This window comes from Mesorhizobium sp. WSM4842 (assembly GCF_055901575.1).
This window is the reverse complement of sequence record NZ_CM148372.1, coordinates 1,696,415-1,880,000: the sequence shown is the minus strand read 5'-3', so window position 1 is coordinate 1,880,000 and position 183,586 is coordinate 1,696,415. Positions and strand designations below refer to the sequence as shown.

Genomic DNA, 183,586 nt, shown 5'->3' with positions numbered 1-183,586 from the left:
CATCCGCCACGCCAATGGCTACGAGACCTCCTACAATCACCAGAGCGCTTTTGCCAAAGGTATCGCGCCGGGCGTGCGCGTCCGCCAAGGCCAGACCATCGGCTTTCTCGGCCAGACCGGTCTCGCCACCGGTCCGCATCTCCACTACGAGCTGATCGTCAACGGCACCAAGGTCGACCCGATGCGCGTTCGCCTGCCGGTTGGCAAGGTGCTGAAGGGCGACGACCTCGTCGCCTTCAAGCGCGAGCGCGGGCGCATCGACGATCTGCTCAAGCAAGAAGACAGCAATTCGCTGAAGGTCGCGAGCGCCAAGATCGAAGGCTGAGCCGGAGCCTTTCCGGGCTCCTCAGCTCTGCGAAGTCTCAGATCCACGCGGCCATGGCAGTCGTTCGCCGGAAACAGTCGTCCACGCCACGATTGCCGAGAGCAGGCAAAGCAGCGCCGTCACCAAGGCGACGGCTGCGAATGCTGCGTCGCTGGCGGCAAGCCTTGCTGCATCGAGATCCGGTGCCGGGCCCGCCGGCGCCGGTTCGCCGAAACCCGGAACGCCGGATGCGGCCCCGCTTTTCAGCGCTGCCGCATAGATCCAGGCCGCCAGTGACCCCATCGCCGCCACCGCGATCAGGCCGCCAATGCGCGAGATGGCATTGTTGATTCCCGAAGCAGCACCGGTATCCTTGTCCTCGACCGCCGTCATCACCGCCGTCGACAGCGGCGACACGACCAGCGCCATGCCGAGCCCCATCAGCGCCATCAGCGGAAACACTCCCCACCAGAAACTGTGGATGCCGGCATAGGCCAGCAAGGCAAGCCCGGTAAAGGCGACAGCGACGACGAGACTGCCGCTGGCGATCGGAAAACGCGGACCGACCCGGTCGGACCACTGGCCGACGGGCCCCGACAACAGCGCGATCAAGACCGACAGCGGCAGGAAGATGAAGCCGACCTCGGCCGCGCTCAGTCCCCATCCGGCGATCAGCAGCATCGGCAGATAGAACAGATTGGCCGACAGCGCGAAATAGAGGAAGAAGGTCGCCACATTGGCGCCGGCGAAGGCGCCGACCCGAAACAGCGAGAGATCGATCATCGGTTCGCGCTGCCGGCGCTCGAAGACGATGAACACGATGAGCAACACCGCGCCGGCGGCGATGCTCGGGCCGGACATTTGCCCCTCGCCTTCGCTGCTCATCGAAGTCAAGCCGTAGGCAAGCGCGCCGAACGCCAAGGTGGCGAGGGCAGCGCCACCGAGATCGAGGCTGCGCTTTTCCGTCGGTGCGTCGGCCGGGACCTTGGCGAGCAGGAGGTAGATCGAGACAAGACCAAGCGGCAGATTGATCGCGAAGATCGCCCGCCAGATGCCGTCGCCGAAGGCCGACAAGACAACGCCGCCCAGCACCGGGCCAAGCGCCGTCGTCAGCGCCGAGGCCGCCGCCCAGATGCCGATCGCCCTGCCGCGCTCCTTCTTCGGATAGGCTTTGGCGATAATGGCGAGGCTGCCCGGCACCATGATGGCGGCGCCGATGCCCTGAATGGCGCGAAACGCAATGAGCACTGGCGGGTCCGGCGCCACCGCGCAGGCAAGCGAGGCGGCAATGAACAGCGCGATGCCTGCCACGAAGGCATATCGCAAGCCAAAACGATCGCCGGCGGCACCCCCGACAAGGATGAGCGCCGAAAGCGTCAGCGCATAGGCGTTTGAAATCCACTGGGCCTCGGCGAGGCTAGCGCCAAGATCGACGCGGATCGCCGGGGTGGCGATGGCCAGGATCGAACCGTCGATGAAGCCGAGCGCGGAAGCCAGGATCGCCGCGATCAGCACGAACCTGCGCCGCGATTGCGGGCAAAACGTATCGGCCGGAAGCGGCCTGATCAGTGGGACCGCTTCGGCGCCGACTTCGCTTGGAGAACGCATGAAGCCTGCTTAGACCTCCTATGCGCCGGCAACAACCGGCCAGAGGGTTGCTGTCGTTGAAACCAGAACAGGATCGGGACTTCTATGCCGCCGGACCGCGGCTCCTTCGCTTGCCAAGGATCATCGGCTGATTAATACGCCGCCCAAAAAGCCTGCTCCCGGGTTGACCCAGGGTGCGCGATGATTTGGGATATGGCGCTCAGTCGATGAATTCCACCGTGACGCCCGGCGACACGATTTTTGCCAGTTCGCGCGCGTCCCAATTGGTCAGCCGCACGCAGCCATGGCTTTCGGTCTTGCCGATCTTGGAGGGGTCGGGTGTGCCGTGAATGCCGTAGGTCGGCTTGTCCAGCGCAATCCAGACCGAGCCGACGGGGCCGTTCGGGCCCGGCGGGATGGTCAGGATCTTGTTGTTTTCGCCCTGCTTGAAATTGAGGTTCGGATTGTAGGTGTAGTTCGGGTCGAGAGCGACCCGCGACACCGCATGCGTGCCGGTGGGTGAAGGCGTGTCCGCCGAGCCGATGGTGGCTGGATAGACCGCGATTAGCTTGCCCGACGCGTCATAGGCGCGGACCTGCTTCTTGCCCTTGTCGGCGATGATGCTTGCCACCAGCTTCGCCACAAGCCTGCCGAAATTGGCGACCTTGATGATCGTGCCGGGACGGTTGAAGTTCGCTTCCGGATTGAGCGCCTTCAGATAGTTCTCGTCCATATGGAACCGCTCGGCCAGCGCTTCGGTGACGGAGGTGTAGCTCAGCCGGTCGAGCTGCGCCTTCTGGCCGTAGTCTTCAGGCACCGAGGCGACATAGGGGCCGGCCGCATCCTCGGACGTGATGTTGTAGGAGGCGAAGGCATCGCCGCCGGACTGCTCAAGGGCTGCCTGGATGCCGACCACATCGGTCGACCGCAGATTGCCGCCGGTGATCTCGTTGTAGGCGGCGAGCGCCTTGTCGACATTCGAGCCGAAGCGCCCGTCGACGACGCCGGGCGAAGCGCCGGCGCGGTCGAGCAGCACTTGCAACGCAGCAACATCCTGGCGTGCACCGAGTGAAAGCGACGGATCAATAACGGTCTCGCCGCCGATCTTTGGCGGCAGTGCCGCCTGGTCGCCCGGCGCCGTCGGCTCGACCGGTTCGATCGAAGCCTCGTCGAGCGGCTGGCGCTTGACGGTGCGCGGCTCTATCGGCTGCGGCGCTTCCGGATAATCGTTGCCATAGCTGCCGTCATCGCGCGGTGCTTCGGGAAAAGCTTCCACCGAATTGTCGCTGTAGGGATCGTATTCGTCGACCGGCGGTACGACGATCAAGCCTTCCTCCTCCAATTGCCTGCGGCGCAAGCGCGCCGCGTCTTCCGGGTCGTCGAGATAATAGCGGTCGTCCTCGACCGGTCCGAGATTGCGCAAGCGCTCGCGGCGGAGCGCGCGGCGGTCGAACCTGGTCTGCGGCGGCTGGATAGCGAGGACCTTGCCGGTTTCCGCATCGACGATGACGCGGTTTCCCCTGGCGTCGTAATAGACGTCGAAATCGCCGTTCTGGGCGACCAGCACGCCACCGGCATCGGCCGCACGGGCAGATCGCGGCGCGATGTCTTCCGTCGGCGCGGCCATTGCGCTCGAAGAAAGCAGCCCGGCGGCAAGCGCCGAAAGGGTGAAGATCGTGCGGAACATGTTGGGCAAATTCTCCAGTCCATAATTGCCGCCGCCCGGCGTTGTCACTTTGGAGCGCCGCGCGTCCCTTCGGACGCGCAAGGACGCTCTAACACTTAAAATCTCCGCATCATGCATTCCGAAAATCGAATTCGATTTTAGGGCCTATGCGGCAGCGAACCCCTCCGCCAGCAAATCAGTTGCCAACCATAAGGTTCCAACATGAACCGGGCATGAAGATGGCGGATTTCTGGCGGTCTGGAGCAACATAGCTAGCTAACGGCGAGTCCCAATTCCTTGCGCGCCTGCTTCGTCAGCTTGAGCACGACAAGGCGGTGGCTTTCGCGCAGATAGTCCTTCAGCGCGTCATCGTCCATGCTTTGGCTTGTCTGGCGCTGGATCCATTTCATGCCGCGTGAGGCAAGATAGGGCGCGGGCCGAAGGCCCGGCTGTTCTTTCAAGATGTCATAAGCGATGTCGGAGCATTTGAAGGTGACAAACGGCTCCTTGCCCTCGCTCCAACCGCCGATCGCAAAGACCTTGGCTCCGATCTTCCAGACATGCGCGCCGCCCCACTGGACGACGTGGCTCGCCGCAGGCAGCGAGGCGCAGAAGCTGTTGTAGTCATCCAGCGTCATCTGCGCCCCACCGTTTAGTGTTTAATCACGTGGCGGCCTCGAAATCAGGCCGCCGCCTCGGTCGCCACGACTGTCGGCTTCGAGCGGAAGTTCAACCGGTCGGAACCGGCGGTGACCTTGACGGTCGAACTGTCGAGGATGTCGCCGAGCAGGATCTTCTCCGCCAGCGGATCCTGCAGGTCCTTCTGCATCACCCGCTTCAGTGGCCGCGCGCCATAGGCCGGATCGTAGCCCTTGGCCGCCAGCCAGTCGATCGCCTCCTGGTCCAGCGAAAGCGTGATCTTGCGATCGACGAGCAGGCTTTCCAGCCGCTTGAGCTGGATCTCGACGATGCGACCCATATCCTGCCGGCGCAGCCGGTGGAACAGGATCACCTCGTCGACGCGGTTGAGGAACTCCGGCCGGAACGACGCCCTGACGACGCTCATCACCTCGTCGCGGACGACATCGACGTCCTGGTTCTCGCCGAGATTGACCAGATATTCGGCGCCGAGGTTCGACGTCATGATGATCAGCGTGTTGCGGAAATCGACCGTGCGGCCCTGCCCGTCGGTCAGGCGGCCGTCGTCGAGCACCTGCAGCAGCACGTTGAACACGTCCGGATGCGCCTTCTCGATCTCGTCGAACAGCACGACCTGATAGGGCCGGCGCCGCACCGCTTCGGTCAGCGCGCCGCCTTCCTCATAGCCGACATAGCCGGGAGGCGCGCCGATAAGCCGGGCGACCGAGTGCTTCTCCATGAATTCCGACATGTCGATGCGCACCATGGCGCTCTCGTCGTCGAACAGGAAGCTGGCGAGCGCCTTGGTCAGTTCGGTCTTGCCGACGCCCGTCGGTCCGAGGAACATGAATGAGCCGATCGGCCGGTTCGGATCCTGCAGGCCGGCGCGTGCGCGGCGAACGGCTTTCGACACGGCCTGCACCGCCTCGCCCTGGCCGACGACGCGCTTGCCGATCTCGTCTTCCATGCGCAGCAGCTTGTCACGCTCGCCTTGCAGCATCTTGTCGACCGGAATGCCGGTCCAGCGCGACACGATATGGGCGACGTGATCAGGGGTGACCACCTCTTCGACCATGCCGACCTTGCCGTCCTGGGCTTCGGCTGCCTTCAACCTCTTTTCCAGTTCCGGAATCTTGCCATAGGCAAGCTCGCCGGCGCGCTGGAATTCACCCTTGCGCTGGGCAATGGCGAGCTCGTTGCGCGCCTCGTCGAGCTGTTTCTTCAGGTCGGCGGCGAGCCCGAGCTTCTGCTTCTCGGCCTGCCATTTCGAGGTCAGTTCGGTCGATTCTTCTTCCAGAGCGGAAAGATCCTTTTCGAGGCGGGCGAGCCGGTCCTTCGACGCGTCGTCCTTCTCGACCTTCAGCGCCTCACGCTCGATCTTGAGCTGCATGATGCGGCGGTCGATCTCGTCCAGCGCTTCGGGCTTCGAATCGACCTGCATCCGGAGCCGCGACGCGGCCTCGTCGACAAGGTCGATGGCCTTGTCCGGCAGGAAGCGGTCGGCGATATAGCGGTTGGACAGCGACGCTGCCGCGACCAGCGCCGAATCCGAGATGCGCACCTTGTGGTGCTGCTCGTATTTTTCCTTCAGGCCGCGCAGGATGGAGACGGTGTCTTCCACCGTCGGCTCGTTGACGAAGACCGGCTGGAAGCGGCGGGCAAGGGCGGCGTCCTTCTCGACATGCTTGCGGTATTCATCGAGCGTCGTTGCGCCGACGCAGTGGAGTTCGCCGCGTGCCAGCGCCGGCTTCAGCAGGTTCGACGCATCCATTGCGCCATCCGCCTTGCCGGCGCCGACCAGCGTGTGCATCTCATCGATGAACAGGATGATGCCGCCGGCGGCAGCGGTAACTTCCGAAAGGACCGCCTTCAGCCGCTCCTCGAATTCGCCGCGATATTTGGCACCGGCGATCAGCGACCCCATATCGAGCGCCATCAACTGCTTGTCCTTGAGCGATTCCGGCACGTCGCCGTTGACGATACGCAACGCCAGCCCTTCGGCGATCGCCGTCTTACCGACGCCGGGTTCACCGATCAGCACCGGATTGTTCTTTGTGCGGCGCGACAGCACCTGGATGGTGCGGCGGATCTCGTCGTCGCGGCCGATGACCGGGTCGAGCTTGCCGGCGCGGCCGTCGGAAGTCAGGTCGCGCGCGTACTTCTTCAGCGCATCATAGCCCTGCTCGGCGCTCGCCGAATCGGCGGTACGACCCTTGCGGACGTCGTTGATCACCTGGTTCAGCGCCTGTGGCGTCACGCCGGCCTTGGTCAGGATGTCGGCGGTCTTGGCGGATTTCTCGACCGCCAGCGCCGTCAGCAGCCGCTCGACCGTGACGAAGCTGTCGCCGGCCTTCTTGGCCAGTTCCTCGGCGGTCGAGAACACCTTGGCCAGCGGCTGCGCCAGATAGAGCTGGCCGTTGCCGCCTTCCACCTTGGGCATTGCCTCAAGTGCCGTCTCGACGCCAAGCTTGACGTCGCGGACGCTGCCGCCGGCGCGCTCGATCAACGACGCGGCCAAGCCCTCGTCGTCGTCGACGAGCACTTTCAATATATGTTCGGGGGTGAATTGCTGGTGGTTGCGCGAGAGCGCCAAGGTCTGCGCGGACTGGATGAAGCCGCGCACGCGCTCGGAATATTTTTCAAGGTTCATCTCTGTCTCCTTCCGTCACCGGCCCGCTTTGCGGCACCGGATCAGATTGCGGTGACGGACCCGCCCGTTCGAGCCGGGTCCTGTTCACGCGAGATATGGGGCGCAAGCCACGGACCCTCAAGACGTCCCAATAATGGTGAATGCATAATATTGCCCGGGCGCGCACAACAAAAACGGCGGAGATTTCTCTCCGCCGTCCAAGAATGTCTGAAGCCTTGCTCGATCAGTTGTTGACGTCGATGACGGCGGGCTCGCCACCGGCGTCTTCCGCCGGCGCTGCATTCTCGTTATCAGCGCCAGCATTGTCGTTACCGCCATCCACCTGATCAGCATTGACGCGCGGGCGGCGCGGACGCCTGGGGCGGCGGGCAGCGCCGCTTTCGGCGGCTGCTTCGTTCATCTCGGCCTGGGCAGCGAGAGCCGCCGGCGAAAAGTTTTCGAACTGCGGCGCGGGTTCGGCCACAGAAACCGGCTCGACCGGAGACACAGTTTCCGCCTGTACGGGCGTCTCGTTCTGTACCGGTGTCTCGTTGCGCCGGCTCTGATCGCCGCGCCGGTTCTGATCGTCGCGCCGGTTCTGATCGTCTCGTTGTCCGCCCTGCTCGCCGCGCGCACCGTATTCGCCGCGCTGGCCGTTCTGGCCGTAGCCGCCATTGGGGCGACGGTCACGATGGCGGCCGCCATTGTTGTCGCGCCCACCGCTGTCGCGTCCATCGTTATCGCGCCCACGGTTATCGCGATTATCACGGCCGCTTTCCTGGTTGAACGCCAACTCGGCCGGCGTGCCGTCGATGACCGGCTGCGGGCCGCCACCTTGGTTGACCACCGGAGCCGCAGTCTCACCGACATTGCTGTTGCCGGCATTGTCGAACTCGTCGCGATCTTCGTCGCCGTCATCGTCGAAATCGTCGCGGTTCTGCTGAGCGCTCTGGATCGGTAGCTGCGCCTGCGCGGCAGCGATGATGCGATTGTAGTGCTCGGCGTGCTGGAGATAGTTTTCCGCCATCACCCGGTCGCCGGAGCTTTGCGCGTCACGGGCAAGGGTTGCGTATTTTTCGGCGATCTGCTGAGCCGATCCGCGGATCTTCACGTCCGGACCGTTGCTCTCGTAGCTGCGCGTCAGGGGATTTGGGCCCTTGCGGTTGTTGTTGTTATTGCCGCCGCCATTGTTGTTGCGACCGCGCATGCGCCTGTTCTGCTGTTGTGGCCTCATTCGACTCTCTTCATTTTGAAATTTTCGAAAATTGTTCACGCACGGAGGCGCTCATGCAGCCAGCCGTCTCGTTCTTCACCGGCGTTCGCCCGCATCGATTGCGTTGGCGCCACGTCTCATCCTGTTCCGGTTACATCACTTGTCGGACGATTCCCGCACGAAGCTTGGGCGTCGTTTGCGCAAGAAGGCAGCTATTTCCAAGGAAACCGAATCGCTAAGAGCACTGCCTGCTTCGTCTCATCCGGTTAAGGCGACCCTAGCCGCATTCCCCGACATTGCCAAGCGCTTTTTTTGCACTGCATCACGGCTTTGTCAGTTCCTTTGTCAGTCTTTGTCAGTTCAAAGATCAGAACCCTCTCGTTTCCGCCAAAGTCTCGGAATACCCCCGCCGGCAAATAGCCGGCTGCGGAGAATATGCCCGTGACCTCTTTGCGTTGGGTATGGCCGATCTCGACCGCAATCCTGCCCTCGGCTTCCAAAAAACCTGCCGCCTCGGCGGCGATGATCCTGTAGGGACTCAGACCGTCCACGCCGCCATCGAGGGCTTGGCGTGGATCGAAATCGCGGACTTCGCCCTGCAGATTTTCGATGTCTATGGACGCTATATAGGGCGGGTTGGCGGCAATTAAATGGTATCGGCCAAAAACTTTTTCGAACCAGTCGGATTTGAGCACCTGGAACCGGTCGGCTAACCCCAATTCCCCTGCATTGCGCATGGCGGTCGCCAGCGCGCCTTGCGAAATATCGACACCGGTTGCGACCGCCGCCGGAACGGCGCTGAGCAGCGCCAGCGCGATCGCGCCGGTGCCGGTGCCGAGATCGAGGATGCGGCATTGGCCTTGCCGTTCCGCTGTCGCCCTAACGAAGGGCAGCACCGCTTCGATCAGCGTTTCGGTGTCCGGTCGCGGCTCCAGCGTTTCCGGTGACAGCGACAGGCGCAAGCCGTAGAACTCGCGATGGCCGAGGATGCGATGCACCGGCTCACCGGCGATCCGCCGCCTTAAGGCTGCATCGATCGCGGCAATCGCGCCGGCATCGACCCTGCATTCGGGATCGGCGATGGCTTGTGTGCGGGTCGTGCCGGAAAGATGTTCGACGATCAGCCTTGCATCCAGCGCCGGATCGGCGACTGCGGCCGCGGCAAGGCGTGCCCGCGCCGCTTTCAGCAGCGGCCCGAGCGTGCCGGGCAGACTGTCAGCCATCGAGGCCGATATCGGCGAGCAGCTTCGACTGGTGATCGGCGATCAGCGCGTCGACGATCTCGTCGAGTTCGCCCATCATCACCCGGTCGAGCTTGTAGAGCGTCAAATTGATGCGATGGTCGGTGACGCGGCCCTGCGGGAAATTATAGGTGCGGATGCGCTCCGAGCGATCGCCGGAACCGACCTGCGATTTGCGCGATTCGGAGCGTTCCTCGTCAGCCTTGCTGCGCTCGAGGTCGTAAAGCCTGGCGCGCAGGATCTGCATGGCTTTCGCCCGGTTCTGGTGCTGCGACTTCTCCGCCTGCACCACCATGATGCCGGTCGGCAGATGGGTGATGCGCACCGCCGAATCGGTGGTATTGACGTGCTGGCCGCCCGAACCCGAGGCGCGCATCGTGTCGATGCGGATATCTTCGGCCCTTATGTCGATGTCGACCTCTTCCGCTTCGGGCAGCACCGCAACCGTCGCCGCCGAGGTGTGGATACGCCCGCCGGCCTCGGTCGCCGGCACGCGCTGCACACGATGCACACCGGACTCGAATTTCAGATGGGCAAAGACCCCCTTGCCCGAAATAGTGGCGATGATTTCCTTGTAGCCGCCGACCTCGCCCTCGCTGGCCGACACCGTCTCGAAACGCCAGCCGCGTGCCGCGGCGTAGCGTTCGTACATGCGGAACAGGTCGCCTGCAAAGAGAGCCGCCTCGTCGCCGCCGGTTCCGGCGCGGATTTCGAGGATGGCGTTCTTGTCGTCTGCGGCATCCTTGGGCAGAAGCAGGATCTGGATGTCCCTTTGCAGCGCCTCGATGCGTTCCCTGACCTCGGGCAGATCGGCCTCGGCCAATGCCCGCATCTCGGCATCGGTGCTTTTGTCGGCGAGCATCGCCTGCAAGTCGGCCTGTTCATCCTCGGCGGTTCGCAGCGCCCTGATCCTTGCCACCATCTCCTGGATGTCGGCATATTCCGACGCCATCTTGACATAGGCGTCCGCCGCCGGCCCGGCCGACATCTGCGCTTCGAGCATGTCGAAACGCTTGACGACTTGATCCATACGGTCGCGGGGCAGGTTGATCATAGTCCTGGAACTTAGATAAGATTCACGTCAGGGCGAGCCGAAAACGACGAGTTTCGAGAACCGGAGCGGAATGTACATTTAGGTACATGAGCACCGGAAGCGCAGAAAATCGACATTTGCAGGCCGCCCTCACGTGAATCTACAACGGAATGGAGCGGTCGTCGGCAAAGGCTTGCAGCAGCGCCCGCATCGGCAATCCCTGGACCGGCGCCATGAGATTGTCGTCGAAGAACGTCTCCAGTTCGGTCAGCGGCAGTTCCGTCAGCATCGCCTTGACCGGACCGATCGAAGCCGGCGACATCGAGATCGACCGGTAGCCAAGGCCGATCAGCGCCATCGCCGAGATCGGCTTGCCGGCCAGTTCGCCGCACAAGGTCACTGGGGTTTGATTGCGCACCCCGGCGTCGGCGATCTGCTTCAGAACGCGCAGGAACGGCGTCGACAGCGCATCGAAGCGGTCGGAGAGCTGCGTGTTGCCGCGATCGACCGCCATGACGAACTGGAACAGATCGTTCGAGCCGACCGAGACGAAATCGACGGCCTTCATCAACTCGTCGAGCTGGAACAGCAGCGACGGTACTTCCAGCATGGCCCCGAGCTTCAGGCTTGTCGGCAGATGATGGGCAAAACGCGACAGATGCCGCACCTCGCGATCGATGATCTCGCGCGCCTGTGCGATCTCGCCGAGCTCCGTCACCATCGGCAGCATCAGCTTCAGTTCACGCCCACCGCAGGCCTTCAGAAGCGCGCGGATCTGGGTGCGCAACAGGCCCGGCCGGTCGAGCGTCAGGCGGATGGCGCGCCAGCCGAGCGCCGGGTTCTCTTCCTGGATCGTGTCCTTGAAGTAGGGCAGCACCTTGTCGCCGCCGATATCGATGGTGCGGAAGGTGACCGGCTTGCCGCGCGCCGCGTCGAGCACGTCGCGGTAGAGCCGTTCCTGGGCTTCCGCACGTGGAAAGGTCGAGGCGACCATGAATTGCAGCTCGGTGCGGAATAGGCCGATGCCGGCGGCACCAGCCTCGGCAAGCTGCGGCAGATCGACGGCCAGGCCCGCATTCATCAAAAGGTCGACCTGGACGCCGTCCTTGGTCACCGACGGCTTCTTGCGCAGTTCGCGGTAGACCTCCTGCCGCCGCGCCCGGAAGCGGACCTTTTCGGCATAGGCGGCTTCGAGGTCGGGCTGAGGGCGCAGATGGATCGCGCCTTCCTCGCCGTCGACAATGATGGCGTCGCCGTTTTCCGCCATGGAAACGGCGCCCCTCATCTGGCCCGCGACCGGTATGCCCATGGCCCGCGCCACGATAACGACATGGCTGGTCGCCGCGCCGTCCTCGAGCACCAGCCCGCGCAGCTTGTCTCTGGGATAATCGAGCAGTTCGGCGGCCCCCATCGAGCGGGCGACGATTATGGCGTCCTTCGGCAGCGAGGCCGCAACATCGTCCGGCCCGCGCCCCATCAACTGGCGCAGCAACCGGTTGGCGAGATCGTCGAAATCGCTCATCCGCTCGCGCAAATACGGATCGGTCATGTGCAGCATGCGGGCACGCATATCGCTCTGCACTTTTTCCACCGCCGCTTCCGCCGTCAGGCCGTTGCGGATCGCCTCTTCCAGCCGACGCACCCAGCCGCTGTCGTTGGCGAACATGCGATAGGCTTCGAGCACCTGGCGGTGCTCGCCTTCGAAAGCGACTTCGCGGCGTTCCAGCATATCGTCGATGGAGAGCCGGAGCGAACCGAGGGATGCATCGAGCCGCTTGATCTCCTCATCGCTGTCCTCGTTGAACAGATTGGTGACGACGATGCGCGGCTCGTGCAGCACGACATGACCGAGCCCGACACCCTCGTTGAAGGACAGGCCGGTAAAGCTCACCGGGCGGCGCAGGTCGAGTTCGAGCCCGGGCCGGGTCAGCCGGGCAAGGTCGCCGGTGGCGATCATCTCGGCGATCACCATCGCCGTCGTTTCCAGCGCCTCGACTTCGTCGTCGCGATAGTGGCGCATGGTCTTGTTCTGGACGACCAGAACACCAAGCGTGCGCCCTGCCCTGAGCACCGGCACGCCGAGGAAGGAATTGTAGATCTCTTCCCCCGTTTCCGGCAGGTAGGCGAAGGCTGGATGTTCCTGTGCGTTGGAGAGATTGAGCGGCCGTGCTGAGGCCGCGATCGTGCCGACGAGGCCTTCGCCCAGCCTGAGCTGCGCCAAATGGACGGCCTTTGGGTTCAGACCCTCGGTGGCATAGAGTTCGAGCACCGAATCGGCGCGCAGCACATAGAGCGAGCACACCTCGGCGACCATGTTGGCGGCGATATCGCGCACGATGCGGTCGAGCCGCTCCTGCGGCTCCAGCGGCTCCTGCATGAGTTCGCGGAGCCGTTTCAGCAAAACGCGCGGGCCACTGGCCGTATCACGCATCGCGGCTTGTTCTCCAATGGACATTTTGCCCGCCGCAGTTTCTCCCGCGGCCGGCGCTCACGCAACAACTCAATTAGAGCGCCATGCGTCCAATTGGACGCCAAAGGACGCTCTAAGACTTTCGATCTGCTGCATCGTGCTTTCCGAAAATCGACTCCGATTCTCGGGCCGATGCAGTCTGCTACTGCTTATCCAGACCGTAGACGGAATGCAAAGTGCGAACCGCAAGTTCGGTGTAGGGACCGTCGATCAGGATCGAAATTTTGATCTCGGAGGTCGTGATCGCGCGGATGTTGATCGCCTTGTCGGCCAGCGCCTTGAAGGCGGTGGCGGCGACGCCCGCATGGCTCCTCATTCCGATGCCGATGACCGAGACCTTCGACATGCCGGCTTCCGACTGTACGACGTCGTAGCCGATCGTAGTCTTCAGCCGCTCGAGCACGGTAAGCGCCTTGTCGACATCGCCGGACGGCACGGTGAAGGTCATGTCGGTGAACTTGCCGTCCTCGGAAATGTTCTGAACGATCATGTCGACGTTGATGTTGGCCTCGGCCAACGGCCCGAAAATGCCGGCGGCGACGCCCGGCCGGTCGCTGACACGGCGCAATGAAATCTGCGCTTCGTCCTTGGCATAGGCAATTCCGGTGACGACCTGCTGTTCCACGATCTCTTCCTCGTCGCAAATAAGCGTTCCGGGCGGATTGAGCAAATCCCCCATTCCGGGCGCGTCGGGATCGTCGAAGGACGACCGCACGAAAGTACGCACCTTGTGCACCATGGCAAGCTCGACCGAGCGTACCTGCAGGACCTTGGCGCCGAGAGAGGCCATCTCAAGCATTTCCTCGAAGGAAATCTTGGCCAGCCGCCGCGCTTTCGGCTCGATGCGCGGGTCGGTGGTGTAGACCCCGTCGACATCGGTGTAGATGTCGCAGCGGTCGGCTTTGACCGCCGCCGCGATGGCGACAGCACTGGTGTCGGAGCCGCCGCGGCCGAGCGTCGCGATGCGATTGTCCGGCCCGATGCCCTGGAAGCCGGCGACCACGGCCACCTGGCCCTCGCCGAAGCGCTTGATCAGGAACGCGCCGTCAATGTCGAGAATGCGCGCCGCGCCATGCGCATTGTCGGTCTTGACCGGGATCTGCCAGCCTTGCCAGGAACGGGCATGGACGCCCATGTTCTGCAGCGTGATCGCCAGCAGGCCGGCGGTCACCTGCTCGCCGGAGGCGACGACGGCGTCATATTCGCGTGCATCGTGCATGGGCGAGGCTTCGCGCGTCCATTGCACGAGCTCGTTGGTCTTGCCGGCCATCGCCGAGACGACCACCGCAACCTCATGGCCGGCATCGACCTCGCGTTTGACATGGCGCGCCACATTGCGGATGCGGGCGATGTCGGCGACGGAGGTTCCGCCGAATTTCATCACGATGCGCGCCATGGAAGCGAAATGCCTTTGACTGGGTGCCGGACCGGCTGCCGAAAAAACGGAAAGGGCGACTGGGCCGGCCGCTGAATTCGCGGCCTCCTTAGCCAAATGCTTTGGGTTTCGCAAGGCGTGCTGCCGGTTGCAGCTGGCGACGAAGGCGACAGACGAGGGCGGCAGCGCGTGCCCGCATGCCTATCGACGACATGCGGTGGCTTCAGGCCAGGTGCGCTGCGCCTCTCCACAGGCCCGGATAGTCGACAACGAAGCCGGCCGGCGAGACTTTCAGGATCTCATCGTAGCCGAACATGGGCGAAGCATAGGCGTAACGGGCCTCGTCGAGACGCCGATAGGTCTGTTCGAGGCGCACCAGCCTGAGTTCGGGAAATGTCAGATACGCAGCCGGAGCTTGTGTCGACATGCCGACCTCCAGGTCGAAACGGCGGATCGCCAGCAGGTTGGTAGCGGGCGTGAAGCCGAGATCGACATCGATGAGGCCAGCGACTTCTCCTTGGCGTTCGCCGTTCAGCATCCGCCGTCGGCAAGTCGTTCAATCGCATAGTGCAGATCTTGTGTGCCGAGAAAGCCCTCGATGTGCGCCGATCGTGTATGCCAGCCGGCATCGCAGGTCACCTCGTAGGCAATGCTGCACGGCTTGCCGTCCTGGACGAAAAGCGCCTGCCCTCTGAGGCTGCGCTCACCGTCCGTTTCCGAAGGCCGGCCAGATTCAGACAGCAGGCCAATTTCAGACAGCAGGCAGGCGTCATGGCCTCGAGGTTAAGTCGGCGCCAAAGGATGGAAGCTACGCTTCGCATCATGGTCTCCTCCCGTTGAAAGCAACGCCTCTCCTTCGTCCGCCGGAATAATTTTGTTTCCGCCGTGAGGCGTATCGAGCTGCCACATGCTGACAGATCGCAGTCGGCACCGCCCGGCATCATGAGCACTGCTCTGTCGACAGGCAAAATTGCTGCCTTGACATTCGCTGCCTCGCGACCGACTTCCTAGCGCACCAGAGCGCGATCAGCAAAAGTGATATCCGGTTTTGCGCCCGATCGTGCTCTGAACTTTTGAGTCTGCGGGAGACACGCCATGCCAGAACCCCGACGGTCGACGATCGATGCCGGAGAAGTGGAGCGCTTTTCCGCCCTTGCCGCCGAATGGTGGAATCCGAACGGCAAATTCCGCCCGCTGCACAAGTTCAATCCGATCCGGCTTGCCTATATACGCGACCAGGTGGCGGCGCGCTTCGGCCGCGACCCGCGTGCGGCGCGGCCGTTCGAGGGCCTGCGCTTCCTCGACATCGGCTGCGGCGGCGGGCTGTTGTGCGAGCCGATGGCGCGGCTTGGCGCCGAAGTGCTCGGCGCCGACGCATCCGCCACCAACATCGAAGTGGCCAAGCTGCATGCGGCGGAGGTCGGCGTGACGGTGGATTACCGTGCCACGACAGCGGAGGATCTGGCTGCCGCCGGGGAGAAATTCGACGTCATCCTCAACATGGAAGTGGTCGAGCATGTTGCCGACATCGACCTGTTCGTGGTCAAATGCGGCGAGATGCTCAAGCCCGGCGGTATCATGTTCGTCGCCACCATCAACCGCACGCTGAAGGCGCTGGGCCTGGCCATCATCGGCGCCGAATATGTGCTGCGCTGGTTGCCGCGCGGCACCCACCAGTTCGGCAAGCTGGTGCGGCCAGACGAGCTGGAAAAGGCGCTTGCCGGCGCTGGCCTGACCATCATCGACCGCACCGGCGTCGCCTACAATCCGCTCGCCGACCGCTGGCAGCGGTCGAAGGACATGGACGTCAATTACATGGTGCTGGCGGAGAAGGCACCCGTCTGAACCTTCTCACGCCGCCACCTTCTCACCCGTCTGGCTTTGCGCCTTCGTGGCGATCTGGCTTTGCGCTTTGGTGGTGATGAACACGCCGGCAGTGATGATGGCAGCGCCCGCCCAGGTCAGCAATTGATAGTGCTCGCCGAGAAAGATCGTCCCGGCGAACAATCCGACCGCAGCCGCGACATAGCCGATCTGGCTGAGATAGACCGGGCCGCCGACCGCCTGCAGCCGGAAGAAGAAGGCGAACATCGCCGCGGCTGACGCGACCTGCCCGACGACCACCAGCGGCACGCCGCCGAGCAGGGCGAGCGAACCGCCGCCCTGCAGCGTGAAGATGCCGCAAAGAAGCAGCGCAGCCGATGCCAGATGGCTGCCGACGGCAAGCTCGATCGGTCCGGTCCCTTCGGGCCAGTCGACCGTGCGGTAGATGTTGCCGGCGGCAAGGCTGACCGGGATGAGCAGCCCCACCGCCACCCAGAAAAATTCGGCCGGCTGGCCAGCCTCGCCGCGCGTCACCGCCACCATGACAGCACCGAGGAAGCCGACGGCAATGCCGACGATACCAAGCAAATTGGGACGCCGAACGCCAAGCAGGATCGAAAACACCAGTGTAACCACCGGCGACAGCGTGAACATGATACCGGTGTAGCCGGCGCCGAGATGCGGAATGGCCGAGAACATCAAGAGATTGGGGAAGGCATAGGACACCGCCGCGGTGACGAAGAAATAACGCAGTCTGTGCAGGGTGAGCCGGATGCGTTGTCCGCGCAGCAGCAAGGCGCACAAAAGCACGCTGCCGGCGCCGAGCGAGATGACGAGGGCCCAGACCATGGCCGAAACACCGGCCGCCGTTGCGATCTTGCCGAACGGCAGCGTCAGGCCGAGCAGGCCGCCGGTGACGACCAAAAGGCCGAGCGCTGAATCCCAGAGAAATTTCATAACGAACCTATTGTCTTTGCGGCTCTTGGCCAGCACTGTGTCTTGAGGTAAGATAATGCAAAGATTCTTAACGTCAAGATATTTAACGGTGATATAGATGGATCGCGCCGCGAAGGCCATCGAGCAGTGGAAACGAGAGCGGCCGGATTTGGATGTCTCTCCGATGGCCGTCCTTGGACGGCTGAACGAAGCCTCGTCGCTGATAGCACGAGAACGCCTCGCTCCGCTGTTTGCGCGTTTCGGTTTGCAGTCCGGGGAATTCGATGTGCTGGCGACGCTGCGCCGTTCCGGACCACCTTACGCGCTGACGCCAACCGCTCTCTACGAAGCGACGATGGTGACGTCGGGCGCCATGACCAACCGGCTCGACCGGCTCGAAAAGTCAGGATTGATCATGCGCGGGCCGCATCCCAACGATCGGCGCGGGGTTGTCGTGCAGCTGACCGAAAAAGGTCTGGCATTGGTCGATGAGGCTGTCGCCGCCCACGTCGCCAACGAACACGAGATACTTTCCGGTCTGACGCGCGCCGAACAAGAGACGCTTGCTCGCCTGCTTGAGAAATTGATCGGCAGCGTAACCTAGCCAGTCAGTTGCGGTCGTCGGGGAAACTTGGGATCGGCATGAATTCGACGCCGTCCTCGGCCAGGCTCTTGGCCTCCTCCAGCGTCGCCTCGCCATAGATGCCGCGCGGATCGCTCTCGCCGAAATGGATCTTGCGCGCCTCCTCGGCAAACTTGTCGCCGACATAGTCGGCGTTCTCGCGCACCTTCTCGGCCATCGCCTTCAATTGCGCCAGCGCCTGCTTCTGGGCCGCGCCCATGGCGAGCGCGATCTTCTCTCGGCTGCGCCCGGTGGAGAGGGCCGGTGCCATCAACGCCTTCTCTATTTTGTGCGAGCCGCAGGTCGGGCAGTCGACGAAGCCACGCTTCTTCTGGGTGTCGAAATCGTCGTTGCTGCGAAACCAGCCTTCGAATTCATGCTCGTGGTCACAGATCAGTGAAAAGCGAATCAAGACGCCGCACCCCTGAGACTTTGCGCCTCGACCGGAGTGGCGTTCACGGCGAAGTCGCGTGAATTTTTCAGATTTGGGATTTTCTTGCGGGCAGCGACCGACTGCGCCGGGTCGATCTCGGCGATGATCACGGCCGGCTGGTCATGTGCCGCTTCGGCGACGATGCGGCCCCACGGATCGACGATCAGCGAATGGCCATAGGTCTCGCGGCCGTCCTCGTGCAGTCCGCCTTGCGCCGCGGCGACGACATAGGCACCGTTCTCGATGGCGCGCGCCCGCAGCAGCACATGCCAGTGCGCCTCGCCGGTCTGGCGGGTGAAGGCGGCGGGCACCGAAAGCAGGTCGGCGCCGGCCAGCGCCTCGGCGCGGAAGAGCTGCGGAAAGCGCAGATCGTAGCAGACGGCGAAACCCAGCCTCGCCCCATCGATCCCGGCGCCGCTGATCTCGGTGACGACGGCCTCGGTGCCTGGCTCATAGGCGGCGGATTCGCGCCAGCTTTCGCCATTGTCGAGATCAACGTCGAACATGTGGATCTTGTCGTAGATGGCCAGTGTCGCGCCATCCGGCCCAAACAAAAGCGCACGGTTGGCGAGTTTGCCGTCGGCGCGCAGGATGGCGGTCGAGCCGATATGCAGGAAGACGCCAAGTTCTTTCGCCAGCTTGCGCGAGGTCGAGACGATGATGTCCTTGTCCTCGGACGTGAACGAGGCGGCCCGCGCCTGGCTGTCGCGGATCAGCGCACCGGTCATTTCCGGTGACTGGATATAGGTCGCACCCTGGCCCGCGGCCTCGCGCACCAGGCGCTCCAGATCGACCGCGTTGCGCTCGGGGCTGGTGCCCGAACGCATCTGGATCGCCGCCGCCTTGAAAGTACCCATCGTCATATCCTCAATTCGTCGAGCCATTGGCGAGCAGACGGTCCAGCCGGCCCTCCGCCTCCAGTTCGTGGAGATCGTCGGAGCCGCCGACATGGGTATCGCCGATGAATATCTGCGGAAAGGTCGAGCGGCCATTCGCACGGGAAATCATTTCCCGGCGCAGTTCCGGCGAGAAGGAGGCGTCGTGCTCGGTGTAGGCAACGCCCTTGCGCTCGAGCAGCCGCTTGGCCGCCACGCAATAGCCGCACATCATCCGTGTATAGATCGTCACGTCGACCATCGGTCAGCAATCCTGCCTTTCTTCAATCTATATAGTCGCGGACTCGTCGGCCCGAAAGTCCCCCGGCAGCACGCGCGCAAAGGTCAGCACGTCGACGGTCCCGGCACCGCCCTTCTTCAGCGCCTTGGCGACCGCGCGGACAGTGGCGCCGGTGGTATAGACATCGTCGATCAAGAGCACCCGGCGGCCGGCGATCTCGATCTCGGCCTCCTCCGGCACTCTGAAGGCGGCACGCACATTCTCCTCGCGTTCCCGCCGCTCCAGCCCGACCTGCTGGCGGGTGAGTTTGACGCGCCTGACCGCCGAGGGCGCAAAAGGCAGGCCACCAAGTTGCGATACCGCCCTTGCCAGTTCCGCCGACTGGTTGAACTGGCGCCTGAAAAAACGCCGCCAGTGCAGCGGCACCGGCACGACCACATCGGCCTCCGCGATCAGTTCGGCACCGGCGCGCAGCATCCAGCGCGCCATCCACGGCGCCAGGTCAGTGCGATCCTGGTATTTCAGCCCTTGCACCATCTGGCGGGCGACACCGGAATAAGCGACCGCGGCCCGCGCGCGCTCGAAGGGCGGCGGGTCGGCGATCGCCTCGGCCGACAGAAACCCCTCGCCCATGTGATGGATGAACGGCGTGCCCATCACCGGGCACCATGGCCGCTCCAGAAGCCTGAGCTTCGGCCAGCAGGCGCCGCACAGCACGCCGGGCTGCGAGACATGCCGTCGGCAGCCGGCGCAAACCGGCGGAAACAGGATGCGCGCCGGCCAGTCCAATGCCTTTCGAGCGGTACTCTTGATATCTGGCATTGGATCGGCCACGTGGTTGCTCCTCCGCCACCCTATATCAGACAGCGGAAACCAGGAACCGTCAGTTGCAACCTATAGTCGACACTTCTCTCTGGCTGGCGCACAAGCGCCGGGCGCTCGCCCGACCGACTGCCGGCGCGGATTTCCTGATGCGGCGGGTGGCCGAGGAGCTTGCCGAGCGGCTGGGCGCCGTCGAGCGCAAATTCGACAGAGCGGCCGTGCTGTTTTGCCAGACGCCGGCGGCGGTCGACGTGCTCGCGACAAGCGGCAAGGTGACGGACATCATACGCGTGGAGGCGGACGCTATGTTCCTGGGCGATGCCGCCGGACTGGTGGCGCCGCTGGAGACCGTGCCATTCGAGCCGGAAAGCCTCGACCTCGCGGTGTCTCTTTTGTCCCTTCAGGCAATGAACGACATTCCCGGCATGCTGGTTCAGATCCGCCGCGCGCTGAAGCCGGACGGTCTTTTCCTCGGCGCTTTTGCCGGCGCCGGTACGCTTTCCGAGCTGCGCGAAAGCCTCCTCGCGGCCGAGACCGAGCTTTACGGCGGCGCCAGCCCGCGCGTCATCCCGTTCACCGACGTGCGCGACGCCGGCGCGCTTTTGCAACGCGCCGGCCTGGCCTTGCCCGTCGCCGATGTCGAGACGGTGACGGTGCGCTACGATTCTCTGTTCGGCCTGATGGCGGACCTGCGGGCGATGGGCGAGACCAGCGCGCTCATCGACCGCAGCAGGCGACCGGGCACACGAAGGCTGTTTGCCCGCGTCGCCGAAATCTACGCCGAGCGGTTTTCGGATGCCGATGGTCGCGTCAGGGCGAGTTTTCCGATCGTCTGGATGTCAGGCTGGGCGCCCGACGCCTCGCAGCAAAAACCGCTGAAGCCCGGCTCGGCGAAAATATCGCTGAAGACGATACTGGAAGATCCCGGCGGGCGTTGACCGGATTCTACGGATGCGGCTGGCCGGCCGTGATCACTGCGCGAAAGCGTTCACAAGCTTGCTGGAATTGTCGCTGAACAGCCACGCCATTGCGTCTGCGGCCTGGCCGATGCCGCCTATGATGGCAAGCGACAGCACGGTCACGATCAGCCCATATTCGATGGCCGTCGCGCCGGTCTTGTCTTCCAAAAATCGTTGCAGCACTGTTTTCATGACCGTCGATCCCGCTTGCCGGAACCCTAGCGTCGACCTGTTAAGAAAGGTTAACGGCACAGGCTTAACAGGCGATGAAACGCCCGCTTTAAACCATCTCAGCAGTCGCCGCTGCGCTTGCCATTGTCGCGTATCACGCAGATCGAACTGGGCAGCGGCTGCAGCACGCTCCTGCGCAGCGTGTAGGTAACACGACGGCCGATCGAGCCTGTGCTTCCAATCGAGCCTGTGCTCCCGACCGATCCTGTGCTCATGCCGTCGAGGCCGCCGGCAAAATGGTCGCGGGCGGACTGCAATCGCGTCCGGCTGTCGAGGAAGGGCGTCGCGATCAAGGCCAGCGCCACCGCGGCCGAGCCGAACAGCAGCGTGATCCGCAATATGCCCATGCCGGCATGGACAGCGCTGAAGCTGCGGTCGGGTCGGATCGATTCCCAGTCCCTGTCGAGGCTCATGCAGCCGCCCTCCGGCGAAGGCCTGAACACGGCCTTCCCTTCGATTTTCCATGCCGTCAATTTCTCACAGCGAGATAAATCTTCCATTAACGCTGTCTAAATCGGGCAGTGACGGCACAATCACAGAAGATCGATGAGGAACTGGATCAGCGGCGCGTCGGCCGGCGGCATCGGAAAATCGCGCATCTGGCGCGGCCGCACCCATTTCAGCACCTGCCCCTCCTTCGGCCGCGCAATGCCGCGGAAGCGACGGCAGACGAACAGCGGCATCAGCAGGTGAAAATCATCGTAGGAATGGCTGGCGAAAGTGAACGGCGCCAGGCAGGGAATATCGGTCTCGATGCCGATCTCCTCGTACAACTCACGGATGAGGCATTCTTCCGGCGTCTCGCCGGGCTCGACCTTGCCGCCCGGAAACTCCCACAGGCCGGCGAGTTGCTTGCCTTCGGGCCGCTGCGCCAAAAGCACGCGGCCGTCGGTATCGACCAGCGCGCAGGCTGCGACCAGGAGCAGGCGCTTGCCGACAGGGTTCCGGCCGGTCATGCGCCGGGCGGCCGGCGATAATGGTAACGATAGACTTCGTCGAACCCGAGCGAACGATAAAGCGCCAGCGCCGGCGCATTGTCGGCCTCGACCTGCAGCCAGGCTTCCCGGGCGCCGCGCAGCCGTGCCCATTTCAGCGCCGACAGGATGAGGTGGCGGCCGTGGCCCTGGTTGCGTACCGATCTGTCGGTGGCGATCTCGAACAGCCCGGCAAGATCGCCATCGTGGACGCAGATCAGCGTCGCCAGCGGTTCGGTGCCCTTTTCAAGCGCGAACAGCCCGGCTTCCGGCTGGATGGCGCCGATGATCTCCGACAGGCCCGGCCGCAGCGACACATCCGAGCCGCTTACCTTGAGCGACGCGCCGATGAAGCGGCTGATGTCCTTCAGCGGGATCTGGTCCATGGCAGCGTCCAGCTGGGCGTCTGCCAGCGGCAGCCGCATCACCAGCGATTCGTCGAATGTGCTCCAGCCTTCGGCGTCGAGATGTTTGGAAAGGACCGGCCCCGACAGCGGCGATATGCGGAAGGTCAGCGGCCTGCCATAGGCGTCGAAACGGCGGCTGGCGCGGCCAATGCGCTCGGCAATGTGCTGGATGTCGCCCGGATCGAGCGGGTTGACCGAATTCAGCCGCTTGGCCGGATGACCCGCCGTCAGCCGCACCACCCAGGTGCCGTCATAATGGACCGCCGCCGCCGGCCAGGCGCGAAAGCCGGCCGCCTCATAGCGGCGCACGATGGCAAGCACGCTTGCCGGATGTCTGGAAACCAACGCCATCAGCTCCGATAATCGCCGTTGATGGCGACATACTCCTTGGTGAGGTCGCAAGTCCACACCGTCGCCTTGCCGCGGCCGATGCCGATATCGGCATGGATGCGGATCTCGTCGCGCTTCATGTAGGCCGATGTCGCCTCCTCGGAGTAGGCGGCGTCGCGCTCGCCCTCATGCGCCAGCCTGATATCGCCGAACCAGATCGACAGAAGGTCGCGGTCGGCCGGTTCACCGGCCTTGCCGATGGCCATGACGACGCGACCCCAATTGGCGTCCTCGCCGGCCACCGCCGTCTTGACCAGCGGCGAATTGGCGATCGACAGCGCGATGCGCTTGGCCGAGCGGGCCGATTTCGCGCCGGTGACGGTGACCTCGACCTGTTTTCGCGCGCCCTCGCCGTCGCGCACCACTTGCAGCGCCAGCGATTTCAGCACCTTGCCGAGCCCGCGGCGGAAGGCGCCGAGGCGCGCATCCCCGGCATCGGTGACGTCAGGCACGCCGCGCCTGGATGCCGTGCCGGTGGCGAACATCAGCAGCGTGTCGCTGGTCGAGGTGTCGCTGTCGACGGTGACCGCATTGAAGGTCTTGGCCGTGCCGCGCGACAAAAGATCCTGCAGCACGGGGGCTGCGATCGGCGCATCGGTGGCGATGAAGGAGAGCATCGTCGCCATGTCGGGCGCGATCATGCCGGCGCCCTTGGCAATGCCGTTGATGGTGACGTCGGCGTCGCCGAGTTTTACCGTCGCGGTCGCCAGTTTCGGATAGGTGTCCGTTGTCATGATCGCCTTGGCGGCTTCGGTCCACAGATCCGGCCTGCCCTCCTTGACCAGTCCGGCGAGCAGGTGGCTGAACTTGCCGGCATCCAGCGGCTCGCCGATGACGCCGGTCGAGGCCAGAAACACCTCGTCCGGCGTACAGCCCGCAGCCTTGGCTGCAGCCTCGCCGGTCATTGCCGTGGAGGCTCGGCCCTTGTTGCCGGTGAAGGCATTGGCGTTGCCGGAATTGACGACCAGGACGCGCGCCTTGCCTTGCGCAAGATTCTGCCGGCAGAAATCGACCGGCGCCGACGGACATTTCGACCTGGTGAACACGCCGGCGACCGTGGTGCCGGCATCGAAGACCATGGCGAGCAGGTCGGTGCGGTTCTTGTACTTTATCCCGGCCTCGGCAGTGGCGATGCGGACGCCCTCGATGTCAGGCATTTTAGGATATTTTTTCGGCGCGAGCGGCGAAATCGTGGCTGACATGAAGACCTCGGGCGGGAAAATCGCAAGCGGAACGCCGGTTTGCCCGATAGCGGGCGCCGGCGCAAGGGCGTTTTCCCGACCGTTGCGGACGACACCGAACTGCCGCACCACGCTTACCTCACTGGGCAGGATTGAGGAACCGTCGGAACATCTTCTGCACGCCCGGAATGAGCCCCCAGATCATGATCGCGACCATCAGCGGCGCGATGACCAGCGTGCGCTGCCATATCTCCCACTCTTCGGTCAGCGGGAACAGGATGGCGGTGATCAGCGGATAGACGCCGGCAAGCACCAGCAGCGCAAAGCGGAGGCGCGAGAAGCGGGCGGCGGTCGAGGTCATTGGCCTTCTCCTTATCGTTACGAAGCGTTCCGTTATATAAAACGGACCGTTCCGTTTCGTCAAGAGAGGTCGTATATGCATGTTGAGGAAACTGCCGATAAGGAAAAAAGCAGATGGCTGAGGACGCAGATCGGACCCGCAAATCAATTGGCGCGCGACGCAACCCCGACAGCGCCGACGCCATTCTCGACGCCGCCGAGGCGGTGCTGGTCGAGGCCGGTTATTCCGGCTTCTCGATCGAAGCGGTGGCGCGGCGGGCGCGTGCGGGAAAGCCTACGATCTATCGCTGGTGGCCGAGCAAGGCCGCTTTGCTGTTCGACGTCTATCAGCGGCTAAAGCGCGTCGAAAATCCCGATACCGGAAACCTCGAGGATGATCTCGTCGGCTTCCTGAAGAACCTGTTCTCGCACTGGCATGACACGTCGTCAGGCAGCGTCTTCAGATCGCTGATCGCCGAGGCGCAGTCGGATGCGACCGTGGCCGCCGTGCTTGTCGAATACACCAAAGGACGCCATGCCCATACCGGCCAGATGATCGAGCGCGCCAAGGCAAGAGGCGAAGTGGCGGCCGACGTCGATGCCACGCTCGTCGCCGACCTGGTCGCCTCCTTTGCCTGGACGCATCTTTTGACCAATCGCCTCGACGAAGACGAAACGACGCTGCGCAAGGCGGTTGGATATGTGGTGAAGGGCATAGCCGCTGACGATGCCGGCTCGCTCGACGCCGCGGCGGTCCGGCGGAGGCGTCGACGCATCGTAGGATAGGGCGATCTCGGCGCCGCGCTTCTTCCCTTCTCCCCTTGTGGGAGAAGGTGGATTGGCGCGAAGCGCCAAGACCGAAGAGGGGTGCTGGACGGAGTGCGGTCGGTGCCAAGCGGAACACCCTCATCCGACCGAGCGGAGCCTGTCCTCGGGCTTGCCGGAGGCAAGACCCGTGGGCTCGGCCGCCTTCTCCCACAAGGGGAGAAGGGAAGTACCGACGACCCCGCCTGCCCTAGCCTCGCCCTCGCCTACTTGGTGTTTTCCAGCGCGTCGACCGTCTTCTTCAGCTTCTCGTCCGGGATCTCGACCTTGGCCTCGGCGCGCAGCGACTTGACCAGCGCGATGTATTTGTCGCGGATGACCGCCTGACGGGCCTGGTCCTTGACCTGGTCGAAGGCCGGCGGCTGCTTGGCGCGCTTGTCCTCGACCTGGATGACGTGCCAGCCGAACTGCGACTGCACCGGCTGCTCGGTGTATTTGCCGACCGCCAGCGCAAAAACCGCCTTGTCGAATTCCGGCACCATCTGGCCGGGTCCGAACCAGCCGAGATCGCCGCCGCTGGTCTTGCCGCTCGGATCGCTGGTGTGCTCGTTGGCGAGTTTCTGGAAATCGGCGCCGCCGTCGAGCTGCTTGATGATCACATCGGCCTCTTCCTTCGACTTCACGAGGATGTGACGGGCATGCACCTCGTTGGTCGGCGGCGTGTTGGCGATTTCCTGGTCGTAGCGGGCGCGAACCTCGGCATCCGTAACCTTGCCGACGACATCCTTCTCGACCATCTCGCCATGCAGCGCGCGCTGCTGCAGGAACGCCATGCGGCGCTGGAAGTCTGGATCCTTGTCGAGGCCGGTGGTGACCGCCTGGGCGGCCATGACCTTGATCTCGATCGCCGCCGAAAGTGCTGCGGCGCGGCGCTGTTCGGGCGGCATCTGCGCGAACTGCTGCGACAGCTCGCCTTCGGCAAGCGCAAGGTCTGCCTCGGTCAGCGTCTGGCCGTTGATCGTGGCGACCACGGCGTTCGGATCGACCGGCGCCGGTTGGGCGGGGGCGGCCGGTTGGGCCGGGGCTGGTTGGGCAGGCGCAGTGTCCTGCGCCATCAGTGGCGACAGCGGCAGAGCCGACAGCCCGAATGCCAGGCCGAGGCTGGCGAGCGACGCGCGGCGGAACAATAAGGACATACGATTAAACTCCAATGGGGGATAGCTAGAGCGGGATGGCTTCCAGACCAGCCGGATTGTGGCGGAATTTGGCACGGTCGTCAGGGCGAGCGCGCCGTTGACATCGATTGAGCCCCCTCTTATCTGTCCAACGACTTTGCGTCCAGAACCGTTTTCCGGGCGCTTTTTGCGTTTGTCCGCGTTTCACGTGGATTTGATGGGGCCGCCGGCACCCGTCGCAACGACTTGGAATGCTATCGAAAGGACCATTGAATGGTCAGTTTTGGCGGTCTCGCCCGTAAGGTTTTCGGCTCCTCCAACGATCGCCGGGTCAAGTCGACCCGGCCGCGCGTCGAAGCGATCAACGCCATGGAAAACGAGATGCGGGCGCTCTCCGACGCCGAGCTGACCGCCCGCACGGAAAAATTCCGCCAGGACGTCGCCAACGGCGCCAGCCTCGATGATCTCCTGGTGCCGGCCTTCGCCACCGTGCGCGAGGCGGCGCGCCGCGTGCTCGGCATGCGCCCGTTCGACGTCCAGCTGATCGGCGGCATGGTGCTGCACAATGGCGGCATCGCCGAAATGCGCACCGGCGAGGGCAAGACGCTTGTCGCCACGCTGCCGGTCTATCTCAACGCGCTCGCCGGCAAGGGCGTCCATGTCGTCACCGTCAACGACTATCTTGCCACGCGCGACTCCGAATGGATGGGCCGCGTCTACAAATTCCTCGGCCTTAGCGTCGGCGTCATCGTTCATGGCCTGTCCGACGAGGAACGCAAAGCCGCCTACGCCGCCGACGTCACCTACGCCACCAACAACGAGCTCGGCTTCGACTATCTGCGCGACAACATGAAATACGAGCGCGCCCAGATGGTGCAGCGCGGCCACAGCTACGCGATCGTCGATGAGGTCGATTCCATCCTGGTCGACGAGGCGCGCACGCCGCTAATCATTTCCGGTCCGCTCGAGGACCGTTCGGAAATGTACAACACCATCGATGCTTTCATGCTGAAGCTCGAGCCGGCCGACTACGAGATCGACGAGAAGCAGAAGACCTCGATCTTCACCGAGGAAGGCACCGAGAAGCTGGAAAACCTTTTGCGCGACGCCGACCTGCTCAAGGGCGAGTCGCTCTACGACGTCGAGAACGTCGCCATCGTCCACCACGTCAACAATGCGCTGAAGGCGCACCAGCTGTTCCAGAAGGACAAGGACTATATCGTGCGCAACGGCGAGATCGTCATCATCGACGAATTCACCGGCCGCATGATGCCCGGCCGCCGCTATTCGGAAGGCCTGCACCAGGCGCTCGAAGCCAAGGAGCATGTGGCGATCCAGCCGGAGAACCAGACGCTCGCCTCCGTCACCTTCCAGAACTATTTCCGCCTCTACAAGAAGCTCGCCGGCATGACCGGCACGGCGCTGACCGAGGCCGAGGAATTCGGCAACATCTACAATCTCGACGTCACCGAGATCCCGACCAATCTGCCGGTCATCCGCATTGACGAGGACGACGAGGTCTACCGGACCGTCGAGGAGAAGTACAAGGCGATCGTCAAGGAGATCAAGGAAGCCCGCGAAAAAGGCCAGCCGACGCTGGTCGGCACGACCTCGATCGAGAAATCCGAGCTGCTGGCCACGCGTCTGCGCAAGGAAGGTTTTACCGATTTCGAGGTGCTGAACGCCCGCCACCACGAGCGTGAGGCGGCGATCGTCGCCCAGGCCGGCAAACCCGGCGCCATCACCATCGCCACCAACATGGCCGGCCGCGGCACCGACATCCAGCTCGGCGGCAATGCCGACATGCGCATCGCCGAGGAGCTTGGCGACATGCCGGCCGGCCCCGAGCGCGAAGCCAGGGAAAAGGCAATCCGCGACGACGTCGCCCGGCTGAAGGAAAAGGCGCTGGCCGCCGGCGGCCTCTACGTGCTCGCCACCGAGCGCCACGAGTCGCGCCGCATCGACAACCAGTTGCGCGGCCGCTCAGGTCGCCAGGGCGATCCCGGCCGCTCAAAATTCTTCCTGTCGCTGCAGGACGATCTGATGCGCATCTTCGGCTCCGAGCGCATGGACGGCATGCTGCAGAAGCTCGGCCTCAAGGAAGACGAGGCGATCATCCACCCCTGGATCAACAAGGCGCTGGAAAAGGCGCAGAAGAAGGTCGAGGCGCGCAACTTCGACATCCGCAAGAACCTGCTGAAATATGACGACGTCTCGAACGACCAGCGCAAGGTGGTGTTCGAGCAGCGCCTTGAGCTGATGGACGGTGAAGGCCTGTCGGAGACCATTGCCGAAATGCGCGAGGGCGTCATCGACGAGATCGTCGCCAAGGCCATTCCCGAAAACGCCTATGCCGAGCAGTGGAACGTCGCCGGCCTCAAGGCCGAGGTCGCCGAATTCCTCAATCTCGACCTGCCGATCGAGGACTGGGTCAAGGAAGAGGGCATTGCCGAGGACGACATCCGCGAGCGCATCACCGAGGCCGCCGATGCCGCCGCCAAGGACCGCGCCGAGCGCTTCGGCCCCGATGTGATGACCTATGTCGAGCGCTCGGTGGTGCTGCAGACGCTCGACCATCTGTGGCGCGAGCACATCGTCAACCTCGATCATCTGCGCTCGGTCGTCGGCTTCCGCGGCTATGCCCAGCGCGACCCGCTGCAGGAATACAAGGGCGAGGCGTTCGAGCTGTTCCAGGCGATGCTGGGCAATCTGCGCCAGGCCGTCACCGCACAATTGATGCGCGTCGAGCTGGTCCGCCAGGCCGCCGAAGCGCCGCCGCCCGAGACGCCCGACATGTTCGGCAGCCATCTCGACGGCACCACCGGCGAGGACGATTTCGGCGAGACCGGGCTTCTGGTCCGCCAGGAGACCCACGCAACCGTCGCCCCCGAAAACCGCGACCCCAAGAACCCCGCCACCTGGGGCAAGGTCGGCCGCAACGAGGCCTGCCCGTGTGGTTCAGGGAAAAAGTACAAGCATTGCCATGGGGCGTTTGCGTAAGCGTCAGCTTTCCTTCTCCCCCTCCCTATACGGGGAACGCAGTCGAGGACTTCTTCGCCAAACTCTCGCGCCGGCGGCTGAAGCAGGGCGTCTTCGGCTCTGTCGTCGAGCTGCAGGCGGCGATCAATCGTTTCATAGCTGAACACAACGAGGTCGAGGCAAAGCCTTTTGTCTGGCGCGCAGGTCCGGACACCATCATCGCAAGCCGATACCGAGGATTCCAAGCGTTGGAGGCGACCGGCTAATGCTCACGCCGCGCGTTTTGGGCGGCCCGACAGGACGTGGATAACGGCGGTTTCGAGCCCGTAGCTGACGTAAGGTCAGAAAGTCAATGACTCGAGTGCACTGCCCCTATAGTCTGGTCATTGATGGTCAGCGGGAGTTGGCCCCGCAACCCTTGAGGCCCGCGCGGCGCGAAGCGGAGCAAGAATGATTCTCAGGGAGAGCAAGCAATGAGTTCATACGATTCCGACAAGGTCGCCAAACTTCATCGGGAATTGCACAGCCATCTTCCGCCTGAGCCGGCTCTTCGCCTGAAAGCACTGGAGACGGTTCTGGTCGAGAAAGGCTTTCTGGCGGCCGACGCCGTGGACAAGTGGCTCGACAACTACTCGGAAAACGTAGGTCCGATGAATGGAGCCAAGGTCATCGCGCGGGCGTGGACTGATCCCGAGTTTGCCGAACGCCTCGCGAAACATGCGGCCGAGGCGTTTTCGGAAATCGTCCCAAGCGTCGATAAGGATTACCCCCTTGTCGCAGTGTTCAACACGCCTGATGTCCACAACGTTGTCGTTTGTACCTTGTGTTCCTGCTATCCACTTGGAATCTTGGGAATGTCTCCATCTTGGTACAAGTCGACCGAGTACCGGGCGCGAGCGGTCCGCGATCCGCGCGGCGTCCTCGCCGAATTCGGAACCGACCTGCCGGAAAAGGTTGAGGTCAAGGTGTGGGACTCGACCTCAGACCGGCGGTACATGGTGGTCCCGGAGCGTCCAGAGGGGACGGACGGCTGGACCGAAGAGGACCTCGCCGGCCTCGTGACGCGCAATGCAATGATCGGGACGACGAGGGACCTGTCGCCAAAACAGGAGGCGGGGTAGTGGATACGGTACACGACCTCGGCGGCAGACAAGGGTTCAGACCGATCCCGAACGTCGCAGAAGATGACTCGGCTCTGTTTTCCGATGAATGGAAGGCGCGCACATGGGCGATCGCCATGATGTCGATGGGCAAGCTGACGACAGATCGCACGGGCTGGACGCTCGATTGGTATCGCCACGTCTTGGAAAGGCTTCCCCCGGACACCTACTTCGGCCTCGACTATTTCGAGAAATGGATTCTGGCCATGATGGTCACGTCTGTGGATGAAGGCGTCGCGGGCGTTCAGGAGTTCTTCGATGGCAGGGCCTCGAGTCGAACCTTCGAATACGAATCGCTCAGGCCTACGGCGGAGGCCCCGCCCACACGGGCAAGGTTCAAACCTGGCAACAAGGTTGTGGTACGGCGCGACATCGCCACAATGCACACGCGGCTGACGGGATATGTCCGGGGCCGGCCCGGGGTCGTCGACAGCGTGATCGGACCACAGCCTTTGCCCGACGAGAAAGCTGTCGGCACGATACGGCGCGAGCAGACATACGTCGTGCGGTTTCGCATGTCGGATCTTTGGCCTGAAGCCGGCGACAGCGCAGACAGCCTGCTGATTGACATGTGGGACAGCTATCTTGAGCCGGCCTGAGATTGCCCGTCACGCGCGGCGCCATCGCGATGGCGAACCGGTCTTCTTCGAGCAATGGCACGCTCAGGTCATTGCGATGGTCGAGCTGCTCATCGCCGATGGAAAGATCGAAGCCGAGGATTGGTCTCAGACCCTGGGCGCCGAGCTTGACCGACGGGTGACCGATACTGCTATCGACACCGACGCGACCTATTACAGCGCCTTTCTCAGCGCTTTGGAGCAGATACTGGACAGGAGCCAGTTCGCCCTACAGGCCGAGGTGGACAGACGCGAACAGGATTGGCGAAACGCCTACCTGAATACACCGCATGGCAAGCCAGTGGCCCTGGCAGATTAGTCAGCGGACCTATAACGGGCGTCACGCTGGATAGCCCGCTTTGTCCGAATTGCCGTCAGACGTGCCGAGTCCGGCGCGGGCCGCAGGTGCGGGTTTGAAGCGTCGGACTCAGACCACTAGAGTTAGATGCGAAAGCTCTCGTCAAAGACTATGCCGATCGCATTTGGTTCTGTCCGATCAACAGCGGCTGTACCAAACCCTTTCCTCACCCTCGCGGCAATTCGACTTTTCGGCGGATATCGGAATACCCGTACGAGCACTGGAAAACGAAGAGAAAGAAGGGCGAACGAGTAGTAGAGCTTGCGGTTGATTATGCTGTCGAGGACGTCGCAAAATATGTACGAGGAGTTGTCCGGATGAAAAGCACGGAAGAGACCGCGTCAATTTTCCCGGCATAGGGGCTTTCGCGGAAACGAAAGATTCGTTTTCTTACGTCTCACCTTACGGCATAGGCGCGCCGGTCGGCCGGGGCCTGTCGCATGCTCCCCGGCGTTCGCTCGCCATTCGTCATGCCACCGGCATGACGAATGCGCATCCCGCGCGCCGCGCCTCCACCTCCCCACCCAACCGTTTCTTAATTTGTTCTCGCTAGACCCAGACCCGAAAAAGAGGCGGAAAACGGAGAGTATTGGGTGCGCTTTTCCGCGGCGACGACAGCCGGGCGGTTCCTGCCGCAGCGCCTTGCGCTGCGCGTAAAGCCGCTGCTTGGCCGCATCGATGCCGTGCTGTTCACTGCCGACGAGCGCGGCGGGGCCGGCCGCATGTCGCTCATCGCCTTCTCCATCCGCATCGTCAGCGCCGTCATTGCCTTCGTCAGCCAGGTGCTGATGGCGCGCTGGATGGGCTCGTTCGAATACGGCATTTTCGTCCTCGTCTGGGTGACGATGGTCATCGTCGGCAACCTCGCCTGCCTCGGCTTCCACACCTCGGTCATCCGCTTCATTCCCGAATACCGCGAGCGCAACATGCTGGCCGAATTGCGCGGCATCGTGCTGACCGGCCGCCTGTTCGTGCTGGTTGCCTCGACGGCGATCGCCGGGCTGGGCGCGCTCGGCGTCTGGCTGCTCTCGCCGTTTATCGAAAACTACTATGTCGTGCCGTTCATTCTCGGCCTCATCTGCATGCCGATGATCGCCATGTCGGACCTGCTGCAGGGGCTGGCGCGGGCCAACTCATGGGCGCTGTTTGCGCTGGCGCCGACCTATCTGGTGCGGCCGATGCTGATCCTGGCGCTCATGGCGCTGATGCTTGTGGTCGGCTTTGCGCCCGACGCCAGGACCGCGATCTTCGCCTCGATCGCCGCCGCCTATGCCACCACGCTCGGCCAACTCATCGGCATCACCACGCGCATCGACAAAAAAATCCCGGCCGGGCCGATGAAGGTGCATTTCGCGCAGTGGTTCCTGGTGTCGCTGCCGATCTTCCTGGTCGAAGGCTTCTTCTTCCTGCTCACCAATGCCGACGTGCTGATGGTCGGCGCCTATATGGACCCCAACGACGTCGCCGTCTATTTCGCCACGGTGAAAACGCTGGCGCTGGTGCATTTCGTCTATTTCGCGGTCAAGGCGGGCGTCGCCCAGCGCTACGCGCAATTCACCCATGGCGAGCCGGAAAAGCTCGCCGCCTTCGCCCGTGAAACGGTGTCGTGGACGTTCTGGCCGTCGCTGTTGATGGCGCTGCTGGTGCTGGTGCTGGGCGAGCCGATGCTGAGCCTGTTCGGGCCTGAATTCGTTGCCGGCTATCCGCTGTTGTTCCTGCTGGTCTTCGGCGTCGTCGCCCGCGCCGCCGTCGGCCCCTGCGAAAGCCTGCTCACCATGAGCGGCAACCAGAACATCTGCGCCGCCGTCTACGCCATGACGCTGGCCTTCAACATCGGCCTCAATCTGGTGCTGATCCCGCTTTTCGGCCTGTGGGGCGCGGCGATGGCCACCGCCTTCGCCATGATCTTCGAGGCCGGCGCGCTGTCCTTCACGGTCTGGCGCAAGCTTGGCATCGTCATGGCCATTTTCGCAGCCGCTGAAGGAGCCGCGTAATGGCTGCCATCCCGTTGCTCGAGGAAACCAGCGGCGGCCCGGCCGGCGCCATGGTATCCGGCCTCGCCGGGCTCGCCCGCGAAGCCGATCCCGCCCATATCGAACTGCTGGCCAACGACCGGCCCGAGCGCAAGCTGGCGATCTACCCGGCCTCCGCCGGCTTCGACCTGGTCGAGGAACTCGACTATCTCTGCACCCGCACGATCGAGCCCAACGTCTTCTTCAACCCGCGCTTCCTGGCGCCCGCCATGCCGAGGCTGGAAGACCGCGAGGTGCGGCTGGCGGTCATCCGCGACGGCGACGAATACCGCAACCGGCTGCGCCTGCTGGTGCCGTTCTCGGTGGAGCGGCCGGCGATGCCGCTCGGTGTACGGGTCATGCGCACATGGTCGAGCCCGTTCGGCCCGATCGGCACGCCGCTGGTCGACCGTGACGATCCCGTCGGCGTCATCGAGGATTTCTTCTCGATGCTGTCGCGGCCGCATCTCAAGCTGCCGAGAGTCTTCGTGCTGCCCGACATCCGGCTCGACGGCCCGGTGGCCAGCCTGCTGGCCACCGTCGCCGAGACGCGCGGCCTGACGCTGGTCGCCACCGGCAAGGCCGAACGCCCGGTGCTCGAAAGCGAGCTCGACGGCGAGGAGTATCTGAAGGCCTCGCTGCGCTCGCACCACTATCGCGAGTTCCGCCGCCTGAAGCGCCGCCTTGCCGACCTCGGCAGGCTGGAGCATCTGGTGGCGCGCGGACCGGAAAATATCCGCCATGCCATAGAACGCTTCCTGACGCTGGAAGCAGCAGGCTGGAAAGGCCGCGAGCGCACCGCCATGGCCATCGACCGCTACCGCGCCGCCTTTGCCCGCGAGGCCGTGCACCGGCTGGCCGAACAGGATCTGTGCCGCATCCATTCGCTGACGCTCGACGACCGCACCATCGCCAGCCTGATCGTCTTTGTCGAGGCCGGCGTCGCCTACACCTGGAAAACGGCCTATGACGAGACGCTCGCCGCCTATTCGCCGGGCACGCTGTTGATGATCGAGGCGACCAGGCAGCATCTCGACGATCCCAACATCATGATGACCGATTCCTGCGCCGTGCCCGACCACCCGGTGATGAGCCGGCTATGGACGGAGCGCCGGCCGATCGGCACGCTGGTCATCGGCCTGACGCCGGACGCCGACCGCCTCGCCCGCCAGGCGGCGTCGCAGCTTCACCTCTACCGCGAAACCCGCAACATGGCGCGCCTGCTGCGCAATCGGATGATGAGTTTGTTGGGACGGCGGTAGGCTTGGCGTTCGGGGCCGATCGGCAGCGAAGGTCGACCCAACGCTGGCGATTAGCCGTAGGCCCTCCCTCCACTTCGTCATCCCAGGGCAGAGCAAGGAGCGAAGCGACGCGGCGCAGACCCTGGGATCCATTCCGTTACCTCGGCAGTGCTCCGGCGGACCAGAACCGAACGCCTGCCGCGCTCCGCGAAAAAGCTCGAACCATTCTGGATTGGTCTTCTCGATCAGTTCGATCTTCTATTGGCGCAGCCAGCGCTTCAGCGACTTCTCGCGCTGGATTGCATCACGAATGTCGAAATACTCCTCGTGCCAGACCAGACGCTGCACGCCGTAGCGGCTGGTGCAGATCGTGCCACGCTTCTGGCTCGCGGTCAGTAGGCATAGCGTCGTTCTGAGCCGTTGCATTCTTCGGCTGATGTCACGGAATGGATCCCAGGGTCTGCGCCGCGTCGCTTCGCTCATTGCTCCGCCCTGGGATGACGAAGGCGCAGGGGCTTACGGCTAATCGCAGATGTCGGAGATTGGCACTGGAGGCCGGTCGGCAGCGACCGTCGACAGTCTGTTTCAGGCTCAGTCGAAGAACCAAACCCTCTGTGGGCCTAGGTCATCAGGGTTAATTCTCCCGATCAGCGGAAAGGATTAGCATCAACCGGTCTCAACCGGGATGAGGCGATAAATTTCGGCCGCGCGACTGGCCATTTTGCGCTGCACGGCCAGAACAAAAAACTGGGAGGAATGCATGACGAAAACCACTTACCTCAGGCGTCGCAGTATTCTCGCTTTGACCGGCCTCATCGGCGCCTGCCTGACTGCGGCCACAGCTCAGGCCGCCGAGCCCGGCAAGGTCGAGATCGATGCCCTGAAACAATCGCTATCCAAGTACGAAGACTACAAGGCCGCCATCCGCGACCTCTATCTGTCGACGGTCGGATGCGTTTATTACAGCGGCGAAAAGGTGGCTGGAGCTATGGATTACCCGAAGGGCGCGATGGGCATTCATTTCGTCAACGTCGCGAGCGTCAGCCCGACACCAGATCCGGCGCGCCCCAATGTCCTTATCTATGAGCCGGTCGACGGCGGCTTGCGCCTGGTGGCCGTGGAATGGCTTGTCCCGTTGACGCCTGACACCAAGGAGCCGCCGAAACTCTTTGGACAGACGTTCCAGGGGCCGATGGAGGGGCATTATCCGCTTATTCCGGTGGAGTTCTACCATTACGATCTTCACGTCTGGCTGTTCAAGGACAACCCGCTCGGAATGTTCAGCCCGACGAACCCCGACGTGAAATGCGACAATTACGCGTTTCCGATGCCGGAGCAGCCGACCAAGATGGTGCCGGGGCCGATGTGATGGCGACCTGAGCTACGGAGCCCGATCTAATCAGGAAGGACCGGCCTGGGTCTGAATTAATGGTTATCCCAGGATCCTGGGATAACATTCAACCGAGCTTTCGGCGTCTCGGGTGGAAAATGGTGCCCCTAGCCGGCATTTTCCCACGACTTCAGCGTGTATCACCGCGTATCATATTGTCATATAGCGCAGACACTTAGCCGATTTCCTGGTGGGGGGCATTCATGGATGGACGGGGCTTCACTAATCTGTTGCTAGCGGTAATCGCCGGCGTTCTGTTGTTCGGTCGCGACGCAGTGCTAAGCGGCCTGAAAGGATTCGCCCTAGTTCCTCTGCACAGAGGATTTGACGGGTTCGATGGGTTGTAACCTGGGCAGGCTATTGGGTTCGACGAGCAGTTCAATGCTGCGCGCGAGGCCCGGTTGCCTGCGGATCAATCCCGCGCGCTCGAGGGTGAGCACCATCTGATGGACGGAAGGCGCGGTGACGCCGAAGAAGCGCTGCATGTCGCGTTCGGCCGGCGAGCGCCCGTTGAGCAGGGCGTAGGTCCAGATGAAGGCGAGATACTGCCCCTGCTTTTCGGTGAAGCGGGGTTGGGCTGGCGGCTGTCCGTCAAGTAATTGATTCATTTTCCGATTCTTCCGGAACCTCCGCAACCGAAGGAGGCTATCCAGATGAATGTACGCTATCGCGTCGATCTCGACCAACCCGAGCGCGACGAACTCACAGCGATGCTGCGCAGTGGCAAGCATCCGGCGCGCAAGCTCAAGCGGGCCCAGATCCTGCTGGCTGCCGATGCCGGCCAGAACGACGAGACCATTGCGACGACGGTGGTGGTCGGCGGCTCCACGGTCTACCGCACCAAGCGCCGCTTCGTGGAGACAGGCCTGGAGGCGGCGCTCAGCGAAGAGCCGCGTCCCGGGGCGGAGCGCAAGTTGACGGGCAAGGAGGAAGCCTTGCTGGTGGCCACCGCCTGCTCCAGTCCGCCGCCCGGCCGGGCCCGCTGGACACTGGAGCTGCTGGCCGACGCGTTCGTCAAGTTGACCGAGCATGAACAGCTGTCGCGCGAGACGGTGCGCCGTCGCTTGGCCGAGAACGACCTCAAGCCGTGGCGCAAGGACATGTGATGCATTCCCAAGATCGACGCCGAGTATGTCGCGCGCATGGAGGATGTGCTCGACCTCTACGCCGAGGCGCCAGATCCACGGCGGCCGGTCGTGTGCTTCGACGAAAGCCCCACCCAACTCATCGGCGAAGTGCGCCAGCCGATCCCGGCCGCGCCGGGAAGGCTTGCGCGCTACGACTGCGAGTACAAGCGCAACGGCACCGCCAACCTGTTCGTCTTCCTCGACGCGCAGCGCTGCTGGCGCAAGGTCAAGGTCACCAAGCGGCGCGCGGCAGAGGACTTTGCCCACTGCATGCGCGACCTTGCCGATATCCATTATCCCGATGCCGAACGTATCCGCGTCGTCCTCGACAATCTGTCGACCCACTCGCCCGCCGCGCTCTATCAGGCCTTGCCGCCATCAGAGGCGCGACGCATCCTGCGACGGCTGGAGTTCCACTACACGCCCAAGCATGCCAGCTGGCTCAACATGGTCGAGATCGAGATCGGCGTCCTGCGCAGTCAGTGCCTCGACCGCCGCATCGAAAGTCGCGACAGCCTCGTTGCCGAGGTCGCCGCTTGGGAAAACCAGCGAAACAATAGCGGCGCCCGCATCAACTGGATGTTCTCAACTGAACAGGCCCGCCTCAAATTGGCCAAAGCCTATCCAGTGCCAACCGCCAAAGAGTCATAATCACTGTGCAGAACCACTAGTCGTCTTTGCTATCGCCGTGATCTGGGGAATTCTGTCGCTTGCTGGTTACCTGATCCGCGAGGCCCTTAGGGGTTTCCGCGAAGCTAAGGACTGGGTGGAGGTCGGCGGGATCGTCTTTTTTATCGCTTTTTGCTGCATTGGACTGCCGATGCTGGCATACGGGGTTTGGCTGTGGCTCCAAGGCGTTCCAAACCCGTTGAACGCGGCTGTCGGCTCCGCCATCGGCACTGCCTGGATGGTGGTTGTGGCACTGTTCGCTGCCGGGTTCGTGGTCGCTTGTCTCCACAGAGGGTTCCGCTGGGCCAACCGCAACCGATCTGACCTCCCTGCGATAGCAAGCCATCGCCTGCGCTTGATTTTCTGGGGCTATCTCGAGTTCCTTGGCGGACCTGTGACTTTCCCGATCCGTGAGCGGCGCATCCGCTCGGCGAGGCCGGGGCCAGCCCCCCGCTTCCAGACCATCTCGATGGTCTTTGCCGCCTTCATCGGCTTAATCGTGGCCGTGATGACGGCGCTCCTTACTGTGGGCGCCATCGTGTGGGGATTGTATGGACTCGGCGTTTTCCGGTAAGGCGATTCCTACTGGGGTCGCCATACGCTTCAGTCAGACAGGCGGGCGGGAGGGAGCCAGTCCCCATTTGCGGCCCTGGGTGGGGTAGCCGTCTGGAGTGACCTTGCTTCGAAATCGCAGCAGATTTTTTCTGACTTCCTGCGAACGAACCACGCACATACATTTTCAGTCACCACCTTTGGCTAGGCAGACTGCTCCGACAGGGCGCTTGGTGCGTGGCCGGCACCCTTTGCAAGCCGCCAAGCCCCCTTTCACGCACCCAGCGGTCTTTCTTGACTTCGTAAGCCTGAGCTTTGAACCCCTAGGACCAGACTTCCGGGATGATCTATTTTCCTCCAGAAGCCGGACATTCGGCCCAACCAGCACTCGTGACCCGTTCCAGAAGTTCGGGTGCGAGCGCACTATGACGCAAGGCGGCCCCTCTGCCGACCTTCCGCACCCAATATTCCTTGCGAAGGATGATCCCTTTGAGGGCAACCAGCGCTCATAACACAATTGCTTCAATGTAGCGGCCCAGTCGGTCTTCTGCGGGGTCGCGCTCGGACAGCCGTTCACTCCGGCAAGCCCGCGAACCGCATGTGTTCGATCCAGCGCTCGAGGCTTCCGGGGACGGTGTAGTTCTTCTCCCACTGCCTGCGTTGTTTGCTGATGGAGTCGCCGGGCGAGTCTTTGAGGAAAACCGCAAGCGCTTCCTTTGCCTCCCGCTGGTTTCCCAGACAAGCGTAGATCCCCGCAAGCATTCGGTGTGCGCCGCTCGGGATTCTGGACATTTTCCGCATCGCCGTCAGCGCAGCCCCGCAATCGTTCTTTTCGTAGAGCGCCCAGCCCATGTCCCAGTGGAGCCAGTCAGGGTGGAAAGGATCGATGCCCATAGCCTGCTTGATCCGATCGATAGCTTCGTCGATTCGGCCGGCAAAGATCAGCGGGGCCGCACTGCCGACGAGGATATTCGAGTCGCTGGGATTCAGGGCGATCGCCTGATCGTACCGCGCAATGGCCTGATCGATCTCTCCGGCTTCGGTATGAATTCTGGCGCGGACATGATGCGCGTTGGCATCGTCCGGAGCGAGCAGAATGGCCTTGTCGGCGTATTCGGCGGCGCGCTTCAACGCCTCGTCGGGGTTATTTTCCTGCTTGTGCCAGAAAACCGCGTCATTGCGATAGTGCCAGGCCAGCCCGATGTAGCCGAACTGGGCGTTCGGATCCGCTTCGATCGCCTTGAGGCTGAACTGCCGTAGCAGCGCGTTCCCCGCGGCGGAGAAATCCTTTTCGTTCTCGGCAAACCCCATCAGGACATAGCGGAGTGCGCTGACCTGCGCGGCGTCGCTCTTTGGCAGGGGGCGCTCGATCCTGCGCCCGACCCTATCCGCAAGCGTGCGGATGATCTCCTCCTGGACGACGAAAAGATCGGCAATTTCGCGGTTGTAAGTGTTGGCCCAGACATGCGATCCGTCATGCGCATTCAGCAACTGGGCAGTCACTTTTAGCTGGTCTCCGATCTTCTGCTGGCTGCCTTCGAGGAGGTAGTCGACGCCGAGTTCATCTCCGATCTGCCTAGCGTCAACCGGGTGGCCGCGGTACCTGAAGCTCGAGTTCCGGGCGATGACGGCATAAGTCTTGCTCCGAGCAAGCTCGGTGATGATCCCCTCGGCGACGGCATCGCTGAGATATCCCTTGTCCGCGCCGGTACTGAAGTCGTCGAAGGGAAGGACCGCAATCCTCGGCATGTCGCTCGAACGAACCGGAGCGGCCCGCCATATTTCCGCGCCGTAGTATACGCCGATCGCTGCCGCAACGAGAACGAGTGCAGCAAGAATGAAGCCGCGTCGCGAGAATCTTGTCTTGGCTCGTTCCGTGCCGGCTGCGGCGTGCAGCCACGGCGCGTCGGCGAAGAGGTTGACGTTGTAAACGCGGACCGGTCGATCAATGTTCTTCAGCGTCTGCTCGCCAGTGTCCTCGAAGGTCAGATCGAGCCGGTTGCCGATATGGTCTCGCACAGAGCCGGACACGGCGACGCCGCCGGGCCTGGCGATGCTCTCGATGCGCGCCGCGATGTTGACGCCATCGCCATAGATGTCGTTGTCCTCGAAGATGATGTCGCCGAGATGGATGCCGATGCGAAATTCGATGCGGTGGTCCTCCGGCACGTCGACGTTGCGCTGGCGCATCCTGCGCTGGATATCTGCGGCGCAGGCAACTGCATTCACCACGCTCGGGAATTCGACCAGCATACCGTCGCCGGTGACCTTGACGATGTGGCCCTGATGCTCGGCGATCTTGGCGTCCGCCATCTCGCGCCGGTGCGTCTTTAGCGCCGACAGCGTACCGGCCTCATCCAGCCCCATGAGGCGGCTGTAGCCAACCACGTCGGCGGCGAGGATCGCAGTGAGCCGGCGCTCCATGAGGGAAATCCGGGTTATTCAGAGGAGCCTAAAGTATCATGTTCAGCGCTACGTGCCATACGAAATCCCGCTGGCGCGCCGCCCCGAGCATCAGGAGTGGCTCGGAAACGGTTCGATAAACCGAACCTGCGCCTTTGCGGTACCCGTTTGGCGCTTTTTGGCAGGCGAGCCGCGCCTGCGCACCCCATGTCCGGAATTGGCGCGGCAAGCCGACGTTGGCGCAGCGATTTGTACAGGTCCGTAAATGGCGCAACGCTGCCGTCCGACGCCGGAGCCAACTTGAGGCGGGGAAGCGACAGCGGTCACGACCCTAATGTAAGGCAAACAGACCAACACACTCATTTTCACATGAATTATCAAAAAGATAACCGACGCAGAATCCCCAACGAACGGCCATAGAACGACGACGACCTGCGAAAGATCGCCCACTACGAGGGCTGACGACTGGTTTTCCTAGGGATGTGGCGTGTGGGATTTCCTTTCCAAGGAAAAGAAACATCCGCTGAAAGGGACTGTACCCTTCATGGGAGATTGCCCGGTCTCACACCACGCGCCGAAGCCGGCCTTGGATAGTGCTCTTTTCGTCGTGACTCCCCCCGCCGCTTCAGAAAGGACCGGTGACTGCATTGGTGGGTTGGGCGGGCTGTTGGCATTGTCGTGGCCGACAATTGACAGGACAGTGCCGCTTTGCGCCTGACGGGTGCACCTACACCGGCAACGCTTGACAGCAACCCCGACAGCCTTATCCAAGTGCATCAAGCTGAGTGGCAGGCCATCACGACACGTCATACTGCTGCGCCAGCGAGGCGGAAAGCTGGTCGGCGAAACGGGCAGCGGCCACCGGTAGGGTGCGGCCCTTGAGTTGGCCGACATAGAGCATGCCAGCGGGCACGTCGCGCGGATCGAGCGGCCGGGAGATCATGTCACCGGTCATCGTATGGTGGGACAGGCCAATTGGGAAATGGAAGGTGATGATATCCTCCGAGATAGCGTGGTTGCGCAGGAATTCGAAGCTGTCCGATTGAATCACCGGCTCCAGCTGCAGCGATGACGATTGCGCCCCGATGTCGAGCAGGTAGCGCACGCCGTAACTTGATGTGGGAAGCGCGATTGGATAGTCGAGGCAAGCGCGCAAGCGCACCGTCTCGTGAGAAGCCAGCGGATGATCGGGCCGCATAACCGCATGCACCGGCTGGTGCACCCGCATCAGCGTCATGAAAGCAGCCAGCCGGGTTGGCTCGTAGACGATGGCGATGTCGGCCGTGTGATCGACCAAGGCACGCTCGGCCTCCTCCCGGTCGCGCAGGTGCACTCCGAAGGTCACATTCGGATGTTCCTTGCGGTAGAGTGAGATCTGCATCGGCAGATGGTAGGGCAATAGCGCCTGGCTGCAGGCGATCGCCACATGGCCGCGCCGGGCGCCAGCAAGGTCTGCAATCTGCGATTTCACGTGCTCCATATCGGATAACTGGTTGCGCATGTGCTGCACTAGAAGTTCGCCGGCGCTGGACAATCGCACGCCGTGAGGCAGTCGCTCGAAAATCGCAACGCCGAGTTCGGCCTCCATCGCCAATATACGCCGGTTGAGCGCCGTCGAGGTTATGGCGAGCAATTCCGCGGCGGCGCGGATCGAACCGGCCTTGGCCACCACATTGATATAGTGAGCGGAGTTCAGGTAACGCATCGGCAGCCTCCGGCATCACCGCTGCAATTTTTGCAGCAGGCTGAACAAAACATAGCACAAGACAGCAGCACCGTCATCGAGATAATTAATCCTGTCGAAGAAGTATCTTCAAGCGACATTGATTGTTTAAAGACAATGAAAGATGGAATAATGTATTTATTCCACTTTCTTCAGCTAATTCATTAATTGGAGGGAGCAACCATGCGCTACATATCAATTGTAAGCTTAGCTTCTCTCGGTCTTGTTGCCCTTGCAAATGTATCGGCGATTGCCGCCGAACAATGTGGCGACGTGACCGCGTCATCGGGCCTACCAGGTTATACTCATCAATGTAGTGTGACCTCCAAGGCCAGCATCGATGAAAGCGTTCTAGCGGACGTCGGCGAGCATAAAAGCTGCGGTTCGGATTGTGCGCAAGTCTACAGTCTGTGCAATACCAGCAGGGGTAGAGACTGTCGCCAAGAATACAAAACCTGTTCTTGGAAATGCGTCTTTGGTGCGGCAATGACGATTCGCTAGTAAAGAAAACCCGACATTTGAAATCTCTTGTGCGGAATTCTTGTTGGGCGTTAGTGCGCGGGTCGGGCGTATGCGCGCCGAAAATACCATCACTGTTTCGCCCGCCGACCGCTGTCGCCTTCTAGCTGTGGCCATATGGCATAAGGTCCTTGAACAGAGCTTGGTACGCCAAATGTCATGTTTCGATTTCATTTCGGACTTTACCGAAAACGAATCTATCTTGGGATGGTGGCGTTTGCGACCAAGAGCGACCAATTGGACAACCTTGATACGGCCTGCAAGGTAAGGCGAGGATTGGTCAACCTGATGACGGATGCCCTTCGCTTAGACGGCCATGGTACAGATTAGGACGCAACCCTCACAGGGCTGCCCAACGAGCATTCTAAGGTGGATATTCGGGTGGATAGAAATCCATCAGGTTCTTATATCGTACTGGAAATAAAAGCTTTTCAATCGTGAAATGGTGCCCCTAGCCGGGATCGAACCAGCACTCCTTGCGGAACTCGATTTTGAGTCGAGCGCGTCTACCAATTCCGCCATAGGGGCTCAGGCCGGGCGGCCTGGATGGGCGCGGACTATACGGTTGGAGGTCTGTTCGTCAACTGGCCAATTCTCGGCATGCGGCGATGCTGCCTAGGCAGGGTGTATAGCCTTTTTTGCCGGCGAATGCCGACGCAGTAACGTAGCTGAACCACAATGATCGTATTGCTTCAGTTCGAAGCGGGTTTCTTTTTGAGCGCAACGTACTCTTCGCGATCATTGTAGGAAACCGCGACAGCGCTGGACGCCTTGGTCGAGAGCCTATTCACGTAGTTGTCCATATGGTGGTCGGCGAGGTCGGCAAGACCGATGGAGCGCGACAACTCTCCGAGCGAAATGCGATCGGCATCGTGCTCGGGTAGGAACACGTAGCGCGGACCTTCCAGGAGAATGACTTCTGGACCGATATGCTGGTACGAACCATGAATACGGTTGAATACAGTTGTCGGCGGCAGCATCGGCACGATGTCGTTCTCATCGACGACACGGGTGATCGTCAGAAACCCAAGCCGTTCGACGCCGGCCGAGGTGGTGAATTTCGGCTGCCCGAAGGTGACGACCTTCACGACGTCGTAGTCATCCTCGACCATGTATATCGCAAGTAGCGCAGCGATCGCTCCGCCCAGCGAATGTCCGGTTATGAAGGTCTTGTAGTTCGGCTTCAGATACGGCTTCATGTCATCGTAGATGGCACGAGCTGTAGCGTCGAAGCCGGAATGGACCGGGATATCGATATCCAGATCCTGCCGGACTCTTATCTCGATGTCTTCGAAAATGTTCTTTTTGTTGGCCGTTCCGCGGATCGAGATGTATTGGCTCTTGGCTTTGTCGTCCCGCTCGACGAAATACAGCGCATCGGTCTTGCCCGGCGAGCCGACGCGCACCGTGGAGGGATATTTGGCGCGGATGGCCGCTTCCGCTGCATAGGCGGTCTTTGCCCTACCGGCATAAGCGGAAAGCTCTACGAAATCGACTTTGCTGGGCGTGACCGTCGAACCGAGCGCCAGCAATTCCTTGGAAGAAACTCCGACGCAACCCGTCAACGCCATCGTGCAGAGGGCGATCGCTGTCAACAGTTCGACAGCGAGGCGTGGTGGCCGAAGAATTGTGAACACGGTGCTGCGGCTCTGCCTTAATCTGCGTTCTTCGCCCATTGCGCTGCACCGGTGAACTCTTCTCTAGCAGTAGTATACACCAACAGCGCAGCGCCGCACGGTGCGACGCGCTACGCCGGCAACGCTAACCGGCGTAAGCGGACGGCCGACCCTGGCCTCGGCGCCTGAGATGAACCCATATGAGCCGGAAACCGCAAACCTCTCTGAGGCTCCCATCCCGACAAGTCCGATCACCCCGGCGAGGAAAACAGTTGTCATCTTGTTTGTCATGGTCATTGGTTGCCTCCTGGGGAAAATTGACTGGGCAGTTCATCCGTATCGGTGAGTTCCGTCGCCTCGACCTTCTTGGCATCCGTCGTGTTCTTGAAGGCGAAATCGTCGGCCGCGACCTCGCTGCCAACCTTCCAGTCCCTGACCTGGACGCTGTATTGCGGGCCTTGGTCCACCTCCTTGGAGGTGATGACATAGCGGCAGGGATAGGGGCTCTCGCCCTGCGCGATCCAGATCTGCCAGTCGACCTCCTTGGCCCGGAACGCCAGGTGATCGCATTCGGTGCCGCCGATCACGCCGCTGCCGAGGTCCTTGATGTCAGTCACGCCGTCCATCAGCACGTCGTAGACATTGGACGTGAGCAGATCGGCACCGGGGACGGGCCTGTGGAACTTGTCGCGCAGCTCGTCGATCAGATGGTCAAGATCGCCTGGGACCTCGGCTTGGGCGTAGAGGTTGGTATTCTTACCCAGCAGAGTGAGCGTCTTTCCGTCGAAGATCATCTCAACGCTAGCAAAGCCGCCGTCGCGGGTGGCGCGAATCTTGTCGGGACGGCTGAGGGCGGCGGTGCCCGAACTCGCGAACAGGAGCTTCTGATGGTCACTAGTGACGACTTCCAGGTTCGTATCGTAGCCGAACGAAATCATCTGCTGTGCAGCCATGTAGTCCGACATGGCTTTCAGCATGCTCTTGGCGTGAGTCTCGTCGGCGTTCGCGGCCAAAGGCGCTGACAGGCTTAAGGCGGCCGCCAGCAAGGTTGCTTTTGAAATTTTGGTCGTTTTCGATCTGAGGCTAATCATCAGACAACTCCTCCTCATTAGCTCCTCCTCCTCATCGTCGCACGCATCATCCACTTTTGGAACGAGTTTAGCGTGCCGCATGCCCTTCCTTGTCTCGCACAAATGCCCAAGTCAAAAGTGATGTCAGGAGTATGTGCAGGACAACCGCCGGCCACAACAGGATGCCGGTGAAGCCGCCTGTGAAACCGAGGTAGGCGAGATACAGAGCGACGGCCGTGCTGTAGGTCAACATCCCGAGCAGTGGCGAACCCGGCCAGCAGGCGACTCCCAGCCCGATCAGGGCGAGGCCTGCGACCCGTGCGACCGGTAGGGCGATGCCGGCAAGTTCCTGGCCGAGCAACAGCCGCCCGACGAGCGACGGGACGACGAACAAAGCCACCCCTGTCAAGACTTCACCGACGGCCGCGAAAATGAGCACCTTCTTCATTGTACCAGTCCGCTCGGTCGTTGCCCCCGCGATCCGTCTGGCAGATGCCCGGGCCGCGGGGGGCTTTGCGTTGCTGCCGTAGCGCGCCTACTGCAGTTTGACTGTCAGCTTGTCGATCTTGCCGGTGAACCTGAATGGAGCGTCGTAGCGATATTCGACCAGTGCTACGCCGGTGCGGGTGTCCAGGCCGACGTCAAAACTTTCGTCTTCCGGGAATGTGATCGGAGTGCCGTGTTCAAGTGTATTCGTGGCCACTTCCTTGCCGTCCACCGACAGCACGCCAGTGCCGCCCTTGCCGAGACCCGGACAGTCCGACTTGTAGTCGAAAACGATCGTATGCTTGCCGGGCTCCAGTTCCGGCCCCTCCCACATCGTTCGTTTGAGGTCGAGGAAATTGTAAAGGAAAACGACCTTGCCGCTGCCGACGCCGAATTCGCCCTTGCTCAGGAACAGGCCGTAGCCGCCGAAGCGTCCGCCCTCGGTGACGATCATGCCCTCGGCGCCACCCTCGGGAATTTCGATCTCGGCGGTGATGGTATAGGACTTGTTCAGGATGCTCGGTGCAGCGCTTTTCGGCACGCCGCTGAGTTCCCCTGAATAGGTGAACTCAGTTCGTCCCGCCGTGAGGTCCGGACGCGGCGTATTCCAGCGCGCCAGCGTCGTGTTGTCGAGTGGGAGCACGTTGTATTTCGCGGCCTCCGAATAGAAGAGCGCCTGCAACTCCTTGACCTTCTCCGGCATCTTGGCCGCAAGGTCGTCGAACTGGGTTGGATCCTCGTCGACGTTGTAGAGTTCCCAATTGTAGCCGGTGATGACATCCGGGGGTGTTTCGGTGCTCAGTTTCCAGGGAGTGGTCGCCGGGGTCGTGGCGGCCACCCACCCGTCGTGATAGATGGCGCGATTGCCGAGCATCTCGAAATATTGCGTCGTGTGCCGGGTCTTGGCGTTAGCGTTCGCCTTGTCCCAGGCATACATCATGCTCACGCCTTCGACGGGCTGCTGTTTGATGCCATTGATCATTTCAGGTTCCGGTATGCCGGTCGCCTCCAGGATGGTGGGGACGATGTCGATGATGTGGTGGAATTGCCGACGTATGCCACCCAGATCGGTAATGTGGCCGGGCCAAGACATTGCAACGCCCTGAGCGGTTCCACCGAAGTGCGACGGCACCTGCTTCACCCATTTGAACGGCGTGTCCATCGCCCAGGCCCAGCCTGCGGCGAAGTGCGGGAACGTCCGTTCCGAGCCCCAGAAGGGATACCACAGAAACTGGTCCTTCACCGGCACGGGAATGCCGTTAAAGGTGGTGAACTCGTTCGGCGTGCCGTCGAGCATGCCTTCGGAACTCGCGCCGTTGTCGCCGCCGATATAGATGATCAGCGTGTTGTCGAGTTCGCCGATGTCCTCGACGGCCTGAATGACCCGGCCGATCTCGTTGTCGGTGTAGGCGAGGAAAGCCCCGTAGACGTCCGCCTGCTTGATGTAGAGTTTCTTCTGCACCAGGCTTAGCGAATCCCACTCCGGGAGGTCTTTCGGCCATGGCGTCAGCTTGGCGTTCTCAGGCATGATGCCCAGGCGTTGCTGGTTGGCGAAGATGGTCTCGCGCACCTTGTTCCAGCCCTCGTCGAAGAGGTGCATGTCGCCGATCTTCTTGACCCACTCCTCCGTCGGATGATGCGGCGCATGCGTAGCGCCCGGCACGTAGTGTCGGGGTTGGAATTACGCCTCCGAACGTTGAAGGAGCGCCAAAGCCGACGTCGTCGGTGATGATCAGCAGGACGTTCGGAGCTCCTTCTGGCGGGGCGACGCGCGGCTGCCAGAACGGGGTCGATTCAAGCGCGTTGCGCTCGGTCTTGCCGCCAAACGGCATGTCGGGCGCAGGCAGTTGGAGCCCGTCGATCGTTCGCGTGGCAGCCGGAGAACCCAGCGGCGCATCGGATTGCTGTGCCTGCCCAACGCCCGTCAGTGCAACAACCATGCCGGTCGCCGCAACTACCGTTCTCATGGAGCAAGTAGCTATTTTGCCAAGGTGACGTTTCAAGCCTTCCTCCTTTGCATGCAAACGAACCGGTGCAGAACGGACTGTGCTGACCACCTGGCGCAACATCTTCTCAATGCATCATACTGTCGATAAGCAGCATGTAAGTTACGCGAAACTTCATGTTGGTCTGAAACCGCGCCACGTTCTTTGATCTGCGTCAATGCACGTCTAGTCGGGTCGAGACGGAGTTGCTGGCTCGTTAGTCGCAAGGCTGCGTGACTGGCGCGCGACAGGGCAGACGTTGGCTCGGCGAACATCCCCTGAGTTTGCCACGGTCTGAGAAGGCGACCCGGCTGCCCAGGGAATCGGGTGGGAGTCGAGGCAGCCAGGTCATGCCGGGTTGCCCGAGCTCCGGCTAAATAAGCATCTGCTTGCTCAATCTAGCAAAATACAATAGCGGCGTGGCTGGTCTATGCTTGAGGGTCGTCCCGCCGGCCAGGTAGGCCTGCCCGTGCATGAAGCACGTGGTCGGGCTCGCGAACTCGACGGGCACGCGCAAGACTGCCGCCGCAATATCAGAGGTGCAGTCCTGTCGATTGGGTGTAGTTGCAACCGAGCAAATGAGAACAAGGGCTGTCAGCATCGTCAGCTCCATCCATTGCGGCGCGAGGTCGGAATCGCGTGAAGGGGTCAAACACGACAGCGCCGTCACGAGGCTTCATCCGGCCGTAGAAACAGACTGCTGTATCGGAAGAATGCCGGCAGCTCGCGTGTTTTGAAACCGCGGCCGTTACTAAACCAGCCAAATCACCTTGTAATCATCCGAAAGGATGACGCGCATGTGCAATCCAACATACTGCGAAACCTGTGGCGGGCCTCTCTGAGCTTTGACACAGTCTGGAAAACGGGCGTCTTAGGCAGAAATTGCGCTATTTCTGCTTGACAGACCTCGGTCGACGCCACGGCATGCTCGCTCCGCCACAGCGCTCCGATTCAGGCGTATAGTCGCGCATTGCTGGCAGTTCGATCTCAACCATCACCGCGGCGGGTGATTGAAGCGATTTACGTGACGCCAGCGCAGAGTTTAAGCAGGGCAAGACTTAGAGAGCGATCAATCGATATCAACCCTTTGCCCGACGCAACCCCAACTACAGGAGCCCCCAATGCCACGTATGCGTGCTGTTCAAGTGAAAAACGCCAATGGACCATTCGAGCTGGTCGAACGCGAGATTCCGATCCCGGCTCCGGGCCAAGTCCTGATCAAGGTCCAAGCGTGTGGAGTATGTCACAGCGATGCCTTGACCAAATTGGGGGTATTCCCGGGAATCGCCTATCCGCGGGTGCCAGGCCACGAAGTTGTGGGTGTCATCGACAAGGTCGGCGAGCGTGTGCCCAATTGGAAGCCTGGGCAGCGGGTCGGCGTTGGCTGGCACGGCGGTCATTGCGGCCATTGCCCCTCCTGCCGTCGCGGTGATTTCATCACATGTGCGAATGGGCAGATTCCCGGCATCACCTATGATGGCGGGTATGCCGACTACATGATCGCGCCGTTCGAAGCCCTGGCTGCGATCCCAGATGATCTGCAGGCCGCCGAAGCCGCGCCGCTCCTGTGCGCAGGCATCACGACCTACAATGCGTTGCGGAATAGCGGGATCCGTGCGGGCGATACCGTCGCGGTGCTCGGCATCGGCGGTCTAGGTCATCTCGGTGTGCAGTTCGCCGCCAAAATGGGCTGCCGCACGGTCGCCATTGCGCGGGGCGCTGACAAGCGGCCGCTGGCGCACAAGCTTGGCGCTCATCACTATTTCGACAGCACCACCCAGGATGCTGCCGCCGAACTGAATAAGCTGGGTGGGGCTCGCGTGATCCTGTCCACCGTCACCAATTCGCAGGCGATGAGCGCGGTGCTTGGCGGACTGGCTGTTGATGGCAAGATGATCGTCGTTGGCGCTTCACCAGACCCCATCGAGGTCTCGCCATTCCTTCTGATCGGCGGCCGCCGGGCGATCCAGGGATGGCCTTCTGGAACCTCGGTTGATTCCGAAGACACTTTGGCTTTCAGCGCCCTCGCCAACATTCGCCCAATGATCGAAACGATGCCGCTTGAGCGGGCGGCAGAAGCCTATGAGAGGATGATGAGCGGCGCAGCCCGGTTCCGGATGGTGATAACGACCGGGTAATAGTCCGGTCGTTGTGCCTGTGTCGCCGAACACCCCCGACGCCGCGGACTTGCGCCTGCCACTTGTCGTTTCGTTTGCGTATGGATGCCATAACGCGTTGCTCCTTTCGATGTGACGAGATTGTGACCGGCCGCAACAAAGAGCTATTTCGGGAGTAGGGAGGCACCTCCAACCCTGTGTTTTTGCAGGGTATTTAGTGGCGCGCCCGACACGATTCGAACGTGTCAACTCCACATTCGGTGAGCATCGCTCAAGGTGCGGCCGTGCCAACTAAGATTGAATGGTGCGGGTGGTCGGAATCGAACCGACACTCCTTTCGGAACTGGATTTTGAATCCAGCGCGTCTACCAGTTTCACCACACCCGCAAAGCACTAACTCGTTGACCTCTCAACGCTCTCATCCTGCACCTAGGTAGAAGGTGGCAGTTTGAGAATTGAGCGGCCCTCAACTCCTAACCTATTGACCTCTAATCCTATTACCCTGCGGGCTGAAGGTAGACGCATCCTGATTTTGAGTCGAGCGCGTCTACCAATTCCGCCATAGGGGCTCAGGCCGGGCGGCCTGGATGGGCGCGGACTATACGGTTGGAGGCCTGTTCGTCAACTGGCCAATTCCCGACATGCGGCCTTCGCTCGGCCACGGCCTTTCGATTTCGTGAAGCGGCGGCCATTGTGCGGCGCCAAAAATCTTTCTAGACAGGCAGCGCATTGAGGCGCGTCGCGTCTGGAGAGATTCATATGGCGCGCTTTTGGTCTTTGTTTTTATGCATTGTCATACCAAAACCGCTGCGCATTTTGGGTGAGTGCATCAGGAGTGCCAATGCTTCGCGGACTTTATGACTGGACCTTGTCGCTGGCGGCAAAGAAATCCGCCGAATGGTGGCTGGCCTTCATCGCTTTCGTCGAAAGCTCGGTGTTCCTGGTGCCGGCCGATGTGCTCTACCTGCCTATGGCGCTAGCGCGGCCGGATCGCGCCTATCGCTACGCGCTGGTCGCCACGCTGGCTTCCGTTCTGGGCGGTATCGCCGGCTGGTACATCGGCCATTATGCCTACGACACGGTGGCGCGGCCGATCCTCGAATTTTACGGCAAGTATGACGACTTCGAGACGCTGCGTGTTTCGTCGGGCGTCGGCTTCATCATCCTGATGCTGGTCACCTCCGGCCTCGCCCATCTGCCGCCGATCAAGGTGGTGACGATCCTGTCCGGCGTCATCGGCGTCAATCTCCTGCTGTTCATCGCGCTGGCGATCGTGGCGCGCGGCGCCCGTTTCCTGTTCCTTGCCTGGCTGCTGCGCCGCTATGGCGAACCGATCCGCGAGTTCATCGAAAAGCGCCTTGGCATGATTGCGGGCGCCGGCGCCGCTGCCCTGATTTCGCTCTATATCGTCGTCAAATACGCGTTTTAGAGCAAGGATGTTCGAATTGACCATCCTTTGCCCTGAGCGAGAACGGACGGTAGATCGATGACAGCGACCGTGAATGCCGACACTGGACGCCAGCGCTTGCGAACGGCGGTGTTTCTCGCCGTCGCCATGGCCGCCACCGTCGGCTCGGCGCTGGCCTTCCAGTATCTGGGCGGCTACATCCCCTGCAAGCTCTGCCTGGAGCAGCGCACCCCCTACTACATCGGCGTGCCGCTGATGCTGGTTGCAGTGCTGTCGTCGGCTCTGCGCTGGCCGGCTTGGCTGACGCGCGGTCTGCTGGCGGTCGGCGGGCTGCTGATGGCCTACGGCGTCTATCTCGGCGTCTATCATTCCGGCGTTGAATGGGCGTGGTGGCCGGGGCCGACCGATTGTGCGGCGGCGGCAGGACCGGTGGACACCGGCGGCAAGGGCGTGCTCGACGCGCTCGACAAATTCGTCCCGCCCTCCTGCGACAAGGCGGCTGTGCGCATCCTCGGCCTGTCGCTGGCCGGCTGGAACGCCATCGCCAGCTTTGTCCTGGCTGTCATCGCCTTCCGCGGCGCCTTTGCCCGCGACTGAGCTGCACAGCGCAGAGTTCGTCCAGAAATTCGTCAGGCCGGAGCGCATGACGTGGGTTTCGAGAACCGGAGCGGAGCGTACTTACAGTACGTGAGCACCGGAAGTGCAGAAAGCTGCGTCAGGCGACCGGCATGGCGGATTTCTGCCGAACTCTATGGTTCGAGTTCGACATCCCAGTACAGATAATCCATCCAGCTTTCATGCAAATGGTTGGGCGGGAACAGGCGGCCATTATTGTGCAGATCATGCACCGTCGGCTGGTAGGGCTTCTGCAGCGGCCACATCTTGGCGTGAGCCGGCATCATGCCGCCCTTCCTCAGATTGCACGGCGAGCAGGCGGCGACGACATTCTCCCACGTCGTTGCGCCGCCGCGATGGCGGGGAACGACATGGTCGAAGGTCAGATCCTCCGGCGTGCCGCAATACTGGCACTGGAAACGATCGCGCAGGAACACGTTGAAGCGGGTGAAGGCCGGATGCCGCGATGGCTTCACATAGGCCTTCAGGCTGACGACGCTCGGCAGCTTCATCGAGAAGGTCGGCGACGACACGGCGTGCTCATATTCGGCGACGATATTCACCCGCTCGAGGAACACCGCCTTGATGGCGTCCTGCCACGACCAGAGCGACAGGGGGTAATAGCTGAGCGGACGGTAATCCGCGTTCAGCACCAGTGCTGGAAGCCCATCCGGAGATACGGCAACCGTCACGTCATTGACCTCCTTGGCTCTCGAACCTGTCGGCGCGGATACTGTAAGCCCGACATGACAGGGATGTGAAGCGGCTTGTCGATCAAACGCAGCGCTAAAAATGCAGGATTTTCATGCTTTTTTGCGGATTCAGGCAGGAGGCGCGGCGTCCCTGCCCCGGGTTTCACGATAATAGGCCCAAAAAAGCCTTGATGCGACACCTCGCCACGGGCTCCATGATTCGGCGAGCTGGATCAGTGTTTTCTCGGGCGGACGCGGGTCGATGCCGAGCGCGTGGCCGACCGCGCTCTGCAGGGCAACATCGCCTGCCGGGAAGACATCGGGGTGGCCAGCGGCGAACAAAAGATAGACTTCCGCCGTCCACGGGCCGATGCCCGGCACCTTGGTCATCGCCGTGATCGCATCCGTGGCGTCGAGCAAGCAGAGATGATCGAGGTCGAGGCCATCGACCACCGCCTGGGCGACGGCGATCAGGCCGCGCTGCTTCGGCCGCGACAGTCCGGCCTCGCGAAAAATGGCTTCGTCGGCGGCAAGGATCGCCTGCGGCGTCAGCGGATCGACGAGTTTTGTCAGCCGCCCGAAGATGGCGTCGGCGCTGGCGCGGGAAACCTGCTGCGAGACGATGATCGAGGCAAGGCTTCTGAACCCCGGCTCGGAAAGCCGAAGCGGCACCTCGCCGGCCATGCCGCGCACTTTTGTGAGGCGCGGGTCGAGCAGGCAGAGCGCGTCGAGCCCTTGCGCGATGTCGTCGAGCGTGGCGATGCGTTGCATGTCTGCTTGTTCCCAGCGCAAAATGTCAGATGTAATCAGGCGCAAAGTAGCAACTGGCGAAAGCGCCGCACAACCCGATTGCCGCCGAAGGATGACACTCCTGACATTCCGCTTCGCGCCGAGCCCAAATGGCGAACTGCATCTCGGCCACGCCTATTCGGCGCTGCTCAATCATAAATTGGCGAGGGCAACCGGCGGGCGCCTGTTGCTGCGCATCGAGGACATCGACACGACGCGCTGCACGCCGGAATTCGAGGCCGGCATTTTTCGCGACCTGAGATGGCTCGGGCTTGGCTGGGAAGAACCGGTGCGCCGTCAGTCCGAGCATTTCGCGGACTATCAGGCGGTGCTCGACCGGCTGATCAGGGAAGAACTCGTCTACCCAGCCTTCATGAGCCGTGGCGAAATCCGCGCCTTCATTGCCGACAGAGAAAAGCGCGGCCGCGACTGGCCGCGCGACCCGGACGGTGTACCGCTCTATCCCGCCGTCGACAAGGCATTGCCGATGAGGGAACGCCAGCGTCGGATTGCCGAGAACGCGCCTTTCGCCTGGCGGCTCGACGTCGATGCTGCGATGGCGCGCGTCGGCAAGAACCTGGCATGGATGGAATTTTCGGATGAGATGCTTTCCGCAACACGCACGGTGCATGCTCGGCCGCAGGACTGGGGCGACGTGATCGTGGCGCGCCGTGAAATCCCGACAAGCTATCATCTCGCCGTCGTCGTCGACGACGCGCTGCAGGGCATCAGCCATGTCGTGCGCGGCCTGGACCTCTATTCCGCCACCGGCGTGCAACGCCTGCTCCAGGAGATCCTCGGCCTGCCGCAACCAGGCTACTTCCACCATCGTCTCGTCCTCGGCCCAGACGGACGAAAGCTGTCGAAGAGTTTTGCGGATACCGGCCTTGCCGCCCTGCGCGAGGCCGGCGCATCACCGGCCGACGTCAGGCGGCTGATTGGGATTTAGTCCATTCCGTTACCTCAGAGCGTCACGAAGGTGCAGAACCTTTGATGACGGAGCGAGGCGCCCCCCTCTGTCCTGCCGGACATCTCCCCCACTTGGGGGGAGATTGGCAGCTTCGCGGACAGCGTCCTTTTTGCAAGGTTGGTGGTTGGCGAAATCAGTGATGAGGCCAATCTCCCCCCTGTGTGGGGGAGATGTCCGGCAGGACAGAGGGGGGCGCGAAGGATCACTACAGATGAGCATTTATCCTGAGCCGCTGCATTGTTCGGCTGATGTCACGGCATGGATCCAAGGGTCTGCGCCGCGTCGCTTCGCTCCTTGCTCCGCCCTAGGATGACGAAGGCGCGGGGGCTTACGGCTAATCGCCAGCGTCAGGGATGGCGGCTGGAGGCCGGCCGACAGCGACCGTCCACAGTCGCTTTCAGGCTCAGTCTAAGAACCAAATCCTCTGTGCAGAGGAACTGGATCATGCTTTGGTCTTGAAACCTCCCTGACCAGCGCCTCCTTCAATTCGGATGAGCCTATGGATCAACCGTTTGGTTTTGCTTGCCGGGTTGAACCGCATTACAGCAGTCGCGACACTCAACCCATCACCGAACACGCGGCAGCCCCCCGAAAATGCACAACATCAAGCGGTTCATCCCCGCCTCTTTCGTGGTCCTGTGGGCGACCGGCTTCATTGGCGCGCGTTACGCCATGCCGTGGGCCGAGCCTTTCACCTTCCTGGCCGCGCGCTTCGTTCTGGCAGCCGTCCTGTTGGCCGCCTTGATGGCAGCACTCGGTTCCAGGCGGGCGACCCGCGCGGAAGCGCTGCACGCGACCGGCGCCGGCATCCTGATGCATGGCGTCTATCTCGGCGGCGTGTTCTGGGCCATCCATCGAGGCATGCCGGCCGGGCTTTCGGCCTTGATCGTCGGGCTGCAGCCGCTGATCACGGCGGTGATGGCCGGCCGGTTTCTCGGCGAGGCCATCCTGCCGCGCCATTGGGCCGGTCTCGCCGTAGGACTTGCCGGCGTGGTCATCGTGCTCTGGCCGAAGCTCGGTGCGCTCGGCGGCGGCGTGACGGCCGAGACGCTGGCCGCCTCGCTTGTCTCGGTGCTCGGCATGAGCGCCGGCACGATCTGGCAGAAGCGCTTCGCCTCCGGCGGCGATCTCGTGGCGGCCACCAAATGGCAATATGTCGGCGGCGCGTCGGTGATGGCCCTGGCCTCGCTCGCCTTCGAGACGCGAACGGTCGTCGTCAACGGCGAGCTGATCTTCGCCATGGCATGGCTGGTGCTGGTGCTGTCGATCGGCGCCATCTTCCTGTTGATGGTGATGATCCGCGACGGCGAGATGTCGAAAGTCGCTTCGCTGTTCTATCTGGTCCCGGCGGTCACCGCGGTCATCGCCTGGATACTATTCGGCGAAAAGTTGACCCTGATCCAGATCGTCGGCATGGCGATCGCGACGCTCGGCGTCGGGCTGGCAACCGCTCAGCCGACCAAAGCATGATCCCGAACCGAAGATCAGCGAAGCAAAAAGTGGGAACCGGTTTTCGGAGAAGATCATGCTCAAATAAGAATCAGCCAACCCGGGCGCGTGCCTCCAGATAGCGGCTGATCGCGGCGTTGAGCTCACCGCCGAGGATGAAGATCGCCGAGACGATGTAGAGGAAGACGACCGCGACCATGATCGAGGCAAGGCCGGCATAGGTCGTCACATAGGACGAGAAACGGTCGAGATAGGCGGCGAAGATTGTCGACCCGATGAGCCAGGCAATCAGCGTGAAGATGATGCCCGGTATGATCGAGACGAAGCGGCGCTTGCCCGCAGGCAGCCAGTAATGCACTGCGAACAGCCCGCCGACGATGACGACGGAGGCGATGATGTAACGCCACAGCGTGATCGTGCCCATATAGGGCTTTATCCATTCGAAATTGGCCTCGGCCAGCCGCCCCAGTAAGGGCGCGAAAACCACGAGCACGCTGATCACCAGAAAACCTGCCGTGGCGATCAGCACGAAGACGATGCTCTGCACCCGGCGATAGATGATGCCGCGCGTTTCGGAAACGCGGTAGGCGCGGTTGAGCGAGGTGCGCAGCGCCTCGATGCCGTTCGAGGCGAAGAAGGCGGCAAGCAGCACGCCATAGGTCAACAAGTCGGTGCGCTGCACGGTGAGCACGTTGAGCACTTCGCGCGCGATCGGCTTGGCGATTTGCTCGGGCCAGGTGTCGAAGACGAGATGCACGGCGGTGTCGGCAAAAGCCTGTGCGCCGAGGAAGCTGGCCAGCGTCGTGGCGAAAATCAGAAAGGGGAAAAGCGCCATCAGCGCCGTGATCGCCAGATGACTGGCCATCGCCCAGCCATCGTCTGCATCGAAATGGCCGAACGCGTCATAGAGCACGCGTTTGACGGCTACGATCTTCCGCAACACGAACCGCGTTCCCTTCGATTGTCTCGACGCCGAGAATATGGGAAGGGATTGCGGCAAATGGCAAGCCTAGGTCAAAGCACGCCTCCTCCTGGAGGAGAGTTGCGCACCATCATCGTCACCGGAGCTTCTTCCGGGATAGGCGCCTATTGCACCCGGGCGCTGAAGGCGGAAGGCTGGCGGGTGTTCGCGACGGCACGCAAGCCGGAGGATATCGCCGCCCTCGAGGTCGATGGTATCGAGGCCTTCTATCTGGACTACCGCGAGACCGGATCCATCGAGACGCTGGTGGCGTCAGTGCTGGAGCGGACGGGCGGACGGCTCGATGCCCTGTTCAACAACGGCGCTTACGCACAGCCCGGCGCCGTCGAGGACCTGCCGGTGGCAGCACTCAGGGAGCAATTCGAGGCGAATGTCTTTGGCTGGCATGACCTTACCCGCCGCGTCGTCCCGGTGATGCGGCGCCAGGGCCATGGCCGTCTTGTCCACTGCTCCTCGATCCTCGGCCTGGCGCCGCTGCCCTTTCGCGGCGCCTATTCGGCGTCGAAGCACGCGATCGAAGGGCTGATGCTGTGCATGCAGCAGGAACTTCAGGGCAGCGGCATCCATGTCTCGCTGATCGAGCCGGGGCCGGTGACATCGAAGATCGCCAGCAACGGCCTTGTGTGGTTTCTCAGGAATATCGACCGTGAGAATTCCGTCCACCGCCGCGCCTACGAGGCGCAGCTGCAACGGCTGCAGGCCGGCGGCAGCACGTCACGGCTGAAGCCTGGGCCGGAGGTGGTTCATGCGGCCTTGCGCCATGCGCTTCTGTCGCGGCGCCCGCATCCGCATTATGTGGTAACGGTGCCGGCCAGGATCGGCGTTATCCTCAAACGCATGCTGCCGGCATCAATGCTCTACCGCCTGCTTGCCAAACGCGCCTGAACGCAATCGACTGGAAACACACTATGGCAACCGTCTTCAACATCCTCGCTGTCCTCGTCATGGTCGCCGTGGTGATCGTGCTGATCCGCGGCCTCGTCAACATGATGCGCGGCGGCTCCGGCATGACCTCCAACAAGCTGATGCAGACGCGCGTGCTGCTGCAGTTCGTGGCATTGGTGCTGATCATGCTGGCGGTGTATTTCACCCGCAAGTGACGAGGGTGGCGAGTTCGGGAGGCAGAGCGTGGTCAAGCTCAACAAGATCTATACCCGCACCGGCGACGACGGCACCACCGGCCTCGGCACCGGTGAACGGCGGCTGAAATCCGATCTGCGCATCGACGCCTATGGCACGATCGACGAAGCCAATGCCTGCATCGGCATGGCACGCATCCACACCGCAGCAACATATCCGGCGATCGATGCGATGCTCGGCCGCATCCAGAACGACCTTTTCGACCTCGGCGCCGATCTGGCCGTGCCGGACGACGGCAAGCCGCTCGACTATGAGCCGCTGCGCATCACCGCTGCGCAGACCGACCGTGTCGAAACGGACATCGACCTGCTCAACAAGGACCTGCAGCCGCTCAAATCCTTCGTGCTCAACGGCGGCACGCCGGCGGCCGCTGCCCTTCACCTCGCCCGCACGGTTGCACGGCGGGCCGAGCGCATCATGGTGGCTTTGACGCAGGACCCAGGCGAGCAAGTCAACCGCGAGGCGATAAGATACATCAACCGCGTATCGGACTTTCTGTTCGTCGCCGCGCGCGCAGTCAATGACAATGGAAACGCCGACGTGCTATGGGTTCCCGGCAAGAACCGCTGAATCTGCCGAGGCGGGAGGGGGTCCGATGTTCATCCCGCTTTATGACACCAACCGGCTGCGCCACATCAAGCTGCAATATGTGACGATCGGCCTGATCGCGTTCAACACGCTCATCTACTTCGCCACCGCGCTTGGCGGCGAGCAGTTCACCAACGCCGCTGTGCTGGGCCTCGGCTTCATTCCGTCGGTCGTCCACGACAGCGTCGAACTGGCTCCGCAGTTTGTCGTCATTCCGGAGAGCCTGAGCTACGTCACCTATTCCTTCCTGCATGCTGATATTTTCCACCTCGGCGGCAACATGCTGTTCCTCTGGGTGTTCGGCGACAATGTCGAGGACGCGCTCGGCCATGTCCGCTTTCTCATCTTTTATCTGCTTTGCGCCATTGCCGGCGCCTTCTTCCAGGGCCTGATCGCGTGGGACTCGCAGGTTCCGCTGATCGGCGCGTCAGGCGCCATCGCCGGCGTGGTCGCCGCCTATCTGATCCTCTACCCCAGGGTGAAGGTATGGGTGCTGGCCTTCGCCCGCATCCCACTGCGCATCCCGGCCTTCATCCCGCTCATCCTTTGGATCCTGTTCCAGATCGTGATGTTCGCCGCCGGCGGCGAGGATCAGATTTCCTGGGCCTGCCATGTCGGCGGCATCATCGCCGGGGCCGTGCTGGTGCTCGTCTTGCGCAACCGCGCCGTACCACTGCTTGCCGGTGCTGAGGAAGAAACCACGTTGGTCGTCGGACCGGCACCCGCTGCTGCAGAGCCCACGGCAAGCGACCCGCTAGCGCAGCCGGCGCCGCGCTGGGGCCGGGGAAGCGCCTCCAGTCCGGACTGAACCGATTTGAGTGCGTCGCGGATGATTTGGGCGCGCCCGGATATTGACGTGCGGGGTCGCCGCAACTACGGAAGCTTTCCCACAATGCATGTCGCGCAAAAGTGTGCAGCGGTTTTGCGATAACGAGATGCATAAAACAACAACCTAAAGCGCGTCGCGTGTGGCCGGTCAAACGCGACGCGCTTTAGGCGGTCGGAGACCAGAATTCCGTCCGGAATGTCGGCTTTCGACAACTCTGAAGAGGCGCACACTGCTATAGCGCGCCCGACTATCTTGAAAGAGGTGGCTATCGTGAAAGAGGTGACAGGCAAATGAAGATCCTTGTGCCCGTGAAGCGGGTTGTGGATGCGAATGTGAAGGTTCGTGTGAAAGCTGACGGTTCGGCGGTGGAACTCGCCAACGTCAAGATGGCGATGAACCCGTTCGATGAGATCGCGGTCGAGGAGGCGATCCGGCTGAAGGAAGCCGGCAAGGCAGAGGAGATCATCGTTGTCTCGATCGGACCGCAGCAGGCGCAGGAGACCTTGCGCACCGCACTCGCCATGGGCGCCGACCGCGCCATCCTGGTCAAGACCGACGAGCAGACGGAGCCGCTGGGTGTCGCCAAGGTGCTGAAGGGCGTCGTCGAGGCGGAAAAGCCCGGTCTCGTCATTCTCGGCAAGCAGGCGATCGACGACGATTCCAACCAGACCGGCCAGATGCTGGCCGCACTTCTCGGCTGGGCGCAAGGTACTTTTGCTTCCAAGGTCGTGATCGATGGCGACAAGGCCAAGGTGACGCGCGAGGTCGATGGCGGCCTGCAGACGGTGGAGCTGAAGATGCCGGCGATTGTCACCGCGGATCTTCGCCTCAACCAGCCGCGCTATGCCTCGCTGCCCAACATTATGAAGGCCAAGAAGAAGCCGCTCGACGAGAAATCGCCCGCCGACTACGGCGCCGACGTCAAGCCGCGCCTGAAAGTGCTCAAGACCGAAGAGCCGAGCGGCCGCAAGGCGGGCGTCAAGGTCAAGAGCGTCGCCGAGTTGGTCGACAAGCTCAAGAACGAAGCCGGCGTGCTCTAAGGAAATCCGATGAGGCCGGCCTGCAAACGGCCGGTTTCTCCGCTTCCGGTGCTCACGTACTGAAGTACGCTCCGCTCCGGTTCTCGAAACCAACCGTTTTCGACTCGGCCTGACCGGATTTCAGGGAGTCTCGAAAAGGAAAGTCAGGGATATCATAATGGCTATTCTTCTGATTGCCGAACACGACAATGAAACGCTTTCCGACCAGACCGCCAAGGCGCTTTCGGCGGCACTGCAGATCGGTTCGGACGTGCATGTGCTGGTCGCCGGCAAGGGCGCCAAGCCGGCAGCCGACGCCGCCGCCAGGCTCAAGGGCGTGAGCAAAGTGCTGCTCGCCGAAGCCGACGAACTCACCGAGCGTCTCGCCGAGCCGCTGGCGGCGCTCGTCGTCGGCCTCGCCGGCGCCTATGACACGATCATCGCGCCGGCGACCTCGTCGGGCAAGAATGTCGCGCCGCGCGTGGCAGCCCTGCTCGATGTCGCGCAGGTGTCGGAGATCATCGAAGTGGTGTCATCAGACACCTTCAAGCGGCCGATCTATGCCGGCAACGCCCTCCAGACGGTGCAGTCGAGCGACGCCAAGAAGGTCATCACCGTGCGCACCGCCTCCTTCCAGGCCGCACCCGAGGGCGGTTCCGCTCCGGTCGAGACGATTCAGGCGGCGGCCAATCCCGGCCTGTCGAGCTTCGTCGAGAACAAGCTTTCCGAGACCGATCGTCCTGAGCTGACTTCGGCCAAGATCATCATCTCGGGCGGCCGCGCGCTGGGCTCTTCGGAGAAATTCCAGGAAGTCATCCTGCCGATCGCCGACAAGCTCGGTGCGGCCGTCGGCGCCTCGCGTGCCGCCGTCGACGCCGGCTACGCGCCGAACGACTGGCAGGTCGGCCAGACCGGCAAGGTGGTCGCACCCGATCTCTACATCGCCGTCGGCATCTCCGGTGCCATCCAGCATCTTGCCGGCATGAAGGATTCGAAGGTCATCGTCGCCATCAACAAGGACGAGGAAGCGCCGATCTTCCAGGTCGCCGACTACGGCCTCGTCGGCGACCTTTTCGTCATTCTGCCGGAGCTGCAAAAGGCGCTTTGACGCCTTCTGGCAAAGCGTATTAAATTGTGAAGCGCGGGGTAGACGAAGTCGCCCCGCCCTTTTAGTTTGCACCGCACAAAAAGCAGGCCGCAAAGGCCTTTTGACGGGATCGGTGTAATGAACAAGATCGAGACGATCGGCATCATCGGCGCGGGCCAGATGGGCGGCGGCATTGCGCATGTGTCCGCGCTTGCGGGCTACAAGGTGCTGGTCTACGACATCTCACCCGACCGCATCGAAAAGGGCATCGCCACGATCAGCGGCAACATGGCCCGCCAGGTCGGCTCCGGCAAACTCGAGGAAAAGCTGCGCAACGAGGCGATGGCGCGCATTTCGGCAGCGCCCACCATGGCCGATCTTGCGGGTGCCGATCTGGTGATTGAAGCGGCGACCGAGGACGAGACGGTCAAGCGCAAGATCTACGCCCAGCTCTGCCCGCAGCTCAATCCCGAAGCCATCCTGGCGACGAACACCTCGTCGATCTCGATCACACGTCTCGCCGCGCAGACCGACAGGCCGGAGCGTTTCATCGGCATTCATTTCATGAATCCGGTTCCAGTGATGAAGCTGGTCGAACTGGTGCGCGGCATCGCCACCGAGGACCAGACCTTCGAAGCGGCAAAGGCCTATGTGAACCATCTCGACAAGACGATCACCGTCTCGGAGGATTTTCCGGCCTTCATCGTCAACCGGATCCTGCTGCCGATGATCAACGAAGCGATCTACACGCTCTATGAGGGGGTCGGCTCGGTCGACGCGATCGACACCGCCATGCGGCTCGGCGCCAACCATCCGATGGGACCGCTGCAGCTTGCCGATTTCATCGGCCTCGACACCTGCCTGTCGATCATGCAGGTGCTGCATGACGGTTTGTCGGATTCGAAATACCGCCCCTGCCCGCTGCTGGTGAAATATGTCGAGGCCGGCTGGCTCGGCCGCAAGACCGGACGCGGCTTCTACGACTATCGCGGCGAGCATCCCGTTCCGACGCGCTGACTGGCGATACGAGCCAACGGACCATCGCGCGCGGTCGCGCTGAGTGAAGACCATGCGGCTGTTCCGTCGACAGCTTCTTGGCCGCTGATCGAAGACCGCATCAGGCCGATCCTTGCCCGTTTGCTCGCCGACCGCCGAAGCCCGATGGATTTGGCTTAAACCAGCCCGGCAGAGCGTTTCACGTCGAGCATTTTGCAGCCAAGTGGAATAACTTGGCGTCGCACAAATGCGGCTAAAACAAAGAGATAGAGCCCGGTTCAATCCAAACGCATTCCGCTTTAGGGTCAAAACTCAATCAGCGGGTTGCCGCCAATGGCCGAGATGGGTGGTTTTCTGCCCTCCGCCTCGCCAATCGGAACGAGCAGGCAGCGCCATAATCGGACTTACGCGGCCATCGCTATGGAGGTCGCGTCTCGGACACGTTCCGGACGTATGGTGCCGCGGTAGAATACCCGTCTCGACATAGGCCTCCAGTCTCGCCAGCAACCCATAACTAAATTCGATATGGATGGAACGGGTGGTCTTAGCCAAGTCCGCCGAGCCTAACCCAGTCATGCTGATGATGACACGGACGCTGGTTAATCTGCTCTTCGATTCGCGATTGCTATGGTAGTAATAGCCTCTCAACGCCGGTGCCGTAAGCTACTCGCTTACGCGTCGCTTTGCGGAATATCCTGAGGGAATCAGACATCAGTGTCGAACGAGATAGGTTTCCATCGTGCCGACGCCTCTCAGTTCCACAGTGCAGCGCGGTTCTAGCTCCCAAGAGGCGTGCAGAGCGCGTCTGGTTGCCTCCGAGATTTGCATGCGGTCGGCTACGCCCTGGGACTCGAGCCGGCTTGCGATGTTCACGGTTTCACCCCAGACATCATAGACGAACCGATGTCGGCCGATCAGACCGGCGATCACCGGTCCGGTGTGTACGCCGATTCGGACGCGAAAACTATCGCTGCCCGACGCCAAGAGCCTCAACGAGTCCAGCATGGATTTTCCCAGGGCCACGGTCCTGTCGGCGTGATCGGCCGCCGGCTCCGGAAGACCACAAGCGGCCATATACGCGTCTCCGATTGTCTTGATCTTCTCCACGCAATGCTTCTCCGCCAGCGCGTCGAACATGCTGAACATCCGGTCGAGGCGCTTGATAAGGTCGGATGCCGGCAATTTCGCTGCGATAGGCGAGAATCCGACAATATCGGCAAAAAGGATGGTCACTTCCTCGAACCGGTCCGCAATGATCTCCTCGCCCCCTTGCAGCCGCGCAACGATTTGACCGGGCAGGACGGCATGTAGAAGCGAGTCGGCCCGCCGCTTTTCCGCCTCGATCCGCTGAAGATACTGGTGCTCGCGGTCGCGCCAACGCTTCTTCTCCAGACTGGAGTTGATCCGGGCGCGCAGCAGGACCGGATTGAACGGTTTAAGCAAGTAGTCGTCGGCTCCCGCCTCGATGCAGCGGACCACGGCGTCGACTTCGTTCAGCCCCGATATCATAATGACCGGGATGTGCCGCCACCGGCGCTCAGCTTTCAATCGCGAGAGCACCTCGATGCCGTTCATGTCCGGCATCAGTATGTCCAACAGAACAAGGTCGAATTCATATTCCGCAAGGCGGGTCAGCGCGGACAGGCCTGACTCGGCAGTGACTACCTGATGACCGTCGTGCAGCAAGCGGCGCGAGAGAAGATCGCGGTTACTGCCGATGTCGTCGACGACAAGTATTCTACCGTTGCGTCCTGAGAATGCATCGCGCTCCGTCTTGCCCAGCGCCCTTTCGAGCCCTGCTGCATCAATCTCTGCCTGATCCGTCGTCCACAGCCCTTCGTTGTCGCTGGCGCGCGATAGGCCGGCAATTGCATCGACATGCGCCAACAGCTCGGCCGCAGCCGCGAGCATCACCCTGACATCTTCGTCCAATGCGTGTTCGTGCAATTCTTCGGCTTCTTCAAGGATCATTTCGGAGTAGCCGATAATCGCGTTGAGTGGTGTTCGCAAATCGTGGCGCAGTTTCGCCTCGATCTCGCGCCCTGCATGGTCCGGATAGTCGGCTTTGCCATGGATCAAGCTGTCGATGAGGCTGTTCAATTGCCGGGCAGCGGCGCCGACCCTCTCAAGATCTGGAGTGATGTGCACCAGACTGTGGTTCTGCACCTGTTCTAGCAGCAGTTCCTGAAATCCCGAGATTGCCCGTGCTGGTCCAGCAAGCGTCTGCGCCAGATGGGCGGCTATTGCGTGGCGTTGGAACTCGTTGGCAGTCATATCTCCAATCCGCCGACTCGGCGGCTCACGGATTTGTGGCAAGCAATTGTTCGATTTTCTGGACAAGCCTCGGCAGGTCCACCGGCTTGCTGTCGTAGTCATCGCAGCCGGCCTCAAGCGCCAATTCCCGATCGCTGGTCATAGCATGCGCAGAAAGCGCGATTATAGGGATCCCCGAGGTGGCTGGATCAGCCTTGATCCGCCGTGTCGCCTCCCATCCGTCCATCACGGGCAGGCTCATATCCATAAGGATCAGATCCGGTCTTTCCGAAATGGTTAGTTCCACGCCGGATTGTCCGTTTTCCGCAATAAGCACTTCGAACCCACGCCGCGACAACCGCCGCGAGAGCATGTCGCGATTCATTTCGTTGTCTTCCACCAGAAGGATTCTCGTCATCTTCGGCCTCTTCTAACGATGGGTCAACGACCTGAGATGCCGGGCCAACCTACTCGGCCGCGGAAATCTGGCGTTCGAGCGCCTTGACCAATTGAGACCTGCTGTTCGCGCCCTTGGTCACAACGGCAACCGCCCTATCGCGGAGCCATTCGAGCTCGTTCATCGACAGATCTTTCGAGGTAACTACGACCACCGGAATGTTCTGCAGTTCGGGCGTCTGCTGCATCTCACTCAATGTCTGAAACCCGTCCATTTCGGGCATCAACAGATCAAGCACCACCAGGCGCGGCAACAACCGTTTCATCAGGCCAAGGCCGCGCACCCCGTCGCTTGCCTCGTGGACCCGCCAATCCTTCTTGATCAGGATACGCCGAAGGAAATCGCGGGAGGCTTGGTCGTCATCAATTACAAGCACATCACGGTTGCCACCGCCGCAAGCCTCAATTGTTTGAATCAGCTTCTCGGTGTCGATCGGCTTCGTCAGGTATTCAACCGCCCCGAGTGAGAGGCCGAGTTCGCGATCTGCAAGTATCGTCGCAAGGATCACAGGAATCTCGCAAAGCTCCCTATCGTTCTTCAGAGATCGCAGCACTGACCAGCCGTCCTGATGCGGCATGATGATGTCGAGAATGATCGCCGCGGGGCGATGCGCTCGAGCAGCGGCTATTCCTTCCTCGCCGCTTGCTGCTTCGAACGATGCCAGTCCCGCCTCCGCCAAGGCGCTGGCGATGACGGTTCGGGCGGCTGGTTCATCATCTATGATCAGAACCGCCTTGTCTCGTGGCGGCAACGGCACAGCTTCGGAGGGGTGTTGCTCGCTAGATTCTTTTTTGAACTCGGCTGGAATCTCCATTGTGAAGGTCGAGCCTTTTCCGAGTTCGCTCTCGACCTTTACAACGCCGCCGATCATTCGGCTAAAACTCCGGGTTATGCTGAGGCCAAGCCCCGTTCCGCCATAGTTGCGAGTGGTGGATGCGTCCGCCTGCGTGAAAGCGTCGAAGAGCCGTTCCTGCTGCTCCGGCGTCATCCCGATCCCGGTGTCGGACACTTTGAATATCAGCCAATCGCCGTTTGGTCGCCGGTCGCGACGCACCGTGAGTGTTACACGTCCCCCTTCGGTAAACTTGGCGGCGTTGCTGAGCAGGTTAAACAGGTTCTGACGCAACTTCGTCTGGTCCGAATGCATTTTCCCGAGGTCGTCCTCGAGGTCCAGTACGAAACCGTTTCGGTTTTTCGCCATCAGAGGCGCGACTGTGGCCTGGACGTCGCGCATCAAATCGGCGACGTCGAACGTTTCCAAGAAAATTTCCATCTTGTTCGCCTCGATCTTCGACAAGTCGAGGATGTCGTTGATGAGCGCCAGGAGATGGCGACCAGCCGCGGCGATCTTCTCCAGTTCCGGAACGAATTCCACCATGTGCTGGTCGCTCGCATCTTCGATCAGCATCTCGCTGTAGCCAATAATCGCGTTCAGCGGCGTACGCAGTTCGTGGCTGACGGATGCGACGAAGCGGCTCTTGGCTTCATTCGTCGATTCAGCACGGCTCTTGGCGCGCTCGAGTTCGTCTTGTCTCTGTTTCAATTCCGTGATGTCGGTGTAAACGGCGACCGCGCCGCCGTCAGGCGTTTTTCGCCTGCTTACGCGAACCCATCTGTCGCCGAAGCGATCCTCACCGACGAAGCCCGCCGGATCCTTGTGGATGTGTAACCGCTGGGCAATCCACTCCTCCGGCGACGCGCCCGCAAGGTCGACTTGCCCGCCCGCCAGGCGTTGCTCCAAGATTTCTTGGAAGCTTTGCCCAGGAAGAGAAGCTCGCGCATGGTCAGGGAAGAATTCGCAAAATTTGCTGTTGGCCAGGATGACCCTGTCCTGCGGATCGAATAGGACAAATCCGTCAGAAATTGCCTCAAGCGCCGCTGCGATCGTCCGTCTTTGCTGCTCCGCCTCGTCTTCCAGTCGTTTCTTTTCAATCGCGCCCGCGCGAAAAAGTCGAAGCGTCCGCGACATTGCGCCGAGTTCGTCGCCTCCCTCAATCGGTATTTCAATATCGTAGCGTCCTTGCGTCAGTTCGCCGATGACCCGGTTCAGCCGCCGTAACGGGCTAACGATCGAGCGAAGAACAAGGATTGTAAGAAGCGACCCAATCAACAGCACGATGACCACCAGAATGGCAGCGGTAGTCGCGGTTTTCTGGGCTAGCCTTACAGCCTCGTTGCGAGCAGCTTCTGCCTCGGCGCTCACTTGCTCGACAAGTTTGTTAAGGGCGGCATCGACATTCGTGCTGTGGGTTCGCGCCTCGGCCAGGAGAGCGTTTCCAATGATGCGGTTATCCTGAGTATAGCTGTCCGCCGCCTCTAGTGCCCTTTTTACGTAGTCATCGATCTCGACACGGATTTCCCTCACTGCATCGGGGGATGATTTCGAAAGGCCGTCCAGTTGGTCCAGCAGTCGCTCACGCGCCTGCTCGGCATTCCGCTGGGAGTTCATTAGCAAGCTGACCGACAAATCGGTGAGCCAGTATCGCAATTCGCCAAAGGTCACGTGCGCCGCAGCCGCAGTCGCCGCGAGATCGAACAATGCCTTAGTGTCTGCGGTGCGGTCGGCACTGCGATAAAGCGCCTGCGTGAGAAGGATGGAAGATACGATGAGACTAATGAGGCCGGCCGCTGTCAGTGCAGCTACGCGCGCCGCGATCGGCAGACTGGCAAGGCGACGTCCCAGGGATTTCGACGGCGCCGGTATGGCTTCCACCTCGTGGGGTGTCTGTTCCAGGACGCTCATTTGAACAAGACGATGCTGATTGCGCCCCCCAGATCGCCGGCTTTTCCGCCCTCCTTGGGATATCCAGTTATGTCGATCTCGCCCTTCGGCTCGCCGTGGCAGGAAAGGCACGACTCCGTATAGTATTCGGGCAGGAGCATTCGAAATGCCGGGCGTCCCTCCACCTCGGTCACATCCGTGTAGGCTTCGCCTTTTGCTCTCTTCGGATCTGAAAAGACGCTTACGATGATGCTGGCTTCCCAAGCGTCCGGAAGAGATTTGCGGTTGCGCACGAGTTGCTCGGGCGCAGTCACGCGCACCAGAGCTTCGTTGCCAACCTTGGCGGCGAATTTCTCATTCAACAGACGCGCGAAAACGGCCGGCACGAAGCCCTTGAACCCGATCCCAGCGCGGTTGATGTCATCTTGGCGCTCGTCCACCACCTCCCGCATAGCCCCAATCTGGGCCTCAAGCAGACGCCGGTCGCGATTGGTCAATTCGCCGGAAAACGGGGCTTGGCCGGTGTTTTTTGAGTAAACGGCGATGGCCTCGCTCGCAAACCGCTCGCTGTCGAGGTGCTTGTCGCCAAGTGCGGGATCGTTGATTAGTGTCTGATAGTTGGAGACAACGCTTCGCCCAGCGCGAAGCAATTCCGCAAGGCGGATTCCCATCGCGACATCTTCAGTATCTCCCGCTCCCATGGCAGCCGGCGCGAGGAACGCGCAACCGACAAGAGCAACGCCAATGCTTCTCCGCGTCAAGGTTGACAGGGCGAACATCTCCATCCCGTCGAAAGAAGCCAAAGAAAAAGTATAGCACAACGCAGGCCGATAGCGTAGCGACAAACGCCATGCGCAAGTCCCTTTAAGGCCGCGACGGGCTATCCAAGCGTTGACGGCGGCGCGGGTCTGCTCCGTGATCTCGAACTGCACCGGGCGCCCCGTCTTCCTCTGAACGATCACCGCGCGATCGCGGACAGCACCGGAGAGCGCGACATCGCCGACCGTCACGGTGACCAGGTCGCAACCTCGAAGCTTGCTGTCGATGGCGAGATTGAATAGTGCCAGATCCCGTTCTGCGCCTGACACCTGCAGTCGTGTTCGGATGCTCCAGACTTCGCGCGGCTTGAGGGGTGGCTTCTGACCAACAAGGTGGCCTCTATTCCAGCTGGACATGGTTCTTCTCCCATGCCGCCCTCCGCAGCCACAGCGCTCGACGCGAGCAGACAATCCTAGAACGAACATAGAGCCTCGCGCACGTTCGCTCGAGGGGTTATAGGATTGTCAGACGCAGGCAGCAGCTTGGTCAATGGACGCGGTCGCGCCATGAACGGACGTTTAGCATACCCGTCTGCTTACGGCCGTTTTGGGTCCCATTGTAGTCGCCTGCTGGGCGGCTGCCGAACACTCCGGTCGCCTCCTCGTGCGGAACCACTGGCTATCTGCAACGTGCCTTGCATGTTACCATTGGGGGTCGTCTGGGAGAGCCGGACGCAGGGAGCAACGGTCATGGGAGCTAGGGCCATCCGTTTTCTGGTCGGGTTAGCTGCCGGCTTCCTCGTATTGCCCCATCCAGTCAGTGCGCAGGAGGTGATTTATGTCGTTCGGCACAGTGATCCGCCATCAACACTGAACCTGGATGAGATTCTCGACGAAACCCCGCTGTCGGAGTCCGGACGACAAAGGGCAAAGATGCTGGCTGAGCGACTAAAAGACGCCGGCGTTACCGCTATCTATGCCACGCAAGCCACGCGTACCGTTGAGACGGCAGAGCCACTCGCGAAAACCCGTGGACTCGAAATTCGTGTTCATTCGTATGAGGACAGCGACGGCTTGGTCCGTCTACTTCGCTCACAGAACGGCAGAGACAGAGTGCTTGTCGTTGGGCATTGGAGTACCATTCCAGAGATTCTCAAGGCGCTCGGATATCCTGAGGAAGTAAAGATCGAACGAAGTGCATATGACAATTTGTTCGTAGTCGTCCCGAAGGAAGAGCAGGCGCCGATCGTGCTGCACCTCCACTACTGACACTACTGAGAATTGAAGCTGAGCGCTTCAACCCATCAAGCGAGCGACCTAACGGGAGGTTGTGTCCCGGACTACAGCCCGCCCTTTCTCTTGCTCGCGGCTCGCTGATCGTCAGATGTCCATTGTCGGTCCGAAATTGCGAATGGTTCTGGCCGGGAAGTTGTTTCCCGGGACGAGATCGGCAGGCGTCGCAAAGGCTCGATCCAATAGCAGTGAGGAAGCATCGTCGTTGCATCCGCGCCGCGTCTCGATACGCGCTGCGCTGGCTTTCACGTTTGGTGTCATCATCGCAGTGACCGCCGCCGCGCTCATCCTCGCATTGGAAAGCGGCCGCCAGAACACTATCGCTCTCGTCCGCGACCGCAGTGAGCGAATTATCGACACGATTGTGGAACGGACTCGATTGCACCTCGATCCAGCCCGCGACCAGTCCGAATTCCTGGCCAGGCTTTTCCGCGATGGCGATCTCGACCCGCAAGATGAAGCTGCCTCATTGGGCCAACTTCGGGCGGCACTCGCAGGTATTCCACAGGTCGCCGCGCTAGCCGTCATTCGCACCGATTTGAAGCAATTGCGCGCCGAACGCCATGGCGACGATGTCGTTTTGCGAAAGATCGACATGCAAACCGTGCCCGGCCTGGACGAAGCGTTCGAGATGGCGCGACGCGCAGGTCACCCTGTCTGGGAAGAGCTTCTGTGGAGTGAACGGTTGAACCAGCCTCTCGTCAACGTTCGTACCCCTCTGTGGCATGAGGGTTCCTTTCTCGGGATTTTATTAACCGCGGTTACGGTTTCGGAGCTGTCACGTTTTCTCGCCGAATCGCCCGCCGGATCAGACGTCGGCGCGTTCATTCTTCTCGGCCGCAACCACGTCCTCGCTCATGCAGCACTTGCGCACAATCCTCAGCTGTTCAAGCGCGATAAACTCCTTCCGGAAGTGACCGAGATCGGGGATCCGGTGTTGGCCTCGATCTGGAGTCCAAATCCCGATTTGGGCGCAGCCGCCTTCGTAGGTTCTTCGAAAAGCCACGTCGTGACCGTTGATCGCGCGCCCTATGTCTTCATTTATCGCGACATCACAGGATACAGCGACCAGCCTTGGGTGGTAGGCCGCTACCTGCCGCTCGACGAGATTGGCAGCGAAGTCCGCAGACTTGAACACGCGGCCTGGCTAGGGCTCGGGGCGGTCCTTGTGGCGGTCGCTGGCGCCTGGCTGGTCGGCTATGCGATTGGAAAGCCGATATTGCGTCTGGCACGCGCAACGTCTGCAATTCGTACGCTCGATCTCACTTCTGCCCGCCCGCTCGCTGGCAGTCATCTTCGCGAACTGGACGAGGCGATCCGAGCCTATAACGCGCTCATTGCGACCTTGCACTGGTTCGAGACCTATGTGCCGCGACGCCTAGTCAAGCAGCTGATGGCGCAGGGCGAACAGGCGTCAGCACTTGTAGAGCGGGAAGTCACGGTGCTGTTCACCGACATTGTCGACTTCACGAGCTTTGCCGAACGGCTATCGGCGTCCGATGCGGCGACGTTCCTCAATGACCATTTCAGGCTGCTCGCCGCCTGCGTGGAGGCGGAAGGCGGCACCATAGACAAGTACATCGGCGACTCGCTGATGGCATTTTGGGGAGCGCCTGAATTGCAGCTGGATCATTCAGCCCGTGCCTGTCGTGCAGCGCGCGCGATCGCCACTGCGATCATTGGCGACAATCGGCGCCGACGAGGGCTTGGGCTGCCGCCCGCGAGAATCCGGATAGGTATCCATGCCGGCCCGGCGATGGTGGGAAATATCGGGGCTCCAGGGCGCATCAACTATACGCTGGTCGGAGACATCGTGAACACCGCGCAACGCATCGAGGATGTCGCCAAAAAATGCATGACCGACGAAGACGAAGCGGTCATTCTGGTCAGCGACGCCGTGCTGCGATCTGCGGGACCCGAATGCTCGGCGCAACCCATCGGCGAGCATATATTGCGCGGTCGGCACCAGGCGACAAACGTTTTCAGATTAGAGGCGAGTTGATCCCTTTTCAGACCTTCTGGCCCGACACTACGAAGGTGCCTTCGGGTCAAGGGCGTGAATTCGGCACGGGCGAGCGAAACTTCCGCTTGGGGTCGAACTAGGTCGTTCAGAATGAATGAGTTTTGACCTTAGAGCATCATGGTCTCCGATCGCGGGCCGTCGTTACCAGCGCACAAAAAGCCGCCCGCCGAGCGCGCCGAGCCCGGCGAGGATGGCAATGGCGATCGTGTACCAGGTGGCGACGAAAAGCGGCGAGTCGTCGAAGCAGTGCGCGGCATAGAAAGTTGCCGCCAGCCCACCGGCGAGCAGGCCCGCCACCGTTCCGGCAAGCACCGGCCGCGTCGGGGCGCCATAGCGCAGCACCGCGAGGAAGATGGCAAGCGGACCGATGCCGATCAGCGGAATGAACGTCAGGCAGACAACCATGTTGCTGCCGACCAGCCGCGTGCCCCAGTCGGCCGCAGGCACAAAAAGGAGTTCCAGCACCACCGCCACGGCCACCAGCAGCGGTGCGGCAATCATCCAGGCCGCCGCCCTGCCCGTCGATGCACCGGGTGTCGACAGGGCGCGGATCAAGGCGAAGGCGCAGACGGCCAGAGCCATCGTGAAGACGAACTTGGCAAGGAAGCGCATCGTATGCATGGCGGTGGCGATGTCGGTGCGTGGGCCGATCGCCAGCCAGAACACGACCGCCGCGATCAGCGTAGCCGCACCGGCGCCTATCCACCAGGCCGAGCCAAGCGGCATCGCCGTACTGCGGGCATCGGCGTCGAGCGCCTTGATGAGATCGTCGGTCCTCATGTCATTCCCGCCCGAATTGTTTGGCCCCGAACCGTTTGGCAATCGCTGCGAGCCCACGATGCAGCGACACGCGCACCGCCGTCTCGCTGATGCCGAACTTCGCTGCCGTTTCACCAATGGAACGGCCTTCGACCGACACCGACGAAACCACGGAACGCTGCGACGGCGGCAGGCCGTCCAACGCCCGATTGATGTCGCGCTCGCTGACCGCTTCGGCCTCCGGTTCGGCGAAGGTCTCGGCGATCTCGTCGATCTCGATCTCGATGCGCCGCCCGCGCCGCCGAAAGGCGTCGATCAGCTTGAAACGCGCTATGGCGTAGACCCAGGGCAGCACAGGTAAATCCTGGCGCCAGGTATGCCGTTTCACATGAATGGCCAGCAAGGTTTCCTGCACGACATCCTCGGGATCGACCCCGCCCTGAACGATCTTGCGCCTGATAAAGCCGCGAACGAGAGCAGCCGTCCGGTGAAGAAAGTCGGCGTAAGCCCTTTCATCTCCCGCGATCGCGGCCCGCATCAGCCGGGAAAGCTCGGCTTCGTCCTTGCCGGTCACAAGAGTTCACTCCCGATATTCGCACCTCGGCGCTGATTTGTTACGTGGCCGGCGAAATAATGTCCAAGCCAAAGTATGGGGAATATCACGAAGGTTTCACCTCCGGCGCCCGATTGCGCCGTTCATCAATGTTGACTACACCGGTCAGGAATTGATAGGTGCAGCCATTCTAAATCAAAGACCATCGAGATCGAGAGGGATGACGTCCATGAAATATGCTCTTTCCGCCCTTGCCGGTGCCACGGCGCTTGCAATCAGCCTGATCGCCGGCCCGGCGATGGCCCAGGACGGCGGCATCGTCGTCTACAATGCCCAGCACGAGAGCCTGACCAATGCCTGGGTGGAAGGTTTCACCAAGGAAACCGGCATCAAGGTCACCGTTCGCCACGGCGGCGACAGCGATTTCTCCAACCAGATCGTCGCCGAAGGCGCCGCCTCGCCGGCCGACGTGTTCCTGACGGAAAACTCTCCCGCCATGGTGCTGGTAGAATCCGCCGGCCTGTTCGCGCCGGTCGACGCCGACACGCAGGCGCAGGTTCCCAAGGAGTATCAGCCGGTCAGCGGCAAATGGGTGGGCATCGCCGCGCGCAGCACCGTCTTCGTTTATGACAAGACCAAGCTGACCGCCGAGCAGTTGCCCAAGTCGCTGCTTGAACTCGCCGATCCGAGCTGGAAGGGACGCTGGGCCGCTTCGCCGTCCGGCGCCGATTTCCAGGCGATCGTCAGCGCCCTTTTGCAGCTCAAGGGTGAGGCCGCGACGGCCGACTGGCTGAAGGCGATGAAGGAGAATTTCACCGCCTACAAAGGCAACAGCACGGTGATGAAGGCGGTCAATGCCGGCGAGATCGAAGGCGGCGTGATCTATCACTATTACTACTACGGCGACCAGGCCAAGACCGGCGAGAACAGCAAGAACGTCGGGCTCCACTATTTCAAGAACCAGGATCCGGGCGCGTTCGTCTCGGTTTCCGGCGGTGGCGTGCTGGCCTCCAGCAAGCACCCGAAGGAGGCCCAGGCCTTCCTGAAATGGGTGACCGGCAAGGGTGGTCAGGACGTGCTGAAGACCGGCAATTCCTTCGAATACGCCGTCGGCAAGGGCGCGGATTCCAATCCGGCGCTGGTGCCGCTGGCCGATCTGCAGGCGCCGAAGGTCGACGCGACGACGCTGAACTCCAAGAAGGTGACCGATCTGATGACGGCAGCCGGCTTGCTTTAGTCAGCGTTCGTCCTAAAAGGGCAACCGACTGCGCTCCTGCGGGAATTCGCTTTCCGCAGGAGCGCTCTGTTTTTCAAGATGGCATTCGTCGATGACGACAAGCTGTGTTTTTGGCCATTTTTGCGGCCCTTCGACCGTTTCCGCCACTGGGCGGCAGCGGCGCGGCGTCTGAGCTGATGCAGTCTGGGGCCGATCTTGCACGTTCAGGCTTGCCGACCGGCGTGGCGGCTGGGCAATGGACGCGCCGGCGGCCGATATCCTGGATTTCGCTCGCCGCCATCCTGGTCTCACTTTTCTCCCTGCTGCCGCTCGCCTTCATCATCTGGATTGCCGTGCAGACCGGCTGGGAAACCGTATCGGCACTGGTGTTCCGGCCGCGCGTCGGCGAGCTGCTGGCCAACACCCTGCTTTTGGTGGTGCTGGCCGTACCGATCTGCATCGTGCTCTCGGTGGCGCTGGCCTGGCTGACCGAACGCAGCAGTCTTCCCGGTGCCCGCCTGTGGGCCTGGCTGTCGGTGGCGCCGCTCGCCATTCCTGCCTTCGTCCACAGCTATGCCTGGATCACCCTGGTGCCGGGACTGCACGGCCTGTGGGCCGGCGTTCTGGTTTCCGTCGTCGCCTATTTCCCGCTCCTCTATCTGCCGGTGGCGGCAGCTTTGCGCCGGCTCGATCCTGCCCTCGAAGACGCCGCAGCAGCCGTCGGCCTTGGGCCGTGGCGCGTGTTCCGGCGCGTGGTGCTGCCGCAGCTCAGGCTCGCCATCTGCGGCGGCTCGCTGCTGGTCGGCCTGCATCTCCTGGCCGAATACGGCCTCTACGTGTTCATCCGCTTCGATACCTTCACAACGGCGATCGTCGACCAGTTCCAATCGACCTTCAACGGCCCCGCCGCCAACATGCTGGCTGCGGTGCTGGTGACATGCTGTTTCGTGCTGCTCGGGATCGAAGTGCTGGTGCGCGGCGAGGAGCGCTATGCCCGCGTCGGCTCGGGCGCTGCGCGGCAGCAGCAACGCACAAGGCTCGGCCGCGCCACGATCCCGTGCTTGGCTCTGCCGGTCGTCATCACCCTGCTGGCGCTGGGCGTGCCGTTCGTCACCATCAGCCGCTGGCTTGTGGCCGGCGGTGCCGATGTCTGGCGCCTCGATGAGATCGGCCTGGCGCTCGGCCAGACCCTGTTCCTGGCGCTCGCCGGTGCCCTGCTCGCCACCATCGCCGCCATGCCGATGGCCTGGATCTCGATCCGCGCGCCGGGGCCGCTGCAGCGGCTTCTGGAGGGCTGCAACTACATCGTCGGCTCGCTGCCCGGCGTCGTCGTGGCGCTGGCGCTGGTCACCATCACCGTGCGCATCGCTCTACCGCTCTACCAGACCCTGTTCACGATCCTTGTTGCCTATGCGCTGATGTTCCTGCCGCGGGCCCTGATCAGCCTGCGGGCGTCGATCGCGCAGGCGCCGGTCGAGCTCGAACGCGCCGCCGCCAGTCTCGGCCGGTCACCGCTCAAGGCGCTGTGGTCGACGACGATCCGCCTGTCGGCGCCGGGTGCCGCGGCAGGCATGGCGCTGGTGGCGCTCGGCATCATGAACGAATTGACCGCCACGCAGATGCTGGCGCCCAACGGCACCCGGACGCTGGCGATGGCGTTCTGGGCGCACAGCGGCGAGATCGACTATGCGTCCGCCGCACCTTACGCCCTGATCATGGTGGCGATGTCGCTGCCCCTGACCTGGCTGCTCTATGTCCAGTCGAAGCGGATGGCCGGACGATGAGCTTCCTCGAACTCACCGATGTGCACAAGCACTACGGCCCGGTGGCTGCACTGGCCGGTGTCGATCTCAGCGTGGACAGCGGCAGCCGCACCGCAATCGTCGGGCCGTCCGGCTGCGGCAAGACGACCTTGCTGCGGCTGATCGCCGGCTTTGAGGCGCCGGACCAGGGCCGCATCGTGCTCGACGGCGAGGTGCTGGCCAATGGCGGCGCCGCCGTGCCCGCATATCGGCGGGGCATCGGCGTGGTGGCGCAGGACGGCGCCCTGTTCCCGCATCTGAGCATCGCCGCCAATATCGGCTTCGGCATGCGACATCACGAGGACAAGCGCACCGAGCGCATCGTCGAACTCGCCTATATCGTCGGGCTCGACAAGGCGATCCTGAAACGACGGCCGCACGAGCTCTCCGGCGGCCAGCAGCAGCGTGTGGCGCTGGCCCGCGCCATGGCCATGAAGCCGCGGCTGATGCTGCTCGACGAACCGTTCTCGGCGCTCGACACCGGTCTGCGCGCCTCTATGCGCAAGGCGGTGGCCGAGCTTCTGGAGACCGCCGGCATCACCACGATCCTGGTCACCCACGACCAGGCCGAGGCGCTGTCCTTTGCCAGCCAGGTCGCGGTGATGCGTGACGGGGTATTTTCGCAGGTCGGCACGCCGCGCGAGCTCTATCTCAAGCCGAAGGACAGGATGGTCGCCGAATTCCTCGGCGATGCCATCATCCTGCCGGCCAAGATCGCGGACGGTTTCGCCAGCTCGCCGCTCGGCCGCATCGCCGTCGACAGCACCGAACGGCGCGATGTCGTCCGCATCATGCTGCGGCCGGAACAGGTGCTGTTGAAACGGACATCGCGCGAAGGCATGTCGGGCACGCCGGACATGCTGTTCGGCGAAGTGACGGAATCCGAATTCGCCGGTTCGATGTGCACCATCGCGGTGCGGCTCTTGAACAGTCCCGATCCGCCGGACGCAGCCGCGATCGGCAACACGCCATTGATCCTGCGCAAGCCGGGCATGGACACACCGGTGGTTGGCGAAATCGTCCGGCTGACGGTGTCGGGCAAGGCGCATGTGTTTGCCTGAACGGTCTTGCGCCGCTCGCGGTTCGCTGGCCAGGACGGCAGGCTGGCTTCAATCGACCCGTTTTCCGGCCTGATCGAACCAATGCAGCTTTTCGGCCCTGGCGACGACACGCAACTGGTCGCCAGGCTTTGCGGCGGCGCGCCCTGAGACGCGCACGACGATACGGCTACCAACTGCGGCGCAGTGAAGAAAGCTTTCGGCACCGACCGGTTCGACTGCCTCGACTGTCGCCGGCAGCACGAGCGCACCGGGCAGCGCCTCCGCATTGAAGGTGACGTCGGCGTCTTCAGGGCGAAAACCCAGTGTCACGGCTGGTGTTTCGGGGGCCGCGAAGCCGATCGCCGTGCCGTCGGCCAGCATCGGGCCTGAGGAACTTCCGGTCAGCGCCAGAAGGTTCATCGGCGGCGCGCCGATGAAGGAAGCGACGAAGATCGAAGCCGGCTTTTCGTAGATGTCGAGCGGCGCGCCCGTTTGCTCGACCAGTCCGGCGTTCATGACAACAAGGATGTCGGCCAGCGTCATCGCCTCGAGCTGATCGTGGGTCACATAGACCGAGGTGACGCCAAGCTTGCGCTGCAAATTCTTGATCTCGACCCGCATCTGACCGCGCAATTTGGCGTCGAGATTGCTCAACGGCTCGTCGAACAGGAAGACTTTCGGATTGCGCACGATGGCGCGGCCCATGGCGACACGCTGGCGCTGCCCGCCGGAAAGCTCGCGCGGGCGCCGGTCGAGCAGCGCCGAGAGCTCCAGCACCTTGGCGGTCGAGCGCACCCTGCTGTCGATCTCGTCCTTCGGCGTGCCGCGATTGCGCAGGCCATAGGCCATGTTGTCGTAGACCTTCATATGCGGGTAGAGCGCATAGTTCTGGAACACCATGGCGATGTCGCGCTCGGTCGGGCCAATGGCGTTGACCACCTTGCCGTCGATGGCGACTGTACCGGCAGAAATAGTCTCCAACCCGGCGATCATCCTCAGCAGGGTGGACTTGCCGCAGCCGGATGGACCGACCAGCACGCAAAGCTCCTTGTCGGGAATGGCGATGGAGACGCCCTTCACGGCTTCGACGCCGCTGGGATAGACCTTCTTCACGTCCTTCAGATCAACGGTCGCCATCGGCTTCTCACTTTTCGGATTCGACCAGGCCGCGCACGAACCAGCGTTGCATCAGCACAACCACCAGGATCGGCGGCACGATGGCCAGCATCGCCGTGACCATGACCAGGTGCCATTCGGTGTCGGCATCGGCGAAGGAAACCATCTTTCTCAGCGCGATGACGATGGTGTTCATATCGTTGCTGTTGGTGACGAGCAGCGGCCAGAGATACTGCGTCCAGCCGTAGATGAAGAGGATCACGAACAGCGCCGCGATGTTGGTGCGCGACAGTGGCAAGAGGATATCGAAGAAAAAGCGCCATGGCCCGGCACCGTCGACACGCGCCGCCTCGACCAATTCGCCCGGTATGGTCATGAAGAACTGGCGGAACAGTAGCGTCGCGGTGGCCGAGGCGATCAGCGGGATGATCAGGCCGGCATAGGTGTCGATCATGCCGAGATCGACCATCACCTTGTAGGTCGGCAGGATGCGCACCTCCACGGGAAGCATCAAGGTGATGAAGATCAGCCAGAAGAAGGTCATGCGCAGGGGAAAGCGGAAGAACACGATCGCGTAGGCCGACAGGATCGAGATGAAGATCTTTCCCACCGCAACGCCGAGCGCCATGATCGTGGTGTTGAGGAGCAGTCTGCCGACGCTGACACCGCCGATGCGGCCAATGCCGCCGAACAGCGCCTCGCTGTAATTGTTCCACAGCTGGCCGCCGGGCAAGAGCGGCAGCGGCGGCCTAAGGATGGTTTGCAGCGTGTGTGTCGAGGCAACGAAGGTGTAGTAGATCGGAAAAGCCACGATCAATACGCCAAGGATGAGCACGGCATGGGCGATGAATGTGCGGAGCGGGGATTGGCCGATCATCGCTGCCCTCAACCGTAGTGGACTTTGCGTTCTACGTAGCGGAACTGGATGGCGGTAAGCGCAATGACGATGGCCATCAGGATGACCGACTGCGCCGCCGAGTCACCCAGGATCAGATTGACGAAGCCGTCATTGTAGACCTTGTAGACCAGCGTCTCGGTCGTCTTGCCTGGCCCGCCGCCGGTGACGGCATGGACGATGCCGAAAGTGTCGAACAGGGCATAGACGGTGTTGACGACCAGCAGGAAAAAGGTCGTCGGCGCAAGCAGCGGGAAGACGATGGTCCAGAAGCGCTTGGTCTCGCCGGCACCGTCCATCGCCGCCGCCTCGATCAGCGTTTTCGGCACCGCCTGCAGGCCGGCGACGAAGAACAGGAAATTGTAGCTGATCTGCTTCCAGGCAGCCGCCGACACCAGCAGGATCATGGCGTGGGTGCCGTTGAGCAGCGGATCCCAGGCGATGCCGAGGCTTCTCAGCAAATAGGCCAACGAGCCGATCGAAGGATTGAACAGAAAAAGCCACAGCATGCCGGCAATCGCCGGCGCCACGGCATAAGGCCATATCAACAGTGTGCGGTAGAGGCCTTTGCCGCGCACTGCCTTCTCGGCCATGACCGCAAGCAAGAGGGCCACACCCATGGCAACGATCGCCGTCGCAAGCGAAAACACCACCGTGACCTTGATCGAGTTGAGGTAGGCCGGATCGGCCAGCACCTTGCGGAAATTGGCGAACCAGATGAACTTGGTCCTCAGCCCGAACGGGTCTTGCCTGAGCATCGACTGGTGAAGCGCCTGACCGGCCGGCCAGTAGAAGAAAACCAGTGTTATGGCGAGTTGTGGCGCCACCAGCAGGTAGGGCAGGATCTTGTTGGGAAAGACGATGCGTGGAGACAGGCTGATTTCCCTCGCTATCCAGGGGTCGCCCACGCCAGCTCGCGTGGGCGATATTCCAATCGACCAACCGAGATAATCTCGTTAGTTCTCTAGCGCTTCCTTGATCGCGGCGTTGCCGCGCGTGACCGCGTTGTCAAGCGCCTGCTGAGCGGTTTGCTGGCCGGCCAGCATCTTCTCCAACTCCTCGTTCTGGATATCGCGCACCTGCGGCAGATTCGGCAGGCGCACGCCCTTCGAGTTGTCGGTCGGCGCCTTGCCCGTCATCTGCAGGATGGGTGTCTCGCGGCCGGGGTTCTTGTCATAGAAGCCCGATTTCTTGGTCGCCTCGTAGGCGGCGAGCGTGACTGGCAGGTATCCCGACTTCTGGTGCAGGTATTCCTGCACATCGGTCTTGGACAGGTAGGCGAAGAAGGCCGCGACGCCCTTATATTGCTCGTCCGACTTGTTGCCGAACACCCACAGGCTGGCACCGCCCGGCGTGGTGTTCTGCGGTGCGCCCTTGGCGTCGGTATCGTAGGGAAGCTGGCCGATGCCATAGTTCATGCCGGACTTGACGATGTCGCCGAGGCCGCCCGAGGATTCGGTGAAGATGCCGCATTCGCCGGCAAGGAAGATCTGCTTGGCTTCGGACGTGCGCCCGCCATATTTGAAGGTGCCGTCCTTGGCGAGGTCTGCGAGCGCCTGGAAGTGGTTGACGAAAATCGGCGCGTTGATCTTGAGTTCGACATCACCGCCGGCCAGACCGTTCTGCTGGGTGGCCCACGACACGTCATTCCATGCCGCGAAGTTCTCCAGATGGATCCAGGTCAGCCAGGTCGAGGTATAGCCGCATGAGGCGGCGCCGCTCGCCTTGATCTTCTTGGCAGCTTCCCACACCTCGTTCCAGGTCTTGGGCGGGTTGTTCACGTCGAGGCCCGCCTTCTGGAAGATGTCCTTGTTGTAGTAGAGGATCGGCGACGAGGAGTTGTAGGGGAAGGACAGCATGGTGCCGTCCGGCTTCGAATAATATCCGACGATGCCGGGCAGGTACTGGCTCTTGTCGAAGGTCATCCCGGCACCGGTCATCACCTCGGCCACCGGCTTGATCGCACCCTCGGCCGCCATCATCACGCCGGTGCCGACATCGAACACCTGGAGGATATCTGGCGCCTGTCCGGCGCGGAAAGCAGCGATGCCGGCATTCAGCGTCTCGGGATAGGTGCCCTTGAACACCGGAACCAGCTCATAGTCGCTCTGGCTGGCGTTGAAATCCTTGGAGATCTTGGCAACGACCTCGGCGTTGGCGCCGGTCATGGCGTGCCACCAGCTGATCTGCGTGACGGCGAAGGCGGAGGTAGTGGAAAGCAGGGTCAAGGTGGCGGCAACACCGGCCGCGAAGCCGAAGAACTTCATGTTTCATCTCCCGTTTTGTCATTGGCGAAAGGGCACTCTCGCAAAGGCAATATGTGCCGCTCGTGACAATTGGACAACGGATTTGTTGCGGATCGATGAACTCGATCTCCACTTAAAGTGGTGCACGCTTCCGAATGGAGTCGATGGAAAGGAATTGCCAAGCCGGCTTACTGTTCGAACAAGGGCGATGGGGACCGGCAATCGTCGGCGCCTAAAGCGCGTCGCGTTTGAATGGATGCGACGCGCTTTAGGTTCTTGTTTTGATGCATGTCGTTATCGCAAAACCGCTGCGCACCCTCGGGTCAGGCCCTGGGTCAGGCCCTAGGGCATGCTTGTGCGCGACATGCATTAGTCCGACTTGCCGAGCGCCGTCTCGACCAGCCGCTTGGCATCGGGGCTCGACCACTCGGCAGGGCCGTTCATGTGAGCGATCAGGCAGCCTTCGCCGTCGATCAGCATGGTGACCGGCAGGCCGAGCGCCAGGCCGCGCGTCTTGAGATCGTTGAACAGCGCCATCGTCGAATCACGGTAATAGCCGAGCGCCTCGACGCCGGTTTCCTCGAGGAACTTCTTCGGCTTGGTGTCGTCGCCGGCATCGACATTGACCGCGACGACCTCGAAGGCGTCGCTGCCCATTTCTTTCTGCAGCGCGTCGAGCGCCGGCATTTCGGCGCGGCACGGCGCGCACCATGTCGCCCACAGATTGAGCAGCACCGTCTTGCCGGCATGGTCGGCGAGCGTCATCGGCTTGCCGCCAGGGTCGTTGAAGGCAAGGCTTTTCAGCGATTGCGGCGGATCGGCCGGCAAGAGTGCCGCAACCTGGCCGGTGGCAGCCGCAGCGACCGTCTTGGCGCGGTCAGCCTTGGCGGCGCAGGCGACATCGTCCTTGCTGTCGTCAACGGCGACTTGAGCGGGCGCGTTGTTGCCAGAACCGCTCTCGCTGACATATACCGCGACCGCGCCGGCCAGCACGCCCGCCACCAAAGCGGCGAGGATGAGGCGCGGGGCCGGAAAAAATCGATTGCCGTCTGCCATTTTTAAAAACTGCTCCGGAGCACGGGTTATAGCGATGAGCGACAAGAAGGCCAGCAACCAGATGTGGGGCGGACGTTTTGCCTCGGGTCCGGCCGCGATCATGGAAGCCATCAACGCGTCGATCTCGTTCGACCGCAAACTCTACGCGCAGGATATCAGAGGCTCGATCGCCCATAGCGAGATGCTGGCGCAAACGGGCATTATTTCGGCGGCCGATCAAGAAAAAATCGCTCACGGGCTGAACACGATCCTGGCAGAGATCGAAGCCGGCACGTTCGAGTTCTCGACCAGGCTGGAAGACATCCACATGAATGTCGAGGCTCGCCTTGCGGAACTGATCGGGCCGGCCGCCGGCCGCCTGCACACTGCCCGTTCGCGCAACGATCAGGTGGCGGTCGATCTCAGACTGTGGGTCAAGGACGAATGCTTTCGCGTCGCCGAGGCGCTGAAGGGCCTGATCACGGCGTTCCTGGAACGGGCCGAGGAGCATGCGGCAACTGTGATGCCTGGCTTCACCCATATGCAAGCGGCGCAGCCGGTGACCTTCGGCCACCACTGCATGGCCTATGTCGAGATGTTTTCGCGCGACCTGTCGCGTGTCCGCGACGCCATCGAACGGATGGACGAAAGCCCGCTCGGTGCGGCCGCCCTTGCCGGCACCAGCTTTCCGATCGACCGGCACAAGACGGCCAAGGCGCTCGGCTTCCGCGAGCCGATGCGCAATTCCCTGGACAGCGTTTCGGACCGCGATTTCGCGCTCGAGTTTTTGGGGCTGGCGGCGATCTGCGCGACGCATCTGTCGCGGCTGGCCGAAGAGATCATCATCTGGTCGACGCCGCAATTCGGCTTCGTCAGGCTGTCGGACTCATTCTCTACCGGCTCCTCGATCATGCCGCAGAAAAAGAACCCCGACGCCGCCGAACTGGTGCGCGGCAAGACCGGCCGCGTCACTGGCCATCTGGTCGGTCTGCTAACGGTGATGAAGGGCATGCCGCTGACCTATGGCAAGGACATGCAGGAGGACAAGGAATCCGTGTTCGACGCCGCCGAGACGCTTGACCTGATACTGGCGGCGATGACCGGCATGGTGCGCGACATGACGGTGAACGCTGCCGCCATGAAGAAGGCCGCCGGGTCAGGCTATGCGACCGCGACCGATCTCGCCGACTGGCTGGCGCGCACCCTCGGCCTGCCGTTCCGCGAGGCGCATCATGTCACCGGCCGCGCGGTGGCGCTGGCCGAAGAGAAGAAGATCGGGCTCGACAGGCTGCCGCTGGAAGACTTGCAGTCCATTCACCCCGGGATCACGGCGGACGTGTTTTCCGTGCTTGCCGTGCAGAACTCGGTGAAGAGCCGCACGAGCTTCGGCGGCACCGCGCCGTCGGAAGTGAGGAAGCAGATCCGATACTGGAAAAAGCACATTGCCAAGGCGTGATGCTCGTGCGGCGAATCCGAAATTCGCATCACGTTGGAGCAGCGCGGCGAGCGAATTTCGGGTTCAAAAGCCGCACGAGCTAATTGATGAATTCTAGTGTCATGATCGCGTAATTCGTGCGATTATTGCGTTGATTCGATTGGAGATGCGATGCATGGGACGAGTTGCTGCAACCATCGACTTGAGCGCCGAGGAACGCAAGGAGCTTGAAGGTCTGTCGCGCCGGCGGCGAACGGCGCAAGGTCTGGCACAGCGGGCAGAGATCGTGTTGTTGGCGGCCGAGAGGCTTGAGAACAAAGTGATCGCGCAGCGCGTCGGGGCGGTTGAGAACACGGTCGGCAAGTGGCGACGCCGCTTTGCCCAAGATCGGCTGGATGGCCTCTACGATGAGCCGCGGCCGGGTCGGCCACGAGAGATCGGCGATGATGCGATTGCCGAGACGATCCGCCTGACGCTGGAGGCGACACCGCGCGAAGCCACGCATTGGAGTCTGCGCTCGATGGCGCGCGCGGTCGACCATGCGCCATCGACGATCCATCGGATATGGAAAGCCTTCGGCCTTCAGCCGCACCGCGCAGAAAGCTTCAAGTTGTCGAGCGATCCTTTGTTTGTCGAGAAGGTGCGCGACATCGTCGGCCTCTACATGGCACCGCCCGAACACGCGCTGGTCCTGTGCGTGGACGAGAAGAGCCAAATCCAGGCGCTCGATCGCACCCAACCGGTGCTGCCGATGCGGCCCGGCCAGATCGAGCGGCGCAGCCATGATTACAAGCGCCACGGCGTGACGTCGCTGTTCGCAGCGCTCGATATCGCCACCGGACGCATCATCGGCAAATGCTATCCGCGCCACCGCTCTACGGAGTTCCGCCGCTTCCTCGACGAGATCGAAGCGGCGGTTCCTGAGGATCTCGACATCCATTTGGTCATGGACAACTACGCCACGCACAAGACGCAACCCATCCGCAACTGGTTCGCCAAGCGACCCCGCTGGCACGTCCATCTAACACCCACCAGCGCGTCCTGGATCAATCAGGTCGAGCGCTTCTTCGCCGACCTCACCGACAAGCAGATCAGGCGCGGCGTTCACCGCTCAACCGGAGAACTTGAAGCCGCCATCGAAACCTACATCAATGCTGTCAACGCCGATCCGAAGCCCTTCAGATGGACAAAGTCTGCTACCGACATTCTCGCCTCCATCGAACGCTTCTGCCTCGCAACCCTCAAAACCGGCGACCAACAGGCTAAAATCGTCAGAACTTCGGAATCAGGACACTAGTGTGGTTTTGGATTTGAAGTTCCTTAACGCGAATGCCATCAATGACAGGAACTTCAAATCCACCACACCAGGTGCAATGCCAGAAAAACTCGGCTAAAAGCGGCGGGCAAAAGTTTCGGACGGATGGATCGATGACCGCAAGCAGGATTTTGGTGACGCTCGCGCTGCTGGCGGCGCTGGCAACCGTAACGGCCTGCGGCAGGAAAGCCGGGCTCGAGACGCCCTATGAGGCGGCCGTGCAGGCGCGCAAGGACGCACAAAAGGCCGAGCAGCCCGTGCCGCCCGAGCCGGAAAAACCGGTCAAGGACAAGAAGTTCATTCTCGACCCGTTGATCTAGAGCCGATGAGATCGGCCGATCTCATCGTGCTCCAACTTCCGGAATCTCTGTTGTGAACCATTTCGACTACCGCGACGGCGTGCTGCATGCCGAGGACGTGGCGATATCAGATATCGCCACAAGCGTCGGCACACCGTTCTATTGTTATTCGACGGCGACGCTGACCAGGCATTTCCGCGTGTTTGCGCAGGCCTTTGCCGGGCTCGACGCGCTGGTCTGCTACGCCATGAAGGCGAATTCCAACCAGGCGGTGCTGAAGATCCTGGCAAAACTCGGCGCCGGCGCCGACGTGGTCTCGGAAGGCGAACTGCGCCGCGCGCTGGCCGCCGGCATTCCGGCCAACAAGATCCTGTTTTCCGGCGTCGGCAAGACCGCGCGCGAAATGGATTTTGCGCTCTCGGCCGGCATTCTCTGTTTCAACGTCGAATCTGAGCCGGAACTTGAATTGCTGTCGACCCGCGCCACGGCCCTGGGCAAGGTGGCGTCGATCTCGCTGCGCATCAACCCGGATGTCGATGCCAAGACCCACAAGAAGATCTCCACCGGCAGGGCCGAGAACAAGTTCGGCATTCCCTGGCAGAAGGTGCGCCAGGTCTATGCCCGCGCGGCTGAACTGCCTGGCATCAAGGTCACCGGTATCGACACCCATATCGGCAGCCAGATCACCGAATTGCAGCCCTTCGACGACGCCTTCGCGCTGCTGGTGGAACTGGTCGGCGTGCTTCGTGCCGACGGGCACGCCATCGAGCATATCGATCTCGGCGGCGGCCTCGGCATTCCCTACCGCGTCGACAACAGCCCGCCTCCCTTGCCGGACGCTTATGCCCAGATCGTCAGGAAGCACGTCGCCAAGCTCGGGCTGAAGGTGATGTTCGAGCCGGGCCGGCTGATCGTCGGCAATGCCGGTGTCCTCGTCTCGCAAGTGATCTTCGTGAAGGAGGGCGACGCCAAGAACTTCCTGGTCGTCGACGCCGCGATGAACGATCTGATCCGGCCGACGCTCTACGACGCCTTCCATAACATCAAGCCGGTGGTGCAGCAGCCGGCCGCGGCGCCGCGCATGACGGTCGACGTCGTCGGCCCGGTCTGCGAGACCGGCGATTATCTCGGCCTCGACCGCGACCTGCCGCGGCTCAAGGCCGGCGACCTGATCGCCGTCGCCACCGCCGGCGCCTATGGCGCGGTGCAGGCCGGTACCTACAACACCCGCCTGTTGGTGCCCGAAGTGCTGGTCGACGGCGACCGTTTCCATGTCGTGCGCCCGCGCCAGACCTATGACGAGCTGATCGGGCTGGATTCGCTGCCTGATTGGCTGGAATAGACCCATGATCCCGAAAAAGTGGGAACCGGTTTTCGGAAAAGATCATGGTCAAACAAGAATAGATCGTCTGTAGCGCTACAGCCGGTGCTGAATCAGCGCCCTGGTCTCGGCGATCCTGCCCTCGTCGCGGCGATAGAATGTCCACTGCTTGATGCGTTTGCTGCGCAGAAGGCCCGCCTGGGTCAGCACCCGCATATGCTCGCTGAGCGTCGCCTGGGTGATGCCAAGCTTTTCCGCGATCAGCAGCGCGCAGACGCCGTCCTCGACCAGATCGCCATCGGCCTGCGGCGAAAAATGCACGCGCGGGTCCTTCAGCCAATCGAGGATTTGCAGCCTGCGCTCGTTGGCAATCGCCTTGAAGACATCAACCTCTTGCATTTAGCCATTTTGCTAAGTTACTAAGTGATGTCAACCTCGGGAGCAGACCATGCTGAACGGCAATATAATCACCCGCGAACGCATCGCCGCAATGGAGCCGCGCATCCGGCCATTCGTGCGCCACACGCCGGTGCTGCGCGTCGACATGGCCGATTTCGGCCGTCCGCCTCTTGCCGTCGACCTGAAGCTCGAATGTCTACAGCATTCCGGCTCGTTCAAGGCGCGCGGCGCGTTCACCAATCTTCTCGAACGGCCGGTTCCCGCGGCCGGCGTCGTCGCCGCATCCGGCGGCAATCATGGTGCCGCGGTCGCCTATGCCGCCATGCGGCTCGGCCACAAGGCGACGATCTTCGTTCCCGAAGTGAGTCCGCCGGCCAAGCTGGAACGCATCCGCGGCTACGGCGCCGAGCTGGTCGTCGGCGGCGCGCGCTATGCCGAGGCGCTGGCCGCCAGCGAAAGTTTCGCGGAAAAGTCCGGTGCGCTGCAGATCCACGCCTTCAACCAGGAGGAAACGCTTGTCGGGCAAGGCACGCTCGGCCTCGAGATCGAGGCTGACCTGCCGGAGCTCGACACGCTGCTGGTCGCCGTCGGTGGCGGCGGCCTGATCGGCGGCATCGCCGCCTGGTTTGCCGGCCGCATCAGGATCATCGCCGTCGAGCCCGAGGGTGCACCGACGCTCTATCGCGCCTTCGAGGCCGGCCAGCCCGTCGATGCGCCGACTGAGGGCATCGCCGCCGATTCGCTGGCGCCGAAGCGCGTCGGCGAAATGATGTTTCCAATCGCCGAGGCCTTCGTCGAGCGTTCCATATTGGTCAGCGACGACGAGATCATCGCCGCCCAGGCGGCGCTTTGGGACCGGGTGCGAATCATATCCGAGCCGGGCGGCGCAGCGGCGTTCGCAGCGCTCCTGTCCGGCCGCTACGCGCCGGCTGCGGGCGAGCGTGTCGCCGTGCTGGTCTGCGGTGCAAACGCCAATCCGGCTAAATTCTGACGATAATGGAGGCAGTATCGTTCACGTTTTCGGGAACCGCCTCGCCTTCGCCGTGTTTGTTGATATGCTTCGAGTGACGTGCATCTAAAACTTTGAGTCCTTCGCATCCGATTTTCGGGCCGGTGCGATAGATTTGTGAGGTTCGGGTTATCCCGCCCGAGCAGGAAGGGCCGATGACGCAACGACCCACCTTCACCAGCGATCGCAGCCTGGCCGGGCGCCTTGCCCTGAGCAGACTGGCGACGCGGGTCTCGATGACGGTCGAGCGTGGCTGGCCGTTGCTGCTTCCGCTGCTCATTGTCGCCAGCCTGTTCCTCAGCGCCTCGTGGCTCGGCCTCTTCCTTCTGCTGCCCGACGCGGCGCGCATGGGCCTCATGGCAGTGTTCGGCATCGCAGCCCTTGCCGCGCTCTATCCCCTACGTTTCTTCCGGGTGCCGACCAGCGCCGAGATCGACCGGCGCATCGAGGCGGCCAACCAGTTGCTGCACAGCCCGGTGCTGGTGCAGACCGACCGGCCGAGCGGCAGGGAAAGCATATTTTCGCAAGCGCTGTGGCGCGAGCACCAGAAACGCATGGCCGAAAAACTCGGCAACCTCGGTGGCGACCTGCCGCGCACCCGGGTGCCGGAGCGCGACCCGTGGGGGCTGCGCGCCGTGGCGGCGCTTTTGTTGGTCACCGCCTTTGCCTTCTCCTTCGGACCGTCGGGCGGCCGCATCGCAGACGGGTTCAGTGCCCACGCGGCGCGGGACGCCGTGCCGCCGCGCATCGACGCCTGGGTGACGCCGCCGGCCTACACCGGCAGGCCGCCGGTCTTCCTCACGTCCCCAGCCCTCGCCAACCCAGCCCTCGCCGACAATGGCAATCAGGCTGCGCCCACCTTCACTGTTCCGGAAGGCAGCGATGTGTCGCTGCGCGTCACCGGCGGTTCCGGCGAGGAAACGCTGAGCTACGCGGACGCCGACGGCAACGCCCGCACCATCGAGCCGGCCGGGCAGCAGGCCGACGCGGCCAAGCCGGCGGCGGCAACGCCCTCTACGGCAACGCCATCTACGGTGCGCCAGTTTACCGGAAAGCTGACCGCCAACGGCACGCTGACGCTGAACTCGGGCAGTGACGAACTCGGCAACTGGGCCTTCGCAGTGATCCCTGACAAGCCGCCGCAGATCCGCTTCGTCGGCGAGCCGAAACGCGCCGTCAACGGCTCCTTCGAACTCAACTACCAGATCGACGACGACTATGGCGCGGCCTCCGCCAAGGCGGATTTCGTATTGGCCGACCCGCCGGCGCCGAATGCGCATCCGCTCTATGGCCCGCCCGAAATGCCGCTGACGCTGCCGCGCCGCGGCGCCAAGGGGAATGCCGCCAAGACCACGAAGGACCTGACCGAGCATGTCTGGGCCGGCGGCAACATCAAGCTCAGGCTTGTCGCCACCGACGATGCCGGCCATACGGCAACCAGCGAAACCAAGACGCTGGTGATGCCGGAGCGGCCTTTCTCCAACCCGCTGGCGAGGGCCGTGATCGAGCAGCGCCGCGTGCTGGCGCTCGACGCCAACGCCAAGAGCCGCGTGCTCGACCTGATGGACGCGATCACGCTCAGGCCCGAAGACACGTTCGACAACATGGCGCACTACCTCGCCATCATGAGCGCCCGCACCCGGTTGAAGATGGCCGACAGCGACGACAAGTTGCGCGACGAGGTCGCCTATCTGTGGGAGATCGCGCTCGGCATCGAGGAAGGCAATCTTTCGGAAGCCGAGAGGCGGCTGCGCCAGGCTCAGCAGGCGCTGCAGGACGCGATCAAGAACGGCGCCAGCGACGAGGAAATCGACAAGGCGATGAAGGAACTGCGCGAGGCGATGAACCAGTTCCTGCAGGAATTCGCCCAGCGTGCACAGCAGAATCCGAACGCGCCGCAAATGCAGCAGAACGGCCAGGAACTGCGCCAGAGCGACATCGAACGAATGATGGACCAGATCGAAAACCTAGCGAAATCAGGCGACCGCGACAGCGCGCAGCAATTGCTTTCGCAACTGCAGGACATGATGAACAATCTGCAGGCCGGACGTCAGCAGCAGGGCGGCCAGCAGAACAGCGAAATGCGCCAGCAGATGGACAAGCTCGGCGAGATCATGCGGCGCCAGCAGGAGATGATGAACGAGACCTTCCGCTTGGACCAGATGCAGCGCGGCCAGCAACAGCGCGGGCAGAATCGCGAAGAGCAGCTCGGCGAGAACGGTGAGCAGGGCCAAATGGGCGAACAGGGCGAGCAGCCCGGCCCAGGTGAAGACCGCGATCCGCTCGGCCGGCCGAACCCGATGACGCCGCAGGAATTCGCCGACGCGCTGAAGCGGTTGCAGGAAGGCCAGGGCAAGCTGCAGGGCGACCTCGACCAGCTGAGAAAAGGCCTCGAAGGCATGGGTCTCGAGCCCAATGAAGGGTTTGGCGAGGCCGGCAAATCCATGGGCAACGCCGAGCAGGCGCTTGGCGACAGCGATGGCGACCAGGCCGTCGGTCACCAGGGCCGCGCGCTGGAAGCGTTGCGCAAGGGCGCCAAGGACATGATGAAGCAATTGCAGGCCATGCAGGGCGACGAGGGCGAAGGCGAGCGGGGCGGCCGCCAGCAGAACGCCGACCGCGATCCGCTCGGCCGGCCGCGCGCCACCGAAGGTCCCGATTTCGGCGATTCGGTGAAGGTGCCGGACGAGATCGATGTGCAGCGCGCCCGCCAGATCCTCGAAGCGATCCGCAAGCGGCTCGGCAACGCGCTCAGCCCCGACATCGAGCGCAGCTATCTGGAGCGGCTGCTGGAGCTGAAGTAAAGCTGCCCTCTATATCAGGAAGATCGGCGTGCACGGTCATGGCGGCCGACATCGCCGGGCTGCGCAATTAGGCGACATGCTCTCGAGCGGCGGACTATCACGTCGAACCGTGACGCCGCTCTATCTTTTTGTTTTGTTAGAGCATCGGATTTTCCCAAAACCGGTACCCACCCTCGGGTCAGGCCCGGGTCAGGCCCGAGGGCAGGCTTTTGGGTCCGATGCTCTAGTGGTCAAAATCCAACGCTTGGTACCCGACCCGAAATACCGCTCTCGACCCTTCTCTGCCCTTCCCTCAGAGAATTTGAACGGGAAGTCGTGACACGTTGCAGCTTACGCGAAGCAATGAAGCTATGACCGCCCCAGGGGCGGAAGCCAACGTTCACGATGGTGGTCATTGCAGGCGATAACTTCTCAATCCAATGACATTGTCGCTCGCAGCTTGTCGCCCTCTGCGGGACGTGGCCTATCACGCCGCAGCGAAGAACAGGCCCGACCCACCCGATGCTGGGTCCAGTTGCTGGCCCGGGGTCGAAGGTAAATCCTTGAAAATCCCGGGCCGTGCGTCGAAGACCGGCTTCAGCTCACCTTCTTGACCGGTGGCAGAACCCACGAGCCATCGATGATCGAAGGGGCGCTTTCATTCGGCCAGTAGAGCCGCATCATCAGGACGAACTTGTCCTTCGGAGCCGGCAGCCAGTTCGACTCTTTGTCAGCGCCCGGGGACTCGTTCTGGATCAAGAGATCGACCGAGCCGTCAGCGTTCGCCTGCAGCGGTTGGCGGGCGCTGATGGAATAGCGATTGAGCGGGTTGTCGACGAAGAAATACTTCTCGTTGTACATAGTCAGCGACCAGAAGCCCGAGACCGGAGGCAGCTTCCCCTTCTTGAACTTCAGGACGTATTTCTCCGTGCCCGAATAGGCGCGGCTGATAAGGCCGCTGTCGGACTTCATCGAAGTCGGATACACGGCGTCTTGGGGACGATTTGCACCGAGCCCGATTGCCGTGACCAGGGCGCGCTGAATATAGTTCGTACCATAGATGCCCGTCTTGGTCGTGTAACCCCACCCGTTGATATCCTTCACGTCGCCGTCACTGAACTTGAAGTGCAGCATGATGCGATCGAAAGCGACCTGAGGGATACGCTTCGCAAACGACGGATCGAATTTGCTCTTGTCGAAATCCTGACCGGGCACAATGCCGATCTGGGCCATTTTCTCGACCATCGGCGCATCCGCCTCCGTTGGAGGATTGGTCTTCATCAGCTCACACAGGAGCGTGAAGTACTCGACAGCATCCATCGCATTGACCTGCTCACGAACAGCGGTCTTCATGTCGATCGACGAATCGACCTTGCCGGCCGGCGCAGTCCAGTCGGTGCCGTAGGCGCTCAGAGGAACGAGCTTCACCTCATCCTGCAGCTTATGCACTTCGGCATAGTCCTCCTTGGTGCCGGTGCAATAGATGCGACCCAGCAGCCAGACCAAACTGGTTGGCGACTTGTATTCCTTGACGCCGTCGGGGAGCTTGCCCTCCCAGCCGGGTCCGGTGATTGCGTAGGTTTGCGCGCCCGTCCCTGTCGTGCGTTTGCCAGGAACGTCGAACACTGTCGTCCAACCGTCAAGCATTGGGAACAGAGCGTAACGATCCGCCATATCCGGAAGGCTGACGACCCATGGCTCCTTCCCCACGTCCACGAATGCGGTGGTGTAAAGGGTGTCCGCATTGGGAGCGGTCACGTCGGTGAAACTAGCGTCCGGATACGCGCGAAGCTTGATGACGTGGCCCATTGGGCCCTTGGTGCCCTTGGGTTTCGCGACGTTGGTGACGACGCGGCGGGTCATCTCCATGGTGATCAGCGGGTAGCCATAGGTGTAGGCTTCGACCGCTAAGCCGAATTCGTCTGAACCCCCGATCAGATCTGCAACGAAACCTTCGGCATTGCCCGCCGTCGGTCTTAGCGACGTAGCGGCAAGCAGGCCTAAGCCGCCGAGCGAAACTGTGCGACGTGACACGTTCATTTCATCCTCCAGACTTTCCCAGGCCCAGTGACCTGTCCGACGACTGATAGTTGCTAAAAAGGCCTTCGAACTGCCCGCTCGGTTTTCAGGATCAATAGAGCACCGCCCGCCTGAACGATCGCCTTGCCACCCCAGCATACGATAGCGGCGTCAGCGGCATGCCGATGATGTCGATGAAGACCGACACCTCGGAGCCCTTGTCGGGCATCTCTCCGTCGACGAGTTGGACCGTATAAGTGAGGTCGCTGCCGTTCAGTTGTGGGTCCTTGAGGACGACCACGACCTGCCTGAGTTCCTCGCCCTCAATGATCGACAGGTCTGCGTTCGGCGGGTCGGACAGGAAGCTGTCCTTACCTGTGCTCCAGAACGGGACGAAGGCCGCCGTTTTCATATTGCCGGCGACGCGCTCCGGCCGATCCGTGAAGAACAGCGTCGAGGTCGCAATATCCACGAGCGTCAGCTTGTTCGTTGCCTTGTCGTAGGTCATCGCATCGGCGGTCTGGACGAACAGGAAGTCGGCAATGTCGTCGGCCGCCTCGGCAGGCCGCAACTTCAGCGACGTCGCTGTCGCGGCGAGAGCTGAGGCGGCTAGGAGAAGGTTTCGTCGGGTGGTCATTTTGCAATCCCCTCTTTGCCAGATTTGTCCACGAAATCCGATCCCCGCAGTGACGTTGGCGCTTTGCCTGACCTTTGGCAACGCAAATAACCGTATACTACATAGAAAAAACAAGACGCCCGGGATTAGGCGGAGGCAAGGTATCCGGCCCTCCTTAGTCAGTTAATGAAAAACTCGATATCTTTTGAACGAGCAAAATCGCATCGACATTTCTTTGATGAGCGTTCTTTCGCCAACGCCAGTACATTTTTCGGGAGCCAGGCACTTTCACGCTCGGCACCGTCCTTGTAGCCTCCCGCGTCGAAGATTGCTGCCGCGATTCGCGTGATAGTTCGAATCGTTCGGGGCGGTCGTTTTCTTGATCAACTGACAGAGTGATCTCGGCGCGCCAGACGTGCTTCTGGGGCGCATTGCGATCCTTGATCAGCGCTGCCAGGCGCTGGCGATCGGTTGCCGACGACTCGCATGCGCACGCGACAAAGGGAATCCCAAGCTGGACTCTTATGTTAGGCGCATACAACTAGCGGTTGGTGAACGCCTCGCGGATCGCCTCCTCCATGCCGTCGATGGCCTCGCCGGAAGCGTTCGGATTGCGGCGCAGCACCACGTTCGAGGAATCGATGTCGCCGAACCCATCGGCGGCCGCAAGTTCGCGGCAGGCGGCCGGGATGTTGCTGCGCGAGATCGGCGCAATCGCCAGCCCGGAGGTGACGGCGAGCCGCAGGCCGCCATTGGTGTCGCTGGTATAAGCGACACGATAGGCGAGGCCGCGCTGCTCCAGCGACTTGATCGCGAAATCCTTGCACCAGCCGGCACGGTTGTAGAGTGCGATCGGCACCGGCCGCTCCTCATGCATGTGATGCAGCTCCGACGTCACCCACACGGTCGGGTCATGCATCAGCACCTCACCGCCGGAGAGATCCTGCCATTCGAACACCACCGCCAGATCGAGTTCGTCGGCGGCGAGCGCCGCGATCTGCGCACCGGAATGCGCGTAGCGGACGGTGATGTCGACCTGAGGATGGCGCTTGGCAAAGGCGCCGAGCGCGCGCGACAGGATCGCGTGGCCATATTCCTCCGGGATGCCGATGCGCACCGGACCGCCAAGCGGCGCCGCGACCATCGATGCCGCCGTCTCGTCCAGCAGCGATACGATCCGGCGGGCGTTGACGATGAGTTCGCCGCCGCGGCGCGTCAGCGCCACACCACGCGAGCCGCGCTCGAACAGGCTGTCGCCGACCACATTTTCGAGCTTCTTCATCTGCATCGAAACCGCCGATTGGGTACGGCCGGCCTGCTCCGCTGCCTTGGTGAAATTGCCGGTGTCAGCAACCGCGACGAAGGTGCGCAGCAGATCGCTGTCGAGCGTGGGCTTCATTTGTCCGCCATAAGAAAATATGATTGCTGGCATCATTCCAATTCGTTTGCAACATGTCAAACGGCGGATAATAGTCACCTCACCCATTGGATATGCGGCTGCGAAATCGGCCGCGGACCAATCTAGAGTCCTCACTCGTACCCGCTGCCCGAAACGGTGGCGGGTTCTTTTTGATGCATGTCGTCCAAAAGTGCGCAGCGGTTTTGGGACAGCGACATGGATAACCAAAACCAGGCCGGCTCTCGGGCCGCACACGCAAGGAGCCGTTGAACGACATGCAGAACCGGTTCGTTTTCGGCATGGCAAGCCTTTGCCTCGGCGTTCTGGTGTTCTCGCTCCAGGACCCGCTGATCAAGGCTGTATCGAGCACTTATCCGGTGACCGAGGTGATGGCGATCCGCTCGATCGTCGCCCTGCCCATTCTTCTCGTGCTTGTTCATGCCGATGTCGGGCTCAGCGCGATCTTTTCGAAGCGGTTTCGCATGCTGACGATGCGCGCCTTCATCCTGTTCGCCTCCTACACGGTCTACTACCTGGCGATCGCCGCCCTGCCGCTTGCCGACGCGGTGGCGCTCTATTTCATGGCACCGCTGTTCATCATGGCGCTTGCCGGCCCTTATCTCGGCGAACGGGTGGCGTGGCAGACGCTCGTCACCGTCATGGTCGGAATGCTGGGCGTGCTGGTGATGCTGCGGCCCGATGCCGGGCTGTTCGACTGGGCGGCGCTGCTGTCGCTGGCCTCGGCGGTTCTGTACGGCTTTTCGCAGTTGATGGCCCGCAAGATCGGTGACACCGAATCATCCACGGTCATGGCGTTCTATCAAAACGGCGTCTATCTCCTGGGCGCTGCAGCGGTCGCCGGGCTGTTCTGGCTGGCAGGAATAGCTCACGCCACGCATCCGAGCCTCGAATTCCTGGTCAGGCCATGGATCTGGCCGCAGCCGATCGATTTTCTGACGATGGCCGCCTGCGGCTTCGTCGCTTCGGCCGGAATGATCCTGTTGTCGCAGGCCTACCGGCTGGCGCCCGCCAACAGCGTCGCCACTTTCGAATACACCGGCATCATCTGGTCGCCGCTGTGGGGTTTCCTGTTCTTTGCCGAAGTGCCGCGATCGACCACCGTCGTCGGCGCCGTCCTCATCATCGGCGCCGGTCTGTTCGCGCTCCATGCCAGCCGGCGCCGGAGCAGCGGGCCGGCAATCGCGGCGACCTGCGATCCCGCCTGACCGCGATTAGGCTTGGATTCTAATGCATGTCGCCCAAAAGTGCGCAGCGGTTTTGGGACGACGACATGCATAAAAACAAGAACTTAAAGCGTCGCATGAATCCCTTCAGACGCGACGCGCTTTAGGCAAAACAGGCGAGCGCCTGTTCGACACGCGCGCGGATTTCGGCCAGCGTGAACGGCTTCTGCACGACATCCACAATGACGCCGTTCAATTCCTCGGCGCGTTCGCGCTGGTCGGCATAGCCGGTCATCAGCAAGATTTTCATCGCCGGGAAAAGCGACGCCGCCGCCTTGGCCATTTGGATGCCGTCCATCTCCGGCATGCGGATATCGGAGACGACAAGGTCGTAGCCGCCACGTGCTGCGCGGATCAGGGCAAGCCCTTGCGCGCCGTCGGCGGCGATGTCGATCATGTGCCCGGCGCGTTCGAGCGCGCGGGCGGCGAGGGTGCGGACGGATTCATCGTCCTCGACGATCAGGAGCTTTGCCATAGCGGAATGTTGCCGTGGAAAAGTTGACTTTTTCTGAACCGCAACCGCAGTCAGGGAGAAAATCCGGAGCGCGCCGCATCGAAGAATTGCATACAGCGATTTCAAGCCCAGCGCACGGATCGAGCACTGTGTTGAGATTCAGGTCAGGCCGAGTCGCAAACAGCGGCTTCCGAGAACCGGAGCGGAGCGTACTTTTGGTACGTGAGCCCGCGCATGATTTCGAAATCGAATTTGATTTCGGAAAGGTCATGCGCAAAATCAGAGTACTACAGCGTCCTTTGCGCGCCCAAGAAGGCGCGCGGCGCTGTAGGAAGCGCAGGAAGCCGCTGTTTGCAGGCCGGCCTCACCTGAATATCAGCACACCCTAGGCGTCGCCCTTGACGACGCCTACAAACGGCAGTTCGCGAAAGGCGTGGGCGACATCCATGCCGTAGCCGACGACGAAATAGTCGGGGCAGTCGAAGCCGACATAGTCGGCGATGAGCGCGGTCTGGCGCCGCATGCGCTTGTCGAGCAGCACGGCGATGGCGCAGCTTTTGGCGCCACGCGACAGCATCAGGTCGCGGGTGAAGGACAGCGTCTTGCCGGATTCGAGGATGTCGTCGATCAACAGTACGTCGCGGCCGGCGACCTCATTGTCGATGTCGCGCAGCACCCTAACCTCGCCGCTGGTGGTGCCGGCGCCGTAGCTGGAAATAAAGATGAACTCGACCTCGGGCGACAGGTCGACATCGTGCATGGCGCGGATGAGATCGGCAGCGAAAATGAACGATCCTTTCAGCACCGAAATCACCAGAAGGTCGTGATAGTCGCGCTCGGCGATCTCCTTGGCGAGCTCCAGATTGCGGCGGGCAATCGCCGACGCCGAAAACAGAACCTCGATATCCTTGCCGCGCACGACTGGCATTGGCAGCCTTTCCAGAAATGATCGCCCTAGTTGGCGAAGGTGACCGAGACGGTCCTGACCCCGTTTCTAGGCATGTCGAGCCGGCTCGAAAAGCCAAATCTTTCGCCGGGCGCCAGCAAACGGTTGAATGTCTCCAGCGTATAGCGGGTTGTGCGCCTGTCATTGCCGGTGACCCGGATTTCCAGCGGCGGCAACGGCGACGGACTGGCGCCGTCATTCGCGGCCTCGCCAACGACGAACAGGACAGGTTTCGGCCCGGACGCATCGATACGCGACGTAACGCCTGAAATGGTGAGTGCAACGCCCGCTTCCTGTGCCGCAAGAAGAAGCGGCGCCTGGCGCACCAGCGCGTGCCCGCCCGAGACCCAGAAGGCTGCAAACACGGCACTGAGGCCGGCGATCCAGAAGATCGGACCGCCGCGCGCCCGCAGCCGTTCCATCGCGGCTTTCGGCTTGCGCAGCATGTCCATGCCTTCGAGCGATGGCGTGGCGATCACGCGCGAAAGCGGCGGTGAAGGGTCCATGCTGGCGGTGCGGCGCGTCAGCACCTCGTAGTCGGCATCGACGATGTCGTCGGCCGGATCACGCATGATGCGTTCCGGCGCGGCCGTGTCGGCCATGATTTCGCCGGAAACCGGGCGCGCGGTTCGATCCTCAGCCATCATGGCCCCAGCACTACGGAACTTGTTCGCTCTTCGTTTCTTTTGCGTAAACGGAAATGGTTAACGCTTCCCCATCGGTACCCCTGTGACGCACCCAAAAAACCTCAGAATTAACCGCCGGTTAACCATGCCGGCCGATGGTCTTTTCTCAGAGAAGGCTGGCTCGTCGCCGCCGCAAGTTTCAGGTCGTCGAACGTGATCCGCTTCGAAAATGTCGGCCTCCGCTATGGCATGGGACCGGAAATCCTCCGCGACATTTCCTTGCACATACCGGAGCGCTCCTTCCAGTTCCTGAGCGGCCCTTCGGGCGCCGGCAAGACGACGCTGCTGCGGCTTTTGTTCATGTCGCTCAAGCCGACGCGCGGACTGATCACCATCTTCGGCAAGGACCGCTCGCGCATCTCGCGCACCGAGCTGCCGCATCTGCGGCGGCGCATCGGCGTCGTGTTCCAGGACTTTCGCCTGCTCGACCACATGACGACCTACGAGAACGTGGCCTTGCCGCTGCGCGTGCGCGGTCGCGAGGAGGCGAGCTACCGCACCGACGTGACCGAGCTCTTGAAATGGGTCGGCCTTGGCGAGCGTATGCATGTGCTGCCGCCGGTGCTGTCGGGTGGCGAGAAACAGCGTGCCGCAATTGCCAGGGCGCTGATCGAGCAGCCCGAGATCCTGCTTGCCGACGAGCCGACCGGCAATGTCGATCCGCCGCTGGCGCGGCGCCTGTTGCGGCTGTTCATCGAACTCAACCGACTGGGCACCGCGGTGGTGATCGCAACCCACGACCTCGGCCTGATGGAACAGGTCGACGCACGGCGCATGATCCTGGCCGGCGGAAGGCTGGATATCTATGACTGACCATTCCGTTCAGCATGTCGAAGACCAGCACGCCGTGAAGGCTGCGACGACGCAGCGCGTTCAGCGCAAGATGGCGCCGATCGTGCCGGCGCAGAACATCGCCGGCCGGGCTCTGGTCCTGGTCATCGCCATCATGACGTTCCTCTCCTGCCTGACCTTCGGCGCGGTGACGCTGGTGCGCGACACCGCCTCGGTCTGGGAGAACCAGATCTCACGCGAGGCGACGATCCAGATCAAGCCGGTAGACGGCCTCGACATGGAGGCAGCACTTGCCCAGGCCTCGCAGATCGCTGGCGAATTTCCTGGCGTGAAGAGCGCCAGGATCGTCGACCGCGATGCCACGGCGCGGCTACTGGAGCCGTGGCTCGGCTCGGGTCTCAACATCGACGACCTGCCGGTGCCGCGTCTGATCATCGTCACCATAGACGAGAACAACCCGCCCGACTTCGCCGCAATGCGCGCCGCGATCACGCCGAAACTGCCCAGTGCAGCGCTTGACGACCATCGCACCTGGGTCGACCGGCTGGTGGCCATGGCCCGCACCACGGTGACCATCGGCATCGCCGTGCTGGCGCTGATGCTGTCGGCAACCGTGCTGACCGTGGTGTTCGCGACGCGCGGCGCCATGGCCGGCAACGGCCACATCATCGAGGTGCTGCATTTCGTCGGCGCCGAAGCGCGCTTCATCGCGCGCGAATTCCGCCACCACTTTCTGGTCACCGGCATGAAGGGTGCAGCCGCCGGGGGTGCGGCGGCGGTGCTCGTCTTCATCGTCTTCTCATGGTGGTCGTCGCGCAACATGGCAACGCCTGAGGCAGATCAGGCGACCGCCTTGTTCGGCAATTTCGCCATCGGTTCGGCGGGCTATCTCGGCGTTGTCCTCATGGTGCTGGTCATCGGTGCGCTGACGGCGGCAACCTCCCATGCCACCGTCGTCACCTATCTCAGCGACATCGATGTCCGCCAACCGGACGCGGGGTGATCACGAATAGAGAATTAACGTAACGTAATGTGTGCTTTTTCACCTACTAAACGCCGCATTTCGGGGTTAACGATAAAGATGATGGACGCGCGCGACTCGACCGGAATGGCTGGACAGTTGCCCTTGGTGATTACGCGTTCCCGCGAGCGCGCCAAGCCTAGCCGATTGGCAGGCGCGTTGCGCATCTCCGCGTTCTTTCTGCTCGTGCTGGCAACGCTGTTTGCCGGCGGCTTCGGCTGGTTCGCCAACACCGTCAGCCGTCTCGCGACGCCTACCAATCCGGCAAAAGCCGATGCCATCATCGTGCTGACCGGCGGCCATTCACGTCTCGACGCCGCTATGGGTCTGCTGGCATCCGGCAAGGGCGAGCGGCTGCTGATCAGCGGCGTGCATCCTTCCGCCAGCCGCCGCCAGCTTCAGGTCGCGACCCGCGGCGACAAGAAATTGTTTTCCTGCTGCGTCGATATCGACCGCGCCGCGCTCGATACGATCGGCAATGCCGAGGAAAGTGCCAAGTGGGTGGAAGACCACGCCTATGGCACCGTGATTCTTGTCACCAACAACTATCACATGCCGCGCAGCCTGCTGGAAATGGGCCGGCTGCTGCACAAGGCCAAGCTCGAGCCCTATCCAGTGGTCAACAGCAATCTCGGCAATGGCGGCTGGCTGACCAAGCCGAGGGCGCTGCGCGTGCTGTTCACCGAATACAACAAATATCTGCTGGCGCTGGCGCGCGGCATCGTGCCGGTAAAGCCAACGCCAACCGGCGTCGCGCTGGCCGAGGCTGCTGCGCCGAACTGAGCCGATCTGGAACCGGCAGCGGCATCATTCCTTGACTGTGGCGCTTGAGGCGTCACGCAGACGCGCGTTCTCCTGTTCGAGCCATTCGATACGCTTGTCCCTCTCGGCCAGCGCCGCCGCCACATCGGCCGCTTCGAAACGCTGTGGTATGTGCTGCGGGCAATTGGAATCCCAAGCCGAAACCGTGAACAGGATGATTTGCTCGGGGCGCGCCTTGTAGCCTTCCGGCATCAGCTTCGCCATCAGTTCGGCATCGTCCTCGACGACACGCGCGCTGCCCCAGATCTTGATGCGCTGCCGGTGGGCATAGTCGATCAGGAACAGGAATGCGCGGGGGTTGTCGTCCAGATTGCCCTGGGTGATGAATTGCCTGTTGCCGGAGAAATCCGTGAAGCCGATCGTCCGCTCGTCGAGCACCTTGAGGAAGCCGGCCGGCCCGCCGCGATGCTGGATATAAGGCTGGCCCTCACCATTGGCCGTCGACAGGAAGACGCTGGTCTGCGCCTCGATAAAGGCGGCGAGATCGGGCGTGATATCGGCTTGCCAGCCGCCACGCTCCTCGACACGGGCATAGGCATCACGTGAGCCTTTGCGGGCCTGGATCGCCTTGACGGTTGGCGTAAAGGCGACATCGCTGGTGAAGACGTGAGCATTCATGGAAAGCCTCCTTCAAAGGCCGAGTTCCGTCAGAGAGGGATGGTCGTCCGGCCGGCGGCCAAGCGGCCAATGATATTTGCGGTCGGCCTCGAGGATCGGCAGGTCGTTGATGCTGGCGATGCGCAAGCGCATCAATCCAAGCTCATCGAACTCCCAGTTCTCGTTGCCGTGGCTGCGAAACCACGAGCCGCTGTGGTCGTGCCATTCATAAGCGAAACGCACGGCGATACGGTTGTCGCGGAACGCCCAGACCTCCTTGATGAGCCGGTAGTCGCGTTCGCGATCCCATTTGCGTGTGAGGAAGGTCTGGATGGCGTCGCGCCCTTGCAGGAACTCGGCCCGGTTGCGCCAGCGGCTGTCGATTGTGTAGGCAAGCGCGACCCGTGCCGGATCACGGGAGTTCCAGGCATCCTCCGCCATGCGTGCCTTTTGTGCGGCGGTCTCGGCGGTGAATGGCGGTAGCGGTGGGCGGCTTTCAGACATGGGAACTCCTTGCGATGGGCTAGAGCGGCGGACTTTCAAGTCGAACCGTACCGCCGCTCTATCTCTTTTGTTTGAGCATCGGATTTTCCAAAAAGCCGACACAGTGGTCGCTGAATTCAGGCTGCCTTGCGGGCAGAAACGACAGGAAAGTCGATCTCCGTCCTGGCAACCTCATTGACATAGTTGGTCCAGACATTGAGAGCGACATGCTGGACGATCTCGATGATCTGCGCATCGTCGTAGCCTGCGAGCCTGACGGCGCTGAGATCCTCGTCACCGATATGGCCGCGGTCGCGCGCAATCTTGGCGGCGAAACGCACCGCTGCGGCGGCCTTGGGGTCGTTGGACCCGCCGCCGCGATTGGCGACCATCTCGGCATCGTCAAGCTTGGCGAGGTTCTTGCCGAGATAGGTGTGGGCGGAAAGGCAGTAGCTGCAGCCACTGATCTCGGCGACCGCCAGAGCGATGCGCTCGCGCGTCGGCGCGGGCAGGCGGCCTTTGGCAAGCGCTCCGGACAGACTGAGATAGCCTTCAAGCGCAGCCGGGCTATTGGAAACAAGCCTGAAGACGTTTGGCACGACGCCGAGTTGCTTCTCGACGGCATGTAACATCGGCTGCGACGCAGCAGGCGCGGCCTCTATGGACGCGGGCGTAGGGATACGGGGCATCGGCATTCCTTCTCATTGATCAGCTTCGCCGCCAAAACATGGCCCCTTCCATCATTCGGATGTAGCTGTCATATTTGCAATTGATCCTTCCAATTTCCGGGAGAAGTATGGATCGCCTCGAGGCCATGTCGCTTTTCGTCGCCGCGGTGGAGGCCGGCAGCCTTTCGGCCGCCGGACGCCGTTTTAGCATCCCGCTTGCAACGGTCAGCCGCAAAGTCTCCGACCTGGAGCGGCATCTGAAGACGCGTCTCCTGAACCGCTCGACGCGGCAGCTGACGCTGACCGACGCGGGTCACGCCTACCTCGCTGCCTGCCATCGTATTCTCGACGAGGTCGGCGAGGCCGAGCGTGCCGCCGCCGGCGAATACAGCGCCCCGACGGGCGATCTGATCATCACCGCGCCGATCGTCTTTGGCCGCCTGCATGTGCTGCCGGTCGTCACCGGCTTCCTTGCCGCCTACCCCGACGTGGCTATCCGCCTGATGCTCGCCGACCGGATAACCCAGTTGACCGAGGAGCACATCGATCTCGCCGTCCGCATCGGCGAGCTTCCCGATTCGAGCCTGGTGGCCACCCGCATCGGCTCGATCCGGCGCGTTGTTTGCGCGAGCCCGGCCTATCTGGCCGAGCACGGCATGCCAAAGACGCCGAAAGACCTCGCGGCACACAGCTGCGTCACCTTCGAAGGGCTCACCGCTCCTGCCGCATGGACTTTTTCCACCGGCAAGAGCGACCTCACTGTTCCGATCCGCTCACGGCTTCGGGTCAACACCGCGGAAGCGGCGATCGATGCCGCGATTGCCGGCGCCGGGATGACGAGGGTGCTTTCCTACCAGATCACTGCTGCGGTGCGGTCCGGCACGCTCCGCACCGTGCTGGAGGCATTCGAGCCGCAGCCATGGTCGGTCAGTCTCGTGCATGCCGGCCAGGGTCTACTGCCGGTGAAACTGCGCGCGTTCCTCGATTTCGCCGCCCCACGCCTGAAGAAGCGGCTGGTGCAAGCGACGTGGCAGGCCTGACGAACGGATAGCGGGTTCATCAAGTCGGATCGATCTCGCATCGTTTCCTTTTTGCTCGCGCTTGGTGTAACCAACGCACACCTCCTCACCGGGCACTTCCCACATGCTCCTTATTCGCTCGCTGGCGTTCAACCTCGTCTTCTACGTCAATCTGATCGTCCAGATGGTCCTCTGGACCCCGTACTATTTTCTGTCGCCGCGCCACCGCGCCTGGTTTGTGCCGAAATTCTGGTCGCGCACCAGCATGTGGCTCTATGACAAGATCGCCGGCACCAAAAGCGAGATCACCGGCCAGGAAAACCTGCCCGAGGGTTCCTTCATCCTGGCGCCGAAGCACCAATCCTTCTGGGACGCGATCGCCTTCTTCCCCCTCCTGCAAGATCCGATCTACATCCTGAAGCGGGAACTGACCTGGATCCCGTTCTTCGGCTGGTACATTTTGAAAATGCGGATGATCCCGGTCGACCGCGGCAGCCGCTCGAAGGCGCTGAAAGCGGTGGTCGCCGCGACTAGGCAGGAGCTGGCGCGCAATCCCCGCCAGCTGATCATCTATCCCGAGGGCACGCGCCGGGCGCCGGGCGACGAGCCGGCCTATAAATACGGCATCGTCGAGCTCTATACCCAGCTTGGCATTCCCGTGGTGCCGGTCGCCCATGTTGCCGGCCTCTACTGGCCGCGCCGGAAATTCCTGCGCTATCCCGGCACGATCAAGGCGCGCTTCCTGCCGCCGATCCCGGCGGGGTTGGGCAAGGAGGAATTCATGGAACGGCTGATCGGCGAGACGGAAGCCGCCTGTGACCAGCTGCTCATCGAGGCGTCCCAGGCGCCAAACCCGCCGCCAATGCCGCCGACAGCGGTAAAGCGGCTGAGGGAACTTGGCTCCGATACCCCGGCCTGAACCATCGGCTTGGTCGGCAGTATCCCCTAGGGAATCACAGCCAGCGCCGTTGTCAAAACCAGTGTCGCCGCGAACGTCAGATTGATGATCCGCGAGGCCAGCGGTTTGCGCAGGAAGCGCGCAAACGCTGCTCCGGCGAGAAGCCACAGGACATGGATGGCGACGATCATCGAAGCGAGGACCGCCAGCTTGAGCCCTGCATCGAGCTCACCGGCGGACGACGTGCCGGCAAATACGGCGGCAATCGCCACATAGGCTTTCGGGTTGGCGACGGCCAGAAGAAACCCGCCGAGGAATGTGGGACGTGCCGCCCCGCCGGTACGCGCTGCCAGAGGCGGAGCCGTTGCTATCTTGAAGGCGAGGTAGAGGATGTAGGCTGCGGATGCCAGCGCCAGGAGCGGTGTAAGCTTCGGCACAGAGGCAAGCATGGCCGTAATGCCCGTCGCCACGACCAAAAGCACGGCGACCGTCCCAAGAATGATGCCCGAGGCGTAGCGGAGCGAATCGCGCAGACCGAAGGCGGCGCCAACGGCGGTGACGCTTATCGTCGCCGGCCCCGGACTACCCATCACGACCGCCGATGCCAGCACAAGTGCGAGCAATTGCTGCCATAGTTCCGGATGGGAAAAGACCAGTTCGGCCATCTGTATACCAGTATCCAGGCGCGATGCGGGCAATGGTATGGCAGGACAGACCAGGGCGTCTTGAACGATCGTGCAGGGAGCCTTCCGGCGCAGGCCGCGCACGGTTCTTGGCTGCTGTTTGATCAAGCCGCCGCTTCGCGCTGGCGTCTATGCGCTCGCGCTGTCGAGCTCGGCGATATCGTCCGGACTGAGCTTCAATGATGCAGCGCGGACGAGGCTGTCGACCTGGTCCAGCGTCGTGGCGCTGGCGATCGGCGCCGTGACGCCGGGCCGCGCGATCACCCAGGCGAGCGCCACTTCCGCCTGCTTGGCCGCGTGACGCGTCGACACGGCGTCGAGTGCTGCCAGGATGCGCATGCCGCGCCCGTTGAGGTAGCCCTTCACGCCGTCGCCACGCGCGCTTTTGCCAAGATCGGCTTCGCTGCGGTATTTGCCGCTCAAAAACCCTTTGGCGAGGCTGAAATAGGTGACGACGCCGATATCATCGGCCATGCACAGATCGCGGAGCGGCCCATCGAAGGAGGCGCGGTTATAGAGATTGTATTCCGGCTGCAGCACCGCATAGCGCGGCAGGCCTCGGAGGCTTGCCACGTCGAGCGCGGCGCGCAACTGGCCGGCGTCGAGATTGGAGGCGCCGACATGGCGGATCTTGCCCTTGGCGAGCAGTTTTTGGTAGGCGCCGAGCGTTTCCTCGTAGGGGGTGGTCGGGTCCGGCCAGTGCGACAGATAGAGATCGACGACATCGGTCTGCAGCCGCTTCAGCGACGCATCGATGGCCTTTTCGATATAGGCGGCGGAGAGATCTTTCCTGCCCTGCCCCATATCCGACCCGACCTTGGTGATCACCACGACCTTGTCGCGGTTGCCGCGGCTCTTCATCCATTTGCCGATGATCGTTTCGGATTCGCCGCCCTTGTTGCCGGGAACCCAGCGCGAATAGGAATCGGCGGTGTCGATGGCGTTGAGGCCGGCGCCGACGAACCGGTCGAGCAGGTCGAAAGAGGTTTTCTCGTCGGCGGTCCAGCCGAAGACGTTGCCGCCCAGAGCCAGCGGCGCGATTGACAGGTCGGTTTGACCGAGACGACGTTTCTGCAAGACTGATCTCCGTGGGGAATGGAAAGGAGCGGGCGAAAAGCCCTCGCTTACCTATGTCTCACCGCGCCGAGGTCAAAGGCCTGGCCGTTCTTTCCGACGGACCAGTGCTTCACAAGGGCGCGATCCGGGGGCGCGATCCGCCGCGTTCGAAGTTCCAGCCGATGTCTACTGGCTCTGGCGCCGGTATTCACCAGGCGGCAGTCCGACCACGCGGTTGAAAAGTCGGCTGAATGAGGCCGTGTCCCGGTATCCGACCTGGTAACATATTTCCGAAATACCGAGTTTGGTGCTTTCAAGAAGTGTTTTCGCGGCCTCAAGGCGCCGGTCTTGGATCCATCGGCCGGGAGTGGTGTGCAATTCATCGGAAAACCGGCGCGCAAGCGTTCGCGGCGACAGACCGAGTTGCGCACCAAGGAAGGCAAGGTCGAGCGCTCCGAGCTGTTTTCTGGACAAGGTTTCGAGCCGGTCGCGGAACGGCCCTTGCGAAGGTAGCAGATCGGTGAGCGGGAACTCGTAGGGTGTCTGGATCTGCCGCGACGGCGGCAACACCAGCAACTTGCGAACCAGGCGCTCCTCCCTGGCGAAGCCAAGATCCCGCAGAAGCGCCTTGCCGAGCTCCAGGCCTGAAAAACCGCCGCCGCAAGTATAGATCCGTCCGTCCCCGATCAGCACACGTGAAGCGTCCCAACGCACCTTCGGAAAGCGACGCTGGGCATCGGTCTTCAGCCACCAGGAGATCGTCGCGCGCTTTCGGTCGAGAAGACCGGCGTCTGCCAGGAAGTAACCGGCCCCGCAATGCGCGGCGATGATGGCGCCGTCGCGTTGCGCGCTTGCGATAAGCGGCGCGGCGTGGCGGCTCTCTTCCTCGAGCGCGGCAACAAGCTCCGGGATTTGCATGCCGGGCATGGCCAGCAGGACCAGCAGGTCCATCCGCTGCGAGGGTTCGCGTCTGGTGTGAAAGGAGATTCCAGGCGTCGTCGTGGCGTCGGCCTGCCGTGCCACGAATTCGAAGGAAATCGCCGGCGCGCCGCGAATGGTGCTTACCAGCTCGAACATTTCGACAAGCGTCGCGGCGACGGCCGAATAGAACGTCGACGGCAGCCAGATCACGGCGTGGACGGGACGATTGTCCAAGATGGCTCCTTTGAACAGCTATGGCAAGTTTAGCACATAGATTGTCAAATCTGCCAATTCCGATTTTTGCCAGCGGCCTTAGGTTCCGCGACGCCGATGCAAACACCGGTGCCTGCGATCTGGCCGCGTCCAGATTGCATGGCCAGATCGCCCTTTATTGGAGACCACCATGAAAGCAGTTGTATTCGACGCAATCGGCTCGCCGCAGGACGTGCTCTATCTCGGCGACGTGCCCATGCCGCGAATCGGCGACCGTGAGGTGCTGCTCAGGATGGTCTCCGCCTCGATCAACCCTGGCGACTTTCTGTTCATCCAGAACCTCTATCCCGAACCGAAGAAGCCGCATTTCCCCTGCCAGATCGCCGGAAACCATGGCGCCGGTATTGTCGAGGCCGTGGGCGCGAACGTCGCCTTGAAACCGGGCACGCTTGTCGCATTCAGCTACTACAACAGCTGGGCAGAATATGCGGCCGTTCCGGCCGCTTGGCTGATCCCGCTGCCCGCCGGCTATCCGGTCGAACGCGCCGGGCAGATGGTGAACCCAATCACCGCCTGGGACCTGCTGGCGGATTCCCGTGTGCAGCCTGGACAGTGGCTGGCCGTCACGGCCGGCTATTCATCGGTTTCGACGATGGTGATGCAGTTCGCCCAACGGCGCGGCATCAACGTGATTGCGCTCGTGCGACGATCTCGCGACAGGCTGGACCTGAAGGGGCTTGGTGCCACCGCCATCCTCGATCTATCGGGTTTGAAGGTCGGCATCAGGGAAGCAGTCATGGACATGACCGACGGCGCCGGGCTGAACGGGATCATCGATAATGTCGGCGGACCCGTCAGTGGCGAGTTGATCCGCACCCTGGCGATGGGCGGGCAGATGGTTATCAATGGCGGCATGAGCACCGAGCGTTTCGAACTGCACAATTTCGACGTGCTGCTGAGCGGCCTCGAGATCAGGGCAAATATCTACCGCTACTTCTTTTCGCCGCCTGTCGAAGCCGACCGGCCAGTGTTGCGCGAGATTGTCGACATCTTCGGCCAACCCGATTTCCATGTCCCTGTTGGCGGCATCCATCCGCTGGCGGAGTTCGAGCTCGCCGTGACAAACAGCCTGGATCGCGCCGATCTCGGAAAGCAGATTTTCAGGATGTAACCCGGACCATGATCCCGAACCGAAGGTCAGCGACGAAAAAATGGGAACCGGTTTTCGGGATCATGGTCAAACAACGAAAGAAGATCACGACCCGATCCGTTTCGCTACCTCTTCCAGCCAGTGGTCGCGGATGCCCAGCGCTTCGAGGTGCTCCAGCGTGCTGAGCACGTAGTCCTCGTTCTTTCCCGACTGGCCGACGGCACCGCGAACGACGGTCGCCGCATCGGCGGCATCGAGCGCGCCGGCATATTGCTCGTGGGCACGATCGACGACATAGGCGACCGCCGAGACCGTCTCGCCCCCATCCGTCTCGCCGTTCGTAGCGTCATTGTCGAGGCGAATGCTAAGCATGCGCTCGCGATAGACATTGGTGACCAACTCGCGCTCGCGCAGATAGGTGATGACCTCGTTGCGCAGATCGCCGGGGACGCGGAAAGCCAGCCCAATGCAGGAGCCGCCACGGTCGAGGCCGAGCACCAGGCCGGGCCGTTCGCGCGTGCCGCGATGCACGAAGGAGTAGACGCACAGCGACCGGCGGTAGCCGTGGAGGCGCGCGCGCCGCGTCTCGACATGCGCAAATCCCGGCCGCCAGATCAGCGAACCGTAGCCAAAAACCCAAAAATCGCCCATATCGCCAAGCCTGGTTGCAGCACCGCGTTTTTTTCAATCCGTCTCCGTCTACCTGATGTTGCCGGAAACGACAGTCCCCTCTGCAACACGCGCTAGCGAGAGCCGTAGCATGACGTCAAGTGACGAGCGTCCGCCGAATTTTCGCCGCCGCCTCTTCTGGTTTGGCGCTTTCATCCTTGTGCTGTTCGGCCTCTACAGCGCCGGCTGGTTCTACCTGGCGGACAAGGTCAAGAGCGAAGCCGACAAAGCAGTGGCCGAGCTCAACGGCAATGGCATCGAGGCGGACTGCGCCAATCTCACGGTCAGCGGCTATCCGCTGAGCTTCGCGGTTTCCTGCGACAGCCTGGCTTATCAGGACGACAACAGGAACGTCGCAGCCTCGCTCGGCAGCCTCAACGCCGTCACGCACATCACCCAGATCCTGTCGCCTGGCGCCGACCTGCGGGGGCCGCTCAGAACCTCCGTGCCGGGGATGGCGCCGCTGTGGATCGATTGGGATGATCTGCGAGCGAACGTCAAACTATCCTGGCCCCTGCCCCGGCGCGTTTCACTGGAGGCCGAGGGCCTGTCAGCCCAGACCGATCCGGCGGATGGCACAGACCCGGTCGAGTTGTTCAGCGCCGGGACAGCGGCCGGACAACTGCGTCCGAACGGCCAGGACATCGACTATTCCGGGAGTTTCACCAATCTCGAAATCGAACCGGATGCCATCGATGGCCGCGTGCTGCCGTCGCTCGACGGCAGTGGCGACGTGACGCTGAAGAACGGCGTGGCGCTGATCAAGACACAAACAGAGAGCCTGCGCGGCCAGGCGATGGATATCGGCAAGCTTGATCTGTCGTCGGGGACCGCGCGCGTCACCGTTTCCGGACCGGTGTCGGTCGATGCCGACGGGCTGATCGACGCCGACCTGATGATCAAGCTCAGCGATCCGAAGGCGGTGGCGGCAATCCTCGGCAAGGCCATTCCCGAGCAGAAGAGCCAGATCAAAACCGGCTTTGCCGGGCTGGCGCTGCTTGGCAACGAACCGTCGATGCCCCTCAAGGTCGTCAAGGGCAAGGCCTCGCTGGGTTTTATCCCGCTGGGCAGGATCAAGCCGGTCGATTAGACCATGATTGCGAACCTCCAGTTCGGAGAAGATCATGATGAAACAGGAAGATAGATGAACAGCCCGGTGAAGCTCCTGAGTGTTGGCGCGCTGACGCTCGATACCATCCTTCGCGTCGACACGCTTCCGGCACGTCAGGGCAAGTTCATCGCGTCCGACGGCGTCCAGATCGCCTCGGGCATGGCTTCGAGCGCGGCCTGCGCCGCACGTCGCCTCGGCGCGGACGTATCGCTATGGGCGAGCGCGGGCGACGACCTCGTCGGCGATCAGCTGGTCGCCGGGATCGAGGCCGAAGGCGTCGATTGCAGCTTTGTCCGGCGCGTCGGCGGCGCGCGGTCGGCACTGTCGGCCATCTTGGTCGACACGCATGGCGAGCGCATCATCGTTCCATTCTATGACCAACTCGCCCAGGCCGACCCCGGGGCGCTTCCCATTCAAGATCTCACCGCATTCGACGCCGTCCTGGTCGATGTGCGCTGGCCGGGCGCAGCAGCTCTGGCCATGGCGGCGGCGCGCGAAATCGGCCGTCCGGCCATACTGGACGCCGACACCGCGCCACGAGACGTGCTGGAACGGCTGTTTCCGCTGGCCTCGCACATCGTCGCGTCGGAGCCGGCGGCGTTCATCCTCGGCGGCGAGGAACGAGGTCCGCAAAAGGCCTGTGAAGCGCTGGGCAGACGCACCGATGCGTTTGTCGCGGTGACCGGCGGCGCGGCGGGAAGCTGGTGGTTCGACCGCTCGGCTGGGTCCGTGCGCCATGTCGCAGCGCCAAGGATCAACGCAGTGGATACGCTTGCCGCCGGCGACGTGTTTCACGGCGCCTTTGCCGTCGGGTTGGCGGAGGCGATGCCGATCGAACGGACATTGCGCTTTGCCAGCGCCGCCGCCGCGCTCAAATGCCTGCGCTTCGGCGGCAGGCTGGGCGCGCCGGACAGGGCCGAGACACTGGCGATGATGGCGGCTCACTGGCCGGCCTGAGACAGCGGCGGACTTTCAAATCGAATCGTACCGCTGCTCTATCTTTTTGTTTGAGCATCGGATTTTCCCAAAACCAGTACCCACTTTTGGGTCCGATGCTCTATCCCTTGGCCGGGTGCTCGACTGCCTGCCGGCCAAAGTCCGGTACGTCGATGTCCTGACCGGCCTCGATGATCGAGCGGCGGACGGCGCGGGTGCGGGTGAACAGGTCGAAAAGTTTTTCGCCGTCGCCCCAGCGGATCGCCCGCTGCAGCGAGGCCAGATCTTCCGAGAACCGCGCCAGCATTTCGAGAATGGCGTCCTTGTTGTGCAGGCAGACGTCCCGCCACATCGTCGGGTCGGACGCGGCAAGGCGAGTGAAGTCGCGAAAGCCGGAGGCCGAATATTTGATCACCTCGGACTTGGTCACCGACTCCAGGTCGTCGGCGGTTCCGACGATGTTGTAGGCGATGATGTGCGGCAGATGCGAGACGATGGCCAATGTCATGTCGTGATGCTGGGGATCCATCGTGTCGATGTTGGAGCCGCAGCGGCGCCAGAATTCCGAGAGCTTTTCCAAGGCGGCCGGATCGGTGCCGGGCAACGGCGTGAAGATGCACCAGCGGTTTTCGAACAGTTCGGCAAAGCCGGCGTCCGGGCCCGATTTTTCAGTGCCGGCCAGCGGATGGCCGGGAATGAAATGCACGCCAGCAGGCACATGCGGCTGCATCTGCGCGATGACCGACGCCTTGGTCGAGCCGACATCGGTGAGGATGGCGCCCTGCTTCAGCGCCGGTGCGATTTCCTCGGCGACCTCGCCCGAAGAGCCGACCGGCACCGAAACGATGACCAGGTCGGCATCGCCGACCGCCTCTTTCGCGTCCATCGCGTAGGAGGAGCCGAGGCCGAGTTCCCGCGCCCGCGCCAGGGTCGTTTCGCTGCGCGTCGAGATGGCGACGTGACCGGCAAGGCCTTCGCGATGGATTACGCGGGCCAGCGACGAGCCGATCAGGCCAATGCCGACCAGCGCGATCTTTTCGAACATCGGTGATGTCATGGTCTTCTAGCTTTTCAGAAATGTCGCGAGGGCGGCGACAACGCCGCGATTGGCCTCTTCGGTGCCGATGCTCATGCGCAGTGCATTGGGGAAGCCGTAGCCGGAAACGCGCCGCAATATATAGCCGCGCGCGGAGAGGTAATCGTCCGCAGCTGCCGCCGAATGTTTTTTGTCCTCGGGAAAGTGGATGAGGACGAAATTGCCGACGCTCGGCGTCACCCGCAGTCCGAGTTTGGTCAACTCCTCGCTCACCCATCGCAGCCAAGTGTCGTTATGAGCCACGCTGCGCTCGACATGGGCGCGGTCGCGGATCGCGGCAATGCCGGCCTCGATCGCCGTCGCGTTGACGTTGAAGGGACCTCGCACGCGGTTGATCGCGTCGATGATATGCATCGGCGCGTACATCCAGCCGATCCGCGCACCGCCGAGGCCGAGCTTGGAGAAGGTGCGGGTCATAACCACGTTTTCCGCGCCAGCCACCAGCTCGACGCCGGCTTCATAATCATTGCGGCGGACATATTCGGCATAGGCTGCATCCAGCACCAGAAGCACGTTTCGAGGCAGGCTGGCATGCAGGCGGCGCACCTCCTGGAACGGCAAATAGGTGCCGGTCGGGTTGTTGGGATTGGCGAGGAAGATGATCCTGGTACGCGGCGTCACCGCAGCGAGGATCGCATCGACGTCGGCGCGCTCATTGGTTTCCTTGACCGACACCGGGACAGCACCTGCCGACTGGATGTAGATCTTGTAGACCATGAAGCCGTGTTCGGTGATCACAGCTTCATGGCCGGGCGCGAGATAGGTCTGCGCAAGCAGGCCGAGAATCTCGTCGGAACCATTGGAACAGACGATGTTCGCCGGGTTGAGGCCATGCACCTCAGCGATCGCCTCCCGCAGGCGCCTGGCGGTGCCGTCGGGATATATGTCGAGTTTGGCCGCGACGTCGCGCGCGGCTTCTATCGCCTTCGGCGAGGGGCCGAGCGGGTTCTCGTTCGACGACAATTTGTGGACCTTGGCAACGCCGGCCGGCGCCGTGCTTTTGCCCGGCACATAGGCTTCGATGTCCATGATCCCCGCGCGGGGCGTTGGACGTGCCTGATCCGATGCCTGGTTCATATTGCAAAAATCCGTCGAGAACGCTTCCACCTAGTGTGGTGGATTTGAAGTTCCTGCCATTTTGGTGGCAACAGCGCTCAGGAACTTCAAATCCAGCACACTAGAATTCATTGGTTGCTAGTGTGGCGAATCCGAAATTCGCCCACTGCGCTGCTCCAACGCGATGCGAATTTCGGATTCGCCACACTAGAAGCCGCAGCGGAAATACAAGCCGTGGCCTGGAATGTCGAGAGGCGGCGATCATGGGTGAGCGACTGGCGTGGGTGAACGACTGGCCGTTGACGCCGAGACGCTCCGGTCCTAGAAGAAAGGCGAAATCCCGTGGTGATTTGGCCGGTCGGCTTGCAGCCACGTTAAACAACTCGCTAAAGGGCCGTTTGCATCCTGTAACCGGCTTTGCGAAGGCGATGTCGGTTTTTTGTTGTCCGTAGCCGGCCGGACAGTCGCATCGACCCGAAAATCGGAATCGACTTTCGGAAAGCGCGATGGGTTAATGTAAGAGGATGCGATGGTCGCGCTGCTCACTAAAAGAACCAACAACGAGGCCGACGAGCCGTCGAGCCCGGTGTTGCGTTTCGGTGCCGACGAGCCGCTCAAGCTCGATGCCGGCACGCTGCTGTCACCGTTCCAGATCGCCTACAAGACTTACGGCACGCTCAACGACGCCCGCTCCAACGCCATCCTCGTCTGCCATGCACTGACCGGCGACCAGCATGTCGCCAGCACCAATCCAGTGACCGGCAAGCCGGGCTGGTGGGAAGTGCTGATTGGCCCCGGCAAGATCATCGACACCAGCCGCTTCTTCGTCATCTGCTCAAACGTCATCGGCGGCTGCCTCGGCTCGACCGGCCCCGCCTCGACCAATCCAGCCACCGGCAAGCCCTACGGGCTCGACCTGCCGATCATCACCATCCGCGACATGGTGCGGGCGCAGTTGATGCTGGTCGATCATTTCGGCATCGAAAAACTGTTCTCGGTGCTCGGCGGCTCGATGGGCGGCATGCAGGTGCTACAATGGGCGTCGAGCTATCCGGAGCGCGTTTTCTCGGCGCTGCCGATCGCCACTGGCGCACGCCATTCCTCGCAGAACATCGCCTTCCATGAGGTCGGCCGGCAAGCGGTGATGGCCGATCCGGACTGGCATGGCGGCAAATATTTCGAGCAGGGCAAGCGCCCGGAAAAGGGACTGGCTGTGGCGCGCATGGCCGCTCACATCACTTATCTGTCGGAGGCGGCCCTGCACCGGAAGTTTGGCCGCAACCTGCAGGACCGTGAAGCGCTCACCTTCGGTTTCGACGCCGACTTCCAGATTGAGAGCTATCTGCGCCATCAGGGCATGACCTTCGTCGACCGCTTCGACGCCAACTCCTATCTCTACATGACCCGGGCGATGGACTATTTCGATCTCGCCGCCGATCATGGCGGCCGGCTGGCCGACGCCTTTGCCGGCACCAGAACCCGTTTCTGCCTGGTCTCCTTCACCAGCGACTGGCTGTTCCCGACCGAGGAGAGCCGCTCGGTCGTTCACGCGTTGAACGCGGCCGGCGCCTCGGTGTCCTTCGTCGAGATCGAGACCGATCGCGGCCACGACGCCTTCCTGCTCGACGAGCCGGAGCTGTTTGCTGCCATCAACGGCTTTATCGCCTCGGCGGCTCGCGCCAGGGGGCTCAGCGCATGATCCCTGAAGATTGCAGGCTTTCCGGACCGGCATCTTGCGCCATGCATCAGCGCATGACCCCGAAAAGTTGCAGACTTTTCGGACCGGGATCATGTGCCAGGCAGCGCATGGCCCCGAAAAGTTGCAGACTTTTCGGATCAAGGTCATGCGCCAAGCAAAAGCCACGATCATGAGTGTCAACCACGCCCAGCGCGTCGACCTCGAAGTCGTCGCCGATCTCATCCCGCCGCAGTCGCGGGTGCTGGACGTCGGCTCCGGTGATGGCCTGCTGCTCGAATTGCTGCAGGCAACGAAGCAGGTCGACGGCCGTGGGATGGAACTGTCGCAGCGCGGCGTCAACGAATGCGTGGCGCGCGGCCTGTCCGTCATCCAGGGCGACGCCGACAAGGACCTCAAATTCTATCCCGACAAGGGTTTTGATTTCGTCGTCCTGTCGCAGACCTTGCAGGCGACCCGCAACCCGAAGCTGGTGCTCGACGAGTTGCTTAGGATCGGCAAGCACGCCATCGTCTCCTTCCCCAATTTCGGCCACTGGCGGGTGCGCCTTTCGCTGTTCGTCGAAGGGCGGATGCCGGTGACCAAGGACCTGCCCTATTCCTGGTACGACACGCCCAACATCCATTTCTGCACCATCCGCGACTTCGTCAATCTCTGCGAAGAGCTCGGCGCAACGGTAGAAAAAGCAACCGCGCTCGACGCCAATGGCCAGAAAATCGGCCTGTCGATGCCTTGGTGGTTCTGGAATTTCTTTGGCCAGCAAGCGGTGTTCCTGCTGAAGCGATAACGGCCGTCGCATATGGCGCGCGGCCGGCAAGAGTCCGGAGACCATCTGCGACTGTTCGCCATTCATCGACCAAGTCTAGCTAGCGATCAAGCTCCGGAAAATACGGATCGGAGAAAAACTGGCGGCCGCGCTCGCCTTGCAAACAGTCGACCGGCGTTGCCGCATCGACCCGGAGTGTCGCGGGAGCGGCCCTGGGACCGGCAACACCGCTGACCTCCAGGACCAGCTTGCGGCGTATGGCGGTCACGAATTCGGAAGCGGCATAGACCGGCAGCACGAAGGAACCTGGCCCGCCGGTAACGCACTCGGCATAGTACCGGTCGAGATGGCTAAAGCTGGGCGACGGGCTGATCAGGATCGGCAGGCCGTTGACGACGATGTCCTTTGCCACCGCGGCGTCGCGTGTCGTGGTGACGGGCATCCCGGTATTGTTGGGGCCATCGCCTGAAATGTCGATGACGCTGCGCGTCGCGTCGAAAGCGGCTCCATCCAAAAGCTTGGCGCCGAAGGCGAGCGCACCGGAAATCGAGGTGCCGCGAAAGCTCCTGAACGGGCGCGCCTCGATCTTGTCGGCGAAAGCGTTAGCGCTCTCAGCATTGTCGATGACCTGCCAGGCAATGACCGCATCGTCGCGGACGGTGCCTGCCCATTCGAAATAGGCCAGCGCAATGCGGCCGGTCACGCCCGAACGCACCGCATTGATGAAGTCGGGATGGCGCAGCGCCTCGACATAGCCAGCGCGCTGCAGCGCGAATTCCTTTTCGTCCATCGAGTGCGAAATGTCGACCGCCAGCACCAGTTCGACGTCCACTGCAATGGCATCGGCGGGCGCGGCGAGTGGTGCTGCCTGAGCGCAGGCAAGGCAGGCAAGCAGGCTAATGCATGTCGCCCAAAAGTGCGCAGCGGCTTTGGGGTAACGACATGAATAGAAACAGAGGCTTAAAGCGTGTCGCATGAATCTCTTCACCGGGACGCGCTTTAAGCGCGTCAAGCATGGGTCCAACGCCGCAGGCTTTCGAACGATACCAGCCAATCTTTCGCTGCGATCACGGCGAAATAAAGCTTGGCGGCGTATAGCCGGCTACGTCTCTTGGTAGGCTGCGGCGACGGCCGGGGGTGGTTCGATCGCGCCGGCCCTGACACGGACTGGCTTGAGAGCCGGTCGCTCGATGTCTTTCACAATCGCCAATGAGCGTGGAAAGAATTCAATGTTCTGCTGGCCTCGGCCGATATTGAGGATTGCGGCGTCGGCCAGACGCGCCTCCAGCATCGACAGCACCCGCCTCAGCGTCGCGCCGTCGAACGTGTCCAAGGCCTCGTCGATGATCACCCATTTCGGCTGCCGCAAGACCAGCCGGGCAAAGGCAAGCAGGCGCTGCTCGTCATCGCTCAATTCGCGCTCCCAGCGCGCCGAGCGGTCGAGCGAGGACGACAGACGCCCGAGACCGACCTCGGCAAGCACCGCCGAGATCTCGGCGTCGCTAACCGCCGCATCGGCGTGGTCGAGCACTTCGCGCAGCGTGCCGAGCGGGAAATAGGGTTTTCGGGGAACGAAGGCGGGCACCTCTCCGGCCGGCATGCCGATCCGCCCGCTTCCCCACGGCCACAGACCGGCAATGGCGCGAAAGAACAGCGTCTTGCCGGCGCGCGGATCTCCGGTGATCATGACGCGCTCGCCGGCGCGGATTTCGATATGGGGCTCGGCGAGCTTCGTACATCCATCCCGCGACGCGACCTCGAGGTTCTCGAATGTCAGCCTGCCATTCGGGTTTTCGCCGATCGTGATGCGTTCTTCGCTATCGTGCAGCACATCCGTTTCAACGAGCGCGATGCGGAAATCGGCGACGCGCATCAGCGTGGCGCGCCAATCGGCGATACCGCCGATATTGTTGATGAACCAGCGCAACGAGGCATGCACCTGGTTGAAGGCGCCGACTGCCATCATCAGCCCGCCGAAGCTGATATCGCCGGCAAAATAGACCGGCGAGGCGACGAGGATCGGCGCGACGACAGTGATCCAGCCATAGGTATCGGTCACCCAGGAAAGATTGATCTGGGCGCTGTAGATGCGCCGCATCGCGCCCAGCACCGTGCCGAGGTCGAGCTCGAGCCGTCGTCTCGCGTCGGCCTCGCCGTGCGCAAGCGCGATGGCATCGACATTCTCGTTGACGCGGACAACCGAGGAGCGCAGCTCCGCTTCACGCGTATAGCGGTCGCTGTTGAAGCGGATGAGCGGCCGTCCGACCAGCCAGCTCAGCCAGGAGGCCGTGCCGGCATAGAGGATCGCGGCCCACACCATGTAGCCCGGAATGGCCAGCGAATAGCCGCCGATATGGAAGACGAAGCCCGAAGACAGCGACCATAGGACGCCGACGAACGAAACAAGCAGAATGAACGATTGCAACAGCCCTATGCCGAGACCGGTGGAAAGATCGGAGAGATGCCCGGCATCCTGCTGCAGGCGCTGGTCAGGGTTGACGCCGATGGCGCCGGCGTTGGCGAGCCGGAAGGCGCGGGCCGGCCGCATCCATTCACCGATCAGATCGAGGGTCAACGCCTCGCGCAGCTTCAGCCGGATCGTCTGGTCGAGCCAGGTCTGGCCGACATTGAGCACCACAAGCCCGCCGGCGATGGCGGCAAAGACCAGAAGCTGGTGCAGGAAGCCCTGCATGTCGCGCCGAGCCAGCGCATCGTAGAAGGGCTCGTTCCAGCGATTGAGCAGAACCTGCCCAATCGAGGTTGCCACAATGACGGCGACTATGCCGACGCAGGCCCAGAGCAGGTGTTTGCGGATCGGCGAGGTCCCCAGCGCCAGCTTGATCGTCGCCAATTGGTCACGCAGGCTGCTGGTTTCGATCGACGCGGCAACCGGCTTGGCGCTGGCTTCGACATCCGGATAATCAGCCATTGGTGAAGTCCTTCAATTCGGAAGCGGTGCTGGAACCGATGAACATGTCGACTCAATCGGGTACCTAACCCGCCCTCGACAGATAGGTGAGAAAAAGCGCGATTCCGATCACGAACATGTCATCGACGGCCCGGCAATGTTGCGTTCCCGGTCGGCGATATCCGGCCGAGCCTTGTGGCGCCATGCGGCGAGAAAACCGGCACGAAGACGCGGCGAGAGGCGCGCTGGACGACCGGCACGCCCTGATAGAGCCGCTTCTGCGCCTCGACCACGATGACGCCGGAAAAGATCGGCCAGAACCTGCGGCCGGCGCGCTCCAGCACATTGTGGAACTGCATCATGAAGCGTCGCCGCGATGGCGGGAAGAACAGGGCGTCGGACCAGGCCGCGGGCGTGAAGTTTGCTTCGCGCAGCAATTCGGTGAGTTGGCCGCGCGAAAACGGCCGGCCGCTGCCGAACGGCGTATGCTCGAAACGGGCCCAGACACCGCGCCGGTTGGGCACGACGATGACGACGCGGCCGGCGGGCGACAGCACCCGCCAGATTTCGTTCAGCGTCTCGCGCGGGTTCTCGGCATGTTCGAGTGAATGGACGAGCAGCATGCGGTCGATGGAGGCATCGACCAGCGGCAATTCCTCATCGAAGACCAGTGCGGTCGCGGTCGGCCCCGTAGCCGGCCAGACCACCGCGCCTTGCGTTGCCGGCATGAAGGCAAAGACGCGCTCGGCGTCGGTGCCGAACCGCTCCAGCCACGGCAAGGTGTAACCGAGGCCGACCAGCCGCTCATTGGGCACGACAGCCCATATCGAGGACAACGCCATGGTGATCGAGCGTTCGGCCAATCGCCCGAGCGTGGTCGAATAGAAGGAGCGAAGGTCGACGATATCGGAATGCATGCGCGGGACGGTATCTTCGATGCTGTCCAAGTTCAACAAAGGCGCCAAGTTCTACAAACGCGGATGACATCCGCGGGCAAGCGCCCTATGTCTGCGGCGACTACTGCATCGGCCCGAAATCGGTTTCGATTTCGGAAAGCACGATGCAGCAGATAAAAGTGTTTAGAGCGTCCTTTGTGCGTCCAACTGGACGCACGGCGCACTAGTGGAGAGAACGCCATGCCGGTTGAAATCGAACAGTTCATGTGCCGCAGCGACAATTTCGGTGTGCTGGTGCATGACCCGAAAAGCGGCCAGACCGCGATCATCGACGCGCCCGAGGAGGCGCCGATCCTGGCCGCGATCGAGCGTACCGGCTGGACGCCGACGATGATCCTGACCACCCATCACCATGTCGACCATGTCGAGGCCAATCTGGCGCTGAAGGAGCGCTTCAAGCTGCGCATCGTCGGACCGGAAGCGGAAAAGGCAAAAATCCCCGGCATCGAGGAAACCGTCGAGCAAGGTTCGGTCATCCACCTCGGCGACGAGAGGATCGACGTGATCGCCACGCCCGGCCACACGGCAGGCCATGTCTCCTATCATCTGCCTGCATCGAAAGTGGCGTTCACCGCCGACACGCTGTTCGCGCTCGGCTGCGGCCGGCTGTTCGAGTGCAAGCCGCCGGTGATGTACGATTCGTTGAAAAAGCTCGCGGCACTTCCGGCCGAGACGGTCGTTTATTGCGGCCATGAATACACGCTCTCCAACGCCCGCTTCGCGCTGACCGTCGACCCGACCAATTCGGCATTGAAGGAGCGCGCTGCGAAAATCGAGGCGCTGCGCGCCGACGGCAAGCCGACGCTGCCGACCACGATCGGCGAGGAACTGTCGACCAATCCGTTCCTGCGCTGGCACGACCCGGCAATCCGCAAGCATCTCGGCATGGAGAAAGCCTCCGACGCCGAAGTGTTCGCCGAAATTCGCAAGCGCAAGGACAACTTCTGAGCACCATGACGTACTGGAAATCGTGACCAGTTCCGCCGAAATCATCGCAACGCTCGGCCTGAAACCGCATCCGGAAGGCGGCTGGTATGCCGAGACCTTCCGCGATGGCGCGGAGGGCGCGCGCGGGCATTCGACCGCGATCTATTTCCTTTTGGAGCAGGAGCAAGTGTCGGCCTGGCACCGCGTCAAGGACGCGGCCGAGGTCTGGCACTTTTACGCCGGCGCTTCGCTGGAGCTGTCGATGCACCGGGAAAACGGACCGGTGATCGAGCAGGTGCTCGGCACGGCATTGGCGGCGGGCGAGCGGCCGCAGATCGTCGTGCCGGCAGGCTGGTGGCAATCGGCACGCAGCCTGGGCGAGTGGACGCTGGTCGGCTGCACCGTGGCGCCAGGCTTCGATTTCGCCGCCTTCGAACTGGCGGCACCGGGCTGGCAGCCGGGAACGCCCTAGCTATGTCGAGATTCAGGTCAGGCCGAGCCGGAGTCGAAGACGGATGCGAAGCGACCAAACAGGTGGATTCCGAGAACCGGAACGGGGCGTAACGTTTGGGAATATGAGTACGGGAAGCGCAGGAAAACCCCGTTTGCAGGCCCGCATCACTTGAATATCGACCTCCCTAACCCAGCAGGAAACCCATCGTGATCGCCAGCTGGGCGGCGTAATACAGCATCCAGACCGCGTGGCGCGTCCAGGCGCGGTGCGGCGAGATGGCGCTCAGCAGGAACTTTTCCGAGGCGAGCAGCCCGTCGGACGCCATGAACAGCGCGGCGCCGCAGATGATCCAGAAATTGCTCAGGGTGAGGGCTGAAATCGCCATGGCGAGGATTGCCGCGATATAGACGCCGACCGGAAGGCGCAAGGCAGGGCCGACACGGCGCCAGAGCGCAAAAAGCATGGCGAGCGCGAACACGGCCATTGCCACAGCAATCGCCGCGCGCCACGGCTCGGCCGAGAGCAGCCCGACCCCGTCGCCGAAGCGCAGGAACAGCGCGATGTAAAGCCCATGCGCAACGAGAAAACTGGCCAGCCCGCCGAGAAAAGCCTTTTCACCCTCGCGTGACAGCAACGCGTCGCCGATGGCGCTGAGCGTCAGCGCCGCTACGAGCAGCCACGGACCGCCCTGCAGCGATGCCAGCACGCCAAGCATTGCCACGGCGAGCGTCTTGACCGCAGAACGCGCAAGCGTCGGCGGCATGTCGATGGTGAAGACGTAGATCACCGCCGCCACCAGCGAAAACAGCAGCGTCGCATTGGCGTTGGCGTCGATGCCGCCGGGAAACGGCATCACGCCTCTGCCTCGCTCGCAGCCCTCTTGCGCAAGAACAGCGATTTCGCCGCAAGGGCTGCCCCGCCGGTTATCAGCACGCAGGCGGCGAGTATCCGCAGAGACGGCTCGGCGAAACCGGCTGATATCAGCACCAGCGTCGACAGCAGCGGCGCGGCATAGCTCGCCGCGCCCAGCACCTGGATGTTGCCGCGCTTGACGCCGATATCCCAGGCGTAGAAGGCCGCGCCCACCGGCATCAGGCCGAGGCCGAGCACGGCCAGCCACTGGCCGGCGCCGACAGGCAGCACCGTCTGTTCCAGCATGAGATGGCAGACAAGCGAAAGCGCTGCCGTAGCCGCACAGAACCAGGTGACGATGCTGGTCGGCACCGACGGAAAGCGGCGCGACAACAGCGAATAGTACGACCACAGCACGGCGCAGACGCCGGCCATTGCATAGCCGAAGGCATAGCGTGCGTCGAAGGCAAGCCCGCCACCCTTGGTGACGATCAGGACAGTGCCGGCAAGGCCGAGCAGCGCGCCGACGACATGGTTCCAGGCCAGCCGCTCGCCCGGCATCAGCGCCGATCCGAGCACGATCAGCAGCGGCCACAGATAGGCGATGAGGCTCGCCTCCACCGCCGGCGCGTTGCGCAGCGCGGTGAAGTAGAAGAAGTGATAGCCGAACAGGCCGGCAATGCCGATCAGCCACACTTGCGGCGGTATCTTCTCGCTGCTGTCGGTGGCCGGCGTGAACAGCCGCGCGACGAGCCCGACGCCGGTGCCGATCGTGAAGGTGATCGCCGAAAGCAGGAACGGCGGCACCGCGCCGGAGGCGTCCGTAAGCAGCGCCAGCAGCGCCCACATGGCGATCGCCGAGAAGCCGATCAGTGTTGCGCGCCCCATGTCCGTCTCCGGCGGCGCGCGATCGCGCCTATTCTGTCGCTTCGAACCGCTCCGCGCTGACGGTGAGGGTGCCGATTTTCGTACCGACCGTGGCGTGGATCGGCGCATATACGCCGGTTTGGCCGACCGGTGCAAACGTCACCATGATGCGGCTGCGATCCTTCAGGTACTTCAAAGCTTTGCGGTTCTTGCGGTAACCCGCCACTGGCTCAAAACCCAGCCTGCAAGTGACGGTATCGCCCTCGTAGCCGCGCACCGAGGTCGAGCCTTTCGACTCGTAGGTCAGCGTCAGATTGGCACGCATCTCGCCGTCATAGAGTTTCACCGTGCGCCCGCAGACCTTGTCGAGGCTATCGGCATGGATGACGGTGGCGGCCATCGGATCAAGCACCGATGCGAGATGGCCGGCGCCCAGCGGTATCCAATTCTTGGGATTGCGCTTCTTCGGCGCAGGCACGACCTTCGTCGCGATAACGGCGCCATTGGCGAACTGGATATCGATCATCGACGCCTTCTCGCCCGACTTGTAGTCGGCGTGGAACGCTTGCGGCTGCAATTGCTTGCCCGAAATCTTGCCCTTTGACGAGATCGTGCCACGTGTGTCGTCGAAGATTGTGGCTAGGCCGGCGCTGGAGACGCTGCCGTCGATCGAATAGGTATCGCCTTCGTAACTGCTGGAAAAGGTTGCCTTTGCCACCGAGAGGCCGAGGATCGACACCGTATACTCGCCCTTGAAGGATTGTGGCGTGGCAGCAGACGCTGCCGTCGGCAGCGCGACGGCAAGCGAGGCAAGGAGAGCATGAGACGAACGAAGCATGGCGGGGATTGATCCTCGATTTTTCAGCGGAAGCGGACAACTCCGGCCTAGTATCTCCTTGTGCGACCGCTTATAGGCTGAATTCCGGCCTTTATGTGAAAGGCGTCGTCACACCCGCGCGCAAGCCGGAGCTTGACGCATCGGCGAAATGCAACTATGGAACGCCAACTTTTTCCATAAGGCCGCCTGACCGAAACCGCGCGCCACCCGGCGCGGGTCGAATGTTTGGCCAGACCGAGAACTGAAGGTTTAGAACCATGTCCCGCACCTGCGAACTCACTGCCAAGGCAGTCATGTCCGGCAACAATGTGAGCCACGCCAATAACAAGAGCAAGCGTCGCTTCCTGCCCAATCTCGTCAATGTGACGCTGATCTCGGAAGCGCTGAACCAGAATGTGCGCCTGCGCATTTCGGCCAACGCGCTGCGTTCGGTCGAGCACCGCGGCGGCCTTGATGCGTTCCTGGCCAAGGCCGACGCCAAGGAGCTGTCGCAGCGCGCGCGCCTGCTGAAGAAGCAGATCGCCAAGAAGCTTGCCGAACAGCCGGCCGCTTAATTTTTCAGGCAACCGCCTTCCAAGGAGTGTCGTCCGAACTCGGCATGACACCCCGCTGGTTCCATTACCCAGGATAAAAAAATGAGTTTTTTCTCCCGATATCTGCCCTTTGTTGCGGCCATGGCGCTTGTCGTGGTGGCGTCGAACATCCTCGTGCAGTTCCCGCTGCAAGGTGCGATCGGCGGCTTGTCGCTGGCCGACATTCTGACCTGGGGCGCCTTCACCTATCCGTTCTCCTTCCTGGTCACCGACCTTGCCAACCGCCGTTACGGTCCGGCCGTGGCGCGCCGGATCGTGTTTGTCGGCTTCACGGCGGCGGTGATCTGCTCGGTCGTCATCCCGCCCTTGCTGTTCCGCTACGGTCTGATCGAGTTCGAAACGGCCGCCGACCGGCTGGTGCGCATTGCGGCGGCTTCCGGCACCGCGTTCCTGATCGCGCAATTGCTCGACGTGACCGTGTTCAACCGGCTGCGCCGGCAGAGCTGGTGGCGGGCGCCGATCGTCGGCACGCTGGTCGGCTCGGTATTCGACACCGCCGTGTTCTTCACCGTCGCTTTTTCCGCGGCTTTCGCCTTCGCTGGCCCGAACGATGGCTTCGCGCTCGAAACAGCGCCGCTGATGGGCGTGCTGCCGGTCGAGGCCATGCGCTGGGTGTCATGGGCGCTCGGCGACCTCGGCGTGAAGCTGATCATCGCCGTGGTGGCGCTGATCCCCTACCGGCTGCTTGCCGCCCGCTGGAGCCAGCCGGCACTGGCGGCATAGAGCATGATCCCTGAAAGTGGGAACCGGTTTTTGCTATCGCTGACCTTCGGTTCGGAAAAGATCATGCTCACAGGTTCTCGAGCATGATCCCATGGGTCCAGCTCGATACCGCGCAAACGCCTGACGGCGACCACGAGCTTCGCCTGAAACAACGCGGCGCCGAATTCTCGATCATGCTCGGCTCGAACGAGCTGATGAACAGCCGCCTCAGCGGCTCCGAGGAAGCGCTGGCGAGGCTATCCTGCCAAAGGATTGCCGGCCGCCGGCAAGCCAAAATCCTGATCGGTGGACTGGGCATGGGTTTTACGCTGCGCGCCGCCCTTGCCGAGCTTGGCACCGATGCCGGTATCGTTGTCGCCGAGTTGGTGCCCGCCGTCGTGGCGTGGGCGCGCCGCCCGATGGCGGCGGTGTTCGGCGGCTGTCTCGACGATCCGCGCGTGACTGTTCGCGAAATGGATGTCGGGCAGCTCATACGATCGGAAGCCTCGGCCTGGGATGCCATCCTGCTCGACGTCGACAACGGTCCGGAAGGGATCGTCCACCAGGCCAACGATGCTCTCTACAGTATAGCCGGGCTGATCAGCGCGAGAGCAGCGCTCAAGCCCGGCGGCGTTCTGGCGGTCTGGTCACAGGGACCCGACAGCGGCTTTGCCCGCAGGCTCAAGCAGGCAGGCTTCGCGGTCGAGGAAGTCAAGGTCCGCGCCAATGGCAAGCGCGGCGCGCGCCACGTCATCTGGATCGCGACCAACGGACCCCGGCCTGCGGCAACCGGCGCGAAGCTGTAGAGCCGTCCCTTGCCGACCGCCTCTCAATCCTCGTGCAGCACAAATTCCAGGTAGAGATTGCGCTGCAGCATCGAGTGGTTGTCGTCGGAGATCAGCGACACCATCAGCGCGCCGTCGTCGCGGGTCCAGACGTCTAGCCCTTCCATGTTGTCGATCTGGTAGCTCATGTCGGCTTCCATCAGCACCGGCCCGTCGGCAACGGCGCCCTTCTCAACGCTCTCGCCATAGATGCGCCGCAGCCGGATCTTGACGCCGCGGGCCATCGAATAGCTGCGCTCCAAAAGCAAGAGGTCGCCGTCCGGCAGGAAGGCGCCGTCGGTGATATCGAAATCGCCGTTGCGCTTAACGGTGAAAACGCCTTTGTGCGGCCCTTCGATAACAGCCGCATAGATGTTGCCTGATTTGTCGAGGCTCTTTTCCGAGACCACGACCAGGCCGCCTTCGTGCTGCCCGTGAGGATTGGCGTGGGTGATGGTCTCAAAGCCACGATTCCGTCGGAGCTCCCAGGCAGGAACCAGGAAGTCGAGCTGCCTGAACGGCGGCTTCATGTCGCCCGGTTCGATCTTGAACTGTGCAATGCGGTGATCGCGCTCGAAGCCGACTGTGGCAATGCCGTCCTTGACCGCAAGCCCTTCGGCGTCGACCTGCCATTTCTCATCGATCACATGGCCCGCCTCGTCGGCCATCTGCTGCATGCGGAAATTCCGAATGCCGGACGGGCGCTTGTCGGCATCATGGGTAACCGTGCCGAAGAACCAGAAACCGGTGTCGGCGACGCCGATAAAATCACTGCCGGGCTTGAGGAAGCGAAACGCCGACAGCGCGCCGAAATCGCGTGACGGCGAGGTCATTTCCAGCCCGCCGACGAATTCGAGCGGGCCGAACCGCTTCTCGTCACGGCCGATGTGAAACCGGTCTATCGGCCGTGCCGAGATTTCGATCGGCTCGACCGAAGCGGTGCCGGCGGCGATGCAAGGCGACAGGGCGATGCCGGCAACGAAAAGCGCTGTGGCGGCGAAAAGCGTCTGCCGAAAGCCGCCCCGCGAAAAAATCATCCGGCGCGCCGTATGCCGCCGCCGCTTCGCGCGTCCCGCGCACTTTCCTCGCCAAACAGCGAGGCCAGTTGCTCGGTCATGGCGCCGGCCAGTTCCTCGGCATCGACGATGGTGACGGCGCGGCGATAATAGCGGGTAACGTCGTGGCCGATGCCGATGGCCAAAAGCTCGACCGGCGAGCGCGTCTCGATCAGTTCGATCACCGCGCGCAGATGCCGTTCGAGATAGTTGCCCGGATTGACCGACAGCGTCGAATCGTCGACCGGTGCGCCGTCTGAGATCATCATCAGGATCTTGCGCTGCTCCGGCCGGGCGATTAAGCGGTTGTGCGCCCAAAGCAGCGCCTCGCCGTCAATGTTTTCCTTGAGCAGGCCCTCGCGCATCATCAGGCCGAGATTGCGGCGCGCCCGCCGCCACGGATGGTCGGCGGATTTGTAGATGATGTGGCGCAGATCGTTGAGCCGGCCGGGATTCGGCGGCTTGCCTTCCTTCAGCCATTTCTCGCGTGCCTGCCCGCCCTTCCAGGCGCGGGTGGTGAAGCCGAGAATCTCGACCGAAACGCCGCAGCGCTCCAGCGTGCGCGCCAGAATGTCGGCGCAGGTAGCGGCGACAGTGATCGGCCGGCCGCGCATCGAGCCCGAATTGTCGAGCACCAGCGTCACCACCGTGTCGCGGAATTTGGTGTCACGTTCCTGCTTGAAGGACAGCGGCTGCATCGGGTCGATGACGACGCGCACCAGCCGCGCCGGATCGAGATAACCCTCTTCGAGGTCGAAATCCCAGGACCGGTTCTGCTGCGCCATCAGGCGGCGCTGCAGCCGGTTGGCCAGCCGGCCGACAACGCCCGACAGGTTGGCAAGCTGCTTGTCAAGGAAGGCGCGCAGCCGATCTAATTCCTCTTCCTCGCACAGGTCCTCCGCACCCACCGTTTCGTCGAAGGCGGTGGTGAAGATCTTGTAGTCGATCTCCTTCGACAGATTGGTGAAGGGATTGTCGTTGCGGCGCGCCTCGCCGGGTGTCTCGGCATCGGCGTCGTCATCATCGGACAGGTCGTCGGCGGTGGCATCGGATGCCTCCGTCTCGGCCGATTGCTCGTCGTCGGACGACGCCTCGGTATCGTCGGACTGCGACTGCTCGGAGCCGGAATCGTCCTCGCCGCCCTCCTCGCTCTGGTCCTCGCCTTGCGGCTGGTTTTCGTCATTGTCCTCGGCGTCTTCGGTCTCCTGGTCGTCGCCGAGTTCCTCGGCCATTTCCATGGAAGCCAGCATCTCGCGCACGACGCGGGCGAAAGCCTGCTGGTCGTCGAGCTTTGCCGACAGCCCGTCGAGATCGGCACTTGCCTTCTCCTCGACCCACGGGCGCCAGAGGTCGACCAGCCGCTCGCCGCTCTTCGGTACGGCGCGGCCGGTCAGCTTTTCGCGGACCATCAGGGCCAGCGCTTCCTCGATCGGCGCATCGGCCTTGTCCTTGACGTCGATGAGGTTGGCCCTGGCGTATTTGTCCTCGAGCATCGAGCCGATGTTGTCGGCGACGCCCTGCATGGCGCGGGAGCCGATCGCCTCGACGCGAGCCTGCTCGACCGCATCGTAAATGGCGCGGGCCTGTTTGCCCTCCGGCGCCAGCCTGGTGTGGATGCGCGTGTCGTGGCAGGCGCGCTTCAACGCCATGGAATCGCCTAGCCCGCGGGTGATGGCGATGTCGGCCTTGGACGCTTTCTTCGGCAGTTCAGGCAGCCGGGCGCGGCTGCCGGCGAGCGCCGGCCGATCCTTGGCGAAACCGACTTCGAGGTCCTTGTCGCCGGCAATCGCGCGCATGCAGACGGTGACGGCGCGCTTGAAGCTGTCGGCTTCAGAACCCGTCTTCGACTTGTTGCGCGTGTTGTCGCCCGGACCCGCCATCGATCATTCCTTGGAGCATGACCCCGAAAATCGGAATCGAGCCATGCTTAGCCCAGCACCACGTTCGCTGCGCTCTCCGGCAGGTCCTGGCCGAAGGCGCGCTGGTAGAACTCGGCGACCAGCGAGCGTTCCAGCTCGTCGCATTTGTTGAGGAAGGTCAGCCTGAACGCCATGCCGATATCGCCGAAGATCTCGGCATTCTCGGCCCAGGTGATGACAGTGCGCGGGCTCATGACAGTCGACAGGTCACCATTGATGAAGGCCGAGCGCGTCATGTCGGCGACACGCACCATCTTGTTGACGATCTCCTTGCCCTTGCCGTCGCGATAGTGCTTGGCCTTGGCCAGCACGATATTCACCTCGTTGTCGTGCGGCAGATAGTTCAGCGTGGTGACGATCGACCAGCGGTCCATCTGCGCCTGGTTGATCTGCTGGGTGCCGTGATAGAGGCCGGTGGTATCACCGAGACCGACGGTGTTGGCGGTCGAAAACAGCCGGAACGCCGGATGCGGGCGGATGACCCGGCTTTGGTCGAGCAGCGTCAGCCGGCCGGACGATTCCAGCACGCGCTGAATGACGAACATCACGTCCGGACGGCCGGCATCGTACTCGTCGAAGCACAGCGCGACATTGTGCTGGTAGGCCCAGGGCAGGATGCCGTCGCGGAATTCGGTGATCTGCAGCCCTTCCTTGACGACGATGGCGTCTTTGCCGACGAGGTCGATGCGGCTGACATGACTGTCGAGATTGACGCGCACCATAGGCCAGTTGAGGCGGGCGGCGACCTGCTCGATATGCGTCGACTTGCCGGTGCCGTGGTAGCCCGACACCATGACGCGACGGTTGTAGGCAAAGCCGGCGAGGATCGCCATCGTCGTGTTCTTGTCGAACAGGTAGTCCGGGTCGATGTCGGGCACATGCTCGCTCGTCACCGAATAGGCCGGCACCACCATCTTGGACTCGAAGCCAAATTTCTCCTTCACCGGCACAGTGGTGTCGGGCAGGTTGGCGATGTCGCGATCGACCTTGTTCATCGTATCAACGTCTCCACGGGCGAAACGCCTGATTTCGCCGGCAATCGATTTTGTCCGGGGGCGGTCTTAAAGCCTTTTCCAACCTTATGAAAGTTTGAAAACGACACGAACCGTAAGGTCGCTCAGCACAATCCTGCCTGCTTGAGCACGCGATAGGCCTGGAGCACATCGCGGAACCGGTCTTCCGAACCTCTGTCGCCGCCATTCGCATCCGGATGGTGGCGTTTCACCAGTTCCTTATACCGCGCCTTGATGTCCTTGCCAGTCGCCTTTGTATCAAGGCCAAGCGTTTCCAGCGCCTTGGCCTCAAGCGGCTTGGCCTTGCGCTCGCGGGCTTCGCGCGGATCCTTCGGACCTTTGAACAGGTCGAACGGATCGCGCATGCGGTTGTAGTAGCCGGCGCGGCCGGAACGCTGCTGGGCGAAATCGGGCGAGGAGCGCGTCGAGGCGCCGTTGACGCCCATCTTCCATGTCGGCCGGTGGCCGGTCATCGCTTCCTTCTGAAAGCGGGCGATCTCGGTATCGGGGACACCGGAGAAATAATTGAAGCCCTTGTTGTACTCGCGGACATGATCGAAGCAAAACTGAAAATATTCGCCCTCCTTCATGCGTCCGACCGGCGCGCGATGGGTGCCAGCCTCCTTGCACCCGTCCCACTGGCAGATCGGCGAGCGCGACTTCAGCTCCGCATCCTTCTCCGGGCGGATGCGGATTTTCTCGAAATATTTGGGGTACGGTTTCATCTCACCCATTTATGGGCTGTTCGCCGGTGCGAAACAAGAATTGACATTTTCGCGATGATCGCCCTAACCGCTGAATCGCGGCATTTAAGCGGGCGATCGGCGAATTTTGTCGCGGCGAGGGTACCGCGCGTCCTTCCGGACGCGCAAAGGGCGCCGATTTTCGGGGGTCATGCGCCCGCCATATGTGGTGAAGGGAAGTACGAATGTCCATACAGTCGACGATGGAAGGCAAGTTGAAGAAGGCGTTCTCGCCGGAGCGGCTGGTCATCATCAACGAAAGCCATCTGCATGCAGGCCATCACCATCAGGACTCCGACCATCACGGCACCTATGACGGTACCGGCGAGACGCATTTCCGCGTCCGCATCGTCTCCTCGGCCTTTGCCGGCATGAGCCGCATCGAGCGCCACCGCGCGGTCAACGCATTGCTGGCCGACGAGTTGAAGGCTGGTGTCCACGCGCTGGCGATCGAGCCGGCCGCGCCGGACGAAAAGACCAGGTGGTAGGCATTAGAGCAATTCCAGGAAAAGTGTGAAACGGTTTTCCCGGGAAAAGCGCATAGCGCTTTCCCTAGGGAATTGCGCAAAAACAAAGAGATAGAGCGGTTCGGCGTTTCCGTGAAACGATGAACCGCTCTATCCGAGCGCTGCCTTCAGGAAAATCATCACCGCACGCGTCAAGGCGTCGCCTTCGTCGCCGAAATCGCGATTGATCGACATGTGCGAATAGGCGCTGCCGTCGAACAGTGTCACCTCCGTTCCGGTCGCCCGCAGGCGCTCGGCGAAGGCCCGTGAGGCTGCCGCACGACCCGCTGCGCGCGAATAGGCGATGAAGGTCGGCGAATGTTTGCGGCTCCCGACATGGGTGGCAGGCGACAGCGCGCGCCACTGAGCCGGGTCGGGAAATGCCCGGGCATAGGCCGGTGTCATGCCGCCGCTCCTCGCAAGCGCCTCCAGGTCATAGGCCCTGGTGTCGTTCAGGACCAGCGCCGCGACGTCGGGCAGACCGCCGCGCAGCCCGGTCAGTGCGGCGAGATGGCAGCCGGCCGAATGCCCCATGACCGCTATCCGGTTCGGATCGCCGCCGTATCTGGCGATGTTGGCGCGCACGTAGCGATATGCCTGCTCGACATCGTCGGCCTGGGTGGCGACATCGGCCTTAGGCAGCATCCGGTAGTCGATGGAGACGAAGCAGAAGCCGTTGTCGAGCAGGAAGGCCGGCTTGACGTTGACGTTGGTGCGATTGCCGGCCCGCCAGGCACCGCCATGGATGAAAAGGACCACAGGCAGGGAGCTTGCGCCATCAAGCGAGTAGATGTCGAGCCTGGCCGGTCCGTAGTCGAAGGTTTGCGGAGACGGCGAGCGCCGGCGCGATGCCGCCGGAGCGCTGGCCGGCAACAAAGCCATCGACATCAAAAGCAGGGTTCGCCGATCGATCACCGTCATCTCCAGACAGCCCAGTCGAAAGTGCACGCCGGCGCGGCGAGCGTCCAGTCAAGGATTGGTTAGCCGGGACAGAACCTACCGGAACTAAATGTCGCCGGCCGGCCTGATCCTCAGCCTTGCGATCCGGTTCTTGTCGCGCTTCATGACGACGAAGCGCTTGCCGTGAAAGGTGAAAGCCTGCTTCTCGTCCGGAATCAATTGCGTCTCGTGGATAACGAGACCGGCAATGGTGGTGGCTTCTTCGTCCGGCAGGTTCCAGTCGAGCGCCCGGTTCAGGTCGCGGATCGACACAGTGCCGTCGACGACAACGGAGCCGTCGGCTTCCTGCTTGACGCCCTGCATGTCGATATCGTGCTCGTCGGCGATTTCGCCGACGATCTCCTCGATGATGTCCTCCAGCGTCACCAACCCCTCGACCTCGCCATACTCGTCGACGACGATGGCGAAATGCGCCTTGCGGCGCAGAAAGGCGTTGAGCTGTTCCTGCAGCGTCGTGGTGTCGGGCACGAACCACGGTTTTGTCGCGATCTTCATCACGTCGATCTGGGAAAAGTCGTTGCCGACATCGTTCAGCGCGCGCAGCAGGTCCTTGGCGTGCAGCACGCCGACGATGTTGTCGAGCGAGCCCTTCCACAACGGCAGGCGGGTATGCGGGCTCTGCAGGATCTCGCGCACCACCGCTTCCGGCGGATTGTCGGCATTGACCGACCGCATGTTGGTGCGATGGACCATGACATCGGACACTTCGAGCTCATCGAGATCGGACAGGCGACCGATGCGGGCGCGATCCTCGCGCACCACCTGGCCGCCGCGCCGAAAATCGTCGACGGCGCCGCGCGCTTCATCATGGTTCGAATGCTGCGGCTCGATGCGCTGCAATTGATAGCCGAAGGCGGCGAGCAGGCGCGCGCGAAAGGCGAAGGCGAGCAGGCCGAGCCCGGCAAGGACGCCAGCGACGATCCAGCCGCCCTCGTTCATCCCGGGCGGCTCTTCTGCTGACCCGGGTTGCCTTTCGGCTGACCCGGTCGGCCTCTCTGCTGCCCCGGGCTGCCTTTCGGCTGACCCGGATGGTTCTCCCTCAGAAACGACAGCACTTCCGACGCCGGCACATCCCTGGCGATGAAGGCCTGGCCGATGCCGCGCGTCAGGATGAAGGTCAGCGCGCCGCGCGACACCTTCTTGTCCTGGGTGATGAAGGCGAGCAGCGCCTCGGCATCAGGCAGTTCACCCGGAATATCGGCCATGCGCCAAGGCAGGCCAACGGCGCGAAGATGCGCCTCGACGCGCGCCGCGTCGTCGGGACTTGCCAGATTGAGGCGCGACGAAAAGCGATAAGCCAGCGCCATGCCGATGGCGACTCCCTCGCCGTGGACAAGACGGGCGCTGTCATATCGGGTGGCGGCCTCGAGCGCATGGCCGAACGTGTGGCCGAGATTGAGCAGCGCGCGGTCGCCGGTCTCGAACTCGTCGCGGGCGACGACATCGGCCTTGGCGCGGCAGGCTTCGGCGATGGCCTCGGCTCGCTGCGGGCCGCCGGCAAACACTTTGCCCCAGTTCTCCTCCAGCCAGGCGAAGAAGTCGGGGCGGTCGATGAGCCCGTATTTGGCGAGTTCGGCGTAACCCGCCCTGAATTCCCGGATCGGCAGCGTGTCGAGCACTTCGGTATCGATCAGCACCAGTTTCGGCTGGTGGAAGACGCCGACGAGGTTCTTGCCGCGCGCACTGTTGATGCCGGTCTTGCCGCCGACGGAAGAGTCGACCTGCGCCAGCAGCGAAGTCGGGATCTGCACGAAATTCATGCCGCGGCGCACGATGCCGGCGGCAAAGCCGGCCAGATCGCCGATGACACCGCCGCCGAGCGCGATGACGACATCGCCGCGCTCCAGTCTTGCGGCGAGGACGCCGTCCACCACCTCTTCGAGATGCGCAAAACTCTTGGTTTTTTCCCCAGCCGGCAGCGTGATCACGGCAGGCTGGGTGCCGCCCTTTTCGAGGCCGGCTTTTAACGTCTCGAGGTGGGCTGCGGCGACGTTGACGTCGGTGACCACCGCGGCGCGCGTGCCGGGCAGGCGGCGCGAAATCTCGCTGCCGGCGCGCAAAAGCAGGCCGGAGCCGATCAATATGTCATAGGCACGATCGCCAAGCCCGACTTCGACGGTGACTGTCGCATTGATGCTCACGACCGCACCTCGCCTGTCGCGGCTGCAACGCCGAAATACCCGCAAAGCGCGTTCACCACCTCGGCCGCAATGACCTCCTTGCGATCGTCGCGGGTCGGCACGGTGACATCTGCGGCTGCGTAAACCGGATAGCGCTCGGCCATCAACCGCTCGATCACGGCGCGCGGATCGGCGCTTTTCAGGAGCGGCCGGTTCTGCTTCTTGGAAACGCGGTCCATCAGGAGGTCGATCTCGGCCTTCAGCCATACCGACACGCCATGGCCGGCAATGGCTTCCCGCGTCTGCGCGCTCATGAAGGCGCCGCCGCCCGTCGACAGCACCTGCGGCCCGTGTTCCAGCACGCGCAGGATGACGCGCTGCTCCAGCGCCCGGAACTCGGTCTCGCCATAGCGTTCGAACAATTCCGGGACGCTCATGCGCGACACGCTTTCAATCTCCTGATCGCTGTCGATGAAAGGCAGTCCCAGGATCGCCGCCACCTTGCGGCCGATCGCCGTCTTGCCGGCGCCCATAAGGCCGACAAAGACGATGGAACGGTTGCCCAGCCGGCCGAGCAGCGCGGCATGGCTCTCATCAGGGGGATTTGCTGGTAGCGCGTTCATGACACCATGATGTTTCTAAGCAGGTTCCGAAAAAAGTGTCCCACGTTTTGCGACAAGAACCTGCGACAACCAAAGAATCCAAGCAGGCCCTCTTTGCCGGCGTATCGACATCAAAAGCCTGATTGCGTCAAGCGTGGCGCGGCCGCGCGTCGTCCGAGCTTCGCCCTTGAATTGGCCGGATTGGCGTCTCATAAGGGCACAGGGTTTGGAAACGCAGAACAAGCAGACGGGCGAAAATTGATGCCGACACTGTTTCGCTTTGTCGTGACGCTCACGATTCTGGCCGGCATTGTCTATGGCGCGATGTTCGCTCTGGCGATGTTCGTCGAGCCGAGAAAGGCCGAGATGAGCGTACGCATTCCTCCCGAAAAGCTGAATCCCCAGAAGAACTGAATCAAGAAAAACTGACCCGAGAAATGAACAGCGCGGTCCGCATCGAAGCCTTTCTGGAAATGATGAGCGCCGAGCGCGGCGCTGCCGAAAACACGCTTTCCAGCTATCGCCGCGACCTCGAAGACGCTTCGGCCGGGATCGACGGCGGGCTCGCGGGTGCCGCCGCCGCCGATATCCGCGCCTATCTCGACGATGTCGCCGCGCGCGGCTTTGCCGCCACCTCGCAGGCACGCAAACTGTCGGCGATCCGCCAGTTCTTCAAGTTCCTCTATGCTGAAGGCCTGCGCGGCGACGACCCGACCGGAACCCTGGACAGTCCGAAGAAAGGCCGGCCGCTGCCGAAGACGATGAGCGAGGCCGCCACCGGCCGACTGATCGACCGTGCGGCGCAAGAAGCAGCTGACGCCTCGCTGAACGATGGCAACAGCCTGGCGGCGTTGCGCCTGCATGCGCTGGTCGAGGTACTCTACGCCACCGGCCTGCGCGTCTCCGAACTGGTCGGCCTGCCGATGACGGTGGCGCTGCGCGACGATCGTTTCTTCATGGTGCGCGGCAAGGGTGACAAGGAACGCATGGTGCCGCTGTCGACAAAGGCGCGCACGGCGATGCGGGCCTGGCTCGCTGCCCGGGCAACGGTGCCGGCTTTCGCAGATAGCCCGTTCCTGTTTCCGGCAGCAAGCGACAGCGGCTATCTCTCCAGGCAGGTTTTCGCCCGCGACCTGAAGGGCCTTGCCGCGCGGGCCGGCATCGCCTCGGCGAAAATATCGCCGCATGTGCTGCGCCATGCTTTCGCCAGCCATCTCCTGCAGAACGGCGCCGATCTCAGAGCCGTGCAGCAGTTGCTTGGCCATGCCGATATTTCAACGACGCAGATTTACACACATGTGCTGGAGGAGCGGCTGGTGCGGCTGGTCAACGATCATCATCCGCTTGCCGACTAGACGTCATATCGCTATGTGAGGACGACGTTCCACCGCCCGGAGCCTTTATTTCCCAGGTTCCGTCAGTCATTGCCTCCCGGCTTATCGGTCCGCTCAAGAATGTACAATTACCTCGATTTCGAAAAGCCGGTTGCCGATCTCGAAGGCAAGATTGTCGAGCTGAAGAAGCTCGCCGAGAATGGCGAGGCGGTCGATGTCGGCGATGAGATCAGCCGTCTCGAGAAACGCGTGCGCGACGCATTGCGCGACACCTATAAGGCACTGTCCCCGTGGCAGAAGGTGCAGGTGGCCCGCCATCCGGACAGGCCGCATTGCGTCGACTACATCAAGGGCCTGTTCAACGATTTCACGCCGCTTGCCGGCGACCGCAATTTCGGCGAGGACCAGGCGATCGTCGGCGGCTTCGCCCGCTTCCGCGGCGAGCCGGTGGCGATCATCGGCCAGGAAAAGGGCTCGGACACGGCCAGCCGGCTGAAGCATAATTTCGGCTCGGTGCGGCCGGAGGGCTACCGCAAGGCGGTGCGGCTGATGGAACTCGCCGACCGCTTCAATATCCCGTTGCTGACGCTGGTCGACACGGCTGGCGCCTACCCCGGCGTCAATGCCGAGGAGCGCGGCCAGGCGGAAGCCATCGCCCGCTCGACCTCGGCCTGTCTCGGCCTGAAGGTGCCGTCGATCTCGGTGGTCATCGGCGAAGGCGGCTCGGGCGGTGCCATCGCGATCGCCACCGCCAACCGCGTCTACATGCTCGAACACGCCATCTATTCGGTGATCTCGCCGGAGGGCGCCGCCTCGATCCTGTGGCGCGACACCACCCGCTCGAAGGATGCGGCGACCAACATGAAGATCACCGCCCAGGATCTGCTGGAGCTGAAGATCATCGACGCCATCATTCCCGAACCGCTCGGCGGCGCCCATCGTGGCCCGGAAACGGTGATTGCCGCCACCGGCGATCTCATCGCCAAAACGATGAAGGAATTCTCCGGCGCCAACACCGATTTTCGCGAGCAGCGCCGCGAGAAGTACCTGGCTATGGGGCGAAACCTCTAGACCATGATCCCAAAAAGTGGGAACCGGTTTTCGGAAAAGATCATGGTCAAACAAGAAGCTTCAGGCCGTCCGATTTCAATCGGACGGACCGCAAGACGGGTGTCAGCGCTGCAATGTGGCGAGATTGAGCACTTCCGCCACAAAAATGCCGCTGCGCTCGTTTCAATCAGATTGCCGTAAGGCCCGGCGCTTGCGGTAAGGAATTTTCAAGGTTAACGGACTTAGGGTTGCGGCGCTGATGCCTGCGGCCCGAAAGAAAAGACATAGCCATGTTTGCCAAGCTTGCCCGCACCGGACTTGTGATTGCCGCGATAGGCGTCGCCGGCTGCACCGATTCTTCGATGAAGGATTTTGCCCCCCAGGCCAACAAGCCGCTGCCCGACAAGATCCTGGCCAGCATGAAGGCCAAGGGCATGACCCGCACCTCGCCGGTGATGGCCCGCATCTTCAAGGAAGAGGGCAAGCTCGAAATCTGGAAGGCCAGGACCAACGGCCGCTACGATTTGGTCGCCAGCTACGACATCTGCAAATGGTCGGGCAAGCTGGGTCCCAAATACACCGAAGGCGACCGCCAGGCGCCGGAGGGCTTCTATACGGTCCGTCCGGCGCAGATGAATCCGCGGTCGAGCTACCACCTTGCCTTCAACATCGGCTATCCCAACGCCTACGACCGCGCCAATGGCCGCACCGGTTCCCATCTGATGGTCCATGGCGCCTGCTCGTCGTCGGGCTGCTATTCGATGACAGACGCGCAGATCGAGCAGATCTACGCCTTCGGCCGCGATGCCTTCCAGGGCGGGCAGACCGAGTTCCAGATCCAGGCCTTTCCGTTCCGCATGACCGCCGCCAACATGGCGCGTTATCGCAAAGATCCGAACTACGAATTCTGGAAGATGCTGAAGGTCGGCTACGACAATTTCGAAATCACCAAAGTGCCGCCGAAGGTCGATGTTTGCGAGAAGCGCTATGTCTTCAACCAGGTCGCGGCTGACGGCGCGACGTTCGATCCGGCCGGCGCCTGCCCCGCGACGACGCAGCCGGATTCACTGAAGAGCGCCTTCAATGCCTATCAGAGCACCTACGAAGCGGCTTTCAACGGCGCGGTCAAGGCCAGCGTGCCGGCGCCCAAGCCGACCATCGCCGGCATCAAGGAAGCCAGCATCGTCTCCGAGTGGTCGAAGAAGCGCGCCCGTGGCGAACGCGTGCCGATCGATCCGCCGTCGTTCAACGCCGACGGCTCGGTGACCGAGACGGCGCGCATGGGCCGCATCGATTCGCCGGCGGGGCGCAAAATGGCCGCGCTCGACGCCGAGAAAGCCGCCAAGCAGAAGGCCGAGGAGCAAAGGCTTGCCGCGATAGAGGCAGCCAAGGCCGAGAAAGAGGCGGCCAAGGCTCAGGCTCTGGCCGAGAAGGAAGCGGCCAAGGCCGCCGCAGAAATGCCTGTCGTCACCGCGACCGTAGCGCCATCGGAGGCCGCCCCGGCAGTCGAAACGCAGGCTGCGGACGCCGAAAGCACGGCGACAAGGCTGAAGAAGAAGCTGTTCGGCATGTTCGGCGGCTGAGGTTCATGCTTGAACAAGAAGATCGGGGCCAGGAAGACAGGCCCTCATCCAGCCCCGCCGCCATCTACGACCTCAAAGGCCTGAACTGCCCGTTGCCCGTGCTCAAGGCAAAAAAGCGGTTGGCCACAATGCAGCCGGGCAGCCGCCTGTGGCTCGAAACCACTGACCCCCTCGCCGTCATCGACATTCCCGCCTTCTGCGCCGAGAGCGGCCATCATCTGATCGAAACGGCAGCGATGTCAGGCGGCCATCGCTTCCTCGTCGAGCGCGGAGCGGGATAATCTCCCCCCTCGAGGGGGAGATGTCGCCGAAGGCGACAGAGGGGGTCGCCGCGCGTAAAGCGCCAACCTTGATCTGCCGCAGGAGGCCGCGTCCGGTCGCGCCGACCCCCTCTGTCGCCTTCGGCGACATCTCCCCCTCGAGGGGGGAGATCAGCCGCTTCACCGCCCGGCGATGGCCAGCGGGTTGTTTTCCAGCGCTGCGCGGTCCGGTGTGTCGATCGATGGCCGGTTGGTGAAGGCGGCAAACAGCCGGCGAACGTAATCTTCCGGCATGTCGAGCGTGATCAGCACCAGCCTTGTGCCGCGTTGACCGTCCGGCCAGGACGGCAGCCGCGCCGGCGGATGCAGGATCTTCTGCACGCCGTGGACGACCAGCGGCCGCGACGGGTCTTCCAGCAATTCGATGATGCCCTTCATGCGCAGCAGGCGCTCGCCATGCGCCGATCGCAACAGGTCGAGGAACATCTCGATCGCCGAAAACGGCACCGGCCCGTCATGAACCAGCGAGTAGGCGCGTACGCGGGAATCGTGCCGATGGCCGTGATCGTGCTCATGGTCGCCGTGGTCATGATCGCCATGGTGATCATGGGCGGCTTCCTCGCCCAGCCAGCGCCGCACGTCGGCGGACTTGGTGGCTGGGTTGTAGAGGCCGCAATCGAACAGCGCCGCTACATCGGTCCTTCTGTCACCCGCATCGAGCAGCTCGGCACCCGGATTGATCTGCCGCAGCCGGGCCCGCAGGGCCTCGAGGTCGCGCGGATCGGTGGCCAGATCGGCTTTCGTCAGCACGATGCGGTCGGCGACCGCCACCTGCTTCACCGCCTCGACATGGGCGTCCAGCGTCGCATTGCCGTTGACCGCGTCGACCAGCGTGATGACGCCGTCGAGCCGGAAGGCATGGACCAGCGCCGGATGCGCCATGATCGACTGCAGCACCGGCGCCGGATCGGCGAGGCCGGTGGTTTCGATGACGACACGGGCAAGCCGGGCGATGCGGCCGGTCTGCAGCCGGTCGACGAGATCGGCCAGCGTGTCGACCAGTTCGCCGCGCACCGTGCAGCAGAGACAGCCGTCGGAAAGCTGGATGATGCCGTCGGAGGCCTGTTCGACCAGGAGATGGTCGATCGCCACCTCGCCGAACTCGTTGATGATGACCGCCGTGTCGGCAAGCGCGGGATCCCTGAGCAGCCGGTTGAGCAGCGTCGTCTTGCCGGCGCCAAGAAAACCGGTCAGCACCGAGACGGCGATGGGAAAGCCGCTGCTCATCAGGCTAGTTCACGGCCTTGGCGGGCTCCTGGGCCGCGGTGGCGGAACCGATCACTGCCGGCTCGGCGCCGGGCGGCGGCGGCAGGTCGGGTCGCCAGCTCGGCAGCGGCACGTCTGCATATTCCCGGCCCGATGCATCGAGCATCGCCTTCGGCTTCGGCCCGGTGGCGCCGCCAAGGCCGACGGCGACCAATGTCGGCACATGGTCGAGCTTTTTCCGATAAGGAGATTTTGGCGCATTCTTGTCGCCGACGGGGACAGCTTCCGACTGCTCCTTAGCCGGCTTCTTCCTGCAAATCTCGTCATTCAGGTTGTTGACCGATGTGGTGTCGCCATAGGAAGGCAGCGCCGCCACCGTCAACCAGCCCGGTGTCGGCGTGGCAAAGCCGTGGTCGAGCAGCTTGGCGACGGCCTCGGCGCGGGTGACGGCCGACTTCTCGCCAAGCACCACCGCCACCAGCGTACGCCCGTCGCGTGTTGCCGAGCCGATCATGTTGAAGCCCGAGGGACAGACGAAACCGGTCTTCATGCCGTCGGCGCCGGGATAGCGGCCGATCAGAAGATTGTAGTTCGCGATCTGCTTCTTGCCGACGGCCAGGCCCTCGATCGAGAACCATGGCGCATATTGCGGAAATTCTGTGCGGATCGCCATCACCAGCAAGCCGAGGTCGCGCGCCGTCGTATACTGGTCCGGCGAAAATAGCCCGTTCGGGTTGACGAAATGCGTTCCCGTCATGCCGAGCCGGCGCGCCTCGGTGTTCATGCGTTCGGCGAAAGCGGCCTGCGAACCGCCGATGTTCTCGCCGACGGCCATGGCGACGTCGTTGGCCGACTTGACCAGGATCATCTTCAGCGCGTTGTCGAGCCGCATGACCGAGCCCGGCTTGAAGCCCATCTTGCTCGGCGGCTCGCCGGCGGAACGCTTCGTGACCTTGATCGGCGAATCGAGCTGGACCTCGCCCGCGGCGATCGCACGAAATGCCACATAGGCGGTCATCAGCTTGGTCAGCGAGGCAGGATACCAGCGCTTGAAAGCCTCCTGGTGCTGGAGGATCTTGCCATTCCTCAGTTCGAACACGATCGTCGGATTGGCGAGAGCCGGTCCGGCCAGCACCGGAAGCGCCACGGCGCCCGCCAGCAATAATGCATGTCGCGCAAAAGTGTGCAGCGGTTTTGCGATAACGACATGCATAAAAACAACAACGCTAAAGCGCGTCGCCCGGTCAAACGCGACGCGCTTTAGTTTGAAGAAATGCCTGTACCGCATGGTGGAATCCGAAATCGCCTCTTGCCGCAGTCGCCTCTGGCTCCGTAAGATTTGTTACGCGATCGCCAGCATGGTGATCCGGCCCCTATCCGGATCGCAATCTTGCGGTGCTATTTAGCCTATGTGACGTCACGATGGCAAAGTGCCTGAATGACAATTGTAAAACAGCAGGCACAATTTGCAAAGCAGCAGGCAGAGCCCGTCTGCTCCAACAGCGAGATGGAACCATCATGCCGATCCTGAACCGCGCCGCCGAAATGCAAGACGAGGTCGCCGGCTGGCGCCGCCATCTGCACCAGACGCCGGAGCTGAATTTCGACGTCTTCAAGACCGCCGCCTTCGTCACCGACAAGCTGAAGGCCTTCGGTTGCGACGACGTGGTGACCGGGCTCGGCAAGACCGGCGTCGTCGGCATCATCCGCGGCCGCCTGGGCGAAGGCACGAGCATCGGCCTGCGCGCCGACATGGACGCGCTGCCGCTCAACGAGATCACCGGAAAACCCTACGCCTCGACCATCCCGGGCAAGATGCACGCCTGCGGCCATGACGGCCACACCGCGATGCTGCTCGGTGCTGCCAAATATCTTGCCGAGACGCGCAATTTCGCCGGTTCCGTCGCAGTGATCTTCCAGCCGGCCGAAGAAGGCGGCGGTGGCGGCAACGAGATGGTCAAGGACGGCATGATGGAGCGCTTCGGCATCTCCAAGGTATTCGGCATGCACAACATGCCGGGCCTGCCGGTCGGGCAATTCGCCATCAAGCCCGGCCCGATCATGGCGGCGACCGCCGAATTCACCATCACCGTCAAGGGCCGCGGCGGGCATGCGGCGATGCCGCACGGCACGATCGACCCGATCGTCATCACCAGCCAGCTCGTCGGCGCGCTGCAGACGATCGCCTCGCGCAGCACCGATCCGGTCGAGGCTGTCGTGGTGTCGGTGACGAAGTTCCACGCCGGCGACGCCTACAACGTCATTCCCGAGAGCGCCGAGATCGCCGGCACCGTGCGCACGCTGAAGGGGGAGGTCGCCAGGAAGGCTGAGCAGCGCGTGCGCGCCATCTGCGAGGGCGTGGGCGCGGCCTTCGGCGCAACGATCGAGGTCGACTACAACGCCAATTATCCCGTCACCTTCAACCATCCGGAGGAGACGGCCTTTGCCAGCGACGTCGCGGCTGATGTCGCCGGCGAGGCCCATGTGCACCGCGCCATCCAGCCGGTGATGGGCGGCGAGGATTTCTCCTATATGCTGGAGGCGCGGCCCGGCGCCTTCATCTTCATCGGCAATGGCGACACCGCCGGTCTCCACAATCCGGCCTACGACTTCAACGACGAGATCATCCCGCACGGCATGAGCTACTGGGTGAAGCTCGCGGAGACGGCGCTGGCCGCCTGATGCATACAAAGCCTACCCTCGGGCTTGCCCCCATATCGGGTAGGGCAATCGCATATGAGAACTGCCCCCTCATCCGGCCGCGGAGCCTGTCCTCGGGCTTGCCGGAGGCAAGACCCGTGGGCGGCCACCTTCTCCCCGCCGGGGAGAAGAGAGAAGCGTCAGCGCTGGCTCCTCTCCCCTTGGGGAGAGGTCGGATTGTCCCGAATTGCCCTTCGCAATTCGGTTGGCAATCCGGGTGAGGGGGTACTTACCAATATGCGATAGCCCTGCCATGTAGAGGGGAGCCGCAACCGCCGGGACGAATCTATTCGAAAATCAATCGGTGGTGCCTGGACCGCTATGGTCCGCTCTTCGGGTCGTCGACCTCCAGCGCCTCCATGACGAGCGCCGGATCACTCTCTTCGGCCGCAGCCTGCGGCTCTGCGCCTGCTCTGGCCTTGCTCAGGGCTTCCGCAATAGCCTCTTCAATGTCGCCGATCTCGTCTTCGCGCACCTCGTGACCATAGCCGGCCGCGTCGGCATCCTGTTCGAATTGCTGAGCCAGGACCGCCACGCTCACCTCGCTTTCAGCGGGCAGGTCGCCGACGTTCTCCTGGAGCCAGGTTTCAAAGAACTCTTTCGTTGCACTCATGCGGCATCTCCTTCGGCACACTAAAGCGCGGCGGTGATCCGAAGTTCCGCTATCCCCAGCTCATCTTTGCGATCCAACCCTTGCGGTTCAGTCGTAAAGTGATGAGGATGCAATTTCGAATTGTGAGCAAGCCTCTCGACGGCTAGCAACCGGCCGATTGCGTCAAGCCTGCCTCTTGGCGAAACGATCCGAAGCGGTTATGTGTCGGGCCGCGTGGTCCCGTAGCTCAGTAGGATAGAGCGGCAGATTCCTAATCTGTAGGTCACAGGTTCGATTCCTGTCGGGATCACCAATAAAATCAACGGCTTAAATGCCACCGCTGCTCTTTTCATGTCGCATCATGTTGCAATTGGCTACCGTTTATTTTCAATGACTTACAGAAGCTGTCGGCAGGTCCATGCGACATGGGCGCGACATGAAACACTTGCAAAGTCCGACTGCCCTTTCACGGCGGTAACAGGGGTTCGATTCCCCTTGGGCGTACCAGCAATATCAAGCACTTAGCTGAATTTCCGATCGATGCATCGAATATGCATCGAATAAACGCCCGCGAATTCCTGCGAACGAAAAGCCCGCCACCGTGGGGACAGTGACGGGCGCTGTTGCCTGAGAAAGAAGGGGCCGAGACGGGCTCCGATTTATAGGCCGGGTTCTAACGCCGCAATTTGCGCCAGTAGAAGAGCACGAGCGCTATCTCAGCGAGAAATGCAAGAACAAGCGCTGTGTCGAGCATATTCCTATTCAGCGCGCCGGACTCGACCATGAAAATGCTCAGGAGGAAGGGTAGCAATACCAGGACCAGCAACCCCAATACCTCCAGGAACCTCAACGAGTTTAAGATCCGACTGATCCTTTCGGACGCGATGGCGATTCCGCCAAGGGCCGGGAAAGCGACGCCTATCGCGATCATCCACCCAAGGACGGACCAAGCGCCGGCCCAAAAGCCATACAATGAGCCTGCGTCTATTTCCCAGAAGATGGCGACATCAGGCATCTGCATCATCAGATGCGTAAGCAGGTAGTTTCCCGGCAGAAAGAAGATGCCCTTGGCCAGCAGCCATAGATCGGAGATAGTCACGACGCCGTCCATGTTCCTGTCGGCGGCCGCCAGCATGTTCAGATTTGCATTCCACAGCGCTTCGCCCTGCGCCCGAATAAGTTCAGTGTCCATTGCCCCCCTCACCCCTGCATGAGTGAGGATGACACGCTGGGACGCAAAGAAAAAGGCCCGCCACCGTGAGGCAGCGGGCCATAATCGTTTCGCCACGGAACGATTGTCAGTTTGCCTTTTCGCGAATCGCCCGGAAAATATAGGAACGGAACTCCGCCCCCAACTCGGGCGAGAGGCGCAATGAACGCCCGCCGTTTGCGGCTTCGGTCTTGAACACCAGGATCATATCACCATTCGCCGGATCGAACGTCGGGATGAGTAGTTCCAGCCGCTCGGCGGTCTCCATGTAGTGCGCGATATTGTCTTTCATGACGCTTCGCCCTTCACGTCCGCAAGGCGCCTGATATCGGCGGCGATCGACGAGAAGGCCTCGGGATGCACGGCAGGTGCGGCGTCGATCGGCGCGGCCGATGCATTGCGCACGACAGCAGACGTAGCGGCGAGAGCGAGGCCTGCCCCTGTCAGGTTAAGCAGGCGGCGGCGGTTGACATCGGGCATACCTTCGGCGGCTACCCGAACAAGGGTGTTCAGCATCGGATCTTCTCCAATTCGGTTGTGTGTGAGGCTCTAGCGCTTCCGCAAGAACGGGAATTCTGATATCAGAGTTTTTATGCCAAAGCAAGAAACCGTGGTATCAAAGAAACGGCGCGGCCCGGCCCCAACTGGAAAGGGTGTGCCGATCATGGTTCGCCTTCAACCGGACATGCTGGCGGGCGTCGATCAATTTGTTGCCGAGCATGATGTTTCGCGACCTGAAGCCGTCCGATTGATCATCCGTGACTGGTTGATCAGACACCAGGTACTGAAAGCCGAGTGAAACCCTTGGCGACTTTTCCGCGCAGCGGCTCCAATCCTGCCGGCGTCGACTTCATCCCGTAGAATGGACGGCGGTGCTGGCGTGAGACTCAAGAAATCGCGCTCGCCCGGCATCATCGAAAACAATGAGATGTAGGCGCCCTTGCGGGGAGAAGCTTGCATTCTTCCACCCGAGGCAGGAAACTCCGGCCCGGATCAAACGGGGGCGGGGCTATATGCGAGTTGCGGTTGGGCTGTTACTTGTCCTGGCAACGGTGGGGGTAGCCGCGGCAGACAGCCCGGCGAGGAAGGCCCGACAAGTTGCTCTTCAAAATGCGTGGTCGGACTGTCTCACAGTTTTTTCGCGCCGCGCCGCCCAAAGAACAAATGAAGCGGTCGAAATTATCATCCGCGGTGCGTTCTCCGAGTGCCAGACCAAGGAAAACACACTTTACGAGTTTTACATCCAAGGCATGCCGAAAGCCTGGGTCGATTTTGTTCAGACCGATTTTTTCCCTGCCGTTCGAAAAGGTGCAGAAGACAACATGATAGCGACGATCTTGAAGGCACGCTCCTGAATTTGGTGGCTTGTCGGTCATCGCCCGTTCAGCCTTTTCCGTCCCGCTGAAATAGAGCCAGGCCGCGAGCCGGAAGATGCCGATTCCCGTGTGATTAGAGGTGCCCTATTCAAAGCGCCTGAGAAGTGCTCTATTCAGGCGTCACCTGGGGAGGGGCATTCATGAAAACATTCACAACCATCTGTGTTGTTGCACTCGCGATTCTAGCGGGAGCGGTGTCGTCTTATGCACATGGCGGAGGCTGTCGGAAAAGTTCTCCGCCTGGTCAGTGCTGCCACATGGACAACAGCGCCGGTAGCGTCCATTGCCATTGAGAGAGAGGGCGTGGGCAAGGTCCAGCGTTATCGAGGCGCCAATCAGGCTGACCGGTGGCGAAAGCGCGCCGGCAGAAGAATGCCGTCACGACGACTGCCGCGACCGCTCTTGGGGCTCCTCTTTCTCGGCGTGGGCACGCTTGCCGCCACGGTCGCTCAATTCGTAGTACAGAGCACCGCAAGCCTTCAGGGCACGGTAACAAACTGGACAGAACCATTGCCTGGCCCAATGCAAGGCCGGGCGTCGGTGATCGATGGCGACACGGTCGAGATTGCTGGCCAGCGCATTCGCTTCAATGGCATCGATGCGCCAGAGAGCCGGCAGTACTGCAACGACGCGAAGGGTTTCGATTATCCATGCGGGCGCCGTGCCGCCCAAGCCTTGGACAAGTTCCTGGCAGCTTCGCGACCGCTGCATTGCAGTTTTGTCGATCGTGATCGGTACGGGCGTCTTGTCGGGAACTGCAATCGCGCCGACGGCCGAAGCGTTCAGAAATGGCTCGTTGAGCAAGGCCTCGCTCTAGATTGGCCTCGCTATTCGAACGGGGCATTCGCCGCCGATCAAGTCTCAGCCAAAGCCGCCCATCGCGGCGTATGGCAAGGCAGATTCGATCCCCCGTGGGACTGGCGGGCTGCGAACGTCGACAAGGTCGAGACGGTCAGTGACCAATCGACCGGCTTCGGTCTGCTCGGCTCCGGTTGCAACGTCAAAGGCAACATCAGCGTGAACTCGGGTGACCAGATCTACCATCTGCCGGGCCAAGAGTATTACGACGAGACAGTGATCACGCCGAGCAAAGGCGAGCGCTGGTTCTGCAGCGAGGCCGAGGCGCGCGCGGCCGGCTGGCGTAAGGCAAGGCGGTAAAGGGTCGACGGGCAGCGTCACGTCGGCAAATTTGCCTGCGTTGAGAAATGTCGCCGGTTTACCGCTAGAACCGGCAACCGCAGTGCTGCGCGAAAACGGCGCCCATAAGGCAATCTACCCCAACGGCAGCGCGTAAGTGGCGCCTACTTTCAGCCCCTTCGTTCGAAAGTTGGCTTCCAGTCGCGATTGCGCGCCCGCTGCTGGCCTTCGTAGTCAGGAATGCATGTGAAGAACACCTGCCGGCGCTCACGACCGGCAGCCTTGCAATTTGAGCAGACAAAGAGCCCGACCAGGTCATCATGCATCGAGCCGTGGCCACGGCCGAGCCTGTCAATCAGCGCCCGGATGTCGAGCTTCATCGATTTGCAGCACATCGGGTGCGCACAATTGACATAGATGGTTTCGCGGGCGGCCAGAGTGTCGGCGAGAGTCTTTCGAGGCATGGCGATCTCCGTTGAAGGGCTCGCCGCAACGGGAGGATTATATTCCTGAATGCTGATCCCTTGCCACTGGTCGCTAACTCTCATCCCAGAAATCCTGCAGCGAGGCGTGCCGAAGGTCTTCCTCGCCCCTGAGGTGCTTCACGCGGGCCTTGATGCCCGGCTTGACCCACTGCGTCGCCGGCCGCTTTGGCATGTCCTTGGGCGGTGGGCCAGCATGTTCCTGGACGCGCTTCCACAGCCGCTCTCGCATCTCGCGATTGACGCTCACGAACGCACTGCCGACATATTTCCGGGTGCCTGGGTCAGCCATCAGAGCAAACGCCGGCTTGCCCCTCTCGCGTTCGACGCCAAGAAGCTCGAACTCGCTTTCGGTGAAGGATTTTGTCTTCAGCCAATTGGTGGTCGGGCCGCTGCGATATTTGCTGTCTCGACGCTTCGATACCATCCCTTCCAGCCCGGCCGCGTCGATCAGATGATAGATCGCGTTGGCTTCGCCTGGCATGGTCCCACTGAACTGGATGCGGCTATCAGACCCTATAAGGCCGGCCAGGATTTCCCGCCGATCCTCAAGTACCATGTCGCGCAAGTCGTGCCCGTTGCGATGCAGCAGATCGAACGCCACCAAGTAGAGGTCGTGCTGGCGCCTAGTGATTGCCTTGCGCAGCGCGGCAAAATCCGAAAGGCCAGCCTCATTCAAGACGACGATTTCGCCATCGATGATGGCGTTCTGTACGTTGAGACCTTTGGCTGCCTCGGCGAGATCGCGGTACCTGGCAGTCCAATCAAGGCCTCTCCGGGTGAAAATGCGAACGCCACCGTCCTCGATGATAATTTGCGAGCGGTAGCCGTCGAATTTGGCTTCATGCATCCAGTCATCGCCTTGGGGCGGCTTTGCTACCAAGGCGGGCATCATCGGCGGGACAAACTTCAAACGCATGCATTGACTCGCAAAACCGCGATTCAATTAGCATGCTCTTAATTAGTTCCGGAAAATTTTAACGAATCGTTGACCGCGCTGTCCCAGAATAGGACAGCGCGGTCAAACCCCCAAACGGGCTGCGCTGGCGGCTCCGGCTATTCTTAACGCGTCACTGTCGGAGCCGCTACCACACTCCTCCAAAATACCAAGTAATGGTTGAATCAACTGTTACGGAACGTGCTTTCCAGTGCGTTTTCCCAGTCGTTAGACTTTTATGGGAACAGGGCCTCGCCTTCACGGTTGACGCTGAGACAGTCCATCTGGTGAGGAAACATGGAAGCCCAAGAGAACATCCGCAACGCCTGGGCCGCCCTCAAACTGGTTCGCTCGGCGATCGAACAAACCTGCCCCGCCGGCGTGCTGCCGAGCGAAGAAGCCGTTGTGCTGCTCTATGGTCCCGAGCCGATTCATGAGGGTGAAGCGCTGGCCAAAGCCATCATTGAGACCGTCGAGAGGCTGACCCGTTGCCTACCGCGTTGATCCGCTGCCGACCGGCTAGTGGTGAAAGCCTGACGCTTAGCACCCCTCGGAACGGCAAGGTTGGGTGGTTAGCCGTCATTGCCCACAAGGCCTCCGGCCTGATCAACGAGCTCCCATGGCAGCAGCAGCGGGTAACTGCCGCCTCGATCCCGGCGGCTGGCAGGCGTCCAACCGGGCATGCGCCTGCTCTCCGGGATGATCCGGAATAGGCGAATAAATGCGCCCACTCTGTCTTGCCGTCGTTTTGCGCACATAAAGCGCCAAACTATCTGGCCGCAGCACGCTTGCACGTCGACCTTGGTTACGGCAGGCTCGTTCAATGAAACAGAAATCGTCCTTATCCGCCTTCGTTCTTCTCGTTGCGGCCGGCTTGCTTGCACAGTCGGCACCTTCGGTCGCCAAAGACCGAACGATTACAGGCAAGATTCGCGGCTTCGAATGTGGCGACAATTGCTATCTGACGATTGTCGATACGAAAAAGGCCGAGCAGGTCGGATTGTGTGTCGCCCAGGAGTGCGCGAACTGGAACGAGCGCACCTCTATGCCGTCACGCTACAAAGGCAAGCGCGTAACCGTTACAGTCGGGCAAGGGCAACAACTCAACGATGCGGGCGAAATCATGGGGGAAATGATGACGTTCAAGAAGATCAAATTTCTCGACTGAGTGTGCAAGTCTAGAGCAGCTTTCTGTTCTGGACTGTTGTCTAGCCGCCGTTCATCCAACACCTTGCGATAGCTCGGCAGAACCTGGTTCTCGGCAGCACAAGCGATGGGTTCGAACAAGGCAATCCGATCATCATCGAAGGACAATTCGTTGAAGCGCAGCTCCGCCATGATGTTCTTGATAGACGTCACGAACGTTTTCCCTGCCATGCTCACCGAACACCTCGTCGCACAGGAACTGTCGTAGGGTGACCTTCGGGACGCAATGTTGATTCTGTGCAGCCACAGTGCATTCTACCGATTATTGCCCCTCATCGCCACCGGAAGGACAGGCGGCAAGAGCGCGCGTCGCCCACTCCCACTGTGATCGCGCGGGTGCAGTTGGTTGCAGGAGAGCATCATTAATGTGTAGGTGCAGTATTCCCGCAATTAAATTAGCAGATGCTTAACCTACTATTTCCGATGGCACTTGCCCTTAGTGTCGCGGTCTGGTATTCAGACTCGTGCAACCGGGGGGTTCAAAATGTCAAAGCGCAGCTTTCTCTCACCAATGGCTTTGTCGGCCACGGTGATTCTTGGCGGTCATGTTCAAGCCGCAGTGCTTGTTGAGCCAATAGATCAAGCATCGACCAAATTGTCCGAAGCCGGGGTGGCTCCTGCTAAACTCGGCTATGGTGAGGTCCTAGACCGCTCACAGGGCGCGGAAGTTCTCATGGCCTATCACACCAGCCATTCGAGCCATGCGAGCCACGGGTCCCATTGCTCTGGCTATAGCTATTGCTAATGGCGGACGGTTCTCGCGATAGCGAGCTTGTCCCCGCGGCCCAAGTCCAGTTTGATCTTTCAGTCTTCAGCCTCGAGTGTGTGAAGCGGGCGGCGTACCGGGTAACGGGAAACGCCGCCGTAGAGATCACGCTGGAAGACGGCTTTGCGGTCTGCGCGCTCAATTTCAGCAAAGCACTCACTCGGGCTGCGGCCGACTCAGCGATAGAGAGTCTGCGTCTGGAGGTCTTGGATCAGGACCTTCGCAGCACGATCGCCTCAGAAACTGCTTCAGTAAGAAACGCGATACTGGCGCTGGCGTTTTCAAGGTCGGGCCTGCAGTCCGATGACTAAGTTTGCTCCGGCAACTGAATTTCAACGACCGTTGGACGACACCTACCAGCTGGCGTACTTCCGTTTTTCCCAGCTGGACGATGAGCGGTATGTGCTAACCAACCAAACGGGCGAGTATTTGGTTCTCCCCCGATCGGTGCTGTCTTCCTTTGTTAAGCACGAACTCCCGAGCACTCACCCAGCCTATTCTCGCCTCCGCAGCAGGCAGTTCCTTTTCGATGCGTCCTCCAACATCGGCCAAGAGCTGCTGGCGTTGAAGGTTCGGACCAAGGCAAAGAGGCTCGAGAACTTCACCTCGCTTCACATTATGGTCGTGTCTCTGCGTTGCGAGCACTCCTGCCCCTACTGTCAGGTCTCTCGCCAAAGTGAAGATCGCTCAGCATTCGATATGTCTGAGGAGACTGCCGAGAAGGCCTTGGCGCTCATTTTTGAATCTCCAAGTCTGGCTATCAAGATCGAGTTCCAGGGCGGCGAGCCGCTTCTGAATTTCCCATTAATCCAACATGTCGTGCACCGGGCTAAAGAGATTAACAAGGCCGCCGGGCGGTCCTTGCAATTCGTCATCACGACGAACCTCGCTGTTGTTACGGACGAAATCTTGGAGTTCTGCCGCGAGCACAGCGTCCTAATTTCTACATCGCTCGACGGTCCGGCCACCCTTCACAACGCCAATCGACCGCGCCCGGGAAAGAACAGCTATGAGCTCGCCGTTGCGGGCATCCACAAGGCGAGAGTCGCTCTTGGCAATGAGCGCGTTAGTGCGCTTATGACGACTACCAAGTCCAGCCTCCCACTTGTGCGCGAGATCATTGACGAATACGTCAGGTTGGAGTTCCCCGGAATATTTCTTCGGCCACTTTCTCCCTACGGTTTCGCCGTCAAAACGAAGTCATACGCCGCCTATGATGTGGACCGCTGGCTCGACTTCTACTTCGACGGGTTGGACTACATCCTGGAACTGAATCGGAAAGGCATTCCCTTCAAGGAGTTTTACGCAGCCACCATCCTCACAAAGATGCTCACGCCTTTCGAGCCGGGATACGTGGATCTAATGAGTCCAGCAGGCATCGGCATCTCCGCCGTTGTCTATAACTATGATGCCAGCGTCTACGCATCCGACGAAGCGCGAATGTTGGCCGAAATGGGCGACAAGACATTTCTGCTCGGGAATGTCCATGAAAACACCTACAGGGAGATCTTCGGGTCAGACGCTCTCCTCGATCCTATCGAGCAGTCTTTTGCCGGTTCTGTCCCCATGTGTGCCGAGTGCGCCTACGAACCGTTCTGCGGCTCCGATCCAGTATTCCACACAGCGACACAAGGCGACTTTGTTGGTCTCAAAACGCGGTCGGGATTCTGCAATCGCAATATGTCCATCTTCAAGAGGCTGATCGCCCTTATGGAGAGCGACGTCACCGCTCGGGAACTGTTTCTAAGTTGGGCGAACTAAGATGTTGCGTCTAAGTGGCTTCGCTGCGTCGGCAAGCATCGGTGATTTCTCACAGCGAGTGGCTCTTAGGCTGGTGACGGCTCAATCTGATCAAGCGCCTAACTGCGACCATGATGCGTATCTTTTCACAGGCGAGGTAACCCATCCTGAATGCCGGTGGGTTGTGACCTTTGAAGAACTTCAGTCGGAGGCTGCGCGACTGTTTCCGAGCCAACGATTGATCGTTCTGCCAGCCTACTTTGATTATCTGGGCGAAGGAGACGTCATCCGCTTTGTGCCGGACCGCAAGGCCGTGCGCGTACTGTTTCGAAAGGGAGCCAGCGCGAACTATTTCCTTGTGACCGAACGATGCAATCATCTGTGCTTGATGTGCTCACAGCCACCCAAAGACGTTGATGATCGCTGGTTGGCGCGGGAAATCCTGGATGTGTTGCCCCTACTGCCTGCAACGACCCCGTTTCTCGGGATCACCGGCGGTGAGCCAACACTGGTGGGCAATGATTTTTTTGACATTCTGGTTTCGGCTCGTGACCATCTTCCTTCAACGCCCATTCATGTTCTCTCCAATGGCCGGACGTTTAAAGACAAGGCATTCACCGAGCGGTATCAAGCTGTTGGACACCGTCGCCTTTCGGTAGGCATACCGATCTATTCCGCGGACCCGGAAGTGCACGACTATGTGGTTCAGTCCAAGGGCGCTTTTGACGAGACCATACGCGGGATCATGAATCTGAAGTCGGTCGGTGCAGAGGTCGAGATTCGAGTCGTCGTTCACAAGCAGACCTATGAGGGTCTTGCCGACCTGTCGGCTTTCATTTTCAGAAATCTGACCTTTGTGGATCACGTCACATTCATGGGCCTCGAGATCACCGGGTACACACGAGCAAACATGGATAAGCTCTGGATGGACCCATATGACTACCGCAGCGAGCTGCGAGCGGCCGTGCAATATCTGGCTGCGGCTAGGATCAACGTTTCAGTCTACAACCACCAGCTCTGCCTTCTCGACGGGTCTATCCATAAGTACGCAAAACGATCGATCAGCGACTGGAAAAATGAATACGTGGACGAGTGCACCGGCTGCTCCAGACGGAGCGAGTGCGGCGGTTTCTTTTCGTCCAGCAACTTGGCACGAAGCTCTCACATATCACCATTTCAATACTAGGGCTTGGGGGGCGGTTCCTTGATTGGAGAAGGAACAGGCTGCGAGAGCAGTTACACCTCCGGCACGAGCACCCAGACACGTGATCTCGATCGAGCCGTCGTCGAGCAATTCAGCGGACCTATCGCCAGTGGTGATAGTGGCCGGATCGAGAAGGTCGTATTCCAGCCGCTCCATCAACAGCCGCTCCGAGCGCATCGAATAGAACGCCTGCAAAAATTGCCCGCAGCAGATTTTGGGGCGGGATCACGGCCGTCCGATCGGCGAATCAGTGGGCCAAGTCCCCGCTCCAGGCTGGGACGGAAGATCCTATTTAGGGCCATTGGAAACGTTGATACACAAGGGCGAGGATGCCGTTCATGAAGAGACTACTTTTCGCAATCAGTGCAGCAGCACTTTGGATTGCAACTGCTGGGGCAGCGGAGATCGAACTGTTAGATGTTCCTGGTCTCGCAGTGAAAATGGTCAGCTTCAAAGGCGAGATCGTCGACGGGGACGCAAAGAAGTTTCGAGATGTTGTCGACGGCTTGGATCGCGTTTCCGTGTTCCTAGAAAGCCCGGGAGGTCTGGTAAAAGAGGCGCTTGAGATCGGAGCAGAAATCCGAGTTCGGAATTTCGCAACCGTTGTCAGTACCGGCCAGGACTGCTTTTCGGCTTGCGGCTTGATTTGGGTATCTGGTGCCCGCCGCTATATGTCTTCAACTTCAAAGATCGGCTTCCACGCGGCGTATCGCGAGGAGAACGGAGAATACAAAGAATCCGGTGTCGCCAATGCCGAGATCGGATCCTTTCTGACCCATCTCGGATTGCGCATTGAGGCGATACGCTTTTTCACAATCGCGGGGCCAGATCAGTTCCTTTTGTTGACGCCCGAAAAGGCTCGGGTTCTCGGCATCGAGGTCTACGAAGACGCTGGCACGGGCTTCACGACACCGAATCAAGCTCCAACGGCCGATATCTATGCCGATCGCTTCATGGCGTACGGTATTTTGCGATCACAGTGCGAAGCGCTTTTTAAGCTAGACGAAACCTTCATGGAGAACGCCAGCAAAAAGAATGCCGAAGACGGCATAAGACTTGTCGGATCGGACAAATGGATCGAACTCTGGATGACTTTCCTTGAGCAAGCTAAGACGGAGGTCCGCGACAAAGGCTCGCTCTTGGTGTGTCTTCAAACGGAAGCTCGGCTACGCGATCAGCGTCAGCCGACCGGGATAGACGGCCCGAGTTTCGCTTGTTCGAAGGCGGGCACTGCCACCGAGAAAGCCCTATGCTCTGATGAAAACCTTTGGGCGAGGGACCGTGCGATGAGTGCTATTTTCTTCTACATACGCGACGTCAACAACGCGAAGATGCGCAAAATGATGCTCGCAGATCAACGTGATTGGCTAAGGAAGCGAAACGCATGTGGCAGTGATACGAATTGCTTGGACGTTGTCTATGGCGACCGCTTGCGCGCGTTTCGAGATGTGGATGTGCGTCAATGAATAGGTGATGGGTCAGGATGTCACTATCGGGTGTACTCGATGCGTCTTCATTGGCCGGCTTTGCGCCAAGAGCGGAAGTTCAATCGAACTTGCCGCAATGGCGGGTTCTTGACACCGAGCCGACTTTCAGATGGTGAGGTCGGAACATCCGGAGATCACCATCGCGTGAAATGGCTGCTCACAATCAGCGAAAATGCGCAGATGACCATTGTGACGGCTATATTGGGCGATTACTTCATACGGTTTTGCGAGAGCCAACCAAAGACCAGAAGGAGAGAGCTGAGGCCATCTGGACGGCCGCATTATTGGGCGCCAGCCTGTCGATTTGCACGGCGCACCAACGTGGAAGTTAACGGCGTTGTAGCTTCTGGAGTCTGTCTAAGCAACATCGCTTACTCATGAGACTAGACGTCTTCGCTCTGACGAGCGAGATGGAATGAGCGACCCTTGAGGCTACACAGGCGCAACCGCGGATCAAGGCCATATCCGCGCGGGTTTGATCCCCCTACCCACCCTGGCTTTTCAATCTGTTTGAAATTTCGTGTCAGGTCACCATCTTTCGGAAACTTCGTTAGAAACGCCTTGAGCGTCGTTTCGAGACCGATCTTGAGGCAGCTTTGCCACTCATCATCGGTTGCGGGACTGGATATCGCGGCCTGCGCATAGGCATCCGTCACATAGTCAGAAGCTTGGTCGGATGACGAGCCCTTGGGCCGGCTAATCACACCAATTGACTTTTTGACATGCCAGCGTAGAAGCCAAGCGATGAGCACCTCAGAGGTAAACACGGATCCGATCGTTGGCTGTGTGCCAGCCGGATGGCGAGAGTCTTTCGGGTAGTGATTCATCTTTATTGGGGTCTCTGCAATTCTCGCAAGGCGACGCAGCGCAGACGCCCAGTTGATCGGGCCGTAGGGTATGCTGCCGCGACCAGCACGAACCCAACGATAGAACGAGCGCCAAGACCCCATATAGTCTATGTGGGTTACTGTGCCCATCAGCCTAGGCTCACCGCGATCGTCCAAATAGCATAGCGGCCTGAAGTATGCGCCTCGAGCGCGTTGACGGGCAGCCTCCCTGATCGTCTCGCGCTTGCCCAGGCTCGCGCTAAGGCCTTGCACCTTGAACAAATCGGCGTCAGCAATCGCACCCGTCGATTCCAGGTAGCGGCAATAGGCTGCCAGTCCGCCAAGCTCGGTGCCGCCGGTTGGAGTCTTTCGAGCATCCGCCATCGAAAGATGAAACAGGCCGATTGAAATTCCCGCACTATCGTACGCATTGACCTGATCCAGATAGCCAGCACACTCCTGCTCCGATACCGCGCGCACGACTCTAAAGGTTGATGCCTGCGCCAACAAAGTTGGGTCATTTGTTACTCCCGTGAGAGCATCGATCAAATCAGCGGACACTCCATTGAACAATCGTTCCGGCGTAACTTCAGCGGGTGCCTCTCGATTTGCAGTTTTGGGGGCCAGGCTGGCCGGACCACCGACTGACTCGTATGGGAGGAAAGAACCAATCCGGTCCAAGGTTTTGTTTGTAAATGTCGCATCAACGTCAGGACGGGTAAAATCCGCAGCGAACATCCGTTTCCTCTTGTCTGTGACCTCGTCCCGTAACCACACGTCAGCGAAGGTCGGAACGGCACCGAGAGATGGACGCCCATCAGCCTCAACATCACCGTTATCGAAGCTCGCGATGATTAGAGGGCATCGGAGCGAGGCTGTCCGCCAGGCTTCTATCAGCTTTCGCGTTTCGATGTTTGCGCGACCGGAGATTGGTCCGGTGTAGATATGAGGATTGAAGGTGCGCTTCAGGTCCTTGAAGTCGCGCTGTTGAAGCTTTTCATCGTTGGTCAATAGCGATTGGGCAGTGGCCACATTCAGAGCGGATGCACAGAGTTGAAACTCGCGGATGATCGCTTCTATGGGGGACGCCCCATTGAGTGCGCCAAATCCGAGGCTTTGCAGTATCGATTTCAGATCAGAATGCCACTGGGTACTATCGTCCTGTTCCTCAAAGAGCTTGACCGTCAACGCGTCGGCGCCATTGGCGGCACGAACTGGCTCCCGCAACGATTTGGCTACATGACGCAAAAAGACTCGTGCGGGGACTGGCTCAAGCTGAGAACTGGGTGAGATGGGCAAAAGAATATCCGCTCGGCGCTTGGCCCAACCGAGAGCAATGTCCAGCGAAAAGGCGCCGCGGTCACCGAGAACGATCTGCGGCATCGGCAACGTCACGGCCTGATCGGCATTGATGTCCGCTGCAGCTTTGATGATCGGTTCATACAACCCCGCCAGGAAGGCGGCCACAACATGCCGCTCCCATTCCGGATGACCGGGGGGAAATTGATGAAGTTTGACTCTGACGTGGGCTGGTATCAATCCAGTGCGGTGATTCAACAGCGCGTCTTGAAAGAACGGCACCGACAGCTGGACCGGTCCATAGAAGGCATGTGTGGGCGATATTCCTAGCGCGTCGAGAACACCAGTCTTTTCAAGGTCCCCTGTCGCGTCGACGTTTTGTACTCGGACACGCAACGTTCCTGAAATCTGGCTCAAGCGTTCGAGGCATTCCACTGTCACCTTGCCGTTCTGAACGTCGATTTGATCAATGGTCGGTATCGTTGTGGGATCATCGACCAGGAAGCACATTGAACCGGGAAAGATCGGACGAACCTGGAGCGGCAAGGATGGGGCCTGCCAGGTGCCACGTATCGATAGGCTGTCGGATGGCCACCCCGTGCGTGAGCCCTCCACGATGTCGGGACTCTGTACTGCAAGCCGATCGAGTGCGGAAAGCGGCAGACGCAATTTCATCGGACCAAGGCGTGACTGTTTGAACATCAACCATCCCAATCCGCGGTTACAGTCTCGGATACAGTACGTCCCTCCCAACCGATCGCAATCAGACGGTAAGTCCACGTGCCTTCCAGGGCTAATGGTTGTGACTCAGTGAACTGCGTTGCATCGCCAGCAATGCTTTGACGTTCGAACCCCCATCGATTGGGTGCGCGTCTCTGTACCTCGATCTCACGATAGGTGTCGGCGTTGCGCCAGCGCAAACTCGCTATTCCGTTGTTGCCAATGGTGAGTGTGGCATCTTCCGGACCGCTGATCGCACCGGTCGCCTGCGCAACCACTTTTCGGGAAGCAGGTCCTCGGATGCGCCTGATCTGGATAGCTCGCGGATCGTCAGGATCGAGAGCATGACGTATCGCTCGCAGACGCAGTTCTTGCCTACATCCGGGACGTTGCCCACCGATCATCGTTTCAAAGTGTCCATCGGGTGACGCTGTGACCGCTCCGGGAAGCACCTCGGCAAGATCTCGCCACCCTTCATCTCCGCCCGGCCAAGAACCCTGGTCCCGGGCTTCGACTATGAAACCAATGCCTGTCCGGGGACCGGCATGGGTCCAAACGCAGACAATCGCTCGCTCTTCGTTCTCAGGGGGATAGGCATTCAGGAAGTTAGGTGGAGGCGGGATACGGATGTCGGGGACGCGTACAAGTGCAACGATAAGCCAGTCGCTTGAGTGGCCGGCGGGAGTGATGCCCCGGATCCGATAGATCGCGCGTGTCGGCGCTTCACCGGGAAGAAGGTCTCGCCAACGTGGCAGGAAGGCGCGCTCGGTTATGCGCTCGAACGCGTCTTCGGCGGCCGACGTCGTTGTATGTCCTAGCAATTCCTCATCGCTTGCGGACGGCGCTTGTCCAAGCGCTGGTTCCAGCGCGCGCTCGACCTGGTAGGATGCTGCTAGTGGAATGGCCGGCCACGAAAGCAGTACACTAGCCTGGGGGATGAAGGTTCCTGCGTCATGTGCCCAGAGTTTCTTTGGTCGAAAACCTGGTAGCGGTGGTTTGGCGGCGCGGCGGGATGTTACAATCAGCTCGTTGGCAGTGCTTTCATTACCGATCCCATTAGGGCCGCTTTGGTAGGATGTACCGTCAATGGCCGTCACCTTCAGACGTAAGGTGCCGGCGAGAAAATCGGGCTGAGGGGGAGCGAGTTGAACGCTAATCTGATGCGGCGGCAGGAAGATAGCGGGCGATCCATTTAAGAAGGCGATCGCCTCGGCTTGTGCGGCCGCAGAAAGCGCGCTGAGCAGTTCGACGCCACGCTGGTCTTCATCATGATCCGGCCTGATAATTGCGAGTCTTGGGCCTAGTACGGATGGCTTCACGTCAAAGGTATGTTGGAGCGCGTGGAGGTATAACTTCCCCTCCGCAGGAGCGATCTCGTTCTTGGTACCCGCCAGTACAATTCGAAGTTCAAAATTCGCAATATCGTCGACGATCAACTCGCCGACGAGTGCGGGCGAGCGTGTAACCGGCAGGACCGCTCCTGGTGCGAGAGATCCCGCGAAAGAAGCAGTCGCGCCTCCGAGCGCCGGCGCCCGGCCGGCGGACCTTCGAACCCGGACCTTGGAGGCGCCTTTCGTCTCCACGATCGTGAAATCTGCATTCGCCGCGCGCAAGGTCGCGCCCGGCAAGGTCTCCAATATGGTATCGGCTAACGGATCGCCAGTTTCGGTGCCGAGACGGACATCAATCTGAAGGATGTTCAGATTACCCGGAATTTCAAGGCATTCAAGGATGCTAACTGGCCAGGTAACGATCGGCGTCCACTCCTGGGATATCCTGAATGTCTTGGCATCAGGAGCCTGAAGCTCGTTTGCCGCTGTCCAATCCAACGTGACCGTGACAGGCAGACTACCGCTCGCGGGAAGCTCTATGCTTTCGAGGTCGAGGGAAATAATCGGCGGCTGCGGCGGAAACTCATCTCGCAGCCGAACCATCTCGGGAGGAGACGCCGGCCCTACGATCCCGAAGATGTCAATGCCGCGTACCTGGTAGGCGTACCAACCTTCCATCGGTTGTTCGCCCCAAGGAGTGTCGACATCATCGCGGAACAGATTGACCGACGTTCGTGGCACCATCTCTCCGTCATGGCAGGTCGAAAACTTGGTGGATGAATCGATTGTTGGCTGCGCGTCATCTCGAGCTGTTTCCGGTCCGAAAGCGTGCCTCTGGATGCGCCAATAAATTGCCTGCCGCGTAAGAAGGAGCGGGCCGTCACCCTCCCCGACGGAGCTTGTGGCCCAGCGGATCTCTGCCAATGGGGAGTCGTACTTCCGCGGACCGTTTCGCGCGAACTCAACGAGGTCTTCAAATACTTGCTCACCACCGCTCGGTGCCACAGGTTGCCAACGTGGACGCTTCGTACCGTAGAATGGTTCGAACAATGGATAGCCGACAAAGGTCCCCGCTGCCGAGCACGTCGGACGCGACGGCGCAGGAGGCCAACCTGGGTCAACAGACCCGACGATAGTTGTGGCACCCTCTGGCCTCCCCGAAAAGCTACAGCTAACGGTGTAAGAGAGAGGACCAGGCGTTGTCCCGAGAAACGGTTGGTCGTCAAACCCGAGCCCTAGGAGTTTGGAGGTGCCGAAGTTGCTCGCGAGGAACAAAAGCCGACCTACGGCTTGCTTTCTGTAGTGAGCGATCACGTCGTTGTATAACGCTGCCTCGTCAGCGATGACGCTTCCGCGCATCGCGCGTATCTGGTCCATCGGAGGAACGTTCTGATTTAGCCAGTAGAGGCGTAACAGAGTCGGATCGCTCTTGTGTGAATCTACAAATATCCATGCGACATCTTCCAAATGCTCTTCAAGCTGGTCATCGTCTGGTCGCGGCAACCCGAATGCCAACACCGGAATGAGCGCTACAACAGACGCACGGTCCGGAAGTGGCGCCCCATGCTTGGTCGTGCGTGTCGCCAGGTCACCGAGAACTGCCTTCTTATCGATTTTCCATTGCGTTCCTGTCCCGGCGATGGCGCCCGGCAGGCGTAGTCCAGATACGATACTGGTTGTGGTGCGACCGTCGAAGCGCGTCAGCTCGAAACCATTCTCAGGGAAGCTGAAACGAGGATTGATGGTCCATCGAACTGCAGCAATATCGGGGCTATCAGGACGTAGCCGCGCTAAAATCTGAAGTGCGTCATTCATCAGAACACTCCCTTGACTGGAACTAGCCAACGGCTGCTTTCTCGGGCTGACGCACCAGCGATTGTTCGGCGCGCTTCTGATGGGGCCTCTTGTGGTGTCGCGATCCATTCGATCTCGACATCAATGATTGCGTCCGGGTCGTTGAGTTCGAGCGGCGCGGAGAGACAAGCGATTACGCGGGTTCGATCAAGGTTGAAGGCAAGGCGCGTATCCGCTCCTTGCACCTTGATCGAGAGTCGGTTGAACTCGTCATCCAATGGCTCAGGCGCCTCAATCAAAATGTAGGCAACCGCGTCATCTGCGCGAACCGGGGTAATGCGTGTGTGGTCGACGCTTTCTACGGCTGGGGCCTGGAAGGCACGAATCAGGGGATCGAATTCCTCTGCCGGTGCTCCGATCCTGACCATTCCTCGCGGAGGCACATAACCAGGAGCCGCGACCAAATCGGAGTAGGTTTTGAAAGCGGAAGTGGTGAAGCTCCAGGAAATGAGGGGTTCCGTCGGATTTGTAGCTCCGACACCACTGTCGACAGCAACGAGTTCCGCTGTGTAGTGCTCGAGCGGGCGTAGAGCCAGATCCTTCAGCGCGATCGGGAGAACGGTGTGGCCTGTTGGTAGAGGTCGCGGTGTCGATTGCTCGCAGGGATTACGTCCGCTCCCCACTTGTTCCCTACCCCACCAATCCTCATTCGGCGGCCGAGTAATTGGTCCTTCTGACCAACTCGTTGGAATGAGTACGCTGCCGTTCGGCCCTTGCAAGGTGTTGCCATTTGCGTCGCGGATGCGGACGCCAAGCACCCGATTGTCTAGGCGGTAGAGAGCCTCGTAAAAATCGTCCTTGAACCGTAACAATAAATCGTAGTCGCGGAAAACGGGCCTGCTGCCATCATCGGGATATTTTCCTGCGACTGCATTGGCAAGAGCACCCAGCCAGTCCGGGGCACGGGCAGTCCTGAAGGTATAGGTTCGCGTGAAGACTGCGGGAGCACCGCGCGCGTTGACGCCTTCGAGCAACTGCGCTTGTGCATGGACTGCTAATTCATAGCTATGGCCTGGAACGAGCAGTCGCTTGGTATCGTCGTCGATCGTCCACTCTTCGGTCCCCGACGATCCCTTCCAATCTTCTGTTGGCCCGCTGCCGCTGTCGACGACAAGTTCCTCCCAACATAGCTGAACGAGCATCGTGTCCCAGAACCTGAAATCGTGGATTTCTGGCGGTACCGGATAGCGAACTTCGTTCTCCGTTCCGGGTATTGGCTTTGAGTCTGAATCAAATTTCGCAAATATCACATAGAAGCTATCAACCGTTCCCGGAGGAAAGATCGTGAAAACGTCCTCTGGGGCCAGCCGAACCCCGTGGACATTGCTTCTACGCCCTCGACTCTGTCCGCCAGTAAACTGCCATTCGTAGGCCCAGCCCTCTTCCAGCAGGCTGAAGCCTTCTTCTAGCCCCGCTAGTCGGATGCATTTGCGAATCTTTGGTGAGCGCGGTGTGCAGTCTATACCGGGGCTCTGTTCTACTCCGCCTCCACTGAGCGAGCCATCCTGCCCGAACCTGCGAGAGGAAAAGAGTCTAAGCTCGGTATTGGGCGGGCGCGGGCTGACGACCTTGCCATTCTGCTCGCGCGCAACCGGCGAGCGGGTGAACGTGCCGAAGAGCGCAACGTAAGTATTGTCTGTGGCGTCAAGTAGCGCCAGCCTCGTCAGGGTCCATGCTGCGGCCCAGCGAGACTTCACCCCGATCGCCGAGGGCAGCGGTGTCGCTGGGTCGTTTAGCTTGACCGGCGGCGGCCCGGAGAGGTCGACACGCATGCTTTTCGAGAATTCGAGGACAAGCTCGCTATGCGGCTGAACCGTACCTAGATCGACGGACTGATGGTTGGCGTCTGTTACGCGTGAGATGATGCCGCTGTCCTGCGGAGTTTCCGGATCAGCAGTTAGACGTGGCGTCCAGTGCCGTGGCACCGCAGTCAGGCCATGCACGAACGGATCCAACGTTGGCCAGACGCGATCCTCCCATGCAATCGTGAAAGCTAGGCACAGCTCAATCTTGTCGAACAGAAGATCGATCTCGATGCATGCCTTCAACGGCACGCGAAGCGCCTTTGGATGTGCAATCTTGACCAATGGCAAAGCACTGACATCGAGACTGAGTGAGAGGCCTGCACCAACAAGCCGCGCCCGTCCGGAAAAGCCAAAATCGCCTTCGAGTTGAGCCGGGTTCCAAGCGAGTGTGACATCGCCGGAGATACGTGCGGCGAGTTCGACATAGAGCCCGCTTGTGCCAAAACGCCATTCGACCCCGGTCGCCATCCCGATATTGGCTGATCGTGCTGCGTCGATTCTGAACCAATAGTCGGTTGAAAGAAGGAAGCTATCGCCCATTCGCAGAGCACGAGCAGATATCGGCTTTCCCTCGGAGGGTTTGCGTCCGGCAAACACCATCCAATCGAGCGGGCGATCAAAATGGAACTCACCGCCGCCACTTCCTTCGACCTCGAAGAGGTTTCCCTGTCTCCATTGCAATGAGAAATCAAATCTCATCAGTTGTTCGGCTGGCAGGACGGCCAGCACTGCAGCCAGTTTGCCCTCCTTGCCGTCCATCGGCTGACGTTTGCTGAGCAGGTCGCCGCTCGCGACCGCCAGGATCGCAACGTCGGGCAAAGTCAGCAGCAACGCACCCCGGCAGGAAAATGCCCAACCATCATCGCCGGTACCAAGGACAACACCGAGGCTAAGCCCGTAAGCGCCTTCACGTGCGGCCCACTTGCTTTCGGCAGCAAAACCCTCAGGCGCATCCGTAAACCGTTCAAAATAGCGCCGCGGCCCTGTTCGACCGGCCAGGTCAATCTCCTTGTTGTAAGCGAGAAGGCCGGAAACTCCGTAGAGCGACAAGCCAGTCGACCCAATCGGAATGCCCCCGGGAATAGACATCTCAGCCGCTGCAAAAACGGTTGTGATACCTGAGGCTTCGTCCTTCCCGGCTGCAAAAATGACATCCAGCCGAAGATCAAGTGCGGCTATGTCGAGATATCCATGCCCGGAGAACCGCTCATCGGCGCTGTTCCAGGAGACCGATACCGCCGCTTCGAAGGCACCCGGCGTGCTAAAGTGAATGCCAATTCCATCGAAGCGAACGGTTGGGGTGGCATTCGTGTATGTCGTGACGACGAGTCCATCAACGGACGCGCCTGCAGGGATACCTTTGACGAGCTCAACCCCAGCTGAGAGCCTCAGTTCGAGTTCACCCGAGCTGCCGGCTTCGGGCCTCTGCAGGGAAAACGAGGTCACGGTCAAACGTGCAAAGTTCCAACTGACGACGAAAGGTTGCGTGGTCGCGACGGACGCGCCCTGTGCGAGACGGATTTCCCCTTGACTGGTGATGCCAAGCTCGTCGAACTCGAAGCTTGGCCAAGTGCCTTGAATACCTTTTATGCCAGGGGTCAATTCGCCGGACATCCACAACACCGCATCAGCGCCATTGTTCGCTTCGAGCCGGATCGCGCTGACAGCGAGCGTGAAGGCGTCCTCGATATGCATTGTGATTGGTACACCATCGGTGCTGAGTGCGGCGGTCACGCCCGAGGCCCCGACGTGAAACGATGCTGATATCCAACCGCTATCGGCTCCGTTCGCAAGGAACTTGGATAAATCCAGACGGCCCTTGAGTTCGGCCGAGATGAGTTGTCCTCGATCGAGCGTCACCGAGGCAGTGTCGATCTCGCAGGAAAAGTCGTGGATCTTAAGTTCGATCGGCTGACCGGCCTGCTTGCGGAATGTTCCACTAGGTCCCTGCCTGTCGAGGCGAAGCGCTTCCCCGCTCAAAACGAGAGGGGTTCCCGTGTTGTCCACGAACATGGGCAGGATGACCTCAGCCTTGTCTATGCTGAGGAATGCGCCCGGCTTCGGATCAAGATCGATACCCTGGAGCGAAATGCCTATTCCTGTGTCGCCAACAAACACATTGCTGAGCGACGTCTTGGTGAACTGATCAAAATGGAAACCCGATTCATCCAGATAAACCGCACAGCTACTCTCTATTCGAGCGGGATTGCCGTGTCCGTCATTCAAGATGGCGGGATCGATCTCGAGCGTGATTTCGAGATCCGCGAGGGTGAAGGAAGGATCGGCGCCGCACACGAGCACCCCGGTCGCACCGTCATCATCATTGAACGACAACTTGATCGCGTCGAAACCTGGGAGATGGAGGCCGGAAAGCCCGTTCAGGTAGAATTCGGCCCCAAGCGTAAAGCTGTCTTCCTTAAGATCCGTCCACGCATCCGAAACCAGAATCCCGTCCAGCGGACTGCTTCCGGATGTCAACTCATCCAGGTTAAGAAACTCATAGAGCAGGGTGTCGCTCGGATCGACATAATCAAGCAACGGACGAAGCGCGCGTATTGGAGCCGCAGATACCATGACACCCCCCTATGAGGGACAATGATCCAATATCTAGAATTGCGCAACTTCCGGTTATATAATCTTCTGATCAGAACAGGTCCTGCCTGTTCTCAAAACGAGGGGCGTGTTCGTGGGGATAGTTAAGCGACACAATTCGCGGGCTTTGGCGATACGTCGGATCATATGGTTCCCCCAAATCTCTGATGACCCAACGACGCGTTGGGTGGTTGCGGCATTGATTTTGATCTACCTCCTGCTACTTCCGTTTCTCTCACGCAGGGCCATAACAATCCCCTATGAATTCATAAATAAGCATTATAGATATGTTGTTACAATCTTGTTTGTTATGCTAATTCTGGAGACAGTTTACATATCGAGAAAGTATTACATGCGGCAGTTGTGGTGGATGACATCCGCGATATCAACCGCCGCGATTGTCACCGGCGCCTGCGCGATTGCGCTGCTGTGTGCGGGCGAACTGGGCATCGTCCCTCCGAGCGGCGCTCCCATCACGGCACCCTACGTCGCGACGGAAAGCGTAGTTGGCGCAATTGCATTTCTCGCACTTGTTAAAGCTTATTTCGGCAATCCGAAAGCAGACATGAGGAAACTTGGGAACCTTCTCCGCAGTTTGGATTCGCAGTTGAATGGTGTGGTGGCCTTAAGCACGCGGGCGCCGGCAACGGCAAAAGACATTACACAGAAGTTAGTTAAGACCATGTCCGCCGCAGCTATCGAAATCGAGTTTTTGATCGATGAGTATGATCTAACCGGGCTCGAGGAATCAAAACTTTTACTTCAGCGTGTCAGTGAAGAAGTACAAAGATGGCCACCCGATGCCTGGAGCGGAGAGGGTGCTACCATATCTGCATTGAAATCCACGACTACTAAAATCTGGCAGATCGAGAACTGGCGATGACATCGGTAAAGTTGTTCCTTGTTGCTGTAGATCGGAATGAACCGTGGGAATGGCGCCCATTTGGAAAACATGCGCGTACTCTTGATGAACTGTCAAAGAAATATAGAGAAGAAGTGGAGAACGGGCATTGCTCGGTGACATTTCAAGTGGAAATTACAACGCAAAGAATCGAAGACATCGCGGACGAAATGCTGCCTAGAGTGATTGGGTGCATGGTGGATGTGGAATCACTTAGCAATGATCTCGCCGTTTCGGACAGTTTTCAGAAGCTTACATTCAAAATTCGAAAAAAGCGGGACGAACAAAAAGTGATGCCGTTGTATGTTCTATCTAATATCAACTACAGGCATCCACTTGCAAAGAAAAACTTGGCTGCGTTGAAGGGGCAACTCAGCATATGTGGCTACAACGGGAACGACATTCAAGTGCATCCGCTGACTGAGGATGACGACATTGAGACTGCGTTAGAAATAATTGCTGTAAATATCGCTACAAATGAACTGTTGCATGATGGGTTGGGGCTGAAGTGAATGGCCGCCAAAGACGTAAAATTTTCCCGTGATGCTCGCGAGCGCATGCTGCGCGGCGTCAACATCCTCGCCGACGCGGTGAAGGTCACGCTCGGTCCCAAGGGCCGCAACGTCGTCTTCGACAAGTCGTTCGGCGGCCCGCGCATCACCAAGGACGGCGTCACCGTAGCCAAGGAAATCGAGCTTGAGGACAAGTTCGAGAACATGGGCGCGCAGATGGTCCGCGAAGTCGCTTCGAAGACCAGCGACATCGCCGGCGACGGCACCACGACCGCGACGGTTCTTGCCCAGTCGATTGTCCAGGAAGGCCACAAGGCGGTTGCCGCCGGCATGAACCCGATGGACCTGAAGCGCGGCATCGATCTGGCCGTGACCGAAGTCGTGGCGCACCTCATCAAGAACGCCAAGAAGATCAAGACCTCCGAGGAAGTCGCGCAAGTTGGGGCGATCGCTTCAGGTGGAGTTGAATATGTCGATCAGTCAACAATTATCGATGAAATTCTCCGTGGTGCAGACTATTTGAACGAGAAAGCGCGTGGGGAGCTATACAATTGGGTGAATGCGATTCCCAGTTCTGACCCCCGGGTAATGCTCAACGGTGACGTTTTTGGAATTGTTGATGAACTGAATCTGGATCGTGGTCGCAGGCGTGCGGTTCTTGATGAAATATCCAAATTTATCAGTCATTTTAAGAGGATTGGCAAAAGCGGCAACCTCGAGGTGAAGGATTCGCCACGTGGTATTCAACTGATACAGAACCGTCGCGTTCCTGATCTCAAGGGAAATGATATCGGCCGTATGATCGCGGAAGCGATGCAGAAGGTCGGCAACGAGGGCGTCATCACGGTCGAGGAAGCCAAGACCGCCGAGACCGAGCTCGAAGTCGTCGAAGGCATGCAGTTCGACCGCGGCTACCTGTCGCCCTACTTCGTCACCAACCCGGACAAGATGGTTGCCGATCTCGAGGACGCCTACATCCTGCTCCACGAGAAGAAGCTCTCCAACCTGCAGGCCATGCTGCCGGTGCTCGAGGCTGTCGTCCAGTCGTCGAAGCCGCTGCTCATCATCTCGGAAGACGTCGAGGGCGAGGCGCTTGCCACGCTGGTCGTCAACAAGCTGCGTGGCGGCCTGAAGATCGCCGCCGTCAAGGCGCCGGGCTTCGGTGATCGCCGCAAGGCCATGCTGGAAGACATCGCCATCCTCACCGGCGGCCAGGTCATCTCCGAAGACCTCGGTATCAAGCTCGAGAACGTCGGCCTCAACATGCTGGGCCGCGCCAAGAAGGTGTCGATCTCCAAGGAGAACACCACCATCGTCGACGGCGCCGGCAAGAAGGCCGAGATCCAGGGCCGAGTCGCCCAGATCAAGCAGCAGATCGAGGAGACCACGTCGAACTACGACAAGGAGAAGCTTCAGGAACGTCTCGCCAAGCTGGCCGGCGGCGTTGCCGTCATCCGCGTCGGCGGTGCGACCGAAGTCGAAGTCAAAGAGAAGAAGGACCGCGTCGACGACGCGCTGAACGCCACGCGTGCAGCCGTTGAAGAAGGCATCGTTGCCGGCGGTGGCGTCGCCCTGCTGCGCGCATCGCTGGCCATCACCGTCACCGGCGCCAATGCCGACCAGACGGCCGGCATCGCCATCGTCCGCCGCGCGCTGCAGGCTCCGGCCCGCCAGATCGCCGCGAACGCAGGCGCGGAAGCCTCGATCGTCGCTGGCAGGATCCTCGACAACAAGTCGCCGACCTTCGGCTACAACGCCCAGACCGGCGAATATGGCGACATGATCGCCATGGGCATCGTCGACCCGGTCAAGGTTGTCCGCACCGCCCTCCAAGACGCGGCCTCGGTCGCCGGCCTGCTCGTCACCACCGAAGCCATGGTCGCCGAAGCGAGGAGCATCTGAATAGGACGGTAGCATCGTGCCGAGCAATGAGGCTCCTTACGTGTCAACTGACGGAATGTCGGCTCCCCGTGCGGAAGCGGGCGTTTGGCCGCGGCACATCAAACATCCCCATAGGGTCATGGGCGTGAATTCGGCCGAGGCCGAACGAGCTTCCGCAATGGGTAGTTAGCGCTGAATCTTCAGTCGACAGACCATCTGGCAAAGCCGCCGAACCCGGCTGCGCGCAAGAATGTGGGCCCCCACAAGCCACCACGCGCCTTCGGTCAACCGGGGGCGGCGGGGGTGCCGCGGGCCCGGCCCTCCACCTCGGCCTTCATCAAAGGCGACTACTTCGTTTTCATCATGTGCGCGCGTCGTTGCCCGGCCACGATCGCGTCCTTCATCGTCATCAGGTTCTGCCTCGTCGTCGGCGATGGCAAAGCGCGTGGTAGATGCTGTCGATGTCCGCTGAAGGATATCCCTGCGTTGCCGCCCATGAACGAGTGATCGGCGCCTGTGCTTACCGAAGGCGCCAAGCGAGCCAAGTGGGCCCGGCCCGATTTTCAGGGTGATCTTTTACAGCGCCCGGTCGGGGCATAGAGCCTTGAACTGGTCCAAAGCGACATCGTATCCGGAGGCACTGCTTCCATCGAGAGGTTCGTTGCTGCCTACCTCAACGAGCAGGTATTCGGTGTTAAATGCTGTCGGATCGTACTGTGTGTTCGAGCCGAGGAATTGATAGCCCTGCCCATTGGCCGTCACAAACTTGCCGGTCTTGCAGTTGGCCGAAATTTCCGGCAGCAGCGACACCTTCATTTCGTCCGCGATGCATTTTGGCGTGACCTTCTGGACGTAATCCCGACAAAAAGCAGTTGCGTTCGCTTTCGTATGCTTGAGCGTGATTTTGGCGTGCGTCGTGCCGATGTTTGATTTCTTCACTACGGTGACTTCCATTCCCGCTCGCGAGCCGTAATACAGGGTCTCGGCGTGCGCTGCGTTACCCAAGACGAGTGACAATCCCAGAACTGCTGGAACGCGCATCTGTCCCTCCCACAATCACTAACCAGGTTCCATTCGTACCGTTGTCTGGTCAAGCTCGTCATATCGCTTTTCAGCGATGAAGCGAACAACCGGTTCATCATCCAGCCACAAGCGAGGCCAGCCGCTTTGCAGCCGCTCAACACGCTGCTTTTTGCTACGTTATGGACGATGCAGGATCGCCTAGCCTTAGTCCTTTTTCTTGATCATGCCCATGATGCGGGCGTTGTGTGCCGCAATCCGCGCTCCGGTCATAGCCGGATGCACATCACCCTCGAAACGGACACACCGCATACAGAGACGTGCCTCGGCCTCGCTCGGCACCGTGGTCACCCAGCTGCAATAGCGGCAAGTGTAAGGCTCCATCGGCCTCCCCAGGCTCGGTGCGCCGGCGGTCGGCTTCGTACCATTTTCCGTCATGTCGGGAACCCTCAAACCCCCTGTGCGATCCGGATGGGGACCTTCAGATCGATCAGCCGAGCCTGCAGGAGGGAGAGCGTGAGTTGATCTCTTGCATCGACCCACCGGCTATCGTCGTTGGCGACGTCACCCTCGCAGAATACCAGATGGGGCTCATCGCTCCCGCGCCTGAGCTTTGGGCCAAGGTCAAACTTCTTCAGCAGGCGGTAGGCCTTGGCGCACGGGCCGGTCTCGAGATCGAAGCGGGTTTCCCAGAACCACCCTCCAACCGGATCGTCGTAGTTCTCAGGGCCGATCCCGTGCTCCTCCCAGATGGCGTGAATTTCGGGTTCGGTGCGGTGTCCAAGGCCCTCGCTGGTGAAGAACTCGCGCCAGGTCGGCGGCGCTGGGCAGAAGTCCCAAGGGCCGATTGTGAGAAGGTAGCCCTGCTCCCCACCGTCATACCAGTACATGGTCTGCGCCGCCTCCGCAGGTGGGGCAAGCAGGGGCTGCCCAGTCCTGCGAATGAAGGATTGCGCATCCTTTGCGAATGCAGCCGTGAGCAGGCCGCCCGCCCCGATCAGAAAACCTCGCCTCGTCAGCATGAAAATTCCCTCCGTCGTTTCGCACGCATCTGGAGGGCTGAGACCTACTGTTGCCCCGTTAAGGGCCACATCGTCTTTACCACCGTTGCCGGTCAAGGCTGGTTGGCAGGGCCGAAGCCCTCTCTGGATGCGTGATTGGTCTAACAAGGCGATTGCACTTCAGCAAGCTTTCTCCTCGTGGTGATATCTCTGGGGGCTGAAAGCGAGTGATCGCTGGGGGGCCACAATCCCACCCGCCCCCGCCTTCGAGTTGACTGGTGTGACGGGTCTGCCGGGGCCCTGTGCCTGTGGAGAGTGGCCAAAACGTTGGCGGTCAGGCGCAGCAATAGCTCCCTTATCGGGTTATCTTCCGCAAATACCGCTCTAATTCAGTTTTGAGCATCAACGTGCGCCTGCCCGATTTGCTCGCATGCAGTTTGCCTTCGCTAAACAATTTATAGAGCATTGACCTAGAGATACCGGCAAATCTCGGTTACGGCCCGTCCTCTTCCCAGTCCTGCAGGTCCTCGGGAATTTCGCCTTCGTTCCACTCTCCCGGCAGTTCGCGGAGCCAGCGGGCATGGATGTAGTTCTCGCGGCCCCACTCCTTGCCGCGCTTCTCCAGACGCTGCTTGATCCGCCAGTCTCCAATATCCATGCCAGCTTCGCGTGATGCATCGAGTTCACCACGTAGGCGCTCTGAAGCCTCCGGCGACATCGACAACGCGCCGCCGGGCTTCGTCTGCTGATGACGGGCCATCAGGAACCCTTCCACACGTCGTCGAGGTTTGCCGCCGGGCCGCACCAGAGCCTGAGCCGGGCCAGTCTTGCCTCAGCGCCGGTCCGATAGGCGAGAGCGTGGCCTTCGACGATCAGCGTGGTGCCGACATCAACGCCCTCGACCTTCAGATCGGCCAGGGCGCGGCGATAGCGGTCTTTCCTGCCTGAGCGGTCGATATCGACGGGATGGCCGCGCAGCAGTCCGGCAAGGCGCAGTTTGGCTGCTAGGCCGAGCCGTAGCTCGTTCTCGCAACGCGGGCGTCGGGTTTCGGGGGTGTCGATGCCGAGCAGCCGGATCTTCTCGGCGCACCCGCGTGCCGGAACGGCGCAGGGCAGCGCAATTGTGTCGCCGTCGATGATGACGATGCGGTCGCCGCTGACCGTCTCCGCCATGACGGTCACCGGTGCTAAGAAGATCGCGAGAAGCCCGACCGCAAGTCCAAGGACGCACGACCTGATCATTGCGCGCAGCAAACCTTACGGACATATGTGTTCCCGTAGGCTACTATTGCGTCGGCGGGCACCCGGCCCCCAGCCTTCAGTTCGGCCAGCTTTCCGACAACCGCTTTCGGGGAGAAGGTCTCGGCAAGGGCAATGGCGAACATACCATTGTTCGAGAGATGAACGGTAAGCGGTATTGGTGAGGAGCGGGCGTAGGCTTCGGCGGTGAAGAAATCTGACAGGCTCTTGACCTGTATATAGCGCTGCTCCAATGAGCCGCTTTCGTATTGATCGACGGCGACAGTGCCTTGCGGCAGGAAGCCGCCCAAGTCGCCCGCGCGGACCCGAAACCAGCGGTCTGCGCTGCTGATGATCTGGATGGCGGTTCCGTTTGCCAACGTTCCGACTTCCCTCGCATCTGCGTTGGGTTGCTGCTTCAGAGACACCACCTTCTGGCTGCTTCTGATGCGTCCCGAGGTAGCGTCGGGAATTTGGAACCGCGCATCCACACCACCGGCTGGAGGCATCGTAGTCGCCACAGTGGGAGCCGTGGAGGTGGTGTCGCCTGTAACGACGCGATATTGCGCCATCTCGCTCCGCGAAAGGTAGCGCATGTCATCGCTGCCGTAGCGAAGCGAGAGGCGTAGCAACGCGGGATCAACGCCCATCTCGATCATGTAGTCGATCTTCTCAGCAGTCATGTCCTGCACAATGTCCACGGCGTGGCCGGACCCAATTTGATCCGGATTTGCAAATGAGGACTTGTGGACACCTATAGCGCCCGCTTCGGCCATCCGGCGGGCGCCACCCATAAAGGCGAGCGCGCAGGCGGAGGCGCATTCGCTCCGCTTGATCTGGAATGTGTCCAAACCGAACGCTCGGATTAGTCGGCCCAACTCAAGTGCCTTAGCAACGTTGCCACCGGGTGAGTTGAAGCCCACAACCCGGACATGATGAGATCGAATTGTTTCCCTGAAAAGGTTGAGATCGTCAGTTGCCTCGAACTCACCGGACACTACGACGAAAGGAGCCCCATCGACCGTCTGACCCGTTTCGTAAGTCAGTTCCGCGCGCGCCGATAAGGGGTTGGCGAGCAGTAGCGTACCGACCAAGCCAACCATCGAGGCCCGGCACTCGATAGCTAGCCCGAAGCATTTCGTCTTCATGTTGGATGGTACCCCCAGCGTTTCCTCGGCTCTGATTAGCACAGCCAGCACCTTGAATGAATGGCCACCAAAAACCTGAGCGTCTGCGTTTTTGTGGGCCCACAACCCACCCCCGCCCCCGCCACCGAAGGACCCCGGCGGGGCGAGTGCCGGGGTAAGCCTACGATGGCACTTTGCCCGTGCGTTCTTGGCCGCTCAGGTGTGGCCTTAAGTCGCAAACCATTGGCTTCAGAAGCAAGGCGTCGGGCTTCATTGACGCTGCGACCAACACCATATGGTTATCCATAGCCCTCCAAACCGAGAGAAGCTCGCACCGACGCAGTCGCACCGCGGCCGTCAGCAGGCAATGGCTATGAACCAGGAACATTAAAACCATGCCTGAAAATATCAGACTAACTTCAAGAGACGTCCCCCTCATTCAGCTAGGCCTCTATCAGTGCCGCTTCCCGGTGAGCGAAGACGCGTCAGTACCCGGCGGTTACCGTTTTTGTGCTGGGCCAACTTCGCCGGATCGCGTCTACTGCGATCACCACCACAGCATCGTGACCGCCGTCGAGCCTCGCCGAGCCCGTTCGGGTTTCCACCTCGCTCAACGACGCGCTGCTTAATTGGGCGGCGGCGGACCCCACGAACCGGCCCCAGGGGCTTGGCGCGGTGCGCTCCTATGGGTGCTTCGACGACCGCACGGTGGCCTTATCCAATCGATGCGATTGCTCCCAACGCGAACCTCACGCCACCCGCCAAGGCAAAAAAGAGCGCCATCGAACAGAGCACAGCCACTTCCTTCGACCGAACGACGTTTTCGATGGGTGCACGAGACGGCAGAGTTCCTAGTGTGTACATCGCCAAGCCCATTGCGAGGATCGAGTACCATGCAGCCCACACGAAATGCCATGACGTGGGGGGCAACACTCCATTGCTTATCGCGATGAAGGCACCGACGCCTGCAATGATGATTGAACTGCCGGTGATCACGCCATTTAGCTGAGCGAGGATGACATCGGCTCCGAGTTGTCTTTCACTAACGTCATCCTCTTTAGGGCCCTCAGCATTGCGCCAAGCAGCCAGAACGCTCATCAGCCAGAAGGTAAACACTGCCGCTTCGACCAACGGCCAGGAGCGTATTGCATCGACAAGAGACGCCCCGAAAGACGCCATCACTGAGCACCAGGTAACTGTCGTGGGTCGAAAACTTGGTTGAAATACTCATTTTCCTTTAAGGGCAGGAACCCACCCTCGGCGGCGAACTGGTCCTTGCCGTATTTTCCGATAAGCGCCGGAGTATCCCATCCGACAGGGCCAATGGCTTCGCGTAAGGCGTTGCGAACGCTCTCGTCGTAGAAAGCGGCGATCTGGGCGGGCCAGTACTTTTCGACAAAGGGCGGCTTATTTGGCGGCCAGATACATTGAATTGCTAACGCGGCAAGAAAGTCGTTGTCGGTTGGTGCAGAGCGATCATTGCCCTTAGCCATCTGGTTGGCCAAAACGGCTGTCGACGCCAGAAATCCAATGTACTTTGTTATGTCAGCAGTGCTGGCCTTCTGCCAATTTACGCCAAGCCTGTCAGCAACGGGATACTGGGTCGCAAGCTGCTGCAGCCGCTCCGGTATTATAACAGGACCGTTTTCCGCTTGCGTCTCCTGTGCCAAGACTTCGGACCCTGCGACCACGATTGAAAGAAAGAGAACAAACAGACGCATTTCGTACCCCCCAGATCTCATACAGATAAAGCAGAAAGCTTACTGAAAGTCGATTGCGTGAGCGACACGCTATCCGTGCAGTAAAATGGCTCCGAAACTGGCGCGTGTGCCGGGAACTGGGGCCCCTGCAGGCCACCCGGCCCCGGCCTTCGGGCAAGCCGGGAGGGGTGGCGCAGGCGGCGACCAGACGAATGCCCGCATCAGAGCCGTTCCGAGACGAGAAAAACGTGACGGGTATCTCTGGGCCAGGGGGAAGCGTGACATGGCCTCAGAAGTTGCCTCGCTGCGGCCGTGCCAGGGCAAGGAAAGGGTGTTCCTCGCTAAGGCTGCTGTCAGCGCCTCAGCAACTCGTTGGTCTCCCATTCTAGCTTGGCCCGATACTCCCGCAGTGCCTCGGTCTCGCGCCTTGTCTTCGCCACCGCCTCAGACACGTCATCCGCATCGGCTGGAAGCGCGGCGGCTGGCTGATGCGCAGGGATTTCGGGCTCGACCTTTCGCGGCGCCGGGGTCTTGTCCGCCTTCACGCTCACCATGCGTTTCACCGCAGTCGGCGTGTAGGCCGTGCCGGCGCTCGACAGATACCCTGCCCCGGCCAGCGCTTTCGCAATCTCGGCCAGTGTCCGCCGCCGGCCGTTGACCGGATAGCGGTGCAGCTTCTTTGCCAGCGCGATCAGTTCCGGCCCGCCCGCGATCTCGGAATAGTTCCTGCGGCCGCCGACCTTCCGGCCCGTCTCGCGCCGCTTGCGCTCGCGGGCACCGCGAAGCTTCTCGACCAGCATTGCCTTTTCGAATTCCGAAACCGCGCCGAGCACCTGCCGGATCAGCCGCGCCGTCGGCGTGTCGGCCACGAAGCTGTCCGGGCTATCGACGGCGATCAACTCGATACCACGCGCCTTCAACATCTCGTGGCCGGTTTCCTGAACGATGAGGTCGCGGGCAAAGCGGGAGGCGGTCTCGACTAGGATCGTGCGCACGCCATTCGACAGCAGTCGTTCCAGCATCGCCGAGAAGCCCGGCCGCGTCGTCACCGCATCGGCACCGCTGACTGCCGCGTCATAGTAGCTTTCAACGATCTCGTAGCCAGCCGAGCGGGCGAATGCCTCGATGGCCTCGCGCTGCCGCCGCTCGCTGTCCTTGTCTGAGCCGACATTGGCTGCAGATGAAGTTCGCAGATAGGCGACAGCCTTGATTAAATCCTTGTCTTGCATGGGGTACAGCCTGACATCCATATCAATTGCTTGAGCAATTGATAAAAATTGATGCCTTCAGAACCGCCGAAAGTCAAGCGCTCGCAGGGGAATCAGCGCCCGCTGAGGCCGCACAACAACGGCCCGGCCCGAATGGGCCTCTACGGCCCCTGAGCAGGCTTTGCGGGGCATTCTCAAGGATATCCAAGCGACATTTAAGTCGAACCCGACTTCACCTGTCCGGCCGCCTTGGCCCGCCGTATGGTTTCGAGGATCCCAATCTCGGCCTCCGGCTCCGTCTTCTCAGGTTGGGAGGCGGGCTCGCCGTCGCTGGCCTGCGGTACTGACGTCTTCGGCTTGAACTGCTCCTCCCACTCCTGCAGCGACATTTGCCGGACCGCTCCAGGCTCGCGCATCGGCTTGCGCAGGGAGGTCTCCACCTCGTGGCGGTCGGTGACCAGACCGTAGAGTTTCGCCTTTGACATTGTGGCGTTCACGGCAGCGGCCGCCTGCCCCAGTTCACGGGCAAGCTGGCGATCCTCATCTAGTTGGCGAGCGATGCTTTCGATGGTCACGATGGCCCTCTCGGCAGCCCTTCCGAGCAGCTCAGTCACGCGAGCGACAACCTTGCCATTACTTGCCAGACGCGAGGCATGCGGCTCCGACGGCTTATAGCCAACCTCAACATAGGCTTCAGCTCGTGTCTTACCCTTGGCTAGGGCTTGGGCAAAGGCTTCATGGCGCGGGTTTTGAAGCATCGGCATAGCCAATAGTAGCGCAATGCGCGACCGGCTGCCACCTCACGGTCCGGGCGCAACTTGCCCGAGATCACTGCACAATGTCGTTGTCATGCGAATTCCTCCTCCTTTTCTGGCTGTGGCGAGCATGGCGGTAATGGCCTGGGGTGTCGCGGGCGAGGCCGGCGATCGTCGTCGGGATCGTTGCACCACGGACAGTAGCGCCGGCGGATATCATCGGCGTGGTATGTCGTGCGCCTGCATTTCGGGCAGGTCCAGCTTCGCCGTTTCGTCATCGTCGGCTCCAAAAAAATTGAAACTCTCAAAACAAGGGGGTGACAAAACTGACAAAACCTCCACCGGACGAGGGTTTTGTCGGTTTTGTCAGTGCCTTCCTTGGCCGGATTTGAATTTCTTCAGGTCGTTGCTCCTTCCAGCCTGGGGTTCCACTCGAATGCTGATGTCGGCCTTCCGCCTGCCGATCCGGTAGGCCTGGGGAGCTCTCGGCAATGGTTGGTCGTCACCAGAAGCTCGATCGCCGCCAACACTGCGTCGCGGTCGGACAGGCCTGCCCAGTTCTTGCGCTGGACGTCTCTTAAGCTGAACTCCGCAGGCAACTGGTCACGCCGCTCGATGATGAGCCTCGCCCCATCCTCGGCCATCGCAGCACCTGCCCCATAGATGCGGTTGGCGTGCCCGCGCAGATATTTGGCCCAGGTAAGCGCCATTGCAGTTGCTTTCTGCCCAACCTCGAAACGGCCGCCGTCGATCAACTCGAACAGCAGGGCCAGACGAGCTATGGACGTTGGCAGCTTCATAAGGTGGCTCTGCATGATTTCGGAGTGCTGGCCGTTGCGGACCTCGGCGTGAAGCTCTTCGATCCAGTGCCGGAACATGTCTTGTGCGGCAGCTGAGAAGCGGTAGACAGTAGGGTTGTCCGTGCTGCCAAGCGGATCCTCGTCAAGTTGCTGGAAGGAGGATTCGTAGGCTTCACGCGCCGAGCGGCTGGGATGCTGGTCGACCCATCTCCATTCAGGAAATGGGTCGGGCCATACAGCCAGTTGGAAGCGCTGGATCAGGCCGTCATTGTTGGAACCGGTAGTCGCGGCGCGAACTATCGGCGCCAATCTTGAGGGCTGGATGCCACCGATGATGCTGAGGGTGCATTTCTGAATGTGGATCGTGCCTCGGCTAATCCGGTCAAAAATGTAACTGCCCAGACCGTTGTAGCATTCCAGGTAAAACGCTCGCTCGGCCTGGAACTCATCTTTTTCCAGACGAGCGAGCAGGCCTGAAAGCTCGTCGCGGATGTGGAGCAGGCCGCGAGGGTTTTCCTTTAGCAGCTCGCCCAGCTTTTCTACGGTGGCGTCATTGACGACGAGGCGGGGACAGGACTGTTTGCCTTCCTTGTCATCGTTTGAAATGCGGGCCAGGAGGTTCTTGGCCTCGTCGCGATTACCTTTTTTGATGGCCTGCTTGGCTTTTGCTTCGACGTCTTTCTTGCTGAGGTCGGCCAGCATCTCATCCACGTCCGAAAGCTTTACCCCTTGCTGCCAGGCTTCGCGCATGAGGTCCTGGATAGCGTAAACTGGCCCCAATGCTGCCTTCAAGGAAGGCGTCTTACCCACGCTGGGCGGACCGATGAGGACACCCCATATGTTCGGAGCTTCTTCCCAGTTGTCCTTCTGCTTTGGTGCGATAAGAACGCGGTTGCCGACCACGGCGGCTGCGGCACACAAGGCGGCTACCGCCGCGAAATCTGGCGCCGCCTGCTGCCGTTCGGAGATGTCGAAGACATAGGCGCAAATGGCAGCGGGTAGCATTTCACGGGTAAGGGGCGGGACGGGCGGCAGCGTGGAGACGATCGGCTGAATGTCTTGCCAGCCGTCAGTAACGGCTTCCGCCGCGGCCAGCATGGCGGCGAGGTCAGCCTCGTCAAGACCGTCTGGCAGATCGTCGGCCAAGTCCCAGCCATCGGGCAAGCCGTCCATCAGGTTGACCACACGCACCGATGCCGCTCTCGCCTGGCGGAGCATCTCGGCCACGTCCTCGGCAAAGGCAGCGCCGGACTTATCGGCATCAGGCCAGATGATAACCCTGCGGCCTGCAAGCGGGCTCCATTCGGCCTTCTTGGCGGCGTTCGAACCGTTGGGCGGGGAGATGAATACAAAGGCAGGAAAGCGTCCGCCACCGCCGTCTGCCGCTTTCTCTCCCTCGGTGACGATTACCGTTGCATCCAGCCGTAATGCGAGGCGATCAAGCCCATATAGGGGCCTTGGCTGGGGAAAACCCTTGCATCGCCACTCTCGCTTGCCGTCCGGTCCCTCGCAGTAAGTGAAGGGCCGGAACTCCTTCTTCGGCGCCGCACCATCGGCCACGTGATCGTATCGCACCATGTGGCCAAGCAATCTGCCCTGCAAGTCGCGATAAGCCCAACGGGCTGTGAACGAGGCTCCAGCAGGCTGGAAACGCTCCATCATCACTGTCGCGAGCGCCGGGGCGTCGTCGGGAATCGGAAGGATCGGCATCCATTGATCCTTGGGCGGAACCGTGCGGATCGGCTCGTCGCCGAGCGGGGCGAAAGGATCGCTCATGGCCGCGTCCCTCGCCCTCGTTGTGAAACGGCAAGCATGTGGCCGATGCGCCTCGCCGCGTCTCCTTGGCTGAGGTTATGGAGGTAGGCCGCCAGCGAGATGACATCGCCGCCCGCGTCTCCAGTCGCGAAGTCAGCCCAGCGACCTGTGACGAGGTTGATCCGGAACGAGCCTATGCGGCGGTCTTTCCGCGTCGGGTTCCGGACGACATACTCGCGGCCCAGCGTGTGGCCATCGGGCGCCCACCGCTCCAGCAGTAATGGCAAGACCGGGAGCGCGGCATTGTTGATGGCGGCAAAGTCGATCATTGCCGCCATCCTTCTCTTTCACGCGGATATAAGTGAGGTCCGCCCTGGTGGCTCTCATCGAACCGAAGCCAGACGGTGTCCTGCGTGTGCGCATGCAGGCTATCCGGAAACCACTTCAAGCGCGGGACGCAGAGAATATGGCTGCAGTGGCTCACCAGCGCCGCCGAGCGCGCAGCGTGCGCCCAACGCGCCGGTGCCAGCGTCCACAGCGGCCTGAGCGCCATCAGGTGCCGAATGAGGTTCGAAAAAACTGGATGCGACCAAGGCAAGTTTGTAATGAGCATGTCCGCGTCGTCGACCTCTCTTTCGGAGAGCGTCAGTGCGTCTCGCTCGACAATGTCCTCCCGGCCCGGAGAAAGGTCGAAGGCGGCGACGCAGCGATGCCCATGCGCGGAAAGGTGGTCGATCAATGCACCGTTACCCGCGGTCGGATCGCAGAACAGAGTTTGTGGCTCCAGCCATCGCAGCAGCGACGGCACCGCGCTTGCCGGCGTCACGTAGAAGTCGCGCGGAACGGGGGCGAATTTCCGGTTGAGCCGACCCATCGCTCAGCCCCTCCATCCTTTGCCGCCGCGGCCGGCCTCGCGCCGGCCGACCCCGATTTCGTCAACGGCACAGACATTGGTGCTCATCTGCGGCAAACCTCGAGGGCCGCGACCACATCATCCGGAAGCTCGTCGCGGAACTGGTCGAGTAAAACTATTGCCGCCATGGCTACGATGGTCTGGCCGGGCAGGTCGGGGAGCATCCAGAGGAGATCGTCGGCGAACAAAAGCATCGCGGCCAGAGTGGGGTCATCGCCGGAATCATTGGCAGACTGCAAGCGGCGAAAATGAATGATGTCGCCCATCAGCCCCTCCGCACCGGCGCCAGCATTCTCTCGTTCCTGCCACTGCACAGATGGCACCGACGTATCAGTGCCGCCGCAAGATCGGTGAGAACGGCCCGCTTACTGGAAAGCGCGTCTATGACGGTTACGAGCTGCTCAGCGGCGAGGCGATCGAGATCGTGCATTATGACGGTACGCGCTGGCCGTCCCTGCACCGCTTGCAAATTGAAAGCAGATTGGCTATGTCTGTGGTTGATCTCGCCGCCCGCTAGATCACATTCTCGAGCCGCCCGCAGCCCCAGCGCGGGCGGTTTCGCGTTGGAGGTCATGGCTCACGCGACCTCCGTATCCGAGGCAGCTTCGCCAACAAGGGCGGTATGCAGCTTCCCGCGCTCGATGACCCATTGGTCACCGATCTTCTTCGCCGCAGCTTCCCGGATTCAAGGAGCCAGTAGGTTTGGCGCGGGGTCCGGTTGATCTCGCGCGCGATAGCCGCGGCGCCCCAGATCAAGTCAATATTTGCCATTGAGTCGCTCTCCCTTCCTCGATTTCTCCTCGATGGAGACACTTGTCATTTTGACTTGGTCAAGATGCTTGTCAATGGTAGATGCCCAAATTTAATGTCACTAACAATGACCCTCTTGCATTTGCAACATTAATATGCAAATGATTGGCAGACAGTTGGAGCATATGCAAATGGACAAGGGAAAGACTGAGCGGCGTGTCTATATGCTGCCGCGCGAGTTGGCGGATCGAATTGCGGCTTATCAGGAGCAAACGGGACTGGCGTCAGAGGCCGAGGTTGTACGGAGGCTTCTGGACGAAGCCCTGAAAAACCACGATACGGCTCTTTCGATCACCCATCGCTTTCAGGACCGGCTGAAGGAAACGCGGCTGCTGGCCGACGTTGCCAAGGATGTCCTGATGGGTCATCCGCGACTTTCGACACTGCGCATGGAACTCGACCGCATCGAGTTCACACTGACGACGGGTGAGGAAGTCACCGTACATATTGATGGCAAAGCCACCATTGTTAAGAACCCCGCGAATCCGCTCGCAATGACGAGGTTGAACAAAGACGGTCTCGATGAGGGAATACTTCGCTCGATGGATGGCACCATCCGAGACCCGGGAATCTGATCCTCCATGTCGATCCGCAAGCGCAAATGGAAAACGGCCAAGGGCCTCGAAAAGGAGGCATGGGTCGTCGATTACCTGGACGGCAAGGGTATCCGCCGCCTAAAGACCTTCGCCAAGAAGAAGGACGCCGACGCTTTCGCCAGCAAGGCCGATGTGGAGATTCGGGAAGGCGTGCACGTCGCCGACAGCGCCAGCGCTACGGTGAAGGAAGCCGGAGAGAAATGGATCAAGGCGGCAGGGCGCCGGGTCGAGCGAGGGACGCTGGTCCAGTATCGGCAGCACCTTGATCTCCATATCGTGCCGTTCCTCGGCGAAACGCTACTATCCCGGCTGATCGTGCCGGCCGTGCGCGACTTCGAAGATAAGCTTTTGGACGCCGGCCGCTCCCTCTCGATGGTCCGCAAGGTGCTGGTGAGCCTCGGATCTCTTCTGGCCGATGCGCAGGAGCGCGGACTCGTGATTCGCAACGCGGTGAGGGAGAAAGCGCGTACACGCCAGAAGGGGCGCGACAGGCGACGGGAGAAGCGGCAGAAGGGCAAGCTGAAGGTAGGTGTGGACATCCCGACGCGTGAGGAGATCAAGGCCATTGTCGTCGCGCTAGACGGCCGATGGCGACCATTGCTGCTGACGGCGATCTTCACCGGCCTGCGCGCCTCGGAATTGCGCGGCCTTCGCTGGCAGGATGTCGATCTAGAGAAACGCGAGATTCATGTCAGGCAGCGCGCCGATCGCTTCAATGATATCGGCAAGCCGAAGTCGGAAGCCGGCGAGCGCACTGTGCCGATGTCCCCGCTGGTCGTGAACACGCTACGCGAATGGCGCCTTTCGTGCCCGAGACCGCGCACCGGGGAGAAGGACGTCGAAGGCGATCCGGTGATCGAGGAGATGAGGCCCGCGCAGCTTGTCTTCCCGAATGGTCAAGGCAACGTCGAGAGCCTGTCGAACATCATGCAGCGTGGATTCTTTCCGGCCCAGGTCAAGGTGGGCGTGTCGGTCGCCAACGGGGAGAGCGGCAGAAACGGAGAGCCGGTCATGCGCGCGAAGTACACCGGCTTCCATTCGCTCCGGCACTTCTATGCAAGCTGGCTGATCAACCGGAAGGAGGACGGCGGGCTCGGCCTGCCCCC

General features: G+C 61.5%; 171 protein-coding genes, 3 tRNA genes, 9 pseudogenes and 2 riboswitches (2 of these 185 cut by a window edge). Of the genes and pseudogenes, 78 read left to right on the top strand and 105 right to left on the bottom strand.

The genetic code is table 11. From position 1 onward, the window contains the following. Nucleotides 1-325: the end of a M23 family metallopeptidase gene (locus tag AC0NIE_RS09020; protein WP_473489496.1), read on the top strand. 1,637 nt of this gene lie to the left of the window's left edge; 325 of the gene's 1,962 nt are visible here — the last part of the coding sequence; the start codon falls outside the window, past its left edge; it ends in the stop codon at nt 323-325. Nucleotides 326-346: 21 nt separating this feature from the next. Here AC0NIE_RS09020 and AC0NIE_RS09015 read toward each other — a convergent pair whose 3' ends face one another. The 11 genes and pseudogenes from AC0NIE_RS09015 to AC0NIE_RS08965 form a co-directional block, all read right to left on the bottom strand. Then, the gene (locus tag AC0NIE_RS09015) at nt 347-1,912 is read right to left on the bottom strand and encodes an MFS transporter (protein ID WP_473489495.1); all 1,566 of its coding nucleotides are present in this window, start codon (nt 1,910-1,912) and stop codon (nt 347-349) included. Between the two features lie 199 nt (nt 1,913-2,111). Continuing rightward, nucleotides 2,112-3,578, bottom strand: a complete 1,467-nt coding sequence (locus AC0NIE_RS09010) for a L,D-transpeptidase family protein (protein ID WP_473489498.1) — start codon at nt 3,576-3,578, stop codon at nt 2,112-2,114. Between the two features lie 251 nt (nt 3,579-3,829). Then, the gene (locus tag AC0NIE_RS09005) at nt 3,830-4,195 is read right to left on the bottom strand and encodes an MmcQ/YjbR family DNA-binding protein (RefSeq protein ID WP_473489494.1); all 366 of its coding nucleotides are present in this window, start codon (nt 4,193-4,195) and stop codon (nt 3,830-3,832) included. A gap of 44 nt (nt 4,196-4,239) precedes the next feature. Continuing rightward, on the bottom strand, nt 4,240-6,846 hold the full coding sequence (clpB, locus tag AC0NIE_RS09000; protein ID WP_473489493.1) for an ATP-dependent chaperone ClpB: 2,607 nt from the start codon (nt 6,844-6,846) through the stop codon (nt 4,240-4,242). Nucleotides 6,847-7,069: 223 nt separating this feature from the next. Beyond that, a complete protein-coding gene (locus tag AC0NIE_RS08995; protein ID WP_473489492.1) occupies nt 7,070-8,059 on the bottom strand; it encodes a DUF4167 domain-containing protein in 990 nt (329 codons plus the stop codon). Between the two features lie 338 nt (nt 8,060-8,397). Then, nucleotides 8,398-9,261: pseudogene (gene prmC, locus AC0NIE_RS08990) on the bottom strand (peptide chain release factor N(5)-glutamine methyltransferase); the annotation flags it as partial. Continuing rightward, nucleotides 9,254-10,333: a peptide chain release factor 1 gene (prfA, locus tag AC0NIE_RS08985; RefSeq protein ID WP_473489491.1), complete on the bottom strand. Its 1,080-nt coding sequence runs from the start codon at nt 10,331-10,333 to the stop codon at nt 9,254-9,256. The pseudogene prmC and the gene prfA, both read right to left, overlap by 8 nt. A gap of 139 nt (nt 10,334-10,472) precedes the next feature. Further along, nucleotides 10,473-12,743, bottom strand: coding sequence for a phosphoenolpyruvate--protein phosphotransferase (gene ptsP, locus AC0NIE_RS08980; RefSeq protein WP_473489490.1), 2,271 nt, complete (start codon nt 12,741-12,743; stop codon nt 10,473-10,475). A gap of 181 nt (nt 12,744-12,924) precedes the next feature. Continuing rightward, nucleotides 12,925-14,178 carry an aspartate kinase gene (locus AC0NIE_RS08975; protein WP_473489489.1) on the bottom strand — a complete coding sequence of 418 codons (1,254 nt, stop codon included), beginning with the start codon at nt 14,176-14,178 and terminating at the stop codon, nt 12,925-12,927. A gap of 202 nt (nt 14,179-14,380) precedes the next feature. Next, nucleotides 14,381-14,695 (bottom strand): putative glycolipid-binding domain-containing protein, encoded by a 315-nt coding sequence (locus tag AC0NIE_RS08970; RefSeq protein WP_473489488.1) that lies wholly within the window; start codon nt 14,693-14,695, stop codon nt 14,381-14,383. Continuing rightward, nucleotides 14,689-14,898: a putative glycolipid-binding domain-containing protein gene (locus tag AC0NIE_RS08965; RefSeq protein WP_473489497.1), complete on the bottom strand. Its 210-nt coding sequence runs from the start codon at nt 14,896-14,898 to the stop codon at nt 14,689-14,691. The genes AC0NIE_RS08970 and AC0NIE_RS08965 overlap by 7 nt, the downstream gene beginning before the upstream one ends. 354 nt (nt 14,899-15,252) lie before the next feature. On the opposite strand from AC0NIE_RS08965, the gene ubiG reads away from it, so the two are divergent. Continuing rightward, nucleotides 15,253-16,002 (top strand): bifunctional 2-polyprenyl-6-hydroxyphenol methylase/3-demethylubiquinol 3-O-methyltransferase UbiG, encoded by a 750-nt coding sequence (ubiG, locus tag AC0NIE_RS08960; RefSeq protein ID WP_473489487.1) that lies wholly within the window; start codon nt 15,253-15,255, stop codon nt 16,000-16,002. A gap of 6 nt (nt 16,003-16,008) precedes the next feature. Here the strand turns inward: ubiG and AC0NIE_RS08955 are convergent, their stop codons facing one another. Beyond that, nucleotides 16,009-16,938, bottom strand: a complete 930-nt coding sequence (locus tag AC0NIE_RS08955; RefSeq protein ID WP_473489486.1) for a DMT family transporter — start codon at nt 16,936-16,938, stop codon at nt 16,009-16,011. A gap of 97 nt (nt 16,939-17,035) precedes the next feature. Between AC0NIE_RS08955 and AC0NIE_RS08950 the strand changes: the two genes are divergently transcribed. Further along, nucleotides 17,036-17,521 (top strand): MarR family winged helix-turn-helix transcriptional regulator, encoded by a 486-nt coding sequence (locus AC0NIE_RS08950; protein WP_473489485.1) that lies wholly within the window; start codon nt 17,036-17,038, stop codon nt 17,519-17,521. Between the two features lie 4 nt (nt 17,522-17,525). Here the strand turns inward: AC0NIE_RS08950 and AC0NIE_RS08945 are convergent, their stop codons facing one another. The 4 genes from AC0NIE_RS08945 to AC0NIE_RS08930 are packed head-to-tail and all read right to left on the bottom strand — an operon-like array spanning nt 17,526 to nt 19,922. Beyond that, nucleotides 17,526-17,951 (bottom strand): DUF1178 family protein, encoded by a 426-nt coding sequence (locus tag AC0NIE_RS08945; protein WP_473489484.1) that lies wholly within the window; start codon nt 17,949-17,951, stop codon nt 17,526-17,528. Continuing rightward, a complete protein-coding gene (locus AC0NIE_RS08940) occupies nt 17,948-18,829 on the bottom strand; it encodes a carbon-nitrogen hydrolase family protein (RefSeq protein ID WP_473489483.1) in 882 nt (293 codons plus the stop codon). The genes AC0NIE_RS08945 and AC0NIE_RS08940 overlap by 4 nt, the downstream gene beginning before the upstream one ends. Before the next feature lie 10 nt (nt 18,830-18,839). Then, nucleotides 18,840-19,109, bottom strand: a complete 270-nt coding sequence (gene grxC / locus AC0NIE_RS08935; protein ID WP_023797293.1) for a glutaredoxin 3 — start codon at nt 19,107-19,109, stop codon at nt 18,840-18,842. A gap of 27 nt (nt 19,110-19,136) precedes the next feature. Next, on the bottom strand, nt 19,137-19,922 hold the full coding sequence (locus AC0NIE_RS08930; protein ID WP_123149164.1) for a ComF family protein: 786 nt from the start codon (nt 19,920-19,922) through the stop codon (nt 19,137-19,139). Nucleotides 19,923-19,975: 53 nt separating this feature from the next. On the opposite strand from AC0NIE_RS08930, the gene AC0NIE_RS08925 reads away from it, so the two are divergent. Next, on the top strand, nt 19,976-20,848 hold the full coding sequence (locus tag AC0NIE_RS08925; RefSeq protein ID WP_473489482.1) for a methyltransferase domain-containing protein: 873 nt from the start codon (nt 19,976-19,978) through the stop codon (nt 20,846-20,848). 33 nt (nt 20,849-20,881) lie between these two features. Here the strand turns inward: AC0NIE_RS08925 and AC0NIE_RS08920 are convergent, their stop codons facing one another. The 6 genes from AC0NIE_RS08920 to AC0NIE_RS08895 all read right to left on the bottom strand — a co-directional run bounded on the left by AC0NIE_RS08920 (nt 20,882) and on the right by AC0NIE_RS08895 (nt 24,413). Then, the gene (locus tag AC0NIE_RS08920; protein WP_123149166.1) at nt 20,882-21,061 is read right to left on the bottom strand and encodes a Flp family type IVb pilin; all 180 of its coding nucleotides are present in this window, start codon (nt 21,059-21,061) and stop codon (nt 20,882-20,884) included. Nucleotides 21,062-21,159: 98 nt separating this feature from the next. Beyond that, nucleotides 21,160-21,513 (bottom strand): hypothetical protein, encoded by a 354-nt coding sequence (locus AC0NIE_RS08915; protein WP_473489481.1) that lies wholly within the window; start codon nt 21,511-21,513, stop codon nt 21,160-21,162. 120 nt (nt 21,514-21,633) lie between these two features. After that, on the bottom strand, nt 21,634-22,056 hold the full coding sequence (locus tag AC0NIE_RS08910) for a (deoxy)nucleoside triphosphate pyrophosphohydrolase (protein ID WP_473489480.1): 423 nt from the start codon (nt 22,054-22,056) through the stop codon (nt 21,634-21,636). Continuing rightward, nucleotides 22,053-22,832, bottom strand: coding sequence for a GNAT family N-acetyltransferase (locus AC0NIE_RS08905; RefSeq protein ID WP_473489479.1), 780 nt, complete (start codon nt 22,830-22,832; stop codon nt 22,053-22,055). Before AC0NIE_RS08905 ends, AC0NIE_RS08910 begins: the two co-directional genes overlap by 4 nt. Next, complete coding sequence (argJ, locus tag AC0NIE_RS08900) at nt 22,832-24,073, bottom strand: bifunctional glutamate N-acetyltransferase/amino-acid acetyltransferase ArgJ (RefSeq protein WP_473489478.1); 1,242 nt, start codon at nt 24,071-24,073, stop codon at nt 22,832-22,834. Before argJ ends, AC0NIE_RS08905 begins: the two co-directional genes overlap by 1 nt. Before the next feature lie 118 nt (nt 24,074-24,191). Continuing rightward, nucleotides 24,192-24,413 carry a hypothetical protein gene (locus tag AC0NIE_RS08895; protein WP_473489477.1) on the bottom strand — a complete coding sequence of 74 codons (222 nt, stop codon included), beginning with the start codon at nt 24,411-24,413 and terminating at the stop codon, nt 24,192-24,194. A gap of 113 nt (nt 24,414-24,526) precedes the next feature. Between AC0NIE_RS08895 and AC0NIE_RS08890 the strand changes: the two genes are divergently transcribed. Further along, entirely contained in the window at nt 24,527-25,177 is a 651-nt protein-coding gene (locus tag AC0NIE_RS08890; RefSeq protein WP_473489476.1) for a TetR/AcrR family transcriptional regulator, read from the top strand. Nucleotides 25,178-25,422: 245 nt separating this feature from the next. Here the strand turns inward: AC0NIE_RS08890 and AC0NIE_RS08885 are convergent, their stop codons facing one another. Beyond that, the gene (locus tag AC0NIE_RS08885; protein ID WP_473489475.1) at nt 25,423-26,352 is read right to left on the bottom strand and encodes a peptidylprolyl isomerase; all 930 of its coding nucleotides are present in this window, start codon (nt 26,350-26,352) and stop codon (nt 25,423-25,425) included. A 252-nt stretch (nt 26,353-26,604) separates the two neighbouring features. On the opposite strand from AC0NIE_RS08885, the gene secA reads away from it, so the two are divergent. From secA to AC0NIE_RS08845, 8 genes and pseudogenes are all read left to right on the top strand, one after another. Then, complete coding sequence (secA, locus tag AC0NIE_RS08880; RefSeq protein ID WP_473489474.1) at nt 26,605-29,331, top strand: preprotein translocase subunit SecA; 2,727 nt, start codon at nt 26,605-26,607, stop codon at nt 29,329-29,331. A gap of 35 nt (nt 29,332-29,366) precedes the next feature. After that, nucleotides 29,367-29,576: pseudogene (locus AC0NIE_RS08875) on the top strand (IS630 family transposase); the annotation flags it as partial. Nucleotides 29,577-29,783: 207 nt separating this feature from the next. Then, nucleotides 29,784-30,431, top strand: coding sequence for a nitrile hydratase subunit alpha (nthA, locus tag AC0NIE_RS08870; protein WP_123149173.1), 648 nt, complete (start codon nt 29,784-29,786; stop codon nt 30,429-30,431). Continuing rightward, nucleotides 30,431-31,069, top strand: coding sequence for an SH3-like domain-containing protein (locus AC0NIE_RS08865; protein ID WP_473489473.1), 639 nt, complete (start codon nt 30,431-30,433; stop codon nt 31,067-31,069). The genes nthA and AC0NIE_RS08865 overlap by 1 nt, the downstream gene beginning before the upstream one ends. Next, the gene (locus AC0NIE_RS08860; RefSeq protein WP_473489472.1) at nt 31,056-31,406 is read left to right on the top strand and encodes a hypothetical protein; all 351 of its coding nucleotides are present in this window, start codon (nt 31,056-31,058) and stop codon (nt 31,404-31,406) included. The genes AC0NIE_RS08865 and AC0NIE_RS08860 overlap by 14 nt, the downstream gene beginning before the upstream one ends. Before the next feature lie 128 nt (nt 31,407-31,534). Next, a pseudogene (locus tag AC0NIE_RS08855) lies at nt 31,535-31,804 on the top strand (DUF7002 family protein); the annotation flags it as partial. Nucleotides 31,805-32,038: 234 nt separating this feature from the next. After that, nucleotides 32,039-33,439, top strand: a complete 1,401-nt coding sequence (locus AC0NIE_RS08850; RefSeq protein WP_473489471.1) for a lipopolysaccharide biosynthesis protein — start codon at nt 32,039-32,041, stop codon at nt 33,437-33,439. Beyond that, nucleotides 33,439-34,719 (top strand): GNAT family N-acetyltransferase, encoded by a 1,281-nt coding sequence (locus tag AC0NIE_RS08845; protein ID WP_473489470.1) that lies wholly within the window; start codon nt 33,439-33,441, stop codon nt 34,717-34,719. The genes AC0NIE_RS08850 and AC0NIE_RS08845 overlap by 1 nt, the downstream gene beginning before the upstream one ends. 240 nt (nt 34,720-34,959) lie before the next feature. Here the strand turns inward: AC0NIE_RS08845 and AC0NIE_RS08840 are convergent. Then, nucleotides 34,960-35,124: pseudogene (locus tag AC0NIE_RS08840) on the bottom strand (GIY-YIG nuclease family protein); the annotation flags it as partial. A 334-nt stretch (nt 35,125-35,458) separates the two neighbouring features. Between AC0NIE_RS08840 and AC0NIE_RS08835 the strand changes: the two are divergent. Further along, nucleotides 35,459-36,067, top strand: coding sequence for a hypothetical protein (locus tag AC0NIE_RS08835; protein WP_473489469.1), 609 nt, complete (start codon nt 35,459-35,461; stop codon nt 36,065-36,067). Between the two features lie 323 nt (nt 36,068-36,390). On the opposite strand, the gene AC0NIE_RS08830 is transcribed toward AC0NIE_RS08835, so the two are convergent. Continuing rightward, nucleotides 36,391-36,696, bottom strand: coding sequence for a LexA family protein (locus tag AC0NIE_RS08830; RefSeq protein WP_473488601.1), 306 nt, complete (start codon nt 36,694-36,696; stop codon nt 36,391-36,393). A gap of 45 nt (nt 36,697-36,741) precedes the next feature. On the opposite strand from AC0NIE_RS08830, the pseudogene AC0NIE_RS08825 reads away from it, so the two are divergent. Next, nucleotides 36,742-37,866 (top strand): annotated as a pseudogene (locus AC0NIE_RS08825) (IS630 family transposase). Between the two features lie 37 nt (nt 37,867-37,903). Then, on the top strand, nt 37,904-38,458 hold the full coding sequence (locus AC0NIE_RS08820) for a hypothetical protein (RefSeq protein ID WP_474046665.1): 555 nt from the start codon (nt 37,904-37,906) through the stop codon (nt 38,456-38,458). Nucleotides 38,459-39,009: 551 nt separating this feature from the next. Here AC0NIE_RS08820 and AC0NIE_RS08815 read toward each other — a convergent pair. From AC0NIE_RS08815 to AC0NIE_RS08785, 7 genes and pseudogenes are all read right to left on the bottom strand, one after another. Continuing rightward, nucleotides 39,010-40,860 (bottom strand): adenylate/guanylate cyclase domain-containing protein, encoded by a 1,851-nt coding sequence (locus tag AC0NIE_RS08815; RefSeq protein ID WP_473489261.1) that lies wholly within the window; start codon nt 40,858-40,860, stop codon nt 39,010-39,012. A gap of 775 nt (nt 40,861-41,635) precedes the next feature. Continuing rightward, entirely contained in the window at nt 41,636-42,544 is a 909-nt protein-coding gene (locus tag AC0NIE_RS08810) for a LysR family transcriptional regulator (RefSeq protein ID WP_473489262.1), read from the bottom strand. Between the two features lie 980 nt (nt 42,545-43,524). Then, a tRNA-Leu gene (locus tag AC0NIE_RS08805) sits at nt 43,525-43,609 on the bottom strand. Nucleotides 43,610-43,773: 164 nt separating this feature from the next. Then, on the bottom strand, nt 43,774-44,757 hold the full coding sequence (locus tag AC0NIE_RS08800) for a lipase family protein (RefSeq protein ID WP_473489263.1): 984 nt from the start codon (nt 44,755-44,757) through the stop codon (nt 43,774-43,776). Nucleotides 44,758-44,990: 233 nt separating this feature from the next. Further along, nucleotides 44,991-45,674 (bottom strand): DUF2092 domain-containing protein, encoded by a 684-nt coding sequence (locus AC0NIE_RS08795; protein WP_473489290.1) that lies wholly within the window; start codon nt 45,672-45,674, stop codon nt 44,991-44,993. 181 nt (nt 45,675-45,855) lie between these two features. Beyond that, complete coding sequence (locus AC0NIE_RS08790) at nt 45,856-46,215, bottom strand: hypothetical protein (RefSeq protein WP_473489264.1); 360 nt, start codon at nt 46,213-46,215, stop codon at nt 45,856-45,858. Nucleotides 46,216-46,302: 87 nt separating this feature from the next. Further along, nucleotides 46,303-48,193: pseudogene (locus AC0NIE_RS08785) on the bottom strand (sulfatase-like hydrolase/transferase). Between the two features lie 1,166 nt (nt 48,194-49,359). Here AC0NIE_RS08785 and AC0NIE_RS08780 point away from each other — a divergent pair. Further along, nucleotides 49,360-50,376 carry an alcohol dehydrogenase gene (locus AC0NIE_RS08780; protein ID WP_473489265.1) on the top strand — a complete coding sequence of 339 codons (1,017 nt, stop codon included), beginning with the start codon at nt 49,360-49,362 and terminating at the stop codon, nt 50,374-50,376. Nucleotides 50,377-50,657: 281 nt separating this feature from the next. Here the strand turns inward: AC0NIE_RS08780 and AC0NIE_RS08775 are convergent. Beyond that, nucleotides 50,658-50,742 (bottom strand) — tRNA-Leu (locus tag AC0NIE_RS08775). 454 nt (nt 50,743-51,196) lie between these two features. Between AC0NIE_RS08775 and AC0NIE_RS08770 the strand changes: the two genes are divergently transcribed. Together AC0NIE_RS08770 and AC0NIE_RS08765 are read left to right on the top strand one after the other, a co-directional pair. After that, nucleotides 51,197-51,784 (top strand): YqaA family protein, encoded by a 588-nt coding sequence (locus AC0NIE_RS08770; RefSeq protein ID WP_473489266.1) that lies wholly within the window; start codon nt 51,197-51,199, stop codon nt 51,782-51,784. 57 nt (nt 51,785-51,841) lie between these two features. Beyond that, a complete protein-coding gene (locus AC0NIE_RS08765) occupies nt 51,842-52,360 on the top strand; it encodes a disulfide bond formation protein B (protein ID WP_473489267.1) in 519 nt (172 codons plus the stop codon). A gap of 152 nt (nt 52,361-52,512) precedes the next feature. Here AC0NIE_RS08765 and AC0NIE_RS08760 read toward each other — a convergent pair whose 3' ends face one another. Together AC0NIE_RS08760 and AC0NIE_RS08755 are read right to left on the bottom strand one after the other, a co-directional pair. Next, on the bottom strand, nt 52,513-53,070 hold the full coding sequence (locus AC0NIE_RS08760) for an HNH endonuclease (protein WP_029348574.1): 558 nt from the start codon (nt 53,068-53,070) through the stop codon (nt 52,513-52,515). 129 nt (nt 53,071-53,199) lie between these two features. Beyond that, the gene (locus AC0NIE_RS08755; RefSeq protein WP_473489268.1) at nt 53,200-53,841 is read right to left on the bottom strand and encodes a DNA-3-methyladenine glycosylase family protein; all 642 of its coding nucleotides are present in this window, start codon (nt 53,839-53,841) and stop codon (nt 53,200-53,202) included. Between the two features lie 91 nt (nt 53,842-53,932). Between AC0NIE_RS08755 and gluQRS the strand changes: the two genes are divergently transcribed. After that, entirely contained in the window at nt 53,933-54,808 is an 876-nt protein-coding gene (gene gluQRS / locus AC0NIE_RS08750; protein ID WP_473489269.1) for a tRNA glutamyl-Q(34) synthetase GluQRS, read from the top strand. 615 nt (nt 54,809-55,423) lie between these two features. Next, nucleotides 55,424-56,299 (top strand): DMT family transporter, encoded by an 876-nt coding sequence (locus tag AC0NIE_RS08745; protein WP_473489270.1) that lies wholly within the window; start codon nt 55,424-55,426, stop codon nt 56,297-56,299. 70 nt (nt 56,300-56,369) lie between these two features. On the opposite strand, the gene AC0NIE_RS08740 is transcribed toward AC0NIE_RS08745, so the two are convergent. Next, nucleotides 56,370-57,221: a YihY/virulence factor BrkB family protein gene (locus AC0NIE_RS08740; protein WP_473489271.1), complete on the bottom strand. Its 852-nt coding sequence runs from the start codon at nt 57,219-57,221 to the stop codon at nt 56,370-56,372. Nucleotides 57,222-57,278: 57 nt separating this feature from the next. On the opposite strand from AC0NIE_RS08740, the gene AC0NIE_RS08735 reads away from it, so the two are divergent. From AC0NIE_RS08735 to AC0NIE_RS08705, 7 genes are all read left to right on the top strand, one after another. Next, nucleotides 57,279-58,145 carry an SDR family oxidoreductase gene (locus tag AC0NIE_RS08735; protein ID WP_123149185.1) on the top strand — a complete coding sequence of 289 codons (867 nt, stop codon included), beginning with the start codon at nt 57,279-57,281 and terminating at the stop codon, nt 58,143-58,145. A 23-nt stretch (nt 58,146-58,168) separates the two neighbouring features. Further along, nucleotides 58,169-58,360 carry a twin transmembrane helix small protein gene (locus AC0NIE_RS08730; RefSeq protein ID WP_123149186.1) on the top strand — a complete coding sequence of 64 codons (192 nt, stop codon included), beginning with the start codon at nt 58,169-58,171 and terminating at the stop codon, nt 58,358-58,360. 28 nt (nt 58,361-58,388) lie between these two features. After that, a complete protein-coding gene (locus AC0NIE_RS08725; protein WP_473489272.1) occupies nt 58,389-58,970 on the top strand; it encodes a cob(I)yrinic acid a,c-diamide adenosyltransferase in 582 nt (193 codons plus the stop codon). 25 nt (nt 58,971-58,995) lie between these two features. Next, nucleotides 58,996-59,796, top strand: coding sequence for a rhomboid family intramembrane serine protease (locus AC0NIE_RS08720; protein ID WP_473489273.1), 801 nt, complete (start codon nt 58,996-58,998; stop codon nt 59,794-59,796). 311 nt (nt 59,797-60,107) lie between these two features. Then, entirely contained in the window at nt 60,108-60,857 is a 750-nt protein-coding gene (locus tag AC0NIE_RS08715) for an electron transfer flavoprotein subunit beta/FixA family protein (protein WP_473489274.1), read from the top strand. Nucleotides 60,858-61,014: 157 nt separating this feature from the next. After that, on the top strand, nt 61,015-61,944 hold the full coding sequence (locus AC0NIE_RS08710; protein WP_473489275.1) for an electron transfer flavoprotein subunit alpha/FixB family protein: 930 nt from the start codon (nt 61,015-61,017) through the stop codon (nt 61,942-61,944). A 117-nt stretch (nt 61,945-62,061) separates the two neighbouring features. Then, the gene (locus AC0NIE_RS08705; RefSeq protein WP_292192597.1) at nt 62,062-62,940 is read left to right on the top strand and encodes a 3-hydroxybutyryl-CoA dehydrogenase; all 879 of its coding nucleotides are present in this window, start codon (nt 62,062-62,064) and stop codon (nt 62,938-62,940) included. Between the two features lie 690 nt (nt 62,941-63,630). On the opposite strand, the gene AC0NIE_RS08700 is transcribed toward AC0NIE_RS08705, so the two are convergent. The 5 genes and pseudogenes from AC0NIE_RS08700 to AC0NIE_RS08680 all read right to left on the bottom strand — a co-directional run. Further along, a complete protein-coding gene (locus AC0NIE_RS08700; RefSeq protein WP_473489276.1) occupies nt 63,631-65,193 on the bottom strand; it encodes an adenylate/guanylate cyclase domain-containing protein in 1,563 nt (520 codons plus the stop codon). A gap of 25 nt (nt 65,194-65,218) precedes the next feature. Then, nucleotides 65,219-65,590: a response regulator gene (locus AC0NIE_RS08695; protein ID WP_473489277.1), complete on the bottom strand. Its 372-nt coding sequence runs from the start codon at nt 65,588-65,590 to the stop codon at nt 65,219-65,221. Nucleotides 65,591-65,639: 49 nt separating this feature from the next. Next, on the bottom strand, nt 65,640-68,372 hold the full coding sequence (locus AC0NIE_RS08690; protein ID WP_473489278.1) for a hybrid sensor histidine kinase/response regulator: 2,733 nt from the start codon (nt 68,370-68,372) through the stop codon (nt 65,640-65,642). Next, nucleotides 68,369-69,130, bottom strand: coding sequence for a Tll0287-like domain-containing protein (locus AC0NIE_RS08685; RefSeq protein ID WP_473489291.1), 762 nt, complete (start codon nt 69,128-69,130; stop codon nt 68,369-68,371). The genes AC0NIE_RS08690 and AC0NIE_RS08685 overlap by 4 nt, the downstream gene beginning before the upstream one ends. Before the next feature lie 87 nt (nt 69,131-69,217). Beyond that, a pseudogene (locus AC0NIE_RS08680) lies at nt 69,218-69,526 on the bottom strand (site-specific integrase); the annotation flags it as partial. A gap of 333 nt (nt 69,527-69,859) precedes the next feature. Here AC0NIE_RS08680 and AC0NIE_RS08675 point away from each other — a divergent pair. Both AC0NIE_RS08675 and AC0NIE_RS08670 read left to right on the top strand, forming a co-directional pair. Further along, a complete protein-coding gene (locus tag AC0NIE_RS08675; RefSeq protein WP_473489279.1) occupies nt 69,860-70,378 on the top strand; it encodes a histidine phosphatase family protein in 519 nt (172 codons plus the stop codon). A 229-nt stretch (nt 70,379-70,607) separates the two neighbouring features. Next, a complete protein-coding gene (locus AC0NIE_RS08670; protein WP_473489280.1) occupies nt 70,608-72,404 on the top strand; it encodes an adenylate/guanylate cyclase domain-containing protein in 1,797 nt (598 codons plus the stop codon). Between the two features lie 162 nt (nt 72,405-72,566). On the opposite strand, the gene AC0NIE_RS08665 is transcribed toward AC0NIE_RS08670, so the two are convergent. Further along, nucleotides 72,567-73,205: an NrsF family protein gene (locus tag AC0NIE_RS08665; protein WP_473489281.1), complete on the bottom strand. Its 639-nt coding sequence runs from the start codon at nt 73,203-73,205 to the stop codon at nt 72,567-72,569. A 1-nt stretch (nt 73,206) separates the two neighbouring features. Further along, nucleotides 73,207-73,758: a sigma-70 family RNA polymerase sigma factor gene (locus AC0NIE_RS08660; RefSeq protein WP_473489282.1), complete on the bottom strand. Its 552-nt coding sequence runs from the start codon at nt 73,756-73,758 to the stop codon at nt 73,207-73,209. A gap of 208 nt (nt 73,759-73,966) precedes the next feature. Here AC0NIE_RS08660 and AC0NIE_RS08655 point away from each other — a divergent pair, with 208 nt between their 5' ends. The 3 genes from AC0NIE_RS08655 (at nt 73,967) to AC0NIE_RS08645 (ending at nt 77,816) form a co-directional block, all read left to right on the top strand. After that, on the top strand, nt 73,967-74,974 hold the full coding sequence (locus tag AC0NIE_RS08655; RefSeq protein ID WP_473489283.1) for an iron ABC transporter substrate-binding protein: 1,008 nt from the start codon (nt 73,967-73,969) through the stop codon (nt 74,972-74,974). Nucleotides 74,975-75,150: 176 nt separating this feature from the next. Continuing rightward, on the top strand, nt 75,151-76,737 hold the full coding sequence (locus AC0NIE_RS08650; protein WP_473489284.1) for an ABC transporter permease: 1,587 nt from the start codon (nt 75,151-75,153) through the stop codon (nt 76,735-76,737). Then, a complete protein-coding gene (locus tag AC0NIE_RS08645; RefSeq protein WP_473489285.1) occupies nt 76,734-77,816 on the top strand; it encodes an ABC transporter ATP-binding protein in 1,083 nt (360 codons plus the stop codon). Before AC0NIE_RS08650 ends, AC0NIE_RS08645 begins: the two co-directional genes overlap by 4 nt. 48 nt (nt 77,817-77,864) lie before the next feature. On the opposite strand, the gene AC0NIE_RS08640 is transcribed toward AC0NIE_RS08645, so the two are convergent. The 5 genes from AC0NIE_RS08640 to tlpA all read right to left on the bottom strand — a co-directional run bounded on the left by AC0NIE_RS08640 (nt 77,865) and on the right by tlpA (nt 83,108). Further along, entirely contained in the window at nt 77,865-78,932 is a 1,068-nt protein-coding gene (locus tag AC0NIE_RS08640) for a sn-glycerol-3-phosphate import ATP-binding protein UgpC (protein WP_473489286.1), read from the bottom strand. Between the two features lie 7 nt (nt 78,933-78,939). Next, nucleotides 78,940-79,788: a sn-glycerol-3-phosphate ABC transporter permease UgpE gene (gene ugpE, locus AC0NIE_RS08635; RefSeq protein ID WP_473489287.1), complete on the bottom strand. Its 849-nt coding sequence runs from the start codon at nt 79,786-79,788 to the stop codon at nt 78,940-78,942. An 8-nt stretch (nt 79,789-79,796) separates the two neighbouring features. Next, a complete protein-coding gene (ugpA, locus tag AC0NIE_RS08630) occupies nt 79,797-80,681 on the bottom strand; it encodes a sn-glycerol-3-phosphate ABC transporter permease UgpA (RefSeq protein WP_473489292.1) in 885 nt (294 codons plus the stop codon). Nucleotides 80,682-80,762: 81 nt separating this feature from the next. Then, nucleotides 80,763-82,073, bottom strand: coding sequence for a sn-glycerol-3-phosphate ABC transporter substrate-binding protein UgpB (gene ugpB, locus AC0NIE_RS08625; protein WP_473489288.1), 1,311 nt, complete (start codon nt 82,071-82,073; stop codon nt 80,763-80,765). A gap of 348 nt (nt 82,074-82,421) precedes the next feature. After that, nucleotides 82,422-83,108 carry a thiol:disulfide interchange protein TlpA gene (tlpA, locus tag AC0NIE_RS08620; protein WP_095493411.1) on the bottom strand — a complete coding sequence of 229 codons (687 nt, stop codon included), beginning with the start codon at nt 83,106-83,108 and terminating at the stop codon, nt 82,422-82,424. A 34-nt stretch (nt 83,109-83,142) separates the two neighbouring features. On the opposite strand from tlpA, the gene argH reads away from it, so the two are divergent. The 4 genes from argH (at nt 83,143) to lysA (ending at nt 87,478) form a co-directional block, all read left to right on the top strand. Beyond that, nucleotides 83,143-84,543: an argininosuccinate lyase gene (gene argH, locus AC0NIE_RS08615; RefSeq protein ID WP_473489289.1), complete on the top strand. Its 1,401-nt coding sequence runs from the start codon at nt 83,143-83,145 to the stop codon at nt 84,541-84,543. 145 nt (nt 84,544-84,688) lie between these two features. After that, on the top strand, nt 84,689-85,819 hold the full coding sequence (locus AC0NIE_RS08610; protein WP_473490042.1) for an IS630 family transposase: 1,131 nt from the start codon (nt 84,689-84,691) through the stop codon (nt 85,817-85,819). Nucleotides 85,820-85,950: 131 nt separating this feature from the next. Continuing rightward, on the top strand, nt 85,951-86,157 hold the full coding sequence (locus tag AC0NIE_RS08605; RefSeq protein ID WP_095493413.1) for a lipoprotein: 207 nt from the start codon (nt 85,951-85,953) through the stop codon (nt 86,155-86,157). A gap of 52 nt (nt 86,158-86,209) precedes the next feature. Then, complete coding sequence (gene lysA / locus AC0NIE_RS08600) at nt 86,210-87,478, top strand: diaminopimelate decarboxylase (RefSeq protein ID WP_473488132.1); 1,269 nt, start codon at nt 86,210-86,212, stop codon at nt 87,476-87,478. Between the two features lie 75 nt (nt 87,479-87,553). On the opposite strand, the gene AC0NIE_RS08595 is transcribed toward lysA, so the two are convergent. Then, nucleotides 87,554-87,856: an ArsR/SmtB family transcription factor gene (locus tag AC0NIE_RS08595; protein WP_192365059.1), complete on the bottom strand. Its 303-nt coding sequence runs from the start codon at nt 87,854-87,856 to the stop codon at nt 87,554-87,556. A gap of 49 nt (nt 87,857-87,905) precedes the next feature. On the opposite strand from AC0NIE_RS08595, the gene AC0NIE_RS08590 reads away from it, so the two are divergent. Then, the gene (locus AC0NIE_RS08590; RefSeq protein ID WP_473488131.1) at nt 87,906-88,847 is read left to right on the top strand and encodes a threonine/serine dehydratase; all 942 of its coding nucleotides are present in this window, start codon (nt 87,906-87,908) and stop codon (nt 88,845-88,847) included. Nucleotides 88,848-89,020: 173 nt separating this feature from the next. Next, nucleotides 89,021-91,669, top strand: a complete 2,649-nt coding sequence (locus tag AC0NIE_RS08585) for a TIGR02302 family protein (protein ID WP_473488130.1) — start codon at nt 89,021-89,023, stop codon at nt 91,667-91,669. 576 nt (nt 91,670-92,245) lie between these two features. Here AC0NIE_RS08585 and AC0NIE_RS08580 read toward each other — a convergent pair. From AC0NIE_RS08580 to AC0NIE_RS08570, 3 genes are all read right to left on the bottom strand, one after another. Next, nucleotides 92,246-93,688, bottom strand: a complete 1,443-nt coding sequence (locus AC0NIE_RS08580) for a DUF1254 domain-containing protein (RefSeq protein WP_473488129.1) — start codon at nt 93,686-93,688, stop codon at nt 92,246-92,248. Between the two features lie 91 nt (nt 93,689-93,779). Further along, entirely contained in the window at nt 93,780-94,304 is a 525-nt protein-coding gene (locus AC0NIE_RS08575) for a hypothetical protein (protein WP_473488128.1), read from the bottom strand. Between the two features lie 520 nt (nt 94,305-94,824). Further along, the gene (locus AC0NIE_RS08570) at nt 94,825-95,682 is read right to left on the bottom strand and encodes a LysR family transcriptional regulator (protein WP_473488127.1); all 858 of its coding nucleotides are present in this window, start codon (nt 95,680-95,682) and stop codon (nt 94,825-94,827) included. Between the two features lie 275 nt (nt 95,683-95,957). Here AC0NIE_RS08570 and AC0NIE_RS08565 point away from each other — a divergent pair, with 275 nt between their 5' ends. Further along, nucleotides 95,958-96,908, top strand: a complete 951-nt coding sequence (locus AC0NIE_RS08565) for a DMT family transporter (RefSeq protein ID WP_473488126.1) — start codon at nt 95,958-95,960, stop codon at nt 96,906-96,908. Between the two features lie 121 nt (nt 96,909-97,029). Here the strand turns inward: AC0NIE_RS08565 and AC0NIE_RS08560 are convergent, their stop codons facing one another. The 3 genes from AC0NIE_RS08560 to AC0NIE_RS08550 form a co-directional block, all read right to left on the bottom strand. Then, entirely contained in the window at nt 97,030-97,401 is a 372-nt protein-coding gene (locus tag AC0NIE_RS08560; protein ID WP_027153386.1) for a response regulator, read from the bottom strand. Between the two features lie 364 nt (nt 97,402-97,765). Next, nucleotides 97,766-98,308, bottom strand: a complete 543-nt coding sequence (hpt, locus tag AC0NIE_RS08555) for a hypoxanthine phosphoribosyltransferase (protein ID WP_473488125.1) — start codon at nt 98,306-98,308, stop codon at nt 97,766-97,768. Between the two features lie 26 nt (nt 98,309-98,334). Beyond that, nucleotides 98,335-98,973 carry a hypothetical protein gene (locus AC0NIE_RS08550; protein WP_473488124.1) on the bottom strand — a complete coding sequence of 213 codons (639 nt, stop codon included), beginning with the start codon at nt 98,971-98,973 and terminating at the stop codon, nt 98,335-98,337. Nucleotides 98,974-99,165: 192 nt separating this feature from the next. Here AC0NIE_RS08550 and ftsE point away from each other — a divergent pair, with 192 nt between their 5' ends. From ftsE to AC0NIE_RS08535, 3 genes are all read left to right on the top strand, one after another. Beyond that, nucleotides 99,166-99,825: a cell division ATP-binding protein FtsE gene (gene ftsE, locus AC0NIE_RS08545; protein ID WP_010911739.1), complete on the top strand. Its 660-nt coding sequence runs from the start codon at nt 99,166-99,168 to the stop codon at nt 99,823-99,825. Further along, complete coding sequence (locus tag AC0NIE_RS08540) at nt 99,818-100,807, top strand: cell division protein FtsX (RefSeq protein ID WP_473488123.1); 990 nt, start codon at nt 99,818-99,820, stop codon at nt 100,805-100,807. Before ftsE ends, AC0NIE_RS08540 begins: the two co-directional genes overlap by 8 nt. 78 nt (nt 100,808-100,885) lie before the next feature. Next, nucleotides 100,886-101,608: a YdcF family protein gene (locus AC0NIE_RS08535; protein ID WP_123148632.1), complete on the top strand. Its 723-nt coding sequence runs from the start codon at nt 100,886-100,888 to the stop codon at nt 101,606-101,608. A gap of 24 nt (nt 101,609-101,632) precedes the next feature. Here AC0NIE_RS08535 and AC0NIE_RS08530 read toward each other — a convergent pair whose 3' ends face one another. The 3 genes from AC0NIE_RS08530 to AC0NIE_RS08520 all read right to left on the bottom strand — a co-directional run bounded on the left by AC0NIE_RS08530 (nt 101,633) and on the right by AC0NIE_RS08520 (nt 103,416). Further along, nucleotides 101,633-102,265: a pyridoxamine 5'-phosphate oxidase family protein gene (locus AC0NIE_RS08530; protein ID WP_473488122.1), complete on the bottom strand. Its 633-nt coding sequence runs from the start codon at nt 102,263-102,265 to the stop codon at nt 101,633-101,635. A 12-nt stretch (nt 102,266-102,277) separates the two neighbouring features. Next, the gene (locus AC0NIE_RS08525; protein ID WP_473488121.1) at nt 102,278-102,748 is read right to left on the bottom strand and encodes a nuclear transport factor 2 family protein; all 471 of its coding nucleotides are present in this window, start codon (nt 102,746-102,748) and stop codon (nt 102,278-102,280) included. A gap of 116 nt (nt 102,749-102,864) precedes the next feature. After that, entirely contained in the window at nt 102,865-103,416 is a 552-nt protein-coding gene (locus AC0NIE_RS08520; RefSeq protein WP_473488120.1) for a carboxymuconolactone decarboxylase family protein, read from the bottom strand. Between the two features lie 107 nt (nt 103,417-103,523). Between AC0NIE_RS08520 and AC0NIE_RS08515 the strand changes: the two genes are divergently transcribed. Both AC0NIE_RS08515 and AC0NIE_RS08510 read left to right on the top strand, forming a co-directional pair. Continuing rightward, a complete protein-coding gene (locus AC0NIE_RS08515; protein WP_123148629.1) occupies nt 103,524-104,435 on the top strand; it encodes a LysR family transcriptional regulator in 912 nt (303 codons plus the stop codon). A 103-nt stretch (nt 104,436-104,538) separates the two neighbouring features. Beyond that, nucleotides 104,539-105,333 (top strand): lysophospholipid acyltransferase family protein, encoded by a 795-nt coding sequence (locus AC0NIE_RS08510; RefSeq protein ID WP_473488119.1) that lies wholly within the window; start codon nt 104,539-104,541, stop codon nt 105,331-105,333. A gap of 26 nt (nt 105,334-105,359) precedes the next feature. On the opposite strand, the gene AC0NIE_RS08505 is transcribed toward AC0NIE_RS08510, so the two are convergent. The 3 genes from AC0NIE_RS08505 to AC0NIE_RS08495 all read right to left on the bottom strand — a co-directional run bounded on the left by AC0NIE_RS08505 (nt 105,360) and on the right by AC0NIE_RS08495 (nt 108,206). Next, nucleotides 105,360-105,977, bottom strand: coding sequence for a LysE family translocator (locus AC0NIE_RS08505; RefSeq protein WP_473488118.1), 618 nt, complete (start codon nt 105,975-105,977; stop codon nt 105,360-105,362). Nucleotides 105,978-106,124: 147 nt separating this feature from the next. Then, nucleotides 106,125-107,072, bottom strand: a complete 948-nt coding sequence (locus AC0NIE_RS08500; protein ID WP_473488117.1) for an aldo/keto reductase — start codon at nt 107,070-107,072, stop codon at nt 106,125-106,127. Between the two features lie 165 nt (nt 107,073-107,237). Further along, on the bottom strand, nt 107,238-108,206 hold the full coding sequence (locus AC0NIE_RS08495; RefSeq protein WP_473488116.1) for a GlxA family transcriptional regulator: 969 nt from the start codon (nt 108,204-108,206) through the stop codon (nt 107,238-107,240). Nucleotides 108,207-108,375: 169 nt separating this feature from the next. Here AC0NIE_RS08495 and AC0NIE_RS08490 point away from each other — a divergent pair, with 169 nt between their 5' ends. Continuing rightward, the gene (locus tag AC0NIE_RS08490) at nt 108,376-109,356 is read left to right on the top strand and encodes a quinone oxidoreductase family protein (protein WP_473488115.1); all 981 of its coding nucleotides are present in this window, start codon (nt 108,376-108,378) and stop codon (nt 109,354-109,356) included. An 84-nt stretch (nt 109,357-109,440) separates the two neighbouring features. On the opposite strand, the gene AC0NIE_RS08485 is transcribed toward AC0NIE_RS08490, so the two are convergent. Next, nucleotides 109,441-109,986: a gamma-glutamylcyclotransferase gene (locus AC0NIE_RS08485; RefSeq protein WP_095493433.1), complete on the bottom strand. Its 546-nt coding sequence runs from the start codon at nt 109,984-109,986 to the stop codon at nt 109,441-109,443. 109 nt (nt 109,987-110,095) lie between these two features. Here AC0NIE_RS08485 and AC0NIE_RS08480 point away from each other — a divergent pair, with 109 nt between their 5' ends. Together AC0NIE_RS08480 and AC0NIE_RS08475 are read left to right on the top strand one after the other, a co-directional pair. Next, nucleotides 110,096-111,094: a DUF2125 domain-containing protein gene (locus AC0NIE_RS08480; RefSeq protein ID WP_473488114.1), complete on the top strand. Its 999-nt coding sequence runs from the start codon at nt 110,096-110,098 to the stop codon at nt 111,092-111,094. A gap of 54 nt (nt 111,095-111,148) precedes the next feature. Further along, a complete protein-coding gene (locus tag AC0NIE_RS08475) occupies nt 111,149-112,072 on the top strand; it encodes a sugar kinase (protein ID WP_123148622.1) in 924 nt (307 codons plus the stop codon). Between the two features lie 100 nt (nt 112,073-112,172). Here the strand turns inward: AC0NIE_RS08475 and AC0NIE_RS08470 are convergent, their stop codons facing one another. Together AC0NIE_RS08470 and hisC are read right to left on the bottom strand one after the other, a co-directional pair. Further along, nucleotides 112,173-113,108, bottom strand: a complete 936-nt coding sequence (locus tag AC0NIE_RS08470; protein ID WP_473488113.1) for a prephenate/arogenate dehydrogenase family protein — start codon at nt 113,106-113,108, stop codon at nt 112,173-112,175. Between the two features lie 6 nt (nt 113,109-113,114). After that, nucleotides 113,115-114,224 (bottom strand): histidinol-phosphate transaminase, encoded by a 1,110-nt coding sequence (gene hisC, locus AC0NIE_RS08465; protein ID WP_473488112.1) that lies wholly within the window; start codon nt 114,222-114,224, stop codon nt 113,115-113,117. Nucleotides 114,225-114,535: 311 nt separating this feature from the next. Then, nucleotides 114,536-114,613, top strand: a riboswitch (SAM riboswitch). Nucleotides 114,614-114,732: 119 nt separating this feature from the next. Here hisC and metX point away from each other — a divergent pair. Together metX and metW are read left to right on the top strand one after the other, a co-directional pair. Then, on the top strand, nt 114,733-115,902 hold the full coding sequence (gene metX / locus AC0NIE_RS08460; protein WP_473488111.1) for a homoserine O-acetyltransferase MetX: 1,170 nt from the start codon (nt 114,733-114,735) through the stop codon (nt 115,900-115,902). 169 nt (nt 115,903-116,071) lie between these two features. Next, nucleotides 116,072-116,686: a methionine biosynthesis protein MetW gene (gene metW / locus AC0NIE_RS08455; RefSeq protein ID WP_023797197.1), complete on the top strand. Its 615-nt coding sequence runs from the start codon at nt 116,072-116,074 to the stop codon at nt 116,684-116,686. A gap of 79 nt (nt 116,687-116,765) precedes the next feature. Here the strand turns inward: metW and AC0NIE_RS08450 are convergent, their stop codons facing one another. From AC0NIE_RS08450 to AC0NIE_RS08440, 3 genes are all read right to left on the bottom strand, one after another. After that, entirely contained in the window at nt 116,766-117,566 is an 801-nt protein-coding gene (locus AC0NIE_RS08450; protein ID WP_425294106.1) for a DUF1194 domain-containing protein, read from the bottom strand. A 201-nt stretch (nt 117,567-117,767) separates the two neighbouring features. Beyond that, complete coding sequence (locus AC0NIE_RS08445; protein ID WP_473488110.1) at nt 117,768-119,594, bottom strand: ABC transporter ATP-binding protein/permease; 1,827 nt, start codon at nt 119,592-119,594, stop codon at nt 117,768-117,770. Between the two features lie 119 nt (nt 119,595-119,713). Further along, nucleotides 119,714-120,490, bottom strand: a complete 777-nt coding sequence (locus tag AC0NIE_RS08440) for a class I SAM-dependent methyltransferase (protein WP_473488135.1) — start codon at nt 120,488-120,490, stop codon at nt 119,714-119,716. A gap of 219 nt (nt 120,491-120,709) precedes the next feature. Between AC0NIE_RS08440 and gloB the strand changes: the two genes are divergently transcribed. Further along, nucleotides 120,710-121,477 (top strand): hydroxyacylglutathione hydrolase, encoded by a 768-nt coding sequence (gloB, locus tag AC0NIE_RS08435; protein WP_473488109.1) that lies wholly within the window; start codon nt 120,710-120,712, stop codon nt 121,475-121,477. A 22-nt stretch (nt 121,478-121,499) separates the two neighbouring features. Then, nucleotides 121,500-121,928 (top strand): cupin domain-containing protein, encoded by a 429-nt coding sequence (locus tag AC0NIE_RS08430; protein WP_473488108.1) that lies wholly within the window; start codon nt 121,500-121,502, stop codon nt 121,926-121,928. Between the two features lie 166 nt (nt 121,929-122,094). Here the strand turns inward: AC0NIE_RS08430 and AC0NIE_RS08425 are convergent, their stop codons facing one another. From AC0NIE_RS08425 to AC0NIE_RS08415, 3 genes are read right to left on the bottom strand one after another with little or no spacing between them, the layout of a single operon-like run. Beyond that, the gene (locus AC0NIE_RS08425; protein WP_473488107.1) at nt 122,095-122,763 is read right to left on the bottom strand and encodes a lysoplasmalogenase; all 669 of its coding nucleotides are present in this window, start codon (nt 122,761-122,763) and stop codon (nt 122,095-122,097) included. Then, nucleotides 122,763-123,650, bottom strand: coding sequence for an aromatic amino acid exporter YddG (gene yddG / locus AC0NIE_RS08420; RefSeq protein WP_473488106.1), 888 nt, complete (start codon nt 123,648-123,650; stop codon nt 122,763-122,765). The genes AC0NIE_RS08425 and yddG overlap by 1 nt, the downstream gene beginning before the upstream one ends. Nucleotides 123,651-123,678: 28 nt before the next feature. Further along, on the bottom strand, nt 123,679-124,467 hold the full coding sequence (locus AC0NIE_RS08415) for a DUF3108 domain-containing protein (protein WP_473488105.1): 789 nt from the start codon (nt 124,465-124,467) through the stop codon (nt 123,679-123,681). A gap of 257 nt (nt 124,468-124,724) precedes the next feature. Here AC0NIE_RS08415 and rpmB point away from each other — a divergent pair, with 257 nt between their 5' ends. The 3 genes from rpmB (at nt 124,725) to AC0NIE_RS08400 (ending at nt 126,568) form a co-directional block, all read left to right on the top strand. Next, nucleotides 124,725-125,021, top strand: a complete 297-nt coding sequence (rpmB, locus tag AC0NIE_RS08410) for a 50S ribosomal protein L28 (RefSeq protein WP_023797188.1) — start codon at nt 124,725-124,727, stop codon at nt 125,019-125,021. An 81-nt stretch (nt 125,022-125,102) separates the two neighbouring features. After that, nucleotides 125,103-125,783 (top strand): queuosine precursor transporter, encoded by a 681-nt coding sequence (locus tag AC0NIE_RS08405; RefSeq protein WP_473488104.1) that lies wholly within the window; start codon nt 125,103-125,105, stop codon nt 125,781-125,783. Nucleotides 125,784-125,866: 83 nt separating this feature from the next. Further along, nucleotides 125,867-126,568, top strand: a complete 702-nt coding sequence (locus tag AC0NIE_RS08400) for a spermidine synthase (RefSeq protein WP_473488103.1) — start codon at nt 125,867-125,869, stop codon at nt 126,566-126,568. A gap of 23 nt (nt 126,569-126,591) precedes the next feature. Here AC0NIE_RS08400 and AC0NIE_RS08395 read toward each other — a convergent pair whose 3' ends face one another. The 4 genes from AC0NIE_RS08395 to AC0NIE_RS08380 all read right to left on the bottom strand — a co-directional run bounded on the left by AC0NIE_RS08395 (nt 126,592) and on the right by AC0NIE_RS08380 (nt 131,307). Beyond that, nucleotides 126,592-127,623 (bottom strand): esterase-like activity of phytase family protein, encoded by a 1,032-nt coding sequence (locus AC0NIE_RS08395; protein ID WP_473488102.1) that lies wholly within the window; start codon nt 127,621-127,623, stop codon nt 126,592-126,594. Next, nucleotides 127,620-129,521 (bottom strand): cobaltochelatase subunit CobT, encoded by a 1,902-nt coding sequence (gene cobT, locus AC0NIE_RS08390; RefSeq protein WP_473488101.1) that lies wholly within the window; start codon nt 129,519-129,521, stop codon nt 127,620-127,622. The genes AC0NIE_RS08395 and cobT overlap by 4 nt, the downstream gene beginning before the upstream one ends. 47 nt (nt 129,522-129,568) lie before the next feature. Next, nucleotides 129,569-130,555, bottom strand: coding sequence for a cobaltochelatase subunit CobS (cobS, locus tag AC0NIE_RS08385; protein ID WP_258121816.1), 987 nt, complete (start codon nt 130,553-130,555; stop codon nt 129,569-129,571). Nucleotides 130,556-130,677: 122 nt separating this feature from the next. Beyond that, the gene (locus AC0NIE_RS08380) at nt 130,678-131,307 is read right to left on the bottom strand and encodes a J domain-containing protein (protein ID WP_036262308.1); all 630 of its coding nucleotides are present in this window, start codon (nt 131,305-131,307) and stop codon (nt 130,678-130,680) included. Between the two features lie 194 nt (nt 131,308-131,501). Between AC0NIE_RS08380 and AC0NIE_RS08375 the strand changes: the two genes are divergently transcribed. Then, nucleotides 131,502-131,804, top strand: a complete 303-nt coding sequence (locus AC0NIE_RS08375) for a BolA family protein (protein WP_077372975.1) — start codon at nt 131,502-131,504, stop codon at nt 131,802-131,804. A 129-nt stretch (nt 131,805-131,933) separates the two neighbouring features. Here the strand turns inward: AC0NIE_RS08375 and AC0NIE_RS08370 are convergent, their stop codons facing one another. The 4 genes from AC0NIE_RS08370 to AC0NIE_RS08355 form a co-directional block, all read right to left on the bottom strand. After that, nucleotides 131,934-132,737, bottom strand: coding sequence for an alpha/beta hydrolase (locus AC0NIE_RS08370; protein ID WP_473488100.1), 804 nt, complete (start codon nt 132,735-132,737; stop codon nt 131,934-131,936). 90 nt (nt 132,738-132,827) lie between these two features. After that, nucleotides 132,828-133,721, bottom strand: a complete 894-nt coding sequence (locus tag AC0NIE_RS08365) for an HlyC/CorC family transporter (protein ID WP_473488099.1) — start codon at nt 133,719-133,721, stop codon at nt 132,828-132,830. After that, nucleotides 133,718-134,923 carry a 3-dehydroquinate synthase gene (gene aroB / locus AC0NIE_RS08360; RefSeq protein WP_473488098.1) on the bottom strand — a complete coding sequence of 402 codons (1,206 nt, stop codon included), beginning with the start codon at nt 134,921-134,923 and terminating at the stop codon, nt 133,718-133,720. The genes AC0NIE_RS08365 and aroB overlap by 4 nt, the downstream gene beginning before the upstream one ends. Then, a complete protein-coding gene (locus AC0NIE_RS08355; RefSeq protein ID WP_473488097.1) occupies nt 134,920-135,525 on the bottom strand; it encodes a shikimate kinase in 606 nt (201 codons plus the stop codon). Before AC0NIE_RS08355 ends, aroB begins: the two co-directional genes overlap by 4 nt. Before the next feature lie 240 nt (nt 135,526-135,765). Between AC0NIE_RS08355 and AC0NIE_RS08350 the strand changes: the two genes are divergently transcribed. The 5 genes from AC0NIE_RS08350 to AC0NIE_RS08330 all read left to right on the top strand — a co-directional run bounded on the left by AC0NIE_RS08350 (nt 135,766) and on the right by AC0NIE_RS08330 (nt 139,752). Beyond that, nucleotides 135,766-135,918 carry a histidine kinase gene (locus tag AC0NIE_RS08350; RefSeq protein WP_095493454.1) on the top strand — a complete coding sequence of 51 codons (153 nt, stop codon included), beginning with the start codon at nt 135,766-135,768 and terminating at the stop codon, nt 135,916-135,918. Between the two features lie 23 nt (nt 135,919-135,941). Beyond that, entirely contained in the window at nt 135,942-136,859 is a 918-nt protein-coding gene (locus AC0NIE_RS08345) for a site-specific tyrosine recombinase XerD (RefSeq protein WP_473488096.1), read from the top strand. Between the two features lie 99 nt (nt 136,860-136,958). Then, nucleotides 136,959-137,909, top strand: a complete 951-nt coding sequence (locus AC0NIE_RS08340) for an acetyl-CoA carboxylase carboxyltransferase subunit alpha (RefSeq protein WP_473488095.1) — start codon at nt 136,959-136,961, stop codon at nt 137,907-137,909. 269 nt (nt 137,910-138,178) lie between these two features. Continuing rightward, nucleotides 138,179-139,471 (top strand): L,D-transpeptidase family protein, encoded by a 1,293-nt coding sequence (locus AC0NIE_RS08335; RefSeq protein WP_473488094.1) that lies wholly within the window; start codon nt 138,179-138,181, stop codon nt 139,469-139,471. A gap of 5 nt (nt 139,472-139,476) precedes the next feature. Further along, on the top strand, nt 139,477-139,752 hold the full coding sequence (locus tag AC0NIE_RS08330) for a sulfurtransferase TusA family protein (RefSeq protein ID WP_473488093.1): 276 nt from the start codon (nt 139,477-139,479) through the stop codon (nt 139,750-139,752). A 159-nt stretch (nt 139,753-139,911) separates the two neighbouring features. On the opposite strand, the gene AC0NIE_RS08325 is transcribed toward AC0NIE_RS08330, so the two are convergent. Both AC0NIE_RS08325 and AC0NIE_RS08320 read right to left on the bottom strand, forming a co-directional pair. Continuing rightward, nucleotides 139,912-141,018 (bottom strand): CobW family GTP-binding protein, encoded by a 1,107-nt coding sequence (locus AC0NIE_RS08325; RefSeq protein WP_473488092.1) that lies wholly within the window; start codon nt 141,016-141,018, stop codon nt 139,912-139,914. A 4-nt stretch (nt 141,019-141,022) separates the two neighbouring features. Further along, entirely contained in the window at nt 141,023-142,210 is a 1,188-nt protein-coding gene (locus tag AC0NIE_RS08320; RefSeq protein ID WP_473488134.1) for a D-alanyl-D-alanine carboxypeptidase family protein, read from the bottom strand. 305 nt (nt 142,211-142,515) lie between these two features. Between AC0NIE_RS08320 and AC0NIE_RS08315 the strand changes: the two genes are divergently transcribed. Continuing rightward, nucleotides 142,516-143,679, top strand: a complete 1,164-nt coding sequence (locus AC0NIE_RS08315) for a M20 aminoacylase family protein (RefSeq protein WP_473488091.1) — start codon at nt 142,516-142,518, stop codon at nt 143,677-143,679. Nucleotides 143,680-144,016: 337 nt separating this feature from the next. Here AC0NIE_RS08315 and AC0NIE_RS08310 read toward each other — a convergent pair whose 3' ends face one another. Further along, entirely contained in the window at nt 144,017-144,310 is a 294-nt protein-coding gene (locus tag AC0NIE_RS08310) for a hypothetical protein (protein ID WP_473488090.1), read from the bottom strand. Between the two features lie 215 nt (nt 144,311-144,525). Between AC0NIE_RS08310 and AC0NIE_RS08305 the strand changes: the two genes are divergently transcribed. After that, a tRNA-Arg gene (locus AC0NIE_RS08305) sits at nt 144,526-144,602 on the top strand. A 360-nt stretch (nt 144,603-144,962) separates the two neighbouring features. On the opposite strand, the gene AC0NIE_RS08300 is transcribed toward AC0NIE_RS08305, so the two are convergent. The 3 genes from AC0NIE_RS08300 to AC0NIE_RS08290 all read right to left on the bottom strand — a co-directional run bounded on the left by AC0NIE_RS08300 (nt 144,963) and on the right by AC0NIE_RS08290 (nt 146,015). Continuing rightward, the gene (locus tag AC0NIE_RS08300; RefSeq protein WP_473488089.1) at nt 144,963-145,481 is read right to left on the bottom strand and encodes a hypothetical protein; all 519 of its coding nucleotides are present in this window, start codon (nt 145,479-145,481) and stop codon (nt 144,963-144,965) included. Nucleotides 145,482-145,587: 106 nt separating this feature from the next. After that, nucleotides 145,588-145,791 carry a hypothetical protein gene (locus AC0NIE_RS08295; protein WP_473488088.1) on the bottom strand — a complete coding sequence of 68 codons (204 nt, stop codon included), beginning with the start codon at nt 145,789-145,791 and terminating at the stop codon, nt 145,588-145,590. Beyond that, nucleotides 145,788-146,015 (bottom strand): hypothetical protein, encoded by a 228-nt coding sequence (locus tag AC0NIE_RS08290; RefSeq protein ID WP_473488087.1) that lies wholly within the window; start codon nt 146,013-146,015, stop codon nt 145,788-145,790. Before AC0NIE_RS08290 ends, AC0NIE_RS08295 begins: the two co-directional genes overlap by 4 nt. 76 nt (nt 146,016-146,091) lie before the next feature. Between AC0NIE_RS08290 and AC0NIE_RS08285 the strand changes: the two genes are divergently transcribed. The 3 genes from AC0NIE_RS08285 to AC0NIE_RS08275 all read left to right on the top strand — a co-directional run bounded on the left by AC0NIE_RS08285 (nt 146,092) and on the right by AC0NIE_RS08275 (nt 148,033). Then, nucleotides 146,092-146,298: a ribbon-helix-helix domain-containing protein gene (locus AC0NIE_RS08285; RefSeq protein ID WP_095495279.1), complete on the top strand. Its 207-nt coding sequence runs from the start codon at nt 146,092-146,094 to the stop codon at nt 146,296-146,298. A gap of 214 nt (nt 146,299-146,512) precedes the next feature. Beyond that, a complete protein-coding gene (locus AC0NIE_RS08280) occupies nt 146,513-146,854 on the top strand; it encodes a hypothetical protein (RefSeq protein WP_473488086.1) in 342 nt (113 codons plus the stop codon). Nucleotides 146,855-147,178: 324 nt separating this feature from the next. Beyond that, on the top strand, nt 147,179-148,033 hold the full coding sequence (locus AC0NIE_RS08275) for a thermonuclease family protein (protein WP_473488085.1): 855 nt from the start codon (nt 147,179-147,181) through the stop codon (nt 148,031-148,033). Between the two features lie 149 nt (nt 148,034-148,182). On the opposite strand, the gene AC0NIE_RS08270 is transcribed toward AC0NIE_RS08275, so the two are convergent. Beyond that, nucleotides 148,183-148,476 (bottom strand): hypothetical protein, encoded by a 294-nt coding sequence (locus tag AC0NIE_RS08270; RefSeq protein ID WP_473488084.1) that lies wholly within the window; start codon nt 148,474-148,476, stop codon nt 148,183-148,185. 73 nt (nt 148,477-148,549) lie between these two features. After that, nucleotides 148,550-149,413, bottom strand: coding sequence for an ATP-dependent DNA ligase (locus AC0NIE_RS08265; protein ID WP_473488083.1), 864 nt, complete (start codon nt 149,411-149,413; stop codon nt 148,550-148,552). Between the two features lie 315 nt (nt 149,414-149,728). Between AC0NIE_RS08265 and AC0NIE_RS08260 the strand changes: the two genes are divergently transcribed. From AC0NIE_RS08260 to hxsC, 5 genes are all read left to right on the top strand, one after another. Continuing rightward, nucleotides 149,729-149,935: a hypothetical protein gene (locus tag AC0NIE_RS08260; RefSeq protein ID WP_473488082.1), complete on the top strand. Its 207-nt coding sequence runs from the start codon at nt 149,729-149,731 to the stop codon at nt 149,933-149,935. 319 nt (nt 149,936-150,254) lie between these two features. Then, nucleotides 150,255-150,599 (top strand): hypothetical protein, encoded by a 345-nt coding sequence (locus AC0NIE_RS08255; RefSeq protein ID WP_473488081.1) that lies wholly within the window; start codon nt 150,255-150,257, stop codon nt 150,597-150,599. 782 nt (nt 150,600-151,381) lie between these two features. Then, nucleotides 151,382-151,714 (top strand): hypothetical protein, encoded by a 333-nt coding sequence (locus AC0NIE_RS08250; RefSeq protein ID WP_473488080.1) that lies wholly within the window; start codon nt 151,382-151,384, stop codon nt 151,712-151,714. 31 nt (nt 151,715-151,745) lie between these two features. Beyond that, nucleotides 151,746-153,164, top strand: a complete 1,419-nt coding sequence (hxsB, locus tag AC0NIE_RS08245; RefSeq protein ID WP_473488079.1) for a His-Xaa-Ser system radical SAM maturase HxsB — start codon at nt 151,746-151,748, stop codon at nt 153,162-153,164. Between the two features lies 1 nt (nt 153,165). Then, nucleotides 153,166-154,329, top strand: a complete 1,164-nt coding sequence (hxsC, locus tag AC0NIE_RS08240) for a His-Xaa-Ser system radical SAM maturase HxsC (protein ID WP_473488078.1) — start codon at nt 153,166-153,168, stop codon at nt 154,327-154,329. 147 nt (nt 154,330-154,476) lie between these two features. On the opposite strand, the pseudogene AC0NIE_RS08235 reads toward hxsC, so the two are convergent. Then, nucleotides 154,477-154,573 (bottom strand): annotated as a pseudogene (locus AC0NIE_RS08235) (transposase); the annotation flags it as partial. A 112-nt stretch (nt 154,574-154,685) separates the two neighbouring features. On the opposite strand from AC0NIE_RS08235, the gene AC0NIE_RS08230 reads away from it, so the two are divergent. Continuing rightward, a complete protein-coding gene (locus tag AC0NIE_RS08230) occupies nt 154,686-155,813 on the top strand; it encodes a hypothetical protein (protein ID WP_473488077.1) in 1,128 nt (375 codons plus the stop codon). A 404-nt stretch (nt 155,814-156,217) separates the two neighbouring features. Here the strand turns inward: AC0NIE_RS08230 and AC0NIE_RS08225 are convergent, their stop codons facing one another. The 3 genes from AC0NIE_RS08225 to AC0NIE_RS08215 are packed head-to-tail and all read right to left on the bottom strand — an operon-like array spanning nt 156,218 to nt 166,244. Further along, nucleotides 156,218-158,662, bottom strand: coding sequence for a hypothetical protein (locus AC0NIE_RS08225; RefSeq protein WP_473488076.1), 2,445 nt, complete (start codon nt 158,660-158,662; stop codon nt 156,218-156,220). Further along, the gene (locus tag AC0NIE_RS08220; protein ID WP_473488075.1) at nt 158,662-161,826 is read right to left on the bottom strand and encodes a hypothetical protein; all 3,165 of its coding nucleotides are present in this window, start codon (nt 161,824-161,826) and stop codon (nt 158,662-158,664) included. The genes AC0NIE_RS08225 and AC0NIE_RS08220 overlap by 1 nt, the downstream gene beginning before the upstream one ends. Continuing rightward, nucleotides 161,826-166,244 carry a hypothetical protein gene (locus AC0NIE_RS08215; RefSeq protein ID WP_473488074.1) on the bottom strand — a complete coding sequence of 1,473 codons (4,419 nt, stop codon included), beginning with the start codon at nt 166,242-166,244 and terminating at the stop codon, nt 161,826-161,828. Before AC0NIE_RS08215 ends, AC0NIE_RS08220 begins: the two co-directional genes overlap by 1 nt. Before the next feature lie 370 nt (nt 166,245-166,614). On the opposite strand from AC0NIE_RS08215, the gene AC0NIE_RS08210 reads away from it, so the two are divergent. The 3 genes and pseudogenes from AC0NIE_RS08210 to groL form a co-directional block, all read left to right on the top strand. Then, on the top strand, nt 166,615-167,145 hold the full coding sequence (locus AC0NIE_RS08210; protein ID WP_473488073.1) for a hypothetical protein: 531 nt from the start codon (nt 166,615-166,617) through the stop codon (nt 167,143-167,145). Beyond that, the gene (locus AC0NIE_RS08205; RefSeq protein ID WP_473488072.1) at nt 167,142-167,675 is read left to right on the top strand and encodes a hypothetical protein; all 534 of its coding nucleotides are present in this window, start codon (nt 167,142-167,144) and stop codon (nt 167,673-167,675) included. The genes AC0NIE_RS08210 and AC0NIE_RS08205 overlap by 4 nt, the downstream gene beginning before the upstream one ends. Beyond that, nucleotides 167,676-169,562: pseudogene (gene groL, locus AC0NIE_RS08200) on the top strand (chaperonin GroEL); the annotation flags it as partial. A 570-nt stretch (nt 169,563-170,132) separates the two neighbouring features. Here the strand turns inward: groL and AC0NIE_RS08195 are convergent. The 15 genes from AC0NIE_RS08195 to AC0NIE_RS08125 all read right to left on the bottom strand — a co-directional run bounded on the left by AC0NIE_RS08195 (nt 170,133) and on the right by AC0NIE_RS08125 (nt 181,340). Further along, entirely contained in the window at nt 170,133-170,597 is a 465-nt protein-coding gene (locus tag AC0NIE_RS08195) for a hypothetical protein (protein ID WP_473488071.1), read from the bottom strand. A gap of 186 nt (nt 170,598-170,783) precedes the next feature. After that, nucleotides 170,784-171,014, bottom strand: a complete 231-nt coding sequence (locus AC0NIE_RS08190) for a hypothetical protein (protein WP_473488070.1) — start codon at nt 171,012-171,014, stop codon at nt 170,784-170,786. A gap of 11 nt (nt 171,015-171,025) precedes the next feature. Next, complete coding sequence (locus tag AC0NIE_RS08185) at nt 171,026-171,598, bottom strand: hypothetical protein (protein WP_473488069.1); 573 nt, start codon at nt 171,596-171,598, stop codon at nt 171,026-171,028. A 36-nt stretch (nt 171,599-171,634) separates the two neighbouring features. Then, nucleotides 171,635-171,734: riboswitch (SAM-I-IV-variant riboswitch) on the bottom strand. Between the two features lie 198 nt (nt 171,735-171,932). Then, nucleotides 171,933-172,055: a helix-turn-helix domain-containing protein gene (locus AC0NIE_RS08180; protein ID WP_473488133.1), complete on the bottom strand. Its 123-nt coding sequence runs from the start codon at nt 172,053-172,055 to the stop codon at nt 171,933-171,935. 15 nt (nt 172,056-172,070) lie between these two features. Further along, nucleotides 172,071-172,337 carry a hypothetical protein gene (locus AC0NIE_RS08175; protein WP_473488068.1) on the bottom strand — a complete coding sequence of 89 codons (267 nt, stop codon included), beginning with the start codon at nt 172,335-172,337 and terminating at the stop codon, nt 172,071-172,073. Further along, entirely contained in the window at nt 172,337-172,750 is a 414-nt protein-coding gene (locus tag AC0NIE_RS08170; protein WP_473488067.1) for a thermonuclease family protein, read from the bottom strand. The genes AC0NIE_RS08175 and AC0NIE_RS08170 overlap by 1 nt, the downstream gene beginning before the upstream one ends. 65 nt (nt 172,751-172,815) lie before the next feature. Continuing rightward, entirely contained in the window at nt 172,816-174,069 is a 1,254-nt protein-coding gene (locus tag AC0NIE_RS08165; protein WP_473488066.1) for an SH3 domain-containing protein, read from the bottom strand. Between the two features lie 588 nt (nt 174,070-174,657). Beyond that, nucleotides 174,658-175,122 carry a hypothetical protein gene (locus AC0NIE_RS08160; RefSeq protein ID WP_473488065.1) on the bottom strand — a complete coding sequence of 155 codons (465 nt, stop codon included), beginning with the start codon at nt 175,120-175,122 and terminating at the stop codon, nt 174,658-174,660. Then, nucleotides 175,122-175,664, bottom strand: a complete 543-nt coding sequence (locus AC0NIE_RS08155; protein WP_473488064.1) for a hypothetical protein — start codon at nt 175,662-175,664, stop codon at nt 175,122-175,124. The genes AC0NIE_RS08160 and AC0NIE_RS08155 overlap by 1 nt, the downstream gene beginning before the upstream one ends. 332 nt (nt 175,665-175,996) lie before the next feature. Then, nucleotides 175,997-176,872 (bottom strand): recombinase family protein, encoded by an 876-nt coding sequence (locus AC0NIE_RS08150; RefSeq protein WP_473488063.1) that lies wholly within the window; start codon nt 176,870-176,872, stop codon nt 175,997-175,999. 194 nt (nt 176,873-177,066) lie between these two features. Next, nucleotides 177,067-177,609 (bottom strand): terminase small subunit, encoded by a 543-nt coding sequence (locus AC0NIE_RS08145; RefSeq protein ID WP_473488062.1) that lies wholly within the window; start codon nt 177,607-177,609, stop codon nt 177,067-177,069. Nucleotides 177,610-178,004: 395 nt separating this feature from the next. Next, the gene (locus tag AC0NIE_RS08140) at nt 178,005-180,182 is read right to left on the bottom strand and encodes a YfjI family protein (RefSeq protein WP_473488061.1); all 2,178 of its coding nucleotides are present in this window, start codon (nt 180,180-180,182) and stop codon (nt 178,005-178,007) included. Next, nucleotides 180,179-180,490 carry a hypothetical protein gene (locus AC0NIE_RS08135; protein WP_473488060.1) on the bottom strand — a complete coding sequence of 104 codons (312 nt, stop codon included), beginning with the start codon at nt 180,488-180,490 and terminating at the stop codon, nt 180,179-180,181. Before AC0NIE_RS08135 ends, AC0NIE_RS08140 begins: the two co-directional genes overlap by 4 nt. Beyond that, entirely contained in the window at nt 180,487-181,035 is a 549-nt protein-coding gene (locus AC0NIE_RS08130; RefSeq protein WP_473488059.1) for a hypothetical protein, read from the bottom strand. Before AC0NIE_RS08130 ends, AC0NIE_RS08135 begins: the two co-directional genes overlap by 4 nt. An 83-nt stretch (nt 181,036-181,118) precedes the next feature. Then, nucleotides 181,119-181,340 carry a hypothetical protein gene (locus AC0NIE_RS08125; protein WP_473488058.1) on the bottom strand — a complete coding sequence of 74 codons (222 nt, stop codon included), beginning with the start codon at nt 181,338-181,340 and terminating at the stop codon, nt 181,119-181,121. 50 nt (nt 181,341-181,390) lie between these two features. Here AC0NIE_RS08125 and AC0NIE_RS08120 point away from each other — a divergent pair, with 50 nt between their 5' ends. The 3 genes from AC0NIE_RS08120 to AC0NIE_RS08110 all read left to right on the top strand — a co-directional run. Continuing rightward, nucleotides 181,391-181,591, top strand: a complete 201-nt coding sequence (locus AC0NIE_RS08120) for a hypothetical protein (RefSeq protein WP_473488057.1) — start codon at nt 181,391-181,393, stop codon at nt 181,589-181,591. A 424-nt stretch (nt 181,592-182,015) separates the two neighbouring features. Further along, nucleotides 182,016-182,459: a hypothetical protein gene (locus tag AC0NIE_RS08115; RefSeq protein ID WP_473488056.1), complete on the top strand. Its 444-nt coding sequence runs from the start codon at nt 182,016-182,018 to the stop codon at nt 182,457-182,459. A gap of 6 nt (nt 182,460-182,465) precedes the next feature. Further along, nucleotides 182,466-183,586, top strand: the 5' portion of a protein-coding gene (locus AC0NIE_RS08110) for a tyrosine-type recombinase/integrase (RefSeq protein WP_473488055.1). Its footprint extends 127 nt past the window's final position; 1,121 of the gene's 1,248 nt are visible here — the first part of the coding sequence; it begins with the start codon at nt 182,466-182,468; the stop codon falls past the right edge of the window.

Coding starts and splice junctions, on each gene's coding strand:
- grxC (WP_023797293.1), bottom strand. CDS start 19,109: ATGGTCGACGTGACGATCTATACACGGATGATGTGCGGCTATTGCGTG.
- cobT (WP_473488101.1), bottom strand. CDS start 129,521: ATGGCGGGTCCGGGCGACAACACGCGCAACAAGTCGAAGACGGGTTCT.
- AC0NIE_RS08380 (WP_036262308.1), bottom strand. CDS start 131,307: ATGGGTGAGATGAAACCGTACCCCAAATATTTCGAGAAAATCCGCATC.
- AC0NIE_RS08315 (WP_473488091.1), top strand. CDS start 142,516: ATGCCGATCCTGAACCGCGCCGCCGAAATGCAAGACGAGGTCGCCGGC.
- AC0NIE_RS08205 (WP_473488072.1), top strand. CDS start 167,142: ATGACATCGGTAAAGTTGTTCCTTGTTGCTGTAGATCGGAATGAACCG.
- ptsP (WP_473489490.1), bottom strand. CDS start 12,743: ATGCGTGATACGGCCAGTGGCCCGCGCGTTTTGCTGAAACGGCTCCGC.
- AC0NIE_RS08920 (WP_123149166.1), bottom strand. CDS start 21,061: ATGAAAACAGTGCTGCAACGATTTTTGGAAGACAAGACCGGCGCGACG.
- AC0NIE_RS08215 (WP_473488074.1), bottom strand. CDS start 166,244: ATGGTATCTGCGGCTCCAATACGCGCGCTTCGTCCGTTGCTTGATTAT.
- AC0NIE_RS08115 (WP_473488056.1), top strand. CDS start 182,016: ATGGACAAGGGAAAGACTGAGCGGCGTGTCTATATGCTGCCGCGCGAG.
- AC0NIE_RS08210 (WP_473488073.1), top strand. CDS start 166,615: ATGCGGCAGTTGTGGTGGATGACATCCGCGATATCAACCGCCGCGATT.
- AC0NIE_RS08715 (WP_473489274.1), top strand. CDS start 60,108: ATGAAGATCCTTGTGCCCGTGAAGCGGGTTGTGGATGCGAATGTGAAG.
- AC0NIE_RS08585 (WP_473488130.1), top strand. CDS start 89,021: ATGACGCAACGACCCACCTTCACCAGCGATCGCAGCCTGGCCGGGCGC.
- clpB (WP_473489493.1), bottom strand. CDS start 6,846: ATGAACCTTGAAAAATATTCCGAGCGCGTGCGCGGCTTCATCCAGTCC.
- yddG (WP_473488106.1), bottom strand. CDS start 123,650: ATGGGGCGCGCAACACTGATCGGCTTCTCGGCGATCGCCATGTGGGCG.
- gluQRS (WP_473489269.1), top strand. CDS start 53,933: ATGACACTCCTGACATTCCGCTTCGCGCCGAGCCCAAATGGCGAACTG.
- AC0NIE_RS08310 (WP_473488090.1), bottom strand. CDS start 144,310: ATGAGTGCAACGAAAGAGTTCTTTGAAACCTGGCTCCAGGAGAACGTC.
- gloB (WP_473488109.1), top strand. CDS start 120,710: ATGCCGGTTGAAATCGAACAGTTCATGTGCCGCAGCGACAATTTCGGT.
- AC0NIE_RS08325 (WP_473488092.1), bottom strand. CDS start 141,018: ATGAGCAGCGGCTTTCCCATCGCCGTCTCGGTGCTGACCGGTTTTCTT.
- AC0NIE_RS08530 (WP_473488122.1), bottom strand. CDS start 102,265: ATGAATGCTCACGTCTTCACCAGCGATGTCGCCTTTACGCCAACCGTC.
- AC0NIE_RS08490 (WP_473488115.1), top strand. CDS start 108,376: ATGAAAGCAGTTGTATTCGACGCAATCGGCTCGCCGCAGGACGTGCTC.
- AC0NIE_RS08845 (WP_473489470.1), top strand. CDS start 33,439: ATGGCTGCCATCCCGTTGCTCGAGGAAACCAGCGGCGGCCCGGCCGGC.
- AC0NIE_RS08290 (WP_473488087.1), bottom strand. CDS start 146,015: ATGCTGAACACCCTTGTTCGGGTAGCCGCCGAAGGTATGCCCGATGTC.
- AC0NIE_RS08695 (WP_473489277.1), bottom strand. CDS start 65,590: ATGACGAGAATCCTTCTGGTGGAAGACAACGAAATGAATCGCGACATG.
- AC0NIE_RS08895 (WP_473489477.1), bottom strand. CDS start 24,413: ATGACCTCGACCGCCGCCCGCTTCTCGCGCCTCCGCTTTGCGCTGCTG.
- metX (WP_473488111.1), top strand. CDS start 114,733: ATGGTCGCGCTGCTCACTAAAAGAACCAACAACGAGGCCGACGAGCCG.
- AC0NIE_RS08185 (WP_473488069.1), bottom strand. CDS start 171,598: ATGCTGACGAGGCGAGGTTTTCTGATCGGGGCGGGCGGCCTGCTCACG.
- AC0NIE_RS08800 (WP_473489263.1), bottom strand. CDS start 44,757: ATGGGCGAAGAACGCAGATTAAGGCAGAGCCGCAGCACCGTGTTCACA.
- AC0NIE_RS08375 (WP_077372975.1), top strand. CDS start 131,502: ATGTCCATACAGTCGACGATGGAAGGCAAGTTGAAGAAGGCGTTCTCG.
- AC0NIE_RS08195 (WP_473488071.1), bottom strand. CDS start 170,597: ATGCGCGTTCCAGCAGTTCTGGGATTGTCACTCGTCTTGGGTAACGCA.
- AC0NIE_RS08815 (WP_473489261.1), bottom strand. CDS start 40,860: ATGGAGCGCCGGCTCACTGCGATCCTCGCCGCCGACGTGGTTGGCTAC.
- AC0NIE_RS08915 (WP_473489481.1), bottom strand. CDS start 21,513: ATGAGCCTCGACAGGGACTGGGAATCGATCCGACCCGACCGCAGCTTC.
- AC0NIE_RS08405 (WP_473488104.1), top strand. CDS start 125,103: ATGAGTTTTTTCTCCCGATATCTGCCCTTTGTTGCGGCCATGGCGCTT.
- AC0NIE_RS08570 (WP_473488127.1), bottom strand. CDS start 95,682: ATGAAGCCCACGCTCGACAGCGATCTGCTGCGCACCTTCGTCGCGGTT.
- AC0NIE_RS08230 (WP_473488077.1), top strand. CDS start 154,686: ATGAAGAGACTACTTTTCGCAATCAGTGCAGCAGCACTTTGGATTGCA.
- AC0NIE_RS08220 (WP_473488075.1), bottom strand. CDS start 161,826: ATGAATGACGCACTTCAGATTTTAGCGCGGCTACGTCCTGATAGCCCC.
- AC0NIE_RS08665 (WP_473489281.1), bottom strand. CDS start 73,205: ATGAGGACCGACGATCTCATCAAGGCGCTCGACGCCGATGCCCGCAGT.
- AC0NIE_RS08355 (WP_473488097.1), bottom strand. CDS start 135,525: ATGAACGCGCTACCAGCAAATCCCCCTGATGAGAGCCATGCCGCGCTG.
- secA (WP_473489474.1), top strand. CDS start 26,605: ATGGTCAGTTTTGGCGGTCTCGCCCGTAAGGTTTTCGGCTCCTCCAAC.
- AC0NIE_RS08515 (WP_123148629.1), top strand. CDS start 103,524: ATGGATCGCCTCGAGGCCATGTCGCTTTTCGTCGCCGCGGTGGAGGCC.
- hxsC (WP_473488078.1), top strand. CDS start 153,166: ATGTTGCGTCTAAGTGGCTTCGCTGCGTCGGCAAGCATCGGTGATTTC.
- AC0NIE_RS08475 (WP_123148622.1), top strand. CDS start 111,149: ATGAACAGCCCGGTGAAGCTCCTGAGTGTTGGCGCGCTGACGCTCGAT.
- AC0NIE_RS08795 (WP_473489290.1), bottom strand. CDS start 45,674: ATGCTGAAAGCCATGTCGGACTACATGGCTGCACAGCAGATGATTTCG.
- AC0NIE_RS08955 (WP_473489486.1), bottom strand. CDS start 16,938: ATGAAATTTCTCTGGGATTCAGCGCTCGGCCTTTTGGTCGTCACCGGC.
- ugpE (WP_473489287.1), bottom strand. CDS start 79,788: ATGATCGGCCAATCCCCGCTCCGCACATTCATCGCCCATGCCGTGCTC.
- AC0NIE_RS08350 (WP_095493454.1), top strand. CDS start 135,766: ATGCCGACACTGTTTCGCTTTGTCGTGACGCTCACGATTCTGGCCGGC.
- AC0NIE_RS08470 (WP_473488113.1), bottom strand. CDS start 113,108: ATGACATCACCGATGTTCGAAAAGATCGCGCTGGTCGGCATTGGCCTG.
- AC0NIE_RS08565 (WP_473488126.1), top strand. CDS start 95,958: ATGCAGAACCGGTTCGTTTTCGGCATGGCAAGCCTTTGCCTCGGCGTT.
- AC0NIE_RS08400 (WP_473488103.1), top strand. CDS start 125,867: ATGATCCCATGGGTCCAGCTCGATACCGCGCAAACGCCTGACGGCGAC.
- AC0NIE_RS08575 (WP_473488128.1), bottom strand. CDS start 94,304: ATGACCACCCGACGAAACCTTCTCCTAGCCGCCTCAGCTCTCGCCGCG.
- AC0NIE_RS08905 (WP_473489479.1), bottom strand. CDS start 22,832: ATGGCGTTGGTTTCCAGACATCCGGCAAGCGTGCTTGCCATCGTGCGC.
- AC0NIE_RS08255 (WP_473488081.1), top strand. CDS start 150,255: ATGAAACAGAAATCGTCCTTATCCGCCTTCGTTCTTCTCGTTGCGGCC.
- AC0NIE_RS08705 (WP_292192597.1), top strand. CDS start 62,062: ATGAACAAGATCGAGACGATCGGCATCATCGGCGCGGGCCAGATGGGC.
- AC0NIE_RS08155 (WP_473488064.1), bottom strand. CDS start 175,664: ATGCGTCTGTTTGTTCTCTTTCTTTCAATCGTGGTCGCAGGGTCCGAA.
- AC0NIE_RS08485 (WP_095493433.1), bottom strand. CDS start 109,986: ATGGGCGATTTTTGGGTTTTTGGCTACGGTTCGCTGATCTGGCGGCCG.
- AC0NIE_RS08950 (WP_473489485.1), top strand. CDS start 17,036: ATGGATCGCGCCGCGAAGGCCATCGAGCAGTGGAAACGAGAGCGGCCG.
- AC0NIE_RS08395 (WP_473488102.1), bottom strand. CDS start 127,623: ATGATTTTTTCGCGGGGCGGCTTTCGGCAGACGCTTTTCGCCGCCACA.
- AC0NIE_RS08675 (WP_473489279.1), top strand. CDS start 69,860: ATGGGAGCTAGGGCCATCCGTTTTCTGGTCGGGTTAGCTGCCGGCTTC.
- AC0NIE_RS08535 (WP_123148632.1), top strand. CDS start 100,886: ATGATGGACGCGCGCGACTCGACCGGAATGGCTGGACAGTTGCCCTTG.
- AC0NIE_RS09005 (WP_473489494.1), bottom strand. CDS start 4,195: ATGACGCTGGATGACTACAACAGCTTCTGCGCCTCGCTGCCTGCGGCG.
- AC0NIE_RS08790 (WP_473489264.1), bottom strand. CDS start 46,215: ATGAAGAAGGTGCTCATTTTCGCGGCCGTCGGTGAAGTCTTGACAGGG.
- AC0NIE_RS08160 (WP_473488065.1), bottom strand. CDS start 175,122: ATGGCGTCTTTCGGGGCGTCTCTTGTCGATGCAATACGCTCCTGGCCG.
- AC0NIE_RS08130 (WP_473488059.1), bottom strand. CDS start 181,035: ATGGGTCGGCTCAACCGGAAATTCGCCCCCGTTCCGCGCGACTTCTAC.
- prfA (WP_473489491.1), bottom strand. CDS start 10,333: ATGATCAACCTGCCCCGCGACCGTATGGATCAAGTCGTCAAGCGTTTC.
- AC0NIE_RS08250 (WP_473488080.1), top strand. CDS start 151,382: ATGGCGGACGGTTCTCGCGATAGCGAGCTTGTCCCCGCGGCCCAAGTC.
- AC0NIE_RS08270 (WP_473488084.1), bottom strand. CDS start 148,476: ATGCCTCGAAAGACTCTCGCCGACACTCTGGCCGCCCGCGAAACCATC.
- AC0NIE_RS08300 (WP_473488089.1), bottom strand. CDS start 145,481: ATGGACACTGAACTTATTCGGGCGCAGGGCGAAGCGCTGTGGAATGCA.
- AC0NIE_RS08780 (WP_473489265.1), top strand. CDS start 49,360: ATGCCACGTATGCGTGCTGTTCAAGTGAAAAACGCCAATGGACCATTC.
- AC0NIE_RS08445 (WP_473488110.1), bottom strand. CDS start 119,594: ATGGCTGATTATCCGGATGTCGAAGCCAGCGCCAAGCCGGTTGCCGCG.
- AC0NIE_RS08120 (WP_473488057.1), top strand. CDS start 181,391: ATGGCACCGACGTATCAGTGCCGCCGCAAGATCGGTGAGAACGGCCCG.
- AC0NIE_RS08710 (WP_473489275.1), top strand. CDS start 61,015: ATGGCTATTCTTCTGATTGCCGAACACGACAATGAAACGCTTTCCGAC.
- AC0NIE_RS08285 (WP_095495279.1), top strand. CDS start 146,092: ATGCCAAAGCAAGAAACCGTGGTATCAAAGAAACGGCGCGGCCCGGCC.
- AC0NIE_RS08150 (WP_473488063.1), bottom strand. CDS start 176,872: ATGCAAGACAAGGATTTAATCAAGGCTGTCGCCTATCTGCGAACTTCA.
- AC0NIE_RS08580 (WP_473488129.1), bottom strand. CDS start 93,688: ATGAACGTGTCACGTCGCACAGTTTCGCTCGGCGGCTTAGGCCTGCTT.
- AC0NIE_RS08975 (WP_473489489.1), bottom strand. CDS start 14,178: ATGGCGCGCATCGTGATGAAATTCGGCGGAACCTCCGTCGCCGACATC.
- AC0NIE_RS08425 (WP_473488107.1), bottom strand. CDS start 122,763: ATGCCGTTTCCCGGCGGCATCGACGCCAACGCCAATGCGACGCTGCTG.
- AC0NIE_RS08640 (WP_473489286.1), bottom strand. CDS start 78,932: ATGGCGACCGTTGATCTGAAGGACGTGAAGAAGGTCTATCCCAGCGGC.
- AC0NIE_RS08755 (WP_473489268.1), bottom strand. CDS start 53,841: ATGCAACGCATCGCCACGCTCGACGACATCGCGCAAGGGCTCGACGCG.
- AC0NIE_RS08170 (WP_473488067.1), bottom strand. CDS start 172,750: ATGGCGGAGACGGTCAGCGGCGACCGCATCGTCATCATCGACGGCGAC.
- AC0NIE_RS08280 (WP_473488086.1), top strand. CDS start 146,513: ATGCGAGTTGCGGTTGGGCTGTTACTTGTCCTGGCAACGGTGGGGGTA.
- argH (WP_473489289.1), top strand. CDS start 83,143: ATGAGCGACAAGAAGGCCAGCAACCAGATGTGGGGCGGACGTTTTGCC.
- AC0NIE_RS08260 (WP_473488082.1), top strand. CDS start 149,729: ATGGAAGCCCAAGAGAACATCCGCAACGCCTGGGCCGCCCTCAAACTG.
- AC0NIE_RS08735 (WP_123149185.1), top strand. CDS start 57,279: ATGGCAAGCCTAGGTCAAAGCACGCCTCCTCCTGGAGGAGAGTTGCGC.
- AC0NIE_RS08335 (WP_473488094.1), top strand. CDS start 138,179: ATGTTTGCCAAGCTTGCCCGCACCGGACTTGTGATTGCCGCGATAGGC.
- AC0NIE_RS08595 (WP_192365059.1), bottom strand. CDS start 87,856: ATGCAAGAGGTTGATGTCTTCAAGGCGATTGCCAACGAGCGCAGGCTG.
- AC0NIE_RS08365 (WP_473488099.1), bottom strand. CDS start 133,721: ATGAACGAGGGCGGCTGGATCGTCGCTGGCGTCCTTGCCGGGCTCGGC.
- AC0NIE_RS08830 (WP_473488601.1), bottom strand. CDS start 36,696: ATGAATCAATTACTTGACGGACAGCCGCCAGCCCAACCCCGCTTCACC.
- AC0NIE_RS08540 (WP_473488123.1), top strand. CDS start 99,818: ATGACTGACCATTCCGTTCAGCATGTCGAAGACCAGCACGCCGTGAAG.
- AC0NIE_RS08745 (WP_473489270.1), top strand. CDS start 55,424: ATGCACAACATCAAGCGGTTCATCCCCGCCTCTTTCGTGGTCCTGTGG.
- AC0NIE_RS08560 (WP_027153386.1), bottom strand. CDS start 97,401: ATGGCAAAGCTCCTGATCGTCGAGGACGATGAATCCGTCCGCACCCTC.
- AC0NIE_RS08720 (WP_473489273.1), top strand. CDS start 58,996: ATGTTCATCCCGCTTTATGACACCAACCGGCTGCGCCACATCAAGCTG.
- AC0NIE_RS09015 (WP_473489495.1), bottom strand. CDS start 1,912: ATGCGTTCTCCAAGCGAAGTCGGCGCCGAAGCGGTCCCACTGATCAGG.
- AC0NIE_RS08645 (WP_473489285.1), top strand. CDS start 76,734: ATGAGCTTCCTCGAACTCACCGATGTGCACAAGCACTACGGCCCGGTG.
- rpmB (WP_023797188.1), top strand. CDS start 124,725: ATGTCCCGCACCTGCGAACTCACTGCCAAGGCAGTCATGTCCGGCAAC.
- AC0NIE_RS08520 (WP_473488120.1), bottom strand. CDS start 103,416: ATGCCCCGTATCCCTACGCCCGCGTCCATAGAGGCCGCGCCTGCTGCG.
- nthA (WP_123149173.1), top strand. CDS start 29,784: ATGAGTTCATACGATTCCGACAAGGTCGCCAAACTTCATCGGGAATTG.
- AC0NIE_RS08440 (WP_473488135.1), bottom strand. CDS start 120,490: ATGCATTCCGATATCGTCGACCTTCGCTCCTTCTATTCGACCACGCTC.
- ugpB (WP_473489288.1), bottom strand. CDS start 82,073: ATGAAGTTCTTCGGCTTCGCGGCCGGTGTTGCCGCCACCTTGACCCTG.
- AC0NIE_RS08970 (WP_473489488.1), bottom strand. CDS start 14,695: ATGCTGAACGGCGAACGCCAAGGAGAAGTCGCTGGCCTCATCGATGTC.
- AC0NIE_RS08190 (WP_473488070.1), bottom strand. CDS start 171,014: ATGACGGAAAATGGTACGAAGCCGACCGCCGGCGCACCGAGCCTGGGG.
- AC0NIE_RS08265 (WP_473488083.1), bottom strand. CDS start 149,413: ATGCGTTTGAAGTTTGTCCCGCCGATGATGCCCGCCTTGGTAGCAAAG.
- tlpA (WP_095493411.1), bottom strand. CDS start 83,108: ATGGCAGACGGCAATCGATTTTTTCCGGCCCCGCGCCTCATCCTCGCC.
- AC0NIE_RS08145 (WP_473488062.1), bottom strand. CDS start 177,609: ATGCTTCAAAACCCGCGCCATGAAGCCTTTGCCCAAGCCCTAGCCAAG.
- AC0NIE_RS08730 (WP_123149186.1), top strand. CDS start 58,169: ATGGCAACCGTCTTCAACATCCTCGCTGTCCTCGTCATGGTCGCCGTG.
- AC0NIE_RS08655 (WP_473489283.1), top strand. CDS start 73,967: ATGAAATATGCTCTTTCCGCCCTTGCCGGTGCCACGGCGCTTGCAATC.
- AC0NIE_RS09010 (WP_473489498.1), bottom strand. CDS start 3,578: ATGTTCCGCACGATCTTCACCCTTTCGGCGCTTGCCGCCGGGCTGCTT.
- AC0NIE_RS08175 (WP_473488068.1), bottom strand. CDS start 172,337: ATGGCCCGTCATCAGCAGACGAAGCCCGGCGGCGCGTTGTCGATGTCG.
- AC0NIE_RS08295 (WP_473488088.1), bottom strand. CDS start 145,791: ATGAAAGACAATATCGCGCACTACATGGAGACCGCCGAGCGGCTGGAA.
- AC0NIE_RS08135 (WP_473488060.1), bottom strand. CDS start 180,490: ATGATCGACTTTGCCGCCATCAACAATGCCGCGCTCCCGGTCTTGCCA.
- AC0NIE_RS08125 (WP_473488058.1), bottom strand. CDS start 181,340: ATGGGCGACATCATTCATTTTCGCCGCTTGCAGTCTGCCAATGATTCC.
- AC0NIE_RS08885 (WP_473489475.1), bottom strand. CDS start 26,352: ATGTCCTTATTGTTCCGCCGCGCGTCGCTCGCCAGCCTCGGCCTGGCA.
- AC0NIE_RS08415 (WP_473488105.1), bottom strand. CDS start 124,467: ATGCTTCGTTCGTCTCATGCTCTCCTTGCCTCGCTTGCCGTCGCGCTG.
- AC0NIE_RS08590 (WP_473488131.1), top strand. CDS start 87,906: ATGCTGAACGGCAATATAATCACCCGCGAACGCATCGCCGCAATGGAG.
- AC0NIE_RS08340 (WP_473488095.1), top strand. CDS start 136,959: ATGTACAATTACCTCGATTTCGAAAAGCCGGTTGCCGATCTCGAAGGC.
- AC0NIE_RS08140 (WP_473488061.1), bottom strand. CDS start 180,182: ATGAGCGATCCTTTCGCCCCGCTCGGCGACGAGCCGATCCGCACGGTT.
- AC0NIE_RS08480 (WP_473488114.1), top strand. CDS start 110,096: ATGACGTCAAGTGACGAGCGTCCGCCGAATTTTCGCCGCCGCCTCTTC.
- AC0NIE_RS08550 (WP_473488124.1), bottom strand. CDS start 98,973: ATGATGGCTGAGGATCGAACCGCGCGCCCGGTTTCCGGCGAAATCATG.
- ubiG (WP_473489487.1), top strand. CDS start 15,253: ATGCCAGAACCCCGACGGTCGACGATCGATGCCGGAGAAGTGGAGCGC.
- AC0NIE_RS08700 (WP_473489276.1), bottom strand. CDS start 65,193: ATGACTGCCAACGAGTTCCAACGCCACGCAATAGCCGCCCATCTGGCG.
- hpt (WP_473488125.1), bottom strand. CDS start 98,308: ATGCCAGTCGTGCGCGGCAAGGATATCGAGGTTCTGTTTTCGGCGTCG.
- AC0NIE_RS08330 (WP_473488093.1), top strand. CDS start 139,477: ATGCTTGAACAAGAAGATCGGGGCCAGGAAGACAGGCCCTCATCCAGC.
- AC0NIE_RS08835 (WP_473489469.1), top strand. CDS start 35,459: ATGACGAAAACCACTTACCTCAGGCGTCGCAGTATTCTCGCTTTGACC.
- AC0NIE_RS08525 (WP_473488121.1), bottom strand. CDS start 102,748: ATGTCTGAAAGCCGCCCACCGCTACCGCCATTCACCGCCGAGACCGCC.
- AC0NIE_RS08765 (WP_473489267.1), top strand. CDS start 51,842: ATGACAGCGACCGTGAATGCCGACACTGGACGCCAGCGCTTGCGAACG.
- AC0NIE_RS08225 (WP_473488076.1), bottom strand. CDS start 158,662: ATGTTCAAACAGTCACGCCTTGGTCCGATGAAATTGCGTCTGCCGCTT.
- AC0NIE_RS08685 (WP_473489291.1), bottom strand. CDS start 69,130: ATGTTCGCCCTGTCAACCTTGACGCGGAGAAGCATTGGCGTTGCTCTT.
- AC0NIE_RS08610 (WP_473490042.1), top strand. CDS start 84,689: ATGCGATGCATGGGACGAGTTGCTGCAACCATCGACTTGAGCGCCGAG.
- AC0NIE_RS08940 (WP_473489483.1), bottom strand. CDS start 18,829: ATGGGTACTTTCAAGGCGGCGGCGATCCAGATGCGTTCGGGCACCAGC.
- AC0NIE_RS08910 (WP_473489480.1), bottom strand. CDS start 22,056: ATGACCGGCCGGAACCCTGTCGGCAAGCGCCTGCTCCTGGTCGCAGCC.
- AC0NIE_RS08810 (WP_473489262.1), bottom strand. CDS start 42,544: ATGCGTTACCTGAACTCCGCTCACTATATCAATGTGGTGGCCAAGGCC.
- AC0NIE_RS08510 (WP_473488119.1), top strand. CDS start 104,539: ATGCTCCTTATTCGCTCGCTGGCGTTCAACCTCGTCTTCTACGTCAAT.
- AC0NIE_RS08345 (WP_473488096.1), top strand. CDS start 135,942: ATGAACAGCGCGGTCCGCATCGAAGCCTTTCTGGAAATGATGAGCGCC.
- AC0NIE_RS08995 (WP_473489492.1), bottom strand. CDS start 8,059: ATGAGGCCACAACAGCAGAACAGGCGCATGCGCGGTCGCAACAACAAT.
- AC0NIE_RS08690 (WP_473489278.1), bottom strand. CDS start 68,372: ATGAGCGTCCTGGAACAGACACCCCACGAGGTGGAAGCCATACCGGCG.
- AC0NIE_RS08650 (WP_473489284.1), top strand. CDS start 75,151: ATGCAGTCTGGGGCCGATCTTGCACGTTCAGGCTTGCCGACCGGCGTG.
- argJ (WP_473489478.1), bottom strand. CDS start 24,073: ATGTCAGCCACGATTTCGCCGCTCGCGCCGAAAAAATATCCTAAAATG.
- cobS (WP_258121816.1), bottom strand. CDS start 130,555: ATGAACAAGGTCGATCGCGACATCGCCAACCTGCCCGACACCACTGTG.
- AC0NIE_RS08605 (WP_095493413.1), top strand. CDS start 85,951: ATGACCGCAAGCAGGATTTTGGTGACGCTCGCGCTGCTGGCGGCGCTG.
- AC0NIE_RS08505 (WP_473488118.1), bottom strand. CDS start 105,977: ATGGCCGAACTGGTCTTTTCCCATCCGGAACTATGGCAGCAATTGCTC.
- hisC (WP_473488112.1), bottom strand. CDS start 114,224: ATGAACCAGGCATCGGATCAGGCACGTCCAACGCCCCGCGCGGGGATC.
- AC0NIE_RS08770 (WP_473489266.1), top strand. CDS start 51,197: ATGCTTCGCGGACTTTATGACTGGACCTTGTCGCTGGCGGCAAAGAAA.
- AC0NIE_RS08320 (WP_473488134.1), bottom strand. CDS start 142,210: ATGCATGTCGTTATCGCAAAACCGCTGCACACTTTTGCGCGACATGCA.
- metW (WP_023797197.1), top strand. CDS start 116,072: ATGAGTGTCAACCACGCCCAGCGCGTCGACCTCGAAGTCGTCGCCGAT.
- AC0NIE_RS08890 (WP_473489476.1), top strand. CDS start 24,527: ATGGCTGAGGACGCAGATCGGACCCGCAAATCAATTGGCGCGCGACGC.